This is a genomic window from Vibrio gelatinilyticus (assembly GCF_022836845.1).
In the GTDB taxonomy this organism is placed as follows: Bacteria; Pseudomonadota; Gammaproteobacteria; order Enterobacterales; family Vibrionaceae; genus Vibrio; species Vibrio gelatinilyticus.
Map to the genome: position 1 here is coordinate 173,014 of NZ_JAJNNZ010000003.1, position 230,686 is coordinate 403,699.

At 43.9% G+C, this 230,686-nt stretch carries 193 protein-coding genes and 3 pseudogenes (2 of these 196 running past the window's edge); 115 read left to right on the forward strand and 81 right to left on the reverse strand.

Features of this window, described 5'->3' with window-relative positions; genetic code table 11:
- From LNL84_RS04960 to LNL84_RS05020, 13 genes are all read right to left on the reverse strand, one after another.
- Positions 1-190 carry the start of a GNAT family N-acetyltransferase gene (locus LNL84_RS04960; RefSeq protein ID WP_244355611.1) on the reverse strand. 404 nt of this gene lie to the left of the window's left edge, so the window shows 190 of its 594 coding nt (coding positions 1-190); it begins with the start codon at positions 188-190; its stop codon lies off the left edge, out of view.
- A 344-nt stretch (positions 191-534) separates the two neighbouring features.
- The gene (locus LNL84_RS04965; protein ID WP_244355613.1) at positions 535-2,376 is read right to left on the reverse strand and encodes a DUF3413 domain-containing protein; all 1,842 of its coding nucleotides are present in this window, start codon (positions 2,374-2,376) and stop codon (positions 535-537) included.
- A 189-nt stretch (positions 2,377-2,565) separates the two neighbouring features.
- Entirely contained in the window at positions 2,566-4,098 is a 1,533-nt protein-coding gene (gene hutH / locus LNL84_RS04970; protein WP_244355615.1) for a histidine ammonia-lyase, read from the reverse strand.
- A gap of 22 nt (positions 4,099-4,120) precedes the next feature.
- Positions 4,121-5,830 (reverse strand): urocanate hydratase, encoded by a 1,710-nt coding sequence (gene hutU / locus LNL84_RS04975; RefSeq protein WP_244355617.1) that lies wholly within the window; start codon positions 5,828-5,830, stop codon positions 4,121-4,123.
- Between the two features lie 42 nt (positions 5,831-5,872).
- A complete protein-coding gene (hutG, locus tag LNL84_RS04980; RefSeq protein WP_244355619.1) occupies positions 5,873-6,907 on the reverse strand; it encodes a formimidoylglutamase in 1,035 nt (344 codons plus the stop codon).
- Positions 6,900-8,117 carry an imidazolonepropionase gene (gene hutI / locus LNL84_RS04985; protein ID WP_244355621.1) on the reverse strand — a complete coding sequence of 406 codons (1,218 nt, stop codon included), beginning with the start codon at positions 8,115-8,117 and terminating at the stop codon, positions 6,900-6,902. The genes hutG and hutI overlap by 8 nt, the downstream gene beginning before the upstream one ends.
- A 122-nt stretch (positions 8,118-8,239) precedes the next feature.
- A complete protein-coding gene (hutC, locus tag LNL84_RS04990) occupies positions 8,240-8,965 on the reverse strand; it encodes a histidine utilization repressor (RefSeq protein WP_244355623.1) in 726 nt (241 codons plus the stop codon).
- Positions 8,966-9,043: 78 nt separating this feature from the next.
- The gene (locus LNL84_RS04995; protein ID WP_244355625.1) at positions 9,044-10,681 is read right to left on the reverse strand and encodes a BatD family protein; all 1,638 of its coding nucleotides are present in this window, start codon (positions 10,679-10,681) and stop codon (positions 9,044-9,046) included.
- Between the two features lie 2 nt (positions 10,682-10,683).
- Positions 10,684-12,528, reverse strand: coding sequence for a VWA domain-containing protein (locus tag LNL84_RS05000; RefSeq protein ID WP_244355627.1), 1,845 nt, complete (start codon positions 12,526-12,528; stop codon positions 10,684-10,686).
- Between the two features lie 4 nt (positions 12,529-12,532).
- Complete coding sequence (locus LNL84_RS05005) at positions 12,533-13,489, reverse strand: vWA domain-containing protein (protein ID WP_244355629.1); 957 nt, start codon at positions 13,487-13,489, stop codon at positions 12,533-12,535.
- Positions 13,482-13,988: a DUF4381 domain-containing protein gene (locus tag LNL84_RS05010; RefSeq protein WP_244355631.1), complete on the reverse strand. Its 507-nt coding sequence runs from the start codon at positions 13,986-13,988 to the stop codon at positions 13,482-13,484. The genes LNL84_RS05005 and LNL84_RS05010 overlap by 8 nt, the downstream gene beginning before the upstream one ends.
- Entirely contained in the window at positions 13,985-14,968 is a 984-nt protein-coding gene (locus LNL84_RS05015; protein WP_244355633.1) for a DUF58 domain-containing protein, read from the reverse strand. The genes LNL84_RS05010 and LNL84_RS05015 overlap by 4 nt, the downstream gene beginning before the upstream one ends.
- A 38-nt stretch (positions 14,969-15,006) precedes the next feature.
- A complete protein-coding gene (locus LNL84_RS05020; RefSeq protein WP_244355635.1) occupies positions 15,007-15,963 on the reverse strand; it encodes an AAA family ATPase in 957 nt (318 codons plus the stop codon).
- 263 nt (positions 15,964-16,226) lie between these two features.
- Between LNL84_RS05020 and LNL84_RS05025 the strand changes: the two genes are divergently transcribed.
- Both LNL84_RS05025 and LNL84_RS05030 read left to right on the forward strand, forming a co-directional pair.
- Positions 16,227-16,427, forward strand: coding sequence for a restriction endonuclease subunit S (locus LNL84_RS05025; RefSeq protein WP_244355637.1), 201 nt, complete (start codon positions 16,227-16,229; stop codon positions 16,425-16,427).
- A gap of 244 nt (positions 16,428-16,671) precedes the next feature.
- On the forward strand, positions 16,672-17,349 hold the full coding sequence (locus tag LNL84_RS05030) for a LuxR C-terminal-related transcriptional regulator (protein WP_244355638.1): 678 nt from the start codon (positions 16,672-16,674) through the stop codon (positions 17,347-17,349).
- An 82-nt stretch (positions 17,350-17,431) separates the two neighbouring features.
- Here the strand turns inward: LNL84_RS05030 and LNL84_RS05035 are convergent.
- Both LNL84_RS05035 and malK read right to left on the reverse strand, forming a co-directional pair.
- A pseudogene (locus LNL84_RS05035) lies at positions 17,432-17,689 on the reverse strand (IS5/IS1182 family transposase); the annotation flags it as partial.
- A 299-nt stretch (positions 17,690-17,988) separates the two neighbouring features.
- Entirely contained in the window at positions 17,989-19,101 is a 1,113-nt protein-coding gene (gene malK / locus LNL84_RS05040; RefSeq protein ID WP_244355639.1) for a maltose/maltodextrin ABC transporter ATP-binding protein MalK, read from the reverse strand.
- Between the two features lie 768 nt (positions 19,102-19,869).
- Between malK and malE (LNL84_RS05045) the strand changes: the two genes are divergently transcribed.
- From malE (LNL84_RS05045) to malG, 3 genes are all read left to right on the forward strand, one after another.
- Complete coding sequence (gene malE, locus LNL84_RS05045; protein WP_244355640.1) at positions 19,870-21,051, forward strand: maltose/maltodextrin ABC transporter substrate-binding protein MalE; 1,182 nt, start codon at positions 19,870-19,872, stop codon at positions 21,049-21,051.
- Between the two features lie 88 nt (positions 21,052-21,139).
- Positions 21,140-22,711 (forward strand): maltose ABC transporter permease MalF, encoded by a 1,572-nt coding sequence (malF, locus tag LNL84_RS05050; protein WP_244355641.1) that lies wholly within the window; start codon positions 21,140-21,142, stop codon positions 22,709-22,711.
- An 11-nt stretch (positions 22,712-22,722) separates the two neighbouring features.
- Positions 22,723-23,613 carry a maltose ABC transporter permease MalG gene (malG, locus tag LNL84_RS05055; protein ID WP_244355642.1) on the forward strand — a complete coding sequence of 297 codons (891 nt, stop codon included), beginning with the start codon at positions 22,723-22,725 and terminating at the stop codon, positions 23,611-23,613.
- A gap of 201 nt (positions 23,614-23,814) precedes the next feature.
- Here malG and LNL84_RS19865 read toward each other — a convergent pair whose 3' ends face one another.
- Entirely contained in the window at positions 23,815-24,060 is a 246-nt protein-coding gene (locus LNL84_RS19865; protein ID WP_482146144.1) for a VPA0510 family protein, read from the reverse strand.
- Positions 24,061-24,171: 111 nt separating this feature from the next.
- Between LNL84_RS19865 and LNL84_RS05060 the strand changes: the two genes are divergently transcribed.
- Positions 24,172-25,092 carry a cation efflux transmembrane domain-containing protein gene (locus tag LNL84_RS05060; RefSeq protein WP_244355643.1) on the forward strand — a complete coding sequence of 307 codons (921 nt, stop codon included), beginning with the start codon at positions 24,172-24,174 and terminating at the stop codon, positions 25,090-25,092.
- On the opposite strand, the gene LNL84_RS05065 is transcribed toward LNL84_RS05060, so the two are convergent.
- Together LNL84_RS05065 and LNL84_RS05070 are read right to left on the reverse strand one after the other, a co-directional pair.
- Positions 25,073-25,321, reverse strand: coding sequence for a hypothetical protein (locus LNL84_RS05065; protein ID WP_244355644.1), 249 nt, complete (start codon positions 25,319-25,321; stop codon positions 25,073-25,075). The genes LNL84_RS05060 and LNL84_RS05065 overlap by 20 nt on opposite strands.
- Before the next feature lie 96 nt (positions 25,322-25,417).
- Positions 25,418-26,311: a LysR family transcriptional regulator gene (locus tag LNL84_RS05070; protein WP_244355877.1), complete on the reverse strand. Its 894-nt coding sequence runs from the start codon at positions 26,309-26,311 to the stop codon at positions 25,418-25,420.
- A 126-nt stretch (positions 26,312-26,437) separates the two neighbouring features.
- On the opposite strand from LNL84_RS05070, the gene LNL84_RS05075 reads away from it, so the two are divergent.
- The 3 genes from LNL84_RS05075 (at position 26,438) to LNL84_RS05085 (ending at position 29,176) form a co-directional block, all read left to right on the forward strand.
- Positions 26,438-28,069: a glycoside hydrolase family 13 protein gene (locus tag LNL84_RS05075; protein ID WP_244355645.1), complete on the forward strand. Its 1,632-nt coding sequence runs from the start codon at positions 26,438-26,440 to the stop codon at positions 28,067-28,069.
- Positions 28,070-28,197: 128 nt separating this feature from the next.
- Positions 28,198-28,506: a rhodanese-like domain-containing protein gene (locus LNL84_RS05080; RefSeq protein WP_244355646.1), complete on the forward strand. Its 309-nt coding sequence runs from the start codon at positions 28,198-28,200 to the stop codon at positions 28,504-28,506.
- 13 nt (positions 28,507-28,519) lie between these two features.
- A complete protein-coding gene (locus tag LNL84_RS05085; protein ID WP_244355647.1) occupies positions 28,520-29,176 on the forward strand; it encodes a DsbA family oxidoreductase in 657 nt (218 codons plus the stop codon).
- A gap of 51 nt (positions 29,177-29,227) precedes the next feature.
- On the opposite strand, the gene LNL84_RS05090 is transcribed toward LNL84_RS05085, so the two are convergent.
- From LNL84_RS05090 to LNL84_RS05110, 5 genes are all read right to left on the reverse strand, one after another.
- Positions 29,228-29,653 (reverse strand): phosphate-starvation-inducible protein PsiE, encoded by a 426-nt coding sequence (locus LNL84_RS05090; RefSeq protein ID WP_244355648.1) that lies wholly within the window; start codon positions 29,651-29,653, stop codon positions 29,228-29,230.
- Between the two features lie 146 nt (positions 29,654-29,799).
- On the reverse strand, positions 29,800-30,975 hold the full coding sequence (malE, locus tag LNL84_RS05095) for a maltose/maltodextrin ABC transporter substrate-binding protein MalE (RefSeq protein ID WP_244355649.1): 1,176 nt from the start codon (positions 30,973-30,975) through the stop codon (positions 29,800-29,802).
- Between the two features lie 191 nt (positions 30,976-31,166).
- A complete protein-coding gene (locus tag LNL84_RS05100; RefSeq protein WP_244355650.1) occupies positions 31,167-32,957 on the reverse strand; it encodes an alpha-amylase family protein in 1,791 nt (596 codons plus the stop codon).
- Between the two features lie 201 nt (positions 32,958-33,158).
- The gene (locus tag LNL84_RS05105; protein WP_244355651.1) at positions 33,159-33,644 is read right to left on the reverse strand and encodes an acyl-CoA thioesterase; all 486 of its coding nucleotides are present in this window, start codon (positions 33,642-33,644) and stop codon (positions 33,159-33,161) included.
- 69 nt (positions 33,645-33,713) lie between these two features.
- A complete protein-coding gene (locus tag LNL84_RS05110; protein WP_244355652.1) occupies positions 33,714-34,649 on the reverse strand; it encodes a DMT family transporter in 936 nt (311 codons plus the stop codon).
- Positions 34,650-34,749: 100 nt separating this feature from the next.
- On the opposite strand from LNL84_RS05110, the gene LNL84_RS05115 reads away from it, so the two are divergent.
- Positions 34,750-35,538 carry an AraC family transcriptional regulator gene (locus tag LNL84_RS05115; protein ID WP_244355653.1) on the forward strand — a complete coding sequence of 263 codons (789 nt, stop codon included), beginning with the start codon at positions 34,750-34,752 and terminating at the stop codon, positions 35,536-35,538.
- A 19-nt stretch (positions 35,539-35,557) separates the two neighbouring features.
- On the opposite strand, the gene LNL84_RS05120 is transcribed toward LNL84_RS05115, so the two are convergent.
- The 4 genes from LNL84_RS05120 to pyrC all read right to left on the reverse strand — a co-directional run bounded on the left by LNL84_RS05120 (position 35,558) and on the right by pyrC (position 38,706).
- Positions 35,558-36,481: a M14 family metallopeptidase gene (locus LNL84_RS05120; RefSeq protein WP_244355654.1), complete on the reverse strand. Its 924-nt coding sequence runs from the start codon at positions 36,479-36,481 to the stop codon at positions 35,558-35,560.
- 201 nt (positions 36,482-36,682) lie between these two features.
- On the reverse strand, positions 36,683-37,120 hold the full coding sequence (locus LNL84_RS05125) for an acyl-CoA thioesterase (RefSeq protein WP_244355655.1): 438 nt from the start codon (positions 37,118-37,120) through the stop codon (positions 36,683-36,685).
- Positions 37,121-37,219: 99 nt separating this feature from the next.
- Complete coding sequence (locus LNL84_RS05130; RefSeq protein ID WP_244355879.1) at positions 37,220-37,528, reverse strand: DUF1289 domain-containing protein; 309 nt, start codon at positions 37,526-37,528, stop codon at positions 37,220-37,222.
- Positions 37,529-37,677: 149 nt separating this feature from the next.
- On the reverse strand, positions 37,678-38,706 hold the full coding sequence (gene pyrC / locus LNL84_RS05135; RefSeq protein ID WP_244355656.1) for a dihydroorotase: 1,029 nt from the start codon (positions 38,704-38,706) through the stop codon (positions 37,678-37,680).
- Between the two features lie 265 nt (positions 38,707-38,971).
- Between pyrC and LNL84_RS05140 the strand changes: the two genes are divergently transcribed.
- Entirely contained in the window at positions 38,972-40,798 is a 1,827-nt protein-coding gene (locus LNL84_RS05140) for a hybrid-cluster NAD(P)-dependent oxidoreductase (RefSeq protein WP_244355657.1), read from the forward strand.
- A gap of 78 nt (positions 40,799-40,876) precedes the next feature.
- Here LNL84_RS05140 and LNL84_RS05145 read toward each other — a convergent pair whose 3' ends face one another.
- Together LNL84_RS05145 and nadE are read right to left on the reverse strand one after the other, a co-directional pair.
- Entirely contained in the window at positions 40,877-41,122 is a 246-nt protein-coding gene (locus LNL84_RS05145; protein ID WP_244355658.1) for an HP1242/YdcH family protein, read from the reverse strand.
- A 296-nt stretch (positions 41,123-41,418) separates the two neighbouring features.
- Positions 41,419-42,249, reverse strand: coding sequence for an ammonia-dependent NAD(+) synthetase (gene nadE, locus LNL84_RS05150; protein WP_244355659.1), 831 nt, complete (start codon positions 42,247-42,249; stop codon positions 41,419-41,421).
- Positions 42,250-42,353: 104 nt separating this feature from the next.
- Between nadE and LNL84_RS05155 the strand changes: the two genes are divergently transcribed.
- Together LNL84_RS05155 and LNL84_RS05160 are read left to right on the forward strand one after the other, a co-directional pair.
- Complete coding sequence (locus LNL84_RS05155) at positions 42,354-42,866, forward strand: nicotinate-nicotinamide nucleotide adenylyltransferase (protein WP_244355660.1); 513 nt, start codon at positions 42,354-42,356, stop codon at positions 42,864-42,866.
- 26 nt (positions 42,867-42,892) lie between these two features.
- A complete protein-coding gene (locus tag LNL84_RS05160; RefSeq protein WP_244355661.1) occupies positions 42,893-43,384 on the forward strand; it encodes a hypothetical protein in 492 nt (163 codons plus the stop codon).
- A 45-nt stretch (positions 43,385-43,429) separates the two neighbouring features.
- Here LNL84_RS05160 and LNL84_RS05165 read toward each other — a convergent pair whose 3' ends face one another.
- Positions 43,430-44,044 carry an AraC family transcriptional regulator gene (locus LNL84_RS05165; protein WP_244355662.1) on the reverse strand — a complete coding sequence of 205 codons (615 nt, stop codon included), beginning with the start codon at positions 44,042-44,044 and terminating at the stop codon, positions 43,430-43,432.
- 184 nt (positions 44,045-44,228) lie between these two features.
- Between LNL84_RS05165 and LNL84_RS05170 the strand changes: the two genes are divergently transcribed.
- Positions 44,229-45,359, forward strand: a complete 1,131-nt coding sequence (locus tag LNL84_RS05170; RefSeq protein ID WP_244355663.1) for a 1-acyl-sn-glycerol-3-phosphate acyltransferase — start codon at positions 44,229-44,231, stop codon at positions 45,357-45,359.
- Between the two features lie 70 nt (positions 45,360-45,429).
- On the opposite strand, the gene LNL84_RS05175 is transcribed toward LNL84_RS05170, so the two are convergent.
- Positions 45,430-45,993: a hypothetical protein gene (locus LNL84_RS05175; RefSeq protein WP_244355881.1), complete on the reverse strand. Its 564-nt coding sequence runs from the start codon at positions 45,991-45,993 to the stop codon at positions 45,430-45,432.
- A 97-nt stretch (positions 45,994-46,090) separates the two neighbouring features.
- Here LNL84_RS05175 and LNL84_RS05180 point away from each other — a divergent pair, with 97 nt between their 5' ends.
- Positions 46,091-46,399 carry a YnjH family protein gene (locus LNL84_RS05180; RefSeq protein ID WP_244355664.1) on the forward strand — a complete coding sequence of 103 codons (309 nt, stop codon included), beginning with the start codon at positions 46,091-46,093 and terminating at the stop codon, positions 46,397-46,399.
- Positions 46,400-46,439: 40 nt separating this feature from the next.
- On the opposite strand, the gene LNL84_RS05185 is transcribed toward LNL84_RS05180, so the two are convergent.
- On the reverse strand, positions 46,440-46,739 hold the full coding sequence (locus LNL84_RS05185) for a YfcZ/YiiS family protein (RefSeq protein ID WP_244355665.1): 300 nt from the start codon (positions 46,737-46,739) through the stop codon (positions 46,440-46,442).
- Between the two features lie 513 nt (positions 46,740-47,252).
- Between LNL84_RS05185 and LNL84_RS05190 the strand changes: the two genes are divergently transcribed.
- Positions 47,253-47,714, forward strand: a complete 462-nt coding sequence (locus LNL84_RS05190; protein WP_244355666.1) for a TetR family transcriptional regulator — start codon at positions 47,253-47,255, stop codon at positions 47,712-47,714.
- Between the two features lie 97 nt (positions 47,715-47,811).
- Here LNL84_RS05190 and LNL84_RS05195 read toward each other — a convergent pair whose 3' ends face one another.
- A complete protein-coding gene (locus LNL84_RS05195) occupies positions 47,812-48,723 on the reverse strand; it encodes a chemotaxis protein (RefSeq protein ID WP_244355667.1) in 912 nt (303 codons plus the stop codon).
- Positions 48,724-48,961: 238 nt separating this feature from the next.
- On the opposite strand from LNL84_RS05195, the gene ppiC reads away from it, so the two are divergent.
- The 3 genes from ppiC to LNL84_RS05210 all read left to right on the forward strand — a co-directional run bounded on the left by ppiC (position 48,962) and on the right by LNL84_RS05210 (position 53,076).
- Complete coding sequence (gene ppiC, locus LNL84_RS05200) at positions 48,962-49,240, forward strand: peptidylprolyl isomerase PpiC (RefSeq protein WP_244355668.1); 279 nt, start codon at positions 48,962-48,964, stop codon at positions 49,238-49,240.
- 220 nt (positions 49,241-49,460) lie between these two features.
- Positions 49,461-51,401 (forward strand): alpha-amylase family protein, encoded by a 1,941-nt coding sequence (locus LNL84_RS05205; protein WP_244355669.1) that lies wholly within the window; start codon positions 49,461-49,463, stop codon positions 51,399-51,401.
- 310 nt (positions 51,402-51,711) lie between these two features.
- The gene (locus LNL84_RS05210) at positions 51,712-53,076 is read left to right on the forward strand and encodes an alpha-amylase family protein (protein WP_244355670.1); all 1,365 of its coding nucleotides are present in this window, start codon (positions 51,712-51,714) and stop codon (positions 53,074-53,076) included.
- A gap of 88 nt (positions 53,077-53,164) precedes the next feature.
- Here LNL84_RS05210 and LNL84_RS05215 read toward each other — a convergent pair whose 3' ends face one another.
- Both LNL84_RS05215 and LNL84_RS05220 read right to left on the reverse strand, forming a co-directional pair.
- A complete protein-coding gene (locus LNL84_RS05215; RefSeq protein ID WP_244355671.1) occupies positions 53,165-55,036 on the reverse strand; it encodes a methyl-accepting chemotaxis protein in 1,872 nt (623 codons plus the stop codon).
- A gap of 251 nt (positions 55,037-55,287) precedes the next feature.
- Positions 55,288-56,658 carry a YjiH family protein gene (locus tag LNL84_RS05220; protein ID WP_244355672.1) on the reverse strand — a complete coding sequence of 457 codons (1,371 nt, stop codon included), beginning with the start codon at positions 56,656-56,658 and terminating at the stop codon, positions 55,288-55,290.
- A gap of 333 nt (positions 56,659-56,991) precedes the next feature.
- On the opposite strand from LNL84_RS05220, the gene LNL84_RS05225 reads away from it, so the two are divergent.
- From LNL84_RS05225 to LNL84_RS19730, 5 genes are all read left to right on the forward strand, one after another.
- Complete coding sequence (locus tag LNL84_RS05225) at positions 56,992-57,618, forward strand: hypothetical protein (RefSeq protein WP_244355673.1); 627 nt, start codon at positions 56,992-56,994, stop codon at positions 57,616-57,618.
- Between the two features lie 119 nt (positions 57,619-57,737).
- Positions 57,738-58,037: an isoamylase early set domain-containing protein gene (locus LNL84_RS05230; RefSeq protein WP_244355674.1), complete on the forward strand. Its 300-nt coding sequence runs from the start codon at positions 57,738-57,740 to the stop codon at positions 58,035-58,037.
- Positions 58,038-58,072: 35 nt separating this feature from the next.
- Positions 58,073-59,506 (forward strand): peptidoglycan DD-metalloendopeptidase family protein, encoded by a 1,434-nt coding sequence (locus tag LNL84_RS05235; protein WP_244355675.1) that lies wholly within the window; start codon positions 58,073-58,075, stop codon positions 59,504-59,506.
- Positions 59,507-59,517: 11 nt separating this feature from the next.
- On the forward strand, positions 59,518-59,868 hold the full coding sequence (locus tag LNL84_RS05240) for a hypothetical protein (RefSeq protein WP_244355676.1): 351 nt from the start codon (positions 59,518-59,520) through the stop codon (positions 59,866-59,868).
- 179 nt (positions 59,869-60,047) lie between these two features.
- Positions 60,048-60,182, forward strand: coding sequence for a hypothetical protein (locus tag LNL84_RS19730; protein WP_279610948.1), 135 nt, complete (start codon positions 60,048-60,050; stop codon positions 60,180-60,182).
- 65 nt (positions 60,183-60,247) lie between these two features.
- Here LNL84_RS19730 and LNL84_RS05245 read toward each other — a convergent pair whose 3' ends face one another.
- From LNL84_RS05245 to LNL84_RS05260, 4 genes are all read right to left on the reverse strand, one after another.
- Positions 60,248-60,865 carry a glutaredoxin gene (locus LNL84_RS05245; protein ID WP_244355677.1) on the reverse strand — a complete coding sequence of 206 codons (618 nt, stop codon included), beginning with the start codon at positions 60,863-60,865 and terminating at the stop codon, positions 60,248-60,250.
- Positions 60,866-60,920: 55 nt separating this feature from the next.
- Entirely contained in the window at positions 60,921-61,817 is an 897-nt protein-coding gene (locus LNL84_RS05250; protein WP_244355678.1) for a DMT family transporter, read from the reverse strand.
- 639 nt (positions 61,818-62,456) lie between these two features.
- On the reverse strand, positions 62,457-63,479 hold the full coding sequence (locus tag LNL84_RS05255) for a porin (RefSeq protein ID WP_244355679.1): 1,023 nt from the start codon (positions 63,477-63,479) through the stop codon (positions 62,457-62,459).
- A gap of 174 nt (positions 63,480-63,653) precedes the next feature.
- Entirely contained in the window at positions 63,654-64,664 is a 1,011-nt protein-coding gene (locus LNL84_RS05260; RefSeq protein ID WP_244355680.1) for a porin, read from the reverse strand.
- A gap of 745 nt (positions 64,665-65,409) precedes the next feature.
- Between LNL84_RS05260 and LNL84_RS05265 the strand changes: the two genes are divergently transcribed.
- From LNL84_RS05265 to LNL84_RS05295, 7 genes are all read left to right on the forward strand, one after another.
- Positions 65,410-66,471 carry a porin gene (locus LNL84_RS05265; protein WP_244355681.1) on the forward strand — a complete coding sequence of 354 codons (1,062 nt, stop codon included), beginning with the start codon at positions 65,410-65,412 and terminating at the stop codon, positions 66,469-66,471.
- Positions 66,472-66,925: 454 nt separating this feature from the next.
- Positions 66,926-67,996, forward strand: coding sequence for a porin (locus LNL84_RS05270; protein ID WP_244355682.1), 1,071 nt, complete (start codon positions 66,926-66,928; stop codon positions 67,994-67,996).
- Positions 67,997-68,183: 187 nt separating this feature from the next.
- On the forward strand, positions 68,184-68,798 hold the full coding sequence (locus tag LNL84_RS05275; protein WP_244355683.1) for a fumarylacetoacetate hydrolase family protein: 615 nt from the start codon (positions 68,184-68,186) through the stop codon (positions 68,796-68,798).
- Between the two features lie 492 nt (positions 68,799-69,290).
- Positions 69,291-70,412: a cytochrome c oxidase subunit II gene (coxB, locus tag LNL84_RS05280; RefSeq protein ID WP_244355883.1), complete on the forward strand. Its 1,122-nt coding sequence runs from the start codon at positions 69,291-69,293 to the stop codon at positions 70,410-70,412.
- Between the two features lie 14 nt (positions 70,413-70,426).
- Positions 70,427-72,055 (forward strand): cytochrome c oxidase subunit I, encoded by a 1,629-nt coding sequence (gene ctaD / locus LNL84_RS05285; RefSeq protein ID WP_425244286.1) that lies wholly within the window; start codon positions 70,427-70,429, stop codon positions 72,053-72,055.
- A gap of 39 nt (positions 72,056-72,094) precedes the next feature.
- Positions 72,095-72,805 (forward strand): cytochrome c oxidase assembly protein, encoded by a 711-nt coding sequence (locus LNL84_RS05290; RefSeq protein ID WP_244355685.1) that lies wholly within the window; start codon positions 72,095-72,097, stop codon positions 72,803-72,805.
- The gene (locus LNL84_RS05295) at positions 72,802-73,683 is read left to right on the forward strand and encodes a cytochrome c oxidase subunit 3 (RefSeq protein ID WP_244355686.1); all 882 of its coding nucleotides are present in this window, start codon (positions 72,802-72,804) and stop codon (positions 73,681-73,683) included. The genes LNL84_RS05290 and LNL84_RS05295 overlap by 4 nt, the downstream gene beginning before the upstream one ends.
- 4 nt (positions 73,684-73,687) lie before the next feature.
- On the opposite strand, the gene LNL84_RS05300 is transcribed toward LNL84_RS05295, so the two are convergent.
- Positions 73,688-73,912: a DUF2909 family protein gene (locus LNL84_RS05300; protein WP_244355687.1), complete on the reverse strand. Its 225-nt coding sequence runs from the start codon at positions 73,910-73,912 to the stop codon at positions 73,688-73,690.
- On the opposite strand from LNL84_RS05300, the gene LNL84_RS05305 reads away from it, so the two are divergent.
- The 9 genes from LNL84_RS05305 (at position 73,902) to LNL84_RS05345 (ending at position 85,093) form a co-directional block, all read left to right on the forward strand.
- Entirely contained in the window at positions 73,902-74,771 is an 870-nt protein-coding gene (locus LNL84_RS05305) for an SURF1 family protein (RefSeq protein ID WP_244355688.1), read from the forward strand. The genes LNL84_RS05300 and LNL84_RS05305 overlap by 11 nt on opposite strands.
- Complete coding sequence (locus tag LNL84_RS05310; protein WP_244355689.1) at positions 74,768-75,343, forward strand: hypothetical protein; 576 nt, start codon at positions 74,768-74,770, stop codon at positions 75,341-75,343. Before LNL84_RS05305 ends, LNL84_RS05310 begins: the two co-directional genes overlap by 4 nt.
- A gap of 38 nt (positions 75,344-75,381) precedes the next feature.
- Entirely contained in the window at positions 75,382-76,464 is a 1,083-nt protein-coding gene (locus LNL84_RS05315; protein WP_244355690.1) for a COX15/CtaA family protein, read from the forward strand.
- Entirely contained in the window at positions 76,461-77,375 is a 915-nt protein-coding gene (cyoE, locus tag LNL84_RS05320) for a heme o synthase (protein ID WP_244355691.1), read from the forward strand. Before LNL84_RS05315 ends, cyoE begins: the two co-directional genes overlap by 4 nt.
- A 540-nt stretch (positions 77,376-77,915) precedes the next feature.
- Positions 77,916-79,577 carry a hydroxylamine reductase gene (hcp, locus tag LNL84_RS05325; protein WP_244355692.1) on the forward strand — a complete coding sequence of 554 codons (1,662 nt, stop codon included), beginning with the start codon at positions 77,916-77,918 and terminating at the stop codon, positions 79,575-79,577.
- Between the two features lie 62 nt (positions 79,578-79,639).
- Positions 79,640-80,668 (forward strand): FAD-binding oxidoreductase, encoded by a 1,029-nt coding sequence (locus LNL84_RS05330; RefSeq protein WP_244355693.1) that lies wholly within the window; start codon positions 79,640-79,642, stop codon positions 80,666-80,668.
- A 153-nt stretch (positions 80,669-80,821) separates the two neighbouring features.
- The gene (locus tag LNL84_RS05335) at positions 80,822-81,526 is read left to right on the forward strand and encodes a hypothetical protein (protein WP_244355694.1); all 705 of its coding nucleotides are present in this window, start codon (positions 80,822-80,824) and stop codon (positions 81,524-81,526) included.
- Positions 81,527-81,644: 118 nt separating this feature from the next.
- Positions 81,645-82,745 carry a polyamine ABC transporter substrate-binding protein gene (locus LNL84_RS05340; protein WP_244355695.1) on the forward strand — a complete coding sequence of 367 codons (1,101 nt, stop codon included), beginning with the start codon at positions 81,645-81,647 and terminating at the stop codon, positions 82,743-82,745.
- Positions 82,742-85,093 (forward strand): putative bifunctional diguanylate cyclase/phosphodiesterase, encoded by a 2,352-nt coding sequence (locus LNL84_RS05345; protein ID WP_244355696.1) that lies wholly within the window; start codon positions 82,742-82,744, stop codon positions 85,091-85,093. Before LNL84_RS05340 ends, LNL84_RS05345 begins: the two co-directional genes overlap by 4 nt.
- A gap of 79 nt (positions 85,094-85,172) precedes the next feature.
- On the opposite strand, the gene LNL84_RS05350 is transcribed toward LNL84_RS05345, so the two are convergent.
- The gene (locus tag LNL84_RS05350; protein WP_244355697.1) at positions 85,173-86,219 is read right to left on the reverse strand and encodes a diguanylate cyclase domain-containing protein; all 1,047 of its coding nucleotides are present in this window, start codon (positions 86,217-86,219) and stop codon (positions 85,173-85,175) included.
- Entirely contained in the window at positions 86,216-86,668 is a 453-nt protein-coding gene (locus tag LNL84_RS05355) for a putative pterin-binding protein (protein WP_244355698.1), read from the reverse strand. The genes LNL84_RS05350 and LNL84_RS05355 overlap by 4 nt, the downstream gene beginning before the upstream one ends.
- Before the next feature lie 224 nt (positions 86,669-86,892).
- On the opposite strand from LNL84_RS05355, the gene LNL84_RS05360 reads away from it, so the two are divergent.
- The 3 genes from LNL84_RS05360 to LNL84_RS05370 all read left to right on the forward strand — a co-directional run bounded on the left by LNL84_RS05360 (position 86,893) and on the right by LNL84_RS05370 (position 91,207).
- A complete protein-coding gene (locus LNL84_RS05360) occupies positions 86,893-87,798 on the forward strand; it encodes a sigma-54 interaction domain-containing protein (RefSeq protein ID WP_244355699.1) in 906 nt (301 codons plus the stop codon).
- Positions 87,799-87,989: 191 nt separating this feature from the next.
- Entirely contained in the window at positions 87,990-90,299 is a 2,310-nt protein-coding gene (locus tag LNL84_RS05365; RefSeq protein WP_244355700.1) for a hypothetical protein, read from the forward strand.
- A gap of 293 nt (positions 90,300-90,592) precedes the next feature.
- Positions 90,593-91,207 (forward strand): LysE family translocator, encoded by a 615-nt coding sequence (locus LNL84_RS05370; RefSeq protein ID WP_244355701.1) that lies wholly within the window; start codon positions 90,593-90,595, stop codon positions 91,205-91,207.
- A 37-nt stretch (positions 91,208-91,244) separates the two neighbouring features.
- Here LNL84_RS05370 and LNL84_RS05375 read toward each other — a convergent pair whose 3' ends face one another.
- Entirely contained in the window at positions 91,245-92,129 is an 885-nt protein-coding gene (locus tag LNL84_RS05375; RefSeq protein WP_244355702.1) for a LysR family transcriptional regulator, read from the reverse strand.
- A gap of 78 nt (positions 92,130-92,207) precedes the next feature.
- Between LNL84_RS05375 and LNL84_RS05380 the strand changes: the two genes are divergently transcribed.
- Positions 92,208-93,413 carry a multidrug effflux MFS transporter gene (locus LNL84_RS05380; protein ID WP_244355703.1) on the forward strand — a complete coding sequence of 402 codons (1,206 nt, stop codon included), beginning with the start codon at positions 92,208-92,210 and terminating at the stop codon, positions 93,411-93,413.
- Positions 93,414-93,450: 37 nt separating this feature from the next.
- On the opposite strand, the gene LNL84_RS05385 is transcribed toward LNL84_RS05380, so the two are convergent.
- Positions 93,451-93,798: a rhodanese-like domain-containing protein gene (locus LNL84_RS05385; protein ID WP_244355704.1), complete on the reverse strand. Its 348-nt coding sequence runs from the start codon at positions 93,796-93,798 to the stop codon at positions 93,451-93,453.
- Positions 93,799-93,986: 188 nt separating this feature from the next.
- Here LNL84_RS05385 and LNL84_RS05390 point away from each other — a divergent pair, with 188 nt between their 5' ends.
- Entirely contained in the window at positions 93,987-94,577 is a 591-nt protein-coding gene (locus tag LNL84_RS05390; RefSeq protein WP_244355705.1) for a lipid-binding SYLF domain-containing protein, read from the forward strand.
- A gap of 128 nt (positions 94,578-94,705) precedes the next feature.
- On the opposite strand, the gene LNL84_RS05395 is transcribed toward LNL84_RS05390, so the two are convergent.
- Positions 94,706-96,724, reverse strand: coding sequence for an alkyl/aryl-sulfatase (locus LNL84_RS05395; protein ID WP_244355706.1), 2,019 nt, complete (start codon positions 96,722-96,724; stop codon positions 94,706-94,708).
- A gap of 257 nt (positions 96,725-96,981) precedes the next feature.
- Between LNL84_RS05395 and LNL84_RS05400 the strand changes: the two genes are divergently transcribed.
- From LNL84_RS05400 to LNL84_RS05410, 3 genes are all read left to right on the forward strand, one after another.
- The gene (locus tag LNL84_RS05400) at positions 96,982-97,476 is read left to right on the forward strand and encodes a tetratricopeptide repeat protein (protein ID WP_244355707.1); all 495 of its coding nucleotides are present in this window, start codon (positions 96,982-96,984) and stop codon (positions 97,474-97,476) included.
- Between the two features lie 301 nt (positions 97,477-97,777).
- Positions 97,778-99,217, forward strand: coding sequence for an alpha/beta hydrolase domain-containing protein (locus tag LNL84_RS05405; protein WP_244355708.1), 1,440 nt, complete (start codon positions 97,778-97,780; stop codon positions 99,215-99,217).
- Between the two features lie 328 nt (positions 99,218-99,545).
- On the forward strand, positions 99,546-100,547 hold the full coding sequence (locus LNL84_RS05410; RefSeq protein ID WP_244355709.1) for a metal-dependent hydrolase: 1,002 nt from the start codon (positions 99,546-99,548) through the stop codon (positions 100,545-100,547).
- Positions 100,548-100,978: 431 nt separating this feature from the next.
- Here the strand turns inward: LNL84_RS05410 and LNL84_RS05415 are convergent.
- From LNL84_RS05415 to LNL84_RS05440, 6 genes and pseudogenes are all read right to left on the reverse strand, one after another.
- Positions 100,979-101,921: pseudogene (locus LNL84_RS05415) on the reverse strand (IS630 family transposase).
- A 209-nt stretch (positions 101,922-102,130) separates the two neighbouring features.
- Positions 102,131-102,412 carry a hypothetical protein gene (locus LNL84_RS05420; protein ID WP_244355710.1) on the reverse strand — a complete coding sequence of 94 codons (282 nt, stop codon included), beginning with the start codon at positions 102,410-102,412 and terminating at the stop codon, positions 102,131-102,133.
- Between the two features lie 21 nt (positions 102,413-102,433).
- Positions 102,434-105,529, reverse strand: coding sequence for a PKD domain-containing protein (locus tag LNL84_RS05425; RefSeq protein ID WP_244355711.1), 3,096 nt, complete (start codon positions 105,527-105,529; stop codon positions 102,434-102,436).
- A gap of 312 nt (positions 105,530-105,841) precedes the next feature.
- Positions 105,842-108,706 carry an aminomethyl-transferring glycine dehydrogenase gene (gene gcvP, locus LNL84_RS05430; RefSeq protein ID WP_244355712.1) on the reverse strand — a complete coding sequence of 955 codons (2,865 nt, stop codon included), beginning with the start codon at positions 108,704-108,706 and terminating at the stop codon, positions 105,842-105,844.
- Between the two features lie 228 nt (positions 108,707-108,934).
- Positions 108,935-109,315: a glycine cleavage system protein GcvH gene (gene gcvH / locus LNL84_RS05435; RefSeq protein ID WP_244355713.1), complete on the reverse strand. Its 381-nt coding sequence runs from the start codon at positions 109,313-109,315 to the stop codon at positions 108,935-108,937.
- A gap of 40 nt (positions 109,316-109,355) precedes the next feature.
- Positions 109,356-110,663, reverse strand: coding sequence for a serine hydroxymethyltransferase (locus LNL84_RS05440; RefSeq protein WP_244355714.1), 1,308 nt, complete (start codon positions 110,661-110,663; stop codon positions 109,356-109,358).
- 327 nt (positions 110,664-110,990) lie between these two features.
- Here LNL84_RS05440 and LNL84_RS05445 point away from each other — a divergent pair, with 327 nt between their 5' ends.
- The 3 genes from LNL84_RS05445 to LNL84_RS05455 all read left to right on the forward strand — a co-directional run bounded on the left by LNL84_RS05445 (position 110,991) and on the right by LNL84_RS05455 (position 114,397).
- Positions 110,991-111,614 (forward strand): helix-turn-helix domain-containing protein, encoded by a 624-nt coding sequence (locus tag LNL84_RS05445; protein ID WP_244355715.1) that lies wholly within the window; start codon positions 110,991-110,993, stop codon positions 111,612-111,614.
- Between the two features lie 339 nt (positions 111,615-111,953).
- The gene (gene gcvT, locus LNL84_RS05450) at positions 111,954-113,087 is read left to right on the forward strand and encodes a glycine cleavage system aminomethyltransferase GcvT (protein ID WP_244355716.1); all 1,134 of its coding nucleotides are present in this window, start codon (positions 111,954-111,956) and stop codon (positions 113,085-113,087) included.
- 188 nt (positions 113,088-113,275) lie between these two features.
- Entirely contained in the window at positions 113,276-114,397 is a 1,122-nt protein-coding gene (locus LNL84_RS05455; RefSeq protein ID WP_244355717.1) for a S1 family peptidase, read from the forward strand.
- A gap of 139 nt (positions 114,398-114,536) precedes the next feature.
- Here the strand turns inward: LNL84_RS05455 and fruA are convergent, their stop codons facing one another.
- From fruA to fruB, 3 genes are read right to left on the reverse strand one after another with little or no spacing between them, the layout of a single operon-like run.
- Entirely contained in the window at positions 114,537-116,273 is a 1,737-nt protein-coding gene (fruA, locus tag LNL84_RS05460; protein ID WP_244355718.1) for a PTS fructose transporter subunit IIBC, read from the reverse strand.
- Between the two features lie 57 nt (positions 116,274-116,330).
- Complete coding sequence (gene pfkB, locus LNL84_RS05465; protein WP_244355719.1) at positions 116,331-117,281, reverse strand: 1-phosphofructokinase; 951 nt, start codon at positions 117,279-117,281, stop codon at positions 116,331-116,333.
- Positions 117,282-117,291: 10 nt separating this feature from the next.
- On the reverse strand, positions 117,292-118,425 hold the full coding sequence (gene fruB, locus LNL84_RS05470; RefSeq protein WP_244355720.1) for a fused PTS fructose transporter subunit IIA/HPr protein: 1,134 nt from the start codon (positions 118,423-118,425) through the stop codon (positions 117,292-117,294).
- A 310-nt stretch (positions 118,426-118,735) separates the two neighbouring features.
- Here fruB and cra point away from each other — a divergent pair, with 310 nt between their 5' ends.
- Positions 118,736-119,713 carry a catabolite repressor/activator gene (gene cra / locus LNL84_RS05475; RefSeq protein ID WP_244355721.1) on the forward strand — a complete coding sequence of 326 codons (978 nt, stop codon included), beginning with the start codon at positions 118,736-118,738 and terminating at the stop codon, positions 119,711-119,713.
- Between the two features lie 304 nt (positions 119,714-120,017).
- Positions 120,018-122,792, forward strand: coding sequence for a M16 family metallopeptidase (locus tag LNL84_RS05480; RefSeq protein WP_244355722.1), 2,775 nt, complete (start codon positions 120,018-120,020; stop codon positions 122,790-122,792).
- A gap of 63 nt (positions 122,793-122,855) precedes the next feature.
- On the opposite strand, the gene LNL84_RS05485 is transcribed toward LNL84_RS05480, so the two are convergent.
- Positions 122,856-123,029, reverse strand: a complete 174-nt coding sequence (locus tag LNL84_RS05485; protein WP_244355723.1) for a hypothetical protein — start codon at positions 123,027-123,029, stop codon at positions 122,856-122,858.
- A 220-nt stretch (positions 123,030-123,249) separates the two neighbouring features.
- On the opposite strand from LNL84_RS05485, the gene LNL84_RS05490 reads away from it, so the two are divergent.
- Together LNL84_RS05490 and LNL84_RS05495 are read left to right on the forward strand one after the other, a co-directional pair.
- Positions 123,250-124,251: a LacI family DNA-binding transcriptional regulator gene (locus LNL84_RS05490; protein ID WP_244355724.1), complete on the forward strand. Its 1,002-nt coding sequence runs from the start codon at positions 123,250-123,252 to the stop codon at positions 124,249-124,251.
- Between the two features lie 594 nt (positions 124,252-124,845).
- Positions 124,846-127,416 carry a glycoside hydrolase family 3 protein gene (locus LNL84_RS05495; RefSeq protein WP_244355725.1) on the forward strand — a complete coding sequence of 857 codons (2,571 nt, stop codon included), beginning with the start codon at positions 124,846-124,848 and terminating at the stop codon, positions 127,414-127,416.
- Positions 127,417-127,486: 70 nt separating this feature from the next.
- On the opposite strand, the gene LNL84_RS05500 is transcribed toward LNL84_RS05495, so the two are convergent.
- Positions 127,487-128,233 carry a type 2 periplasmic-binding domain-containing protein gene (locus LNL84_RS05500; RefSeq protein ID WP_244355726.1) on the reverse strand — a complete coding sequence of 249 codons (747 nt, stop codon included), beginning with the start codon at positions 128,231-128,233 and terminating at the stop codon, positions 127,487-127,489.
- Positions 128,234-128,766: 533 nt separating this feature from the next.
- Between LNL84_RS05500 and LNL84_RS05505 the strand changes: the two genes are divergently transcribed.
- Genes LNL84_RS05505 through LNL84_RS05530 form a run of 6 tightly spaced genes read left to right on the forward strand, consistent with a single transcriptional unit; the run spans position 128,767 to position 137,871 of the window.
- Positions 128,767-130,410, forward strand: a complete 1,644-nt coding sequence (locus LNL84_RS05505) for an ABC transporter substrate-binding protein (RefSeq protein WP_244355727.1) — start codon at positions 128,767-128,769, stop codon at positions 130,408-130,410.
- A gap of 53 nt (positions 130,411-130,463) precedes the next feature.
- A complete protein-coding gene (locus LNL84_RS05510) occupies positions 130,464-131,438 on the forward strand; it encodes an ABC transporter permease (RefSeq protein WP_244355728.1) in 975 nt (324 codons plus the stop codon).
- 8 nt (positions 131,439-131,446) lie between these two features.
- Entirely contained in the window at positions 131,447-132,439 is a 993-nt protein-coding gene (locus tag LNL84_RS05515; protein WP_244355729.1) for an ABC transporter permease, read from the forward strand.
- The gene (locus tag LNL84_RS05520; protein WP_244355730.1) at positions 132,436-133,389 is read left to right on the forward strand and encodes an ABC transporter ATP-binding protein; all 954 of its coding nucleotides are present in this window, start codon (positions 132,436-132,438) and stop codon (positions 133,387-133,389) included. Before LNL84_RS05515 ends, LNL84_RS05520 begins: the two co-directional genes overlap by 4 nt.
- A gap of 10 nt (positions 133,390-133,399) precedes the next feature.
- A complete protein-coding gene (locus LNL84_RS05525) occupies positions 133,400-134,371 on the forward strand; it encodes an ABC transporter ATP-binding protein (RefSeq protein WP_244355731.1) in 972 nt (323 codons plus the stop codon).
- 50 nt (positions 134,372-134,421) lie between these two features.
- Positions 134,422-137,871 carry a hypothetical protein gene (locus LNL84_RS05530; protein WP_244355732.1) on the forward strand — a complete coding sequence of 1,150 codons (3,450 nt, stop codon included), beginning with the start codon at positions 134,422-134,424 and terminating at the stop codon, positions 137,869-137,871.
- Positions 137,872-137,955: 84 nt separating this feature from the next.
- Here the strand turns inward: LNL84_RS05530 and LNL84_RS05535 are convergent, their stop codons facing one another.
- Positions 137,956-138,957, reverse strand: a complete 1,002-nt coding sequence (locus LNL84_RS05535) for a LacI family DNA-binding transcriptional regulator (RefSeq protein WP_244355733.1) — start codon at positions 138,955-138,957, stop codon at positions 137,956-137,958.
- A 644-nt stretch (positions 138,958-139,601) separates the two neighbouring features.
- Between LNL84_RS05535 and LNL84_RS05540 the strand changes: the two genes are divergently transcribed.
- The 15 genes from LNL84_RS05540 to LNL84_RS05610 all read left to right on the forward strand — a co-directional run bounded on the left by LNL84_RS05540 (position 139,602) and on the right by LNL84_RS05610 (position 164,214).
- Positions 139,602-140,900, forward strand: coding sequence for a carbohydrate porin (locus tag LNL84_RS05540; protein ID WP_244355734.1), 1,299 nt, complete (start codon positions 139,602-139,604; stop codon positions 140,898-140,900).
- Positions 140,901-141,232: 332 nt separating this feature from the next.
- Entirely contained in the window at positions 141,233-142,120 is an 888-nt protein-coding gene (locus tag LNL84_RS05545) for a MalM family protein (RefSeq protein WP_244355735.1), read from the forward strand.
- A 555-nt stretch (positions 142,121-142,675) separates the two neighbouring features.
- Positions 142,676-143,551, forward strand: coding sequence for a MalM family protein (locus LNL84_RS05550; RefSeq protein ID WP_244355736.1), 876 nt, complete (start codon positions 142,676-142,678; stop codon positions 143,549-143,551).
- 95 nt (positions 143,552-143,646) lie between these two features.
- Positions 143,647-145,212: a glycoside hydrolase family 16 protein gene (locus LNL84_RS05555; protein ID WP_244355737.1), complete on the forward strand. Its 1,566-nt coding sequence runs from the start codon at positions 143,647-143,649 to the stop codon at positions 145,210-145,212.
- A 106-nt stretch (positions 145,213-145,318) separates the two neighbouring features.
- A complete protein-coding gene (locus tag LNL84_RS05560) occupies positions 145,319-146,683 on the forward strand; it encodes a carbohydrate porin (protein ID WP_244355738.1) in 1,365 nt (454 codons plus the stop codon).
- Positions 146,684-147,005: 322 nt separating this feature from the next.
- Positions 147,006-148,004, forward strand: a complete 999-nt coding sequence (locus LNL84_RS05565; RefSeq protein WP_244355739.1) for a LacI family DNA-binding transcriptional regulator — start codon at positions 147,006-147,008, stop codon at positions 148,002-148,004.
- A 334-nt stretch (positions 148,005-148,338) separates the two neighbouring features.
- Complete coding sequence (locus LNL84_RS05570) at positions 148,339-149,292, forward strand: GGDEF domain-containing protein (RefSeq protein ID WP_244355740.1); 954 nt, start codon at positions 148,339-148,341, stop codon at positions 149,290-149,292.
- A 180-nt stretch (positions 149,293-149,472) separates the two neighbouring features.
- Positions 149,473-151,287, forward strand: coding sequence for an extracellular solute-binding protein (locus LNL84_RS05575; RefSeq protein ID WP_244355885.1), 1,815 nt, complete (start codon positions 149,473-149,475; stop codon positions 151,285-151,287).
- Positions 151,288-151,296: 9 nt separating this feature from the next.
- Complete coding sequence (locus LNL84_RS05580; RefSeq protein WP_244355741.1) at positions 151,297-152,382, forward strand: microcin C ABC transporter permease YejB; 1,086 nt, start codon at positions 151,297-151,299, stop codon at positions 152,380-152,382.
- Complete coding sequence (locus LNL84_RS05585) at positions 152,383-153,405, forward strand: ABC transporter permease (RefSeq protein ID WP_244355742.1); 1,023 nt, start codon at positions 152,383-152,385, stop codon at positions 153,403-153,405. It begins immediately after the preceding gene.
- A gap of 2 nt (positions 153,406-153,407) precedes the next feature.
- Entirely contained in the window at positions 153,408-155,012 is a 1,605-nt protein-coding gene (locus LNL84_RS05590; protein WP_244355743.1) for an ABC transporter ATP-binding protein, read from the forward strand.
- A 704-nt stretch (positions 155,013-155,716) separates the two neighbouring features.
- The gene (locus tag LNL84_RS05595) at positions 155,717-158,533 is read left to right on the forward strand and encodes a carbohydrate binding domain-containing protein (protein WP_244355744.1); all 2,817 of its coding nucleotides are present in this window, start codon (positions 155,717-155,719) and stop codon (positions 158,531-158,533) included.
- Between the two features lie 90 nt (positions 158,534-158,623).
- Entirely contained in the window at positions 158,624-160,525 is a 1,902-nt protein-coding gene (locus tag LNL84_RS05600; RefSeq protein WP_244355745.1) for a glycoside hydrolase family 17 protein, read from the forward strand.
- 163 nt (positions 160,526-160,688) lie between these two features.
- Positions 160,689-162,062 (forward strand): glycoside hydrolase family 16 protein, encoded by a 1,374-nt coding sequence (locus LNL84_RS05605; RefSeq protein WP_244355746.1) that lies wholly within the window; start codon positions 160,689-160,691, stop codon positions 162,060-162,062.
- Between the two features lie 22 nt (positions 162,063-162,084).
- Positions 162,085-164,214 (forward strand): carboxypeptidase-like regulatory domain-containing protein, encoded by a 2,130-nt coding sequence (locus LNL84_RS05610; RefSeq protein WP_244355747.1) that lies wholly within the window; start codon positions 162,085-162,087, stop codon positions 164,212-164,214.
- Between the two features lie 77 nt (positions 164,215-164,291).
- Here LNL84_RS05610 and LNL84_RS05615 read toward each other — a convergent pair whose 3' ends face one another.
- The 3 genes from LNL84_RS05615 to ylqF all read right to left on the reverse strand — a co-directional run bounded on the left by LNL84_RS05615 (position 164,292) and on the right by ylqF (position 166,958).
- Positions 164,292-165,212 (reverse strand): LysR family transcriptional regulator, encoded by a 921-nt coding sequence (locus LNL84_RS05615; protein ID WP_244355748.1) that lies wholly within the window; start codon positions 165,210-165,212, stop codon positions 164,292-164,294.
- A 105-nt stretch (positions 165,213-165,317) separates the two neighbouring features.
- On the reverse strand, positions 165,318-165,659 hold the full coding sequence (locus LNL84_RS05620) for a hypothetical protein (protein ID WP_244355749.1): 342 nt from the start codon (positions 165,657-165,659) through the stop codon (positions 165,318-165,320).
- A 354-nt stretch (positions 165,660-166,013) separates the two neighbouring features.
- Positions 166,014-166,958, reverse strand: coding sequence for a ribosome biogenesis GTPase YlqF (ylqF, locus tag LNL84_RS05625; protein ID WP_244355750.1), 945 nt, complete (start codon positions 166,956-166,958; stop codon positions 166,014-166,016).
- Positions 166,959-167,326: 368 nt separating this feature from the next.
- On the opposite strand from ylqF, the gene LNL84_RS05630 reads away from it, so the two are divergent.
- Positions 167,327-167,791 (forward strand): DUF4405 domain-containing protein, encoded by a 465-nt coding sequence (locus LNL84_RS05630; protein ID WP_244355751.1) that lies wholly within the window; start codon positions 167,327-167,329, stop codon positions 167,789-167,791.
- A gap of 2 nt (positions 167,792-167,793) precedes the next feature.
- Positions 167,794-168,093 carry a hypothetical protein gene (locus LNL84_RS05635; protein ID WP_244355752.1) on the forward strand — a complete coding sequence of 100 codons (300 nt, stop codon included), beginning with the start codon at positions 167,794-167,796 and terminating at the stop codon, positions 168,091-168,093.
- Positions 168,094-168,232: 139 nt separating this feature from the next.
- Here LNL84_RS05635 and LNL84_RS05640 read toward each other — a convergent pair whose 3' ends face one another.
- Together LNL84_RS05640 and LNL84_RS05645 are read right to left on the reverse strand one after the other, a co-directional pair.
- Positions 168,233-169,261 carry a metal-dependent hydrolase gene (locus tag LNL84_RS05640; protein ID WP_244355753.1) on the reverse strand — a complete coding sequence of 343 codons (1,029 nt, stop codon included), beginning with the start codon at positions 169,259-169,261 and terminating at the stop codon, positions 168,233-168,235.
- A 136-nt stretch (positions 169,262-169,397) separates the two neighbouring features.
- Entirely contained in the window at positions 169,398-171,023 is a 1,626-nt protein-coding gene (locus LNL84_RS05645) for a VRR-NUC domain-containing protein (RefSeq protein ID WP_244355754.1), read from the reverse strand.
- Between the two features lie 427 nt (positions 171,024-171,450).
- Between LNL84_RS05645 and aroG the strand changes: the two genes are divergently transcribed.
- A complete protein-coding gene (gene aroG / locus LNL84_RS05650) occupies positions 171,451-172,503 on the forward strand; it encodes a 3-deoxy-7-phosphoheptulonate synthase AroG (protein WP_244355755.1) in 1,053 nt (350 codons plus the stop codon).
- A gap of 74 nt (positions 172,504-172,577) precedes the next feature.
- Here the strand turns inward: aroG and LNL84_RS05655 are convergent, their stop codons facing one another.
- Positions 172,578-173,681, reverse strand: coding sequence for a mechanosensitive ion channel family protein (locus LNL84_RS05655; protein WP_244355756.1), 1,104 nt, complete (start codon positions 173,679-173,681; stop codon positions 172,578-172,580).
- 337 nt (positions 173,682-174,018) lie between these two features.
- Complete coding sequence (msrB, locus tag LNL84_RS05660; protein ID WP_244355757.1) at positions 174,019-175,152, reverse strand: peptide-methionine (R)-S-oxide reductase MsrB; 1,134 nt, start codon at positions 175,150-175,152, stop codon at positions 174,019-174,021.
- Positions 175,153-175,333: 181 nt separating this feature from the next.
- Here msrB and LNL84_RS05665 point away from each other — a divergent pair, with 181 nt between their 5' ends.
- The gene (locus tag LNL84_RS05665; protein WP_244355758.1) at positions 175,334-175,735 is read left to right on the forward strand and encodes an OsmC family protein; all 402 of its coding nucleotides are present in this window, start codon (positions 175,334-175,336) and stop codon (positions 175,733-175,735) included.
- 4 nt (positions 175,736-175,739) lie between these two features.
- The gene (locus LNL84_RS05670) at positions 175,740-176,603 is read left to right on the forward strand and encodes a YdcF family protein (protein WP_244355759.1); all 864 of its coding nucleotides are present in this window, start codon (positions 175,740-175,742) and stop codon (positions 176,601-176,603) included.
- Positions 176,604-176,634: 31 nt separating this feature from the next.
- Here the strand turns inward: LNL84_RS05670 and LNL84_RS05675 are convergent, their stop codons facing one another.
- A complete protein-coding gene (locus LNL84_RS05675; protein ID WP_244355760.1) occupies positions 176,635-176,889 on the reverse strand; it encodes a putative hemolysin in 255 nt (84 codons plus the stop codon).
- Positions 176,890-177,069: 180 nt separating this feature from the next.
- A complete protein-coding gene (locus LNL84_RS05680; RefSeq protein ID WP_244355761.1) occupies positions 177,070-178,464 on the reverse strand; it encodes a DUF3943 domain-containing protein in 1,395 nt (464 codons plus the stop codon).
- Positions 178,465-178,648: 184 nt separating this feature from the next.
- Between LNL84_RS05680 and LNL84_RS05685 the strand changes: the two genes are divergently transcribed.
- Together LNL84_RS05685 and pulA are read left to right on the forward strand one after the other, a co-directional pair.
- Positions 178,649-179,167, forward strand: coding sequence for an NUDIX hydrolase (locus LNL84_RS05685; protein ID WP_244355762.1), 519 nt, complete (start codon positions 178,649-178,651; stop codon positions 179,165-179,167).
- A 317-nt stretch (positions 179,168-179,484) separates the two neighbouring features.
- Positions 179,485-183,099, forward strand: coding sequence for a pullulanase-type alpha-1,6-glucosidase (gene pulA / locus LNL84_RS05690; RefSeq protein WP_244355763.1), 3,615 nt, complete (start codon positions 179,485-179,487; stop codon positions 183,097-183,099).
- Between the two features lie 52 nt (positions 183,100-183,151).
- On the opposite strand, the gene LNL84_RS05695 is transcribed toward pulA, so the two are convergent.
- Positions 183,152-183,472, reverse strand: coding sequence for a heavy metal-binding domain-containing protein (locus LNL84_RS05695; RefSeq protein ID WP_244355764.1), 321 nt, complete (start codon positions 183,470-183,472; stop codon positions 183,152-183,154).
- 274 nt (positions 183,473-183,746) lie between these two features.
- On the opposite strand from LNL84_RS05695, the gene LNL84_RS05700 reads away from it, so the two are divergent.
- From LNL84_RS05700 to LNL84_RS05720, 5 genes are all read left to right on the forward strand, one after another.
- A complete protein-coding gene (locus tag LNL84_RS05700) occupies positions 183,747-185,858 on the forward strand; it encodes an LruC domain-containing protein (protein WP_244355887.1) in 2,112 nt (703 codons plus the stop codon).
- 12 nt (positions 185,859-185,870) lie between these two features.
- Positions 185,871-186,380, forward strand: a complete 510-nt coding sequence (locus LNL84_RS05705; RefSeq protein ID WP_244355765.1) for a hypothetical protein — start codon at positions 185,871-185,873, stop codon at positions 186,378-186,380.
- Positions 186,381-186,493: 113 nt separating this feature from the next.
- Entirely contained in the window at positions 186,494-187,039 is a 546-nt protein-coding gene (locus LNL84_RS05710) for an RNA-binding S4 domain-containing protein (protein ID WP_244355766.1), read from the forward strand.
- 76 nt (positions 187,040-187,115) lie between these two features.
- On the forward strand, positions 187,116-187,871 hold the full coding sequence (locus LNL84_RS05715; RefSeq protein WP_244355767.1) for a phosphatase: 756 nt from the start codon (positions 187,116-187,118) through the stop codon (positions 187,869-187,871).
- A gap of 159 nt (positions 187,872-188,030) precedes the next feature.
- Complete coding sequence (locus LNL84_RS05720; protein WP_425244287.1) at positions 188,031-188,432, forward strand: cytochrome b562; 402 nt, start codon at positions 188,031-188,033, stop codon at positions 188,430-188,432.
- 57 nt (positions 188,433-188,489) lie between these two features.
- Here the strand turns inward: LNL84_RS05720 and gloA2 are convergent, their stop codons facing one another.
- Together gloA2 and LNL84_RS05730 are read right to left on the reverse strand one after the other, a co-directional pair.
- Positions 188,490-188,879 (reverse strand): SMU1112c/YaeR family gloxylase I-like metalloprotein, encoded by a 390-nt coding sequence (gene gloA2, locus LNL84_RS05725; RefSeq protein ID WP_244355768.1) that lies wholly within the window; start codon positions 188,877-188,879, stop codon positions 188,490-188,492.
- A gap of 67 nt (positions 188,880-188,946) precedes the next feature.
- On the reverse strand, positions 188,947-189,879 hold the full coding sequence (locus tag LNL84_RS05730) for a LysR family transcriptional regulator (protein ID WP_244355769.1): 933 nt from the start codon (positions 189,877-189,879) through the stop codon (positions 188,947-188,949).
- A gap of 180 nt (positions 189,880-190,059) precedes the next feature.
- On the opposite strand from LNL84_RS05730, the gene LNL84_RS05735 reads away from it, so the two are divergent.
- The 4 genes from LNL84_RS05735 to LNL84_RS05750 all read left to right on the forward strand — a co-directional run bounded on the left by LNL84_RS05735 (position 190,060) and on the right by LNL84_RS05750 (position 195,444).
- Positions 190,060-191,253: a glycine C-acetyltransferase gene (locus LNL84_RS05735; protein WP_244355770.1), complete on the forward strand. Its 1,194-nt coding sequence runs from the start codon at positions 190,060-190,062 to the stop codon at positions 191,251-191,253.
- A gap of 53 nt (positions 191,254-191,306) precedes the next feature.
- Positions 191,307-192,338 carry an L-threonine 3-dehydrogenase gene (gene tdh, locus LNL84_RS05740; protein ID WP_244355771.1) on the forward strand — a complete coding sequence of 344 codons (1,032 nt, stop codon included), beginning with the start codon at positions 191,307-191,309 and terminating at the stop codon, positions 192,336-192,338.
- 360 nt (positions 192,339-192,698) lie between these two features.
- Entirely contained in the window at positions 192,699-193,721 is a 1,023-nt protein-coding gene (locus LNL84_RS05745) for an alpha/beta hydrolase (RefSeq protein WP_244355772.1), read from the forward strand.
- Positions 193,722-194,250: 529 nt separating this feature from the next.
- On the forward strand, positions 194,251-195,444 hold the full coding sequence (locus LNL84_RS05750) for a GGDEF domain-containing protein (protein WP_244355773.1): 1,194 nt from the start codon (positions 194,251-194,253) through the stop codon (positions 195,442-195,444).
- Positions 195,445-195,661: 217 nt separating this feature from the next.
- Here LNL84_RS05750 and LNL84_RS05755 read toward each other — a convergent pair whose 3' ends face one another.
- Positions 195,662-196,270, reverse strand: coding sequence for a hypothetical protein (locus LNL84_RS05755; RefSeq protein WP_244355774.1), 609 nt, complete (start codon positions 196,268-196,270; stop codon positions 195,662-195,664).
- 170 nt (positions 196,271-196,440) lie between these two features.
- Here LNL84_RS05755 and LNL84_RS05760 point away from each other — a divergent pair, with 170 nt between their 5' ends.
- From LNL84_RS05760 to LNL84_RS05770, 3 genes are read left to right on the forward strand one after another with little or no spacing between them, the layout of a single operon-like run.
- On the forward strand, positions 196,441-196,761 hold the full coding sequence (locus LNL84_RS05760) for a cupin domain-containing protein (protein WP_244355775.1): 321 nt from the start codon (positions 196,441-196,443) through the stop codon (positions 196,759-196,761).
- Positions 196,762-196,770: 9 nt separating this feature from the next.
- Positions 196,771-196,986, forward strand: a complete 216-nt coding sequence (locus tag LNL84_RS05765; protein ID WP_244355776.1) for a DUF3820 family protein — start codon at positions 196,771-196,773, stop codon at positions 196,984-196,986.
- A 40-nt stretch (positions 196,987-197,026) separates the two neighbouring features.
- Positions 197,027-197,269 (forward strand): hypothetical protein, encoded by a 243-nt coding sequence (locus tag LNL84_RS05770; protein ID WP_244355777.1) that lies wholly within the window; start codon positions 197,027-197,029, stop codon positions 197,267-197,269.
- Between the two features lie 362 nt (positions 197,270-197,631).
- Here LNL84_RS05770 and LNL84_RS05775 read toward each other — a convergent pair whose 3' ends face one another.
- Entirely contained in the window at positions 197,632-198,165 is a 534-nt protein-coding gene (locus LNL84_RS05775) for a TetR/AcrR family transcriptional regulator (RefSeq protein WP_244355779.1), read from the reverse strand.
- 143 nt (positions 198,166-198,308) lie between these two features.
- On the opposite strand from LNL84_RS05775, the gene LNL84_RS05780 reads away from it, so the two are divergent.
- Positions 198,309-199,151 (forward strand): NAD(P)-dependent oxidoreductase, encoded by an 843-nt coding sequence (locus LNL84_RS05780; protein WP_244355780.1) that lies wholly within the window; start codon positions 198,309-198,311, stop codon positions 199,149-199,151.
- 424 nt (positions 199,152-199,575) lie between these two features.
- On the opposite strand, the gene LNL84_RS05785 is transcribed toward LNL84_RS05780, so the two are convergent.
- Both LNL84_RS05785 and LNL84_RS05790 read right to left on the reverse strand, forming a co-directional pair.
- Positions 199,576-199,914 (reverse strand): HopJ type III effector protein, encoded by a 339-nt coding sequence (locus tag LNL84_RS05785; RefSeq protein WP_244355781.1) that lies wholly within the window; start codon positions 199,912-199,914, stop codon positions 199,576-199,578.
- Positions 199,915-200,163: 249 nt separating this feature from the next.
- On the reverse strand, positions 200,164-200,550 hold the full coding sequence (locus LNL84_RS05790) for a hypothetical protein (RefSeq protein WP_244355782.1): 387 nt from the start codon (positions 200,548-200,550) through the stop codon (positions 200,164-200,166).
- Between the two features lie 333 nt (positions 200,551-200,883).
- On the opposite strand from LNL84_RS05790, the gene LNL84_RS05795 reads away from it, so the two are divergent.
- The 4 genes from LNL84_RS05795 (at position 200,884) to LNL84_RS05810 (ending at position 204,000) form a co-directional block, all read left to right on the forward strand.
- Complete coding sequence (locus LNL84_RS05795; protein WP_244355891.1) at positions 200,884-201,975, forward strand: calcium:cation antiporter; 1,092 nt, start codon at positions 200,884-200,886, stop codon at positions 201,973-201,975.
- A gap of 95 nt (positions 201,976-202,070) precedes the next feature.
- Complete coding sequence (locus LNL84_RS05800) at positions 202,071-203,474, forward strand: magnesium transporter (RefSeq protein WP_244355784.1); 1,404 nt, start codon at positions 202,071-202,073, stop codon at positions 203,472-203,474.
- 16 nt (positions 203,475-203,490) lie between these two features.
- On the forward strand, positions 203,491-203,646 hold the full coding sequence (locus tag LNL84_RS05805) for a hypothetical protein (protein WP_244355785.1): 156 nt from the start codon (positions 203,491-203,493) through the stop codon (positions 203,644-203,646).
- 177 nt (positions 203,647-203,823) lie between these two features.
- Positions 203,824-204,000 (forward strand): sulfite exporter TauE/SafE family protein, encoded by a 177-nt coding sequence (locus LNL84_RS05810; RefSeq protein WP_244355786.1) that lies wholly within the window; start codon positions 203,824-203,826, stop codon positions 203,998-204,000.
- A gap of 121 nt (positions 204,001-204,121) precedes the next feature.
- Here LNL84_RS05810 and LNL84_RS05815 read toward each other — a convergent pair whose 3' ends face one another.
- Entirely contained in the window at positions 204,122-205,171 is a 1,050-nt protein-coding gene (locus tag LNL84_RS05815; RefSeq protein WP_244355787.1) for an alpha/beta hydrolase fold domain-containing protein, read from the reverse strand.
- Between the two features lie 307 nt (positions 205,172-205,478).
- On the opposite strand from LNL84_RS05815, the gene LNL84_RS05820 reads away from it, so the two are divergent.
- The gene (locus LNL84_RS05820) at positions 205,479-207,245 is read left to right on the forward strand and encodes an alkyl sulfatase dimerization domain-containing protein (protein ID WP_244355788.1); all 1,767 of its coding nucleotides are present in this window, start codon (positions 205,479-205,481) and stop codon (positions 207,243-207,245) included.
- Between the two features lie 325 nt (positions 207,246-207,570).
- Here LNL84_RS05820 and LNL84_RS05825 read toward each other — a convergent pair whose 3' ends face one another.
- From LNL84_RS05825 to LNL84_RS05835, 3 genes and pseudogenes are all read right to left on the reverse strand, one after another.
- Positions 207,571-207,819, reverse strand: coding sequence for a hypothetical protein (locus tag LNL84_RS05825; RefSeq protein ID WP_244355789.1), 249 nt, complete (start codon positions 207,817-207,819; stop codon positions 207,571-207,573).
- A 211-nt stretch (positions 207,820-208,030) separates the two neighbouring features.
- The gene (locus LNL84_RS05830) at positions 208,031-208,417 is read right to left on the reverse strand and encodes a DUF302 domain-containing protein (RefSeq protein ID WP_244355790.1); all 387 of its coding nucleotides are present in this window, start codon (positions 208,415-208,417) and stop codon (positions 208,031-208,033) included.
- A gap of 148 nt (positions 208,418-208,565) precedes the next feature.
- A pseudogene (locus LNL84_RS05835) lies at positions 208,566-209,713 on the reverse strand (IS3 family transposase).
- Here LNL84_RS05835 and LNL84_RS05840 point away from each other — a divergent pair.
- Both LNL84_RS05840 and LNL84_RS05845 read left to right on the forward strand, forming a co-directional pair.
- Positions 209,712-209,969 carry a hypothetical protein gene (locus LNL84_RS05840; RefSeq protein ID WP_244355791.1) on the forward strand — a complete coding sequence of 86 codons (258 nt, stop codon included), beginning with the start codon at positions 209,712-209,714 and terminating at the stop codon, positions 209,967-209,969. The pseudogene LNL84_RS05835 and the gene LNL84_RS05840 sit on opposite strands and share 2 nt — an antisense overlap.
- On the forward strand, positions 209,962-210,723 hold the full coding sequence (locus LNL84_RS05845) for a substrate-binding domain-containing protein (RefSeq protein WP_244355792.1): 762 nt from the start codon (positions 209,962-209,964) through the stop codon (positions 210,721-210,723). Before LNL84_RS05840 ends, LNL84_RS05845 begins: the two co-directional genes overlap by 8 nt.
- Before the next feature lie 221 nt (positions 210,724-210,944).
- Here the strand turns inward: LNL84_RS05845 and LNL84_RS05850 are convergent, their stop codons facing one another.
- Entirely contained in the window at positions 210,945-213,011 is a 2,067-nt protein-coding gene (locus tag LNL84_RS05850) for an alpha-amylase (protein ID WP_244355793.1), read from the reverse strand.
- A gap of 202 nt (positions 213,012-213,213) precedes the next feature.
- On the opposite strand from LNL84_RS05850, the gene LNL84_RS05855 reads away from it, so the two are divergent.
- The 3 genes from LNL84_RS05855 (at position 213,214) to LNL84_RS05865 (ending at position 215,757) form a co-directional block, all read left to right on the forward strand.
- A complete protein-coding gene (locus LNL84_RS05855) occupies positions 213,214-213,792 on the forward strand; it encodes a hypothetical protein (RefSeq protein ID WP_244355794.1) in 579 nt (192 codons plus the stop codon).
- Positions 213,793-214,319: 527 nt separating this feature from the next.
- Positions 214,320-215,273, forward strand: coding sequence for a TerC/Alx family metal homeostasis membrane protein (locus LNL84_RS05860; RefSeq protein WP_244355795.1), 954 nt, complete (start codon positions 214,320-214,322; stop codon positions 215,271-215,273).
- A 292-nt stretch (positions 215,274-215,565) separates the two neighbouring features.
- Positions 215,566-215,757: a hypothetical protein gene (locus LNL84_RS05865; protein ID WP_244355796.1), complete on the forward strand. Its 192-nt coding sequence runs from the start codon at positions 215,566-215,568 to the stop codon at positions 215,755-215,757.
- A gap of 53 nt (positions 215,758-215,810) precedes the next feature.
- Here LNL84_RS05865 and LNL84_RS05870 read toward each other — a convergent pair whose 3' ends face one another.
- Positions 215,811-216,011, reverse strand: a complete 201-nt coding sequence (locus tag LNL84_RS05870; RefSeq protein WP_244355797.1) for a hypothetical protein — start codon at positions 216,009-216,011, stop codon at positions 215,811-215,813.
- 215 nt (positions 216,012-216,226) lie between these two features.
- On the opposite strand from LNL84_RS05870, the gene pepT reads away from it, so the two are divergent.
- The 5 genes from pepT to LNL84_RS05895 all read left to right on the forward strand — a co-directional run bounded on the left by pepT (position 216,227) and on the right by LNL84_RS05895 (position 223,215).
- Positions 216,227-217,456: a peptidase T gene (pepT, locus tag LNL84_RS05875; protein WP_244355798.1), complete on the forward strand. Its 1,230-nt coding sequence runs from the start codon at positions 216,227-216,229 to the stop codon at positions 217,454-217,456.
- A gap of 84 nt (positions 217,457-217,540) precedes the next feature.
- A complete protein-coding gene (locus tag LNL84_RS05880; protein ID WP_244355799.1) occupies positions 217,541-218,404 on the forward strand; it encodes a mechanosensitive ion channel family protein in 864 nt (287 codons plus the stop codon).
- Positions 218,405-218,524: 120 nt separating this feature from the next.
- Positions 218,525-219,658, forward strand: coding sequence for an efflux RND transporter periplasmic adaptor subunit (locus tag LNL84_RS05885; RefSeq protein WP_244355800.1), 1,134 nt, complete (start codon positions 218,525-218,527; stop codon positions 219,656-219,658).
- Positions 219,659-219,664: 6 nt separating this feature from the next.
- Entirely contained in the window at positions 219,665-222,817 is a 3,153-nt protein-coding gene (locus LNL84_RS05890; protein ID WP_244355801.1) for an efflux RND transporter permease subunit, read from the forward strand.
- A gap of 227 nt (positions 222,818-223,044) precedes the next feature.
- The gene (locus tag LNL84_RS05895; protein WP_244355802.1) at positions 223,045-223,215 is read left to right on the forward strand and encodes a hypothetical protein; all 171 of its coding nucleotides are present in this window, start codon (positions 223,045-223,047) and stop codon (positions 223,213-223,215) included.
- Positions 223,216-223,228: 13 nt separating this feature from the next.
- Here the strand turns inward: LNL84_RS05895 and LNL84_RS05900 are convergent, their stop codons facing one another.
- A complete protein-coding gene (locus tag LNL84_RS05900; RefSeq protein WP_244355803.1) occupies positions 223,229-223,537 on the reverse strand; it encodes a hypothetical protein in 309 nt (102 codons plus the stop codon).
- Positions 223,538-223,952: 415 nt separating this feature from the next.
- Between LNL84_RS05900 and LNL84_RS05905 the strand changes: the two genes are divergently transcribed.
- The 4 genes from LNL84_RS05905 (at position 223,953) to LNL84_RS05920 (ending at position 230,553) form a co-directional block, all read left to right on the forward strand.
- Positions 223,953-225,095: an exonuclease SbcCD subunit D gene (locus tag LNL84_RS05905; RefSeq protein WP_244355804.1), complete on the forward strand. Its 1,143-nt coding sequence runs from the start codon at positions 223,953-223,955 to the stop codon at positions 225,093-225,095.
- Entirely contained in the window at positions 225,095-228,145 is a 3,051-nt protein-coding gene (locus LNL84_RS05910) for an AAA family ATPase (RefSeq protein ID WP_244355805.1), read from the forward strand. Before LNL84_RS05905 ends, LNL84_RS05910 begins: the two co-directional genes overlap by 1 nt.
- 43 nt (positions 228,146-228,188) lie before the next feature.
- On the forward strand, positions 228,189-229,073 hold the full coding sequence (locus LNL84_RS05915) for a homocysteine S-methyltransferase family protein (protein WP_244355806.1): 885 nt from the start codon (positions 228,189-228,191) through the stop codon (positions 229,071-229,073).
- Positions 229,074-229,284: 211 nt separating this feature from the next.
- Positions 229,285-230,553, forward strand: coding sequence for an O-acetylhomoserine aminocarboxypropyltransferase/cysteine synthase family protein (locus tag LNL84_RS05920; protein WP_244355807.1), 1,269 nt, complete (start codon positions 229,285-229,287; stop codon positions 230,551-230,553).
- Positions 230,554-230,679: 126 nt separating this feature from the next.
- On the opposite strand, the gene LNL84_RS05925 is transcribed toward LNL84_RS05920, so the two are convergent.
- A protein-coding gene (locus LNL84_RS05925) for a LysR family transcriptional regulator (RefSeq protein ID WP_244355808.1) crosses the window boundary here: on the reverse strand, positions 230,680-230,686 show its 3' end. It continues 800 nt past the right edge of the window; only the last 7 of its 807 coding nucleotides appear in the window; its start codon lies beyond the right edge, outside the window; it ends in the stop codon at positions 230,680-230,682.

Here is a 230,686-nt window from a genome sequence, read left to right on the forward strand (position 1 = left end):
AAACTTCTCCTCCAGCTAACCCCCATTCGCCGATGGCCCAGCGCCAATAGGCATCATGAGCGAATTCTGAAACTTCGTCTTGGCGCAATGCAGCTTGCATGGCTTCGTTGTTGGCATAGGCATCAATAAACATCGTACTGAGAGCAGGTACTGTAGAATAATCCGCGTTAATAATTTTCAAATCTGACATGCTACTTCCTCATGGCGGTTTAAGTTGATAAATGTATGAATTTAAACATTAGCATGGTTAAAGCGTTACGTGCCAGTATTCTGTAAAGTATAAGAAAGCCATAGGTGACCGACAGTGAATGTCGGATATCAGCGACAAGAATTGAGTGCGTTGAAGAGAGTCTCATTGCTTCATTGAGGACGATACGAAAAAGGGTCAGCACGTGGCCAACCCTTTTGAATGATGCTGCCAATGATGCGCAAACTTCTTCAGGAGAGAGAAAGTAGCGCTATTAACACGTTACTCGTAAGATCTAAAAAATAGACCATTGTCGTTGGGCCTATCAGAGATCCGTTGAATAACTCCTACTCGCTAAAGCGACTCAGTACGTCAAGCGCATATTTCATGCGTTCTGCGTCGATTTCTTGTTTGGGAAGCAGGCGATTTCTGCCATCTTTGACTTCATACAAGCCATTTCCCTTTAAAGAAAAGATCTTATCTTTAGAGACTATCGCATAGTCGCCGTAATCAGAAATAATGGTATACGGGCGCTCAACGTACTCACCATATAAGTTTTCACCGATGGAGTAGTCCTTAACGTCGGTTGTAACACCAAGGTAGTTGCTCATCAGTGTTGGTACCATATCGAAGTGAGTGGTCATCTCTCCCTGAGGCCATTGGTTTGCTTGCTTATCCACGCCAGCACCAATCATGATAAAAGGGACTTTAACCTGAGCTTCGGTGAAGTTTCCGTTGTGGCCCCAGAAGTTCTGACCGTTATCGTTCAGCTCTTCGCCATGATCACCAGTAATGACAACTACCGTGTCGTCAAGTGTGCCTTGTTCTTCAAGTTTCGCAAACACTTGCTTGATTAAGCTATCGACGAAATGGGTGCTGGTACGATAGCGATTAAAAATAGGCTCTGGATCGGAATCGTTGCTTCGGACAAATGGGTTGTTCGGACCAGACATTGGCTCAAATTTAGGTTCGTAATCGTCAGGGAAGATGAAACCGTGTGGCGCATCAAAGAACAGAAACGAAAAGGTCGGCTTGTCCGAGCGATCTTCGTACCATTTTGTCCAGTCATCGACTAACTCGATATCACGTTCTGCGGCATTGCCCATACTCTTACCGCGAATACGGAGATTTGGGATATTGGCGAAAATCGTGCGATTGAATTCCGGTGATTCGATGTGTGCAGAGGTAAAAATACCAATGTTGTAATCCAATTCTTGCAAGCGATCCATTAAAACGGTGGAGCGCTGGTTGGCAAGCATTGGGTGCCAGTATGGACCTGGAAGACCGTAGAACAAACCAAAGGTACCCATACGCGTCGCATTGCCTGACGCATAGTGTCGGTCAAACGACAATCCCTCTTGAGAAGCTTGGTACACTGTCGGCATATATTCTTGCGTGACGGTGTCAGAGCGCCAGGAATCAATCAAGATCACCATGATATTTTTTGGCTGCACTGGTGCAGTACCAACAATAGGTGAACGAGGGTAGTTTAGCCCACCTTGAATAGTTGGTTTTTTTGCTTGCTTCTTCGCTAATTCTTCACGATCCAAATAGCCATGTTTCATCAAAAATGAATTCGCGATTGTTGGATAAAATAGCGGTAGGTATTGATTCACGAAAAGTACGGGTTGGTAGGCTGTTGCCGCTGCCCAAATATGAATGCTGTGGCTTGCCAGAGTCGTCGCTAAAAACAGCCCCATAAACACTTTGCGAAGCTTACGCGTCAGAGCAAACTGTTTGTATTCTACTCGGCCTAGAACCCACCACTGAAGAGCAAAAATCGATGCCATTCCAGCTGCGAGTACTAACCATGCCGTCATTGGGAACTCAACAATTTGTCCTGAAGCTACAAGAGAAAGAACAGGGTAGTTTAGGTGAAAGCGGTAAAAACCAAACACCATGGTATCGACAATTAAAAAACTGATTGCAATCGTTGCAAACAGGGCCAGCACCACTCGCTTTGCCTTAAAAGGCAAGAAGCACAACACCATGCAGACCAGACCAAATACCAAGGCCAGCAAGCTCATGTGACTAAATACACTGGTAACGGTGAAGGCAACCTGTGCCGTATCAAAGGGGACATCAGGAAAATAGGAAAAATAGCGTATAGCGACGAGCGTTGCCAAAAGAGAGTTAAAGATTAGAAACTCATAGTAGGGGCTCAACCGAGTTTTCAAAAACGACAACATATTGAATAACCGTTAAATTTAATTTGTATACCAGAAAAATTTGATCAGGAAGTATAGTCCCAAATTTCACTTAAGACTACAGGAAAATGATGCATTTGTCAGGCACGTAATTCACGTGCAATACAGTGAAGGGAGATGGTGACTCTGAGTTAAATGGCCCCCATTTGAGGGCCTAAGGTGTGGTAGCGCTTATAGGCTAGGCAATAGGTTGTCGGGCATTAATGAATTGTGCTTACAAAGCTTAAGAATTGTATTGGCTTTCGCAATGTCTGGCGCAAAGTAGCGATCTTTATCGTAGAAAGGGACGCTTTCTCTCAGGATATCCTTTGCTTGCTCTATTTTTTTTGATGATTTTAGCGGTGTTCTGAAATCTAATCCCTGCGCCGACGCTAAGTACTCGACAGCCAAAATTCCGCGTGTGTTCTCGGCCATATCAGTTAAGCGACGCGCTGCGAATGTTGCCATTGAGACATGATCCTCTTGATTTGCAGACGTTGGCAGGCTGTCGACTGAGGCTGGGTGGGCGAGCGTTTTGTTCTCACTGGCTAGAGCTGCGGATGTGACTTGCGCGATCATAAACCCTGAGTTTACGCCACCATTGTTAACCAAAAATGGTGGCAGCTTACTCAGTGCACTGTCTATCAGCAGTGCCATGCGACGCTCCGATAAGCTACCAATTTCAGCGATAGCAAGTGCAAGATTATCGGCAGCCATTGCAACAGGCTCTGCATGAAAGTTACCGCCAGAGACAATGTCGCCATCATCCGCAAAAACGAGAGGGTTATCGGAGACCGAGTTTGCCTCAACCTCCAATACCTCGGCGGAGTTGCGGATCTGCTGTAAGCAGGCCCCCATGACTTGAGGTTGACAGCGTAAGGAGTAGGGGTCCTGCACTTTCTCGCAGTCATCGTGAGATTCTCCAATCTCACTTTTAGCGTCGAGTAAGTAGCGGAACGCAAAAGCGGCATCCATTTGACCTCGATGACCACGCACACGATGAATTCGAGGATCAAACGGCTTTCGACTGCCCAGTGCCGCATCCACTGACATCGCCCCACAAACGGTGGCCGAAGCAAACAAATCTTCGGCTTGGAATAAACCTTCAAGCGCCAAAGCAGTCGAGGCTTGTGTTCCGTTGAGTAAGGCTAGTCCTTCTTTCGGGGCAAGGGTAATGGGCGCTAGCCCTGCGATTTGTAATGCTTCCATACCTGTAATCAGGCGACCATTGTGTCTTGCTTCACCTTCGCCCAGTAATATCGTGCTCATATGAGCCAATGGGGCGAGATCACCAGACGCACCAACGGAGCCTTTTTTTGGTACGCAAGGATAGACTTGAGCGTTCACTAGCTCAATAAGAGCCTGAATCACAGATAGCCTAATTCCTGAGTAACCGCGCGACAGGCTATTGATCTTCAGAACCATCATTAAGCGCACGGTCTCATCATCCATGAACTCGCCAATGCCAGCAGCATGAGACAGCACGATGCTCTTTTGTAGAACTTCCAGATCTTCTGGTGCGATACGGGTATTGGCCAGCAAACCAAACCCGGTGTTGATTCCATAAACTGTTTTGTTGTCGGCAATGACAGCATTGACAACCTCGGTACTGGCATTGATATCCACATGTGCGTCGACATCGAGCATTAAGTTCACTGGAGAACGACTGATTTGTCGAAGTAGAGGCAATGATAGCTCACCGGGTTTCAAAACTAGATTTAACATCTCGTGATCTTCCATATTGTTGTTATTCGTTATTGAGTGTGCGATTGAGCTCGGCAAGTTCAGCATTGATCATTGGCAAGTCTAAACGTTGTTCCTTTGCGCACTGCTTGGCAATATCGTAGCCAGCATCAGCATGTCTCATGACACCAGTTGCCGGATCATTATGAAGCACACGGGCGATTCGTCGGCTGGCATCCTCGCTACCATCGCAGCAAATGACCATCCCCGAATGTTGAGAAAACCCCATACCTACGCCGCCGCCGTGATGAAGTGATACCCAGGTCGCGCCTCCGGCTGTATTGAGAAGCGCGTTAAGTAGTGGCCAATCAGAAACGGCATCAGAGCCATCGAGCATGCCTTCCGTTTCGCGGTTAGGGCTTGCCACCGAGCCAGAGTCCAAATGGTCTCGTCCAATAACGACGGGGGCTTTGAGTTCGCCATTTTTGACCATTTCGTTAAATGCTTGGCCAAGGCGTTCACGATCTTTAAGACCAACCCAACAAATACGTGCAGGTAGCCCTTGGAATTGAATGCGTTCGCGCGCCATATCGAGCCAATTATGAAGGTGAGGATTGTCTGGGATCAACTCTTTGACTTTTTGATCTGTCTTATAAATGTCGTCTGGGTCACCGGAAAGAGCAGCCCAGCGAAATGGACCAATTCCTTCACAAAAGAGTGGGCGAATATAGGCAGGGACAAATCCAGGGAAGTCGAACGCATTTTTAATGCCTTCCTCGAGCGCCATCTGGCGGATATTGTTGCCGTAATCAAGTGTCACCGCACCGCGCTGTTGCAGTGTGAGCATTGCTTGAACTTGCACGGCCATCGAAGCTTTTGCTGCCTTGACCACACCAACTTCATCCACTTTCCTTTGCTGTGCAGCGTACTCCATACTCCAGCCTTGGGGTAAATAGCCATTAAGAGGATCGTGCGCAGAGGTTTGGTCTGTAACGACGTCAGGGGTGATGTCTTTGTCTACCAGCTGCGCAAAGATGTCCGCAGCATTACCTAACAGACCAACAGAAATAGGTTTGTCAGAATGTTGAATGACCGCGAGCGCCTCATCCAAAGTATGGGCTTTGACATCAACATACCCCGTACGTAGCCGATAATCGATACGTGACTCATCGCATTCAACGGCAAGCATGGAAAAGCCGGCCATGGTGGCAGCAAGAGGTTGAGCCCCGCCCATGCCGCCCAAGCCACCAGTCAGGATCAGTTTATTGGTGCCTCTACCATCGAAGTGCTTTTTCGCTATCGCAACGAAGGTTTCGTATGTACCTTGAACGATGCCCTGAGAGCCAATGTAGATCCATGAGCCTGCGGTCATTTGCCCATACATCATAAGGCCCTGCTTATCGAGCTCATTAAAGTGCTCCCAATTTGCCCAGTGAGGGACTAGGTTTGAATTGGCAATTAGGACTCTAGGTGCATCTTTATGGGTTGGGAATACGCCCACAGGTTTACCGGATTGAACCAGTAAGGTCTGATCGTCTTCTAGCCGCTGAAGGACTTCAATGATTTTGTCATAACACTGCCAGTTTCTGGCTGCTCGACCTATGCCACCATAGACCACGAGCGATTGAGGATGTTCTGCGACATCAGGATCAAGGTTATTCATCAACATGCGAAGAGGCGCTTCAGTGAGCCATGATTTGGCACTCAGTGTCGTGCCCTGTGGTGCTCGAATCACGCGCGTCTCATCGTTGCGAGAATCAATCTGTTTGGTCATTGGATTTATTCCTTTTGCTTCGCTCTTTGGCGATTGTTGCTGTTAGTTATTAGGTTGTTGATCACCGAGAGAATAAACGCTCATTGTGCGCGCTATTTCCCAACATAGCCGCGCCGCTAGGCGACCACTGTGATTATCGATATCAAAGTCTGGGTTTAGTTCTGCGAGATCCGCAAGCTTGAGTTTGTGTTTGTTTTTAAGCACTTGTGCTATTAATGGCCATAGGTTTTCATACGAAACCCCAAACGCAGCTGGCGCACTCACGCCGGGCATTTGCGCTGCTGGGAAAACATCCAAATCAATGGTCAAGTACACAACATCGACGGTGTCGATAAAGTGTTGAATTGTCGCCAAGTGAGCGTCTTCATTGCGCGAGTTAATTGCGCTATCTTCGATGTAACCAACGTGTAGCTCGCGTGCTTTGTTGTATAGGGCTTGAGTATTGCTCGTCGGCGATACACCAATACACAGGTAATTGAAATCCAGATTGGAAGTGAGGCAGTAATCGGAAATTTGGGTAAAGGGAGTGCCGGAGCTTGCGCAAAGTGCGTACTCGTCGGAACGGTATTCACGAAGATCAAAATGAGCATCAAAATTAATGATACCGATGCGAGGGGACGCTTCATGTTGACGAAGGTGTTGTGCTAGACCCGAAAACGAAGACCAGGCGATCTCATGCCCGCCCCCCAAGGTAATCACAAAGTGCTGATCCAAAAGCTGGCTGATGACCAAGGCAGTTGTGGCCTGGCCTTGCTCTAATTCACCCCGTTGGCAGGCTATGTTACCCGCGTCGATTAGCGTGCTATTAAGTGGCCAGGCGAAGTTGGCTAAACACTGTCTAAGATGGTTTGGGCCTTTTGCGGCACCGATGCGCCCTTGATTGCGTTTCACGCCAGTATCGGTTTCAAAACCGATCAAAACTACACTTGGATCTTGTTGCAAGATGCCGTTAAGAGGAGCTTGAATCACACTATTGTGGACGCGTAGCCCTTTCAAGCCATCTTCTTTATCTGTGCGTCCTGACCATATGAAATCTCTACGTAATTGCTGTTGAAGAACGTCATTTGTATTAGACATAATCCAATCTCCCGTTCACGACGCGGCAGTACAGGGAGTTGAGCCCGATCTGATAGCTTAGCTCCGACGGGTGAGACATGTCCCAAACCGCCAGATCAGCACAGTTGCCTTCCTTCACTTGGCCAATAACATTTTGTTTCCCAAGAGCTTGTGCTGCGTGGTTGGTCACACCTCTGAGTGCTTCTTGAGGTGAAAGCCCAAACAGAGTACAAGCCATATTCATCATCAAACGTAAGTCAGCAAATGGCGATGTACCTGGATTCACATCGGTGGCGATGGCCATTGGAACATTATGTCTTCTCAGAAGCTCAATCGGTGGCTTACGTGTTTCTTTTAGAAAATAAAACGCACCAGGCAGGAGTGTTGCCACGGTATTTGCTTTGGATAGCGCCTCTACGCCAGGTAGATCTAAATACTCAATATGATCCACAGACAATGCTCCGTAACGAGCCGCCAGCGCTGAGCCTCCCATATTACTTAGCTGTTCGGTATGACCTTTGATGGATAAGCCATGCTTAACTGCACTTTGGAATACTCTTTCGCTCTGTTTCAAATTAAAGCCAATCGACTCACAAAAGACATCAACGCTGTCTGCCAATTGATGCTCAGCACAGTAAGGGATCATGTCTTGGCAGATCCAATCGACATAATCGTCAGGGCGTTGCTGATACTCTTTGGGAACGGTGTGCGCGGCGAGCAGCGTCGTATGAACATTGATTTTTCGATGACTTTCCAATGCTTTGGCTGCTCTTAACATTTTGATTTCATGTTCAAAACTAAGACCATAACCGGACTTGATTTCGACGGTAGTGCAGCCAGAGCGAATTAAGCTGTCAAGCCTGGGCAACGCGAGCTCTATGAGATGTTCTTCACTAGCAAGTCGAGTCGCTTGAACCGTAGAGTGTATGCCGCCGCCGTTCAAGATAATTGACTGATAGGAGGCGCCTAACAAGCGTTGTTCAAACTCTTGTGATCGGCTTCCAGCGAAAATGAGATGTGTATGAGAGTCAATGAATCCGGGCGTAATGAGCTTGCCCTGACAGTCTAGAATCGTGTCGAAATCTTCAAGACTCATATTAAATTCGGATTGATGACAAATGCGATCGATCACGCCGTCTCGGATCGAAATGGTTGAAGGCGCGCTGACGGCGTACCCTTCATCGCCCGCAAGCAAGCTAGTATAATGGACATTAGTGAGTAATAGGTTCATGAGTGATCAATTCTTCAAATGTATATACAAATAAATAGAGTATAATATACAAATGATCAAGTGACTGAACACCGAAATGTGATGACGGATTAACTTAGTGGTTTACTAAGATCGTTGCTTTGTTATTGGATGTCTATCTTAGAACTGAGCTTATAGCGCGACCCAGGGTGATAAAGTAGTGCGGTACTGATAAGCTTGCTGTCACTCCAAGTTCGACGACTGAGTAGTAGGCACGGCTCTTGCGGCGTGATGTTTAACTGACGAGCAATTTCTTCTTTGCACTGGATTGCTTCAACGGTATGTTCTATCGCGGTGAGTGGGCAGTTTTTGGAAAGGTATTCATTAGGCGTTGTTTGGGTGAAATCCTGCTGGTGGTAATTAGGAGCGTAGTGAGCATTCACCCATCGACATTCAAGTTGGATCGGAGTGCCGTCTTCTTTGTGTATGATTTCACTGTAAAATATTGGGCTTCCCAGCATGATACCAAGCTTGGTGGCGATATACTCATCGGCATTGATAGCGTCATGCTTCACAACGATGCTGCTGTGTTGCTTTCCACGAGTGCGCACCTCTTCGGCTATGTTGCGAGTGTCATGTAATGGGGACTCTACCTTATCGTCAGGTAAACGAACAAAGGTTCCAAGGCGAGGTTTTCTGACCAGTTTACCGTCCGAGACAAGATCGCGAATCGCTTTATTGACCGTCATTCGACTGACTGAAAATTGTTTAGCCAGTTCGATCTCAGTGGTGATCCTGTGCCCGATACTCCATCGGCCAGAATCGATGTTGCTTTCGATAAACTGTTTGATCTGAATGTAAAGTGGCTCGACTGACTTGGTAGTATCCATAACATCTACTTTTATAAATTGACTATACAAATATTCGTTGAATTCATATCGATTTGCAAGTCTTGTGTTTTTTACCTGCTAAAGCTTGGCCAAAGGCGATGCTTTTACCTGTTTTGCATGACTCTTCCCAAGCTCATGCAAAAGATTTTGCAGCGTGTCACTTTGCCAGGCAACGGGCTGTTTGCCAAAGTGACTTTGGTGAAATTGATTGAGCTGTTGCTGGATCTGTTTGTCTGCATCGGCACTGAGTGTGGTGCTCCTTTTATACAGGTCAAAAGCTGATTGTGCTCTTACCGGATTGTTCTGTTTAACGGCAAGCAAAACACTTTGAATGTTATTCGCTGTTGTAGCAGCGGGTTGTGAATCATCTTCAATATGGGTGCGCGGTTTACGACGCTCTCGAATCAGTAGCGCAAGTGTCATGAGCCAAAGCGCGCTCGCAATCGCAGCAACATAAGGCCATAGCCCTGCATCAACAATCACGACCTTCTCTGTCGGTTGCGCCAAACTCTCTGCTTTTGGCAAGTGAGCGACTTCGCTGGCAGAAACATCGACCTGTAATGCGTCTACCTCACTTACCTGGCTTGTATCTTTTTGGCTGTTCCACCATTGCACACTTACTTTTGGCAAGGTAAACAGGCCAGTTTTTTGCGCAATAATCACCTGTGTTAGTGTCATGCTTGAGGAGCCATCCGCATGGTTGTCTAATGTTGGCTTTTCTGAGTAAACGCGAAAACCACTTGGATTATCAATGGCCAGGGTGGGAAACTGTTCGGTAGTAAGGCCTTGTGCGGTAAGAGTGAGGGTACGTGTCAGAGAGTCTCCCACTTGCAAAGAGATTGTTTCCTGCTCAGTAAGAGGTCGACCTTCACTGTCAACAACAACCTGGGTGAGCGATAGTTTGTCGGCTGGTAACCATTGACCTTGATAGTCACTAGGCTGAGCTTTTACCTCAATACTTATGGTTTTTGCTGTTGGAGACAGTGGTACTAGCCTGGTGGTACCACTTCGGTTATCGCCAAGCAGCATGGAACCTGTAAGCGTCGGTATTTCGATAGTATAACGTCCAGGTTCTTGTGCAGTTACCTGAAACGATTGATCAACGATCAGAACATCCTGGCCTTCCAGAACGGCTTGATATTGTTTGGGCTCACCAATGGCGGTCAGTTTTACGCCTTTTTGAGATTCTGGGGAGGTTAACTTAGGATCTTGCAGTCGTCTCGGATCGGTTTTGATAATGACTCTTGAGTTCAACATGACGCTTTGCTGAGGGTACAATGATTGCTTTGCTATGTCATAGCGCGATTCAATCACATCATCGGCATTAAAGGTTTGTTCACTCATCGTCACATTAAGCGTGATTGGGGCAGATGAAACACCATTAACGGTAAAGCCCGGAATGGTGATTTTTCCAAGACGGCTCGGCGCAATGGCGATGGTCCATTCGCTCTTGTCTTGTCTGGTGCCATTAATAATGTTGACTGATGAGCTAAAGTTGGGTCTACCAAGGTAGAAGTCATCGCTCAGTACATCAAAGCTAATTTCATCTCTACTGAGCTTTTTGTCGGAGATCACGCGCAGTTGAATTACTTCGTCTTTAACCACTTTTGTTTTGTTTACACTCGCCGTGAGTGACGCAGCCCAAACGTTAGAATGAGCGAAAAAAATCAAAAACAGACCAAGGATACGATTTAGAAGGCGACGATTACTTTTCATGATTACCAGTCTTTTCCTGTCGAATTAGGGAGTGCTTTTTGTTGTGCTTGTAACAACATTTGCGCTTTGATCAAATAGCTAGGATCGCGAGCTTGTTCTACCTGTTCAAGGCGGCGCATTTCAGGGGCAACGGTTTGTTGCTGAGAGTAAGGGTTTTCAGTCCCTTGAGAGCCAGAGAGTTGTTGATTGTCGCTTGTCTTATCTGAGGGTGTGTGATTACTTTCTTGTGACTCTTGTGACTCTTGTGACTCTTGTGACTCTTGTGACTCTTGTGACTCTTGTGACTCTTGTGACTCTTGTGACTCTTGTGATGAACGTTTTTCGTCGCTTCTAGAACCAGCCCCTTCGCTGCTAGGATTTGGCTCGGTGGTGTCGTTGCTATTCGGCGTTTCGGAATCGCTGTGATTTGAGTGATTATCTGTATTGGCGTCTTGTTGCTTTTGAGAGGGGGCGTTTTCAGACTGTTGCTGTTGCTGTTGCTGTTGCTGTTGCTGTTGCTGTTGCTGTTGTTGTTGCTGTTCGCGCACTATTGCCAGATTATGTCGGGCATCTTGGTGATTAGGGTCTTGAGTCAGCACACTCTCGTATTGCCTAATGGCTTGTTCAAACTGTTGGTTTTGAGCATAAGCATTACCAAGATTGTATTGAGAAGCAACATCATCAAATTTGGCGAAGTATTCGATGGCAGAGTCAAAATCGCCTGCTTGATAGGCGCTAGCACCTTTCCACTTCTTGTCTTTGAACAAAGATTGAGCGCTATCAAAGTCATTTTTCGCAAAAGCTTGAAAACCGCGTTGATCTGAGTTCTTAAAGGCTGCATCAAGCGTTGAAGCTTGCAGGCTTGGCGTATAGCCAATATTGATAATCAGCAGGCAAGCGAACGTAAATAAAATGCCTTTTCTGAAAAAGGTTAAAGCCAGCGCCAGGCAGATAGGCACTAACCAATATCCACTGTTAATTTGTGTCGACAGCTCAACGTTGTCGTGACGTGTCCCTTGGTTTATTGCATTGTTACCAACAAGAGTTTCAATATCTTGATTGTCGCTGGTGTAAGTTTGATAGACGCCGCCACCATACTGCGCCGCTTGTTTTAGGCGAGAGAAGGCGGTCTTTGCAACAACTGTTTGCCCTGCTGAGTTTTGTAATAAATTGCCATCGGGTAGCAAAATAGGTGCTCCTGAACGGCTACCAATAGCAAGGATAGAAAGGGTCCAGTTGTTGCCACTTACCAGTGCTTTAATGTTCGTTAACTCAACGTCATCAAGATCATCAGCCAATAAAATGATCTCTCCCTTACGCAGCCCTGCTTGCTCAATTAAAGAAATGGCTTGAGCGACCCCTCGGTCAGCGCGAGCGCCGGGGATGGGCATTATAGCGGGTGAAAGGTGACTTATTGTCTCTTTTAGTGTGGCGGAATCCGTAGTCAATGGGCTGAGGCTATAGGCATCACCCGCATAGGCGACAAGGCCCGTTTGTCCTTCTGACAACAGTGGCAGTAAATCCTGCGCCTTGTATTGGATTTGGTGTAGACGACTTGGCTTAATGTCAGTTGCATAGACTGAACGAGACATATCCATCACAATCACTTGGGCTTTATCAGCTTGAAACCCTGCCGCTTTGTTTTCCCCAAAACTTGGCCCAGACAATGCGATGATCCCTAGGAGTAAAAAAGCGCTGACGGTCACACCGATCGATTTAGAAGATTGGCTGTGAGCGAGTCCCAGTGCCTTTGCAAGATGTGGTGCTAGGGCGGTATTGTGTTTACGCGATTTAAATTGCCAACCGAGAAAGGCGATTGCTGGTAGCAGTAGCCATAGAATATTTGGGTATAGAAAGGTCAGAGTCATAGTGCTATCTCCGTCTCACAATGACGAAAACGAACAGGATCATAGAAACCGCCAACGGCAAACCGAACCACTCGGTTTGAGGGCGCCATGATTGAGTGGCGGTGGAGATGGGTTGTAACTGGTTAATCGTTTCGTAGATGCTGTGTAGTTGCTTTGCATCTTTTGCTCGAAAATATCGACCGCCCGTGATCTCGGCGACTCGGGTTAGTGTGTCTTCGTCAAGATCATCCGCCGTGTTTACAGTGCGGGTCATGAAAAAGTCGTTGACTTGCATTTCTCCAGCGCCCACCCCAATTGTGTAGATGGTAGTGTTGTATTTTTTTGCGATATTGGCCGCTTCTAGTGGGTCGATCACGCCAGCGGTATTTCCGCCATCGCTTAGCAGTATCATTACTCGCTGCGGGGCGTCTCCATCAATAAATGTCTTCGTTGCCAGACCTATCCCATCGCCAATGGCCGTTTGCGTACCAATGAGTTTGAGAATTGTTTGATTGAGCTGCTCACGTACCGTGTCCCTGTCAAGGGTTAGCGGAGTTTGCAGATAGGCATGGTCGGCGAACAAGACCAGACCAACACGGTCACCCTTTCTCTTATCGATAAAATCGGACACGACATTTTTTACGGCACTAAGCCTATCGATATACTCGCCTTCATGGCGCATATCTTTTTTGCTCATCGAGTAAGACAAATCGACAACCAACATCATGTCTCGGTGCTTGGGGTGAAACTCCACCGCTTCACCAAGCCAGACCGGGCGACATGCTGCAACAACGAGCAGTGACCAGGCAAAGGCTAAAACAATTGGAGTGATGGCACTTTGTGGAGCATTGTCTTTGTTGAGCCCACTCGCATGCGGAAGCATGATAGCAGCCTGGGCATGCGCGCGGCGGTAGTGACGGAAAATCAAGGGAAGTGGAAGTAACAGGCACATCCACCACCACTCAAGTGTTAAATTACTCATTTACCGACTGTGCTTTTAAAGGTTGAACTCGAAATTTCTTTTTAGGAGGCAGCGCCTCGCTAATCCATGTGTGACAATCTTGAATAAGCTGTTCTTTATCTTTGGGTTCCTGATGTTGGTATAGCGCTCTGTCCCATTGTACCTTGTTATTGGTAAACCTAGGTTGCTCTAATTGAGAATCGAGAAATTGATACCAAGCGAGACCAGTTAAGTTGGCGATACGCTCACGTGGATAGTAACTGAGTGCCGCTTGACGCACCAACTCCAGAGCAGCGGATGGTGACAATTGATGTTTCTCCAGCGCAAAGAGACTCAGTGCTGCCTTTTTGGCTTTGAGCTTGCGTTTTTTGTATCGCACGAAAAAATAAATAGTGAATAGCAAAATGACAGTGGTCAGTAATAGGCTCCACCATCCCATGGCAAGTGGCCACCATGACGGCTCTTGAGGCAATTGGATTGCATTGAGAGGAAGGAGTTGATTAGTGTCAGCTTGACTCATTGTTGTATTCCATTTAGTTGCTTTAGTAGCGGGCTCCCACAAGATATTTGAGAATAGGGTATGCCCATTGTTGTTAGTTGGTCTTCGACTCGCTGCTGTTTTGCTATAAACGCAGCGCGTAATTGTTTGCGAGTGGAAGACAGTGAGAAGTTCAGTAGTGAACTGCCATTGCCATGGATCACTTGCTGGGTGCCTCTGTAGTCGGTGTCACCAACTTCTAGCGGGTCAAAAATCTGGATGGCTCTTATTGCGTGATGCTGCCTGAGCGCACTAAGGCTTGATTCAAACTTATCTGTCTGTGTCGAGAAATCACTCAATAGAATGATGTCACTGCCCTTAGGACAGACTCGTTTTAGTGTCGAGATTGGCCAATCCTGGGGCGTGGCTTGTTTATCGTGAATGTCGCAACACTGCAACAATGCCGCGTTGTGCAGTTCAATGAGCTGCTGCAGCATGCCTAGCAGGTTCTTGGTAACGTTAGTGGGTTTTATCTCAACGATGCCACTAGAGGTGCGAATTAACATGCCGACGCGATCCCCATTGGCTATCGCCATCCAGCTTAACAGGCTGGCCATATGGCAAACCTGAACGGATTTGAGCAACAGTTCACTACCCATGAACAAACTTTGGGCGAGGTCGATTAACAAGAAAACCGGCTTTTCGTGCTCCTCTGTAAACAGCTTTGTGTGAGCTTTTCCTGTTCTGGCTGTGACTCGCCAGTCAATTTGACGAATGTCATCCCCGGGCTGATATTGCCTGACCTCGGAAAAAGTCATACCGCGACCTTTAGTTGAACTTTGATGACTGCCGTTGAGTTGTGACCACAGGCTTTTGGCTGGTGGTAGCCATCGCTTACTGTACGTTTTGTAATGAACAAGCTCTTCAATCGTCAGCAATGCCCCTTGGCACGAAGAGGCGAGGAATCCATCCTGGATCGCCTCTGTGAGCGGGTTATTGTGTGGTTGATTTCTAAATATCATCATGGCTCGTTGTTAACACAGATTCTTCTATTGTCGGACTAAGCTGAAGCGACCATAGCCAGAATTTCGCTAATAACTTTGTTAGCCGTAATACCTTCAGCCTGCGCCTGATAAGACAGCAACAAACGATGTCTTAACACTGGGTAGACAACGGCTTGTACATCTTCAGGGCTGACAAAATCGCGGCCTGACAGCCAGGCGTGCGCTCTAGCACAGCGATCGAGCGCTATTGTTGCTCTAGGGCTAACGCCCATTTCCAGCCAACGCTCAAGAGTGTCACTGTAACTCTTAGGCTCTCGTGTTGCCATGACAATTCGAACCAAATATTGTTCGATGCTATCAGCCATATGAATAGACAATGCTTGTTGGCGCGCAGAAAAGATATCTGATTGTGACAACTCGAACTTAGGTTGCTGGTGTCCTTCGAGTGCTTCTCCGCGATTTAGACGCAAAATGTCAAGTTCCGCTTGAGCATCGGGGTAGGCGACTTCTAAATGAAGCAAGAATCGATCAAGTTGAGCTTCTGGAAGTGGATAAGTGCCTTCCTGCTCGATTGGGTTTTGTGTTGCCATTACCAAGAACAGTTCGGGTAATGGGTAGGTTTTTTGGCCGACACTGATTTGCTTTTCGGCCATCGCTTCAAGCATTGCCGCTTGCACCTTTGCAGGTGCGCGATTGACTTCATCGGCTAGAACCAAAGAATGAAAAATCGGTCCAGATTTGAACTCAAAATTACCCGTTTCAGCATGAAAAATATCCGTGCCAGTTAAATCTGACGGTAATAAGTCTGGGGTAAATTGAATACGATGGAAGCTACCTTCTATACACTCCGCTAGCGATTTAATCGCTCGTGTTTTAGCAAGGCCAGGAGGCCCTTCAACGAGGATATGCCCATCAGCGAGTAATGCTACCAGCAACTGTTTAACCAATTGGCTTTGTCCGATAACTTGAGATTCAAGGTAGCATTGTAACTGTTGGAAAGAGTTCGCGGGCATGAAAAAGTATCTCCTTTGATTTGTCTAGCTAGTGTTCGGCACATTAGCGCGCACCTGTATAGATGGGTCAGACTATAAAAAGTTCCGTCGTTGTACGTCAAGCCATTGTAATCTTTGTTGCGTGTGGAACAAGAATCAAATCCTCTAACTGGGAGCAAGGCAAAGATATGCTGCCAATGAAGACGTAGCGTGAGGATCTTGGCGTTTGCAAGGAAAAAACAGTACACTGTGGCCAGTTTTTATTGTAATTAGGTAAGCATGTCATGAGTGACTTTGAAAAAGAGCTAGAGCAAATGTCAGCCCAAATGGCTAATGAGCCAGAAGAGAAATTACCTTCGATTGATGAGCAAAAGAAAATCGCAGCTGAGCTCAAGCAGTTAGAAGCAGAAGGGAAATTGACGCCTGAAGTGTTAGAAAAATATTTTGGCAAGTTTAGTGAGAAAAACAATGCGCCAATACATTAGCATTTGCTAATTTCTGTTAATTAGAAAGTGTAGCTAGAGGCTGCACTTTTTATCAAGTGACAAAATTATAAATTGGTGATTTGATTCGCATTTCTCATTTTTGAGACGCGCAGCCTATCTCGTTGTATATAAGGTGTTTTTATACTTCTAGCCCTGTAATCACAAGGTTTCAAAACTTGACGTACCGACAACTCCTATTAAGTTTAGTATTACTAATGGAATAAAATAACCACACGGAGTTGGCATGGCGACGGTCACACGAAACGCCAGGCGTGCAATATTGTTAGCCGATAACAATTTGCAGTCTAGTCTACTGAAAGAGTCGATAGAGAAAAAAGTCGCATTGGAGATAAGGCTTATGTCTCCAGAGCGTTTGACACCTGATGGAGGTGGTGTAACGGCCTCTGAACTCGACTTTCTTATCATCGATTACTTAGCTTTAGGGGAGCGTCACCTTAGACGATACCTAGAGTTCAAGGAGTCTCTAACAGATAATGTTCAGGAAGTGTTAATTAATACCCCAGAAGAAATACCGAATTCAGAATTGTTGAAATGGCAAAATCTGGTGGGGGTGTTTTATACCTCAGATACTCTCGACACACTAACGCAAGGTTTTAACTGTATCCTGGATGGCGAGATGTGGATGAGCCGTAAACTGGTCTTTGAATACATCAAGCTTTACCGTGAACGACAATGCCTCAAAACAAGCCCTTCTTATACAAATTTGACCAAACGTGAGCAACAGATCATTAAACTACTCGGAGATGGTGCGTCAAATACGCAGATCGCCGAAGAATTGTTTGTTAGTGAAAATACTGTTAAAGCCCACCTGCACAATACATTCAAAAAAATAAAGGTTAAAAATCGTGTTCAAGCCTTGTTATGGGTTAAAAACAACATTGCCTCTAAAGAATTTGTTTAATTACCCTATCGGCTTTGTTGCTTAATTCAGAGTGAAGCTATGCCTACCCCATTGTGCTCAATTCTTAAACGATAGACTGAGTTTAAGACATGCCTAGCCCTGTAAGCTTGTTCAACGCTTTGACTATTGCGTAAGTCTCACCAACCTGAGCGTTGAAATTTCTAAGGCTTATTGTAACACCTAACAACTGTTCACTTGATACATAGCTGTCTCTGATAGCGAACGCTGGTGATAGCATACTACTTTTCCACTTCTTGTTGGATCTATAGAACTTCTGGTAACTTACCGCTAAATTGCGAGGATGTCCTCGTTCCCAGAAGGCTGCCCCTTCTCGTGGTGGGGTGTACTGATTCGCTACCTCATCAATCCTAAAGGTCAGAGAACCACGGTTTAATAAAGCGTTAGTGTACTCTTCCAGTTAGTTGTCTTGTCACGAGGTATAAGCATGAGGCGACGACGATTAATGGGTGTAGCCGATCAGATCGTAGCTTCTTGATTAAGTTCCATCGACTTAAGCAATAAAGCCGATTGCACAATCAAAATAACAAATAAGTTAGTCAAAAAATAAAATCCCCCAGACCTCAATGAGGCAGGGGGATTTTCAGCAAGCAAAGGTGCTTAAATAGGGCTGAGTGAGCTTTATTCTACGCCCGCTTCTTTGTGCAGACGTCGGCATGCTCGGCCATCGCTGTGGAACAAATGACAGCGGTGAGCTGGAATACCAATGGTGAGTTTATCACCGACTTCTACAGCAAGAGTATCTGGCTGACGGTAAATCACATCGGCATCGGCACTTTCTAGGTTAAGGTATACCTGAGTTTCATTGCCAAGTTTTTCGACAATCATCACTTCACCTGCAACTTTTGCATCACCATCGGCTGCCGAGACTAAGTGCTCAGGTCGGATGCCTAATGACATTCTGTCTCCACGGTTTACGGTTTTACCATCGACAGGGATCCAGAAAGAATCACCATCTGAAAGCTGAACTTTAACGCGATTCTCTTCTACTTCATCAATAAACACACTCATGAAGTTCATTTTAGGAGAGCCAATAAAGCCAGCCACGAAACGGTTTTCAGGGTAGTGATATAACTCAAGAGGTTTACCAACCTGAGAGACAAATCCATCATCAAGAACCACAATCTTATCGGCCATCGTCATGGCTTCGACCTGATCATGGGTAACGTAGATCATGGTGCAACCCAGTTGGCGTTGAAGTTTGGTGATTTGAGAGCGCATATTAACGCGCAGTGCAGCATCAAGGTTAGAAAGAGGTTCGTCTAATAGAAAGACATTTGGTTGGGATACCAGTGTACGGCCAATGGCAACACGTTGACGTTGACCACCCGATAGCGCTTTTGGTTGACGCTCGAGTAGGTGACCAAGCTGCAGGATCTCGGCAGCATGTTCGACACGACGATCGATTTCACCTTTATCGGCTTTTGCGAGCTTAAGGCCAAAAGACATATTGTCATAAAGATTCAGGTGAGGATAAAGTGCGTAGGATTGGAAAACCATGCCCACACCACGCTTTGAAGGCTCAACATCGTTCATGCGCTCTTCACCAATGTACAAGTCACCAGAGGTGATGTCCTCTAGTCCGGCAATGCAACGAAGCAGCGTTGATTTACCACAACCTGATGGACCAACGAAGACAACAAACTCGCCTTCATTGATCTCAAGATCAACATTCTTAGAAATCAGTACGTCACCGTACGCTTTACTAACATTTTTTAACGTGACACTCGCCATGTAGCTCGTCCTCGATTTATCTTTTTATAATTTACTGCCAGTTATTATAAAGACACTTTAGCAGGCAATAATAGTAGGAATTTTTCATTGAGCTGAATAGAAAGAAAAAAGGGTGGTGCGCTAGTGTAGTGGCACCACCCCCAAGCCAAGAACAAGTTTGTATCCCCCGGTATGAATTGAAAGCCCTCCCCCGTAAATTAATTACCACTGGTACTTCAATCCATATCTACAAAGTCTTGCCCGGCATTGCAAACCAGCACTCGTTATTTTCGTTTGCTCTAGGCACTTTAAGCCGCGTGATTTCATTGACAAGTTGAATGAACATCTCTTAATGAGTAAAACGCTCTTATTGATGGCTAAAGCGATGGTTCGATAAAACGAATATAGCGAGCTACTCGCTGGTATAGGGTTCTTACCATCCGCTTTGGATGAGTGCAGTTTCCGTGATATTGGTAAATCGGTCATCCTCCTAATCGAAATAATTGTAGGGGGAGTAGAAAAGGATGAGGGGTGAGGGGAGTAGAAACGCATGGTGAGATCTAGGTCAAAAAAAACGTCCTTATAATGGTGAAATTGGTCACACTTACCGAACGTTATGTGACAATGATCGCGCACGGTGACCGATTGAGATCACGGAAATCATACCGACCTCTAAGGGCGTAGAGAGTAGGATGATGATAGCAACTAAAATTTTTTAGATGATATGCTTCGAAATAAGGCAAATCCTCTGGATAAACCTACGATCAAAACTATAAAAAGGATATGAACATGAAAAAAGCCCTAAGCACTGTAGCTCTAGGTACGCTAGTCGCTCTAGGTTCTTTTGGTGCAAATGCTGCTATCGAAGAAGGACAACTTACCATTTGGATTAATGGCGATAAAGGATACAACGGTCTTGCTGAAGTTGGTAAGAAGTTCGAGGAAGAGACGGGTATCAAAGTGACCGTAGCGCATCCAGATGGTCTTGAAAGCCGTTTCCCTCAGGTTGCTGCAACTGGCGATGGTCCTGATATCGTATTTTGGGCTCACGACCGTTTTGGTGAGTACGCAGAAGCAGGCCTTCTAGCTGAAATCAAACCGTCAAAAGAGATCAAAGACGGTATCATTGATTTTGCATGGGACGCTGTAAACTACGACGGTAAAACAATTGGTTACCCAGTAGCAGTTGAGTCTCTATCTCTAATCTACAACAAAGATCTTGTTCCTAACCCACCAAAGAGCTGGGAAGAAGTGGAAGCATTGAATGCAAAACTTGCTAAAGACGGCAAAACAGCAATCATGTGGAACCTAAAAGAACCGTACTTCACATGGCCACTTATGGCTGCTGACGGTGGTTACGCATTCAAGTATTCTGCATCAGGTTACGACGTGAAAGATGCGGGTATTAACAAGCAAGGTGTTAACGATGCACTTAGCTTTGTTAAAGCACTGGCTGACAAGGGCGTGATTTCTCCAGATATGGACTACTCGGTATCTGAGTCTGCATTTAACCAAGGTAAAACAGCCATGACTATCAATGGTCCTTGGGCTTGGGCAAACATTGAGAAATCAGGCATCAACTACGGCGTGACTACGCTACCTAAGTTCAACGGTCAAGCTTCAAAGCCTTTCGTTGGTGTTCTAACGGCAGGTATCAGCACAGCTTCACCAAACAAAGATCTAGCTGTTGAGTTCATTGAGAACTACCTACTAACAAACGACGGTCTACGTGAAGTGAACAATGATAAGCCACTTGGCGCGGTTGCTCTAACATCTTTCCAAGATGAGCTAGGCGCAGATGCACGTATTGCTGCGACAATGGACAATGCAATGAACGGCGAAATCATGCCTAACGTACCACAAATGAACGCTTTCTGGGCTTCTGCTAAGAACGCTATCGTAAATGTGGTTGATGGTCGCCAATCTGTGGACGAAGCTCTAGCTGACGCAGAAAAGCAAATGACTAAGTAACAACCTATTTTAGAACTACCCTTTTAAGGAGGGGGTAACCCCTCCTTCATTTATATTTTTTATTTTTATATCGCTAGCAGGTCGTATTATGCAGTCAGTTCCAGGTACAGATGCCATGTCAGCGCCAGCTTCTTCAACACCAACCAGCAAAAACGTATTCATAAAGTGGTCTCTTCTAGGGGCTGTTGGTCTTGTTAATGGCTACGCAACAATTTTAATGTATTCCCGTGGTGAGCTTGCCTTTGCATTGCTTACCGTGGTCTTAACCGCTCTGGCACTTTACGTATTCGGTAGCAAGAAAACCTACGCACACCGTTACATTTATCCAGGTATCGCTGGGATGATTTTGTTTATCATCTTCCCTTTGGTCTATACCGTCGGATTGGCCTTCACCAACTACAGTGCCAAAAACCAATTGTCTTTAGAGCGGGCACAAAGCGTTCTGGAACAGCGTACGTTCCAAAGTGGTGAAAGTTTCTCTTTTGATTTATACAAAACAGGCAATGGTCATCGTATCTACGTCAAAGATGGTGACCAACTGCTGGTTAGCCCTGAGTTTGATATCTCTAGCCCATCAGCAGACTACGATCTGTCTGTGGCAGAAACTCAATCTGGTGAAAAAGAGAAAATAAAAGCGATTATTCAAAATCGTTCGACTCTGAACACCATCGATCTTCACATGCCTGACGGCTCAGACATTCGTATGAGTGGCTTACGTAAGTTTGCTTCTGTACAAGCGCTGTTTAGCAAAATTGAAGGTACAGAGGATCTTCTTAACAACAAGACGGGCGAAATCTTCAAGCCAAATATGGAAGTGGGCTTCTATCAACCTGTCGATGACAACGGTGAGTTTATCGGGAACACTGTGTCACCAGGCTTCATTGTTGATATTGGTACTTACAACTTTGAGCGTGTTTGGAAGGATGATGGTATCAAAGAGCCTTTCATTAGCATCTTTATTTGGACGGTCGTGTTCTCGGTACTAACGGTTATCTTTACGTTAGTTATCGGCCTGGTACTTGCTAGCATTGTTCAGTGGGAAGAGCTCAAAGGCCGCGCAGTTTATCGTGTACTTTTGATTCTCCCTTATGCGGTCCCAGCGTTCATCTCAATTCTGATTTTTAAAGGTTTGTTTAACCAGAGTTTTGGTGAAATAAACATGGTTCTTGAGTCCATCTTTGGTATCAGCCCTAACTGGTTCTCGGATCCGATTCTTGCCAAAACGATGGTGTTGATTGTCAATACATGGCTCGGCTTCCCCTACATGATGATTTTATGTATGGGATTATTAAAAGCGATACCTGATGACTTGTATGAAGCTTCTGCTATCGATGGTGCTAACTTTGTGCACAACTTTAAGAAAGTCACACTACCATTGATGATTAAGCCTTTAACACCGCTACTCATTGCAAGCTTTGCCTTTAACTTCAATAACTTTGTAATGATACAGTTGTTGACACAAGGTGGACCAAACATGATTGGTACGTCTGAACCTGCCGGTTACACAGATTTACTCGTTAGCTACACCTACCGTATCGCCTTTGAGGGTTCGGGTGGTCAGGACTTTGGTCTGGCAAGTGCAATCGCGACGCTTATCTTCTTACTTGTAGGTGCATTGGCATTGCTCAACCTACGTTTCACTAAGCTTGAACAGGATTAAGGAGTAGAACAATGGCAATGGTACAAGGTAAATCCTTAAAATACCGTGTATGGGCGACTCATATTGCACTTTGGGTTTTCTTATCACTTATCATTTTCCCACTATTGATGGTTATCGCCATTTCATTTAGAGAAGGTAACTTTGCATCGGGTAGTCTGATCCCAGAAAATCCATCATTGGAACACTGGAAGTTGGCCTTGGGCATTTCGGTTACTAATGCAGATGGTTCGGTCACGCCGCCGCCATTCCCAGTATTGACCTGGCTTTGGAACTCGGTAAAAGTAGCTGGAATCACGTCGATCTTGATTGTGGCTCTTTCGACAACGTCGGCTTACGCATTTGCACGTATGCGTTTCCCTGGTAAAAGTACGATCTTGAAAGCGATGATGATCTTTCAAATGTTCCCAGCGGTATTGGCTTTGGTTGCTCTCTATGCGTTGTTTGATAAGCTAGGACAATACATTCCGTTCCTTGGATTAAATACCCATGGAGGTTTAATATTCTCCTACCTTGGTGGTATTGCGCTACATGTATGGACAATTAAAGGCTACTTCGAAACGATAGACAATTCATTGGAAGAAGCAGCGGCACTCGATGGTGCAACACCTTGGCAGGCGTTTAAATTGGTGCTGTTGCCACTGTCAGTTCCTATTCTCGCAGTAGTGTTTATTTTGTCATTTATTGGGGTCGTTGGTGAGGTTCCAGTAGCATCTTTGCTGTTATCTGATGTAAACTCATATACATTAGCAGTTGGAATGCAGCAGTACTTGTACCCACAAAACTACCTATGGGGTGATTTTGCAGCGGCGGCGGTATTGTCAGCGTTACCAATTACGATTGTATTCTTACTTGCACAACGTTGGCTTGTTGGTGGACTAACAGCCGGCGGTGTTAAAGGATAACAACAATAAGGGTCATCGAAAGGTGACCCCTATGTGTCACTCGACACCCATTTGGTTTGGCCGCCGACAAGTTGAGTGAGACTCGCTGGTGTTACGTATAGCTGGCTGTTACCTTGATTCCTTACTGTCACGTTTAACAGTTTTTTGTAACCAATGCTCAAGCTTGCTTGAGCATTTTTCTTATCCGATTTCCTACACTTCTTATTTGATGATTACGCTGACGTAGCTATCCCCTTTACGTCTGTAGTAGTGGCCATCGACCCGCGCATAAGAGAGATTCCCGATTTTGATGTACGTCGTGCGCTTAGGCATTCTTTTATAGTGGTAGTGCCTATGCTTTGGGCGATGCTTGGGCGAGGCCTTGTATTTCTTGATTACAATGACTTCATCTTTGTGCTTGTGCTTGTGCTTGTGATGTCCATGCCCGTTTTCGGATGGAATGAGCAAATTTTGACATTTATGGCTTACTTTTCATCAAGTAAGCGTCGCGAAGATAGGCAGTACCTACAGCCTGTGTTATAACGAGTGACAGGAACGTTCTGAAAAGGGAAGTGGCCAGTGTTTAAGGTTAATGAATCAAAAGCTCTTATCATATCTGCGGTAGGCGCAGGGGTATTGGCCTTATGGGGCGGTATAATGGCAACGATTTCTGAGTCGAGTGCTATTCTGTTAGATGCATCGTTTAATTTACTTTCCGCGGCAGTGAGCTTTGCCTCGCTGCGTATCTACCAATTAACCCAATCAGGATCTTCAAGGCATTATCCTATTGGCTTTTTCGCATTTGAGCCGCTCATTGTTGTAATAAAAGGCATCACTATTTTGATCCTCATAGCCTTTGCTGTGGGCAGCAACATTCCGATACTACTTGCTGGTGGACGAGAGCCAGCGATTGCATTAATGGCGCTCTATGTCTTTCCCGCGGTCGCAATCTGTCTGTTTTTATATTGGGTGTGTCATGTCGGGTATAAGCAATCGAATTCGGACATGCTGAAAGCTGAAAAAAATGCTTGGTTTATTAATGGAGTCATATCGGGAGCTATCGGTGTAGCGCTGCTACTTGTTCTTCTTTTACAAGGAACTGCGGTTGGATTTTTGGATCGATATATCGACCAAATCCTTGTGGTGCTGTTCAGTTTGGCATTTATCGGCGACCCTATTAAACTCATCAAAAATGGCATGCGCGAGCTGACATTGGCCATGCCACCAATTGAACACACTAAACCTTTCTTTCGTGGGTTGAGAGGGCTAGCCCAAGAATACGAGATCGAGATAGTCGATATTTTTATCGCAAAGCTAGGAAGAAAAACCTGGGTGTCGGTCTATGTTGATCCTAAACGAGAAACGATGACGTTTAAGAGTTACGAGCGTTTCGTTGACGACTTACGTCAAAAGCTTGATAAACCCTATACGGTGACGGATGTAGATGTGATCTTGAAGCGCTCACCCGCATCGAAGAGTGCTAACCTAGTTCACGATTAGACGGAGCACACCCAACATATTGGAGCAAGACATACAAACTTTCTTGCTCCAATGCTACTTTTTGAAACAGATCGGCGAAAACACTATCTCCGCCAAAACAGGTTTGGATATAGTGATTGATTTCGTCACTTTCATACCCTTCCACGTACATTGTGCGTACCCATTGATATTCAACCGCTTTTAAGTTCGTTAGCGTTTTCTCACTTAAGGTTATGTTTACTTGGCTCAATTTAGCATCTGCTTTCTACAGTTTGGTGCAGTGATTAGAGCAAAGTATCATGAAAGAAAAATGACAGACTCTAGAGATTTACGATGACTTTACACATCATTTTAGATTTTCAACGTTCTGATTTATAAGATGTATCAACTCATTGACGCTGCTTTTGCTTTCACCAAGTTTGGTATATATACCAATGTTCCCCACTATTTGGCGGTCGATATAGCAACAGACTAATCCCAAATCTGATAGCCAATGTTCTGCTCTGTGGCTGTAGGGCATTACAGCGTGTGTCATATTGAGCATATCGATGCTCGCTAATACAGAATCAACATCATAGACAATTCTCTCCTCGAGCAATTCATCGTGGGGTAATCCATTGGCTAAGACGGACTGATGTCTAGGGTGATTTGGCGTAACTCGCAATAGTGGATAGTGTTCAATAGTCTCAGGCGTTGCCCTGACGGTCGCTAAAGGGTGATGTCGCGAAACATAGGTTGCTTCGAAGTCCTGAAACAAGGGTTGAAAAGAAACACGGCAATCAGGGGATAAGTCTAAAACCTCATGTCCTATGAATAAATCTATATCACCGTTAGTCAAGTGATTGAGTAAAGACAGGTTGTTTCCAAATTCCAAATGGAAGGAACTGGCGGGGCTCTTTGATTGATACTCTTTGACCGCTTGTTTAACAAATCGCTCCCACCAGACTTCACCAGTGCCAATTTTTATCTTACCAAACTGGCGTTTTTGCATGTCTTGAAATTGATGTTTTAAAGAGAAGTAATGTTCTTGCTGATCTTGGGCAAAGTCTCTAAATATAATGCCATAGGCGGTTAGTTCAACTCCTTTTGATAAGCGCGTAAAGAGTTGGGCGCCCATTTCTGCTTCTAGCTTTTTTATGGCTGACGTTAGTGATGGTTGACTGATGTAAAGCTCATCGGCGGCTCGTTTGATATTGCCGTGTTTAGCGACGGCAAGGAAGTACTTCAAAGACTTATTAATAGCCATAGTTAATATCACAGTGTTATTGAAATAATCTATATGATTATACGCATATTCTATTTTCATTCCCAGTGATGAGTGAGTACAGTGGTGCGATATAACTAACTAAGGTTAAAGGATTCGAACATGGAACAGAAATGGTGGCATGACGCTGTTGTTTATCAGATTTACCCCCGCAGTTTTTGCGACTCTAACGGCGATGGAATTGGTGATCTTAACGGTATTCGCTCCAAATTAGATTACCTTGAACAATTGGGGATCAATGTCATTTGGTTATCACCGGTTTATCAATCACCAATGGATGATAATGGTTATGACATCTCTGATTATCAGGAAATTTCGCCGGAATTTGGCACCATGCAAGATATGTTAGATCTCATTGAAGAAGCCAAGGCGAAAGGGATCCGCATCGTTATGGATCTTGTTGTTAATCATACATCCGATGAGCACGACTGGTTCCAACGAGCATGTGAGTCTAAAGATTCTCCTTACCGCGACTATTATGTATGGAGAGATGCTAGTGAAGACGGTGGTCCACCAAGCGATATGGGATCTATCTTTGGCGGCAGCGCCTGGCAATGGCATGAAGCCACACAGCAATATTATTTGCATCTCTTTTCCAAAAAGCAGCCAGATCTTAATTGGGAGAACCCAAACGTTCACCAAGAAGTTCATAACATGATGAACTGGTGGATAGACAAGGGGATCGGTGGTTTTCGTTTGGATGTGATCGATCTTATTGGCAAAGAGATCGATCGCGGCATAACAGGAAACGGGCCTAGGTTACACCCTTTATTGAGACAGATGAACAAGGCAACTTTTGGCAATAAAGATCTGCTCACAGTGGGAGAAACATGGGATGCAACCCCGGATATCGCCAAATTGTACAGTGCGCCAGAGCGAGAAGAACTTTCTATGGTGTTTCAGTTTGAACACATTACCTTGACCTGGGGTGATGGAGATAAATGGAAACCTGCGCCTCTGGATCTAAAAGCATTCAAAAAAGTCCTGACTAAATGGCAGCTGGAGCTAAAAGACACAGGTTGGAATTCATTGTTTTGGAATAATCACGATTTGCCTCGCGCGGTGTCAAAGTACGGAAATGATGGCAAATATCGAGTGAAATCAGCCACAATGTTGGCAACGGTGTTGCACTGCCTGAAGGGCACCCCTTATATCTATCAAGGCGAAGAAATTGGCATGACTAATGTGAAATTTGAGCGACTTGAACAGTACAAGGACATTGAATCTCTGAATTTCTATAAAGTAAAAACTGAGTCGGGTGTTAGTCATGACGAAATGATGGCGGCAATTCATGAAAATGGCCGAGATAATGCGCGGACACCGATGCAGTGGAGCCGTGAGAAAAATGCGGGTTTTTCTAGCGGAAAACCGTGGATTGAAGTGAATCCCAATCATGTTGAAATTAACGTTGAACAGGATCTGAATTCCTCAGATTCAATTTATCAATACTACAAGAGTCTTGTCACACTAAGGCGGGAAGATCCGACGATAGTTTACGGTGAATTTGTGCCACTTTTGCAAGATCACGATAAGGTCTTTGCCTATCTTCGCAAGTACAAAGGTAAAACGATCTTGATAGTGGCTAATTTTAGCGATGAGGATTTACAAGTGGATCTTAGTGAAGTTGGCGCGGTGAAAGTAGAGGTACTGACGAGCAACGATGTCATTAATTGCTCTGATCTCTCAAACCTGCATTTAGCGCCATACGATGCGACGGTCCTAGCGATTCAATAACAGACACACCAATGAAGACAGGCAATCACAGGTGCCTGTTTTTATATTAGTAATAACTAAATTATATTAATGACAGTTCTGATTCGCTTTTATATATTAGATTTATCTTAATTAGCTTGGTCTTTATTATGACAAATTCGCAAAACTCTGAACTGCGCAAACAAATATCAAAGTCGAATCAGAAACACCACTTTATAGACGTTCGAACCCCGCAAGAGTTTGCTCAAAGCCACATAGAGGGATCAACGAACATCCCCCTGCAGAGCATCTTCATGATGGCTAATAGCCATTTGGGTAAGGGCGATACACTGGTTGTTTATTGCGCATCGGGTATGCGCGCAAGACAGGCGTGTGACATCCTTCATTCATTAGGTTTTAGTGACATAGTATTTGCGGGAACGCTATCGGCGGCAAATGCGCTCATTACTGCTCAATAAGAGAGACGAAATCATGTTGACGATTGACTATGTAAGTGACGTTTTATGTGTATGGGCTTGGGCATCTGAAGAACGTAACAAAGAGTTGCAACTTCAGTTCCATGAGCAGTTAAGTTTGCAGCCAAAATTCATCAACTTGTTTGGTGATACAGAGGCTCGAATTGGCAAAGGGTGGCAGGAAAAAGGCGGCTTTGATGGTTTTGCTAAACATACCCAAGAGGTTGTAGCTAAGTTTCCAGAGTTGACGCTTAACGACAAAGTGTGGAGTGACGTTCGGCCAACAAGTTCGATGCCGGCACATTTGTACCTCAAAGCCGCTGAGCTTTCCGGTAGTGATACTGAAACAATCTTAAAACTGGCCCGCAGTCTGCGTCATGCGTTTTTTGCCGATGGGCTGGATATTAGCAAGTTTGAGGTTATAGAGATGGTTTTCGCCACTGTTGGTGTCTCAGTCGATACTATTAATGAACAGTTAAAGAATGGTTCAGCTTACGCCGCATTATGGAATGACCAATTATTCAGAGAAGAGCAACACATTAAGGGAAGCCCAAGCTACGTGATTGATGGTGGTCGACAAATCTTATTTGGCAATGTTAGTTATCGAGTGATAGAAGCCAACATCAATGAACTGGTCTCTCCTAGTCCTAAAGAGGGAGCGAGCTGGTGCTAGTTTTCAATGAGAAATGCGACCCAAAGCAATGGGTCGCATTTTCATTGGTCATTACTCATCTGGTTTATTGGTCTTTGAATTCACGTAAGGCCAATAATGGTGCCCAACACGAATTAATAATGTTGCACCAGCAAGGATAAAGGCCGCAACGGACAACCACACAACTGGCATCGCATCCAATTCTTTCATTCCCAGTGTTATGTAACGAGCGATGGCCATCATAGCGATGTAGATGGGGTAGCGTACCGGTATCTTACCGTTCATGACAAACTGCTGAACCATAGCAAGTACTTCCAAATAGATGAACATCAGAAGAATGTCAGTCAGTTGAACTCGTCCTTCTGTAAAGACGTGCATAAACTCTTCGAGCATAGCGAACAAAGTCGCAAGTGTGATGGCGACAAGCAATAGAGCTTCAAGAATATGAAAGACCTTTAAAAAAGGCTTACTGAATGATTTTGGTAAATGAGAAGGCATAACTATTTGTAAGTGTTTGTGAATCCTACGGTTACCTTAGCACACATTGGCAGAATACGCGTCTTCCTAAACTTCAGGATAAGAGAGCAAAAAAAAGCCCGCGTAAACACGGGCTAGATCCAGTATGAAAAATAAGCTGAATAAAGTTATCTGAGAATCTGTTTCTCAGCGGTGGCAAGTGCATCTTGTATGGTCTGTCGGCCGTTCAATACATTTTCAATTGCTGCGCCCTCTGAATGCCAGTAGGTCATCATTTGTGGGATAGCGGGCATGATCTCTCCATTTTCGGCGTTGATCATCGTCGACTTAATTCTTGCGTCAGACTCTAACGAGCTTTGGAATGTCTTAAGTGTCACCGCACCAAGGGGTTTATCATTGTTGATGGTTTTAAGCGCACCGTCGGTAAATAAGTAGTTTTCAATAAACTCGACCGCTAAGTCTTCGTTCGGACTGGCAGAGCTAATTCCCGCGCTCAAAATACCCACGAATGGATTGGATTTTTCATTCCCTAGGGTTGGAAATGCGGCTACTCCATAGTTAAGTCCCGCTTTATCCAGATTACCCCAGGACCACGGGCCATTAATGGTCATGGCGACATTACCTTGCGCAAATGCCGACTCTGCGTTGGCGTAGTCGACACCCGGATTGACGATTCCCTGGTTTGTCATATCAAGTAGGAACGCGAGGTTTTGACGAGCCTTTTCACTGTTTATGCCAATGTCAGAGGCATCGTATCCATCGTTTGTTTTCTTAAATGAATAGCTGCCCGCCGAGACAATCGGCCAGGTAAAGTATGCATTCTTTACATCCCACATAATGGTTTCTTTACCAAGAGCTCGCATATTGGCCTGAATTGCTGGCAATTCCTCCCATGTCTTGGGAGGCTCTGGCAGAAGATCTTTATTGTAGATAAGAGAGATCGCTTCGATAGCCAGCGGGTAACCAATGAGTTTGCCGTTGTAGTTAACCGCATCCCAACTAAAATCGATGAGTTTGTTTTGAAACTCTTTGCTTGGCTTTACTTCTCTAAGAAGGCCAGCTTCAGCGTAACTACCAAATCGGTCGTGAGCCCAAAAGATAATATCGGGACCATCTCCAGTTGCTGCAACTTGCTGAAAGCGTGACTCCAGCGATTCAGGAAACTGAACATTGACTTTAATGCCAGTATCTTCCTCAAACTGACGCCCAACTTCAGCAAGCCCTTCGTAGCCTTTATCACTGTTTATCCATATCAGAAGTTCCCCTTCTGTCACTGCGAAAGCCGGAGCTGTGAATAACGTTGCTAGTGCTAAAGCCGATAAGGATGTATTTAGTTTTTTCATTGTTACTATCCTGACTGTTTAGAATGTAATTAGAATAAACCGTATAGCGCACAGCTAAAAATAGCCTACACACTCACTGGTATAGAAAAATGCTATTTCACTGGTGTATTTTGTGATTTGTATTGGCTTAAATAAAAAGACTCCAGCACGGTGGCTGGAGTATGTGAGTCATCGGGCGGTAAGATCAATATCTAGCCGGGATCGGCAAGATGTAAAATATGTGATGCCAGTGGCTTAATTGGGTTCGTGATGATCCCTTGACCATCGATTACATTAACGTCGAGATGAATAGAATCCTCTAATGCATCGACATAGCGATACTGCCCATCTCTCAAGCCAAGTAAGGAGACAATAGCGCCTGACAAACAGACTGGCTGACAAGATGCGTTCTCGTTGTCAAAGTTGAGCAGAACTAAAACGTGGCTGTCTGAGGTATAGCGAGCAAAACCGTATAATTTGCTTCGTAGGTGGCCATGATTCTGGTCTTCTTCAAGGTTTAGCGACACGGTTTCACCAAAGAGCGCAGGCGTGTGCAACGCGCATTGCATAAGCTTTTGATAAAAGTCGCGCAGTGCACGTTCGTTTGGCGAGCTTTGCCCCCCATCAAAAGCGCCGTTGTTCATCCAACGCTGGTGGCTAGGGACGCCAATATAGTCAAAAATCGAAGTGCGAGAGGGTTGCCCGAAGCCAGCCTGTTCTGCGCCAGCTTCGCCAACTTCCTGGCCAAAGTACAACATAGTCGGTGCATTGCTTATGGTGGCTGAAAGAACCATTGCTGGTTTCGCGTACTCTGCATTACCGGCAAACTCAGAACATGGAATGCGCTGCTCATCATGATTATCGAGAAAGTGCAGCATGTGCGATTCGATGTCTTTAAGCTCGTTTTGGATACGCGAGATGTTTCTCGTATCGCCCTGACCTCGAATGAGGTCCTTTAGAGAGTCGTAGAGATCTACTTTATCGTAGAGCGCGTCCATTTTACCAATCTGAATATAGTCTCGATACAGATGAGGTTGATACACCTCTGCGACCAAAAAAGCGTCTTTATTGGACATTTTGATGGACGAGTTCAAAAAGCTCCAGAACTCAACCGGAACCATTTCCGCCATATCAAAACGAAATCCATCAACCCCTTGCGATAGCCAATAAAGCGCGATGTCTCTAAATTTTAACCAAGAATCGGGCAGCGATTGGTTTTGCCAAAAAGAAAAATGTTGTTGATAGCTTTTGTTGCGATATTCACAAGGCAACTCGGGGAAATCCTTACTACCGTCTGGTCTAATACCGTAATTGATTTTCACTGTTTCATACCAATCGTCGGCATTCGGTTTGCACAGTCGCGAGCCATTTCCGGTCCATTTAGCTGGAAATTCGATAAAGGGCTGTTTGAGCATAGGGTGTAGCTCCCCACCGAGTGGCTGAAGGTATTGGGGTAACTCGGGCAACTGAAACGCTTGGTTAGGTATGTAGTAGAAGTTGTTATCCCGCGCATACTCTACACTAACGTCATCCTGTGCTCCAAAATCGCTAACACCATCGGGGTTATTGAGCCCTTGATAATGTCGGGCAACGTGGTTAGGAACGATATCAATCACTACTTTTAGTCCGGCCTTATGCGTGCGTTCTATCAGAAAGCGAAACTCTTGGTTACGGTTGGCAGGGCAATCGGCAAGATCAGGGTTTACTGAGTAGTAGTCTTTCACCGCGTAAGGAGATCCTGCTCGGCCTTTGACAACCGCAGGATGGTCGTTGCTAATACCAAATTGAGAATAGTCGCCGACAAGTGCATGGTGTGGGATCCCCGTGAACCAAACGTGAGTCATGCCCAAATCACGAATTGATTTTAGTGCCGTATCAGTAATGTCACTGAATTTTCCAACACCGTTCTCGTCACGTGTGCCCCAAGGTCTATTATTGGTGTTTTTGTTGCCATAAAGACGAGTGAAGATTTGATAAAGGTGGATTTTAGACTTTTCGTTCATAGCTATCTCAAGTCATCTTGGTGAGTGGGATATAGGAAAAAACTATTATTCACTTGAAGTGTAAAATACGGGTTTAATAAAAAACTCATCCTTTTGCCAGGAAATTAGGGGGCGTAGATGTGATGTGTATAACAAATGCAGACGCGATTTTGGGTATCGTCTGCATTAGAGTGACTTGAAAGCTAAAAAGAGGCGAATGTGTTATTTAAGATACTTAACATGGGCTTCCATTTCTTCACCGATCTGTTTGCGCATATTCATCAATTTGATGGCAGAATCGCGCAGTTTGATGTCTTCTTCGGTTTCAGGATTCCACTCTGGTACGGAGGTCGGTTTACCGTTTTCATCGACCGCCACCATAATCACGATACAGTGCGTTGTTAGGCGGTTTTTTAGCTCTTTAGGATCACTTGCTTGAACATCAATGGCGATATGCATGGATGAGGTTCCGGTATAGATGACCTTGGCACTCACTTCTACTAGGTTGCCGACATGGATAGGCTGTACGAAGCGAATGCCGCCTGCGTATGCCGTAATACAGTACTTTCCGCTCCAGGCCGCAGAGCAAGCATATGCAGCCAAATCGATCCATTTCATGACCGCGCCACCATGTACTTTACCACCAAAATTGACATCGCCGGGTTCAGCTAAAAACCGAAGAGTGCTCTCTCGTTTACCGCTACTCATTTCATTTCCTTATGATTAATGACTCGTTTGCCAGTATGTCAGATTTCTAATGCGCTGCCCACGACTTTGCTAAAGCGGTTTCTGCACCGCTTTGTCATCACCCTCGAAGATGGCATGCTGTGTGGTCTGAGATCCACGTTGTTTATTGTGTAACTTGATCTGAGAGAGCACTACACCAGAAATGACCATCAACCCGCCAATGACGTGATACTGGTGAATCGTTTCGCCAAGTAAAGTGGCGGCAAGTACGATAGCGATAACGGGAAGAAGGTTCATAAACATAGCGCTGTTTTCCGCGCCAATAATGTCTATCGATTTAACCCATAACCAGGGAGCGATGACTGAAGCGAGCAAACCTGCGTAGGCAATAAGTGGCAATGAGGCGTTAGAGGGGATCACCTGATGGCTACTCAACCACAACGGCGTAAGCATAACCACGGCAAAAAGCCCCTGCACATAAATCAGCATCCAGTTTGAGATAGGCATTTTCCAGCGCTTTAACAGCACGCAGTAAGTCGCGTAAACGACGGCAGCTAGCAGCATTAACCCGTCACCCTGACTGATTTCTAGATTGAAGATAAAGCTTATATCACCATTTCCTAGCATAAACGCTAACCCAGCCAGTGAGATCACGGCACCGACAAGACTTAACGCAGAAATGCGTTTATTGAGTAGCGCAGCGGAAATAAAAACACTAAATAAAGGTACAAGAGAGGTGATTAATGCCATGTTTGAGGCGCTGGTGGTCAATGCCGCGTAGTAGCCAAGACTTTGGTTTAATACCATGCCAAGCAGCGCAAGAAACGCTAACTTAGCAAAATGGGTTTTAATAACGTATTTGTATTTATTTAATTGTGGCAAGCAAAAGGGGCTAAGTACAACCACAGCCGTTAGCCAACGGAAAAAACTCATCGCGCTGGGCTCTAATGTATCCGCTGCAAGTTTGTTGACGATAGCGTTGCCGCCCCAAATGAGAACGGTGAAAAAAGGAAGCAGATAAACCATTGTGATCTCAGTCGCGTTTTGTGTGGTGGAAGATAGTTTGACAGGTCGGTATAATTACAAATATCTCCAATAAGACATTGCGCGCGATAGGAAGACAACATTGAAAAAGAACGCCAGACACCTGCATCCCTCGTTATCGATCGATAAAGCACCATCGGATGTGTTCATGAATTTTGATGCCTTTTTGTCCAACACTGAAACTCGGGTGCACTGTCATCCTTGGGGCCAAGTTCAGTTGATAAGTGGAGGGATCCTGGAGATGGAAGCTCAGGATACGCGTTTTCTTGCTCCGCCGCATTTAGCGATTTGGGTGCCTGCTGGCGTAATGCACTGCAGCTTTAACCGTAAGCCTTTAGAGTATTGCTCGCTTAATATCGCTCATCAATTGACAAGCTCATTACCAGAGAAAACCAGCCTTATCAAAGTAACGCCGATTGTTTCTGCAATTATCGAGGATTTCCGTCATAGACAGGTCAACGTGGCCCATGATGAAAAAGACCTTCGCCTTGTGCAAGTTTTGCTCGACCAACTGTCGACTCAAAGTGCAGAGCACCACTTTTTACCCACCACAAACAATAAATATTTAGCTCCTATTCTGGCCGCTATCGAAGATGATCCGACAGACGATTGCTCTTTGAAAGAGTGGGCTCAACGAGTGCATACCACAGAAAGAACACTGGCTCGATATTGTCAGAGTGATTTGGGGATGAGCTTTACCGAGTGGCGGTTACGGGTCAGGTATTTGCACTCAATGGATTTACTCAGAAAAGGGCACTCGGTTAAAGAGGTGGCTCTTACTTTGGGATATAACCAAGCGAGCCCTTTTATTACCATGTTTAAGAAATATTCCGGACAAACCCCTGAGCAATATAAGAATAAATTGTTGTAGGGTGCTATTTTGCCTTTTATTAGCGATTAACCGCTTTTAAAAAAGCCAAAGCTCCTGTTACTGCCGCCACTTGAGCGTCGTTACATTCTTGTGCATCTACTTTTGGACTATCTGGATAGACTTCTGTGGTCGTGGAATACAAGCAGTCCGTCATGCCAGCGCACAGACTGAGCTTTTTGAGCGGATAGTTGATAACGCCACGCTGCACAACAGGTGAGCCGATAATATTGTTGTTTTCATCGGCAGGAGCAATGTGCGTGACCTTTTCAACCGAGCGAATCACGGCCGCTTGAAAGTCAGGTTGTGGTTTTTCTGTGTTGCCAACCGTATAGAAGCCATCTGGAACACTGTCTTCAAAGTACTCCAAACCATCACGAGCAGCAAGAGCTGGGCGAAACTCACTTTCGTCAGTATCCGTTGTTTCATGCAGGTCGATATGAGCGTATATTTCGACATTCAAAGCCGCGACAAACTTCATAATGTTTGCTGCTTCTTCCGATGGAGAATCTGCATAGAATGAGCGATTAGGATCAATCGCATTTGGATTCCATCGATTGATCGTCTCATAACCCCACGGGCTGATACAAGGAGCGATAACAAGGTTGAAATCGTTCTGGTAGTGAGATGCTTGTGTGTCGGCAAATTTTAATGCGCCGTGTACTCCAGAGGTTTCATAGCCGTGTACCCCTCCGGTAACGAGAACGGTAGGCTTTTGCTCGTTCCAATTTTTAGATTTAAGAACATACAAAGGGAAGCGCGCAGCATCATAGGAAAGGGCACCGTATTGTACGACGTCAAACTTATCAGACAGTTCACTTATTTTCGGAAGAACCTCTTCACCATAAAGCCTTTTAACTTGGGTTGATGCGCGCCACTCGGCAACTTCAACATCCGTCCATTTTTGGCCTGGGGTGCCAATAGGGTATTGGTGATTGTTTTTCATTATGCAGTTTCTTTTAGGGTTAGATGTCAGCAAGCATAACGATATTGACTAACAACCTCAACGACAGGTGGGCTAAATCATAGCCAGTTGCCCTGTGAAACAGTGAGATCAGAGGTGATTGAGCGCATCACTAAATGGAAGAATTGATGATCCAGTGACGCGCTATACAGAGTTGGGTCAAAATTTCCCAAGTAACTTTGGTTACTTCGACACCAACGTCGCCATATTTTCTATCGCATTTAGTAGCTTCGAAGGGATATTGGCTTTTCGGTTACTCACGAAATCAAACATCACAATGGTCGCTGAACCTGTGGTGGTGACTTTACCTAGCTTCTTACTGACGATTTGATATTCCATTTTGAAACGATCTTTTTCTACCTCAGTAACCCTTGAACCGACAAGTAGCGTATCTGGGTAGGTTACTGGGAGTTTATAACGGCAATAGGTTTCGCCAAGAACAGGGCCTACTTTGGTTTGGGCCATATCTTCCATCAATTGAACATGACTAAAATAATCAAGGCGAGCGGTTTCAAAGTAGCGAAAATAGACCGCATTATTAACGTGATTGAGTGCATCCATTTCACCCCATGCGACTGGGATTTCTGTAACGACAGGGTAGTCGTTAAGTAACGATTCCATGTAGACCTCGGTAACTATAACTTTAGAGTGTTTACTTTATTGCTATATTAACAATAACGCAACATCTTGGTGATCGAATGGAAAAAAAGGGGTACAAAGTCATAAAAGCGGCAGTTTGGAAAGACAGTGCCGACACAGGCAGTGTTGGCTCTTGCCTAACGATGAGGTATCACGTTTTTCAATCTCAAAGCACCAGCATGAGGCTTTACCCGCAGAAATGTCACAGTACGCGGGTTTGCCACATTGGCTGCACTGATGAGTCGATTGAACGCCCGACAATTGGTCGATTTTATCCTGACGTTGCGCGTCGGTGTCAGACGACCACGTGGCGATTTCATCGACTGTGCGCTGACAGCCAGAACATATGCCACCGTCATTTTTACAGGCAGCTCGGCAAGGGGTAGCTATGGGTTGTTTCGTTTTCATTGTCTTTGTTATCGCAGATGATGTAGGCAGATCATACCGTGTGAGGGCTTTCTTGCAACTAACAAAATAAAAAACGCTCTTGCGAGCGTTTTAAATACGTTGGAGCACTAAAGATCAGCTGATCCGGGCGGTTACTTCACTTTCCATTGAATCTTCTCACCGCCACGAATTGGAACAACGATGTCAGATCCAAATGGCATAGAGGCTGGAACGTGCCACTCTTCTTTGGTTAATGTCACTGTGTCGCTATTGCGTGGCAATCCGTAAAAATCAGGCCCATTGAGGCTGGCAAAAGCTTCTAGATTTTCAAGTTTGCCTTCTTTCTCGAAAACTTCAGTGTACAGTTCTACTGCAGCATGGGCTGTGTAAGAGCCAGCACAACCACAAGCCGTTTCTTTCTTACCTTTTGCATGGGGCGCTGAATCTGTGCCAAGGAAGAACTTTTTGTTGCCGCTGGTGGCTGCTTCTATTAACGCTTGCTGGTGAGTGTTGCGCTTTAGAATTGGCAGGCAGTAAAAGTGTGGTCTGATCCCACCTACCAACATATGATTGCGGTTATACAGTAAATGGTGAGCCGTGATGGTAGCTGCGACGTTGTCGTTAGCGTTCTTTACAAAGTTCGCTGCATCAGCTGTGGTAATGTGCTCTAAAACGATTTTTAGATCGGGGAAGTCGTTCACAATCGGTGCAAGTACAGTATCGAGAAACTCCTTCTCACGGTCGAAAATATCCACGTCGTGGGCAGTGACCTCACCGTGGATCAGCAGTAGCATCCCGACTTCTTGCATTGCTTCGAAAACTGGGTAAATATTTTTAGCCGATGTCACACCAGAGTCAGAATTCGTCGTCGCGCCAGCAGGGTAGAGCTTGGCTGCAACAACGGCACCGGAGGCTTTCGCTTTGCGTATCTCGTCAGGAGTTGTGTTGTCAGTGAGGTAAAGCGACATCAGTGGCTCAAACTGCGCCGAAGGCTTTTCTGCCATAATGCGTTCTTTGTATGCCAGTGCCATTTGCGTGTCGACAACAGGTGGGATGGTGTTTGGCATAATCAGTGCGCGGCCATTGTAGCGGCTAATATCACGGACTGTATCAATCAACACTTCGTTGTCACGAAGGTGTACATGCCAATCATCTGGACGAGTAATAGTTAATGTAGTCATTTGGGCTCCCACCAAGTTAAATATTCATCTTGAAACGGAGCCTAAGCGAGAGGTTCCCTTAAAAAGGCAAACGCTTACGTTTAGGCGACAGGATGATAGTGGAAAACGAGATGTTTTACACGACTTTTCGTGGATTAGAGCCAATATGATGTTTTTCGGTGGCCTCAAAGGCTGATATGATTCTTAGTTCTAGGTGGTTATAAATTCACGAGTAAATGCGAGTTAGCGCTCCAACAACCATTCAATAAATAAAAAGGACACTGTCGTGACCGAAAAGTGCGCACTTTCCCAAATCAATGTATATCCGGCTAAATCCGTGGCTGGCGTTTCCTTATCCTCATCTTGGGTTGAGAAGCAAGGGCTGAGCTTTGATAGACGTTTTATGATTGCTCTCGAAGACGGCGGCATGGTGACTGCGCGTAAGTACCCACAAATGGTGTTAGTGACCTCAACACTTCACCCCAATGGCATCATTTTCAATTTTAAAGACAAAGCTCCGCTTAAAGTTTTTTATGCCGACTTAGCCAATAAAGAAACGCGAGCACAAGTGTGGAATGACGAGTTTTCAGCTTACACGACAACACAAGAAGCTAACCAATGGTTTAGTGAGATCCTTGGGCAAGACGTTGAACTGCTGTATACCGGAGAACAGTCTAATAGAGTTCGGGAAAAGCTAGGTCATAATGTCAGCTTTGCCGATGGCTACCCACTGCTGATTATTAGTAGTGGCTCATTGGATGAACTCAATCGTCGTAGTAGCGAGCAGCATTCCATGGATCAGTTTAGAACCAATTTGGTTGTGCAATCTGATGAACCGTTTGTCGAAGACAGTTGGAAGCGAATCAAAATTGGTGAGGTTGAATTCGAAGCGGTTAAACCTTGCGAACGCTGCGTACTTACGACGGTAGATGTAGAACGTGGAAGCTTTCGAAGCAGCCGAGAGCCCTTAAGCACGCTCTCGACGTTTCGTGCAAATGAACGCGGTGGCGTGTTCTTTGGCCAAAATTTGGTCGCTCGAAATGAAGGTCTTATTCGTGTCGGCGACACGATAGAAGTATTGGAATGTAAAGAAAAAGAATTTTACGCAGATGACAAAGATAACCAAATACACTTAACCTGTGTTGAACGTGAGCACGTAGCAAAAGACTTTGAAACGTTCTGGCTCGCACCTCAGAAAGGCACTTTACCAAAGTACAGAGCAGGACAGCACCTACCAATCGAAGTGAACATTGATGGTAAGGTCGCTAAGAGGAGTTACACGCTCTCTTCAAGCCCAACACGACCAGGTCGCCTGGCGATATCGGTAAAAAGGGTTGATGGTGGGGTTGTATCAAACTGGCTACTGGATCATTTTGATGTGGGTGAGGAATTGATCGCACACCAACCTGGAGGCGATTTTCATCTCGAATCTGTGTCAAAAACGCCTTTATTGTTGTTGTCAGCTGGCAGTGGCGTGACGCCGATGATGTCGATGTTACGTGATTTGTCGGATCGTGATTGTGTCGATGACGTTATTTTTTACCATCAGTGTAGCACCATCAATGATATTCCTTTTAAGGATGAACTTAAGGCGTTAAGTGACAAGCATTCAGGCCTGCATGTTGAGCTCTCGCTTACTCAACCTGAGCGAGAGTGGCAAGGGATAGAAGGAAGGTTAACCCTAACTCACTTAAAGCAAATTCCTAGTTTATTAGAGCGACATGTTTTTACATGCGGGCCAGACGGTTTTATGCAAAAAGCCAAAAATTTATTACTGAAAAAAGGATTACCGTTAGCACATTATCATCAGGAGACTTTTGGCGTAGCGGCTGGTCCTGATCTAGAGAAAACGGCAGTAGAGATATCAATTAACGATCAGGCGTTCGAAGGTGACAACCAACGGACCATACTGGAACAGGCCGAGGATGCAGGTATCAGCATGGCGTACAGTTGTAGAGCTGGCTTTTGTGGTGCGTGTAAAGTTGAGGTGCAATCAGGGCAGGTTCATCAACCGGATGTTCCAGCGATTACTGATGAAGAAATCGCATCGGGGCAAGCTCTGGCTTGTTGTGCAACACCCAGAAGCAGCGTCGAGCTTAAAACCAAAATGTAGTTTTAGATAAAGCAGTTAACTGGCTTCTAACTTAAATAGGTTCGAAGCCAGTCACTTAATAGAGTTATTTGGCTAGAATTATTTGGCCGCTTTGACTAAGCGTGCGTATAAAGAATCTTTAAGCTCGGAACGTCGGTGTTTGAGCAAGTTCATCGTCGAGTCATCCACAGGAGAGCCGTTAAGCTCCAATATTCGGATTTCTTTATCTAATGAGTTGTAATTTGAGTGGTCTGAGGCAAACGTTTCATCATTTGCATTGAGCTCTACTATGGTTTCTTTGTGCTGTGGAAATTCGTTAACAAGAGAGTGGACTTCACCTAACATACAAACCCCTTCTGGTAGTGAGTGAAATAAAAAGCCTTATTCAATATAGTTCAAAATTCATTCAATTTAGTGATGAAACGAACACTTTATTAACGAGCGCGTGATGAATTAGAAAAATGAGATCGGAACGAAATAATCGTTGTAATATAAGACGGTGAATTGCTGAGGCTGTTGCATTTTATTCGATGAATGAAACTTTCGACGTCGATAAAAGAAAAGCCCACGAAAGTAATAGCAGTGGGCCTTTATAATGATCAAAAAGAGTGAGCACGTAAGTCCACTTTTTCTAGCCGTAATTAGTCATATATCGTAGGGATTGGTTCGCGCTTGTGCTGAGTTGCTTTGTAAATAGCGATAAGGCGATCAGACACTTCTTGAGATACGGGCTTACCTTCTAAGAAATCATCAATTTGATCGTAGCTTAAGTTTAGCGCGTCTTCATCGGCTTTTTGCGGTGCCAGCTCTTCTAAATCGGCCGTTGGCACTTTTTTGACGAGTAGTTCTGGAGCTCCTAGGGTGTCAGCAACTTCGCGAACTTGTCGTTTGCTCAACCCAAATAGTGGTGCTAGGTCACAAGCGCCATCACCGAATTTGGTGTAGAAGCCGGTAATGTTTTCTGCTGAGTGATCGGTTCCTAAAACTAAGCCTCCAACGTATCCAGCAATTTCATATTGCGCAACCATACGAGCTCGTGCTTTTACATTACCTTTTACAAAATCAACCTTTTCGTTTGCAGTCGGTAGTAAACCTGTTCCGGCAAGAGCATCGTGTGACGCAGCGTGTAAGCCGTCTACACCTGCTTTGATGTTAACTGACACGGAATGAGTCGGTTGAATGAAAGAAAGCGCCAATTGTGCTTCGTCTTCATCTTTTTGCTCACCATATGGCAAACGCACCGCAATAAACTGATAGTCGCTTGAAGCGGTTTCTTCGTTTAACTCGTCGACTGCAATTTGAGCTAAGCGACCACACGTTGTTGAATCGACGCCGCCACTAATACCAAGCACAATAGATTTGCACCCTGATGCTTGAAGCTTCTGTTTAATAAATGTTACTCGACGCTCAATTTCATAATGTGGGTCAATTGAAGGTAAAACCCTCATTTCGTCGCGAATGAGTTGTTCCATGTGTAGTCCTTTTCCTGCAGCAAATACAATTCCTTGTATGATACAATTGATGCTCACTAGAAGAAAGTTTCAATAGAGATGAGATCAGGCGTTAAAGGACGTTTATGACGAAAATTGCGATATTTGGGAGTGCGTTTAACCCGCCGAGTTTAGGGCATAAAAGTGTAATCGAAACCCTACAACACTTTGACAAAGTACTTCTTGTTCCTAGTATATACCATGCATGGGGCAAAAAAATGCTCGCTTATGATAAGCGTTGTGAACTGTTAGATGCCTTTATTTCGGATCTTGATATTGCAAATTTGGAAAGTTGCAACGTCGAAGAGGTGTTATACGAACCGGGACAACCCGTGACCACCTATGCAGTATTAGAAAAATTACAGAGGATGTATCCAGAGAGTGAATTGACGTTTGTTATCGGGCCTGACAATTTACTCAATTTTTCTAAGTTCTCAAGAGCGGAAGATATACTAAAAAAATGGTCGGTATTAGCATGCCCAGAGCTTGTAAAGGTTAGAAGTACGACAATAAGAGAACATTTAGCTCAAGGTTTGAACGTAGATCACTTAACTACATTTAATGTAGCTAAATTACTGGTCGAATATAAGTTATATTAACAAGGTTATTAGTTTAGGAAGGCAACATGAAAGCAAAATGGAGTTGTATTGCTTTGGCGTTGATGGCCGTAACAACAGTGGTAAATGCTTCTTGTGACCGATTGCAGGATGGATCCGTTACTCTAAAGAGAAGCAATGATGATTCTCTGTGCTATATGGTCGTAGCCAAGCTAGGTGACGTTAAAGATGCGGTCTTTAGCTTAGGTGGCCTGATCGAAGAAAAACCAAAAAATGCGTTGACTGACTCTTATTGGGAGCAGTGGTTATTAACTCAAGACTCAGCCCCTATGCTGACTCAGCAAGTCAGTAAAAGTTATTTGGGTGTTGGCTTATGGGCACCACGAGAAGTGCTGAGTGAAAAAGACGAGATGTCTACACAAGACTGGCTAATGTCACAGGGTGTGCATTTTGGCGTTGGCTTTGGTGAAAAAGGCAAAGAACCTAGATTAAGATTAGATTACCGCTGGCATCATGAGTTTGAGAGCGACATGATGATGCAACTGGAAGTGCCTTTCTAGTAAAGCTGTTATCACATTTAAAAAAGAGAGCCGAGGCTCTCTTTTTTAGTTTTCTTGCTCGCCAAAAATTGATTGCTGTAAGTTACTATATAGCTCCTTGTTTCCAGAGAACAAAGAATCAACGACCTTTTCAGTACTCCAGCCTGATTGGCGCTTTTTCTTTGCCTCTCTAAGACGTAAAACAACCTGTAGCTCAGGCTCTAGCGTTGAGGCGGCCTGTGATGACCAGGTAGAAATGGCTTTATCTAATGACGACTCAATAAGTTTTGGATGTAAATTGCTGACTTCATGTCGCATTACCTGTAATAAATCAGCCTGATGCTGATCTTGAATGTTGTCCGTTGTCTCTAAGTGCCCTAGAATTGCATCGCTTACCGGTGGCAGTGTCACTAACCCCGCTTGATGCGGGAGTTTATCTGCAAGTCGTATTGAAAGATCAACACGACTTAACTGGGTATTCGGTAAGATAGTTAAGCTGACTAGGCAATCGAAAGGGATCCAAAGGGTATCTCCTTTTGAGAATAGAAATTCTTTTTTACCCAACTTTAGAAGGACTCGTCCTTCACAAACACGATAGAGCGTGTTTCGTATCGTCTTTTTTCTTGGTGTGACCGTTAAAAACGGATATTGAGTTGAGGAATATTCGATTGCGTATTTCATTGATGCAGCCCTTGATAGAGAGGCGATAGGTTAACGCCAACGACTCTAATTGCCAAGCTTTCGTTAATATCTATCGATAACCCCATATTTTGTGGTCTGACCATAATGAAACATGGGTTAATTTGGCTGCGGTATTTACCGACAAAGCGTAGAATACTCTGGCTTTTAATTTGATGTAACCAAAATGACAAAACAAACAGACCCATATGTAGAGATTCGTCCATACAATGACGAAGAAATCCCAGCTGCCATCGATCGTTTAATTAATGATGATGAGTTCATTGATGCGATTTTACAGCATCGTTTTTCAAATCACGCGTCTTGGTTCAAGACTATCATGAGCCCCCTCGTCAAAGTGTACTTGAAATTCAAATGGGCTAAATTTGACAGCGTAGAAGCGATCCAGCTTGAAGTGAAAAAATATCTGACTCGCACGCTCGACACCACTACAAACGGTGTGACTTTTAGAGGGCTTGAGAAGCTCGATAAGAAGACGTCTTACCTTTTTATTTCGAACCATCGTGACATCGCTATGGATCCGGCATTGGTCAATTTTGCGTTGCACCAAAGCGATCACCGTACGATGAGAATTGCTATCGGTGATAACTTACTGAAAAAGCCATGTGCGACAGAGCTAATGCGTTTAAATAAAAGCTTCATTGTTAAACGCTCCCTTAAAGGGCCACGTGAGATGATGAAAGCCTTAGGCACATTGTCTTCTTACATTAAGCACTCTTTAGATTCGGGCAATTCTATTTGGATTGCTCAAAAAGAAGGGCGAGCTAAAGATGGCAACGATTTTACCGATCCAGCCATTTTGAAGATGTTTCACGTAGAAGGCCGAAAACAAAAAATTGCATTCCCTGATTATATTCGTTCGTTAAAGATTGTTCCTGTTTCAATTTCTTATGAAAATGACCCATGTGATACCGCAAAAGCGAATGAACTGTATCAAAAAGCGGACCTTGGTAGCTACGAAAAAGGTGAATTTGAAGATATCGAGAGCATCGTAACGGGCATTATTGGTCGTAAAGACCGTGTTGACGTAGTTTTTGGTGAGGTGATTGAAGGTGACTTTGATACGCCAGAAGCGTTAGCAAGTGAAATCGATAGGCAGATTCATATCAACTATACTCTGTTCCCAATGAACAAATTGGCGGCAGGCATTGAAGATGAGTCTATCACTGATGCAACTCGTCGCGATCTACAAGAAAAACTAGACGCTCTGCCTGAAGGGGCTCACTCATATCTTCTTAGTAGCTATGCAAACCCAGTTAAGAATGTACATGCAGAGCAAGAGAAATTGCAGGGTTAGTCCTCAACGTTCAAAGATAAAAGCAGCCTTAATGGCTGCTTTTTTGTATCTGCTTCTAACGAGTGACGCTTTAACGGGCAACAGCGCCGCCTAACTCAAGAGTGTCTGGCCATTGGGTTATGCTATTGCCACCAAGGTATATATTTCCTTTTACAGTCATATTCTTGGGAAAAGTAGAGATCAATGAACCACCAATGTACAAGTCACCTTTAATCACAATGTTGTTGGGCAGTTTAGTTAAAGCGGTGCGCATAACACTCAAATCTCCGTTAACTGTAAAGTTGCGTGGAAGCTTTTTTAAAGGCGTATCGGTTAAATTAATATAACCACCCACTTCAACCTCGGCGGGCCAAATTCGTATCATTGAACCCATGAAATTAGCGTAACCTGTGATTTTGCTTCCTCTGGCTATAGATTCCACTAAACTATTGTTCGCATCTAAGCTACCTTTAACAACTAAGGCCTTAGGCAAGTACTTAATACTTGTTTTTGATATGTTTAGGTTACCTTTTACTTCCAATCCTTGAGGTAGAGAGGTGTAAGGTTTGTTCCTCAAGTACAGATTGCCGTAATTGTCTAAGTGGTTGAGGATTTGATAATGGTCGAGTGGCATGGACAATACTGAAAAAGTCATTATCGATAGGCTAACCCCCAACACGAGATGTTTAAGCGAATCAAATTTCATTATGACCAAACCTTATATTAACCCATTAACTTTGTGGTAGTGTGCAATGATATCGAGCGTAATACAAAAGAAAAAACTGACAATTGTGACTGCTTTTCCGATGTTGGTGTTACTTATTTGCACCGCTGGAGTAGTGAAGGCAAAGACCGTTACTACGGTAGGATCGGATGCAGGAACTGCGTTACTATTGTCAGACTCAAAGATAGGAAAACGAGTGTGCTATTATAACGACAAAGCCTATTCTTTAGGTTCTGTGATTAGTGCTGAAGGTGTTGTATTACAGTGCATTGCCGAGCAAGATTTTGAGATGAATGGTCAGTTAAAATGGCGACTTTTAAAAGTGGACAAAGACTAGCGATTTGATTTTGCCCACTTTTTAAATTTACTTTAGAAAATTATCGTCTCAGAGAACGACTTTTTAATTCAAAGATGAGTTTTTCAGCACTGACTTCAAATTGAAAGCGTGCTGTTAGCTCTTGTGACTTATCCTCTACTTCAGATACTTCGTGTTGTACATTGCTAGACACTGCTTTTGCTAGTTCGATATAACGAGCTAACTCAGCTTCTAAAGCCTCTTTACCATCTGCAAAAATATACACTTCAGCGACATCATCACCTTCTTTGATGATGAATCCCATTTCACCCGACACGCCGCACGCTTCACATACTTCTGGTTCTTCATATGTATTCGACATAACAATACCTCTTACTAAAACTAAAGGTATTTTATATCTGCTCGGTAAGGGTAGCCAGCAAAACTTGAATCGGCTCTAAAAAAGAGAAACTGCACTTCAAAAGTACTTACATTTGAATACAAGAAAACATGTTGACCAAAAGTAAGTTTGTATATCGCACACCTATCCATGCTGCATGATGATATGAGCTGTCTATGCAATGCTATGAGTTTACTTTGTGATGAAAGTCTCGAATATGAGACATTTTCCATGACACTTAGTGACAGTTTTGTATACAGCGTAGGTATAGATGGTAATATTTCTAATATCAATCATTAACGATTGATTTTTATAATATTTCACTGCTTGGCCATTTGCGCTATCGATGGTGTTGTTGAGAGATTAGGAAGCCGTTCCTTGATTGAAACAATTTTTAGCACTTAAAGAGTAGAACGTTCTACGATTTTTTTTAGAATTCAAGCGAAAGCGTCTAATTAGTGAACTTACTATAACGATAAGAGAAGAACTTTAGAAATGCCAAAGCGTAGTAAAGAAGATACAGAGATCACTATTCAGAAGATCATGGAAGCTGTTGTTGACCAGATAATTCGCCTTGGTTATGACAAGATGTCATATACCACGTTGAGTCAGCAAACGGGTGTATCAAGAACTGGTATAAGCCACCATTTTCCAAAAAAGACTGACTTTACAGCGGCACTTGATGGAAGAATTTTTAAAATGTTTACCGATCATTTGGATTTCGAGCGAGGCTTAGTGGGATTTTCCATGAGCTGGATTAATGCTATGAAAAACCAGGAGTTTATGGCAATTTTAAAACTGTTATTCCATCATATTGTCACAGCGGATAATTCACATGATTTCGCGACTAAAGGAGTCGATCGTTTATATAAAATGGTTGAAACTCAATACGGTGAAGAGAGCCAACGTGAATTAGAATGGTTGATTGGAAAATCTTTGGTCCATCTTAGCCGATAAGTGTAACGTTTGAGACAGTAGCTTAAAAAAACCATGAACTAATTCATGGTTTTTTTATTTGTTCTGACTCAGTTGGATTTGATACGACTGTCGGCTTTTAGCTTCTTTGTTCAGACAACATATTTGCCCCTCTAAGCATCGCCTGGATCAATTCTCCGGCTTTGAATTTTTCTAAAGCTTCGTGGGCACCTACTTGGTGTGCACGTTCAGTACACATCTCGCTCGAGAGTGATGTGTGTAGAATGCGGTAGCTTTGACTTAAGTTTGCGTCATTTTGAACTTCGAATGCAAGCTCATAACCGTCAAGCCCGGGCATTTCGATATCACTCACTAAAATATCAATAGCGGAGCTTGTGCCAGCTTGTTTTTGCATCAGCTCAAGAGCAGCAACACCGTTATTGCACAGTTGATAAGGGATATTGATATTATTCATCGCGTCGCACAGCTGTTTTCGTGCGATTGACGAGTCGTCGACCAATAGTATGTTGAGAGCTTTCATTCGTTCTCGTTGAACATCTGTAAGCATAGGGATCGTCTCGTCTGCATACTGTGGGTATATATTAGACAACAGCAACTCAACATCCAAAAGTTGAATGATTTCGTCGTCTATACGAGTGACGCCAGTAACGAAAATGTTTTTGCCTGAACTTTCCGGTGCAGGCTCAATTGAGCGCCAGTTACACTCAATAATTTTGTCAATTTCTCTCACCATAAAAGCGACAACAGTGCGCAAGCAGTCAGTGACAACTAAATAGCAACTGTCGTACTCTTCTGGCGCGATAGGCCTAAAACCGATGGCGGCTGCCATGTCGATAACAGGTACAGTGAGATTACGGATTGTAACGGTTCCAATGACATGCCTGTGTGAGTAAGGAATTTGCGTGGTTGGTAAAAAAGGAACGATTTCGCGAACTTTAAGAGTACCGATGGCAAATTTCTGCTTTTGCAGGTTCAACGTAAATAGCAACATGCCTTGTGATTGATTTGCTTTATTTTTTATATTCGACATAGGGGCTGTTTTGCTCGTTATGTTAGTTACTGACGGTGCCATAGCTTAGCTGATAGGATAGCCTAGTCTATAGAATAACGTTTAATTTCCCATGTTATATAGCGACCAGATAGCGCATTAGCTTAATTGTTAATCAGATAAACGTGATTTGTCTCAACTATTGGGCTAAACTTCGCGTCAATTTCGTTTAGAAGGTCAAGATTGATCTTCTCATATCCTAAAGTTAAAAGGTGTAGATATGGCACGAACTGCGGCAGCACTTCACATATTGGTCAAGCATAAAGAGCAGGCTGAAGATATCATAAAACAGCTTAAGAAAGGCACAAAATTTCAAACGCTTGCAAAGAAATACTCTAGTTGCCCGTCAGGTAAAAAGGGCGGAGATTTGGGTGAGTTTCGAAAGGGGCAAATGGTCCCACAGTTTGATAAAGTCTGCTTTACAGGAGAAGTACTCACACCACACCTAGTAAAAACCAAATTTGGCTGGCATGTGGTGAAAGTGCTTTACAGGACATAATGTCAACTGTCTCACTAGACATGTTGGCCTCGTTTGGTGTGCTTAAGTTCTGAGAACGCAACCCAACATGCATTCCTAAGAAGGTCAGAGTGAATTCTCTGACCTTTTTTTATTGGTTAACTTAAACGATTCAGATATTGCTCTCGAACGGGTTAGTTGGACTGTTCTATAGTGAGAGTATTGGAAAAATCATGACGTTTAGGTGAGAAGGTATAGGCTAATGGGAAAGGAATTGAACGCAGCTAGAACCCTTGAGATATTGTTAAATTCTATTGAGTTGCCAAAACTCAGTAAGAAAGATGAAAAGGTATTTTTGCATCGGCTTGATCAGCACTTTCCTGCGTTAGCTGAACGTCTCTTTGAGCTTTATGGCGACAGATATGAATTTTTTTGGTACTTACAGCAGTTGGTGATCACCTTAGCGAAAGCTTTTAGTCAGCGATCTCGACAACTGAAAAACAAAGATGAGCTTCGACTGCAGGAGCCACGCTGGTACCGAAGTGAGAAAATGCTAGGTATGGCGGTTTATGTTGATTTGTTCGCTGGAGACTTAAAAAAGCTTGTCGATAAAATCGCCTACTTTCAGTCTCTTGGGGTAAATTATGTTCACCTTATGCCTTTATATAAATGCCCAGAAGTAGAGAGCGATGGAGGCTATGCAGTTTCAGATTATCGAAAGGTCGATCCCAAACTTGGTAGTGAAAAAGATCTCAAAGTGTTGTCGGCTGCGTTTAATGAGGCAGGGATCAATCTTGTGTTGGATTTTGTGTTCAACCATACATCCGATGAACATAAATGGGCGAAAGCGGCGAAAGCGGCGAAAGCAGGAGAAGCAGAATTTGAAGACTTTTACTACTTTTTTGAAGATAAACAGCAAGTAGACGAGTTTAATCAAACGTGCAGAGAGATCTTCCCGACCGTTAGACGCGGCAGTTTTAGCTACCTTGAAGATCTTAATCGCTGGGTATGGACGACGTTCAATAGCTTTCAATGGGATCTTAACTATTCCAATCCAGCGGTGTTTAACGCCATTACCGGTGAGATGTTGTTTTTGGCTAATATTGGCTGCGATGGATTACGGCTCGATGCGCTGGCGTTTGTTTGGAAACAAAAAGGAACACAGTGTGAAAACCTTCCACAGGCTCATACATTAATTCAAAGCTTTAATCTTTGTCTGCAAATTGTTGCTCCGGCTGTTCAGTTTAAAAGTGAGGCTATTGTACATCCCGATGAGGTCGCAAAGTACATAGCGAAAGATGAATGCCAGCTTTCTTATAACCCTTTACTCATGGCGCTGATGTGGGAAGCTTTGGCCACAAGACAGACGCAGCTACTTACGGCGTCACTGACAAAGAGTTTCGAGATTTCTACTGATTGTGCCTGGGTTAACTATATTCGTTGTCATGACGATATAGGTTGGACGTTCGATGATGACGTAGCAAAACAGTTAGGGATCAACGGCTTTAATCACCGCCGCTTTCTCAATCACTTTTACACTGGTCGCTTTGATGGTTCATTTTCGAAAGGAGTGCCTTTTCAGGAAAACCCATCAACAGGTGATTGTCGAGTTTGTGGCTCCCTTAGCTCTCTTGCTGGATTAGAAAGCGCGCTCGATACGCGATCGAGTAAGATGATAGAACTTGCGATAAAGCGTGTTCGATTGCTCAATAGTATTAACTTGAGCATTGGTGGGATACCACTGATTTATCAGGGTGACGAACTTGGTTTGCTTAACGACTACGATTACCTCACTGATCCTTCTAAAGAGCAAGATTCACGTTGGGTCAACCGCCCCAATATTCATCAACAGGATTTCGATGAAGTTTGCAAACCGACATCGCCAATGGCGAAGATTCATCGTCAATTAGTAGAGATGATTAAACTGCGTCAGTCGTTACCAGTCTTTGGTGAAGCGGAAACGCACATTCTAGAGACCTACCGCCCACATCTATTTGCTTACGCAAGAGTTCATGAAAATGGCGAACGCCTGCTAGCCATCTGTAACTTCAGTGAGCATCGTCAAGATGTTCCAACGTCAATTTGCGATATACTGGGTTCGCGCAAAGTCCATGATATTTTAAATAGGGAATATAAACCGTATCATGAGAATATTATATTTGAAGCATACGAAGTGAAATGGTTAATGGTGGTTAACACCTAATTTTTACTGAGTTATTTATTCCATCAGTGGGCTACAAGCTGTGATCTTATTCGCAGCTTTTTTATTTTTGCGTTATCTTGGCAAACGGATGGTGAAGCGTTATTGCGCTATTAGGGAGTGAAAAGGGCTATCTGGATATTTGTTACTTCAATAAAATCATAGTGTTAAATTTTTTATTATAATTCGGATTTTATTCTAGTTGTACTACGCCCTTTGCCTCATACATCGCTTTTCCTGGTCAGGATGAGTTTATTTTCTTGAGGATTCTTATAATTTGCCTAGTGAATCGATGCGATTATTGGAGAAGACCATGTCATCGAATGATGTAGTGACGAATAGTAATGTGATTTTGCATGCGTTTGATTGGCCGTACGAACGCGTAGCACAGCACGCTGAGCAAATTAAGGCCGCCGGATACCAGACTGTTTTGGTGTCACCCCCTATGAAGTCTTTTTATCAGGGAGAAGACACCCAATGGTGGCAACTCTATCAGCCCCAGGATTATCGCCTCATAGATAATAAGTTGGGCAATACCCTAGACTTCAAGCACATGATGCTCGCGGCAAAAAAAGCAGGGCTATGGGTGTATGTTGATGTGGTATTCAACCATATGGCAAACGAATCCGGTCATCGGCTCGACCTACAATATCCTTGCGATAGCGCAATGAAGGAATACCATGGCAACGCCGATGTATATCAAACACTGACCTTGTTTGGTGACCTTAGCGAACCTCTCTTTACCGAAGAGGATTTTGTGGAAGCTTTTGGCATCACCAATTGGCAAGATAGGTGGGAGGTGCAAAATGGTCGCCTAACGGGAGGGCCGAATGATCCCGGCTTACCCACCTTGCGAACTAACGAAAATGTTGTTCTGCAGCAACAAGCTTACTTGAACGCCTTGAAAGCATTAGGTGTGCGAGGCTTTAGGATTGATGCCGCGAAGCATTTAACTGTTGAGCATATTAAACAGGTCTTTACTGAAGAGATCACCGAAGGTTTACATGTATTTGGCGAAATCATTACTGATGGTGGCGCCACTAAGCAAGAGTATGAGCTATTTTTAGAGCCTTACTTACAAGAGACGAGGCTTGCAGCTTATGACTTTCCTTTGTTCAATACCGTATTTGACGCGTTTTCAGAAAAAGGCAGCTTAACTTCCCTTATTGACCCTTATTGCTTTGGACAATCGCTGAAGCACTCGCGCTCTATTACGTTTGCGATTACCCACGATATACCTTGCAACGATGTCTTTAAGAACCTAGTTTTGCCAGAGTCGAGCGAATGGTTAGCATATACCTATATTTTGTGTCGCGACGGTGGTGTCCCATTGGTGTACAGCGACTTGAATCCAAGTGGCATCACCAATAGTACTGGCAAGCCTCGCTGGTTGGACGCTTGGAAAGATGAAAAACTGGTCAAATTGATTGAATTTCACAATCAATTCCATGGACTGCCTGCAAGTTTAGTTGAAGCGAATGATGATCTTTTGGTCTTTACACGCGGAGAAAACGGCGTTGTAGCGATCAATAAATCTAGCAAGACGCGAAAGGTCAGAATCGCCAGTCAGGAAAGTGGTATAGATATTTTGAATGAGCAAGAGTACCCGTCTATCAATGGTGTGATCGAACTAGAGGTAACGCCAAAATCTAGCTCGGTTTTAATTATTCAACACTAAGCACTTCGCACCAAATAGCAAAATGAAAAAAAGCCCCTAACACATCTATTAGTAGAAAAAGGGGCTTACTTTGCTGTGCACATTGTCGTTACACTTTAAAGCGCTCTAGAATTAACTCTTGTTGGTGGACGTTGTCGCTCTGTTCTTTCATTGCTTTATTGGCGCCGGATGCAGCCTGAGAGACTTGCTCACTTAAATCTTTAATTTTTATTGTGTTAGAGTTAATTTCTTCTGCCACAAGGCTTTGTTCTTCCGCCGCCGCTGCAATTTGCATGTTCATATCAGAAATCTGAGCAATAGACGTACGGATCCTTTCAAGAGCGCCATTCGCCTGTTGAGCTCGCTCTACGGCTTCGCTGGCTGTCTCCTTACTTTGATTCATGGCTGCTGATACAGAGTGTGCACCGTTTTGCAACTGCTCAATCATGCTACGGATTTCCGTCGTTGATTCCTGAGTACGCTGCGCCAAAGTACGAACCTCATCTGCAACCACAGCGAAACCACGACCGGATTCACCTGCGCGTGCTGCTTCAATAGCGGCATTCAGTGCCAGCAAGTTAGTTTGGTCGGCAATATCGTTAATAACTTTTAAAATCGTTTCAATGTTATCGGTGGCAGATTCAAGCCCTTGAACTTGATCCACGGCGTCATCAATACAGTTAGAGAGTACGTTGATCGCTTCGGTTGTGTGTAATACAACACTTGAGCCTTCTTGGGTAGCACTGTCGGCTTCATGAGCGGCACTGGCAGCACCCTGTGCATTGTTTGCGACTTCTGCTGACGTACTGGCCATTTCGTTCACCGCGGTAGCAAGCTGTTCTAGTTCTTGCCATTGTGTCCCCATCGCAACCGTGGATTGCGCCGCGCCTTGTGTTGTTTGCTGGGTAAGAGACAGGATTTTGCTAGAGATGGCTTTTGACTGTACGATTTGCTGCTGAAGATTTTCAGTAAAGGTATTGAACCCCTTTGCTAATTCCGCAAATTCTTCGTCGGTATTGGTATCGAGCCTGTGAGTTAAATCGCCATTGCCATTTGCCATATCCTGGATGGCTTTATTGAGCTCCCCAAGAGGCTTCATCAGCGCCTTGAGAAGCATGGTAAGCGCAATGATACTGAGCACTAAACCGGCAAGGGTGAAAAGCAAAGACTGATTGCGAAGCTTGTCAATGGCATGAAAGGCAATGCCTTTGTCTACAACTGCGCCCACATACCAATTTTCGCCAGGGACTTGTGAAAAGTTGATCTGAAATTCGCCGCCGTCAATGTTGGTGTGCTGAACACCACTGCGCAGTTCAATGTTTGGTAAAAATGAATGCAGAGGTTGACCGTTAAAGCTGCTGTCTGGATGGGCGATGGTCATGCCTGTTTCAGTGACGACAAACAGGTAGCCGGCACCAAATACGTCCGTTTGATTAACCAGTTCGGCTAGCGTGGTCAAAGTGACATCAAAAACGACACTGGCGTAGAACTTACCTTGGCTGTCTTCCACAGGTGAGCCCAACGAAATGATGACGTCTTTTGTAGATGAATCCACGTAGGGGTCAGTGACGATCGTATGGCCAGCAGCTGTGGACTCAGTAAACCACGGACGCTGTCTAGCGTCATAGCTCGCATCCGGCACCCAACCATCATTACTTAGAAGATCACCATCGCTTGCATAACCAACTCCAACGGCTTGAAATGTCGATTTAAGCGTAGGTGAGGTGATAATAGAGTTTACATATTCTCTAGATGTAGGATTCACTTCGATCGCTTCCGTGATCGAACTGACAAGATCTCGCTTTGATTTTAGATCATGCGTAATTGTGCTTTTTACGCCATTAACGACTTCTTTGAGGCTAGTATCAATTTGTGTTTGAAGTTCGCTATGGACGGTAACCAGTTGCGTGATGGCGAGGGTTGATACAGTGGTCAGTAAAAGAGCGGCCGATGCGGCGACAATCTTGTGGCTAAATTTCATATAGGATCCTAAATCAATGCTTATCCTTTCGATAGGTAAGCACTACAGCATAAGTATTTTATATAAAGTGTACGGTGTATCGTTTCACTCGAAATTGTATCGGTATTCGGGAGTAAATCTTTAGGAAAAATAGAGAGAAACTTACTGGTCAGCCCACCGATGATAAAAATATCACTAATGGCTAGGTAGTCATGCCTTTATACAATAAGGGCCCTGAATGTTCAGAGCCCTGAATTACGTGATAATGATACTTAGAAGATCAAATGGGCGACCGCTGCGATTACCGGTAAGGTGATCAAAGTACGTAGGATAAAGATGGCAAACAGTTCAACGATGTTGACAGGGATCTTGCTACCTAACAGCAAGGCACCGACTTCAGACATGTAAATAAGTTGAGTGACAGACATAGCCGCAATAACAAAGCGAGTCATTTCATTATCAATTGATGCCGCCAGAATGGCAGGGATAAACATGTCAGCAAAGCCAACAACAATTGTTTTAGAGGCGGCAACGGCTTCTGGTACACCTAGCAATTCAAGGTATGGGATAAACGGCGTTCCTAGGATCTCAAATACAGAGGTGTATTCAGCGATGACTAGAGCAATCGTACCAAGCCCCATCACAACAGGCAGTACACCAAAAACCATATCTACTGCGTTTTTAACACCTTCAGAAAAAACGGTCTTGATTGATGTTACTTTTCCTGCTTTTTGCAGTGCTAATTCCAAACCCCAAGAGAAAGTAGAGTGACCTTCTGGTACCAGTTCAGCGTCATCCGCAGGCTTTGAACCATCGATAAAGGTATTCTTTTTATTTCTTAGTGGTGGCAGGCGCGGAATAATGATTGCTGCAACGAAACCAGCCAGGCAAATAGCACCGTAAAAAGGAAGGAACAAATGTTCTAGCTCTACTTGAGCGATGACGACCAAACTAAAAGTAATCGATACCGCAGAGAATGTCGTACCAATCACGGCCGCTTCGCGCATTGTATAAAACTTGCTTTCATATTGCTTGCTGGTCAAAAGTATCCCAACGCTTCCGTCACCCAACCAAGAGGCAATACAGTCAATAGCGCCACGCCCTGGAAGGTTAAATAAAGGGCGCATAATCTTACTCAGCAACGTACCAAACAGTTCAAGTAGGCCGAAATTAAGCAGCAATGGTAGCAGTAAACCGGCGAAGATAAAGACAGAGAACAGTGTTGGTAATAAACCTTCAAGCACTAAGCCACCCGTATTCTCTTCCCAAATTGCCATAGGACCCACTTGGAAATACGTCATAACGGCGGCGATACCACCAATGATACGTACTGTAAACCAAAGAGGTGACGGCAATAATAGACCACTCAAAAACGGGCTTCTTTGTATGGCAGCAGGCTTAACGATCTTTGCCAGCAGAGTAATTACGGCCATTAAGGCGATAATAACCGTGATTAAGCCAACGATAAAATCAGAAATCGATGACTGCAAAGATTTAGCGAGTACTGCCACTGGAATAGTTAGGTTGCCCTGAAAGCTAATCGGTGCCATAAACAGAAACAGACCGAAAAGAGAGGGGATGAAAAACATCCAGAAGTTACCTTTTTTGCCCTTCTCAGGGGCAGTTTGAGCGTTATTTTGCATTATATTCTCGTATTACAACTAGTAAAAATTGACGGTTCCATGTGTCAACTTAACGACTAAACATCCGTGTTTTCTGAGTGTGGCAAGATTACTGTTTTTTTTTGAATCTGGCAATACTATTCATTAAAAAAGACTAAGTATTCAGTTGTCGAGACTATTTGGTTCATGCATATGCAAGATAACGTACTGTGTTTTTCCTGTTTTGCAATCAAAAATCAACATCATAGAGCTTGATAGTAAGTTCACGAGTAACACGTGCCAAAGTGATAACTCAATGCGGTGGAGGAACTGTGGTATTCTATGACGCATATTCTATGTTGTTTGAGAACCTATATGCGTAAACGGATATTACCAATTCCTCTTATTCTTCTGATTCCTTCTGTGTTACTCGTGGCCGTTGTTGTGGCGGGTGTCTATCGATTTAGCCTTTCTGATGAAGACATTTTAGCTAAGTTTCCTAGTTCGCACCAAAATCATGATGTCATTGTTAAGAATTTCCTTAGCTTGAATGCGACTAATCCATGGACGATTCAAATTCCTGAAAGTCATGCTTTTTCGTTACTCGACACCGTTGATGAATCGTCGAAAACAATTATTGGACAATATGATAGCGGTGTAGAACGGGGCAAAGTGTTTGTCTTTTACCATCATTTACAAACTATAGGGAAAGACTATGCCGATCCTAAGGGTTTTGTTGCTCCGTTTATGATTTCGAATCAAGGGAGCGGCCTTTTCTACTATTTGGGTTTGTTCAGATGGGATGGTCAAAAATCAAGAGTGGTGTTGAGTGATTCGGTTTTGCTAGGTGATAGGATAGAGTTAGATGGTATCGTTAGAACAGACGATAAGCTAAGCGTTCGGTTTAAACAGCATTCAGAAACGCAAGCGATGTCCGATGCACCGAACGCTGATACTCGTTTAGAAGTGGGTGTTCAAAGCGGAAAAATTTCGCTTCATTAATATAAACGTTCTTGCTTATCAGTTGCTTACATAATTTGTAAACTATTCATGTTGAGAATGTGTTCTAGATTACATATTATCCAATGAGGTATTGTTTTTTTAGACAAATGGAGCTTGCGATGATTAGTAAACGTTTTTTTAAAACAAAAAATGAAGTAGAAGTCACTTTTGAACTTGACGCTAAGAATGTTGAGAATGCTGAGATCGTGGCGGATTTCCTTGATTGGAAGCATACGCCAATGAAGAAAGTAGTTAAAAGCAAATCATTCAAATTTAAAACTCGGCTTCCTAAAGATGGCGAGTTTGAATTTAGGTACTTTGTAAATGGCACTGAGTGGGTCAATGACGCTCAAGCGGATCAGTATGTACCAAATGAATACGGCGCGGATAACTGTATTGTTAACACAACTCAAGCGTAGCGCTTAGCTAGCAATGAAATCAAAAACGAGGCGATTTGCCTCGTTTTTTACACTCCGGTTACATCTTTTACGTTAATTTTCCTCGCCAATGGATGAATTTCTTCTTAGAAACGTATAATCTAAACGCCTTATTTTTAGGTTGCATTGGTAACATTGTGCATTCAGATCCTTCAGCTCATCAGCGAAAAGACTCGGCGATATCGCGCTCGAGAAAAAAAATCCGTATCGGCTTAATCGCGGCTTTGCCTTTACTTGCTGCCGCTGTATTTTATCAATCCTTTTCTGGGCATAACCTATCCAAGACAGTTGATCTTCAAATTCGCAGTGACTCTGTTGCTCAAAGTACCGTTGTTTTTGAACAAGAGCTCGAAACGACCATTAAGCATCCAAAGTTTGAATACACAGTGCAAAGAGGCGATAGCCTGAGTGAAATTTTTGAACAGTTAGGTTTTTCATATCGCGAACTGATGTCGATCATGGAAACCGACCTAGACTATCTATTGCTTGATACTATCAGGCCAGGTGATGAACTTCGCTTTTGGCAAGATGACGACAACAAGTCGTTGTTGAAAATGGAATTGAGTTTAAACATTGCTGAAAAAGCAGTGTATCAAAGACTTGATGATGGCAGCTACGAATTCAAAGATATTTCAATTCCAGGCGATTGGAAAACGCAAGCGTTGATCGGGGAAATTCATGGTAGCTTTTCTTCTTCCGCTAATAAACAAGGACTTAGTGCCAGAGAAATAGATCAGGTCGTCACCTTACTGAAAGACAAATTGAGTTTTACGCGCGATCTAAGAGCGAGCGATCGTTTTGAGGTAGTTAAAACTAAGCAGTTTGTTGAAGGCATCGCAACAGGTAACAGTGAGCTTCAAGCTATTAAAATCTACAACCGTGGCAAGGTGTATAGTGCGTTTCTACACACTGACGGTCAGTACTATGATGCCGATGGTAATAGTCTTCAAAGGGCATTCCAAAGATACCCAGTTAGCCGAAATTATCGCATTTCGTCAAACTTTAATCCGAGACGTTTACACCCAGTAACCAAGCGTGTGTCCCCGCATAATGGGACAGACTTTGCTACGCCAACAGGTACCTCAGTTTATACGACAGGTGATGGTGTGGTCTCTATGGTGAGAAATCATCCGTATGCAGGAAAATACATCGTTGTCGATCACGGTGGGCCATACAAAACGCGTTATTTACACTTGAGTAAAACACTCGTGAAGAAAGGCCAGAAAGTCTCTCGGGGGCAAAGGATCGGCCTTTCTGGTGCCACGGGGCGCGTAACTGGGCCACATTTACACTATGAATTGATCTCGAGGGGTCGTCCCGTCAATGCAATGAAAGCCAATATACCGATGGCTCAGTCGGTTCCTAAAAAAGAATTGAATCAGTTCTTCGCTCGCAGAGATGAATGGGAATCCCTGCTTAAAAATGAAGAACTTAAACTGGCAAAACGATAAAGAGATTTGAGATGCAAGAAAAAGAATTTCAACAACTGGTCATGACATTGTGTCTACGAAATAGTGTGCCAGAAGTACTTACCACGTTAAAAGAGTCTGCTGATAGCGATATTGTTGATGCGGCTCAGTCTTTGGCTGGCCAATTTGCTTTAGCTGAAGTTGAAGGTGAGCAAAGAATTTATCACGTAAGCAAACAGCTTGATGACGAAGGAGAAGAGCAAGAGTTTGTTGAGCATATCATGAACGAAGGTGAGGACATCATTAAGTTTGTTGCCTGGTTCTTTGATATTATGTTTGAAGTAAAACCAAGTGATACATACCGCGCAGCAGGAAAAACCTACCGCCAACCAAAGCGCAGCTGATCTAATACGCACACCGTCACGTTTTTAGGGCCAACATTATTGTATGTCGGCCCTTTTTTACACCTAAGGTGTAATTTAATTACATAAAAGTGTGATTTGAGTCTTGTTTTTTAATGGTGCGGGTATATCATACGCATAGATAAGATATTTAATTACAAAATCTATGTGGAGATAAAATCATGGGTTATGAACTAGGTGCTGCTTATATTGGTCAAATTGCGGCAAAAAAAATGATAGACGAGATGCTTTATGGCAAACCACAGCCACAGAAGAAATCTCTTATCAAAAGAGTATTGAAAAAAATAACTAAGTAATCAGTTATTTTTTAAAAGGATTTGAACAATTAAGCCCGCAGTAGCGGGCTTAATTGTTATGGTTCTCAAGACGCAGATTTTTCACCTAGTGAAACCACATTATTAGGTGGAGAGGGCAAATTTCCTTGGGATATCCATGCCTCTAAATTATCCGCACCGCCAATGTATTGGTCATCTAACCAAATCTGCGGAACGGTAACCGGTGTTTTCTCACCAATAATGGCCTTCACTTCTGGAATCATTCTGTATAGAGCGGCGCTGTCTTTGACGACATCAAAGTATTGGTAGCGGATCCCTGCCTCATCTAGCATTTTCTTGGCCTTGGCACAGTAAGGACAAGTTTCTTTCCCATAGATGATAGTCCCTTTGAGTGTATCTCTTAATGCCCACTCTTTAATGACAGATTGGATTAGTACACCACGATTAAGGGCTTCCCCCTGACTAACGACTTTGCCTTCAACAACTAAAATGGGCGCGTGCCAAGCTCCTAATTTTAGAGGTTCCCACCAATTTGATAGCCAATCTTTTACTTCAAGTTCAACGGGAACTTCACCAAGTTCGTTCTCAAAAGTATCGTTAAGAATGTCCTTGGTGAGGGTGCATTCACCACAAGGGATGTTAACTTTAAAAGGCCCCCAGCTTCCCGCCCAGCGATATAAAGTAATTTTAATTGGTGATGTCATAGATTCGACCCTTATTCAATATTCTATTAACTAATAGAACAGAGATGCGCTTGTTTTATTTCACTGTTGCCAAAGATTTTGTTTTTTTGGTTTCCCAATGCGTAATAAAGGCGACAGAGGCAATAATAATAGCAGCGCCAACCCAAAGTCGGCCAGGAGGAACCCAACTAAATACGACCCAACCAGCTAGCACGTTCATAGGTAATTTTGCGTGATCGAAAGGCTGAACAAAGGATGCATCGGCAACCGAGTAGGCTTTAACGATCGCCCACTGAGCTAGAGCGGTTAGCGAACCTGCGATAAGTAGTAATACCCATATATCGGTACTTGTCGGTAGGGAGAGGTCAGGCAGAGCGAGTAATAAGTTGAAAGGCGTAATGAGAATGAGCAGATACACAACCATTGTTGACGGGGAATCATAAGATGAAAGACGTTTAACCATAAGCGAATAACAAGCCCAAAAAAACGCCGCGCCAATAGGAAGTAATGTGGCCCAACTAAAATTTTCGGCCCAAGGTTCAAGAATAATCATTGCGCCAACAAACCCGCTCAATGTCGCGATCCAACGTGCTGTACCCACGTTCTCCTTGAGGATAAACCCTGATCCTAGCGTTGCGAAAAGCGGTGAGGTCATTAACAGTGCGATGCCTTGCCAGATTGGTACAGGATAAGCCAGTGCCCAAATCCAGAGTTGAATGCCGATGACGGAAAGAAACACACGAAAAAGATGAGCAGGAAAATGCTTTGTTCTTAGCGACTGACGCAGTCCCAAAGACTTTAAGTACGGGAGGATCACGACAAGGGCAATTGTGTATTGAATCAAAGCAATCGTCGTAGAAGGTAGCCCATGATTGATACCGACAATTTGAGTAATACTATTAATAATTGCAAAAGCCAGACCCGCAGTGAGCATCCAGCCCGCCCCTTGGATCGGATTGTGTTGTTGTTTCATGTTATCCATTCATTAAGTATTGAGCGCTTGTCCTTCACACGAGCAGCGCAATGTTTTTATGTGTGAGCATTGTACATGGAAAGAGAAAGAGACGTTATGATTTCATTTGTCTTACCCAAACATTATTTGTCTTATCCAAACAATAGAAACAACGAAAAGCGGCGTATAGCAAATAGCCTAGTCGGTATAATATATGACGATGAATAAAGAGTGGTTACAGTGTCACACAGTAACTAAGTGAAATAGGGTTATATAAAAAAAGCCTCCCTAAAAAGGGAGGCAAAAGGTAGCCACTTATTATTACTTTGGTATAACCAATCGACGTTGTATTGATTCGGTTAGTATTAAATCATCTTCTCCCTCTAAAAAGCGATTGCGCTAAATGCGCCCAAAGCAAGTAAGTGCAAATGCTGCCAGCATTTGACATATTTACTTTTGCATGAAGCGTACCAACATGTTAAAAACTTTCTATTTAAACTAACTTGCTGATATATTTAGGTATTTAGTTTGATGCCTATTTTTTATGTGACGTAGTGTCCGCATCTTGACTCGTTCAAACTGTGCAGCTGCACCAAAATGAATCAAAGTAAACGCGACCAAACCGATGATTTATTTAAGCTTGGTCGTTGATTCTCCGTATTAAAAATCGTAACGAAGCCCTAGGCGAAGTGAATTTTCCGCGTCAACATGGTCACCATTTTTATCGGTGACTTTTAAATTATTCATCTTGTAGGTCACGTAGGTTCGTAGTGCTTTGTTAAAGTCGTATCGGCCAGTGATCTCAACGAAATCATTAGCATCGCTTTTCTCACCTGATACTTCATTTTTAACAGTCGACTTCGCGTAAGCACCGATGATTCTGAAACCATTACCCAACTTATAGTGAGCAGCTAACTCTGTACCGGTAAAGCTTTCTTTGTTTAGCAAGCCTGAATCGGAATCATTGAGATCGCCTTGGGTATAAGAACCAGCAACGTAAAAAGAGCCGATTGTGTAGCTAACACCACCAATCACTTGGTTTGCTTTGCCTTCACCGTCGCCATTATCATTAGCAGAATAACCAAGGCCTAAACCCAGGCCAAATGGCAGGGTATAAAGCCCCGACAATCCGTAGCCATTTTCGTTTTTATTTTCAGCCGCTATTAAGCTAGCTTGTACTGATAAGGCATCCATAAACTTGCCAGAATAAGCGAAAGTGTTGTTCACTTGCTCATCACCGCCATTGATGAAGTCTTTTTGTGTATTGGTGTGAGTACCGATGTCGGTCATTTTTGACACTTGAACGTTGGCGGTATCTTGCTTACCAAAAGAGAGCGCACCAAACGAAGTGCCTACACCTGCGTACATGTAGCGCTGCTTAAACTGTTTGTTGGCGGTATTGTCACCAGAAGAGTCCACAGATTGTTCCGCTTCGTAAAAGCCGAACCCAGTGAGGTTGTCTGAAATTTGAGTTTCGCCTCCGACGTTCAAGCGAAAGCGGCTTTTGTTCTTCATGCTTCCATCGATTTCATTGCCTTTGTCATCACCAATGAAGTCACCTCGAAATTCAGCGCGCCCGCCGATCTTTAGGCTGGTACCATCTTTGTTGTATACCTCAGCAGCAACCAATGAACCGGACATGAGGGCTGAAAGAACAGAAGTTGCTAGGATCGCTTTTTTCATTTTTTCCACTACCTTATTTGAATCAAGAGACACCTTGTCTCGTTGGGATGCTTGTAAGGTAGTGTTTTTATGTGACAGCTAAATGAGTGTGATATGACGGTTTGGTTGCACAGATTAGTATTGACCATAAAAAAGGGCAGCGATGCTGCCCTTTACAATAGGATGTTACTAAATTTAGAAGTCGTAACGAAGTGCGAGACGCAGTGAGTTTTCAGCATCCTCTGTTCTTTGTGAGCTATCAGCTTTTAAGTTGTTGAGCTTGTAAGTTGCATAAGTTCGTAATGTCGAGTTGAAGTAATAAACACCCGTAAACTCTACATAATCGCTGACGCTGTATTTATCGAGACCATCTGGGTCAATTTCACCTTTTTGGTAGCCTAACACCGCCTCGAAATTACTTTCAAATCGGTACTGAGCAACGGCTTCAACACTGTTGAATTTATTGTCACCAGCGAATTTTTTTGAGCCATCCCCCTGAGTATAACCAACGCCGACATAGAGGCCATCCAGACGATAGTTCACGCCTCCGATGACCTGTGTAGAGTCTTGGGCGTTAGCGCCTGGGTTATCGTTGGCTGCGTAACCAAGTCCAAGACCTAAGCCCATCGGAAGAGTATAGATGCCCGAAAGTGCCCAGCCGTTTTCGTTTTCTTCTTCAGCTAGCAAGAAGCTTGCTTTTACAGACAGTGCATCCATAAAGTAACCAGAATAGGCGATCGCATTGTTGATCTGCTCATCACCGGCTTGGATAAACGTTTTTTGGATACCACTGTGGGAGGTCACCGTATCGGTCATTTGAGATATTTGAACCGTTGCTGCGTCTTGTCTGCCGAACGTGACTGCGCCGGCGTCACTAGATAGACCAGCCCACATGTAACGTTGCTCGAAATTGTCATTCTTGTCGTTGCTACCACTAGATTTAACTTTTTGTTCCGCTTCGTAGAAAGCGATGCCGCTAAAACCATTAGATATTTGCGTTTCACCACCGACATTGATACGTACACGAGAGTTATTTTGCATAGTGCCGTCAATTTTGTCGCCGCCAGACGTACCTTGGAAGTCCCCACGGAACTCTGCACGTCCACCAATACTTAATGAATTACCATCTGAGTTGTAAACCTCTGCCGCGAATGCTGAACCAGAGACGAGTGTTGTTATCGCCGTAGCGATGGCTGCCTTTTTCATAATTATATCCTTAATTATTTTATACCCACTGCAATGTTATCCACTGCGGTACTAAGCCTTGTTACACATAGGCTGCGTACTTGAGTAAATATAGAACGACATACTCGAACTGCTCTTTTAGGCGCCAATTAGTTCACTTTTTGTTCGCTCTGTGTGATTTAGATCACAATAAATATACTATCTGCAGTGCGTTCTAGGCTTTTCCAAAGGTGATAGGAGGGGCGTGGGCGACTGGTGGTGTATGAGATGTCGAGAATTTCGCTCATGATGGATTGTTAAATTATGAAACATTTCGTCACCGTAATAGTGATAAGGTTTTCTTGAAAACCCCAAAATTAGACTAAAAATTGGCTTTAGAAAGCAAATCATAATCAATGAGATGTCTTTATGGGGTGAGGAGCTTGGTGGTAAAAATGCGAGTTAAATTACTGTGTTTTGGTGGTAAATAGACATAAAACAGTACTCCTCTCTGATTTATTTGAATTTAGGTATTTTTTGTAATTTCCTAACTCTTTGTTTTTGTGGGATTTAAATGTATAAAAAACAGTGTTTTCAATTTTTTACGACTTTTTATGAAAGCATTGGGAACTTTAGGGTTAGAGTGATTTCCGTCATGTTAATCCAGCGTTACATGCAAGTGTTTTGATTCAGGTTGCTGTATGTGTGATTTGAATTCATTTGATGGCGCTATGTCATTCGTTTTGGATGACTTTACTTTATGTAAACTTGAAATATGGAAATCCCAATGAACAAAAAAATTATTGCATTAGCAGTTGCAGCTGCAGCATTCGGTACATCAGTTTCTGCTGTTGAGCTTTACAACAAAGACGGTTCTACTTTCAAAGTAGGCGGTCACGTCTCTATGGGTGTTACTGATTCAGAGCAAACACACGCAACTGTTGATTCACGTTCTCCGCGTATCAACTTCGAAGCAACTCAAGATGTAGGCAATGGCTTTACTGCTACTGCTAAAGCCGAGTGGGCTATGAACATGCTTGACGGTGGTGATAACACGTTCACAACTCGTCTTGGTCAAGTAGGTCTATCACACGATGTATACGGTTCAGTTGTTGGTGGTACTCAATGGGCACCGTACTACGATGCTGCAGGCGTTGCGGATCTTCCAATCGCATTCGCGAATGATTTCATCTACGACAACCACGGTGCGCTAGGTACTGGTCGTGGTGATGCAATGGTAACTTACCGCAATGGCCTTGAACTAGGTAACGCTGGTAACCTTAACCTTGGTTTGGGTTGGCAAAGTGGCAACGAAATTACTGACGGTGACAACACGCTTTACAATACAGACGTGCGTACTCAGGCAGTTCTTGGTTATGACGTAGCTGGTTTTGGTGTGAATTACGCGTACAACACTGGTAACGTTTCTGATACTGCTAGCTTTAACCAAACAGCAACTTCACACCTAGTATCGGCTAAGTACGGTACATACGGTAAAGGTCTATACGTTGCGGGTGTTTACGCAATGAATGACTACATGAACTCTGGAAACAACGGCCAACTTCTTGAAGACACTAAAGCGTACGAAGCAATCTTAGCTTACGGTCTTTCAAACAGCCTTAACCTAAGTGTTAACTACGAAGCGGTTAAGAACGATGGCGATACAATGGGTGCAGGCTACAAAGGCGAAACTATGTACGCGACTACTGCAATCCAAGCAGAGTACGATGTAAACTCTCGTCTACGAGCATACGCTGGTTATGAGTTTGATCTAGAAGGTACTGGTCAGTACAAAGACGACAACACTCGTAACAACATCTGGACTGCAGGTATTCGTTTCTACCTATAAGGTAGCAACCACCTAAGTCACAAATTTATATTGAAAAGCCCGTTCTAAATGAGCGGGTTTTTTTTGTTCTTGCAGATTTCATTGTTTGTGTAAATGTTTGCTGGTTGGGTTATTGGTAGTGGTAATCAATAACAGGTAAAAATATCTAACGCGAGCTAATCTAATCTCACTATTTCTTAATTGTTTTTCTGTAACCCTATGTTTCTAATGAGTATTAACTAGGGTTTCGTGTTTTTTTAAAGCTTCATTTTATTTAACGCCACATCGCGGAACTAAATCATTAAAGTATCTCCATATTACAAATTCATGTTTTTCATGCACTTGTATTGAGTTTTATGTTTATTAAAACGACTCATCAAGTGTGGTTTAACACCCTAAGTACTTATCCACGCCTTCTTTTTTATTATGGATAAACAGAAGCGGATAAGTGTGAAACTGTCATATGGAAGTTATTATGAACAAAACCCTACTAGCTCTAGCAGTTACAACTGCAGCAATCGGCACTCAAGCAAACGCACTTGAAATCTACAACCAAGACGGCACTCAAATGTCTATTGGTGGTCACGCTACTGTTGGTCTAACTAGCGCACACGCTGGTAAAGATGCTCGTGTTGAAGAGAAATCTCCCCGTATCAACCTAGAAGTGATTCAGGACCTAGGTAACGGCTTTAAGGCTGACTTTAAAGCTGAATGGCAAATGAACATGCTTGAAGGTGCTAAAAACACGTTCAAAACTCGTCTAGGTTACATCGGTGTTGGTCACGATACATACGGTCGTGTTGCACTAGGTACACAGTGGTCTCCTTACTACATGGCTGCGGGTGTTGTTGATACGCCAATCGGTTGGTCAAATGATTTCCTTTACGACAACCACGGCTTCTTCGGTACTGCTCGTGCTGAAAAACTAGCTGCTTACTCAAACACTGTAGATTTTGGTGACGCTGGCGCACTAACTATCGGTGTAGGTTGGCAAGGTGCTAACTCAACAACTGAATCTGTATCAGTTGCGGGCACTGATGGTGTTGTGACTACTAGCGACCTAACTGTTCTTCAAGCGGACAACCGTGGCCAGGCAGCTATCGGCTACTCTATCGCTGGTTTCAACGCTAACTACGCATACAACGGTGGCGACATCACTGAGCGCGGTATTGCAAAGAAAGCTGAATCTCACATCGTTTCTGGTAAGTACGGTAACTTTGGAGCGGGTCTATACGTTGCAGCGACTTACGCTGACAACAAAAACATGAACTCATACGCTGGTAACCTAATCAAAGAAACTAAAGCGGTAGATTCTATCCTTGCTTACGGTTTTGACAACGGTCTAAACCTTATCGCTAAGCACGAAGAGATGAAAGACGACACTACAGGTCTGCGCGTTAAGTCTGGTACTTCTGTACAGGCTGAATACACGATTTCTCCTCGTCTACGTGCGTACACTGGTTACAACTACGATAACCAAGGCGAAGGCCAATACAAGAAAGCGAAAGATCACCAATTCATCATCGGTACTCGTTTCTACCTATAATCTAGTCTAAAGATTTTTGGTTTTTGATTGAAAGCGCCCGCTGTTAAGTGGGCGTTTTTTTGTTTCTTGTGTGCCCTGCGGATTGAGATCCACTGCCAATTTTTCACATTTCGCTACTCTATTCATAAAGTTATCACTCTATTTCCTATATTATGCTTCCTTTGTTTCTGCGAACTAGGGATAGATAATGCGGTCGGTACTTTTTGATGGAAAAACGGTAATGCCTTCTAAAATACTTTGTGTTGGACGAAATTACGTTAAACACATAGAAGAGTTGGGTAATGAAGTGCCTGATGAAATGGTGGTATTCAATAAGCCTAATTCAAGTTTGACGGATCAGTTATTATCTTTTCATGGTGAGCCGTTACATTACGAAGCTGAGATCTGCTTTATCGTAGAGAACGGCGCTATAGCTGGGGTAGGATTTGGTATAGATCTGACCAAGCGAGATCTGCAAAGTAAACTGAAAAACAAAGGGTTGCCCTGGGAACGAGCTAAGGCATTTGACGGTTCGGTAAAAGTAAGTCGATTTGTATCAACTAAAGGATTGGATCTTAGCAAGCTAGAAGTCGAACTTTTCATAAATAGTATGCGAGTTCAAGTGGGTGGTTGCGATCAGATGATTTACAAGCCAGATGTAATAACGAGAGAAATGGCCTCATATACCACTCTCGAAGACGGTGACATTATTATGACGGGTACGCCAAGTGGAGTGGGTGCCATTCATCAAGATGACAAGTTCCTTGGTCGGATTAAACACTGTGGTGATTGCCTGATCGAAGTAGAATGGCTGGCTCAATAGCGACGTTTTGATACTTCTGGAAATCCGCCTGCATCCTGCAGGCTTTGATAGATGACCCTATTTATAAGGTGGCACACATAATCAAGCAGCAAAGCACGATCAGCGTGTTGCCATCCCCTTAGAACTCCTAAAAATACAACGCACTTCCATAGATTCAACATTTATTCTTGAAGATCCGAAGATCTAAAACTAGCCTTACATTAACATTTATATAACAAAACGTTGAGTGGCCTCTAATATCGTACTGAGGACCATGTGTTCACTTTTTGTCATTTACTCTTATGCGAATCTAGTGGCTAGTATGTGATTTTTAGCAGCGACTGGGATTCTAGTTACAAGCAGAGCCAATCCAGATAGAACTGATCCTCTATCGTTGTCGACGGCATGCATGTTCGGGGAGCTGTATCAAGGTAGATACAGTTGAGCGAAAGGAGAAATCTTTTGAAAAGGTTGCTGACCATTCGTGGTGTAAGTACGCTTTTATTCGGGCTTATGATAGCTCGTGCTGCCTACGCTGAATCAAGTAATTTCAACATGACACGTGGTGTCACCCAAATAAGCAACAAAGTGTACGATTTGCATATGCTGATATTTTATATCTGCTGTGTTATCGCTCTTGTTGTTTTTGGGGTAATGTTCTATTCCATCGTCAAACACCGCAAATCCAAAGGCGCAGTTGCTGCCAATTTTCACGAAAGTACTAAGGTTGAGATCATCTGGACGGTGATACCCATTGTCATTCTGGTGGCAATGGCTATTCCCGCCACGAAAACCCTTGTGGCTATGGAAGATACCTCACAGTCAGACCTAACGATCAAAGTGACCGGTTCGCAGTGGAAGTGGCACTACGACTACTTTGGAGAAGACGTAGAGTTTTTTTCATTGCTTGCCACCAGCCAAAATCAAATTGATGGTAATGAAACAAAAGGGGCTCATTACTTGCTAGAGGTCGACAATCCGCTAGTTGTCCCAATCAATCGCAAGATTCGCTTTTTGATGACGTCAGACGACGTGATTCATTCATGGTGGGTTCCTGATTTTGCCGTGAAAAAAGATACCATTCCTGGTTTTATCAACGAGGCTTGGACCAAAATTGATCACCCCGGAGTCTATCGTGGTCAGTGTGCTGAGCTTTGTGGCAGAGCGCATGGCTTTATGCCTATTGTGGTTCATGCCATGGAAGAAGCTGAATACGATGAATGGCTGATCAATAAAAAAGAAGAAGTGGCGCTGGCTAAAGCTGAGGCTGCGAAAGCGTTGGATTCCTCTTTATCTCTAGACCAGCTAATGGAAATCGGTGAGCAAGTTTATATAGGCCGATGCGCCGTGTGTCACCAAGCAAATGGTCTAGGAATTGCTGGTGCCTTCCCGGCAATCAAAGGAAACCCAATAGCAACAGGCGACGCTAACCTTCACATCAGTAAAGTTGTTGATGGTGTTTCGGGGACGGCTATGCAGTCATTTGCCAACCAGTTGACCGAAAAAGAAATTGCCGCCGTAATTACTTACCAACGAAATGCGTGGGGAAACGATACGGGTGATTTAGTACAGGCATCGGATATCAATGCGTTCAAAACTCAGGGTGAGGAGCAAGAAAGCTCCAAGGAGTTATGATGGAAACGGAACCAATGAAAAACATTAAATCTTCAGCGGCGACGGATGCCGAGATCACTCGAGCCAATAGTACGGCGATATTAGAAGATGACCATCATGATCATACTCCTACGGGAATCACGCGATGGCTATACTCAACCAATCATAAAGACATAGGTACGCTCTATTTATGGTTTAGCTTTGCGATGTTCCTGACTGGCGGAGCGATGGCGATGGTCATTCGGGCTGAGTTATTTCAGCCCGGATTGCAATTGGTTGAGCCGGACTTCTTCAACCAAATGACAACCGTTCACGGGCTCATCATGGTGTTTGGCGCGGTAATGCCCGCGTTTACAGGGCTAGCCAACTGGATGATTCCAATGATGATTGGTGCGCCAGACATGGCACTTCCAAGAATGAATAACCTTAGTTTTTGGATATTACCATTCGCGTTTCTTATCTTGATTGGCTCTCTTTTCACACCTGGAGGTGGTCCTGATTTCGGTTGGACGTTCTATGCGCCATTATCGACCACATATGGGCCTGACAGCACAGCACTGTTTGTATTCTCGGTTCATATCATGGGTATTAGCTCAATTATGGGTGCGATTAACGTGATTGTGACTATTTTTAATATGCGCGCACCGGGTATGACGTTAATGAAAATGCCGCTGTTTGTTTGGACCTGGCTTATTACCGCGTTCTTGCTTATTGCAGTGATGCCGGTTTTAGCGGGTGCGGTGACCATGGTACTTACAGACAAATACTTTGGCACAAGCTTTTTTGATGCCGCTGGCGGTGGTGACCCGGTGATGTTCCAGCATATCTTCTGGTTCTTTGGTCACCCCGAAGTCTACATTATGATTTTGCCGTCTTTTGGCATTATTTCGGCGATTGTACCTGCATTTAGCGGCAAAAAACTTTTTGGGTATCACTCCATGGTTTACGCGACCTGCAGTATTGCGCTGCTGTCTTTCCTTGTTTGGGCGCATCATATGTTTACCACCGGAATGCCCGTGTTCGCCGAGCTATTTTTCATGTACTGCACTATGTTGATAGCGGTGCCAACGGGGGTAAAGGTCTTTAACTGGGTCGCCACAATGTGGCGTGGGGCATTAACATTTGAAACGCCAATGTTATTTGCGATTGCCTTTATTGTGCTCTTTACGATTGGTGGGTTCTCTGGGCTGATGTTAGCCATAGCCCCGGCAGATTTTCAGTACCATGATACCTATTTTGTTGTCGCCCATTTCCACTATGTACTGGTGACCGGCGCGGTATTTTCCATTATGGCGGCGGCCTACTATTGGCTACCAAAATGGACTGGCCATATGTACGACGAAAAGCTCGGCTTGCTGCACTTTTGGACCTCAGTAGTGTCGGTAAATATTCTCTTTTTCCCTATGCACTTTTTGGGATTGGCAGGCATGCCAAGGAGAATTCCAGATTACGCAATTCAATTTGCTGATGTGAATCAGATCGTTTCGATTGGTGGCTTTGCCTTTGGCCTTGCCCAATTGATATTCCTTTGGGTGGTTATTAAGTGTATTCGTCAGGGTAAAAAAGCGGAGGCTAAGCCATGGGAAGGGGCAGAAGGCTTAGAGTGGACCGTACCAAGCCCGGCGCCACACCATACCTTTAGTACACCGCCAAAAATCGATTGAAAAAGTGATAGCGAATGATGTTTATAAGGGAAGCGAACAATGACTAAGCAGCAAACATCCAATAGAAAGGTAGTACTGTGGCTTTGTGCTGCAGTGATTGGCATGTTCGGGTTTGGGTTTGCTCTGGTACCGCTTTACGACATTATGTGTGACGCGCTGGGGATCAATGGCAAACCTAACAGTGAGTCGGTGATACAACCCATGGGGATGAGGGCCGATGAGAGTCGTACGATTCGGGTGGAATTCATGGCCCACATCAAAGGCGATATGCCGTGGGAGTTTAAGCCTGAAAGCTTGGTGCTAGAAGTCCATCCCGGCGAGGTTATTAGAACCAACTATTTGGCTAGAAATTTATCGAGTCAGGAAATAGTGGGGCAGGCCGTTCCTTCTGTTTCACCGGGAGAAGGCGCAGCCTACTTTAATAAGATTGAGTGTTTTTGCTTTAATCATCAACCGCTTGAGTCAAAAAAAAGTGCTGAAATGCCTTTGATCTTCTACATCGAACCTGATGTCCCACAGTCAATTCATACCCTTACACTGTCGTACACGCTCTTTAATATCACAGAGAATGCAGCACAAAAACAGAGCAATATAGGCCGCAGTGCACTGAGCCTAATTGCCGCTAAATTCAGCCCCATGTTAACCGATTGGTCGGTAAACGAAGTCTTTGCGCGGGCACCTAGCAATATTAGCGAACTTAGCAATATTCGTGAACTTAGCAATATTCGTGAACAGGGAATTTCTTTATGAGTAAACCACAACCATATTATGTTCCAGCACAAAGTAGTTGGCCGATTGTTGGCGCGGTTGCGCTGTTTCTTGTCGCCGTTGGCGCGGGACTAACTGTCCAAAATCTGGAAACAGGTGGGGCAGGGAGTTTTATTGGCAATGCCATTCTTATAGTGGGCTTTGCGGTGCTGCAGTATATGTTAGCAGGTTGGTTTAGCAACGTTGTGAGTGAGTCTTTGTCGGGATTATACACCGACCAGATCGCGAGATCTTTTCGTCAAGGAATGAGTTGGTTCATTTTCTCGGAAGTCATGTTTTTCGGTGCGTTTTTTGGGGCACTTTTCTACGCGAGGATTCTTTCTGTACCGTGGCTGGGCGGTGCCGACAATAACCTGATGACTCATGAAGTGCTTTGGCCTGGCTTTGAAGCCATGTGGCCGTTAACAACGACGCCATCTGGTGAAACAACCGAAGCCATGTCCTGGAAGGGCTTGCCGTTAAAAAACACTGTCATTTTACTATTATCTTCGATAACGCTTCATATGGCTCACGTCAGCCTAGAGAAGAACAAACGGATGGCATTGATTGTATGGCTTGAGATCACTATCGTTTTAGCCGGATTCTTCTTATATTTCCAAGCAGCAGAGTACGCCCACGCTTATCAGGAGATGGACTTAACATTACAATCGGGGATCTATGGTAATACGTTCTTCATGCTCACCGGCTTTCACGGTCTACATGTTTGCTTAGGAACAATTTTTCTTATCGTACTGCTGTTTAGGATCGCAAAAGATCACTTTACACCCAAAGACCATTTTGCATTTCAAGCGGGCAGTTGGTATTGGCATTTTGTCGATGTCGTTTGGTTGTGCTTGTTTATTTTTGTCTACGTTCTTTAACTGCTTAGTAAGGACGAGGATTAGGAGTAATTAGGCCACTTTGTAGAGCAATGATCAGCAAGATGATGACAATAGCAGAAACAACGACACGTTTGCCAAGGTAGTGGCTCATGGGCTTGGCATCGTCAGGCTTATCACGAACCATACGTATTAGTGCGAGGGCTAGATTTAAGATAATGAACAGCAGTAGCAGTACTAAAGCGACTTTGAAAAGTATAGTGGCGTTCATAACGAGTCCTATTGGTCAGTTGCAAAGCCGTCCAAAATTTTGGCTCGCGTTGATACTAACTGTGGTGGTGTTTTCCACGCTCGTCAAATTGGGTTTTTGGCAATTAGAGCGTGGGCAACAAAAGCAGCAAATAGAAAATATGTTAGAGATACGGTTACAGGCCACTCCTACGTTGTTAGAAACGCTGCCAATGCGGTATTTAGCCAACACAAGAGAGGGCCAAGAAAAAATAAATGGCAACTCCATGGAGTTGAAAAGCTCGTTTACAAGTGTGTTCGACGATGAGCTTTACGGAGTTGCGGTCATGCAGTCTGTTAGCCCCACCAATCAGTTTTATCTATTGGACAATCAAACACTGAACAAAAAGGTTGGATACCTCGTATATCAACTCGCTGAGTTACCTACCCAGCACTACCTATTGCTAGAACTTGGTTTTGTGCCGATGGAGAAAAGTCGCGATCAAATCCCAGTTATTAATGGCTTACCGAATAATGTTGAAATTGTTGGTCGTCTATATCGCCGTTCACCAGCGCCTCTAGGTTCAGGCTTCACACCAGAACAATTCAATAACTCAGAACAACGAGTGACAAGAATACAAAGCCTGGATTTGCCTGCTATTGCGGCGCAATTAGATAGACCTTTAGCTCATTTAGCCGTTCAGCTAGACAATGAGTTTTCTCACTACCCAACTCGTTGGAGTCCATTACCGATGAAATCAGCAAAACATTTTGGCTATTCGCTGCAGTGGTTTGTCATGGCCGCCGTGTTCGCTTTTGTTATCACACTATCGTTTTATCGCGTTCTCGTTGGCAGTAACCAGGTTAAGCGTAATGAGAACAATCGCAGGGAGAGCGTATGAATAACTCAGCTATAAAATCAGATGACATAAGTTCGAAAAAATTCAAAGGCAGAATGTTATTGATTGGCCTAGTGTTAGTGTTTGCGTTACCCGCCATATTGGCCAAGACCATCCTCAGTAACAATTGGTATCAATCGGGGGTGACTAACTATGGAAGTTTGGTAGACCCAGCTGTGACCTTCGAGTCTTTAGATATCGACAATCCTCTTTTTCAAAAATCATGGCAGATGGGGTTGGTGTTGCCAGAGGAGTGTTTGTCTCGCTGCGTAGAAAAGCTTCATTTGCTACGACAAACCCATATAGCTTTAGGCAAGAACAAAGAGCGTATACTGCCCGTCGTCTATGTAGCGGCGGAGTTATCGGTTATACCAACAATCATGGAGGAGTTCATGGTAGTGCCGGTAAGCGAAGACTTTCTCAGTCATGTTGGTGAGGGTGACTACCTAGTCGTTGATCCACTGGGTCAATTAGTCATGAGTTACCCTAATGAGCAAGAAGCAACATTGGCCGCACAAAGTAAAGGGTTGCTTAGTGACTTACGTAAGTTACTAAAACTATCAAGGGTTGGTTAATTCAACAATCTCATAAAAGGGATTAGGATGAGCGCTGTATGAATCTGAATGTATTGGTAAAACTGAGCTTATTATTAACAGTGATTGTGATTGCTTTGGGAGCTTATACGCGGCTTTCCGATGCGGGACTAGGGTGCCCAGATTGGCCTGGTTGTTATGGCCATTTGACCGTGCCAACAAAAGCTGGTGATGTACAAGCGGCTAATGCGGCTTACCCAGAGAGAGCTGTCGAGGCAGATAAAGCCTGGTTGGAAATGGTCCATCGCTACTTCGCAGGCACTCTTGGACTGTGTATTTTTGCCATTACCGCCTGGTCAATTAGGGCTAAGCGCAGTGCGGTTGGTGTCAGACTACCCATTGCATTAAGTGTGGTTGTGGTATTTCAAGCAGCTTTGGGAATGTGGACTGTGACGTTAAAGCTCATGCCTTTGGTCGTTATGGCGCACCTACTGGGTGGTTTTACACTTCTTGCTCTGCTTAGTTTGTTTTATTTTCGTCTAAAGCCACAAAAAACCACAAGGCAATCAGTGCCGGGAAGTTTGAAATTGATGTCCCTTATCGCTTTTTGCGTTGTCGTTGTGCAAATTATGCTTGGCGGCTGGACATCGTCAAACTACGCCGCGGTCGTGTGCAGTTCGCTGCCTATCTGTGAAGGGAACTGGCCAGCTTTTCTTGATTTCAAAAATGCGTTCTCACTACAACTTAATGGTTACGACTCCTACGAATTTGGTGTGCTGGAATACCCTGCAAGGATGACCATACATGTTACGCATCGAATCGGCGCTCTCATTACCTTTTGTGTAGTTGGTGCGCTGGCATTGAGGCTTTATCGAAGTGAATCAAGCGCATTATCAAAAGCAGCCGCCGTGCTTGCCGCTGTGCTGGTGGTGCAAGTGTGCTTAGGCATTGCCAATGTTGTATTGCTTTTGCCGCTTTCGATAGCAGTACTACACAACTTAGGCGCTGCTTCATTATTGATTTGTCTTACCTATATCAATTATCAGGTATGGACAGCACAGGTAGCTTCAACGTTGCCACACAAAATTAGCCGTCAAAAAAATGGTAATAAACCTATTAACCAAATTAGAGTGAACCCAGAAGACAAGGAGTGTTCTTTATGAGTAAGTCGACAGCCATGGTTGCCAGTAAAGTCACAGTTGTTGCTAAAAGACCCAACTGGCGGGTGTACTTAACACTCACAAAGCCAAAAGTCGTTGCACTTATGCTTTTAACTGCAGTCGTCGGGATGTGCCTCGCTGTACCAGGAACGCTTCCTGTATCAGAAACCATATTGGGCCTAATAGGTATTGGTTTGATGGCAGGATCTGCGGCGGCGTACAATCACTTAATAGACAGACGAATTGATTCAATAATGGCAAGGACTCATAAGCGACCTTTGCCATCGGGTGAACTGAGTTCTGCTCGAGTCATGATCTTTGCAAGTGTTATAGGGGCAATGGGATTTGCTGTGCTGTTTTTAGCGGTGAACCCACTAACAGCTTGGCTTACTTTTGCGAGTCTACTTGGTTATGCCGTTGTGTATACGATGTATTTAAAACGAGCAACGCCACAGAATATTGTTATCGCCGGAATTGCTGGGGCTATGCCTCCGCTATTAGGTTGGACGGCTGTAACTGGAGAAATGCATTCTCACGCTTGGTTATTGGTGATGATTATTTTTATCTGGACGCCACCGCATTTCTGGGCTTTGGCAATACATCGTAAGGAAGATTACGCCAAAGCAGATATCCCCATGTTGCCAGTCACTCACGGGGAAGAGTACACCAAAACGTCAATATTGCTCTATACCATTCTATTGGCACTGGTTTGTTTAATGCCAGCCCTTGTGGGTATGACGGGGCTTATTTACTTGGCCAGCTCGACCTTGCTCAGTGGCGGATTTATTTACTATGCGTGTAAGTTAAAATTCTCTCCGGAGCCAAATACAGCAATTGAGACGTTTAAGTTTTCTATCTATCAATTGATGCTGTTGTTTGTGGCATTGCTCGTTGATCACTATGTACCACTTTAGGTTTGTCTTGAGGGCAGCGAAGTCATAGTGATAAATGGCCAAGGCTTCGTTGTTCTACTTTGCGAAATGCCATTGATAATCAAAACATAGGACAATGTAAAAAAAACCACAATTAACCAGATCTCAAAAGTTAACCCAGTTAGGTTGGCTATCACAAACAATAACAATCCCCTCTCTACTCAATGGAAAGGGTTATATCGGAAAGCGCTTGGAAATCAGCATACCACTTGTCGATATTAGTATGCTCAACCGTTCACACTCTCTTACCTATGACGAGCATCAACAATATCAAACGCTAACCTCAACAAAGTTAGAGAAAAAACTGTGGGTACAACCAAGTAAGTCATTTTGACTTCAATGTGTGTTTTTGTTTTCTTAGTAAGGATGTCCATATGACTCATTGTTGAGGCTCTAATCTATGTGTTTTCTTTTATTTCAATGGTTTAAAAACTTGGCACGAGCCGTGCTATAGCTGAGGAGGAATAATGAGCCTGGCTATAAACCAAGGCATAAATAAAATTACACTGGAGTTGCTATATTATGTTCTGTATTCAATGCGAACAAACGATTCAAACACCTGTCTCTAAGGGCTGTTCGTATACTCAAGGTATGTGTGGTAAAACATCTGAGGTTTCTGATCTTCAAGATGTACTGGTTTATGCGCTTCAAGGCGTTTCTTTTTGGGCTGAACAGGGTCGTCAGTTAGACATCATTGATAGTGAAATCGATCAGTGGGCACCAAAAGCATTTTTTGCCACGTTAACCAATGTGAACTTCGACCCTGAAAGAATCATTGAATTTGCACAAACGGCGGCTCGTTTCAAAAACAGATTAGAGCAACAAGTTAAGGCTGCAGCCCTACTCAAGGGAATTGAATTACCGGCACTTTCACCTGCTGCCCAGTTTACACTTCCAGAAGGTAAAGAAGCATTGTTAGCTTTTGCTCCAACGGCGGCTGTTAACCGTGGACACGACGTTGTGAACGAAGACATTATTGGTCTTCGTTTACTTTGTCTATACGGACTAAAGGGTGCAGCAGCTTATCTAGAGCACGCTCGTGTACTGTCTCAAACCAACGACGAAGTCTATGGTGAATACCATCAGATCATGTCATGGCTTGGCACAGATTCAACGGATATAGACGCACTATTTAATACCTCTATGCAAATTGGTTTAATGAACTACCGCATTATGGAGATGCTTGATAAGGGTGAAACCGATACATTCGGACATCCAACACCAACGTCGGTCAATGTTAAGACATCGCAAGGCAAGTGTATCTTGGTGTCTGGGCACGACTTACATGACCTAGAGAAAATCCTGCAGCAAACACAAGGCAAAGGCATAAATGTTTATACCAATGGTGAAATGTTACCTGCGCATGCTTACCCTGAGCTGAGTAAATATCCTCACCTAAAAGGTAACTACGGTAGTGCTTGGCAAAACCAACAAAAAGAATTCGCTAACTTCCCTGGCGCGATTGTCATGACGTCGAACTGTCTCCTAAACCCTGATGTTGGTCAGTATGCCGATCGTTTATTTACACGAAGCATTGTTGGCTGGCCGGGTGTTGCTCATATTGAGGGTGATGATTTTTCTCAGGTGATTGATTGCTCTCTGTCACTAGAAGGCTTTAAGCATGACGAAATTGAACAACTGATTACTGTAGGATTTGGCCGAAATGCACTCATGGAGGCCGCACCTGCAGTCGTTGAACAAGTAAAAGCGGGCGCTATCAAGCACTTTTTCCTAGTCGGTGGTTGTGATGGTGACAAGGCCGAGCGAAGCTACTACACGGATTTCACCGCTCAAGCGCCACAAGATAGCCTTATCTTGACGTTGGCCTGTGGTAAGTTCCGATTCAACAAAAATCAGTTTGGTGACATTAACGGTATTCCGCGTCTACTTGACGTTGGCCAATGTAACGACGCGTATTCAGCAATTCAATTGGCCTTAGCATTAGCCAAAGAGTTTGACTGTGATATCAATGAACTACCTTTAACTCTAGTACTTTCCTGGTTTGAGCAGAAAGCCATTGTAATTCTATTAACTTTGTTTGCTCTTGGGGTGAAGGGGATCTATACAGGCCCAACGGCGCCAGCATTCTTGACCGATAACCTATTAGCTATTTTGCAAGAAAAGTTCGACATGAGAAGTATTTCTAACGTTGAAGACGACCTAAAAACAATACTAGCTGCGTAATGAACTGAACACCAACGCCCTACGAAAGGTAGGGCGCTTTTCTTATTCTAGGGAGATCACTAATGCCTTGGGCTAGTAATACTTCAATATCTTTAATTTGTTCAAAAAAATGGTTCGAAACTCCTGATGCCGTTAGCTTCGAGCTAGAGGCAATCAATGACGATAACTCTTTCGATTTTAAACCGGGACAGTTTACTTCTTTGGGCTTCTCGATCGATGCTGAAAAGCACTATAGAGCGTACTCCATTAGCTCTACGCCCAATCAGTCCAAGCTTCAGTTTACCGTTAAACGAGTTCCCGGAGGACTTGTATCGAACCATATCGTTGAGGACCTGAGCGTAGGCGATGCCCTCGAAGTAATGGAGCCTATGGGGGCATTCAATAGTGTTGAATGTCTACCGAAAAGTAAGGTACTGATGATCAGTGCAGGTTGTGGTGTGACGCCAATTATGTCGATGGTTGGTGATTGGCTTGAAAGTAGGAAAGACATTGATATCGAATTTTTACACTTCGCTAAAGAGAAACAGCAGGTTATCTACTTTGACAAGCTTGAAGGCTTAGACGAGCAACATGCAAACTTTAACCTCAAGTTGGTGTTAGAGAATAATGTTGGTACTGACTATCCTCAGGGGTTGTTCGACATCGACAAGCTTAACGCAGCGTGCCCAGACTTTCTTGAGCGTACGGTCTACCTTTGTGGGCCTGTAGGCTTTATGGAAGTGGTCAGAATTAGTTTAGATGAGTGTGGTTTCGATATGGATCAATTCCATCAAGAAAGTTTTACTCCAACCTCTGCTAATGACGACAAACTCGATTCCAACATGGGGCTGGCGACTGTATCCGTTGCTGACTTTGGTGTCGAATTGCAAGTAGACAAAGGCAGTTTGTTGCTTGATGCTTTAGAGCAAGGTGGTGTGCCAGTCATCGCAGCATGCCGAAGTGGTATCTGTGGCTCATGCAAGTGCCGAGTGAAAGTGGGGCAGGTTGAGTCAACGAGTTATGAAACACTCTCTGAGCAAGATCGAGCAGAAGGATTTGTGCTGGCGTGTTCTAGTAAAGTGACAGGTGATGTCGAAGTGGGCTTGAATTAATTTCTCCGCCTACTTTGGTTGTTAAGTCGGTACTCTCTGGTACCTGCTTAACTCTGCCTTGCTCTTCCTATCTCCACTAAATCGCGATGCAAAAATAAGTCTATAATCTATAATCAATGATTAATGACCTTTGATATCGTTGTGGGATTGACTATGCACCCTCTCTATATTTTTTCTGCAATTTCATTCATATTGTCCTGTGCAGGCTGCCAATATCCAAATTCTAATAGTCTGGAAGAACACGGTAATAAGAAGTCACCGACTTCCTACAATGAAGAAAATGCCACTCTGCTCGTGAAAAACGTTATTCTAGCGAGAGAAAAAATAGAGCCGAATGAGAAAATGCTCTCTTTTAAGGTTGGTAGCGCAGATCTTAATAATGACGGTCACTTAGAACTACTAATATTAATGCAAACCCCATATTTTTGTGGAACGGGTGGGTGCAGTACGTACCTGTTTGATGACAGCGGTAGTCTATTACATACCATGACGGTGACCAAGGAACCGATTCTATTATCCAGAAGAGAAAATGAGGGTTGGAAAACATTTTATGTGTGGAGTGCTGGTAAGCTAAGAGAAATGGTGTTTGAAAATGGAAGCTACCCAAGCAACCCGTTACTAGAGAAGGGTTACAACCGAAATGCCGAACTTAAGGCTGCACGTTACGCCGTTAAAACCTCTGAAATCTATCAACAAGATGGCTACGAGTTAGAGTTTGTTCAACCAAGCGAACTACTGCAAGATGTTCATCAATATCAGTTTTCTTTTCGACATTATGGCGATCCATTGTCCCTGTATATCATGACCGTGGATATGGTGACTGGCTCTAGACAAATAGAGAACAGAGCCACCGATTAAATCGAAGCCCTGAATATTACTTTTCTTTAAGTCTCAAAAATGAAGCGTTCTATCCCATAGGCGCTAGTTACTTTGTACTAGACTCTAAAGGTAACAATAAAGTTGCAGGGAGCGCTTTGTGAATATTACCTCACTACGGTTGTCAACCAATAGAGTTAACGATTTCAACCCTCTTAACCCTCTACGTCGAGTATTGAGGTTCATTTCTCTCTTCTGCTTCGCTTATTCATTTCCAGCTTATAGTTATTCCGTCGTCAATTTGTATAACTGGGAAGCGTATTTGTCAGAGCGTACAGTCAATAGCGTCAAAAAAGATCTTGGCATTGAAATAAGAGAGCGTTACTTCTCTGATGAGTCGGCACGGGACCAGTTATTACTGACAGAGCGGAGAAAGTCATTTGATCTTGTTGTCATAGAAAGCGTAGCTTTGAATTTGCTGGCTGAGCAAGGTGTACTGTATGAACTGTCCTCAATACGTGAAGACGTCGGACACCACTACGAAAGTCGCTGGCTGTCTGCTTGCGGAAATTACGGCATTCCATACGCGTGGGGCACGACCGGAATTCTTTATCGGAAATCATCTTTCGACCAGCCAATAACGTCTTGGAAGGCAATTTTGGTACCCGATGCGTCTTTCAAGAACAAGGTGTCAATGTATTATGACTCGGTCGATTTGATCGCGACCGCGCTTATTTATCTTGGTCTTAATCCCTTTACCAGTGACAAAGCTGAATTAAAAAGAGCATACACTATTTTGCTTGAGAAAAAGGGTTACTTAAAGTCACAAGATTACGTGATTGAACACTTTGATGATCCAAGCTTTATCCGTTCTCTTGATCTTGCATATGGTTATTCAGGTGATGCATACGCATTAAATGAATTAGAAGACGCGGATACATGGGATTATGTTGTGCCCAAAGAAGGATCGACGATTTGGCTTGAATGTTTGGTAATACCCGAGCAAGAAGAAATATCAAAAGATGCCTTGAAAGTGATCAAATATCTATCTCAACCGGCTAATGCAGCTATTAATAGTGAAGACGCTTGGTTTGCGACTCCAATTCCTAAGGCGAAAGCGCTTGCTTCAAAAGAGTATTCAGGTGATGAGCAGCTATTTCCACCAAAGGAAGTCATAGACCGAAGTTATTTGTATCAACGTATTGACCCGGAGGGGAATCGCTTCAGAGAGCAAATACTTAATAGGTTAAGAGACAAATGAGCTTAATAAAGAGACTTTACTCAACACTTTTACCTTTAACTCTGTTTTTGTTCATTGTTGCGGGTATTGGAGTGTATCACGTGCAGTTTAAATATTTTCGAACACTACAACTAGAAAAGTGGTGTGAAAAAGTTGCGACCGCACTAGAAGCTAATGTTTTTGAGCAACAGGCGATCTCAGCGATACTATATGAAACTGCAGGTTCTGCGCAATTCGGAAGGTACATTCAGAGTGCTTCATCCTCTTCTTCTCAGGCATTTTTACAAAAGTACGCCAATGATCTAATACGAACTCCACGAGTTAATGAGTTAGGAGATCTTAACCTCTATGTATTGGACCCTGAGTTTAACTTAACGATTTCGACTTTTAATAGGGATCCATTTGAAGATTTGACAATACCGGATGAAGTCTATTCGCTTGCGTACGGTACATTTATTACTATGAAAAGTGGCAATGAGTTTCTACATACTGACCGTTCTTATGTGGCAGATAATAATACATTTCGCTTTACTCATATTATGGCATTTACACCTCACTTTCTACCGAGTGATAGGCGGGCGAATACTAGTGATTCAAGATTTATATTGATCGTTGATGGCCCGCTAAATCAGTTGACTCAGCTATTAAAATTACCACTATCAACCCATGGTTTGTTATTAGATATTGAGCAATATACGGATAGCTTGAGGGAAATTAACGAAACAGATAATGGTCCTCATATCTTTGACCAAACGACGACCAGTGCGACTTACGAAACAGATAATATGAGTGTTTTTATTGAGTTGCTCCCCGAGTATTTTGACAATGTGAGAAGAAAGTTTTTATGGACAACAGTCGTTTATATGTTTTTGTCTTGTACCTCTATCCTAGCATTAATCTATTTTGTGGTAAATTTCCAAATCTTAAAACCCATAAAAATTCTGGTTAGAGATATCAATGAAGGAGGATTAAACCTGAGCTTTTTTAAGAAATCTAAAGGTAATGGCGAAGTGGATATTTTAAAGAACTCTTACATTGAATCATTGGCAAAAATAAAATATCAAGCTGAATTTGATTCGCTGACGGGACTAGCCAATCGTAATTCTTTTTTCAAATTTGTTTCCACGCGGTCAGAAATGCTGGTAGATAAGGAGTTGTATATTGTCTGCTGGGATATAGTTAAGTTTCGTAAAGTCAATAACTTATATGGTAGTCAAGTGGCAGATAGGTTACTTATTGAAGCATCTAGTTTGATAAGAGAAGCTGTATTTAACCATCAATATCATCTTGGGTTGGGTTGTAGTGATTATTCAATCGCACGGATAGGAGGTAATCAGTTCGCAGCTTTAATTGAATCAGATGGTAAGCAACCCATTCTAGATTCAGTAAGAAATATAAACCAATTACTAAAATCCGATATTGCGTTTTCAACCTATCAATTTACTCTGAACTTTGCGATCTCCATTTTTCCTATGTTAAATAACCTAGGAGAGACACTATGGTATAAAGCAACAGAAGAAGCATTGAAAGTGGCCAAAACATCATCGGAGAGGTTTAGTCTCTGTATATTCGATGATGCATCAGTTGAAAGACTTGAAAGAAATGATGAAGTAAGAGAAGCAGTGAAGGTGTGTTGTGAAAACGATGACTTTACGTTAGCGTATATGCCAATTTTTGATCCAGTGACGTTAAGAGTGGAAGGAGTTGAAGTGCTGTTGCGTAGTTCTTTTCTTAGTAAGATTGGCGCAGGACCAGATGAATTTATTCCAATTGCCGAGCAAGCTGGTTTGATCACCAAAATAGACCATTGGGTGTTATCGACTGCATTAGACAAGTTCCAAATTCTAGTCGAAAAATATGACTATAAAGGGACCATATCAGTAAATATATCTGCTTTAGAGCTTTATAATCAGGATTTTATTAAATCAGTCGGATCAATTATTCGAGATAGAGAAGTTGAGCCTGGAAGAGTGATAATAGAGTTAACAGAAACCAGCTATGTAGAAAGTTCTAAAAACACAGTTTCAATCATTAGACAACTCAGAGAAATGGGCTTTAAAGTTTCATTAGATGACTTTGGTACAGGTTACACCGCTTTCAATCAACTACTGCATTACCCCGTTGATGAACTAAAAATAGACAAGAGCTTTATTGACAAAATAATGGAAGACAGTGCTTATGAGCATATGGTGAAAATGATGATCGATTTAGCGCATTCGAGTGAGATTAAAGTTGTGGCTGAAGGGGTAGAAGAGCAAAGGCAAAGAGAAATACTATTAATTCTATCTGTTGATTTGGTTCAAGGCTACTTGATGAGTAAACCACTTGATTTTTCTGATTTCTTAAAAATAATAAAGAAAGCCAAATAGATTTCACAAAAGAAGACAATGTAAGAATGGTTAAAGGACTATGAAGTTAAAGTGGCTGTAACCGCCCAAGTTGTTAATATTATCTGATGTCTAAGAGTGATAACGATTCTATTATTTTATTCTTAGGTATATTGCTAAGTGTTATCAATGATACTTCTGGTATTAGTTCTGTATCAGAGAGAAATGCTTTCTCATCGAAAGACCTTATAAATGAATTGTCATGTTTAATATCTTCATTCTCTTTTAAGATGATAAAGGTTTTCTCAGTAAGTCTAAATGTCATTGGTTTTTTGGTTCTTTGTTCTTGTTCTATTATACTATTAATTTTATTTGCTACCCTTATCAGTATCTCATCCCCGTGATTAAATCCAAATCTTCGGTTGATATCTTTTAAATTTGTTATTTTCAAAGCAACTATGCAGAATTCACTATTATTATTTTTTTCGTCGTGAGTGAGAAAATCGAATAATGACATTCGATTGTAACAATTGGTCATGGTATCTTTTATTTTCCATCTACTTTTTGTTAATAAGTCGTTCGTAATTAAAAATAGTAATGCGAGAGATAGTATTGTAGTAGAAATAATCGTTATGTTTTGAATGACGATAAGATGAGATATATTAACCTGATTTTGAGTTAGGATTGGGCTCGCTATTCTTAGGTTTGAATTGGTAAATTCAATGAGTCTTGAGTAATTCAACATGAATTCCTTTATAACAAGGTCTTTTTTAATTGCTCCTCTTTCTATTAGTTTTAATGACTTTTCTAAATATTTGAATTTATCAAATTCACGTTGAAAAAAGAGATTGTATTTTTTTTCTTTAAAATAGCTTTTCGATACTTTACTGTTTAATAAAATGTCATACCGACTCCATGTAAGATCGTAGGATAAGTTTAGTTTTTTAATTTCTATAGGTTCTAATCTAAGTTGTGTTGTTAAATTAGCATATTCTTTTATTAATTGATACACAAACCAACTAGCTTCGTTTTGCCGTTCATTTACTTTACTATTTAACGACGCTATTTTATAGGAGTTAAAACCGTTGAAAAGTAGCAATGAAATTATTGATATAACCATTGTAATTCTTATGTAAAAAGAGAACGAAAGGGTTTTATTAATATTCAAAGCTCTATCCTAGATATTTGCCAAATCATTTTAGCATGATAATCTACGTTATCAATTGACGGTAATTCAGAAAGTGGAAATATAAGCCAGAAAGGCCCCTTATTTCTGATAGACATGAATTGGTTATCTTTTTTAATGGCGATTATTGGCTTGTATTTGATGAAGTCACTTTTTGGGATCGTGACATTGTAGCTATTGAGTGCAATGATGAGTATCTGGCTTGGTAACTCTTTGTCTACTATGTTTAACAAATCTTCTATATATACACCAGTAAATGTGCTTTTACCTTCAATCCAAGGAAGTTCGGTGATAATAGAACGTTGAGGTAATTGCAATAGCTGTTCTTGTGTAATTGTGAGTTCTTTAGAGTTTTCATCGGCGACAGTGATGGTGGTGGCAAAAGCGGAACTCAACATCAAAATTGAAAAATAGCACACTATCCATTTCATGGTATAAACATTTCCTTATGCTTGTTTACTGTAATGTTAGGAGACTGATAACACAGTTCAAGTCTCAATCGATACCTGAGCTGCAAACTTACAGGGTTCACTATCTGTGTATCACTATTGAGACACAAGGATGGTACTAAACTTTTGTATGAGTCCTTTTACTACACTAGTGAGTAGTGTGGTCTGCATGGTATGGCATTGCGTTTTATGCCTTTGGAGTCGTTATGCAGGAACTAATTGGTGTAGGTAATACAGTTAAGGAGATGAAAAAAAGGATTTTACAGTATGCTCAGTGTAATGCAGAAGTATTGATTGAAGGCGATACAGGTGTAGGTAAAGGAGTCTGTGCCAAGTTAATTCACAAGAATTCTAGTATGCACAGAGGGCCTTTCATTGCTGTGAATTGCGGTTCCATTTCAAAAGGTTTGGTATCGTCTGAGTTATTTGGCCATGTAAAAGGAGCGTTTACTGGCGCGTCCGATAACCACAAAGGTTATATCCAAAGAGCGCGCAATGGGACATTGTTTCTCGATGAGATCGGTGAAATGCCGTTAGACGCACAAGGGCATTTGCTTCATTTTTTGGAATCCAAAGAAGTGACCAGTGTTGGTTCTGATCGAGTCATTGAAGTGGACTGCCGAGTTATAACCGCGACAAATGTTAACCTAAAAGAAGCCATCCTTAATAAAACGTTTCGTAGTGATTTGTTTTATCGACTCAATGTGTTGCCGTTGACTATTCCCACACTCAGAGAGCGTGTTGATGATATCTTACCATTAGCCAACTTTTTTTTGGTCAGTCACTCTTCTGGTCGTTCACTTCGCTTTAGTGTTGACGCTGTTGAATGTCTTAACAATTATGCATGGCCGGGTAATGTAAGAGAGTTAAAGAATGTGATTCGTCGCGCTATTGTATTGGCTGAAAGTGAGGTTATTTATCCATGCGATTTCGCTTTGGATAGTAATTCAGCTACAGAGAGGTCAAATCCTGCGAACTTGAAATCTAAGTATATAGAGCAAGTGATCCTTACACATAGGTACAATATTAGTGCGGCTGCTAAGTCTCTTGGGATATCCAGGCCCACACTCTATCGTTTGATGAAAAAACACAATATACGTTTGCTGCAATGATTAGAAAGGCCTAGATTGTGTGACACAGTGTTTCGTTACACTTTGTAACGGGTGAGTTGAAGTAATTCAGTACGTTAGTAAATAACCCCTTCGGTTGATCCAAACTAGTTACTTAATATCAATAAGTTAAATCACGGAATGTTACTTGCCTTATAGGTTTGTCCCTCGACAAATTTCTAAGGAGCCTTGTGATGAGTTTACTCGGCAATAAATGTAACTGGTATGGTAGGGTAAAAGTTATTGTACTAGCCGTAATGTCATTGGTTCTATCGGGCTATGCCTTCGCTAAGCTCGATGGTGCAATCTTTACAACAACACCATCAGGAGAAATCGTTAATGAGAATGTTAGGTATGAAAGTAAGCAAGAAGTCTTTTTAGACGGAGGACCGGGTCCAAATGCCCCGGGTTCTGCAGCGGCACTTCCAGAAGGTTTTTACTATTTTCAAGTGACGAACCCTTCAGGTAAGTGTTTGCTATCTAGTATAGATTCAGACGCAGGAGTCAATGGCGGAAGTTGCTATGAATCAGTGAAGGGAAAAGGTGGGCCAAAAAACGCTGTTACATTCAGTGCAGAGCCACTTGAATGCCGACTTTTTTATTTTGACGGTGAAGATGGTATCCAATTCCAGAATCCGACTTATACCGTTTCCCAAAAAATCAAAGGCCAGTGGGTTGATGTAGAAGTCCCCTGTTCTCACATGTTAGGCAGTGAATACATTGCAGAAAATGGCGGCGAATTATCTGAAGGCGATACCATACAGCTTTTTCCTTTTGCTAATACACCGAACTCAGGTGGTGTTTATAAAGCCTGGGTTGCTACGGAGCAAAGTGTTATTGATGCCTGTGGTGGGGAAGAATATGTCAGTGACGGTGCTACGGGTGAGCTATGTAATCACTTCTTTGGGTTCGTTCCTCGGTTCTCTAAAACTGATAATTTCAAAGTTCGACTCGGTGATAGAGATGTGCCGGTTACCTACGATATTGCGCTTCGTTCTTTCCATGACAAAAATCTAAATTGTCAATATGATCCAGAAGGTGACGAGTTAATCAAAAATTGGGATTTCGGAGTGATCGATCCTTTGAAGATTCGAAATGTTTTCAGAACGACCAACTCTGAAGCGTTTCCGATTACTTTTAGCGTGTTAGAGCAAGAGCTTGCCGCATGGTCTGTCGATCAGTTTATGTGGTTTGCGCAACAAAATGGCGTCACCCCTTTGAATGCAAATTACAGCCATTTTGCGACCTTTGCTGAGCTTCGTGACTACGCGCCACTGCATAATGACGGAAGCTTGCGTCTCGACTTTGTTTCGCCGCTGGCTTGTGATCAAGGACAGGGAGTGCAGGTGATAAGCCGTGACACAGGCGAGCAAACCGATGATGGTTTTATTCCTTCTAATTTTGCCGACCCTGTACCTGGCACTAAAGGTGAAGATCCGGCTCCTGTATTAGTTGCGTCGTTCGGTAGTGTGGGTATTGCCGATATTACCGTTTGTAAAGTTTTTGATAGTAATCGAAACGGGGTGAAAGACTCAGGCGAGCACAACATTGCCAATTGGCCTGTTGTCCTAACGGTTCCGAAAAGTGTGCCTCTTCCTGATAATATTAACATAGATGATACGCCAGTCTTATGGACTAAGCTTGTGAACATCTTTGGCAATGATATTGCGGGAATGTACAACCGGACCATCTCCAAACAAACAGGCAGTGATGGCTGTGTTCGCTTCAGGGCTCTCGTTCCTAATATTCGAGGTGATTTGGCAAGTTACGTACTTCAGGAACAACTGAGTCAAGCACAGGGGTGGGTGAATACTTCGCCACACACCGTGACGTTTGATGTGCGTTCGGTATTGAGTTATGTCAATGAGTTGCCAGTGATCGATGGTGAGGTATACAAACGCGATGATGGTCTAACGGGCGGCGGATTCGAGTTTAACAATACCTGTGAATTAATCGTCAACTTTGACACAAAAGGTTATTGGCATAACAAGAATGGATTAAGCGAGCTGACCGAAGCGGATCGAGTTTATGTGAATGGACTTGCACCTTATAGCTCTGCATCAGCCTACTTCGGAAGTGGTGACGAACCGTTTGATGGATTGTTTAGCGACAACTCACCGGTTAGTGCCGCATTTAGTGGTGATGGTGTAATTTGGGAAGCGGGTACATGGCAATCCGAAGTGTCCCAATTTTTGGTGGACAATAATGGTGATGCGGAAACGCATTTACATAAAGAGCAGTTAGCTCAACAATTGCTGGCTTTCCTATTTAACACTCGTCACAGACCTGATAACTCAGGCCTATCCGGTGATGTGACGTTACAGGTTAATGGCAATTGGGTGAGCTTGAGCTCGCTTATTGATGAAGCCATTACTGTATGGCTGTCTAATGACGTTGCCGACATCGTCGCTATGTCGGAGCTTTTAGATGGTTTTAACAATAACGACGCACTCGTAGTGATACCAAGTACCTACAGTGATTGTTACGCCCCATTCCCTGAGTGAGATTGAGTATTCGACTTCCCGGCCGATGTCGGGAAGTTGTTTTTTAATTGAAGTTGTATGTATATGAAATACTAACCACGTCTAGAGCCAATAGTTTTAGCTCAAACAGCTGTTGGGGACTACCGAAAAGACAGGTGGGCAAAAGGATAGTGTTCTCGAATAGGTTATCTTTGGTAGAAAATCTGCCACCAAATTGAGATTGCGTATCATGTAGATTATTGTATAAATCTGCTTTGCTATTTACGAGGCTTGGTAACCGGTGTTAACGTTACCTCATAGCAAGAGAGGATTTTATGACGTTTAGTATTTGGCTTTCCCTGTTAACCATTTGCCTACTTGGGGCAATGTCCCCTGGCCCCAGTTTAGCTGTTGTTGCAAAACACAGTTTAGCAGGAGGACGTACAAATGGTATCGCGACCGCTTGGGCGCACGCGTTTGGAATCGGGATCTATGCATTAGTGACAGTATTGGGCCTTGCAGTATTGCTGCATCAATTTCCCCTTCTTTTCAAAACGATCACCATTGCTGGCGCTCTTTATTTAGCATGGATGGGTTTGAATGCTATTCGCTCAAAAGGAGGGGTTGTCGACAGACTTGAATCAGGACAAGCTGTCAGTGTCTTGACGTCCGCAAAAGAAGGCTTAATGATCTCCCTATTGAGCCCTAAAATAGCGATTTTTTTTACTGCTTTATTTAGTCAATTTGTCGCGATTGGTAACGAGCTTTCGAGCAAGGCATTGATCATCGGTACTCCTCTTGTCGTTGATGGACTCTGGTATACCTTTATTACTATACTTTTATCGAATCCAAAGTTGATTGATTCTTTGAAGATGAGAGCTCAACTTATAGACCGATTATCAGGCATTGTATTGATTTTGTTAGCGGTGCGCGTCGTAATTACCATTTGATGCATGGCAACTCGCATGGTGGTGCGAGCGACGTGAACTATCGGTTATTTTGTTCGAGTCTGCTTTTTATATGATCAAGAAACAATTTGGTCGGGGTATGCTCGTAGTCTAGCTTAGGGTAGTAGGCATAAACAGTGGCTTCTTGTGCTGTGATTTCAGGGAGCATTCGAACTAATGTACCCGATTTTATTTCCTCTTTGATCATGAAGTCGTTGCTGATCAAGATCCCCATTCCTTGTTTAGCAGCATAGAATAATGCTTCCGGATTGGTGGTCGAAAAATTCCCAGATAGCTGCAAGCGACGGTTGCGAGATATCTTGTACTCACGTTGTGGACTTTCTCCCCAAATAAGTACATTGTGTTGTTTAAGTTCGTCGGCCTCTTTGGGCTTGCCAAACATTTCGATGTAACTGGGAGCGGCATAGAACCCGACACGTTGTTCAAACAGGGCCGTTTGCTTGTAACTGAGAGAATTAAGGTGTTCGATTTCTCGGCTGATGAAGAGATCTAAGTTTGTTTCAGGAAGTTGCCCTGGAACCGTAGTGATAAGTTGTATACGTATATCGGGATACTGTTTGAGAAAATCATCAAGATATTGAACCAGGAATTTTGAACCAACGGCGATGGTTGCGCCTATTTTTAGCAGGCCTGCTGGCGTCTTATTTACAGAACGTGTCTCATCGACATTCGATTGAAATCTCTCCATCGAATCTTTGGAACGCTGATAGAAGACGGCACCAGCTTCGGTTAACGTCACAGAACGGGTCGTTCTTTTTAACAGTTGTACGCCAATTTCCTCTTCTAGCCAATGGACACGCTTGCTGATAGCAGAGCTGGTGGTGTTCATTCGTCTTGCCGCACCATTAAAGCTGCTTTCCTCTACAACCTTAATGTAACTCTGTATGCACTGTATCCAATCCATCACTAATTCCTATTAGGACGTAATCTATTTCCTATTTTGTATATTATCAATCATAGGTTGGCAATATAGAATGCCAACATGAATAAGAAAAATCATAAGCACTTCAAAAAAACGCCAATGTTGTTGGCCATGATGATCATCGCGACAGGACAAGTAGGCGTGAGTATTTACTTGCCAGCTTTACCAATGATCAGCGAATCTCTATTTGTTTCTCAGGCTGATATCCAGATGTTAGTCACTCTATTTTTAATGGGGTTTGGCTTGTCACAGTTGTTTTATGGCCCCTTATCGGATGCGATTGGTCGCCGGCCAGTCTTCTTGCTGGGGCAGGGCATTTATTTGGTAGGAACTATAATTTGCATATCTTTGTCCGATTCCTTCGCAGCACTTGAGTTTGGTCGCTTACTTCAAGGGTTAGGCGCTGGAAGTGCATCTGTACTCGGGCGCAGTGTATTACGTGACAGCTATGACGGTTCACAGTTAACCAAGGCCCTATCTTACATTTCTGTCACCGCGTCAGTCATGCCGATAATCGCACCAGTATTTGGCGGCTTGATCGCTTTTCATATAGGGTGGCAAGCGGTGTTCTTGTTTGTGCTGCTCTACCTGGTTGGGATCTTTGTATTGGGTTGGTATATTCTTCCTGAAACACTGCCGTACGCAAAAAGGCCTTTTAAATTCAAATCGGTGGTGACGACCTATGGACGTTTGCTCACCAACTCTCAAGTCCTAGGAAGCGCGAGTTACAACTGGGTAAGCTATCTGGGTAGCTTAGTCACTTTGTCTGTTTTTCCCTTTCTAATGCAGCATCAATTGGGTCTAACATCCGCAGAATATGGTTCAGTAATGATCATTCCTTCGGCTGGTTTAATGTTTGGCAGTATTGCGCTTAATGTCCTTAATCGTCGGTTATCCACTCCTCAGCTTTTATTATTAGCAATTGGATTGACGGTATTTGCAGGAATCTGGTTACTAGTGACGTCCACTAGCATCTTTAACCTGGTTTGGGCTTTTACCGGGCTAACCATTGCTCAGGGTATCTCATTCCCATTGTCTATTAGCCTTTTGCTTGCTCCTCACAAAGCTCAGGCAGGCTCGGTATCGGCGTTATCAGGTTCTATTCAAATGTGTATTGCAGGTGTATTTGGAGGCTTTCTGGTTGAGCACTGGGTGACATCGCAGCTTTCGCTAGGTGGTTTTTATATTGCGGTTGGCATAAGTATGTTGTGTGTTTTATTAATGAACCAACTTCGCGCTAATAGCAAGGCTGCTCTGGTCAGATGAAGAGGGTGTGACGGTGGTGATGTGCCGTCACTTGTTACTATTTTGAACTTAACATTTCGCCAAGGCCACCTGCATTGTGGACATGAGTAAAGCCTTGGGAATTCAGTGTTCTCTTTGCTTGCCCTGAGCGATTACCGCTGCGGCAATACACCACGATAGGCAGGTCTTTATCGACATCCTTAAAATGGATGAGTAAATCAGACAATGGATAATTGACCGCACCGGACAAGTGTTGCTCTTTAAACTCGCCCGGTGTTCGTACGTCAACGAGCAGGGCGCCTTCAGAGACTTTATCCCAACCTTTTACTGCGCGCTCGGATGCGAGGCTAAGACCTGAAAATAGCAGAGAAAAAAGGACGATAAAAACGGATAATTGTTTTCTCAAAATAATACCTTCGCGATTGCAAGAAATAGAATCATGTTATCCCCTAGAGTATAACGCATTGCCAAAAAATCCAATGTTGGTAAGCGTGTCAAAGTTCCGAATAAGACTCCTTCAATCTCACTGTATTGCTCAAAGCAGCGATGTTACCCTGACGATAATAAACAATGATACAAAAAGGGAATTTTTACATGTTTTATTTGGCCAGTGCCCGTCGCATGATCCAGCTATTAATGATGTGTGTTTTAGTGGCACACAGCTCATTGAGCCTAGCTAATCCCAAGGATGGGGGCTACAACGAAGCCTTGCAACGTTTTCAATCGGCACAAGCGACAGCGCCGTTTTTTAAAAATGCTTATGGTTATGCATTGTTTCCAACGGTGGGCAAAGGTGGTTTTGGTATTGGCGGTGCTTACGGAGAAGGTAGAGTCTATCGTAAAGGGACTCATGTGGGTGATAGCCAACTTGCTCAGGTCACTATCGGTTTTCAGCTTGGTGGGCAAGTGTACAGTGAGATCATCTTTTTCAAGACCGAGAAAGCTTATCAAGAGTTTACCACCGGAAATTTCGAATTTGGCGCACAAGCTTCGGCGGTTGCACTTACGGTCGGGGCCTCCGCACAGGCTGGAACTGCAGGCGTAGGAGCATCGGTTGGAGACAAACAAAGTGAAGCGCACTATGTCGATGGAATGGCGATATTTACTGTAACCAAGGGTGGCTTAATGTATGAAGCCTCTCTCGGAGGACAAGGATTCAGCTTTGATCCTAACTCTAAATTTTAGGGCTCCATTATGGTTGCAGCGATATTGGCATCTGCTGCGGTTATGGTATTACGTTTGTTGTTCTCTAGCTGAGGTTTAAAATGGAGTTAAAAAGTGCCCAGATGGATATCTGGGCACTAATAACCGTGTTATTTGTTAGGCATTGGCAATATTTCAAACATGCCATCAAAGCTATCCAGACTTGCGGCTAAGCCTTTGATGTGTTCACCGTTACCTTTCAAACCAGCTTGTCCCGATTCTAGCAATTTTGCCAATGTCGTTTTGCCCAATGCGATATTGGTAAGGTCTGATTTATTGACGATGAGCTCGACATCAGTCTTAGGTAAGCTATCAACTTCAATGTTACTCATATTGGCGTTAGACACTTCTCCGTAGAAACGCTCTTCTACATCTGGGTGATAAAGTCCAAAGCTGAAGTTCAGGCCTGCCTTTTCGGCTTTCTCGGCATTGAGTCGTACTGCAATAAAGTCTAGGAACATTCCTGTTGGAGTATTAGCAATAACATCGGCTGACGCTAATTTAATTGATGACTTGATTTCACCTGTTCTTAGCTCAACGGCGCCTTGCAAGTACGAGTTACGCCATGCCATTGTCTCAGACTGGTAACCTTGCTGCTCGAAACTGTCAGCCAGTGCATATCGGTAATCGATGTTATTTGGCTCACATTGCACCAAGTCGTTAAACAGTTGTGATGATTCTTGATATTCACCTTTTTTAAAGTGGGCAATACCCGCTTTGTAAAGTACATCTGCGCCAGCGGCCTTAACGTACACACAAGACTTTTGTTCGGTCTTAAGTGGGTTGGTGTTGACCGGATTCATGTCATGATAACCAAGGTATAGGTTCACTACAGCGCGAGCATTGTGGCTGTATGAACCGTGGTAACCGTTGGTGTGCCAGGTTTGTTGCTGTGATTCAGGCACGATCTTATCAATTTCGCGGCCAACATCGTGGATAGTAACGCCATGGTTGGCAAGACGCATCGCCTGATTATGAATAAAGCCGTAGTTGTCACGTTGAAGTGTCATGTATTCGGCGATTTCATTTTCTGCTGTCGCAGGATCGTTCCAAACTGGCGCTGAGTGAGCGGCGTGGATGCTGTCTACCAGACCTGAATCTACAAAGCGAAGTTTCAGTTCAGTTAGGTATTTTGTCCATACCAACGCGTCACGCACTTTTGCGCCACGGAAAGTATAAATATTGTGCATGCCGTCGTAGGTCAGCTCTGCGGTGTTCAAAGAGCGGTATTGTGGTACATACAGTACGATTTCTGCAGGAGCTTCAGCGCCAGGCATATTGATAGCGCGGAACTCCAATCCATCGATAGTGATGACTTTTTCTGTTTCTTGGATCTCAATGGTAGGTGCAACCAGAGTGACTTCGCCTCTTGAAGTACCAAGGCCAAGAGCGTTATCTACGATCCCCTTAGTATCGTTACCCAAAGTGGTGCCGTATTGGTAGTTGGCCCGGCGTCCCATTGCTGTTCCAGCCAACACGTTCTCATCAGACAATTCCTTGATGAAATCTTTCGGTGCATAAATAGGAGCATCCTTAGCAAAATCGCCCGACTCATAAACGCCACGAGAGCCACCGAAGTGATCAGCATGCATGTGTGAGTAAATCATACCCGTGATCTTATGTTCGCCATTGATTTTTGGAAGGTGTGTTTTAGCGAAATCCCAAGAAGCAGATGCCGCTTCTCTTGATAGCAATGGATCGTGGATAACGTATCCATTTTTCGTTCTGTAAATCGTCATGTTAGACAGATCAGCACCACGGATCTGATAAACACCATCGGTCACTTCGTAAAGTCCACCAGCAGTGTAGTTGAGCATGCCTTGACGCCAAATCGACGGATTCACGGTTGTCGGGATTTCTTCAACTGACATGTCCATCATGTATTGGAAGCGATTCTTTAGCTCACCAGCCGCGTGGTTTCCAAACTCTGCAATTAGCCCTTTTTGTGTGCGTTCAAAAGCGGAAACATCATTCGATGGTAGGTTTTTCGCCAGAGACTGATTGGCTTGTTGCGTATGAACGCTCGCTGGCTTTCCTTGATAGTCCTCAAGGCTAGAATATTCGGCGCTAGCAGAAAAAGAAGCTAGGACAGCAAGAGAAAGGGCTGTTGGTGTTAGGGTACGGAACATAGTTGACCTCATACATTATGGGAACAGGAGATGAGGTAACTATAGAGTCATTAAACATAAGAATATATGAAGTCTAGTTTAGTTAAAGCATAGCGGATGGTTATGTATTGTCTGTGTAATTACAAAGGATCTGGTTAGGTCGCTTCTTAATCTTTAAGCCAGGATATAGCTTTTGCATGAATGCATCTGATGGTTGCCCCTTATGAAGGCCTAACACGTAGAAACACTACCTCAAGATGAAATGGAAGTGGCGACTTATGCTAAAGACATTAATGACTATTCTTGCACTGATTTTTATAACCAATGCGTATGCGAAGGGTTCTGGGTCAAGCTATTCAAATAGCCTAAATAAGCATCAGCGATTGTATAACCAGGGCGTTGAATTAATGTTGGACAAAGAGTTCAGAGAGGCTGAACGTAAATTTCGCGCTGCTCTTAAACGTGATAAGAACTGGGCCGAAGCACATAACAATCTAGCGTACACACTGCGAAAACAAGGCTCAGAGAATTATTCAACAGCGTTATTTCATTACAACAAAGCCATTGCATTGTCGCCGAGCCTGCCAGAGCCGTATATGTACCGAGGGGTACTTCATGTACAAATGGGAAATGAAAAGCTCGCCCAGCAGGACTTGAATACGCTGCGTCAGATGAGTTCACCGCTAGCCGATGAACTGGAGTATGTCATTCAACAGGGCAAAGAAAAATCTCCAGAGCAGTTTTTTGGAGTCAGTAGAAAGGCCGGGGAATAACCTATCGTCTATCCAGGCGATACCATTAGATGACGTTATTCAATCGATGAGTTACCAGCGTGTCTACTGAGATTAATTAATCTCTCGCGGGAACTCGTATCAGGCACAATACTCACTCATTTTTGTGTGAACGCTTGGAGTAAGAAATCTGGTTCAATCAGAATCATGAGGGATGCATATTCATTTATAGCACATCGGAGAACCAATGGTTCGGATGGGGAAAATAAACAATAACTCTACTAAACTTTATTGCGGACAATTGTGTCATTAACAAGACGCCTTCATACATAGGAGGGCTACGATGAAAACTATCAACCTGACGAAATTCGTTGTACGTTTGTGCTTTTTATTGACCGCTAACGCATTTGCAGCCTCACCGTTTTCTAATGTTGAAATGACGGAAACCTTGTTGGTCGATAAACCATACTACCAAGTGACCGCTAACTTCTCCGGCACTTTTATCCGAAATGATGGCACGCATGGTGCGTTTGCAGTACCAGTGACCGCTTTAATACCCAAAGGAAAATGTAACAACACAGCGATTATTGATGTCGTTAATAGTGTGTTATTTGAATTTCCCGAAACACCTTTAGGCTATACACCTCTCTACTTTGCAAAAATGTTCCTAGGTGATGACATTATCTCTGGTAGAAATAGCGACTCAGGATTTACTTACTATAGTGTTCAGTGGAACAAGAGCGTTCTAGACTACGAGCTCAACGGCGACTTGGAGCGAGCGACTGATGGGTACATTGTGTTACGAGAACTTTCCAAAGCTGTCCGACAACCAAAATTGGCAAATCGCCTGTCCCCAAAATCTGCTTGCAAAATCAAACATACGATTGGTTTTGGCTGGTCCCAATCTGGAAAATTACTTGCAGATATTTTGACAAGTGATTTAAACGGAAAAGAGGGTACCCCCATATTTGATGGACTGTTTTTGGGCGTAGCGGGTGGTATTTGCCGCTCACTTCAAGATACTCCCTTTCCTTGGGTTTATCACGATTGCGCAGAACCCCCTCAGCAACATGTCCCGACCGTCGCATTTAATACTCAAAGTGAGATAGAGCTGTCCTTTGGTAGTGGTGCGCTGCGAACGCCATCTGAGTTCTTGTCAGTTTATGACTATGCGGGATTAGCGCATATCGACGCGAACTTCCTTCCATTTGATACGATATTCGGACCTTTTGGTTTTACCTTTAAACAGAACCCAGTTTCTGTTGTACCTGCGGTACGAGCATCGTTCTGGAATTTATACTTGCAAGTCAAATTTGGTTTGCCACCCGCTAAAAGTCAATTGATGGAATCGTCTTTGTTTGGTTCAGACCCTGTTTCATTTTTGGATCTAAGAAATGATCCTAACCTTATGAGCTGGAGTGGCGGTGACGTCTACGCAATAGCGGAGGATGGTGATGGCAATGCACTAGGTGGAATTCGACTACCGCATATGACAACGACGCTCAATTCAAGTCTATTAGTTAATGTAGGAGCACCTCTGGGTCAGTATGGAGGGATTGACTATACCTATGCGGGAGGAGGAGGCATATTCTTCGCAAATGGGGGAACATTCGAAGCTTTTTCTTCTGAAGAGCTTGCACAACGTTACCCGAGTAAAGAGGATTACTTAAATAAAGTCCGCGGTGCAGTTATTCATTTGGTTCTTAGTCGTTATTTATTGATTGAGGATGGCGTGCCGATTGTAGAGGAGGCTAAGCTGGTTGAATTACCACACTGGAACTAGTTGTCTTAGTACATATATCAAGCACTAATACATACTTTTAATTCTACGAAAAGCGAGTCATTAGCGACTCGCTTTCAAGTTCAAATCATTTTTAACCTGAAAGGCTCCAGTTTAAAAGTATTCACCCCGAAGCAATAGCGTATTTAAAAGCTTGATGCCCCAGTAAAGTGTCTAGTAAAGGAAAGTTTGATTCAAAAAAAGCTAACACTTTAGTTCGCCAGAATGCGTCCATTCAAAGTTTCAACAATATCCTGCTGCTAAATTCGATTGAGTGCTGGAGCACAAGGTATTATATGTAAATTAGTCGCGAGCCAACAATGAGTTTATTATGGATCCATTAACGCAGGGGGTGCTGGGTGCCTCTTTGTCACAATCGGTGAGTAAAAAACAGCACTTAGTTATTGCTGGAGTATTGGGGTTGCTGGCCGGAATGGCGCCGGATTTGGATGTACTTATTCGCTCGCAAAGCGATCCCTTACTGTTTCTGGAATTCCATCGTCAGTTTACCCATTCACTTTTTTTCATCCCTATTGGTAGTGTATTGTGCGCTTTAGTTCTACATCCACTGATAGCAAAAAGGTGCGGCCTCTCGTTTAAACAAAGTTGGCTTTATTGTGCGCTTGGCTTTAGTACACATGCGTTATTAGATGCCTGCACGACCTATGGCACACAGTTATTTTGGCCATTAACCAATGAGCGTTATGCCTGGAATACCGTGTCTGTCATCGATCCTCTATTTACTCTTCCCATATTGCTACTGCTTGTATTTGCAACGCTAAAGAAAATCCCGTGGATGGCACGTATTGCCTTTCTTTGGGCACTGGTTTACCCAACGCTAGGGATGATACAAAGAGACAGAGCTGAAGCTGCAGGGTGGCAGTTAGCGCAAGAACGACAACATGAACCAACACAGCTGGTGGCTAAACCGAGTTTTGCTAATATCTTGGTTTGGAAAGTGGTGTACGAAACAGAGGATTCCTATTACGTTGATGCCGTGAGAGCAGGAACATCGATAAAAATCTATCCTGGGGAGTCTGTCGCTAAGTTAGATGTTGACAGAGATTTCCCATGGCTTGATCCAAACTCGCAACAAGCCATAGACATTGAACGCTTCCGCTGGTTTTCAAATGGCTTTCTAGCGAAACACCCATCGGATGAGATGAGTATCATCGATGTTCGATATTCGATCGTCCCAAATCAGCTTGACGCGCTATGGAGCATCAAGTTATCGCCGTTGGCTACTGCGGATACGCACGTTGAATACAATACCCATCGAAACAACACTCAGGCCTCCCGACAACTCTTATTTGACATGCTATTGGGCTTGTGACGAGCTTACAGGTGAAGAAACCAAAGGGATTTACGAGAGCAGCCAGATAAGTAAATTCAAACGGGAAGGGTGACATTAAAGACAGTGTTCCGATCCAAAACTTAACATGCACGCCTCAATGATAAGTTAAGTCTATAGCGGTGCCATTGAGGACACCGCATTAGCTGAATTGTTGCTTTTGCATGAGGCCAAGATAGTTATGTGTCATTATTTAAACATTTTAATATGGACGATACTTCTTGGGATAACCAGCGAGTGACTTTAGCGTCTCTTGCTGGCGTAGGATAGTAAATGCCAAAGCGTTTGAAGGGTAAATCGAGGGTTGGAACATCAACTTATGGTTTTTTAGAAAAATTGAGTAATGGCTACTGCAACAATTGGGTCAAGCAACCAAGGGGCTGCACAGCCACTTGATATACAGCTATACCCGTTCAACTTGAAGATGCAGGTTTCAAAACCTGAAAATTATCCGTAATTCTGGATACGAGTGAGCCTGCAACTTCTGGTAACGTTACCTTGAAAAAAACATTAATCGCGGTGGTAAATTCGGTCTTTGAAGAGAAATATATATTGTTCCTCGTATGCTCATTCATCACCAACTCTGACCGATGATAAGCTGCGCCATCAAGAACTAAGTGAACTTTTTGCTCTAACGGATAATGCTCTTTTTTCAGCTTCCAGAAGAAGTGGACGATACTCTTGCTGTTTATCGTGTCATACGTTTCTGTCACCGTCGCACCAATATTTTTAAGTGGTAACGCACCGATAATATTCAGACGAGTTCGACTGCCTGTTGTCTCAATCACTTTGTCTTGGCCTTTTCGTATCCAGCCATAACTGAGTTTTGTTGACTGCGTTGGATGAACTGCATCCATGAACAACACCGGGTCTTCGCTGTTTTTTAGTGTCTTGTTGTAGTGTTCAATAAAGGCTTGCTGTATCTGTGGATTAAACTTGTGTGGTACACCTTTGGGCTTCTTATAGGAGAAGCCGTGTTGATGGAGCCACTTGTTCATGCCTGCAACGGTGTATCGAATACCAAATTCAGCGTCTACATAAGCGACAATTTGGTGAGTGTGAAAATACGTCGTCTCAGTCAGGCGGGTGATCGATAAGTTGCTTGGTTTGCTCAGCAGAAAGTCGGCTTTGGCTACCACCATTCTCTGGGTTAAGTTTTTCACAAAGAACATAATCACTAAGATGACGTACGACAGTCGATTCATGGATGCGAAGGGCTTGAGAAATCATCACCTGACTCCACCCTTCAGAAGCAAGTAATACCGCTTTGATACGGTCACGCTCTCGACCATCGCGAGTGGAATCATGCATCTTTTCGAGTTGCTGTTTCTGTTGAGGAGTCAGTATCATTTTCATGGTGTGTGGCATGATCCCCATTGACGAAAAAATCAAGCACCTTCAATGATCACGGGTATAATGATAATGTGCAAGCCGGTATTGGCTACAACGCCAGTGATTTTAGTGATGACCTGACCGACTTAAGCTATAACAGTAAAGGCGTTTTTTTTAACCTCGTAGGTAAAATGTAACGCGTGTGTGCAAACTAAGTTTAGTGGTATTTTAGCTTATTGGTCGGGTGCGTTGCTCCATACGCTGCCATGATTTTTTAAGCCAAAACCAGCATCGTATCTGTCGCCACGTGCACCTATGGCGAATGCATTTCCGTCAGCACTGATAGCAACCCCAGCACCGTAGCGTTCATTGTCATTACTATCTTGAGGCAAGAAAGAAAACGTTAACTCCCATAGGCCAGAATCATTATCGCGTTGGTAGAAAAAGGCTTTGCTGCGATATAAGCCACTAATTTTATAATCGACGCTGCCTACCAACAAGCACCGCTGATGCAACAGGCATCATTATCTCATTAATTAATCTGGAGCATTGGACCAAACGCTACCGGCGTCTTCATTTACATTACCTGCATTGTATCTATGTCCTCGTGCACCAATAGCATAGGCGGCACCGTCTGAGCTAATAGCCACACCGGCGCCATAACGAGCATTGGAGTTGTTGATTTCACTTGGATCAGGCGAATGCTTGAATTTCATTTGCCACAAACCGTCGCCATTGTTGTATTCGAATAGATAGGCGCGCCCAATATCGTTACCCCCTACGGGGTTGAAGTCGACACTGCCGACAATGAGTTGCTCGCCATTAAACGAAGTATCAAGTGACAGCCCGAAGTAGGGTGTGTCGATACCACTGTCAGTGTCTTGCAATAGCTGTACAAAGTCCCATGAATCTAAATTATTGTATTTGTAAATTTCTAGTGAGCCATGTTCGGTAGAAAAGTTATCTGGTAGCGCTGCGCGATAAGAGGAAATAAAGACAATATTCCCATTAGCAGATATTTTAACTCTGGTGGCATAGCCAGAGTCTTCTTCTGGGTATGTTGGCGTGAAGGTTTGTTGTATTGTCCAAATGGTGTTATCGCCAAGGTCTCGGCTATAAAGGTAGGCCTTGCCAGTATCGGCATTCTCCACTTGATTAGCACCAACGAGTAGGTATCTAGCATCATTGGTAAATGAGATCGATGAGCCATAATTGTCATTGTCACCCGTGCCATCGCTAAGAGTGGTCTTGGGTAACCAACTATTTGAAGAAAGGTCGGAGCTATGAAAAACAGCTACTCTGCCTCTCGACAACACAAAAGAGTCGACGTTGTTTGAGACAGTGTTAGGAACGTAAATGCCGTCTGAATCTGTTACATAAGCATTGTTGTCAATAGTTTCAGACAAACCGATTTGTGTTAAAGATTCAGCGTCTACCCACGCAGCCGGGTCAGAGTCAAAAGTTCTAGCGTACCAGCCGGTAGAGTCATTGGAATATACAACATCCCAGTATATGCCATTTTGTTTGGCATAGAGACGAGTTTCAGGATCTAGTGTGAAGGTATCGCCTGATATGTGGCCAGTGTTTACGGGTGCATAGGTGCCATCGAAACCGGCTGGACCGACAATAACAACGGATTGAGCGCCATCATAAGTGGCAATGTAGGGCATCAAATTTGTGCTGACAGCGATATAATTTCCAGTCTCATTTACGGTCACAGAAGTGCCGAAACCATGGTCATATGCTGTTTCGTCTAAATCGGTTCTTTCAATGGTGTCCGCTAAACTCCAACTTCCACCAAGATTGTCATAGGTAAAAACCCGAACTCTATTTTGGTTTCGTTCCCCCACAACTAAAACATTGCCATCACCTGAAAGGCTTATGGCTAATTCATTACCATTCCACCCCCTATTTGGTGAGGTGTCAGCATCGCGGTTTTCGTTGTGAGAAATGGTGAATTCCTTATCGCTGTAGGCAAAAGGCATGGTTCGATCAAGGCGGCGGAAAATTTGTAAATTTTGATTTGGCTTAGTGATTTCTTCAAGTGTCGCCACGGCTGTGCCATCGGCAGCGACTGCTAATACTAAGCCGTCATCACTCATCTCAACGGCGCGCCCCAAGGCGATGGCAGAATCATCGTCAACCAACATAACAATGTTATTAAACGGATCTGTAGGGACGGGGTCTGTATTGTTCACTACCCAACCTGTCGGTAAGTCGTCAGGGCAGTATAGAGCAGAACTTAGAGCATCACCGAGACCGTCACCATCAATGTCTTCGTAGTAGGTGCTTTGTGCGGTAGCAGTATTGTCGAAGGGGCAGTCATCGGACGCATCATTAGTCCCATCATTATCGTCATCCAAATCGGTCAGATCTGGGTCGCCATCGCTATCAAAATCTCGACCCACCGTAAGGGTGAAGGTATCAGTAGCGGTATACAAATCTTCGTCTTTAATGGTTAGCTCAAAGGTGTAATCTTCATCACCTGCCACATCCGGAGCAGTAAACGACGGGCTGGCATTGGTGTTGGTACCGGAAATAATGGTCTGATTACCAGAGGTTTGTCTCCAGGCATAGGTGATGTTGCTGTTTTCGCCGTCAGGATCATTCACACTTGCCGCCAAGCTATAGGATTGATTCTCTGCCACTAGGCTGGCACTGGTAAAACTATCGATCGTAGGCGGGTCGATGCTAATGATTTCGACATCAAAAGTTTCGGTATTGGTAAAGTTATCTTCATCGGTGATGGTGAGTGAGAAGGTGTAGGTTTCATCATTGGCGACAGTTGGCGCAGTGAAGCTTAAATCCACTGCGCTAGAGTCGAAGCTTACAGCTTGAGAGCCTGCGGTTTTCGACCATGCATAGGTGATTGCGCTGTTGTCGCCATCTATGTCGTCAGCGATGCTGGTGGCTATGTATGCTTGGCCTTCATTAACACTGCTAGCACCGCTGATGCTCACGGTAGGGGCGTCGGTACTTTTTACCAAGACGCTGAAACTGTCACTAACCGAAAAGCCGTCTTCATCAGTGACCGTTAAACTGAAGGTATAGATTTCATCAATATTCAGTAGTGGTGTGGTAACGCTCAGATTACTGGTGCTGTTGTCAAAGGTGAGGTCCTGTGTGCCAGCGGTTTGGCTCCAGGCGTAGGTTAAATTGTTGTTGTCACCGTCAAGGTCATCGGCATTGGCGGTTAATGCATAAAGGCTATTCTCACCGGCTTCGCTCGCTCCAGTGAGGCTAATGCTGGGTGGTGTAGTACTTAGTATCAGCAGGGTAAAGGTGTCGTTGACTTCGGCGCCGCCGCTATCAGTTACCGTCAGAGAAAAGCTGTAGTTTTCGTCGACGCTATTATTAGGGGCGGTAAAGCTCAGATTAGCGCTGGTTTCATCAAAAGAAATGGTTTGAGACCCACCGGTTTGCTCCCATAGGTATTCCAGCTGGTTATTGTCGCCATCCGGATCATCTGCGCCAGAATTGAGCAGGAAGTCGTTCCCATTAACAATGCTTTGTTCACCAGTGAAGGAAATACTGGGAGCAATATTAGAGTTAACAGGTTCGGTATCACCACCACAGCCGGAGAGGATTACCAATAGGCCAAAAATGCAGCCATAGGATAAGATGGGGCTCATGCAATACCTCTAGAATAAATCGGTACCTATATCTAAGCATAAGTGTAGTTACTAGAAGATATTTAGCCTGAGTAAAGCGGATTTATGATGACATCATCACACAAAAGCAATGATATGTGACTCATAGTTTGTTCAATTATATAACTATTTAGTGTGTAGGGAATCGGGGTTTTACCAAGTTTTTGTATACACGTCAAGTTGATTACCCATAAATATCGAACCTTACGCGACATATCCACTTTTGTAACTCATAAATCAAAAAAGCGAACCACTAAGGCTCGCTTTTCAATTTCTAGAAGTTAACCAACTCCATTAATCCTCATAGTTCTCAATCGAAGGACAAGAGCAAATAAGGTTACGGTCACCGTACACATTATCGACGCGGTTTACTGTTGGCCAGTACTTCCAGGTCCTTTGATGCGTTGACGGGAAGCAGCCTAATTCGCGAGAGTATGGGCGATCCCATTCTTCTTTTGAAAGGTCAACTTGAGTGTGTGGTGCGTTCACTAGTGGGTTGTTGTCTAGTGGCCATACGCCGTCTTTCACTTGAGTCATTTCTTCGCGGATAGCGATCATTGCTTCGCAGAAACGGTCTAGCTCTTCTAGATCTTCAGATTCAGTAGGCTCAACCATCAATGTGCCCGCTACAGGGAACGACATGGTTGGTGCGTGGAAGCCGTAGTCCATTAGACGCTTAGCGATGTCTTCTTCGCTGATGCCTGTTTCTTCTTTCAGCGGACGAATATCGATAATACATTCGTGTGCTACGCGGCCGTTGGTGCCACGGTAAAGAACAGGGTAGTGCGGAAGTAGACGTTCCATTACGTAGTTCGCGTTTAGGATAGCGACTTTGGTTGCATCCGTTAGGCCAGCTTCACCCATCATCGCGATGTATGCCCACGAGATTGGTAGGATTGAAGCACTGCCAAGGTCTGCAGCAGAAACAGCGTAATCTTCGCCTTCAACACCGTTTTCGATGTGACCCGGTAGGAATGGTGCTAGGTGTGATTTAACACCGATAGGACCCATGCCAGGGCCGCCCCCACCGTGCGGGATACAGAAGGTTTTGTGTAGGTTAAGGTGCGATACGTCAGAACCAATGAAGCCTGGGTTGGTTAGACCAACTTGAGCGTTCATGTTTGCACCATCTAGGTAAACCTGACCGCCCGCTTCGTGAACCATTTCGCATACTTCTTTCACGTGCTCTTCGTATACGCCGTGCGTAGAAGGGTAGGTGATCATGATGCTTGATAGGTTGTCACGATGCTTCTCGATCTTCGCTGCTAGGTCATCAGTATCGATGTTGCCGTTGTCGTCACACTTAACCACAACCACTTTCATTGACACCATAGACGCCGTTGCAGGGTTAGTACCGTGCGCAGAGCTTGGGATCAGACACACGTTACGGTGACCTTCACCACGGCTCTCGTGGTAGCGCTGGATTGCGATTAGACCTGCGTACTCACCCGATGCGCCTGAGTTAGGCTGAAGTGAGAACTCATCGTAGCCTGTGATTTCACATAGCTTCTTCTTAAGGTCATCCGCTAGGGCTGTGTAGCCTGCTGCTTGATCAAGTGGTGCGAATGGGTGGATAGAACCAAATTCTGGCCACGTTACAGGGATCATCTCTGCGGCTGCGTTTAGCTTCATGGTGCAGCTGCCTAGTGGGATCATACCGTGCGTTAGTGAGAAGTCTTTGTTCTCTAGCTGTTTTAGGTAACGCATCATCTGTGTTTCACTGTGGTGAGTGTTAAACACAGGGTGAGTTAGGTAGCGAGAGGTACGACGGCAGTTTTCAGGAATCGCTGCAAACTCGTTGTCAGCAATTTCTGTAGATAGTGTCTCAACGCTTTCTTTTACTTCAAACACAGCAAATAGAACGTTGATGTCTTCGATAGTAGTGGTTTCATCGAAGCTGATACCAATTTGGCCTTCTAGCTGACGAAGGTTGATGTCAGACGCTAGCGCTTTTTGGACTAGCTTATCTGTGTTGTCACCAGTATTAACAGTGATGGTATCGAAGAAGCTGTTGTGAGCTAGTTCATAGCCAGCTTTCGTTAGACCAGCTGCTAGAATTGCCGTCATGTGGTGTGTACGGCGAGCGATAGTCTTAAGACCTTGTTCACCGTGGTAGACCGCGTAGAACGCCGCCATGTTGGCTAGCAGTGCTTGCGCAGTACAAATGTTTGATGTCGCTTTCTCGCGGCGGATGTGCTGTTCACGCGTCTGCATCGCCATGCGCAGCGCTTGGTTACCGTTGGTATCGATAGACACACCGATAACACGACCAGGCATAGTACGCTTATGCTTGTCTTTGGTTGCCATGAACGCCGCGTGTGGACCACCGTAGCCCATTGGTACGCCAAAACGTTGAGCAGAGCCAATAACCACGTCTGCGCCCATTTCTCCTGCAGGTTTTAGCAGGGCAGAAGCAAGCAAGTCTGTTGCCACAGTCACCAGCGTTTTGTTTGCTTGCGCTTTGGTAATGATGTCCGTTAGGTCTCGTACTTCGCCTGTTGTGCCTGGGTATTGTACCAGTGCGCCAAATACGTCTTGCTCAGGCAGTGACTCTAGTGAACCTACTTGAACGTCAAAGCCGATAAACTCGGCACGAGTTTTAACAACTTCAAGTGTTTGCGGATGAACATCGTCAGCTACAAAGAAGACTTTGCTCTTGCTTTTACCGGCACGTTTACACAGCGTCATCGCTTCTGCTGCTGCCGTTGCTTCGTCTAGTAGAGAGGCGTTAGCGATTTCCATGCCTGTTAGGTCCATGACCATTTGCTGGTAATTTAGCAGCGCTTCTAAACGGCCTTGAGAGATTTCAGGCTGATAAGGCGTGTAGGCTGTGTACCAACCTGGATTTTCCAAAACGTTTCGCAGAATCACATTTGGAGTGAAGGTGTTGTAGTAACCCTGACCGATGAATGTGCGTTTTATTTGGTTCAAATCCGCAAACTTTCTCATTTCAGTTAGCATGTCGGTTTCGCTCATTGGAGCGTCTAACGTCATTGGGCTTTCAAGGCGGATTTGTGCTGGGACGGTTTCGTCGATGAGCGTATCAAGGTTCAGTACGTTGATCGCATCCAGCATTTTCTGTTGGTCAGATTTGTTTGGCCCATTGTGGCGCGCAACAAATTCATTTTGTGTGCTTAGGCTTTGAAGTAATTCAGTCATGGTTCCTTTACCTTCTCAAAGATCTTCTGCGAGATCTTTAAAATCGTTGCTCGAATTTTTAACGTCATTCCTACTTTTTAAGTCATTCCTGCGCAGGCAGGAATCTCCTAAAAGTATGTGCCCAACTAAAATAAGATCCCTGCCTACGCAGGGATGACGACGCTTTTTACTGATGCGTCGATTGACGTTAGGCGACACTAAAACAGACGAGCAACGCCTGTATGTTGCTTATTCGTCTTCGATAGACGCTAGGTAGTCTTCTGCGCTCTTGAGGTTGTTTAGCTCAGATGCGTCAGACATTTTTACTTTAACAATCCAGCCGCCTTCATAAGACTCTTCGTTGATAAGCTCTGGGCTGTCTTCTAGCTCTTCGTTGATTTCAATGATCTCACCAGTTACTGGTGCATAAATATCAGACGCTGCTTTTACAGATTCAACAAGAGAGAAGCTTTCACCGGCCTCGATTTCATCTTCAACTTCAGGTAAGTCGACAAAAACCACGTCGCCTAGCAGTTCCTGAGCGTGCTCTGAAATACCGATAGTGACAGTACCATCGCCATTGTCACGTACCCATTCGTGGCTTTCAGAAAACTTCAAAGTGTTATCCATTGTTATATCTCCAGAATATTCTTTACGGATGATTTAAGTTTTATTGGTAAAGTGGGAAGCGAGCACATAGTGCCTTCACTTCTTTGCGAACGCGTTGCTCAACGTCTGGATTGCCCTCAGGGTTATTAACCAGGCTGTCTAGAACATCGCCAATCCACTCACCGATGAGTTTGAATTCTTCAGCGCCAAAACCACGAGTGGTTCCGGCTGGCGTCCCTAAGCGAATACCAGAAGTAATCATAGGTTTTTCTGTATCGAATGGTATGCCATTTTTATTACATGTGATCCCCGCACGCTCAAGTGCTTCTTCCGCCTTATTGCCTTTGAGCCCTTTTGGACGCAAGTCAACCAGCATCAGGTGGGTATCTGTGCCTCCTGTGACGATGTCACAACCGCGAGATTGCAGTACTTCTGCTAAGACTTTAGCGTTGTTAATCACATTATCGATGTAGTTGCTAAATTGAGGACCAAGAGCCTCACCGAACGACACGGCTTTAGCCGCAATCACATGCATTAAAGGGCCACCTTGCAGACCAGGGAACACTGCAGAGTTGATCTTTTTGATGATGTCTTCGTGATTTGTGAGGATCATGCCGCCACGAGGGCCGCGCAGTGTTTTATGCGTTGTTGTCGTCACTACGTGTGCATGTGGCAGTGGGCTAGGGTGAGCGCCTGTCGCAATCAGACCTGCGATGTGCGCCATGTCTACCATCAGGATAGCGCCGACTTCGTCTGCGATTTCACGGAATTTAGCAAAATCGATAACGCGCGGAATCGCACTACCGCCTGCAATGATCATTTTAGGCTTATGCTCTACAGCCATTGCGCGTACGTCGTCGTAATTGATTTCTAATGTGTTTTTATCAACACCGTATTGCACCGCGTTAAACCATTTGCCAGATAGGGCTGGGCGAGCGCCGTGGGTTAGGTGGCCGCCAGCATCAAGCGACATACCCATAATCGTGTCACCAGGTTGCAGAAGAGCAAGCTTAACTGCGCCATTCGCTTGTGCGCCAGAGTGTGGTTGAACGTTTGCGTATTCACACTTAAAAAGAGACTTAGCGCGTTCGATAGCGATAGCTTCAACAGTATCGACATGTTCGCAACCGCCGTAGTAACGACGGTTTGGATAACCTTCTGCGTATTTGTTTGTCAGGCAAGTACCTTGCGCTTGCATCACCGCTTTAGAAACGATGTTTTCAGAAGCGATCAGTTCGATTTGTTCGTTTTGGCGAATAAATTCAGCTTGAATGCCGGTAAAAACGGCATCATCAGTCGCAGAAAGATTAGTAGAGAAGAAGCTCTCTAGGCTAGAGGATTGAAAACTTTTAGGGTATTGAGCGTTCATGGCAGATGACCTTCTATTGCAGCAATTAGCATTATTATGGTTATTTAACTAATTGAATTTAATTATCGGCTGTACGAGAGCTAGGGGCTTTAATATCGACAGCATGAGCGAGCCCGGCAAGCAGGACAAAAACATCTCTTCATCTAACAAGCCGATAACATACTCTGGGATGCAACAACAATCAATGAAAAATTTCCTATAGGAAACACAGTTTCCATTTTTGCTAGCTAGAACACGCTTTATTTTTATCGGTGTACTTTAATCATTAAGTCGCTTCATGCAACAATGATATGAGAAACGGGAATTCATGAAATTGAGAAGGATTGTATGTCAGAAGACATCTATGATGAGTATCCATCGTTAACCCTAGCAAAAGAGTCTGGGGATGAGCGTATTGAGCCGCTAAAGCTCGGTGAACGAATAAAGGAAATACGCTCTAAATTGGGCATTACGCTTGAAGAAGCAAGCCAGCGCACCGGCCTTGCTCGTTCGACCTTAAGTAAAATTGAGAATGAGCAGATTTCACCAACCTTCCAGGCCATGCAGAAACTTGCCCTCGGCCTGCACATCGATATGCCACAACTCTTTGAACCACCAAAGAAAAAGGTCGCAACTGGTCGCAGAGACTCCACCAAAAAAGGCGAAGGGAAACCTCACCCAACGCCAACCTACGAACATGAGCTTCTCGCGACACAGCTTTCTAATAAAAAGATGATGCCATTTAAGAGCACGGTTCGCGCCAGAGCATTTGAAGAATACGGTGATTGGGTTAGGCATGATGGAGAGGAGTTTCTTCTCATTCTTTCTGGCGAAGTTATGTTCTATTCTGAGTTCTATGAACCGATGAAAATGACCGAAGGGGACAGCGTGTATTACGATGCGAATATGGGACATATGCTGATCTCTACCAGTGCGGAAGATGCCCATATTTTATGGGTGACTGCCAAATAAAAGCAGAAAAGTTAAGTTTCTTATAATAAAGGCAAACGTTTGCTTGTGTGGCTAAAAGTCACAAAAAGGCGCAGAATTGAGGCTAATTGGCTTTGAACTGTGCCTTTCTTTTGCCCTCAAAGATGTAGCGACCATGTTAAAGCTCACATTTTTTCATGTTCTCAGCTTGTTAAAAACCCAAAAACAGCGCATTCTTGTCCACTATTGGAAACAAGGTTTCTTGATTGGCCTTAACGTAACCTTTCTATCGATTCGTATTGTGGCCATTTACTGCTACTTACGTTGACAATACAAACTATAAAAAATGAACGAGCTGGGTCGAGCTCAATGGAGATAACGATGACGCAAGATAATCTTACTCAAGACCTACTAAAAACCCCTCTTCACGGTCTTCATATTGACGTTGGCGCTAAGATGGTGCCATTTGCTGGTTATGACATGCCTGTACAATATCCTTTGGGCGTCAAAAAAGAGCACCTTCACACACGTGATTCAGCGGGTCTTTTCGATGTGTCACACATGGGGCAGGTTCGTTTGTACGGCGATAAAGCTGCACAGCTTCTTGAGTCATTGGTTCCTGTCGATATTATCGATTTACCGGTTGGTAAGCAGCGCTACGCATTTTTTACCAATGAGAAAGGCGGAATCATGGATGATCTGATGGTGGCGAATCTAGGCGATCATCTGTTTGTTGTCGTTAACGCTGCATGTAAAGAGCAAGACATCGCTCATCTACAGGCTCATTTAGTTGATGGTGTGGAGCTAGAAGTTCTTGATGATCGCGCTCTAATCGCGCTGCAAGGCCCAAAAGCTGCGGCTGTATTGGCTCGTTTCGCTCCGCAAGTCGCAGATATGGTATTCATGGATGTCGTTCAAATTGAACTGTTAGGCAGCAACTGCATCGTTTCGCGTAGTGGTTACACTGGTGAAGATGGTTACGAGATCTCGGTGCCTGCTGATAAAGCGGAAGAGCTTGCTCGTACATTAACTGCTGAAGATGAAGTTGAGTGGATTGGCCTTGGAGCTCGTGACTCTTTGCGTCTTGAATGTGGTTTATGTCTGTATGGACACGATCTGGACACAACCACAACACCTGTCGAAGCAAGTCTTCTTTGGGGCATCCAAAAAGTACGTCGAACTGATGGTGAGAGAGCAGGTGGCTTCCCGGGTGCAGACATCATCCTAAAACAAATTGAAACTAAAGACGTGGCACGTAAACGTGTAGGTCTTGTTGGTCAAACCAAAGCGCCAGTTCGTGAAGGCGCGAAACTGTTTGATGCTGACGACAACGAGATTGGTATGGTAACTAGCGGTACTGCTGGCCCAACTGCGGGTAAGCCAGTCTCTATGGCGTACGTGAAAACTGAGTTTTCTGCTCTGGGAACAGAAGTATTCGCGGATGTTCGTGGTAAGAAACTAGCGATGACGGTTGAGAAAATACCGTTTGTGCCGCAACGCTATTATCGTGGTTAGTTATTTGCGAATTAAAAACACCGCCTATAGGCGGTGTTTTTATTTGTAAATGAGCCAGTTAAATGAATACAGTGATTCTCTCCCTAGAATTTATGGGCAATCCAAAGCCGCGCTAGACAATATTGATACTCGCGTTCACTATACTAATAATATATTAAGCCATATAGTCTCAAACTAAGGAGCTGAGATTGCAGTATCGAATCTCACCAAAACAACTCGCTACGGTTATCGCTGTGATTTTATCATGCGGTATGACTTTGCCATCGGTGGCTAGCGATACAGAAAAGTCCATTGAGGTCTCTCCATACATTGTCAATGGTGAGGATGCGCTCGTTGATGATTTTCCTTCATTTGTCAGCCTATTTGTGGATTCTATCGAAATTGACGGGATCTATTATCCTTCTTCCTATTGTGGTGGAACCCTACTCGACTCGGAGCATGTGCTGACGGCGGCGCATTGTTTGTATGGAAGTGTGGTTAATCAGTTATTTACCGTAGTTGTTCCTAAGCTACAGGATGAAAATGATTATCCTTATGGTAGCGTTGAACAAATCCGAATCTCGGCAGTGTATTATCCAGATAACTATGTCGATTCTACCTCACGGCTTTTACCCAACGACATCGCAATTCTAAAACTAGAGCAAGCGATTTCTGTTGCTAATTATATAACGATTCCGACAAATGAGAGCTATCGGACAGCGAGCGAGCTATTTCAGGCCGTTGGACACGGAAATACTGCAACGAATACATCGAGTACAAGTCAATTGCAAATGGCCACCTTAACTTGGGTGGATAATCAAACCTGTGCGAGTAATTTTACCGGCGGCTCAAACCTGACAGAAAAGCAAATTTGCTTCACTGGCGATTACAGCAACGCTACTGGCCTTAAGGCCGGAACTTGCCAGGGTGATTCCGGCGGTCCGGTTTACTGGAGTGAAAACGGAACGCAAGTGCAAGTTGGCATCACCAGCTTTGGACCGGCATTATGTGGTGATCCAGGATCAAAGGTGACAGCCGTCTATACAGAAATCACAGATCATCGCAATTGGATTAACTCAGTACTGAGTGGTGCCGAACAACCAAAGAGGACGTCGGATGATAGTGTCCGGCGCGGATACATCGATATTTATGGATCTATAATCAACGATGTGGGCGGAATTGAAGTACCAAGCACGCCAAAAACGGGCGGAGGTGGTGGTGGCGGTATTAGTTACTATGTCGGGTTATGGCTGGCGCTGATTGTTGCGTTGCGTTCGGCAGTCTTGTTGCCTAATTGGCGCTCATGGCGAGCTAAAGTGTGGCGATCTTAGAGTGGAAAAAAGCGATTTCCCGATATGATTAAACGAGCCGTAGGCTCGTTTTTTGTTGCATTTAGGTGTAAATCGATGACAAAAAAGGCGCTACCGAGGTAGCGCCATTATGCCAATACTGGGGGAGTGGGGCATAGAGTTAAGCTGTTGCCACTTGTTTAGCTTCTTCACGACGCTTTAGGAACGCGTAGGTAAAGCCTGTTACAGCTGTACCTGCAGCAATCGCAACTAAATACATCAGTACTGGTGAGATAGCACCTGGGATCAGAAGAACAAACAGGCCACCGTGTGGAGCCATCAATTTCGCACCGATCAGCATAGACAGAGCACCCGTTAGCGCACCACCGATCATGCATGATGGGATAACACGCATTGGATCTTTCGCGGCGAAAGGAATCGCACCTTCAGAGATAAAGCACATACCCAGCACGAATGATGCTTTACCCGCTTCGCGTTCACCCGCTTCAAACTTATCCTTAGCAAGGAATGTCGCTAGGCCCATACCTAGCGCAGGAACCATACCCGCCGCCATGATAGCCGCCATTGGCGCGTAAGTTTGTGATGCCAGCAGACCAACACCAAATGTGTATGCCGCTTTGTTTACAGGACCACCAAGGTCGAAACACATCATCGCACCAAGAATAATACCTAAAAGCACTGCGTTCGCGCTTCCCATGTTGTTTAGGAAGTCGGTCATTGCAGCCATGATACCGGCTACAGGACCACCAACAATGTAAATCATCACAAGCCCAGTGAATAAGCTGGCAATAAACGGAATGATTAAAATCGGCTTAAGTGCTTCCATTGATTGAGGCAGAGATACCTTATCGGCGATCAATTTGGCTGAGTATCCCGCAATGAATCCTGCGGCGATACCGCCAAGAAAACCCGCACCAGTTGAACTTGCTAACATACCGCCGATTAGGCCCGGAGCCAGACCAGGACGATCAGCAATCGAGAAGGCAATAAAGCCTGCTAACACCGGAATCATCAGAGCAAATGCACTACCGCCACCGATGGTCATAAGAGCGGCCGCTAGTGTGCCTTCTTCTTTAAACGCTTCGATACCGAATACGAACGACAGAGCGATGATTAAACCGCCGGCTACAACCACTGGCAACATGTGGGATACGCCAGTCATTAAGTGTTTGTAGACACCTTTCTTTTCGTCTGTTGCAGCAGTGTGGTTATTGCCGCCCACATGCGAATAGGTTGTTGCTGATGAGAACGCATTGTTGATCTCTTGCTCGGTCTTTTTAAGGGCAAGGCCAGTACTTGTTTTGTACATTAGCTTACCGTTAAAACGATCAAGAGGTACTTCGATATCGGCTGCAATGATGACCAAATCAGCGTCTGCAATTTCTTGAGATGTTAGTTGGTTTTTAGCACCTACAGAACCACGAGTTTCCACTTTAATCGCGTGGCCCATACGCTTACCGTGCTCTTCCAATGCTTCAGCCGCCATGAAGGTGTGCGCTACACCAGTAGGACATGCGGTAATTGCCACAATCTTCTTCGCGCCGCCTGTTTGTTCAGTTGCAACCGGAGCAACCGATGTGCCCTCCGATAGTTCTACCGCATTTTCGATTGCGTTAGCTAGGAACGCTTTAGGATCGCTAGTGCACTCAGGAATGCTCGCTTGATAGACCTTTTTACCGACTAGGCGTTGGGTATCAACAGGGACATTAGCCGCAACAATGATAACGTCAGATTCTGCAATCTGAAGATCTGTCAGTGTCCGTGTTTCAACCACACTAGAATGACACTCAATGGTTGCGTCATGTCCAAGTGCTTTTGCCGCTTGATCGAGCAATCCGGCTGCGATGATGCTATTTGCTACCCCACTAGGGCAGGCTGTAATAATTGAGATTTTCATAGGTTCGACCTTCGTGTCTATTTATGCCACATCAACATTGAATCAAAGTTTCAATATCTAGCGGCTAAGCTCTTGTAACTGTATTTGTTTTTGTAGGGAGATAACTTCATCTTTGCTCGGTACACCAACACCAACCTGACTTACCGCCAGAGCTGAAAGTGCCGTCGCAAATGAGAGTAATTCTTCTTTCGGTAGTGATTGCATGTGGCCCCAACAAAGCCCTGCAACCAGAGTGTCGCCCGCACCCACGGTGCTAACGACGTTCATTCTTGGCGGTTTTGCTTGTAACCATTGCTTGTTTTCAAGCCACAAAACACCATCGGCGCCCATCGAAACGACGATATTTGCAATGCCCTTGTCTGAGAGTGTTTCTGCCGCTTCCAAGCATTGCTGCTGAGTGGTTAGTTGGCGGCCGACAAACTGACCTAGCTCTTCATCATTTGGCTTAATGAGCCATGGCTGTGAGTCCAGTCCTTTTGCCAAGGCATCGCGACTGCTATCAAATAGGACTCGTTTGCCATTTTGTTGCAGATATTCAATCCACTTAGCGCACTGCTCTGTGGTGATACCGCGGGGAAGACTACCGGCAAAGACAAAGTAATCGTGCGATTGCATGAGGGTACTGAGTTCACGATCAAATAGACGAATCGCCTCAGCGTTTACTTCCACACCAGGGAAGTTAATGTCGCTCACCGCACCGCTTTCTTCTACCAATTTCACGTTGATACGAGTGGAGCCTGAGACTCGAATAAAATGGTCTTTGGCACCCATCTGCTCGAATAGTTGGCAGAACAATTCTTGGTTATCGCTGCCCAGAAAGCCAGTCACAGTAACGTCGGCACCTAAATCGCTAAGCACTTTGGCTACGTTGACGCCTTTACCCGCAGCGTGCAGAGAACCTTGATTAACCAGACTGACTGAGCCTGTGTTTAAGGTTTCTAAGCTACCCGTTAAATCGAGAGCCGGATTAAGAGTGATGGTTACCACTTTATTAGTTTGTGCTGTCATAACGAGCTCCTTAACCTTCGCCAAGGCCAGAGGCAATAGCGCTGCCAATGGCTTTTAGTGCTTGAGGAGCATCAGGGCCTTCTGCAGAGAACTTCAATTCATGACCGTGTTTTACGCCAAGGGCGATTACTTTCATCAAGCTCTTCGCATTGACCGCTTGGCCGTCTCCATTTAGGTTTGATACCTTGATGGTGCATTCAAATTTCTTAGCTTCTGCTACCAACATCGCACCGGGGCGAGCGTGCAAACCATGCGCGTTCTTGATCTTAAACTGAGCAACATTGCCGTCAGAAGCATCAGCACTTGCCACTCCTTCACCAGTGAAGAAACCCAATACTTGTTCTGAGGATAACGACAGCAAATTCTTTTGCTCTTGCTTAAATACTACTTCAGTGATCGTGTTGAGCATCGATTGGTGAGCGTTGTTACAAGCTGCGAATGCGATCAAAGCATGTACTGGTGTACCGTCTAACTCACATTGATTGTTGGTTGAAACAAACGCCATGCCAGTGCGAGTGACGGCTTTGTTGCTGCTCACTAGCCACAAACCTTTACCTAGGTGAGTAGGGGACTTAGTCACAAGATCTGCAACGAACTCAGTTCCAGCACCGCCAGTATTTTTTAGCAGGCCACCAGCGACAGCGGCCATTTGAACCATATCGCTGGCTGGGAAGTTGAGCTGAATGAGCGATGCATCAAAATCGGCTTCAAGCTGAACATCACCATTGAGTAGTGCAATGATCTCATTGGTTGACTTGGCTTGCTTTAATTTCTGCTCTACACCATCGGCAGAAAGCACTTTGGTGAGCTGCTTTAAAATGCCAAGGTGCTCATCAGACTTTGCGGCAATACCTATAGCGATATAAGCTGTGTTGCCATCACCCCAATCAACGCCATTTGGAAAGTGGTGGACAGCGACGCCAGTTTCTTTTACTAGGTCACGAGTGTCGGTTGTGCCGTGTGGGATCGCGATGCCATTGCCTAGGAAGGTCGAGTTTTGATCTTCACGATCAAGCATTCCATCAACGTAACCGTTTTCAACGAAACCTTTCTCGGTTAGGTCAGAGGCGATCAATGTGATAGCGCTGAGTTTGTCGTTTGACGACTGATTTAGTTTGATATTGTTACTGTTTAGTTGAAGCATGTTCGCTCACCTATTTATTCTGGTTCTCTAATCGACTTAGCAGCGTTGCTTAACGCGCCACTGAATCGGTTCAGCAAATTGTTTAAAAAAATTCAGCAAACCGTATTCACTGTAATAGTTTTACTGTGACCTTCGCCTAGAGTTACGTTCTAGTTAGCACTTTAGTGTAAATATAGGCCAGCTTTCAAAACTGTGAACTTTGCTGAATCCTTTCAGCTTTTATACTGAACCGTTTCAGCTTATAATTCAACTTCATGACATTAGAGATGTAAATTTATATGATCCACAACACAAAAATAGGGATCACCATATGACACTAGATGAAATTGCAAAATTGGCGGGAGTCTCAAAAACCACGGCCAGCTATGTTATCAATGGTAAAGCGCAGAAATATCGAATTTCACAAAAAACACAACAGAAAGTCATGTCAGTGGTTCAGGAGTACAATTACCGCCCCGACTTGGCTGCGTCGTCATTAAGGGCAGGACACACGCGGTCATTTGGCTTGATTATTCCTGATCTGGAAAACACCAGTTATGCACGGATCGCAAAAATCTTAGAGCAGAATTCTCGTAAAGCTGGCTATCAGATTTTAATCGGTTGTTCAGACGACGATCCTGAAACAGAACGGAAAGTGACAGAAGCTCTGGTTTCGCGTCGCATTGATGCTCTTTTTGTCGCGAGCTCTATCCCCAATGCCAGCGAATACTATCTCGATATTCAAAACTCAGGGACACCTGTTATCGCGATAGACCGTCCGTTAGACGATGAGCATTTTTGCTGCGTGATCAGTGAAGATTTTGGTGCGGCTTTCGAACTGACAAAATCAGTGATTAAGCCGACAACCCAGACGGTTGGTCTTATCGGCGCTTTACCCGATCTCAATATCTCAAAAGAGCGAGAACTAGGTTTTGCATCCGCTGCTAAAGAACACGGAATTCAAAGTTGCTTAGGTTATGGTGATCACTTTAATCGAGAAGAAGGTAAACGAATCTTTCTGTCCTGGGTTGAGGCAGACACCGTTCCAGATGCACTTGTGACCACTTCTTATACCCTGCTTGAAGGCGTGCTAGACGTGTTGTTAGACAACCCGGAGTTAACCACGAAAATCAAGCTAGCAACTTTTGGTGATAACCGATTGCTCGATTTCTTGCCGATCAAAATAAACTCACTTCCCCAGCAATTTGAGGTGATCTGCGACAGCGCTTTGGCGTTAGCGCTCAATGCATCGGCAAAGCGTTACCACCCAGGTGTAGAGTTAGTACCTCGTAAAATTCAAGTTCGTTAGTTCCGCGATAGTACAAGATCTTTGATGTGATCCTGTACTATCTTGAAGTGCCGATTTGACAAAGTGTCATGGTGCTTTGTAGAGCGCGAAGTGAATTAGACATTAGCAGGAATCTTACGTCACAATAACTCAAATACGCAGACTAGTAAGCATAGCCACAAGAAATTATATATTCAAATCCTTATTAATCAGTAAGTTATTAAGTTAAACTGCTTGCATATTACTAACTGCCGAGCTTTAATGTATATCATCTTGTAAAGTCGTAAAGACTATGACAATAACGCTATCATGAAGGAAGGCAGGTATGCGAAAGCTTAATTGGATATTGGCGAATGTCGTTATATTGCTGACCCTTATCCTAGTTGGGTGTAGTGATGAGAGTCGGTCGACTTCTATACAGATTGACCCCGACTGGAGTTCAACCAAGCTTACCAATGGCATGCAGTTGCATGCTTTTAACAAGCCTGAAGAGGCAATCTCTCTACGACTGGTGGTCCACGCTGGAAGTATGCAAGAGAGCAAGGATCAAGTTGGTTACGCCCATTTTCTGGAACATTTGGCTTTTTCAGGTTTTCTAGAGCAGGATAAGCGGCGAAACCAAGCTTTTGAAAGCGCGGGTATTCAGTTTGGAGTCGATCAAAACGCGTATACGGACTACGAGTTTACGGTTTATGAACTCGATATTCCAGACGACAAACTTATCGAACCAGCTTTTCAGTGGATGCGTCATATCGCATCTGGCATTCAGTTCTTGCCACAATCCATCGCAACTGAGCAGGGGGCCGTACTAGGGGAGTTTCGCCAGCGTTTGCCTAATGCCCGGCCTTATAGCCTCAAAAGCTATGAACATTCAATCGACACTACGCCTTTCTCTAAACGGGATCCTCTAGGGACTATTGACTCAATCAACCATATCGATGTTGAAGAGCTGCAAAAATTTTACCATAAGTGGTATCAACCGCAGAATATGGAGTTGGTCGTTGCGGGTGATTTGAGTCAGGTGGATATTTCACTGCTATTTGCGCAGTTTTTCGCTGAATTACCCGAGGGCGATACTCCACGCCGACCCAGAACGACGATTAACGATTTGACAATGACACCATTTGTGACCGGAAAAATACCCGGAGAGTCGTCAGTCTTTGAGCTGGTATTCTCTGTTGATGGTTCAAGTATCGATACGTTAGAAGCACAACAGCGCTACTGGTATACACAGTCGGTGGGGGATGCCATTTATAATCGCCTTTCTGATGAGATTGCGCGTAGTCATATACCCACTTCCTGGATAGAGGTACTGGATTTTAAAATCGCGCAGAATGGTCTACTGATTGTCAGTTTGGGCTTTGATGAGCAACATCGTACTGCATTACAACAAATGTTAGTCAAAGTTTTAGGGGAAATGAGAGACCATGGGATCCATAAAAATGAGTTTCTTTCAGTAAAAAAACCATGGCAGCAATTACTCGATGATGCAGCTATTGATAGAGAAAACATGGACTCGGTGCAACATGTTAATGATCTTATTTACGATATTGAACAGCAACAACCAACTCAATCACAGGCTCAGTATGTAGAGAATCTGGCGCAGTTTATCAGCGCGTTGCAGCATTCAGACCTCAATGCTCAACTCAAAACGGTCTTGGCAAACACGCCAACAGTGTTCATTAATGCGGATGTGTCGGACATCAGCAATCAGTTGGCGTCTATCAATGGCATTGAAAATAGGTACAAGCAGGCAACCAAAAAACCGATTAAAGTCGCACTTAACCAGGATCTACCACAACCTGACAGAATTGGCACGATACTGGCGACCGGCGCTCCGACGGATGATATGGTTTATTGGAAGCTGAGTAATAATATAGAAGTCCTTTATCTACAACAAAAACAAGCAGGCAGTAGTATTTATGGTTGGCTTTCTTCACTTGGTGGTATTAAATCTTTAGAGCCAAACGAGTATGCAGCAGCGCGCTTATTACCAGAACTCGTCAATAGGGGAGGCATCGGTGATATTTCGGATGATGCACTGGTCAGTATACTCAGGAAAAGCAACAGTTGGCTTGAGATGTTTGTTGAAGACACCCAACACGGTGCCGTGTTTCAAAGCAATGAAGAAGGCCTGGTTGAAACGCTAAATATCATCAATGCAGGCTTCATGGCTACTAAGGTGAACACTGAATTGTTGTCTGTTGCTAAGCAATCGGCAGCTGATGAGCTAAGTCGGTTACAAGAAGACCCTGTTTACGCTCTATGGGATGATGGCAGCAAAGATGTCATTGTTGAAAACAGTTTTTTGATGTCAAGTAGTGAAGCAGATATTAACAACGTTAATGATAAACAAATTCAAGTGGCATACCAAAAGCTGTTTAGAAATAACACGGGGTTTAAACTGTTCCTAGTCGGCGCAAAGGATGCAAGCTCGATAGAGGCAGCAATACGACAATATATAAGTAGCATCGCGTTTGAGCAATTCATACCTTATCAACCTCAGCATGCCTATAAACACATAAAAGAGGATTTTGTGCCGCAACAGATCATTCGCAGAGACACTGCTATTGATGGTAAAACGCAAATATTTGAATGGATTGTGTCTGAGAGAAGCGAGCCGCGCACCGCGAAGCAAGTGTTTGCTGAAGACATGTTATCGCGTATTGCCAGCGAGCGTGTATTTTCGCACCTTAGATCCGAAGAAGGTTTGGATTACTCGCCTTCGGCGTATTTTCTATCTCCCGATGGTGGCGGTATTGATTTCTGGTGGTTGCAGGCCCATGTAGAGCCCAATGATGAAAAAAGAGCCATGAGCGCGTTTAGTCGTGTATTAAGTTCGTTAGCTCAGGGAGTGACGCAATCGGAAAGGGACAATGTCGTCAAACAATTGATCAACGATCTAAACGCACTTCCTGATAATCCACAGCAATATGGCTGGATGCTAAATCGATATTGGCTAATGGGTTACGATTATCATCGATTGGTTCATTATGAGCAGACGGCAAATAGCGTCACATTAGAGGAGCTAACAGCATTGTCGAAAAAGATTTTCGGTGAGGCAGCGAATAAAATGACGCTCATCGTTCACCCAAAGTGACTGGCTAGTCGTTAATAATAAAAGAGTGCATAGCGCCGTTAATAGAGATGCACTCTTTTTCGATTACTGTGAAGAGCAGTTAAGATCACCCAAAATGGTGCAAACTTCCTTTTCGTGCTGCGCTTGAGCTTCCATTTTATTGCCAATTTCTCTGTTATTTCGATCTTCATTGGGGGCAGCACACCCAGAAATAATCAGCGCCAGTAATGCCGTGAAACCGATTGTCCTTATGGTCATCGCTTAGATATCCTTTTTGTTTCTATTCGTTACCGATACTAACACAAGCATTGGCTGGCTCAATAGGTAGCTAACTGTGTGGTCACTATTTGTGCTTGTAATCTTGGCTATTTGTTCGATAGAGTGTTGGTCCGATAAATAGTTAATATCAATCACCTCTTCAGCGGTAAATTACAGAATCAATCGCGACCCGACCAATGATGAAACGACCAGAGCCAATATGACGCAAAAAAAAGCCACCATTTACGATGTTGCAAAGATAGCAGGTGTTTCGCCAAGTACTGTTTCCCGTTACCTAAATCGGACGTCTTATATTGCGAAAGATAAAGTTGATGCAATTGAAAAGGCGATATACGAAAGTGGTTTTAAACCGAAAGAACGCAAAGCTCAGCCTAAAACGAAGCGCAACATGAAAATTGGCGTTGTCGCGCCGTCTTTCGATACTCCATATGTTAGTCGTATTTTGTTCGGTATGGAGCAGAAGATGCACAATCACAGCTATGACATCATTATTGAAACGACTAACTGGGAGGTTGAACGTGAAAGCTTGGAGATGAAAGATTTGATCGACAGAAATGTCGACGGTCTTATTATTGTTGGTGGGGAGCTTAATGAAAATGAAATCGTAGAGATCGTAGGTAAAACACCGACCTTACTTATGTGTCGACGGGGTAAAGGGTTACTGCCTCTGATCAATGTCGACAACGAAATGGGAGGTTATATGGCGACTAATCATCTGGTGCAACAAGGCCATAGAAAAATACTTCATGTCGCTGGTTATGACTACAATATTGATGGTCAACAACGTTACAACGGTTATTTACGCTCACTAGAAAGTGCGGGAATAGCAATTGACGATGCTATGGTCATAGAAGGTGGTTTCGAATCAAAGCTATCCTACGACAATACACTGAAAGCTATTCAACAAGGCATTGCATTTTCAGCAATCTTTGCTGCAAATGATCTCTCTGCTTTTGGCGTGATTCAGGCGTTGCATCAAAAAGGCTTAAGGGTTCCTGAAGATATATCGGTTATCGGTTTTGATGATTTACCCATTAGTGAATACTTTATTCCTCGACTAACGACAGTACGCCAGCCATTTGCTGAAATGGGTGAGATTGCCATTCGTTATTTGTTGGATCTGCTCAGCGGCAATATACCTCAATACGATATCCCACCAGTTGAGGTTGTAACTAGAAAAAGTACTATGGACTTAAAGTAGTTTCACAGTAACTAATTGTTAATATGCGTTTTAGTGACAAAATTCGCCAATATATTTCATCATGTAAGGTGTTTATGTGCGGTCATCCCTATTTTTATCAATTGGCAAAAAGTTACCAATCCAGTGTGACTTTGATCACAAACATAAACGACTTACGAAGCTAGTATCTCGCAGATATAAAAGGAACGCAGCGCATTAGCACCAATGCGCTCAAAGTGAGCTTTCCTTGGTCTAATTAGAATAAAGGAATAAATATCACTCATTGGATTATGTACCAAGGTTGCTCAAATATCTTCGCAATGACTCTGTGTTCGATTTCCTCATAGTTTGTCCAATAAACGACATTAACGGATTGTTGAAGAGTAAGCTCAAGCCATTGGGACAGCGCTTTTTGCCTGATGAACTAACCTCTATGCTTATTGTATCGATTAATGTCGTGTTCTTAACTTAATAAATGAGCGTGAAGTGAGCTCTCGACATAAGCAAGAAGGTCATCAGCCGACCATTTTATATACATCAGTTAATTCAACCAAGAAGGTTAACGACACAGTTGATCGTTGCCAGTATTAAAATTTAAATTTTAGGAACAGTAAGATGCCGCTAACACCTCCTTATTTCTCAGATTGGCCAAAAATCGAATCTGCGATCAAGAAAGACGACGCGATTGAACGTGATATTGCCAAGATTATTGGGCAAATGACGGTAGAAGAAAAACTGGGTCAGATGATTCAACCCGACTTACGCGGTGTAACTCCAGCTGAGATGACTCAGTACAAGTTAGGTTCGATATTAAACGGCGGTGGAGCCTGGCCAGGCGAAAATAAACACGCTAGTGCACAAGACTGGGCATCGAAAGCGGATGAATTTTGGCTTGCGACAGAAGAAGTTTTTAAAGACAGACCTTTTCGCATCCCCTTTATGTGGGCCACTGATGCCGTACACGGACACAATAACGTATTTGGCGCTACGGTATTCCCTCATAATATCGGCCTTGGCGCGGCACGTGACCCTGAACTGATAAGACGCATTGGTGACATTACAGCCAAAGAAATTGTAGCGACTGGCTTAGATTGGACCTTTGCCCCAACCGTTGCAACGCCAAGAGACTTGCGTTGGGGTCGAGTTTACGAAGGTTATTCAGAAGATCCGGAGATCACCTACGCATACGCCTCTCAGATGGTACATGGTTTACAAGGTAGTGCAGAAGAGCTAAAAGGTGATAAGCACGTTATTTCGAATGTGAAGCACTGGGTTGGCGATGGCGGCACATTAACAGGCATAGATCGTGGGGTGAATGCTTATAGTGAGGATCTACTGAGAAATATCCACGCTATGGGATACTTCAGTGGCCTTGAAGCGGGAGCTCAAGTGGTGATGTCTTCGTTTAACACTTGGGAACAACCAGAGAATTATGACTTTGCACCTGAAGAAGGTGAAAGTTATAACTTCAAAATTCATGGAAGTCGTTACTTATTAAATGATGTTTTGAAGGACAAAATGGGCTTTGATGGTCTAGTTGTCACGGACTGGCATGGTCATGCTGAAGTGAGCAAGTGCAGCGATGGTGATGCAACGTACGCCATCAATGCAGGTAACGATATTTTAATGGTTCCGGTTCATAAGCATTGGATCGAGGTTTATCATACCGCTTTAAAAGATATTCACAGTGGTAAGATCCCAATGACACGTATCGATGATGCAGTCACGCGTATTCTGCGAGTGAAAATGCGCGCTGGGTTATGGGATAAACCGATGCCGTCGCAACGTTCGTTAGCAGGCAAGCAATCGGTTTTAGGGTGTTTGGAACACCGAGAAGTTGCCCGTGAAGCAGTGCGTAAATCAATGGTTTTATTGAAGAACAAAGATCAATTATTGCCTCTGAGCTCAAAGCAAAAAATCATACTCACAGGTAGCGCTGCCGACGATTTACAAAAACAGTCGGGTGGCTGGAATCTAACCTGGCAGGGTGATGAAAATACTTTAGATGATTTTCCGGGAGCGACGACAGTACGAATGGCACTGACTGAAGAACTAGGGGCGGATAATGTAGTGTTCGACCCTGAACTAAATAGTGACGTCAAGGCCGGGGATGTGGTGGTTGTCGTGACTGGTGAAGACCCTTATGCCGAGATGATGGGCGACATTAAGGCGTGGCAGACATTAGAGTTTGGTAAGTTAAAACGCAGTTATCGTGCCGATGTGGAAAAAATTCATAAACTGCACCGACTTGGCGCCAAAATCATTACCATCTTCTTTAGTGGAAGACCTCTGTACCTTAATGAAGAAATCGCGAAGTCGAGTGCGTTCGTTGCTGCGTGGTTGCCGGGCAGCGAAGGCGAAGGAATCATCGATGTTCTTGTCGGTGATGAAGACGGAAAGCCGCGCTATGACTTTCAAGGGAAATTATCTTATAGCTGGCCGAATAAAAAGTGCAGCACAACAGTTAACCGCATTCCAGAGCACATACCAAATTATGTGGTGCCAGATTTGGAACAAGATCCAAACGGAAACCACGCACCCTTGTTTGAATATGGTTATGGCCTCAACTACAGCTCTTGTCTGCAACAAGCCAACCTTGACTCTCTCGTATTAGACATAGTGGGGAGTGAGGTACCCGGTGAGGCACATGATGCACTGGAATTATATGGTGTAAAATCCACTATTGGTGATTTCCAAATGAAGGTTGCTGATTTTACACATTGGATTGGCACCGATGTATCTCGTAACAACCCTATGACTCTAGAGGGCATAGATACCACACCCTACAACTATCAGCAGCAACAAGACGCCGTTGAGCTCGTGTTTAAGGGAGTTTTCGCCGCAGCCTACATTCAGACAACTGATGGTGGAGTCGAAAATCTTGATGGATACAGCTCGGACAAGGGTGCTTTAAGCTTTGAAGTTAAAGTGACAGAAGCACCAACAAAACCGGTTTATCTGGCACTACAGAAATGGATCGAGAATAAGTTGTCTGATGACGTTGTTACAGTAGATATCACATCAGAACTTTTAAAAGCCGTTGGTGAGTTTAAAGAAGTGTCGGTACCGGCGAGATTGTTTGTTGAACAAGGAGTGGACTTGGCACGCCTAGATACCCCGTTTATGTTGTTTACTGAGGGGCAACTTAAAACGGTGGTTGCAAATGTGCAATGGTTGAACCGATAACGGTGAGGCAGAGAGTAAAAACAGCGCTAACAGGCGCTGTTTTTTATGGTGTTGATGAACGGAATCTGCACTATAAAAACGGGTTGGCCAGCGTAACAGATTGTCGTTGTTCTAGCGCCAGTTCTTGCTCAATTTCTCCAAAATAGCGTTGATAAAGATCGTCAAAACGACCACTTTCAATAAGAGCTTTAAAGCCATACGATAGACGCTGTGCAAGTTCAGGTTTATCTGCATTGACATAAAAGACAAGTGGGAAAGGGTACTCGATTTTAATATTGGGAGCCATGACGATCTTATCTTTCTCTTTGACCATATTGTTGTAGATATCTATGGCTTCATTGGCACCAAAACACGTGAAGTCAAATTCATTGTTCAACAAGCGGTCAAACACGTCTTCAAACAACCCTTCTTCCACGACATTAAAGTTATTTTGCCTAAATAGCTCTGCATCTACCCATGTGGCAGGTATGCCTATTGAGCACTGTCGCAACGTATCTTCAGTTGTAAATGAACCTGAATCTTCCGCCCTAACAAACAAGATTCGCTGTCCTAACAGGGTCTTGGTGGCGGAATAGGGCAATTCGATAAAACGTTTCCCCTTGAATTTCTGGTTACCTTTAACCGTTACTAATACATCACAGCCATTGTCTAAAATAGCGCCTTCATCCTTTGCATCCGGGTAGTCAGTATCATCACGTTTGACTTTAAATGGGCCGTGATTGACAGTCGTGACATCGAGTATGGCGAGCAAGAGTTCATACTCGTACTGCTGACGATATTCTGACTTGTTACCATTCCAAAAATTGATGTACTCCAAGGGTTACTTCTCCAGTAAGCGGTTTCCTGATGCCTATAGTATCAGCCTGTTACTATCGTTCAAATAACAGTGTGTGAAAAAGAGATAACTGGAGCCAATAACATTTCAATTCTCAATAAAACAGTGACTTAACATTTATCACTACACCCTTTGATATGGTCGAAAACAATAACAAAGATGCTTTTATGAACGAATTAAAATAAAAGCGCTTTCAGAAAGGTTATGGTGATCACAGATTTGAAGGTGATGAAATGGTGAGCTATTTTGAACGTAACTCACTGATTAAACAGATTATTTTTATGTTTGTTTTTGGTGTGAATAAAGGAGTTTGATTTTAAGTTATTGTTTTTGTTAATTTTTTTTAGTTGTGATCTTGGTTGTCTTTCTAGCTGTGTAGTTTGTTGAGCGTCGCGGGTTTGAATATGATTGTCCCAAGAAAGCGCTTTCTCGGCAATTTACCCCCTAAAGATGTATGCCTTGTTTGCTAGAGAAAGTAGCGCTTCTACTTGACTATTATACTAAAGGATAGAGTGATGCAAAAAAGAACATTAATCGCCTCAGTAATTTGTGGAGCTATGTTTGCTGGTAGCGCGGTATCTGCGCAAGCGGAAGAAATCAAGCAGGGCGGTACACTTACTGTGCCAATCATCAACACAGGCTTTGTCGACAACTTCAACCCTTACACGACAAAAGATTTACTTCACGGCGTTATGTTTGAACCATTGATGGTTTTCAATAACATGACAGGCGAAACTAACTGGCGTCTTGCTGAGTCAGCTGACTACTCAAGCGATCTAAAGACAATTACCGTTAAACTACGCGATGGTTTGAAATGGTCAGATGGCAGCAAGCTAACAGCAACAGATGTAGCTTTCAGCTTCAACATGACAAAAGACGCGCCAGCGTTTGACCAAAAAGGTATTTGGTCTGCGAACAACCTACAAGCTGTAACAGCAGTTGATGACACAACAGTCACTTTTGAACTGAATCAAGCAGATTCTACGTTCATTTGGGATCTATCTGCTTACCACATCGTTCCTGCTGCTGTTTGGAGCAAGGTTGATGATTTAACAACCTTTACTAACCCGAATCCAATCGGCAGTGGCCCAATGACGACGGTAAAGTATGTTAAAGCGCAACAACTTGAGCTATGTCGTAACGAAAACTACTACCTAGAAAACCGTCCTTACCTAGATTGTATTACTTATCGTTCATACAACGATAACTCGCAAATTCAACCTGCACTAATTAAAGGTGAGATTGACTGGGGTTCAAACTTCATCGCCGATATCGACGCGACGTATGTTAAGCAAGATCCACAAAACCACCACTACTGGTACCCAGCAAAGGATGCGATTCATCTTTACGTGAACACCAAAGAAAAGCCATTTAGCGATCTTCGCGTTCGCCAGGCTCTATCAATGGCCCTTGACCGTGAAGCGATCGTTGATATTGCAGCGTACGGTTACCCAACAGCAAACTTCAACGCAGGCGGTATCGGTGAGCTATACAAAACGAGCATCGACAAAGATGTAACGTCTAAGTACAGCCACCTCACTGAATTTAACCCAGAAAAAGCGATGAAGCTGCTAGATGAAGCGGGTATCAAAGATCGCAACGGTGATGGCTTCCGTGATGATGAAACAGGTAAAACGGTTGAGTTTGACATTGAAGTAGTTAACGGTTGGACAGACTGGATTCAAGTGGTTCAAATGGTCACTGAATACTACGAAGAAATCGGTATCAAAGCGAACGTGAAGACCGTCGACTGGGCCGTTTACGACAGCAACTTGAAAGACAGCAACTATAAGATGTCTATCAACTGGTCTATGGTGGCGACGAACCCAATTATTGCATACAAAGAGTACTTCTCTACATCACGTATCGGTAAAACATGGCACGCTGGTCACGGTGTACACAGTCAAAAGATTGATGATCTAATCGATAGCTTCGGCCAAACAAACAAAGCAGAAGAACAGCAAGATATTCTCACTGAGCTACAAGAGTTTACTGCTGAAAACTTGCCGTTTATCCCACTATTCTCAAATGCAACTTGGTTCCAATACAACACTAAGAAAATTGTTGGCTGGCCAAGTGAAGAGAACCCATACGTTCACCCTGATTGGTATCACGGTGGTAAGCGCGTAATCATTCTAAATAACCTGCACCTTAAGTAAGTCTAATATTTTGGGGCTACAACATGTGTAGCCCCTCATTAAAAGGTATTGTTATGTCGTTTCTAGCTCGCCGGTTTGGCTTTTATTTTACAGCGTTTATTATCGCTATTTCTTTTAACTTCATGCTCCCACGTTTGATGCCTGGTGACCCTGTTGATGCACTTTTTGCCGCAGCACAAGGTCGTATGGATCCGGCACAAATGGACGCGGTGCGTGAAATGTACGGATTTGTTGATGGCAACATCTTCGTTCAATATCTCTCATACATCAAAAGTGTCTTTACTCTTGATCTTGGTCCTTCTGTATTAATGTTCCCTGTTGGCGTTTCAGAAGTGATTGCCATGGCGCTGCCTTGGACTATGTTTTTAGCGTTGGGCTCATTGATAGTCGCCCTAATTATTGGTGTAAGTATCGGCACATACGCATCGTATCACCGTGAAGGCTTCTTTGGTCAGGTCGTACCACCAGTACTCGCTTTTATTAGTAACTTCCCTTATGTTGTTACCGCCCTTTTATTGTTTTACTTTTTTGGCCTGAAGATGGAACTACTGCCTCTGGCCTATACTTATGATCCGTCATTGGATCCTGGATTTACATGGGAATTTATTTCCAGTGTAGCAACACACGCTATATTGCCTGTCGGTTCCATGGTTGTAGTAGGTATATCCACTTGGGTATTTAATATGCGTAACGCCATGATTAACGTACTCGGTGAAGATTACGTGACTATGGCAGAAGCAAAAGGCTTGAGCGGTTTCAGAGTGATGTATCGCTACGCAGGTCGAAACGCAATCCTTCCGGTAGCAACTGCTATTGCAATGGCGATTGGCTTCTCGTTCGCGGGTTCTATCATGACGGAAGTAGTATTTAACTACCAAGGTCTGGGCAACATTCTTCTCAAAGGAATCATTGCTCGTGACTATCCTCTGATACAAGCAATCCTTCTTATCTTAGTAACAGCCGTTTTGACAGCAAACTTTATCGCTGATCTCTTATATGTCTGGCTAGACCCACGTATTTCTAATTAGGGTGAATCATGGACAAGTTAATTGAAGCTCACAAATACTCTCAAGGCCCTAACATGGCTTCTAGAGAACCAAAATTTTCAAAGAAAAACATTAAGAAAGTACTAGGAAAGGTCTATGCCTTTTTCTATGGTAACCCTCCAGCAATTATTGGCGGCTTGTTACTGTCAATCGTATTAGCAGGCGCTATTTTTGCGCCAGTTTTAGCAAGCCATGATCCTAATAAACGTGTTGCTCGCCCACATGTCGCACCAAGCGCAGAGCATGTTTTAGGGTCAACTCGAAGCGGACGAGACGTCTATAGCCAAGTACTTCACGGTGCAAGAAAGTCACTAACGGTAGCATTAACCGCAGGTGTGATTGCGATGACAATCGCCGTACTGGTTGGTGTTTCTTCGGGTTACTTCGGTGGCAAAATTGACGACCGATTGAACTTTTTGACCAACGTGTTCTTGGTTTTTCCGCAGCTCCCATTGCTCATAGTACTCGCGGCATTCTTAGGGCAGGTGGGGTCCCTCGTTATTACGGTGTTACTCGGTATAACCTCCTGGCCATGGGGCGCAAGGGTAATACGTTCGCAAACAATGGCTATTCGTAATAAAGAATTCATTATTTCAGCAGAAGTGATGGGCGAGAAGAAAATCAGAATTATTCTGGTAGAAATCTTACCAAACCTTATCTCTATCGTATTTGGCGGATTCTTAGGAACTGTAATCTACGCAATGGGCGCAGAAGCAGGTCTCGGTATCTTAGGTTTGGGTGATGCAACAGAAGTAAGCTGGGGTTCAATGTTGTACTGGGCACAAACGTCATCTTCGCTTTATACAGGCGCATGGTGGGAGATGTTAGTTCCGGCAATGGCTTTGGCTATTACGGGCGGTGCATTGGCACTAATTAACATGTCTATTGACCAGGTAAGTAACCCGAAACTGCGTACGGGTCCACACATCAAGCTATGGCACCAACTTAAGAAAAAAGCTGATAAGAAAAGAGGTCTAAGATGAGCACACTACTAGAAATCAATAATTTGTGCGTGGACTACGTATCGCCAAATGGTGTAGCTCGTGCCGTAAACAACGTAAGCTTGAAAATTGCGGAAGGCGAAACCGTAGGTATCGCGGGCGAGTCTGGTTGTGGTAAAAGCACGCTAGCATTTGCTATCTCTCGCTTACACAAAGCTCCGGCTCTTATCTCTGAAGGCGAGATACTTTATAAAGGCGTTGACGTTCTTAAAATGAACGAGAAAAAGCTTCGTGAGTTTCGCTGGAATGACGTTTCCGTCGTATTCCAAAGTGCAATGAACTCGCTTAACCCGGTAATCACGATTGGCGAGCAGTTAACGGATGTTATCCTTGCTCACAAAAAAGTGACTTATAAGCAAGCCTTTGATAAAGCCGTCGAGCTTCTAAATGTGGTTGGTATCCACGGCGACCGTATGGGCAGCTTTCCACACCAATTAAGTGGTGGTATGAGACAGCGTGTGGTCATCGCCGTTGCTCTAGCGCTTGAGCCTAAACTCATCATTATGGATGAGCCGACTACCGCACTGGATGTGGTTGTTGAGCGTGAAATCCTCAATGAGTTGTACGACTTAAAAACCAAGTTCGGTTTCTCTATTTTATTTATCAGCCACGACTTGAGCTTGATGGGCGAAATTGCAGATCGCATTGGCGTGATGTATGCCGGTAACCTCATTGAGCTGGGCGAAGCACAACAAGTATTTGGGGCTCCTGAGCATCCGTATACAAAAGGCTTAGTCGCTTCATTCCCGACTATCCATGGGCCTAAAGAAAGGTTGTACGGTATTCCAGGTAACCCAGTCAACTTACTTAATATCCCAACTGGCTGTAACTTCCAAGAACGTTGCTCGGAGTGTGCAGAGCAATGCCGAACGGCAGAGCCGTCATTAACGACTCACGAAAGTGGCCGTTTAGTTTCTTGTCATATGGTTTGAGGGTAGAAGAATGCAAAATAATGATGTAGTTCTTTCAGTAAACAACTTAGTAAAAGACTTTCCTCTTGGTCAATCGGCTAAGAGCAACATGATGAGAGCGGTTAACGACGTTACCTTCGAACTGCGTAAAGGTGAAGCGCTTGCCATCGTAGGTGAGTCAGGTTCAGGTAAAAGCACTGGCGCTCGAATTCTAACCAGAATTTACGATAAAACGGCTGGTGATGTGACCTTTAAAGGTGAGCCACTAGATAAGTATATTGAAAAGAATGGTGAACTAGAGTACGCACGCCAGGTACAAATGATTTTCCAAGACCCGTTTGGTTCTTTAAACCCTGTGCATACTATCTACCATCATATCGCTCGTCCTTTGTTGATTCATCAACGTGCCGAGAAAGAAGCTATTCCTCAACTGGTTTATGAGTTGCTAGATATGGTTGGTCTTTCTCCAGTGAAAGAAACGGCTGAAAAGTTCCCACACGAGCTAAGTGGTGGACAAAGACAACGTGTCGCGATTGCACGTGCAATTGCCGTGTCACCGGAAGTTATTTTGGCTGATGAACCGATCTCGATGCTTGATGTATCAGTACGCCTCGGCATTTTAAATTTGATGGCTGACTTAAAAGATAAGCACGGTATTTCTTTTATGTACATTACCCATGATATCGCTACAGCACGTTATTTCGCTGAGAAAACAGCGGTAATGTATGTTGGTCACATGGTGGAATGGGGCGATAGTGATAACGTGACTCAGAATCCTCAGCACCCTTATTCTAAATTGCTACTGTCAGCGGTGCCTGAAGTTGGAAAAGCAGGCCGACGTGACCTCGAAGTTAAGAAAGGCGACATTCCTATGTGGAAACCAAGCAGTGTTGGTTGTCCGTTTGCTACTCGTTGCCCGAATGCAACAGAAGTATGTAGTCAGGAAATGCCTGCAACGACACAAATTTCTGAGCAACATTTCGTTCGTTGCCACCACATCTAAATTTTTAATTTGGCGCCTGAGAAAGCGCTTTCACGAGAAGTGACCTTATTATGGAACAATTTAAATTAAAGGAAAGCCAAGCAGTGGCTGGCGAGTTTGTCGATCTAGATGGCGAACGTTATTACAAGATTTCTAACGTTGATAAAATGCCACCATTTTTTATCAGCGTGGTATCAGCGAGCAATCATTGGTTGTTTATTTCTTCAACGGGCAGCTTGTCTGCAGGCCGAGTTAAGCCAGAGAATGCATTATTCCCTTACCGCTCTGTAGATCATATTCATGAAAATGCGCAAAATACGGGCGCTAAAGGGCTGTTCAAAGTTACTCAAAAAGACGGTTCGGTGCGCCTGTGGGAACCGTTCAACGAAAACCATGATGGCCTTTATGACGTTGAACGTCATTTATATAAGAATGCCGTGGGTGACAAGATTGTTTTTGAAGAGATCAACCGTACGTTACAACTCAAGTATACCTACAGCTGGAAAACCAGTGATAAGTATGGATTTGTCCGTCAGACACATGTCACTAACTTAGACTTAGATTCACGCAAGGTTGCGTATATTGATGGTATTCAAAACTTATTACCTTCTGGCGCACCATTATCAGCAATGCAAACACGAAGCGCTCTAGTTGATGCTTATAAATGGAATGAAAAGGTGGTTGACCAACCACTGGCTCTTTACACAATGTACGCAAAACTGAGTGACCGCGCAGAACCTGCTGAATCACTTCGCGCTACCACTGTTTTCTCTTTGTCCGATGAAAATCAGTCAGTCTTTATGACAAGTAGTCAGCTAGCAAACTTCCGCAAAGGAATCGAGCTGAAAGAAGAGACATTAAGACGTGGCGAACGTGGTGCTTATTTTGTTCACAGTGAAAAAGTGTTGTCAGGTGGAGAAGAAATCTCTTGGACAATGGTTGCCGATATTGACCAAACTCATGCAGACATCGTTGATCTAAAGAATGAGCTTTCTAATGAGACACTGCTACTAAAAGAAGTTGAAGAGAGCATCGACGATAACCACAACGAGCTTGTTAGCTTAATGTCTGGCGCGGATGCTTGGCAGATGACCTCAGAAGAAGAAACCAGTGTTCACCACTATGCTAACGTATTGTTTAACAACATGCGTGGCGGGATCTTCCTTTCTGGTTATCATCTGGATGTACAAGATGTCATCGCGACAATGTCGAAATCTAATCAACAGGTAGCAAGCCGTCATCAAGCGTTCTTTGATGATCTGAAAGATGGATTGACGCACCCTGAATTGGTTAAGTTGGCGAAAGAAACGGGCGATAGCCAACTGATTCGATTAGCGTATGAGTACTTACCGCTGACATTTGGTCGTCGTCATGGTGACCCAAGCCGTCCTTGGAACCACTTTGAAATTAAAGTACGTGGCGAGAATGGCGAGTCGTTACTTTCTTATCAAGGTAACTGGCGTGATATCTTCCAAAACTGGGAAGCTTCGGCGCTGAGCTACCCAAGCTTTATCACAGCTTTCATTTCTAAGTTCGTTAACGCTTCTACCGTTGATGGCTACAACCCTTACCGTATTACCAAAGACGGCGTAGACTGGGAATTGCTTGAGCCGGACGACCCATGGAGCAACATCGGTTACTGGGGCGATCATCAAATTATTTATTTGCTCAAGTTCCTAGAACTAGCGAATCAATACCAAAAACCCGAGCTAATTGAATTGCTATCGCAAGAAATCTTTAGCTATGCCAACGTACCTTATGAGCTTTGCGATGTTGAAAAATTATTCGACAATCCAAAAGATACTGTCACGTTTAACGAAAAACTTCAGCAATTTACTGAACTTAAGAGTAAACAACTCGGTAGTGATGGTCGATTGGTCTTGACCAAAGATGATGAAGTTTACCAAGTTAACCTCATTGAAAAAATGCTGATTCCACTTCTTGCCAAGCTAAGTAACCTAGTGGTTGATGGTGGTATCTGGCTTAACACTCAGCGCCCTGAGTGGAACGATGCGAACAACGCAATTGTCGGTAACGGCTTGTCGATGGTGACGTTGTATTACATGCGTCGTTACGTTGCATTCATGCAGACGTTGCTTTGCCACGCTCAGAACCAGGTGACATTGTCAAACGAAGTATTGGATTGGATGGTTTCGGTCAGTGAAGCGCTCAAAGTGGCATCTGGAGAGATAAGACGTAAGACAGTGACACGTCAAACTCGTAAGTCAATTTTAACTTCTTTGGCAAAAGCTGCAGATGACTATCGCCAACGTGTATACAAAAACAATGGCTTTAGTGGCAAAACCAATATCGATTTGGCGGCAATTAAACAGCTTGTTGACACAAGCTTAGAAGTTCTTGATGACAGCATCAAAAACAACAAGCGTGAAGATGGCTTGTACAATGCCTACAATATTATTAACTACTCAAACGAGAGTGTTTCGGTTGAAGAGTTATACCCAATGCTTGAAGGTCAGGTATCAATCTTAAGCTCTGGATACCTAAAACCAGCACAAGTGGTTAAGTTGCTTGATAACTTGTTCGCGAGTGACATGTATCGTGAAGATCAACATAGCTTTATGCTATATCCGGATCGCCAGTTGAACATGTTTATGGCCCGTAACGTTATTAGTTCAGAACGAGTAGATGCGAGCCCGCTACTTAAGGCAATGATAGAGCAGGGTGACTCTCGTATCGTTAGCACGGATGCTGAAGGTATTGTTCACTTCCATGCAGATTTTGACAACGTAGGTTTCTTAAGCGAGAAAGTGACTCAGATTAAAGAGGATTACCCTCAATTTGACGAGCTAGATTGGAAATCTATTGAAGAAACCTACGAGGAAGTCTTCAACCACAAAGCGTTCACTGGCCGCTCTGGTACCATGTTTGGTTATGAAGGTTTAGGTTGTATCTATTGGCATATGGTGTCTAAGTTATTGTTAGCGGTTCAAGAAAATTACCGTCTGGCTTTGCTAGAAAACCCTGAAAGTAAAGAAACTGAGCAGCTGTTGGAGTACTACTACAAAGTTCGAGATGGCATAGGATTCAACAAAACGCCAGACAATTATGGCGCGTTCCCAACCGATCCGTATTCACACACACCAAAGCAGCTCGGTGCACAGCAACCAGGAATGACCGGCCAGGTGAAAGAAGAGATCATTACACGATTTGGTGAGCTGGGATTGTATGTTGAGGATGGCGAAATTTCTATCCAACCAACGATGTTGCACGACAAAGAGTTTATAAGCTCTACGCAGACGTTTAGATTGGAAACAGTTTTCGGTGAAAAACAAGCTATTGTCCTAGAGAAGGGCTGCCTTGCATTTACATATTGCCAAGTTCCTTTTGTGTATCACAAAACAGACAAAACTAAACTGACGGTTCAGTTAGAGTTGAATAGTGGCGAGTTGATTGAAATTAACAGTCATGTTATTCCAAGTGAATATAGCCAGGATATTTGTCAGCGTTTGGGTAATATCAATAAAGTTAGAGTTTATGTTCCAGAAAACAATCTAATCTAATGAAAATAAAAAAATTCCCGCAAAAGCGGGAATTTTTTTATGCAAATATAATGAATAAAATAGTTAGAGCAAGTTATTTAACATTTACCGTATATTTTTAACTGAGTGGCGTTCAATTAAAGTTGGGGATAAAATAAGATGTTCATCTATAGCCTTATTTCCTTGAAGCATATCAAGTACTTTATTTGCCGCGATGTTAGCCATTTGCTTAATTGGGAAGTTCATTGTTGTTAAGCCAGGGTTCATATATTGACTGTAGGTATCATTATCGTATCCGATTACCGAGATATCTTCGCCAATTTTTAATCCTCGCTCGTTACATTCACCATAAACGGTCATGGCAATGTTGTCGTTCATGCAGAAAATCCCAGTTATCTCTAGATCTCGGTCAAGAAGTCTCTTGATCGCTTCATTGTTTCCCTTGTGATCAAATCTTCCTTCAATCACCATATTCGGGTCATACTCGATATGGTGATCACTCAAAGCATTGCGATAACCTTGTAAGCGATCCCGACTGTCGATTTTACTTAACTGACCAGTCACACAGGCAATCTTAGTGTGGCCATTTATGATTAAATGCTCAGTAGCAATATAGCCACCCAGTTCATTATCAATTGAAATGCAATGGTTTGAGATTTCAGGAATATAGCGGTTCATTAACATTGTAGATGGAGTTTGCTTAACGATATCAATAATATCGCTATCACTTAAGGTATCAGCTGTTAGTACCAGACCATCGACTTTCTTTGAGTGCAAAAAGCGAATTGAATCTTGCTCTTCTTCATAAAGCTCCTGACCACTGGTAATGATCAGGTGATAGTTTTCCTGACGGAATACCTTTTCTACGTTATGCATTAATGGCCCATAGAAAGGGCCATCGAGAGAACCCACCAACATTCCGATACTGTAAGACTTGTTGGAGGCCAATGCTTGCGCAAATGTGTTTGGTTTGTAGCCTAACTTTTCAATCGCCGAGAACACCCGTTCTTTGTTGGCTTCTTTAACGGACTTATGACCGTTGAGTGTACGTGATACTGTCGCTTGAGAAACTTGCGCCAATTCCGCCACTTCTTTTATTGTAATCAATGACAACCTTCCTTTGAACAACCTATGTTGGAGGCCTTTCTGAAGCCCCTATTTTAACGATATTACTGAGCCTGTGTGATTTTGAGTTGCGAAACGTGATCTCTGTGGCTGAAGGCATGAGTCAAACCTGGTGGGTATACTTCAAAATAGAAGAACTTTAATTTTTGACTTTAATATTTTTAAGCTGTGATAACTATTCATAAAATATTCTTTGAATCAAATTCAAAACTATAAATACAAAGGTTGTACTTTTCAATTATTTGTGGATTGAATAAATATCTGATCTTATTTCAGAGGAGGGAGCTAAGATCTAAGATAAGTGGGGTTTAAACGTATATATAGTTTTCACCCTGTTTCAAATTGTGATCAATATCCTGCGAAAGCGCTTTCTCTGTGACTTTTCTCACTTTTAAAAATGTTTAGCTCACTTATTATAAAGCCAAGTGATGAGGCATGAGAATTTAAGGGCTTGCCAAATAAAATAAGCAAGTGTTTAGTATGCATTATTGCTCTTATAAAACGGTTCAGTCGATTCCATATAGTGGTTATGGTTCGGCAATAAAGTGAACAAAAATTTTTCTTGCCAAATGTAAGCGCTTACTTGCGCCTAGTGGAAAATATATAATAAATAATATGGAGTTACTATGAAATTATCTAAGCTATCCCTCGCTTGCTTAGTCGCGGCTGGTGGTCTGTCTCTATCGCCAGTGGCTATGAGTGAAGAAAACACTCAAGGTTTTGAATTTCATGGCTATTTTCGTGCGGGTGCACTTTATAGTTCAAATGACGATTTCAAACGCTCAAAATTCCCTGCGACTAAAGAGAAGCTTGGTCGTCTGGGCATTGAATCGGATAATCACTTCGAGTTAGCATTGCAAAAGAATTTCGATACAGCGGACGGCCAAAGCATTCGCATTAAATCACGTCTTGGCGCAGATAACGCTCAGTCTGGGGGCAAAAACCAACTAAGTACAAGTGCTGATGCAGCAAACGGTAGTGTTGGTCTAGTTGAAACTTTCGTTGAATTCGACGGCATCACAGAAACTGGCACAGTTTGGGGCGGTAAACGTTTCTACGGTAAAGATAACTATATCTTTATGACAGACTTCTTCTATACAGATATGTCAGGTACAGGTGTTGGTGTTGAAGGTATTGAGCTTGGCGGCAACAAATGGGATTTCGCCTATGTAGCGAGTGATGATGCTGAAGGCGGTTTCTGGGGTCAAGATACAAATAACCCAATGCACAGTGTTCACGTTGGCGTGAACTTTGGTTCTTTAGAATTGCATGCAATGGGTAAATATCTTCCTGATAACTTTGTTGACGTTGACGGTACAATGACGCAGTTCGCTGATACAGGTGCAGAACTGACGGCGATCTATCACTCAGACTCAGTGTTTGGTTTATCTGAAAAAGGTTTCACCAAATACATCGCACAAGCGGGTCAAGGTCTAGGTTCTGGTCAACTACTAGGCGGTACGCTGACGACTTATAACGCTTGGAAGCCAGGATACGGGGGCGCTATGGGTCCTTCGAATATGAAGAAAATCGATTCAGGCGATAAGTCGGCACGTGCGCTTATTTGGGGCGGTTACTTCTTTGAAAGTGGTGTAAGCATTTTCCACGCTATTCAAGGTCAATATAATGACTTAGAAAAACGTGGTAAAGATTCTTGGGCTTCAGCTATGATTCGTCCGACGTTCCCACTGGCTAAAAACTGGGCACTAGCGACTGAAGCCGGCTACCAATATGGCGATTACTCTGATGAAGCTGGAAACGGTGGCAGCGGTTACGACTACAAGCTGACAGTTGCTCCAACCTTATCAATCAACACTGGCTTTGGTCCAGCTCCGGAAATTCGTTTCCTAGCGACATACCTAGATGGTTCTGCTCGTGACAAAGCTGACCTATTAGTGGGTATCCAAGCGGACATGTGGTGGTAATAACGGGTAGACACTGACCTATGTAGGAAAGGAGTGTGCAGCTTTAGGGAGTGCGCACACTCTGGTTTTTCACAATTTCGATTGTGGTTCTCGCGATAGGCAGAAACTGGTTTAGCAGCGCAGTTTCCGTTTATATCGCAATGAATGAATTACGTTCATCTATGCCACTTTTTTAAAGTGGCTTTTTTGTTTACTGAGTGTTTAAAAACTATCATAGGGGTTAGAGCGGCATCAGCTACTGGAAAAAATATGATAACGTATGCTTAGATCAAAGCTGCAAAGTATTAATAAAGGCCTTTTATAAGTAAGGGTCGTAATTGGAAGGTGATGGAATGAAATATACGACATTGGCTCTATGCCTGCTGGCTATGTCTGGATGCACGAGCCAACCTGGCACGACGCAATCGAGTATCAACGATCATTTGGGGCTGAAAGCTCTTCAATCTTCTGATAAATGTTGCTTGTCTCTTGACCAACTTGACTATCAAAAAGTCATTAAACCAGAAGCCATTAAGCTAACGCTTACCGATAATTCACCCATTGTTGAGCTAAAAAGTGGTAAGTCATTTGCTTATGGCCTTGCGCTACCAAATGCGATTGGCACCATTGAATTAACCGTATACTCAGTCGTTGAAAAAAAAGCGTTCGTTCCTAGTGTGTTAATTCTCGATGAAAACCATAAAGTCCTAGATGTGATTGATTCGAGTACGATCAAGTACAGTGAGAGCACGTTACTGTATCGCTCGGGCTTTATTGGTGAATACTCATTACCTGTGTTATATCCAAATAGCGTGGCGCCGAAATATTTGCTAGTTGTGACAACGACTGAGGCACTCAGTCAATCTACGGCCCCTATGCCGCCGAGTGAATTTGCTTTGCAATCTGGCCAAGTTTCAGCTGACGCACCGTTTTACTCAACCAATAAGATCCCACACTCAGCAATAGGCGATGTGACGATCGAATTTCGTTACAATCCTGATGGTGTTATCAAAGAGAGTGAAGATCAAAAAGGTCAGCGAGAAAAAGCCGTTTCTGAATTCGTAGAAAACGATCAGGTGTCGACGATAAGTCGTTCAGACGAAGAGTTGTACAATACACAAATAAGAAAAGCAGTTACAGAAGGGGACTTTGAAAAAGCCCTTAAAATTTCGGAAGAAGCGCAGAAAAAAGGGTCCTCAACCTCAAAGCAAACCTTTATCGATGCAATGAAAGGCTACTAATTTAAAATCACAGAACCGTTGGTGGAGAACATTGCGATTCTCCACTCGGCATTCTTTAGCTTTGTTCATTAAGTGGTCCCACAACGAAATTAGGTTTAGGCGAACAACGAAACCAAGGTAAACAATTGTCTCTGATTAAGAAATTATTTAGTGACAAATCGCAAATTTAATCCTGTAAGCGCTTACTTTATAGTGACGGTGTTCAAGCTTTGAAAAGTACCTTAAAGTCTCCTCTGTACATCTATTTGTGGCTCGTCTTATACTGTTTTCTGTAGGAAAAACGAACAACCAGGTGGCGTATCAGCATCACGTGTCAGATTTTACTACTTTCCATGCAGCATAATGACGTGGGTTTTTGGAAGCTTTAAAGTAAGCGCTTACATTTTTATTGGCAAAAAAGATTGGATATTTGTCGGGTCACTTGAGTTGTAGCGAAATAAAGAGGGAGAAGTTTCGTTTTTTGCCCCGACTTTTTTACAAATAATTGGCGAAATAAATGGTCTCAGTATGAGAACTGTGGTTCAAAGATGAGTTAGGCTTTAAGAGGAGTCATACATGATACGTCTATTTGTTTTTTTCGCAGCGGTCATTTTGTCTGGTTGCAGTCAATTGGATCCCCGAGGCAATCAAGAAGGTGATGGTTTGGGGCTCCGAGCACTTCAAGAATCGATGTCGTGCTGTGGTGCCCATGATCAATTTCCATTTGTTCCACTAGATGAAGTCGTAGAGAAATCAGTGTTAATCGATTTAAAGGCCCCAAGTTACGACTTTGCAACGGGCAAATCTTTTTTCGCAGCATTCGAGCTACTACAGACGAATTATCCCCTAGAAATCACCATTATATCGGCGGCAGAAGAAAGTGTATTCGTACCATTTTTAACCGTCCTTGGGGAAGATTTTAGCGATCTGACAAACATATACCCCCCCCAGATCATTCTTGAGGGGCGCAGTATTTCTCACCCTCAACGCTATGTTCTAACCATTACCGTAAATAGTAACGAAACTCATAAAGCCAAGTATATCGTTCTACATACAACAAAAAACTCGATTGAAACTCATACACTTAGAGACCTACCTAAAGATGTCGTTGCTCAAACAGGGCAAACGATGGCCAACAGTAAAATGCTTCTGAATTCTGATATCGAGCATTCAGCAATTGGAAAAATAGAAATGTCGGTGATTGGCGTGACGTCAACACAGTTAGCAAAAGAAAGTGTTCTCGACCAAAGCGACAATGACAGTATCTCGGCCACCAATATTGAAAAGCTTCAAACCTCTTTGACCCAGGCTGAAAAGAGGAATTATGGTTTGGAAATAATCGAGGCTGTAAAAAAAGGCGAACTTAACGAGGCTATGAGATATGTCATGAACGCACAAGATACCGACTTAGCTCAAAGCATTTTCACAAGAGCTATCAAGGCGATGCCATAGCAACTTGTCAGTTATCCTTTCGGTACCTTCTCTAAGTATCGTTAGGACAAGAAAGCCATTACTTAATATAAGTGGAATTACAATAAGGAACTCTAATGAACAAGTTTAATAGTAGATGCAGTGTTATTTCTGCCTCGATATTACTATCAATGGTGGGGTGTGCTTCAACAAGCGAGCCAATATCCTTTACCGCAGAGGAACTATCGGATCCTACAGGCAGTCCATTGCCAATATGGAATATGGTTTGGAACGATGAATTTGACGGTACAGAAATAGATAAGTCCAAATGGAGTCACGAAGAAAACTGCTGGGGCGGCGGAAATAATGAGCAGCAGTGCTACACCAAGCGAAAGGTAAATTCTTTTGTAAATGACGGTGTTCTTCATATTATTGCAAAGGAAGGGAGCTTTACTGGCCCAAATAACACGACTGGTGATACACGCTCAAAAGCAACATTACCTTATACGTCTGCCAGACTAAGAACTTTGAATAAAGGTGACTGGAAGTACGGCCGTTTTGAAATTCGCGCCAAAATGCCTCACGGGCAAGGTACCTGGCCTGCCATTTGGATGTTACCAACCGACAACGTCTATGGGACTTGGGCTGCATCGGGTGAAATAGATATTGTTGAAGCGGTCAATCTCAAAACACAATCTGATAAAAAAGGTGCGGCTGAGGGTGAGGTAGAAAACAGAATTCACGGCACGCTGCATTACGGACGTCAATGGCCAGAAAATGTCAATTCGGGAGTAACTTATGAACTACCGGACGGGATCAACCCTGCAGACGGATTTCATACCTATGCCATTGAGTGGGAAGAAGGCGTTATTCGCTGGTATGTAGACAATGTTCACTATGCCACTCAAGCACAGCGTGGATGGTATTCCCAGTACAAGAAAGACGGCAGATTGGTCACAGCCGAAGGCAGTGCTCCTTTCAATGAACGCTTCCACCTGTTGTTGAATTTAGCCGTAGGTGGTTCGTGGTCCGCCAATACCAACGAAGGTGGGATAGATTCAAGTGTATTCCCTCAAACAATGGCCGTTGACTATGTTCGAGTATTTGAATGTTCTGTTGACCCAGAAACTGGCGCAGGCTGCGCAACCTTTTCCCCAGATGCGAAGTTAGAAAAAGGAAACCCGGCTCCTCCGATCATCATTGCAGATGAAAACTACGGTAAAGGAGATGAAATCAATATCTTCGAAGACCAATTCCACAAAGTTCTCATGTTGAGTGGTTATGATCCTGAAAAGAACCTCGAAGTAACAATTGTTGAAGAGCCTAAGCGTGGAAAGGTCATCAAACTGGTTAAAACTGGGGATACCGGGAATGCTTACGTGATTTCACCAGAAGTCGACTTAAGCGAGTGGGAAAGTGAAGGTGAATTAGTCTTTGACATGAAAGTCACCGACGCTACCAGCGATTCAGAGCTATTGGTCAAGATGGATAGTGGATGGCCTAAAGCGGGTGACTATAGTGTACCGTTGAACTCAAGCAATGAATGGCAGTCGGTTCGAGTCAAATTGTCCGACATCGTATCGAATGGAAATCGATTTGCTGGGGGCAACACCGTTAATCTATCTAAGGTTAAAAACATACTGGTCGTAGAGCCACTAGGACCACTGACGGTTTACCTGGACAATATCCGACTTGTTCGTTAAACGGACAAACTAAAACAATAAAGAAGCAAAGAGATAAGCGCTAACTAAAGTTGAAGTCGTCTAATGACCAAAGTAAGCGCTTACATTAATCAGAAATGGAGTTTACATGAAAGTTAATCGATTAACACTGGGGTTGATGGCTGCGCTTGCCATTAATAACGTCGCTGTCGCTGAACAAACTGAAGGGTTTGAGTTTCACGGGTACTTTAGAACGGGTGTTCTAACCAGTGCAGAAAATGACTTTAAGCGTTCTAATTACGCAGGACAGAAGTTAGCGTTAGGCCGATTAGGGATAGAGGCTGACAATGATTACAAAGCTAACTTTGCTAGTACCTGGACGTTTGATGATGACCGTAGCTTTAAAATCCATTTTGGTGTTGGGCGAAAAGGTGACGAAAGTGCATTAGCAACGGGTGCTGACGGTATTAATGCGGGCATAACCAATGCATTCTTAGAGTTTAACGGAGTCAGTGATTCAGGAACATTGTGGGCTGGGCGTAGGGAGTATGGTAAAACAGAAAACTACATTTTCATGACAGACTTTTTCTACTCGGACATGTCAGGAACTGGCCTAGGTATTCAGGGTTATGAACTTGGAGACTCCATTGTTGATTTGGCTTATATCGCAAGTGATCGAGTCGATGAAACTATTGATCGTTGGGACAACAATGGCAGTTTAGGAAATGGCACAAATACCCAAAACCTAAACAACTTGATGCACGCCATTAATGTTGCAGGCAACATCGGCAGCTTGAGATTGTCAGCGTTACTTAAAGCAATGCCAGATAACTGGGATGTGGATGGTAAAGAGTGGGCTGAAACAGGCTATGATCTTACCGCGACGTATACTCTAGGCAGTTTCTTTGCCATCCCTGGCAATGGTTTTTCAAAAATCATTCTACAAGGTGGTAAAGGTCTTGGCGCCGGCAATTTGCTAGGTGGCACCATCACGGATTACAACGCATATCGCTTAGGCTCTCACGCACAAGGTCAGCACGATGATTGGACGTGGAATCCGTATGCTGGCGACGCTATTCGCCTGCTAACCAATGTTGAAGAAGACGATACGTCGGCACGACTATTATTATGGGGCGGCTATACTTTTGATAACGGAATAAGTTTGTTCCCATCGATCCAAGGTCAGTACAACGACATGGCGTCTGGGCAAGCTCGTGAAAAAGGTGGTTACAACTATTGGGTATCTGCGATGGTTCGACCGACTATTCCTGTGAGTCAGCACTTCTATCTTCAAGGCGAAGCAGGTTATGTTTACAATAACTGGGGTGGTGATTCCTGGAAGCAAACCAAGTATACGATTGCGCCAACATTCATTTTGCCAACCTCATTAGGTGTGGCTCCCGAAGTAAGGCTACTAGCGACTTACCTTCCTGAATCATGGACGAGTAAAGATACACAAGGTAATCCTGACAAAGATTTCATCGTCGGTATTCAGGCTGATGTTTGGTGGTAATACCTAACGACGCTATTTGTACTAAAACTCAAAAATAATGAGGCCCGCTCTGTAGTCTGAGCGGGCTATCTCGAGACCATTTTTACTAACCAAATTTTGATATTACATATTGATTAAAAGACAATGACTCGATGCTGAAAAAGGCAATTATTGTAACGATAATTTGATCACACTTTTTAGAAAGTAAACTCATTTTCTCGGATACTTATATTAAATGCGCTACCGATTCGGCAAATGATATAAATTAATAACGAAAGCTAGAAACTTAGTCTTCTATTGGATACTATCAGGCTCTCTGATAGATAGAAGACAGATATTTCCATTGACTACGATTAAAGAAGTTTCCGAACTAGCAAATGTATCAACAGCTACTGTGTCTCGAGTACTTAACGGCCACGAGTCTGTTAAACCGGCTAATCGTGAAAAGGTAATGGCTGCAGTTGAAGCTTTGGGTTTTCTACCTAACGCGTCGGCGAAAGCACTCGCTTCAAATCGTACTCATAGTATCGGCATGTTAGTCGGTTCCTTTGATGGGCCGTTTTATGGTCCTTTGATGCACCATGCAGAAGAAACATTTAGAAAGCATAATCTCCACCTCATCGTTACCAGCGGCCAAGAATCCAGAAGCAATGAATTAAACGCAATTGACTTTCTGCGTTCAAAGCAAGTCGATGGCCTAATAATCCATTCCGATAAACTATCCGATGCTGAGTTAATCACTGTTGTTGAACGAAACCCTAATACCATTATCGTCAACCGCCTAGTGCCAGAAATTGCAGATAATTGTGTTTATTTGGACAATGAGATGGGTGGCTATATTGCAACTAAGTATTTATTAGAAAGTGGTCATACTAAAATTGCTTGCATTACAGGTCAATTAAGTAAAGTTGATAGTCGGGAGCGATTGCAGGGATATCGCAATGCACTCAGCGAATATGGGATTGAGTACGACCCATTATTAACGGTCGAGGGCCGATTTGACCATGAAGGTAACCATGAGGCGGCAATGCGTCTGCTCAAACGCGCCAATGACTTAACCGCTATTTTCTGTCAGAACGATAATATAGCTATTGCAGCTTACGATGTCTGTGCTGAACTCGGACTGACAATAGGTAATGATTTATCTGTGATCGGGTTCGATAATGATAGCCATAGCCAGCACATCAGACCGCGACTAACGACTATCGATTATCCGATCCGTGATATCGGTATTCAAGCAGCAAAAGCACTGTTAAATTTACTCGATGGCAAAACTCAGCTGGATATTGACAACCCTCTACCTAAGTTGATCATACGAGATTCTGTTGTGGTTCGGGACTAGGCTTGAGCTCTCCATCGATATCTTTTTAAGAACGTCACTAATAGACAGGGCAATAGAGTTCAGCTATTGGAGCTTAGCTGACCAAACATATGTTAGAAAAGCTCTGGTTTTACAACAAGATCGAATAGGTCTTCTCACATCAAACTATCTATAAAACACTCACTAAAACGTTATAATTTTTGCAGATTTTGAGATATTCATTCAAAAATGTGCTCTAGATAACGAAATTGAACGTTTGTATGAAAAAAGATTGAGTACGGCAGGAAATGTATCAGTCTTGGGTATAGTCTTTACAGATTATAATACTCAACAGTGTGCATTTTAGATGGTCGCTATGCTAGATCTTATATTATCTGCTCAGTCAGGTTCTAAAGAGCAGTTACTTGGATTATCGGAAATTTTTGATTCGGTCGATGCCTTTATCTTTATAAAAGATTTAGACGGTCGGTATAAGTATGTAAACAAGAAAGTGTTACAAGGCTTCGATGTCAAATTAACCTCTGTTAAAGGTCAAACAGACTGGCACCTCTTTAATTACGGTGTGGCCAAAATGATGCGCTCCAATGACAAGAATGTCATATCAACAAAGAAACCCTCACAGCAGAAAATCCCCTTTCAAATCAACGGCAGGGCCGTTTACCATTTAACGGTCACATCTCCAATTGTTAAAAATGGTGAAGTCCACGGCGTGATCGGCTTTGCAATCGATATTTCTAAAGACATGCAAGAGAGAGAACTGCTAGTCGAAGAAGCCAACACGGATGGATTAACGGGTTGTTACAATCGACGATTTTTGCATTTTGCGCTGGAAGAGCAGGCCGAGAGGTATATCGCTGCTGGCATTCCTTATTCATTGCTGATTATAGACGTAGACCGTTTTAAACCTATTAATGACAAGTTCGGTCACTCCACCGGCGACAAAGTCCTCGTCGAAGTCGTTAAAGTAATAAATAAATACACTAGAGACGAGGACTTGTTGTGTCGATACGGTGGGGATGAGTTTGTTTTGGTGTTACCAGGGAGCTCTGTGAGCCAAGCTTATATGTTAGGGCAACGGCTAAGTGAACAAATATCAAAGCTGTCTTTTGAGTGCTCAAGTGGCGAGCAGTTTGGTATAACTTGCTCTATTGGCGCCTCGACACAAAGTTCATTGGAAAGTAATGTAATCGAGAAAGCGGATAAAGCGTTATACGTTTCCAAAAAATACTGCATGGGGACAGTTCATATGTATTGTCCAGAGCTACTGTCAATTCGAACATGCGAATTATGTGACGACAAAATCTTCTAGTCGATTTTATCGGCATTCTGGCAGAGAATTGACGTTTTGCCTTCCCCCTTCTCTTGAAAACCTGCAAAATAACAGCTATTTATAAACAATAGCAAAAATTTATCTCACTAGATTCGAGTGAGAGCAGAAAAGGATTCTATTTTGCAATCCTTTTTATTTTTCAAGGGGAATGGAATGAGTATGTTTAGGAAGGCTACTGCAGTAGTAGCTTGTGGTTTATTGGGCTTTTCTGCTCATGCTGCAAACGTAATAGAGACAACAACGCTCGTCGGATTTGGTGAAGCTAAATATCCAGCCAATTTTTCTCATTTCGATTACGTAAATCCCAACGCCCCAAAAAGTGGCAAAGTGACTTATGGACAAGTCGGTACATTTGACAACTTTAATAGATTTGCTTCTCGTGGTGTGGCTGTTGCAGGCAGTTTGAATATTTACGATACCTTGATGTACTCGCCGAGTGATGAAATTGACTCATATTACCCTCTTATTGCGACTAAGGTTCGCTACTCTGATGACTATTCTTGGTTAGAGATCGATATTAACCCCAACGCTCGCTTCAACGACGGAGTGCCGATAACCGCTCACGATGTTGAATTTACCTTTGACAAATTCAACACCGAAGGTGTTCCGCAATATCGCGTGTATTACAAAGACGTCAAGTCGGTTAAAGCCATTTCGGATACGACGGCGCGCATAGAAATGTCAGTGCCAAATCGTGAAAAGTTGTTTAGTTTGGCGCAAAGTATGCGAGTACTGCCAAAGCACTTTTGGAAAGATAGAAATTTCGCAGAACCTTTAATGGAACCACCCGTGGGCAGTGGTCCATATAAAGTGGCCAGCTATAAATCGGGGCAAACCATAACTTACGAGCTTGACAACAATTACTGGGCAAAGGAGCTACCCGTTAACGTCGGCCGAAATAACTTTGAACAAGTGCAATATGATTATTATCGTGATGACACGGTAATGCTAGAGGCATTCAAAGCTGGCGAGTTTGATTTTCGCGAAGAGTCGAGCGCTAAGTTTTGGGCCAACTCTTATACAGGGGTGAATTTTGATAAGGGCTACATAAAGAAAGAAGAAATTGAACACCACAAGCCAATGGCTACGCAAGCCTTTGTGTTTAATATCCAGCGCCCAGTGTTTAAAGACCCTAAAGTCCGTGAAGCATTAACTTATGCAATGGACTTTGAGTGGATGAACACAAATATGTTTTATGATCAGTATACGCGCACGCGCAGCTATTTTCAGAACTCTGATTATGAAGCAAAAGGCCTACCTTCAGAAGACGAGCTGAAAATTCTTGAACCCTATAAGGATAAAATCCCTGCTCGCGTCTTTACAGAAGAGTATAACGCTCCAGTAACTGACGGTTCTGGCAGGATCCGCCCTCAAATGCGCAAAGCATTTGCCTTACTTAAAGAGGCTGGCTGGGAACTAAAAAATAAGGTGATGACCAATGTCCAAACGGGCGAGGTTATGAGTTTTGAATTGTTGATTTACAGCCCAACAACAGAGCGTGTTGCAACTCCGGTTCAGAAAAACATGCGTGCCATGGGGATCGATATGAAGATCCGTACTATTGACACCACCCAGTACATAAAACGCTTACGAGATCGAGATTTTGATATGGTCTCTTCTTCATACTCAGCTCACCCTTATCCAAATTCTGATCTGAAAATTGTGTGGAACTCTAACTTTATTGACTCTACTTACAATACGGCAGGGGTTATGGATCCGGTCGTCGATGCGCTGACCGATCAAATTGCTGAAAATCAGGATAACCCAGAAAAGTTGCTGGCACTCGGTCGTTCCCTTGACCGTGTATTGCAGTGGAACTTTTATATTATTCCTCAGTGGTATATCAAAAAATACAGAGTTGCTACTTGGGATAAATTTGAGCGACCAGACGTTCTCCCTAAATACGATTTAGGTGTTGACTCATGGTGGATTTCTAAAGAGAAGGCTGAACTTCTCCCTGCAAAACGTCGATAAGAGGTTTCAATGGCGGCCTATATATTCCGGCGTTTGTTGCTGGTGATCCCAACGCTTTGGGCAATAATTACGATCAACTTTTTTATTATTCAAATAGCACCAGGGGGCCCCGTCGAACAGGCTGTTGCTCAGATGCAAGGTCTAAACTCGGGTATCATGGAGCGTTTTAGCGGTGGTGGTACTGAAGTTGAGTTGGACTCGAGTGAAGAATCCTCGACGGGCTATAAGGGATCTCGTGGTTTAGACCCTGAGGTTGTTGAAGCGATAAAAAAACAATTTGGTTTCGATAAACCCATTCATGAACGCTACTTCGACATGCTAAAAGACTATGCCATGTTTAACTTCGGTGAAAGTCTGTTTCGAGGCGGTAACGTTATAGATTTAATCAAAGAAAGGCTACCTGTCTCAATTTCTCTGGGACTATGGAGTACTTTGATTATCTATATCATTTCGATACCACTTGGGATCATGAAAGCCATACATCATGGGACACGTTTTGATATCTGGTCGAGTGCGGTGGTCATTGTTGGTTATGCAATTCCTGGATTTCTGTTCGCAATAATCTTGATTATTTTGTTTGCCAGTGGCAACTATTTCAGTTGGTTTCCGCTCAGGGGGTTGGTGTCTAGTAACTTTGAGCAAATGACGTGGTACCAGCAAATTGTTGATTATTTCTGGCACTTAACACTACCTATATTTGCTATGGTCATTGGTGGCTTTGCCACACTTAGCATGCTGACAAAAAACTCATTTCTCGACGAGATAAATAAGCAATATGTTGTTACCGCGAGAGCAAAGGGGCTAGATGAGAGTAGCATTTTATACAAACACGTTTTTCGCAATGCAATGCTAATTATTATTGCGGGCTTTCCTAGTGCTTTTATCAGTATATTCTTTACAGGCTCAATGCTAATTGAAGTGATGTTTTCTTTAGAGGGAATAGGGCTTTTAGGGTTTGAGTCAACGATTCAGCGTGACTATCCCGTTGTGTTTAGCTCATTGTACATAATGACATTGCTAGGCTTAGTGCTCAGTATCATTTCAGATTTGACGTATACGTGGGTTGACCCGCGTATTGATTTTGAGGCGCGCTAGATGGCACTAAATCCTTTAACACAAGCGAGAGTAGACCGCTTTAAAGCCAATAAACGTGGTTACTGGTCCACATGGCTCTTTGCTGTGTTGTTTACCCTCAGTTTGTTTGCAGAGCTTATCGCTAATGATAAGCCGCTACTCGTGGAATATGAGCAGCAGTGGTACTTCCCAATCGTGAATCAGTACACTGAAACTGAGTTCGGTGGTGAATTTGAAACTGAAGCCGATTACACCGATCCGTATGTCATTGAGTTGATAGAGGATAAAGGTTACATCATTTGGCCATTGATCCGATTTAGCTACGATACCATTAACTACGATATTGGTGCTGCAGTGCCATCACCGCCAGATAACGTCAATCTATTGGGAACCGATGATAAAGGGCGAGATGTATTAGCGAGGATTATCTACGGCTTTCGTATCTCCGTATTGTTTGGTTTTGTGTTGACCATAGTTTCTAGCATCGTCGGTGTGATTGTTGGAGCGACACAAGGCTATTATGGCGGCTGGCTCGATCTCATTGGCCAACGATTTATCGAAGTTTGGTCCGGAATGCCAACGCTATTTTTGTTGATCATTTTGTCTAGTTTCGTCGAACCAAACTTTTGGTGGCTACTGGGCATTATGGTGCTATTTAGTTGGATGAGTCTGGTGGGCGTTGTCCGAGCCGAGTTTTTGCGTTGTCGGAACTTTGACTATGTCAAGGCCGCGCATGCTATGGGTGTGGATGATAAGCGGATTATGCTCAGACATATGTTACCTAATGCCATGGTCGCTTCTCTTACTATGATGCCGTTTATACTATCTGGCTCGGTGACAACGTTAACTTCCTTAGACTTTTTAGGCTTTGGCCTGCCTGCTGGCTCACCGTCACTTGGCGAATTGCTTGCCCAGGGCAAAGCAAACTTGCAAGCCCCTTGGCTTGGACTGTCGGCCTTTACCGTACTATCTGTAATGTTAACTCTTCTCGTGTTTGCTGGTGAAGCAGTACGTGATGCTTTTGATCCACACCAACAAGGTTAATTATGATTAGAGATGACTCCTCATTAGTGCTTTCTATAGACAATCTGTCTGTTGGCTTTGGCCGCGGTCAAAACATCGAACAAGTCACTTCAAATGTGTCTTTATCTGTTAAGAAAGGCGAAACTTTAGCCCTGGTTGGTGAAAGTGGTTCAGGCAAGTCTGTAACTGCGAACTCTATATTGAAGTTATTGCCTAAGGGCTCAAGCCACTATCTTGGTGGGCACATTCAGTTCGATAATGTAGACATGCTTAGTTGCTCTGAAAGGCAACTTCGTGGTATTCGTGGTGGACGCATTGGCATGATTTTTCAAGAGCCCATGGTATCGCTAAATCCTTTACACAAAATTGGTCGACAGTTGGTCGAAACTTTATCGATTCACCGAGGAATGCGCACAAATCAAGCAGAAAAGCATGCCGTTGGTTGGCTAACAAAAGTGGGTATTCGCAACCCTGAGCAAAAGATCCTTGCTTATCCACATGAGCTGTCAGGTGGTGAAAGACAGAGAGTCATGATTGCAATGGCTCTTATCAACGAGCCTGAATTGCTTATTGCCGATGAGCCTACGACAGCGCTAGATGTTTCGGTGCAGGCTCAAATTCTTGATTTGTTGAATGATCTCCAAAAAGAGTTAGGAATGGCGATGCTATTTATCACTCATGATTTAAGTATCGTCAGGAAAATAGCCGATCGCGTAGCGGTGATGCAAAATGGTGAACTTGTAGAAGTCGGGGAGTGCCAGCAAGTTTTCAATGAACCAAAGCATCCTTACACACAAAAATTAATTAATTCCGATCCAAGAGGGTGCCCAGTTGAAGTAAGCGAGCAGACAAACACCCTGCTTAGTGTCGACGACTTAAAAGTGTGGTTTCCTATCAAAGGGGGCATCTTTAAAAAGGTCATTGATCATGTAAAGGCCGTGACGGGCATGTCGTTTGACTTAAAGCAAGGCCATTCAATCGGCCTGGTCGGTGAAAGTGGCTCTGGCAAGTCAACAACGGGTATGGCCATTTTAAAACTGGTCGATAGTGAAGGGGTGATTAAGTTCGATGGCAGTGATATTCAAGGGTTAGATCGAAAAGGTATGTTGCCATACAGAAGTCGAATGCAAGTTGTGTTTCAAGATCCGTTTTCTGCGTTAAACCCTAGAATGTCAGTTGCCCAGGTGATTGGTGAAGGCTTGAAAGTTCATTTTGAACACGACGAGAATAAAATGGACGATTTAATATGCGACGTAATGAAAGAAGTGGATCTAGACCCTGATACACGACACCGATACCCGAACGAATTTTCTGGTGGGCAGCGTCAGAGAATTGCGATAGCGAGAGCTCTGGTGCTAAAACCAGAGTTTATTTTGCTTGATGAACCCACTTCGTCATTAGACCGGACAGTACAATCTCAAGTCCTTGATCTATTGAAGGACCTACAACAGAAATACGGATTAACCTACTTGTTTATCAGCCATGACTTGAATGTGGTGAAATCCCTATGTCATTACACAATTGTTATGAAACAAGGCGAAATTGTTGAGCAGGGTGATACTCAAACACTATTCAGCAAACCACAACAGGATTACACCAAAACACTTGTGTCACTGAGTTCATTTTGATGCTTAGCACAGCGGGCTTTGATGGGTATCTAGCCCGCTGTATTGCCACTTAGTGGAAGTTTGTTAAATTCAGGAAAATGCTGTAACCGTAAAGTGTGCAGCGAATTATTGAATTTGCAAACCTTGTAAATTGTAATTTCCCCACACTCTACGTCGCTCTTACTCTCCCTTTGATATACCGAAGAGTTGCGTATTTCCAAAAAAAAAGCAAAGTAATCGCTTACTTTGTTTTTTTTGGAAATAGAGGTGCAAAAGGTGATTTTGGTGCAAAAATCTTGAAGTGAGGCACTTATTTGGTTCAATGTGTGAGAATAAATTCGATTTAGTGCATATTTTGAACATAATTAGTGTGTGGAATTGATTTTATGGCTCGGATTTTGTGGGAAATATTCAATGTCACTTTATTTTAAAGTAAGCGTTTACTTTGTGTGATGGAATTCTACTTTTTACGTATCTCTAAACTTATGCTCTGTACAGGGTGGGGAGTTTAATGTTTTATTATAGTTGTGCAATCTTTGAACGTTATACCGCTTTGTTGTACGGATTTTGGGCGGCAATGAGGTTCACTAGAATAAAATAGCGATTGTCATTGGCGTGAAGGGGTGCTTTTTTTTGAATTGCAAAGTAAGCGCTTACAATTGGTTTTATGCTGTTGCCCCAAATCTCGCTAATACAAGAAAACGTAAACGAAAGGGATCCAAATAATGAGCTTAACGAAGGAAAGGTTTAAATTTGCCAACGCTGCTCTTGTAGCTGCGTTGGCTCTTGCAATGTCCGGGTGTGGCGATGAAGCACTTGGTACGTCAGTGCCGAGCAATCCAAGTACGCCAGAATCACCAACAGAACAGCCTGATTCGACACCGGGTACGGAGACTCCATCGACTGGAACAGATCTTGTTGTGTTCAAGGATGCTGTCAACCCCAACTGGCAAACATGGGATTGTTGCGGTGGTACAACACCTATCTATCCTGTAGAGCTCGGCGACTATGGATTGACAGCTGAGTTTAGGGTAGGCGCAACGCCAGCAGTACTGGGTTTTGTTCGTCCAGAAGGTATGAGTGGCATTGATGTTAGTGAGCTGGAAACATCAGGGATTCTTGAATTTGAAATCAAACTCAGGAACAGCCCAGGCGATCAGGTGAATTGGTTCGTTAAATTGGAAAGCAACGGTGGCGATCAGGAAGGTGCTAGTGGTGAAGCGGTTGACATCAGCATCCCATCACCTCAGGTAGGAGTTTGGACCAAGATTGAAGTGTCACTGTCTGACTTAGCCAACCAAGGTATTGACCTAACCAATGTGGATAAAGTACTGATTTATCCAGAGTGGGACCAAGGTGAGGGTGCAATTTATCGAGTTGATAATGTTGCCTTTGTTGATGCAGCGCCTAGCTCACCAGACGGTGAAGAACCTGATTCGCCCGCTTCAGATTCGGGTGAAAAACTGGACTTGAGTGCTCCGTTGACGGATTTTGAAGGTGCGTTTTCAGAACAAGGTGTGGCAAATCCAGTATTAAGTAATGAAGCTGCATCAGCTTGGGCGAGCGGCGGTATCAGCCAGGTAAGCTCTAGCGCGACAGTAATCAAAACGTTGAAGCCAGTTGGTGCACAGCCGTGGGCTGGTACAACTCTTGGTGATTCAAGTATTTTGGAAATTACGCCGGAACGAAGTGTTATCTCTCTATGGGTATATTCACCTGAAGTTGGAGTGCCTGTTCTGCTCAAAGTAGAAAATGCTGCTTTGAGTGAGCCAGCACCAAACCCGGAAATGGCCGAAGTATTGGTTTACACATCAGTGGCTAACCAGTGGGAAAAACTAGAATTTGATTTCACCGATCTGAACGCTGGAGAACTTGACCCTAACTACACTTTCGATATGAAAACAGTGTTCTTTGACTTTATGGAAGATGCTGCAGATAAAGAGTTCTATTGGGATGATATGACCTTTGTGGAAGTCAGTGACCCTGTCGAACCGGAAGAGCCCGAAGAACCAGTTCAACCACCCGTTGAAGAAAGTGAAGAAATCGTAATATTCAACGATGCGGCGAATCCAGCATGGGCCGCTTGGGATTGCTGTGGCGGTTCAACTCCGTCCGTAATCACTGATAGCGATGTTCAATACGACCAAGTCACGCAGTTTGAAATTAATGCTCCAACCGTCGTTGGATTTACTTCTCGAAATGCTGATGGTGCTGTTGGCGGTGCTCCAGTCGATGTTTCGGCTTGGAGAGATACGGGTACTGTGTCATTTGATATGAAGTTAACGGCTGATGCGGGCGCTCAAGATTGGAAGTTCAAGGTTGAGTCTGTTGCAGGTGCGGCGGTTGAAGTAAGTTTACCAGAACTGCCAGAAGTTGATGTTTGGAAACGATATACCTTTAATCTTAGCGATTTAGCTGATGCGGGTGCCAACCTAAGTGCTATGGACTTACTAATGATATTCCCTGCATGGGGATCGGGTGTTGGATCTGTCTTCTCTGTTGATAATCTATCGTTTTCATCTGTTGGTAATGTTGCACCTGTAGAACCCGAAACTCCAGACGGTCCGGTTCTTCCACCAATAAATAATCCAGATAACTTGACTGTAAATGGTGATTTTGAAAGTGGAGCACTAGACCCTTGGTATGCAATTGGCGGTGGCGTGACCATTGAAAATGGCGCTGCTCGCTTGCAAGCAGGTAACGGTGCTGAATCAAGAATCAAAACAAATGGCATTGGTGCCGGAGTTATTAACCCAGGTCAAACCGTCAACATATCTTTCTCGTACCGAGGAGAGGCAGTAGATGGCGGCGTAGCTAATGCGATTATTCATTTCATTGGAGATGGCGTTGTTGGAACAGAAGTCATTGATATTCCAGCGCCGACGTCTGAATGGCAAACACTTTCTAAGGATATCGTGGCAAGTGCAGGGACGTCAGGAGGTGTTGATTTCACTATCGGTGGCGTGTGTGGAGCGGTTGCAACCTGTAGTGTCGATCTCTACTTAGATAACATCACAGTGGTCGCTGTAGCCGGTACCGGAGAAGAACCTGAAAATCCGGGAGAGGCGCCAATTCTTCCACCTGATGATGGAACGGGCAATTTAATCGTTAATGGTGACTTTAGTACAAACGAGCTTGCACCATGGGGACAAGTTGGAGCCGGTGAAGTAGTTGTCGCTGATGGCGCAGTCACTGTTTCAGCGGTCAATGGCGGAGAAGCAAGAGTCAAAGCCGAGAAAGTGGGCCAAGGCGAGCTTACAGCAAATCAATCAGTTACGTTATCGTTCCAAGCCAAGGGATTCGCGGCAAGCGGCGGAGTTGTGAATGGCGTACTGCATACGACAAGTCCACGCGGCGTATCCAAAACAGACAACTTTGACATACCGAACTTAACAACCGTTTGGCAGGAATACAGCTACGACTTCGATATCGGAAGTGATGCGGAGTGGGGTGTTGATCTGACCCTGGGTGGTGTATGTGGCGCAGTAGCAGGGTGTCAAGTTGAGGTTTCGTTCGACAATATCAGATTAGAACTTAAATAAGTAATACGCTGCGCAGTGTTAACTGCGCAGCGCTTGTAAAAAAAATCCAATGTCTCTCAATTTTAAATAAAGATTTATAAGGAAGTATTAATGAGACGATGCAATTTAAAAACAATCGCGACTGTCGTTTTATCGTGTTTCTTATTTGCCTGCGGTGACGAGCAGCTTTCAGGTGCAGTTGAAACTGATCCTGGTAGCGGCGGCAATGAAGTTACTGAACTTGCCCCACAACCAACTCCAGCTACATTTCCAGTAGCAAGCAATGGTGATGCGTTACTGGGTAACCCTGATTATCTGGCGATTTCCTATGGCGCATGGCGAACAACTGTACGCGAGTCAGGAGCTATCGTACCTTCGATTGATGATCATAAAGAAGATATGAAAATCTTAGCTGCAATGGGGATTAAGGTGCTGCGTACCTACAATACACAGGGCTTTATTGGCTTAGATGGAAAAAGCAATACAGAAAACTTACTTCAGGCTATTAAGGAGCTGAAAGAAGAAGACGCGTCTTTTGAAATGTATGTGATGCTGGGGGTCTGGATAGATGCACTAAATTCCTGGACCGATCTAGATATCGTTCATGATCAAGAAAACCCAGGCAACGCGCTTGAAATCGCTAAAGCTAAAGAATTGGCTTTAGCTTACCCAGATATTGTCAAGGTTATCGCGGTTGGTAACGAAGCTATGGTCGCTTGGGCTGAGTACCATGTTGTTCCGGGTATTATTCTTGGTCATGTTAATGACTTACAATCTTGGAAGCAACAAAGCCCTGATACAGCCGACCTTTGGATCACCAGTTCAGACAACTTTGCGGTTTGGGCAGGGGATGATGCTAACGGTAATCATCGTGAACAGGCTGACATTAAAGCGTTAATAGAAGCTGTCGATTATATCTCTTTGCACACTTACGCTCACCATGACACTCACTACGATCCAACGTTTAAAGAAGCGTGGAAAGTGCCACTTAGTGAGCAAGAGTTGAGTAAAGAAGAGCAGATCGCTTCGGCAATGGAAAAAGCGTATAACCGCACGCTTGACCAAATTGCCAAGGGACAGACCTTTGTTAACAGTGTTGATCCAACTAAGCCAATCCATATCGGTGAAACTGGCTGGTCGACAGTGTCATCCGAAATGTTTGGTGAAGGCGGAACGCAAGCGGCGGACGAATACAAACAGAAGATTTTTTACGACGATATGCGGGAGCTGACCAATAACTTTGGCGCGTCGCTATTCTTCTTTCAAGCCTTTGATGAGCCGTGGAAAGGCGATCCAAACAACCCTACTCACTCTGAGAAGCACTTTGGTCTTATCGACATTGACGGCAAGGTTAAATACTTAGCGTGGGATAAGGTCGATACGCTCAATGACCTGGGTTTGACTCGTGGTGATGTGTCGCAATTTGAAGCCAGTTATGGTGGTGATGAAATAACATTATTGGACACTGTATTACCTCCGCCTTTTGTAATCCCCGTAGCTCCTGGAGAAGCGGGTGAGTTTATTGTACTAAGTACTGGTCCATTCACCGGAGCGGACGCTTTCGGCTGGGAAGGCACAACTTGGGCAGGTATCGATGAAACAACTGGAATACTGACGGTTGTTCCGACGGTGCCAGCAATTAAGGATTGGGGTTGGGGCGCAATGGTTGGCGATAATAACCCACGAGATCTAAGTGATAAATCCAGTATTCGATTTGAAATTCGAGGTTCCACAGAGCAAGGTAATCCACTTGCCGAGTTTGTTTTTGGCGTTGGTTTCCAAACTGACTATGGTGAGTGGGGATCGAATTATTCAGTTAAGTTTAATGATGGCAATGGCTACACCCTGACTGAGGAGTGGCAGACGATTACGATTGATATTGCTACCGACTTGCCTGAGTCAGTCCTGCAGTTAGACAAAGTTAAGAACCCATTAATTGTTCATCATACGAGTATTGACGGCAACCTAACTGAATCAGACATTCAACTAAGAAATATCTCCTGGTTTGAATAAAGTGTTCAACCAACCTTTATAAAGGTTGGTTGATTACAGTCTTTAAACAGCGGCAGTATCACTAAATTATTGCCGCTCTCTTTACTCGGTTTTAGCCTATCTCTCACTGTTGTCAGACGACAATTAGTGCTGGCTAATGCTGTCCAAAATAATAGGTTAAATCATGATGTTAAGGTTGCCAAGACGGATTATTCAATCGTTTAAAATCATTGCTACACAAGGTGTCCTCCTTGGAGGGTTAGTGCTGGTAACATCTAGCCCGGCAACCGCTGGGTGGGAAGTGCAATGGATAGATTCTTTTGAGGGTTCAGGTGTTGATTGGCGAAACTGGAACCCGCAAACGAAAGCAAATTATAACAATGAAGTTCAATGTTATACCTCTGATGATTATTCCGATGAGCGTAATTATGATGTTTCCGATGGCACATTGAAAATCATTGCCCGAAAAAAACTCCACAGCTGTGCAACCTTAGGAGGGCAAACCAAATCTTGGACTTCAGGTCGGCTCAATTCAAAAGACAAACAAGAATTCCTCTATGGTCGAATCGAAGCAAGGATCCGTTTTCATAACCTTGAGGGCGGCACCTGGCCAGCCTTTTGGATGCTAGAAAATCGTATCGCGGAGCAACCAGTTAAAGGAGACGGCGATAATGTAGGTTGGCCTAACCCTGGTGCTGGAGAAATCGACGTATGGGAATGGTTTTCAAACGAGCCTAGTACCTACATCACCAACTTTTTCAACTCTTCGGGTTGTGGTAGTGAAGTTCGTTATCATTATCCGAATGGTGCTGATGATGTATTAGATTGGCACAAATATGCGTTGGAATGGACACCAGAGTCCATCGACTTTTATATGAATGAAACCTTGGTCGCGAGTCAAAATGTCACGGGGTGTCAGCAATATAACGAGCCGATGTTTATTTTGCTCAATGTCGCCATGGGAGGAAATCTCGGGGGCTCTATCGACCCTGCTCTTCAGACGGCGACAATGGAAGTCGATTACGTGGCTCATTGCCTGTCGACAGATGACAACACCGCGGTGTATTGCGATGAGAGCACGCCGAAAAATGAGAGCCTAATTCCTCCATCGCCTTTGCCAGAAACTCAACTGAGCCTTCACCAGAATGGTGAAGAAACTGAAATAGTTGATCCGTTTGGGGGAGAGGTTGTTGTTACTCTTCAAGTGGAATTATCGGATGAACAAGTTCAGGAATACAGCATTTATTGGCAAGCGGATGATATTCCAAGCCCGTCAATGCAAGGCTATACCTTTAGTTTTGAGCCAGAGTCCATGTTAAACGACGACTATCGACTAAAGGTGTCGTTAATACACGACACAGATGAGGCTTTGGACATCAACAATGAATTGATTATTCAAGTTCGCCGGAATCAAAAAGAGCCTGAAGCAGATAAGTCTGATTCAGAAACAACCGAAATTCCACCTACCAGTACTTCCAGTTCGGGTGGGAGTGGAAGCATTCCAACATTATTTGGATTATTAGCGCTGTTATTTTTGCGTAGAAAGGCGTTCAAATAGAGAGTAAATAAGGATATTAATAATGAACAATAAAGCAAAAAGTATTGCTGTTGTGTTTGCCATTTCGGCCTTATTTGGATGTGGGGCAGAAGAAAGTAACAGTGAACAAAGTGCTCCATTACCAAGCAATCCAGTCACCCCTGCTCCAGAATTAAGCAGCTTGACTATATCAGTACGAGACGCCAATAGTCAGACGGGTATTGATTCCGCATCGGTTGGTATAGGGAGCATCTACAAGCAAACAAATTTACAAGGCGAAGCTGTTTATCAATTAGCAGAGGGTGTGTATTCCATCTCCGTAAACAAATCAGGTTACGATGAAGCTGAAAGTATGGTTGCTATAACGGGCGATGACTCTTCAATTTTTATCGATCTTGAAGGCGATGTTGCACTTCCAGCACCTGAAGAAATGTTTGTTTTCCATTCAGAAAATGATGACTCATTTTATATGGAGTATTGGGGCGACACTTGGGGCTCTGGAGCAGTAGTAACGGATATAAACGATGACCCAGATTATCAAAAAGTTTTGGAAATCGCGAGCGGTACTAATTGGGGCAATGGTGCCGCTATAGCCTGGGGTAATGAGCAAGTCAATGCGATAAATACATCAACTTATACTCATGCGCAGTTCAAATTAAAAACCTCGACCTTTGAGAGTGTAGAGGTCAACGTCAAAGGTTTTGGGATACCTGACTTTAGCTCAGCCTACGCGATCAGCAGTGGCGTGCCTATTGGAAACGGTTGGCTGCAATTTGAGGTGCCGATTCCGCAAACATACGATTTAAGTTGGTTTGGTCTAGTGTTTACCAGTGGCCAACCAAGTAGTGTGTTGCTAAGTGATGTCTCTTTTATAACCAAAGAAGTGACAGTAAGCCAACCTCATGAAGCGGCACCGGTTCCTGCTGTAAATGACAATGAAGTGTTTTCAATTTTCAGCGATAGTTTAACCGAGGACAAGTTTGTTTCTCTTTGGAATGAAAACTGGTGGAATGCTCCTTTTTATTCACAGGGAAGTATCGCCGGTGATAACTATTCTCGCTATGAAATATTGGGAGCGGGAGCAGAAGGAGGCGTCGTTGGCATCCAGTACGGCATTGAGTATGGCAGTGTTGATGTGTCTAACCACAATACTTGGAACCTCGATCTCTATGTTGAACCGGGCATCCAAAAAATCGAACTACAATTAGTCTCTACAGACGGCTCAGCCAAGTATGTCATTGACAACCCAAGCGCTGAACAATGGCTGTCGTTACAAATACCATTTTTGGATATGACGGTTAATCCAAACGCAGCGTTAAATACCGCGCAATTGCAAATGGCCGGCATCCAATTATGGGGAGAGGCGGGCAAAGCGATATTTGTTGATAACTTCTATTTTTCTGGTGAGGCCAATAGTTATAACGTAGACGTATTAGTCAAAGACAATTTAGGTGCTGTTCTAGCGAATGCCGAAGTGAGTGTCGGTATCGACGGTGAACATGATGAAGCCTATAAAGTGACAACTAATGCTTCCGGTATTGCCACTCTTAATTTGGCTGAAGGTGTACAAAAGGTCAAAGCTACGTCTAGCGCCTTTGGTATTGCGCAGAAATTTACCACTGTCAATGGACCTGGAGGGTCTTTAGAACTTACGTTACTACCTTTGAATCCAGCTCCGAGTGTTGCAGCGCCGGTACCTAGTGTTGCAAGTGACGATGTTATCTCGCTGTTTAGTGATGGTTTAACGAGCCCTCACTGGATCACCTACTGGTCTGATCCTTGGTGGAACCCACCAACTCATTCAGATATCACGATTGATGGTAACCTTACAGCGAAATTCCAAATAACGCCGGACGGTACTGCTGGTGGTGTAACAGGAATTCAGTATGGTGTGGAAACCCCGGTGGACGCGTCGCAAATGACTGGGTTACGATTTGATTTTTACGCGACAACTGGAGTCAGCAAAGCACAGTTCCAGTTATTGTCTCAAAGCGGCCCTTTGATCTTTGATATGAACAGCGTTCAGCATGACCAATGGGTGAGTGTCGAGTTAGATTTTGCTGCTCTGGGTGCAGATGGCAATTATGACAAATCGGTGATGACTCAATTGGGAATGGCTCTATGGGGCACAACAAGCGATAGTGTATATCTAGATAACATTTATTTCTATTAGAGCTCAAATACACATAACATATCTAAGGCTTAGCGTGATGCTAAGCCTATTTTTATTTAAACTTGGTCAATTAAGACTCAATAGCCCTTCAATATTCCATTCATTTTTTTTTCAAGCCAACGAATCGTCATACTATTGCGGTTTTTGTGGTGATAAAAAGCATTCAGGTCGGTATTGAATGACAGATTGTCAAAATCTAGCTCTATTGCTCTCAACCCTGCTTCACTATCGAGTTCTAGAAACTGGGAGCCAGGGAAAAGAATATCGCTGTTTTTAACGACTTCAATCACCGCAGAGGGCAGTTCTGAACGAAACACGATTTTGGGTATGTAACCCTGTTCACGTATCTCAATCTCAGCATTTGACTGATTTAAGTTCCAGTCTGCTGCGATTAAGGTCGCGAGTTCAAATTTCATCGCATCTTCGACGTTAAGAACGTCTTTTTCAAATGGGTGGTCATGTCGTACGTAAGCTTTAAAGTGGTCTTCCGCTACTTTCTTTTGGATAATTTCCTTTGGTGCATAAGAAATCGGGTAGCTTAGGCCGAATTGCACATCGTCATTGGTAATGTCTTTTAATGTTGATTTACTCCAGTTTAATAATTGCACTTGAAGATCAGGAGCATCGTGGCGAATGGCGGCAAAGAGCTTACTAGCCACAGAGGTGAGAAAAAAAGGAGATATCGCTATTTTAATCGTTCCACCTAACTGACGTGGGTCGAATTCGGAACTGTGATTAATTGCAACAGCGAGATCATCAATTATGGGGCCAATTGATTCCGCAAGTTGATTGGCTTTCTCGGTCGCTCGCAACCCTTGATGAGTTTTGACGAAAAGCTCATCATCAAAGTGATTGCGCAGACGTTGTAACGCTTTGCTAACCGCAGGCTGAGACACAAAGAGCCGACCAGCTGCCTTACGCATGTTGCGTTCCTGATTTAGCACAATGAAGGTGCGTAATAAATTTAAATCTAGGCTGGCAAACAAGTCCTTGGCCATAGTTATACCCTTATAAAAGTGGTATTTAATATGCTGATAATAAGAATAAATCCATCATCGGGCAATTTTCTTTGCCAAATTAATTCACGCCAGCGAATCGATTTCTTACTGAATGACTTTTAATGCGGCTTCTTGATCGCTGTCCGAAAATACGTGGTTTTCCACAAAAAGAGCTTTAGGTTGCTGCCATGCATTTTTAAATGCCATATTGACATGTTTTTCGGTTAGATAGCTCATATGCAGTTCAAATCCGCTTTTGATTCGTGCAGGGTGTAAGTAAACTTTTGATTCGTTTACTGATTGAACAATAAGGTTAGCTTTATACTCGGTTGACTTAAACGCTTTACTTTTGGCTGTTTTTTTAAGATCAGCGTGCAATTTATAGGCATGTTGCTCAAACTCATTTCGTGTTGCGCCATGCTCTACCATTTTGTTGATCTCTTCCATAAGAATACCGGACAGTCGATACCAGGAGGCACTCGAAGAAAGACGTGGTTGGAATTAGACTGCAACGACAAAGAACACCTCAATTGACTATGGAGAATTACACTAGACTTATTTCCTATGCCTACCATAGGTACTGATAAGAAAAACAAATGAGACTGAAACTTTGAGTACTCATCCATAGTACATATAGTTTCGGTGTGGCTGCCATATAACTCATTGATTGCGAGCAGGATTCTCGTTTTATTTGATAATGCCGTCAATATTGGTATTAAATCAGAATTGGATATTCTTAGTTGTGAGACAAAACAGCCTTTGCGTTAACAAAGGCTGTTGAAAGTAAAGGTTGTTGAAAAGTTAGCGTTTGTTTCTTAAATAACGTTTTCTTCGTTCTTCTTTTTTCTTAATTTTTTCTTCTGCTTTACGAGCCATGTCTTCTTCGACTTGCACCAGTTCTTCGGTGATCATCTCAGGTAGCTCTAACGTGATATGGCCTAATGTGCCATTACGTAGTTCATGAAGCAGAATCTCTGAAGCTTTATGCAAATTAACTCGACCACCGGATTGCAGTGCGCCCCGCTTACGACCAATCGCTTCCATCAACTCCACATCAGACTCAGGCAACTCATCCAATTGATATCGTTCTTTAAGTCGCTCTGGATATTGCTGGGCAAGGTATTCAACCGTATAAAAAGCCACTTCATCGTATTCCATTGCGGTATCTTTTACAGCACCAGTTGCCGCAAGTCTAAAACCACTGTGTGGATTTTCTACTTTCGGCCAAAGCACCCCAGGAGTATCCGAAAGCACGATGCCATTTTGTAAGTTAATACGTTGCTGACGTCGAGTCACTGCTGGTTGGTTACCTGTCACTGCGATAGTGCGCCCAGCAAGACTGTTGATGATGGTGGATTTACCCACGTTAGGAATACCCATGATCATGGTGCGAATATTTTTGCCAATACTTTCACGGTGAGGAGCAAGCTTTCGGCACAGTTCTAAGATTTGTTGAACTTCCTGCGCAACGCTTGTTGTGATGGCCATTGCTTTAACGCCTTGCTCTTTTTCAAGGTGCTTGATCCACAATTCGGTTTTCTCAGGATCCGCTAAATCACGCTTATTGAGCACTTTTACTACGGGCTTGTCGCCTCTTAAGCGGGAAATCGTTGGGTTTTCGCTACTAAACGGAATACGAGCATCGAGAACCTCGATGATAACGTCGACCTGTGGAATGACTTCCTCAATCTCTTTAAGAGCCTTGTGCATGTGGCCCGGAAACCATTGGATGTTATTTGCAACCATTTGAAAAATAACCTTTTTATTGAACGGCGTTATTAGTGGGTATTTTGTAGTGAGTAACATAAATGAAGAGCATTATAAGGCAATTATCATTTCGCTACGCATACTACCCAGTAGCCACTTCAGCTTTGTTGATGTGATGATCTTAACACTTTATTTGGTTAGCGGGAATATTGTCGAGAGTCGCTAGAGTATAGGCCGACCATATTGCTGCTTCCGTCAATCAAAAAGCGTAAACATGAAGCGTTATTCGATTTTGCGCTCATGTAATTGTCTGTAAAGATTATTGAATAGCACGAGTTGTGCGGTAATCATAGCAGAGATGTTCGGGTATCTGATCCGTTAAAGAAGGCTGCAAAAGGTGAGAAGCAATGTCTGATTGGAAACAAAATCTACAGAAAACACGTTATGTCATGGATGGTCTTCTTCTGATTAGCTTTATGCTCGTTTCTGCGCCGCAATCGACCGGAGTGCCATTGCATGAATGGGGCAGTTTGTTATTTGTTGTTCCGTTTGCTATCCATATTTTGCTTCATTGGGATTGGATCAAATCGAGCTACCGCCGAGTATCGTCGAAGGCTCCAATGAAAGAGAAGTTTGGGATTGTTTGGGCCTATTTGCTGTATCTGGTTATGTTGCTTGTATTTGTGAGTGGATTTCTTATTTCAATCGCATTGCTACCAGCTTTGAATATTGATATTCAAATTCAAGATTTCTGGTCAAAGATTCATCACGATTCGGCCACATTAATTATGCCTATGATAGGCATTCACCTGGCGCTGTACTGGAAGTGGATCGTTAAGTTCACTCAGCGTATGAAAGAGAACAGGGCATAACGATGAAATATCTCAAATACCACTGGAAGCCACGGTTGAGTGTGGTGATGACTCTATCGATTATTATCAGCGCACTGATGGTGATGTTAGAAATGACAGACTTTGCTAACCAAATTAATCAGCAGGGATTCTCCCATGGTGATGGAGATGGGCCTAGTGGTCCAGCTGCATTGATGTTTATTCTACCATTTGTAAAAGAAATCATTCTGATCGGTGTACCGATGTTGTTAGCGCTATTGGTGATGAAAACTTTGGGCAGAAAGAAGCGAAATACACGCGTACGAAAGTGCACGCGTACATAACGAATAGTGTGTGGATGTAGAGCCGTATGCGTACCTATCAACGTCACAAGGCGGTACTTGAGATGTCAATTGACTTTAACGATAGCACCACCATGACTTTATACAGATCTTCCGCCAATATACGGTGGGCTATCAGTATTCATCGATTGAGACTCAAGTCCATTACTTCCAAATCCGCATTGATGCTTTGGTCGCCTTTCATACGCATCCATAGAGCGCCGAGCTGATCCAGGCTTCTTTCACTGGTATGCCTAAGTGGGGCGGCGAGAAGCTGCCACTCGCCATCACTGCCTCTCTGTGCGTAGATAAATTCGAAGGCCAGATTGTTGGCCATACCTAACCTTAAATCAGAGACGATAAGGGCGTTATTTTCTTCTCGGTAATTGAGAAAATTGTGTGAGAAGGCAGTCAATCCGCGCAGAGTTTCAGGTTTATCGCTTAATGGCCACGATTGTAATGGGCGCGAGACAAAATCGATGTGTTGCTCATCATCAAGTAGAGAAGCAAGTCCCTCCCAGTAATGTTCACCATCCATAACCACTACGCGCCACAATAGCGTGTTAAAAGGAGTAGGGGTGATGAGAACGTGTTGATTGGGGAGATTTTGTGAAAGTAGATTGTCTTCGACGCGATTGGCAACGATTTGTTGCGCGCCATAACCCCAGACTAGGTATGCCGTAGAAAGTAACACAACACTTTGGCACCAGACGCCTCCACGCTGTTTAAAGATGAGTGCAGCGCCAATCGCGATGAGAAGCGGCAGGGTATACAACGGGTCAATGATGAAGATATTGCGCAGTTCATAGTAGCCTGCAAAAGGCCAGAGAAGCTGGGTTCCGTAGGTCGTCATCGCGTCGAGTAGGGTATGGGTTAGGAGTACGCTCACCGTCAACAAAAACACGCGCATAAATGTCCAGAACGCATCAGGTCTAAAGCGGCAGTAAAGCCAGGAAATTAGCAATGCAAAAGGCGGAAGCAGCAAGAGGGAATGGCTAAAGCCTCGATGTTTTATGGTGTTACTGACGGCGTCACCATAATCAAGCACCACATCAAGATCGGGAAGAGTGCCAAGTGCCGCGCCTGCAAGCAGAACTTTGGCGTTACATCTTTTTCCTGCAATTGCTCCGGCTACGGTTGCTCCGAGTGCCGCTTGGGTTACTGAGTCCATGTTTTCCTTAAAAATGTTGTCATGTCGTTTAAATCGTTTTCGTTGAAGGCCGCACACTTTGCAACTCAACAAAATTTACGCATAAAGAACTAAAAGAGATCAGCGCTAACCGATGAGGCTGTGTTGTTGGTTAGTATCAACACGTGGTTGACTGATTCTCGACGTAGCATACTTCATATGGGATGTTAAGGCGTTCAAATTGTCGCATCCAACGTTTTTGGTTGTCTTGTAATTTATCACCTGGTCCTTTGACTTCACACCATAAAAGCTGTTCATCCTTAAATGCAATAAGATCGGGCATACCAGTACGATATTGCTTTAAATCTTTAAGCATAATGTTGAAAAGCTCGTACAGTAGGGGGCCATTGAGGTGGTCCGCTGCCAAGTTTAACCAGGCTATGTCAATGGCTGGCCAATGGATAAAGGGATTGCTGATCCCTTGCTTGGTGCTGCACAGTGATAAAAACGGCGTGATGCCTTCAGCCTTAATGATATCGAGCCTTGCCTCGATTAACGCTCTTCGATTGGCATAGAAAGACTCGTGATACATATCAAGGGGTTGTGACTGATAAGCATTGATGAAACTGCCTTTTACCGGGGCGAAAATAATATCCCAAAATGCGAGCCCAAATAACGCATTCAGGAAGTGGTTCTCGAGATAGAATACCTGCCAGCCTTGCTTTGTGAGGTCGTCAGCCACGGCACACTCAACACGCTTTTGGCTAAGATCCAGTGCAATACGGCGCTCGGGTGGAGAAAACTTAACCCGTTCTGGTTTGGCCCCCGACTTGCGAATTAGCTTACGCTGCAAAGTCTCGGCAACTTCATATTCAGAAATGTTTTGAGGTGATGCCAGTATTTCTAAGACCAATGACCAGGCAAGCTCGTCTCGATTCTGTTTTTCTAGAATGCGAATTTGTCGTTCTTTACTCGGGGGCAGGGCGGTTAGTTGAAAAAGTGAGAGTGCTTGTTCATCACAGCCCGCCCTTTCGTAGGCGCGAGCCAGTGCGTTGATGAGCTTTTCGCGTTTTCTGTCAACGTGATCATGACCCGTAAGTGCGGGAATTTGACCTGCCAGTGCATCAATTACCGCGGTGTTTTTTAGATCTGAATCTGACATGGTTGCACTTAACGCATTGAGAGCGAGTAATGAATTGAGTTCGTGTCGTGAGGTGAAAAAGCGATGACGGTGCTCCAAGGGGTAATTCTCGAAGCGATTAATACCCAAATCCTCTAGTACAAACTGACTAAAATCCTGATGACCATTGGCGAAGAAAAGAGTACACAATACCGTCAATATACTATCGTCGAGTAAACAAATAACATCAAAGGGGCAAGCAATGCGAGGGTAGCGCTCGCTATGACTAAGTTCTTTAATTAACGCTGCCTTACATAGCCCTTTGGGTAGTGTAGGCCAAAAAGCGATGGACTCTGGCTTAGTCAATATATGCTGAGCCAACTGTGCCGCGTCTATTGGTGGATTGAGCTCAATAAAACGGAGTTTTTCTAACGCAGCCAATGCCCCGGGAATATTTTCGATTTCCGGATAATGAAACTTATCACTTCTGAACCAACAGCCTTTGCGCATTAGCAGGCGGATCAGGCAACACTTTTCACTATTTTCTAGCGTTGAAAATTGGTCTATCCAGGCTTTTTCTGAGGGCAACAATAGATCGGTATAATACTCGCTGACGTGTGTCACCAACTTAACGAAATTGGAGAGATAATACGTATCGGGTAGCGGGTTATTTGGTGCTGTCATCGCTGTTAAGTTTGTTGACAATTATAAGGGCAGTTTACCACAGAAAAAGTTGTGGGTAGCCATGAGAGACTCATGCGAGGTTGGGGCTTTCGATGTTGAACTGAGTGTTCGAATGATGATGTTGGTCACGATTTAATCAAAGTTAAAATTTGCAGAATGATGATCATTGTCATTTCACTTAAGAGTGATTATTTGATAAATTTATTTTAACCTAATGATATTTAATAATAAATCAAGTGTAAACTTTGTTTTACACCGTGTGAATTAATCAAAACGCGATCAAATATTGCCTTTCGGTGTAAATAATGATTGCACTATTTGTTTTTAACCGATAAGTTACATGGAAAGAGTAGTAAGACCTCCGTTATATTTCATGGATGGTTGTTTAATGTATCTACTAGGTACAATGAAAAGGAAGATGTAAGCAATGTTTCAGACCGATGATGTAAGAATTAACAAAGTAAAAGAGCTATTACCACCAGTTGCTGTTTTTGAGAAGTTTCCCGCAACAGAAATGGCTTCTTCGACAACCTTTAATGCTCGTCAAGCTATCCATAATATTCTCACCGGTGAAGATGACAGATTGTTGGTCATTGTTGGTCCTTGTTCTATTCATGATCCAGACGCAGCCTTAGAATACGGTAAACGCCTTAAAGTTCTTCGCGAGGAGCTTGGTGACCGCCTTGAAGTAGTCATGCGTGTGTACTTTGAAAAACCACGTACAACTGTTGGTTGGAAAGGTTTAATTAACGACCCTTACTTGAATGATACGTTTAAACTTAATGATGGTTTGCGTATGGGCCGTAAACTTCTGCTCGATCTTACTGATATGGGGATGCCTACCGCGAGTGAGTTCTTAGATATGATCACGCCACAGTACGTAGCCGACCTTATCAGTTGGGGCGCAATTGGCGCACGTACCACTGAATCGCAAGTTCACCGTGAATTATCTTCAGGTTTATCTTGTCCAGTAGGTTTCAAAAACGGTACTGATGGAAATATTAAAATAGCTACCGACGCTATTCGTTCAGCAAGTGCATCACACCACTTTTTATCAGTAACCAAGTACGGTCATTCTGCGATTGTCGAAACAGCCGGTAACCCTGATTGTCATATCATCTTACGTGGTGGCAAAGAGCCAAACTACAGTGCGGATCATGTTGCTTCAATTAAAGAAGAGTTATCAGCTTCTGGTTTGCCTCAAAAGGTGATGATTGATTTCAGCCACGCGAATAGCTCAAAGCAATTCCAACGTCAAAAAGTCGTTTCTGATGATGTCAGTGCACAAATCGCTGGTGGTGAAGACGCTGTATTTGGTGTCATGATTGAATCTCATCTTGTCGAAGGTCGCCAGGATCTCGTGGACGGCGTGGCACCAGTGTATGGCCAGTCTATTACTGATGCATGTATTGGCTGGGAAGATACTGAAAAGGTACTTCGTCAACTTGCTGATGCAGTTGAAACTCGTCGAAAAGCATAGTTTCCACCTAGCTTCAGACACGGATAGAAAAAAAGCCTTCGTAATGAAGGCTTTTTTGTTGGCTGGATTTTGAACTAGTCGTTGTTTGATAATGGCGTCATTGGTTCATCACGCCTTTGCTGTTCGAATTGCAGTGTTTGCGTTGGGAAGGCAATGGCAGCATCGTGTTTTTCAATAATGGCCATAATCTTTAGCAGCACATCTTGTTTTACTTCATGGTAACGAGCCCAGTTGACAGTCTTGGTAAAGGTATAGATAAAAAAGTTCAGCGAAGAGGCACCAAACGTATCAAAATTGACCATTAGCGTTTGTTTAGCATCGATGTCTTTATGGGTTTCTAGCATGGCTTTTACGTCACTGACTATTTTCGCCAGTTTGTCTCCGTCGCTGTAGCGCAGTCCGATGGTTTCTTTGATCCTTCTGTTTAGCATACGCGAAGGATTCTCAACCACAATGCTACTGAATACTGAGTTAGGAACATACAGCGGACGCTTGTCGAATGTACGGATAATGGTCATACGCCATCCAATCCGTTCAACCGTCCCTTCAATTTCTCTATCCGGTGAGCGAACCCAATCCCCAACTTTGAATGGACGATCGAAGTAGATCATCATGCCACCAAAAAAATTCGACAGCAGATCTTTTGCTGCCAAACCAACAATTAAACCACCGACACCACCAAAAGTAAGTAGACCTGAAAGGCTCAACCCAAAGGCTTGCATCGCAGTGAGAATACCGACAGCGACAAAAAAGAGGCGGGCGACTTTAGCAACCGCCTGTACCGTCGTTTCATCCCGCTTTTTCTGCGCAAGTACGTAGGCTTCAATATTGTGAATGAGTCTCAGCGTTATCCACACAAATGAACCAATCACCAATAAAAGATCTACGTCACTGAGCCAGTCGCTACTGATCTTCGTCTGACTATCAATAATTAAGCCAAGAGATATCGTTGCGGGCCACAACCATATTAAAACACTAATCGGTGTTTTGAGTGCTCGAATGATCAGATCATCCCAAGCTAGATTGGTACGCTTTGCGATACTATCAAGGCGGCCGCATAGGACGCGCCATAGCAACCAGGCAATAAAGCTAGCGGCGGTGATCAGTAATACGTTACTCAGCCAATCATGGCCGAAAGATTGAATATATGTCTCAACCTGTTTAATCAAATCGTTCATTCATCGGTTCCAGTGCGCGGTCATTAGGTATTTGGATACTCAGACTATGTCTTCAAGAGGATGAGTAAGGGGGGAAGCACCTTGTTCTGATCCACTTAACGTATCTTATTATATGCTAATAGCCACGTCTTCTACCTGAACTTTTTGATTTTACGTCAAATTTTGATTATTTGAGGTCGTAAGTTGAGCGAAATCCCAGTGGCTAAACGACAGCCGCTATTGCCGTCAATACTGGCATTGGTCGTAAAGGGGAAGCCTGGTAGTGCGAGAGGGCAGTACGCAATACGAGTACTTAGATCGCGCACGGCACTGTATTATCCAGAGTCACTGGCAAACATTATTGTTCGAAGAGGAACAGATACTTCCCGTAACCTTGCTGTGCAAGTAGGCTTTTCGGAATAAAGCGCATCGCCGCTGAGTTCATGCAATAGCGCAAACCCGTGGGCTTGGGGCCATCTTTAAATACATGGCCAAGGTGAGAGTCTGCGAATCGGCTACGAATTTCGGTTCGTGGATAAAGCAGTTTGTAGTCGGTAACGCTCTTGATGTAGTAGTCATTGATTGGTTGGGTGAAACTTGGCCAGCCTGTTCCTGACTTATATTTGTGTGTTGACGAAAACAGTGGTTCACCGCTGACAATGTCGACGTAGATGCCAGCTTCTTTGTTATCCCAATATTCGTTATCAAAAGGGCGCTCGGTACCTTCTTCTTGGGTCACATAGTATTGGATAGCGCTAAGTGAATTCTTTATCTCAGCGTCACTAGGGCGTGTATACACCTTGCTAGACAAGTTTGCTTGACGGATCATCTCGGTGAGTGTGACTGGGTTATCTTCACGATCTGCGCCAAAAATAAGGTCTAAATACTGATCGCGACCAGAGTTATAACGATAGTATTTGTAACGTATTTTATTGGTCTTGTAGTAGTCTTGATGATAGTCCTCGGCGGGCCAAAACTTCGTAAACTCAATAAGTTCAGTCGCTAGGGGCTTTTTGTAAATACCCAGATCTTCAACTTGAGCCATAAATTTTTCAGCAATTTCTTTTTGCTCTTTTGAGTGATAGAAAATCGCGGGTCGATATTGTGGCCCTCTATCGACAAACGAACCATTGGGATCGGTGGGATCCATGTGCCGGAATAATTGGTCAAGAACGGCTTGATAGCTGACTCTTTGAGGGTCAAAAACCACTTGAATGACTTCAATGTGGCCTGATTTTCCTGAGGACACCTGGCTATAAGTGGGGTTTTCGTTCTGGCCCCCTGAATAGCCAGAAACCACATCGATAACGCCATCCAGTTGTTCAAGGTCCGACTCAGTACACCAGAAACATCCTCCAGCAAGGGTCGCTATTTCAGCTCCTGACGCTTTCTGTGATGTGGTTAACTCGGCATTGCCTTTGTGACTCGTTAAACCAAGTATGATAGGCGTCGCAATTAGCAGCGCGAACGCAAATTTGGCAAGTTTCAACATGGATACTCCATTATAAGGGTGAACAAAGTCTTGTAATTAGAGCGGCCAACGGAGAAAAAAATTTCACAGACATGGAGAAAAGATTTCTAAACCGTAGCGATATCGTTAAAATACGTTAGTGACTCCTAGTTAGGATCACTCAAAGCCTTATCATGTAACAAATAAACATAAGAGATACACAATGCAAGCAGAAGTGAAATGGGTCGATGGTTTTAAGTTTATGGGTGAATCTCAATCGGGTCATGCTGTCATGATGGATGGCAGTGCCGGTGCTTTAGCCCCAAGCCCTATGGAGATGGTGCTAATGGGCGCTGGTGGTTGCAGCTCAGTTGACGTCATTGACGGACTGAAAACTGCAAACCAGGCAGTAAAAGGCTGCGTGGCAAAGCTCACAACCGAACGTCGTGAAGTGGCTCCTCGTATTTTCACTAAAATCAATATTCACTTTGAAGTGAGCGGTGACAATTTGTGTCAGGAAGCGGTAGCAAAAGTGACCAAAGACTCTTTAGAGAAATACTGCTCTGTATGTTTGATGCTTGGCGCTGGTGTTGAAATGACCCACAGTTGGGAAATCGTCGAGTAGTTCAATGTCGAAGATCGATGGACTGGTGGTGGTCCTAGGAAAGCGTTTATGTCAAAACGAACTGACTGCTGAAGGGCGCTCTCGAGTTGAGGCATTAACATCGACACAGCTTTGGCCAGAGTCTACGGCTCTGGTGTTTTGTGGTGGCATTACCAATCATCAATCTGTTTCAGAGGCTAACCGTCTCAATGACTATTTCCAACAGCTTCAGCTACGCAGTGATGCGCCTTTATCTTTTGCTACTCAGCTTCTAGAAGAGCACTCTACTAGCACAGTCGAAAACATCCGTCATCTGGCTGAGGTATTACTGGCAAGTGAGCTCGTTAGTAAAGGGCAGAACCTGAAGGTGACGTTTGTTTCCAATGACTACCATTTGCAACGGATATTCGAGATCCAGCAGTTAATGGATGAGCAGGGGTTGCTGCGTGTATTGGTCGAAAAATGTCGAGAGCAAGGGGTTGAGTTATCGATTTCAAACGAACTGTCCGACCATATACTGGCCTCATACCCACACGAATCTCTGCAAGGAAGACTTTTCTTAGCGCTGGATGAGTTGACCACTTATCGAGTGTATTTAGAAGGTGTGAGGGATGGCAATTTTGCTCGGCCGTTGTCGCTTGTGCGCGAAGTACCACTGGCGAAAGCGCGTAAAACGCTCGCACGAATAAAGACACTGTTGCAAGGCGTTAATTCTTTTCCACTACTCGAGATTCAGCTGCCTGCTATTGAAAGGGTCATTGAAGCCACATCGCAAGAGAGCGACCTAAGTGTCATTGCCGAATATGCCGCTATGTTCGACAGTCAGATGAATTTTTTAAATCGTTATTTGGATCCTGAACGAGACAATCAGGTTAGCTGGTGGAAATGAAAAAGGAGCACATTTTGTGCTCCTTTTATAGTTATTGTTCTTGTTTATCTCTGTTTTCGTAATATTCCCAAACGTTCTGTTTTTCGTCTTCAGACATCACGCAATAGGTCACTCTCTTGCCATTTTCGCTGAACTTTTCAAGCTTGTGGCCTTGTTCGACGCAGTAGATAAAGGCAGGATCTGAAACCACGTCTATCTCATCAACATCGTACTTATCGGGTTCACTCGAACACCCTGCCAATGCAGCCACCGCAAAAATGCCAATTAGCCAGTTTGTTGTTTTCATTCGTTCTCCTAGGGGGAAGTGAGGCAATGTGTTAAGTGTAGGAGAAATATCAGAAAATGTGTTCTGGCTAGGTAAATAATTCTACTCATTTCAAGTTTTATAATCGAACAGCAAATGGGAATATATCACGACTGGATGAAAGTTAACTGCGCACCACACAAGGATGCGCAATTGTGACTATTAGATCAATTTGTTGCCTTCACCAAATCGATAGATGACCTGACTGCCAATTAAATGATCGCGTGCACCGCTATTGCGATGATGCGCATAGCGCCAGTCAAGCATCATCGACCAATTAGAGTTTAGAGAGTAATGCAAGCCTGTACCTACATTCACTTGAAGCTTTTTGTTTGATCTATCCATGTCGAGCATAGCTTCACCAAGACCGGCGTTAATATAAGGCTTCAATCGGCTACTAGCGTTTAAGTAGTACTGAAAGTCGAGACTATAGTTCTCATAGGTGTGCGTTCTTGTTTCAACCAACGACTCGTATTCGCCCCTCATATACGACAGGCGCGTTGAAAAATGCTCTGTAAAATAAAGGCCTAATGTAAAGGAAGGAGCAAAGTCACTTTTTAAGTGTCTGTCTTTGTCTAATACAGGGTAGTGGGTACCGAGGCTCAAACCAACGATACCGTAGGTGACAGGGTCACCCGTGATGTCGCTGTAAGACTTAGGTTGTCTTAGTTTTAGGCCATCAGCGGTATCACCAGCACCAAACGCGTAGTTAAGTTGTACGCGGTACTGGGTTTCGACATCACCGTTTCTAAGAACATTGCTGTGAATCCCCATATAACCCGTCCCCGCCTTGACCAGTTCTTTACCGGCCATATTGTTAACGCCACGGCCAATACTATCTACTGGGTCTAAGAAGAAAAGGGCGGTAGAACCTATCGCTTGAGAGCCCATAACAGTGCCACCACCTAAACGAATTTGACGTTCTTTCTGAAAAGCCCATTCGCCGTAAACCCAACCTAAGGTCGGGGTGACAACCAGATCTTGAATAGATGGAATTTCCGCAAAGGCTTCGATGCCGTATTCCCAGTAAAATGTCGACATCAATGCAGAATACACAAAGGCGTCCCACTGTCGATAACCCGATTTTCTGGCGGCTTGGTAATACACGCCACCAAAATAGGGGTGACCAATGTAGTTGATTACCCAAGCATCACGATCCCAAACGGGGCCTTGTCGAACATTGTCCCACCACTGGTTCATCAGCTGGACGTCATCTTTTTCCCAGTTGGTGATTGATTCAGGCATTAACGCCAACGCGCCAGCAACACCAAGGCCGTAAAAGCCAATAGACTTTGTTTGTGACCATAAACGCTCACTGTCTTCACCATTCGTTGGATTAAAGAGTGACACTTTGTAAGGCGCTGCAGCGAAGTCGTCTTGTCTGTCGAGTTCTTCTAAAAAGCGATTACTAGAAGTTGACCGATATTCGAGGTATGTGGCCTCGGTGTCATGATTTTGTGTCGGGTTGGAGAAATCATGATTGTTCGCATTAGCGAGAATAGGGGGAAAACATAAAGCTAAAATAAACAATATGTTAAAAGGGGATCTAATTTGCATAAACAACATGGTGCTAAGCCTATTTATTACGTTTGCATACAGTTCCTTCTGCGCTACTTTTATGGGCGCTAATGTACAAGAAATGCAATTAAGTTGCATAGGTACTATGTCAATTTTCCCCAACCCAAGTGTAATAAAATATGTCTATGGTAGACTTGCGGAAAAATCCAAGCTGGCTACCCATATGAGACACATAAAAACACTTACTCACCCAGATATTGATCACCTTGATGATAAGAAAATCATCAAACGAAACGCAACGCGCGCGGTGGCTATTGATGGTGAAAACATCCTTTTGCTTTATACCGAGCGCTATCATGATTATTCTCTTCCCGGTGGTGGTTTGGATGAAGGAGAAGATCTTATTGCAGGAATGGTTAGAGAGCTGCAAGAAGAAACAGGTGCTCAAAATGTCCATCAAATTAAGCCATACGGATTGTTTGAGGAGTTCAGGCCCTGGTATAAAGGCGATGCAGATGTGATGCATATGATTTCCTACTGCTATACCTGCAAAATTGATAGAGAGTTGGGTGACACGGACTACGAAGATTATGAAGTCAAAAATGGTATGAAAGCGTTGTGGGTAAATATCCACGATGCCATTGCTCATAATGAAAAGACCATTGCCGAAAGTCCGAAAAAAGGCATGAGTATAGAACGAGAAACCTACCTACTTCACTTGATAGCAAAAGAAATGCTTTAAGTCAGGATAAGATAATTTTCATAGAAAAAAATGTGAGTGAAAAGTGTTGAGCTAGATCGCGCTATGCAGGCGTATTGCTCAGCCTTTTTCTCTCCTCCTACCAATCTACGCCCTATAAAACAGTCACAAATTAGTGAGTACTCTCTCTCGTAATTGACGATCTTGCTCTTACATTCTGTGATGAACATTCCAACCAATACTAAATTTTAACCTTACATTAACTTTAATCGCACCATTCACATTTTGCAGACACCACTGTTGTTTAGCATAAACGTTCAACTTTTTATCATTTATACAAATAACAAAAGGTTAATAACGTGAATACGAAAAAATCAGCTTTATCTAACGCGGTGAAGTTTGCGCTACCCATATGCTCTCTTGCCATAATTGTCGGTTGTAATAGTGGCAATAGTAGTAACGAAGAAATGGTGAGCTCTGGTCTGTATCCGGCAGGCGCTAACGAAGTCGTCATCTATTACAAACGAGATATGGCACCAGCTTCGGGAACGCCTTATGAGGGGTGGGGGTTGCACCTGTGGAATGGAGACGGATGTAACAGTACTGATCTTGTGGCAATGAATATTGCAGAAACGGGAACAGATTGGAATGCGCCCAAACTTATGGATGGTATTAGTGATCTCTATGGGGCTTACTATGTATTAAAAGTAGACCCTGACGCTGCCGACCCACATAAATGCATGAATTTTATATTGCATAATGGGGATGACAAAGCATTTGGTAGCGCTAACAGTAAAGTGGAATTACTTAAGCTTGATGAAAGCAAAGGGGTTTTCGGGTTCCACGGCAGCAGTCAGTTTTATTATGTACCGACAATCGAGCGCCCGGTAACCATCGATGGACGGCAAGCGCATTGGCTAGACGCTGAAACCATTGCTTGGGAAGCTGCGCAGGGTGCCGATAAGGTCAGACTTTTTTATAGCCCTACGGGCGGCATCACCATGGATGATGATAAAAATATCGTGGGTGGTACAGCGTTAGATTTGTCCATCAGCGGTGAGTTATCTGCCGATCGCAAAGATCGATTTCGTCACCTAGCAAGCCACACCTCGATCGCTAATCAATTCAGTCCCGATCAGCTGCGCACCATTTTAAAGTCTCAAATTGTTTTAGCAGCGTATCGTTCTGATGGTGGAATAATCGCCGCAACTGAGGTTCAAAGTGCTGGTGTGCTTGATGCGGTATTTGCTGACGAAGCTGGTGGTAATGCTATTGGTGAGCAGCTAGGGGCGATAGTGTCTGGCAGTGATGCCACGTTCAAACTTTGGGCCCCAACGGCAAAAGATGTCAAAGTAGAATTGTACAACGATGATAAAGAGCTTGTAGCAACGCATGCACTCACAGAAGACGGCAGCACTGGTGTCTGGTCGTCAGAGGTTATTAGCGGTGCATTAAACGCTTATTATCGTTATCAGGTAACGGTTTACCACCCTGTGACAGGAAGCGTCGAAACTCGCATGGTCACAGACCCTTATTCTTTGAGTCTGTCAGCCAATTCTCGCTACTCACACGTTATTGATTTGGACGATACGGCTCTGATGCCAGTTGGGTGGGAGAATCCAGCTCCAATTCTAGCCAATGATGTCGACCACGTGCTGTATGAGTCTCATATTCGTGACTTTAGCTTTAGTGATACAACAGGTACGCCTTCGCTAAATGGTAAATACCTTGCGCTAACAGAAGAATCGCGCGAATCGGTGCAGCACCTTAAAACGTTGCAACAAGCCGGCTTAACCACTCTTCACATTTTACCAGCGTTTGATATTGCAACTATTGATGAGTCTAAACAAATCGATATTACGGATACGGTTGGTGACCTATGTGAGGTGAAACAAAGCGCGTCCATTTGCGCGACAGAAAACTGGTCTCAAACGATTGAAACGGTTTTAGATGGTTACGACGTCTCAACAGGCCAAGCTCAAGCACTGATGAACGATTTACGTGGATTAGACAGCTTTAACTGGGGTTATGACCCATATCATTACACCGTACCAGAGGGGAGTTACGCGACAGATGCGTCGGGTTCAGTGAGAATCAAAGAGTTCCGCACTATGGTTCAGTCGGCCCATGACATGGGATTAAAACTGGTCATGGATGTGGTCTACAACCATACCAATGCGTCTGGCGTGAATGACAAATCGGTACTCGATAAGATTGTCCCTGGGTACTACCACCGACTCAACCCTAATACTGGTGGCGTTGAAAATTCAACCTGTTGTGACAATACCGCGACAGAAAACCTGATGATGGGTAAGTTAATGGTCGACTCGTTAAAAGTTTGGGCCAATGACTACAAGGTGGATGGTTTTCGTTTTGACTTAATGGGTCATCAACCCAAAGATTTGATGGTTCAGGCGCTGGAAGATATCAGAGGCATTGATCCTAATACGTTGTTCTACGGAGAGGGGTGGGACTTTGGAGAAGTCGCTAACAACGCGCGCTTTGAGCAATCAACTCAAATCAACATGGCTGGAACGGGCATAGGTACTTTCTCTGACCGATTGCGTGATGCGGTCCGAGGCGGAAGTCCGTTTGATGGGGGGCAAGATTCTTCAGGTAACCATCCACTTCGTTTTAATCAAGGCTTTGCTAACGCCGCGTATCCTAATGAAGAGAGCAAGAGTGACCAACAAACCCTAGATGGCATGCTTCACAATCAGGACATCGTCAGACTGGGGATGGCTGGCAACCTTGCTAACTATGTTCTCATCGACTCCAAAGGTATGGTTCGAAAAGGTAAAGACGTCGACTATAACGGGGCGCCAGCGGGCTACACCTTAGCGCCTTCGGAAAATATTTCCTACGTATCAAAACACGACAACCAAACACTGTGGGATAACAACGCTTATAAGATCGCGACAGGAACATCATCAGCAGAGCGTGCAAGAATGCAAACGGTCTCTTTATCGACGGTGATGCTTGGTCAGGGTATCCCATTTATTCATATGGGATCTGAATTGCTACGTTCGAAATCCATGCAGCGTGATTCTTACGACTCTGGTGATTGGTTTAACCGCGTGAAATTTAACGGTGACGACAACAACTGGAATGTGGGTTTGCCAAGAGAAGACAAAGACGGTGCAAACTGGGCGTTAATCAAGAAAATTATTGCTGATAGCAGCGCGCAGCCATCTCCGACCGATATTGAGCTTACTAAGCAGCAGTTTATCGAACTTCTTCAAATCCGAAATGACAGCCCGCTGTTTCGTCTAAACTCAGAACACAAAGTGATGACACGCGTTGATTTTCGTAACGTCGGTGTTGATCAAACTCAAGGCCTGATTGTTATGTCTATCGATGATGGCGTTTCTGCAGGGGCTAACCTAGATCCTAAATACGATGCAATTGTTGTCGTGGTCAATGCCAGCGCTCAAAGCCAGTCATTTAGTATCGATGGTACAGAAAACTTTGTCCTCCACGACGTTCAGGCAAACTCTGCTGATAGTACGGTAAGAAGCGCCGTATTTGCCGACAGTGAGTTTAGCGTTCCAGCACTGACAACCGCTGTGTTCGTTTTACCGCAGGTTGGTGATGCGCAAGGTCAGGGGTTACCGGTTGATAATTCGGGTAAAGATACCTCGGCTATTCCACCATACGGAGATACGACGGTTTATGTAAAAGGTGAAATGAATGGTTGGGGAGCGAGTGACGAATGGGCTTTGTCTTTTGTGGGTAACGGTCTATATCAACTGACCGCTTCATTAGACGCAGGCGATTATCAATTTAAGTTTTCAGACGCAGACTGGACAGACCCGAACATTGGTTGTGATGGCTCAAGCATCCTAGATGGGAGCTCTTTGCCACTTGGCAATAGCGGTAACTGTGAGTTAAGTGTGGGGGCACAAGGAAACTTTACTTTCATTTTAGATGCGAGCGATGTTTCGGCACCGATATTGAAAGTTACAAACCAATAGAGTAGTTGAGAAGATTATAGGGCAGCGAACGCTGCCCTTTTTTAATGCAGTTTTAATCTACGACAACCGCCGTACCGCTTGCGGATACCATCAACATGCCATTTGCTTGTCCCAGCACTTCGTAATCGATATCAACACCAACAACGGCGTTCGCGCCAGCATCACGGGCTTTTTGCTCTAACTCCTGAAAGGCAATTTCACGGGCGCGTTGTAATTCTCGCTCGTACGTACCTGAGCGACCGCCAACCAGATCGCGGATCCCAGCGAACATGTCTTTAAAAAGGTTGGCGCCTAATATCGCTTCACCTGCAATGACACCTTTATAAGCAACAATGCGTTTACCCTCAACACTCTGAGTCGTAGTGACAATCATAGTCATTCCTTTTGATTACAATGCTTGGTAGATGATTATTCAGTTTTGCCTGTTAATTAACTGGGAGGTGCCTCAAATATTTTTCCTTTAGGGCGGGTTAATAGCATTCAAAATCTCAATCAGATTAAAAATCAATCTGAGAATATGAGAGGTAACATTGCTATATCATTGATTTTAAGACTTAAATTATCTGGCATCAGTTTTGTATAGATATTGTTACTTCGTTAAGGAAAAGGAAGAAACGATGCCAAATACGATGATAAGACAAGTAGTGATGTTCATAAAACGTTGCTTCATTCTATTAATTTCACTGTGGGTTCCTATGGCGTTAAGTGCACCATTTGAAACCTGTCCAAGTAAAGCGTATCTGTTCCAGTCATCGCCAGTGCAGGTTTACGGCGTTAATTTGGTAACGGGTCAAACCACACTGTTACAAAGCGATACCGGAATGAACGTTAACATCAACGGTGTCGGTTTTGATTTTGACAGCCGATACATCTATGGCTACGACACCACGAATAAACGTATTGTTCGTTTGGGTGCCGACTTTCAGGCAGAGGTGATCAATACTACAGGTTTACCCACTGACCACACCTTCTATGTTGGTGATGTTTTCGATAAAACCTATTACCTATACCGCACAGGGAAGGGGCTGTTTACCATTGATTTAACCCCGCTAGATTCTGATCCTAATGCTGTACTTCAAGTGGTGAAAGTAACCGGCACAGCCACCGTGAAGCTCACTGATTTTGCATTTCACCCGGGTACAGAAAAACTTTACGGCATCGATAATAACTCAGGTTTCCTGTATGAATTTGATCCCGATACTGGCTCTGCCACCTACGTTGGGGACACCGGGCAGCTAGGGACATTTGGCGCAGGCTATTTTGATGTGAATGGTTACTACTACGTATCACGAAACCAAGATGGTCAGATATATCGAGTCGACTTATCGGACTCTAACGCGAGCAACATTGCTAACGGCATTGTCACGGCGGTGAAGTTTGCTGATGGTCCAATGTCTGGTCAAAACGATGGTGCACGTTGCGCCAATGCGCCCGTTATCGACGAAGACTCTACCATCGATTTTGGTGACGCTCCTGATACTTATAACACCACACTTTCAAGCAATGGACCTCGACACCAGATGGACGGCATGACATGGCTTGGCGCTGGTGAACCGGACGGTGAGCAAGATGGCCTTGTGGGTAACATTCCTGATGATGACAGCGGTTTTGACGATGAAAATGGAGTGGGTTTCGTCACCTCATACGAGGCAGGTTTAGACTCAATTGTGCGGGTAAACGCATCGACAGCAGGCTATCTTTCTGCTTGGTTTGACTGGAACCAGGATGGTGACTTTGCAGATGAAGGTGAGCAGGTATTTGCAGACCAGTTGCTTTCTGCTGGCAATAACGATCTGATTTTCACTGTCGATCTCGCTGCGACCGTGGGGACGACCTGGAGCCGATTTAGATTTAGCCAACAAACCGGGCTAAGTTATGACGGTGGTTCTACTTCAGGTGAGGTAGAAGACCATCAGCTAACAGTGGTCTCAACTGGGGTAAGCGTGCGTCATTATCCAGATGCCAGCAACTACGTCACAATCGCCTATGAAGACCAATGGCCTTATACCGCTGATTACGACATGAATGATGTGGTTATGCGATATCGCATTACTGAGGTGCTAAGAGATGGCGAAGTCATTAAATCAACGATATCAGGTTATCTAGCTGCAGTCGGTGCCGATTATCACAATGGATTTGCGGTTAGGCTGCAAGGTTTAAACCGTGATGATATCGATACAACCCTGACGCGCCAATACCACAACAGCGTACTTCAACCTGAAAGCGGATTGGAGGCGGATTCCAACGAAGCCATCTTTATCGTTAACAATGACCTCGCGACCTACAAAGGATCTTGTCAGTTCCACCGAACACGCTCTAACTGTAAAGAAGATGTTCAATTTACATTTGAACTGCATGTGAGTGTAAAAGATGGCGTATCAAGCAATGCCTTGATTGATATGCCTTACGACCCATTCATCTTTGCAACGCCAGATCTTTACCATGGAGAGGGCTACTTCCACCCAGGACGTGGTTGGGAGCTGCATTTAGCGGACATGGCACCGACCGAGAAGTTCGATACCAATATGTACGGTATGGGTGCGGACAGTAGTAACCCGTCAAGCGATGTCTACTACAAAACGGCCAATAACTTACCTTGGGCATTGATAATAAACGACGAGTGGCTATGGCCATTAGAAAAAGTTGATTTACTCGAAGCCTATCCGAAGTTTGAAGACTGGGCGATTAACGCTGGCCAACAAAACGCTGATTGGTTTATGTCTGACAATGCTCAACCTAACAAACGCTACGAGCCGTAGGGAGAAAGGATTATGAAAAATTATATATTAGCATTTGTATCAGTTCTTGCTCTTACTGCGTGTGGTGGAGGCGGCGGTGGCGGCGGTTCAACCGATAACAGTGCTGGCCCATCTGATGAGGGTGGCAACCCAGCCGGAGATACGGGGACAACGACGCCTTCAACAGAAGTGGTCACAGAGGTAGTACCTTCTAAAAAAACGTCGGAACTTGTTGTTCCTGAAGGGTTTAGTTATCACCCAGTCGATGTAGTTGAAATCACTGTTGACGTGAGTAGCCTCTCGACCAACCGAGCCTATTTATCGGTGTATGCGGGCTACTCTGGTGACATCAACACAGGTCTTCAGGCTGACTACGGTACACGTATCGCAGAGTCGCCATTGAGCGCTGGGGTTGCAAGTATGGACTTTTCTACACCAGAGCATATCGATCAATTATTGATTGAAGTATGGTTCTATGATGGAACAGACCCAATACAGCAACTGGTGTCGACCAGCGATACCAGTATTAACTGGGTTTATTAAAGCGCCAAATAGAGCCCTCGATTCATCGGGGGCTTTTTTTGTTATCTGTAAAGCAGTGCAAAGGAGTGAGGAAAGGCGTAAACTGACGCAAAACTGTCGTTCCGAGTTAAATAATGAAAGATCAAGAAGTAGACCTGCACTCAAACGAGTATGAAGGTGAAGAAATCGAAATAGAAGCCATTGGTATTGATGTAACAAGCCAACCAATAGAGCTATACAAAGTGTTCAAAATTGCCAATCTTGTCGGTGGCGGCGGCGAGGCAAAACACATCATCAGTGAAGGCTATGTGGCCGTGAATGGTGAGCTAGAAACTCGAAAACGCCGAAAAATGTACGATGGTGACTTCTTTGAGTTTAACCAAGAGTATTACGTTGTAGTTTGCGACCAACCTGTCAGTGAAGAAGAGCCACTTAAAAAAGCAGCAGACAAGCCTAAGAAAGAGAAGCAGGCGAAAAAAGCGAGTAAAAACAAGCCTTCAAAACCCAAGAAAAGTGACTCGTTTTCAACAAGTGGTCTATCGCAAAGCGCGAAGCCAAGAAAAAAAGACAACCCAAAGAAGAACAAAAAGTCAGAGAACACCGCGACTGTGGGCAAGGAGCCAGAATCAAAGCCGACTAAAGATGCGAACAGTGGCCGTGGTAGCATTGACTTCTTTTAGTCAAAGAACTTTTTCTTACCAGGTCAACAAGCCCTAATAATCGTCGCAGAAACATAAAGGAATGAGTGAGGAATAAATGAAGTTTGTTGTAGATACCCATACCCATACTTACGCCAGTGGTCATGCTTACAGTACCATTATTGAAAACGCGCGAGCCGCGAGTGAACAGGGGCTGAAAATCCTCTGCACGACCGATCATGCTGAATCCATGCCAGGCGCTCCTCACTATTGGTTTTTTTCCAACCAAAGGGTTCTTCCTCGATTCCTATCTGACGTCGCGATTATTCGCGGCGTCGAAGCCAATATCCTAAATGCGGAAGGCGATATCGACGTCCACCCGAGTTCTTTCAAGGAAATTGACTGGGTTGTCGGAAGCTTTCATGAGCCAGTTTACCAACCTGCCGATAAGCAGGCACACACCAGGGCTTTGCTAAACGTTATAGAGGGTGGGAAAGTGGACGCTCTAGGGCACTTAGGAAACCCACGATTTGACTTTGATTTTGAGGCTGTTATTCGCTGTGCGGCGAAACACAACGTGGCGATAGAAATCAATAACTCGACATTGAAAGGCCATAGCCGCACTGGCAGCGTTGAACGCTGTTATGACATTGCGCGCCTTGCAAAAGAGCATGATGCGTACATCACCACGGGCAGTGATGCGCACTTTTGCGATGCTGTCGGGCGATTTGAGCTAACCAGTCAGTTACTTGAAGAAGTGGAGATGCCGACGGAAAAAATTATCACTCACTCAAGCCAACAGTTTTTAGCATTCCTTGAATTAAGGGGTAAACAACCGATCTTTGAATTTGAATTGTTAAAATCAGCATCCTAGTGATAACGTTTTGAAACAATTGGATTAACAATTGCTCCGTGTATTTATGTAAACTGGCATTGCTCAACCTGACCTCAATGTGCGTTTTTTAACATTGAGGTCTTTTTTATTCAGTAGGAAACAAAAAGAATGATCGCAAAAACAAAAGGATATTCAGCCATGAAAGCTGTAAAAGTTATCGCATTGACTTTCAGTGTTATGCTGGCGGGACAAGTAGGGGCGAATGATACGCAACCTTTTGATCTAAAGAAAAAAATGCAAGCAATGAAGTTAGCATTTAAACAAGCTGCAGAATCGCAATCAGTTGAACAGATGAAGTTGCCTGTCGCCGATCTCAATACATTGATAGCTAAATCAAAAAATGGCAGCTATCCGCCAGAAAAACAAGAAATGTATATGGAAGGCTTTGAGAAGTTATCGGTCGCTCTAGATGATGTTGAGCAGCACCTAGAGCAAGGCGAACTTAATAAAGCGAAACAATCACTTAGACAAATCGATGATTTGCGCATCGAATACCATGATCAACGTAATCCGAGTATTTGGAAGAAACTGTTTGGTTAATGGCATTAAATCTATAAAGGGAGCACAGCTCCCTTTATTTTCAATTATACAGCGTGTCTAGCTGACCTCTTCGCAAAGCTCAAGCGGCAATCCATCAGGATCTTGGAAAAAAGTATAGCGCTTACCCGTATACTCATCGGTGCGAATCGGCTCTACGTCGATACCTTGCTCGTTCAACCATTCAACGCTTTTCACAATATCATCGACTGAAAAAGCCAGATGCCTTAGCCCCTGAGCTTCGGGGTGTGTCGGTCGTTTTGGCGCATCGGGAAAGGAAAACAGCTCGATTTGAGTTCCGTCTGGTAAGGCTAGGTCGAGCTTATAAGAATCCCTTTCTTTGCGATAGTTTTCGGCAATAACTTTGAACCCAAGTAGTTCGCTGTAAAAGTGCTTAGATACAGAGTAATCAGAGCAAATAATGGCAATATGATGTGTAGCATTTAGCATAACTTTCCTTAAGCGTTTGAATTGGCAAATCAACATACGCATCTACACGCTTGCGCTGCGAGTTTTATTATGACGAAGCCCTTGCCAACTTAGATGGCAATGTAGCCATGACGTAGTCAATAAAGACACGCAGTCTTGCCGGTATATATTTTGACTGTGGGTACTGCAGTGCAATATCCCCATGGTAGTTACTTTTTAACGTCCAGTCTGTGAGGACCTGAATAACTTCGCCTTTTTCAAGTGCTTCACCTATGACGAAATCGTGGAAAATCCCGATCCCCAGGCCTTCTTTCACTCCTTGAAGACGCATTTGAGAATGGTTAACAGCATATCGACCATGCACTGGAATGGTGTAAAACTCATCACCTTTGAAAAAATCCCAAATGTTATCCGTTTCGGTCTCTGCCAAGTACAGGCAATCGTGATGTTCAAGATCCTGAGGAGTCAATGGAGTACCGTGCTCACTGATGTAAGCGGGGCTCGCGCAAAGCACCAGATTGGTTTCGCCAACTTTTTTTAGCACCAAGAGCTCATCGGGCTTGTCAGTCAGTTTGAACGCAATGTCGATCCCCATTTTGAGTAGGTCGATATTGCCATCGGCGGCGCGTAATTTAAGCTGTATCTCTGGGTATTGTTTAAGAAAGGGAAGTACGAATGGCTGCAATACCGAATTTAAAAAAGCCTCTGGCGCAGCGACTGTAAGTGTCCCCGAAGGCTCACTGTGATCAGATAGCGACAGGTCTACGGCTTGCTGCGCAGCATTCACCATCAGCACACTTTGATCAAACACTTTGAGCCCGGCTTGAGTGATGATGAGCTTGCGTGTGGTTCGCTCAAACAACTTCACATTAAGAGCGCTTTCTAGCCGAGTGATAGTTTTCGACAGAGCCGATGGCGTAACGCCAAGCTTGCGCGCCGCTCCGGTAAAACTGCCTTCGTTAACCACCAAAATGAACGATGCTAAGTCGGGAAGCAGAGCGATTAATTTCTGATTGAGCATGATTGTTGCCTTCAATTCACTAATGCTTTTCCATCTTAAGGGATAATCGTAATTTCCTCAATGAACTAAAATGAATTCATCTTTTGTGAATTGGTCAGGCCATGTGTCGCCAGACGGATACACTAACTCCCTACAAAACTTGTTTACTCAAAACAAGATAAGCATAAGAAGGAATCGAGAATGTCTTCTGCGTTTTACCAACAAATTCAAAAGCAAATTGAAGAAGTGAAAGAAGAAGGGCTTTATAAGTCTGAACGAATCATCACCTCTGCGCAAAAAGCGGCGGTAGAGATTTCCACTGGCGAAGAAGTACTGAACTTCTGTGCAAACAACTACCTTGGTTTAGCAAATCATCCGGCACTGATCGAAGCGGCGAAGTCAGGCATGGATCAACACGGCTTTGGTATGGCATCGGTACGTTTTATTTGCGGTACGCAAGATTCTCATAAAGAGCTAGAACAAAAGCTATCAACCTTTTTAGGAATGGAAGATACCATCCTTTACACATCTTGCTTTGATGCCAATACGGGTCTTTTTGAGACGATTCTTGGTAAAGAAGACGCGATCATCTCTGATGCATTAAACCATGCATCAATCATTGATGGTGTTCGTCTATGTAAAGCAATGCGCTATCGTTACGCCAACAATGATATGGCTGAACTAGAGCAACAACTAATTGCCGCGAATGAAGCTGGTGCTCGTCACAAGCTGATCGTTACTGATGGTGTGTTCTCCATGGACGGCGTGGTCGCTAACCTCCCAGCGATTTGCGATCTTGCTGATAAATACGATGCACTCGTTATGGTTGATGACTCTCACGCAGTGGGTTTCATGGGCAAAAATGGCGCAGGTACCCACGAGTTTCACGATGTCATTGATCGCATCGATATCATTACCGGTACGTTAGGCAAAGCGATGGGTGGTGCCTCTGGTGGCTATACTTCAGGTAAGAAAGAAGTCATTGATTGGTTGCGTCAGCGTTCGCGTCCATACCTTTTCTCAAACTCAGTAGCTCCGGCCATTGTATCGGCGTCTATTCGAGTTTTAGACCTATTGGCAGAGAGTGGCGATTTGCGTAACCAGCTTTGGGATAACGCAGCTCATTTCCGTGCGCGTATGGAAGACGCTGGCTTTACCATGGGTGGCGCAGACCACGCTATTATTCCAATTATGCTTGGCGATGCAAAAGTCGCGGCTGAGTTCGCAGAACGCGCACTGGAGAAAGGGATCTACGTTGTCGGCTTCTCTTTCCCGGTTGTGCCTAAAGGCCAAGCTCGAATCCGTACTCAAATGTCTGCGGCGCATTCTCGCGAGCAGTTAGATCGTGCCATCGAAGTATTTATTGCAGTTGGCCAGGACATGGGTCTTATCTAAAGTATTTTGGTCCCAGTTTGCAACAATCGGGGACCAGTCTTGAAGGTTATATTATGAAAATTAAAGCGCTATCTAAGTTAAAGCCTGAAGAAGGTATTTGGATGACGGAAGTGGACAAGCCTGAGCTTGGCCACAATGATCTACTGATCAAAATTAAGAAAACCGCGATCTGTGGTACGGACGTACACATCTACAACTGGGATGAGTGGTCACAAAATACCATTCCGGTGCCTATGGTTGTAGGCCACGAGTATGTAGGTGAAGTCGTTGGCATTGGCCAAGAAGTTCGCGGTTTTGAAATCGGAGACCGTGTTTCTGGCGAAGGTCATATTACGTGTGGTCATTGCCGCAACTGCCGTGGTGGCCGTACACACCTATGCCGTAATACAACGGGCGTTGGTGTAAACCGAACAGGTGCGTTCTCAGAGTATCTGGTAATTCCAGCCTTCAACGCTTTTAAGATCCCTGCTGAAATTTCTGATGATTTGGCGTCTATCTTTGACCCGTTTGGTAACGCTGTTCATACCGCGCTTTCTTTTGATTTGGTTGGTGAAGACGTACTAATCACTGGCGCCGGTCCAATTGGTATCATGGCTGCAGCAGTCGCGAAGCACGTTGGTGCTCGTCACGTTGTAATCACTGACGTCAACGAGTACCGCCTCGATCTTGCTAAGAAGATGGGCGTGACACGCGCTGTTAACGTCATGGAAGAGAAGCTTGAAGACGTGATGTCTGATCTTGGCATGACGGAAGGCTTTGACGTCGGTCTAGAAATGTCTGGTAACCCATCAGCGTTCAACAGTATGTTAACCAACATGAACCATGGTGGTAAGATCTCTCTTCTGGGTATTCCACCGTCAGATATGGCAGTAGACTGGAATCAGGTGATCTTCAAAGGCTTAGTGATTAAGGGTATCTACGGTCGCGAGATGTTCGAAACGTGGTATAAGATGGCAAGCTTGATCCAATCGGGTTTAGATCTTACGCCAATCATCACCCACCACTTCAAGGTTGATGACTTCCAAAAAGGCTTCGACGCTATGCGTAGCGGGCTTTCTGGCAAGGTTATTCTTGATTGGGAGTAGGGGAAAGAGCTCTAAAGCATTGCTCCCAAATAGTGTCGATAGACCATTGCGCAAAGCGCGTCAAATGGTATTAATTAGCATATTTTGGGATGCAGTTTGCCCCAGGTAAGTTGGTAAGGTGTTGTTCATAAGGACAATTATATCGCTCAGGTTCGGTCGGGTTCATAGTGTGCACTCTTGTTCTTCGCCATCACAACGATGGAGGCGTAAAGAGTATGGGCGTTGCACGCTTTACTCTGCCACGGAGCCGCTTCGTTCAACAAGGCACTTAAACGAAACTAAAACAGTTGGCTACGTTTCGCTTCGCTCCACATTATACCCAACTATTTTAGTCCGCTTAGTGCGGCGTTAAGGATAAAGATGAGTTTACTTCTTACTATCATTGGTCTTCTAGTCGCTCTAATTGTTATATTTAACCATATAGGGGTTAGGGTCCGGAAAAAAGGGATGCGCCCTATATCTGCTCAGGAAATCGAAGATGCTGGTCAGAAGTATGCTTTGACGAATGATGGTCGGCTTGTCGCTTATGCCGTCTATGGTAGCGAACAACCTGGAGCAGATGTTGTCATTAATATGCATGGCTCTGCACTGGAAGCTGGGTTTGAAAAAGCGACTTACGCAAACATTTGTCATGCACTCAATGTTAAAGGTATAGCGATTAGCCTGCCGGGCTGTGGTTTTACGGATCAGAAGCCAGGTCGCAAGGTTATCGAATGGGCTAGTGAAGACTTAGCTGCAGTGCTTAAAGCTGAACGTGTTGAGCAGTTCCATATTACCGGCCATTCTCAAGGTACTCCACATGCGATGGCGGCAGCATTAACTTACCCAGATAGAGTCATTGGACTGGGGTTAAATGCCCCTTTTCTCCCACCAGAACTTAACCAAGAGCTGGGTTTTAGTAGAACCATAGGTTCCGGCCGAACACCGCACTCTAGTTCCCTTAAAAAATACAATATGGGTTGGTATTTTAGTGTCTTTCGTATTGTATTTGGCATGTTGCCTCCAAGTGTTGCGACAGGCGTACTTCGAAAGGGCTTTCCAAAAGTAGAAGCTGATAAAGAGCTAGTAGAACGCTTTCATGCATCACTTAAGCGTGGCGTAGTAAGGGGAACTTCAGGATCTACTTGGGAAACCGCACAAGACAGTTGTTTTGATTGGGGCTTTGATGTCAGAGATCTATCCCATAGTAATGCCTTTGTTTGGCACGCTGATGATGATAATACCGTTCCCTCCATTCAGGGTAAGTGGTTAGCAGGCCTGTTGGGTGCTGATCATAAGCATGAGGAAGAGGGTTATGGACACCTGACCTATTGCTCAGGGCAGTATCAAAAGCCAGATAAATCAATTGTCGCTGCTATGATAAAAGGAGTAAGCCAACCCTAATTTTAAAACCAATAATTTTCTGGGCACCGTCCATTAAGCACTATACAAGTGTTCAGTGTGATTAGGCTTTATTGATAGTTAATATTCCTAACCCCGAGGACTTTACTGTATTTGCTAAAGGTAACGACCATGTTTACGGTTATGCGTTATTTTATAATAATGTACGTCACAATGCTTAATTACGCTCACGAAACTATCTTCAGGACTAATGCGGTGATACCCATCTAGCTATGTTATATCCTACTTGATTAAACTCATCATTGTGTGATGAATCTTGTCATTAACTCTCCAGTTACAAGATAGGTGGAAAGGAAAGCCGTATTTTTTGAAGGTGTGTATCCAGGTGAAACGTATAAATGCCACTGGACATCTGATTTAGCGCATCATGCTAGAAAACAACCAGATGCACCTAAGGGTGATGTCACTCACAATTTAGATCAACAATAAAAAGAAAGATAACATACCCTAGTACTATTTTGATCCATATCATTACGGTGTGTTTCGCGTGAGTATAGGGGTGTAGCAAAACATGGATGACTTTTCTCTAGATATAAGAACGCTGACTTTTATTATTATTTTGTTCTCTTTCATTTATTGTGTTGGTTTACAGCTATTCCAATTTTCTCAACAGCCCATCAAGGGGCTTTCACTATTTTCAATTTCAATTTTGGTCATCGGTACTGGGCCGCTTATGTTGAGCTTAAGGGGGGATGCTCCGGATTGGTTGAGTATCATTGGCGCCAATATGGTCATTGCACTCGGGTTCCATATGGCCTTGTATAGCTTATGCTTGTTTCGAGGTTACTCTTTAAAATCGACGAACCTGAGTAGCCTATTGATGTTGGGGGTTTTGCTAAGTTTCGTTTACTTTACATACTATGTACCTTCCATTAAGTCTCGTATTATCATTATCAGCCTATATGTGGCTATTGTGACTCTTAGTACTGCTCTAGCTGTGTTAAAGGGTCAACGTAATGATTTGACCCTAGCCACGCGGATGATGGCCTTGTCCTTTGCGGTCTATGGCGGGTTTATGGTCGTTCGAGTCATCGCTGTGTTCTTTTCAGCCGAGTTGAATGATTTTATGACAGCCAATTTGATTCATCAGCTTACTTTTTTATTTAGTATTGTTCTCATTGTGTCTATGAGCTTTACAATGCTCTGGATGATCAATGCGAGGCTGCTTAGTTCGATTCATGAGCTTTCTTACAGCGATCCTTTAACCTCACTTGGCAATCGTCGGGCACTAGACGAAATAGCCCCAGAGCTAATGAAAAAGGCTAATACTATTCCTGTAAGTGCCATTATGATGGATATTGATAACTTCAAGTCAATTAATGATCAATACGGACATATTGTGGGTGATTACGTTATAAAATCTGCGGCTGAAGTGATTCAAAGTGCCATTAAACTATCGTCTTCGGCGACCGCATTTCGTTTTGGCGGGGACGAGATTGCGATCTTACTGCCTAATGTTCATTTGCAACAGGCGCAAGAAGTTGCCAGCACGTTACGTCAGTCGATTTCAGAAATTAAAGCGGTTCGAGGACACGACTTGTCGTTGACGTCTAGTTTTGGGGTTGCTCAGTTTCATCCTCATGAGAGCTGGGATGAATTTATGAGTCGAACAGACAAGGCGCTATATAACGCGAAAAAAAATGGCCGTAACATGACTTCAACTTGTCTTAGTCATACCAATGGGCCTGTATCAACAGAAGCTTAAGTATTAAGCCCAGCATAAACTCCGAAAAATGTAATGCCTTTTTTCTATTTTCTCTGGGGTGACTTGCGGTTTTATTGTGTAATTTCATGGAACTAAGTTAGGAACTTCCGGCCTGATTGACTGTATCCGTCCACCATTGTAGTTGTGTACATAAACTCACGGTACAAAACAATTACCTGAGTATCGTAAAACAAAACCCTCCTCTTTATTGGTGTTCTCAATATTTCCCCTCAATAGCGGCGATTTTTTCTTTAATGCTGTCAAGCAACAGGTTAAGGCGTTTCAATTCCGCTTTATCTTCAGCAAGCATATCGACTTTTTCATAACCAATGCCGCATGAGACCCGAGTTGAGGCACTGTGTCGAGTAAACCCAATAAGAGGCACCTCATAATCAACGAAAGTCGTTTGCTCTTTGTTTGATGCTCTAATCGAAACGACATTCCCTTTTAAGCTCTGGTCTATTAAACGATTTAATAGGACTTTGTTCGACTGGTTCATCCGAACAAAAGCGGACTTTACGCTATTCATGTAAAGACGGCCTTGAAGAAAAATGGGCTCGTAGCCATCGACTTTGAACGCCAAATCAATATAGGCGTTTGGCGTATCGAGATCCGTTGCAAACCCGGTGGTGATTAGCAGCTTATTGCGATTGTCACATCGGATCCCAAAAGAGGTATACTCATCATCTATTTTGGTTCCAAAGCCATATGCACGATGAGTTTCTACTTTATCGAAAGGGTCAATGCTGTGGTCGCTCACCCATTGTCCTATAGCATTGTTGGCTAAGGTCAACGTCGCAAATATTAATGCGATTCTAATTATCAATTTAACCCTCCAAGCCAGCGGTTAAGTCGTAGAACACGTTTCAATTTACTGCTTGATATCTATAAGGTTAGTTAGTTATTGATAATGTGTTTAGGTTTTTTGTGGCGTTATGATGTACTGGTGGTATAAAAGTACGACTAGGGTGATCACATGAACATTGGAAGTAAGAGATGAAGGTAAGTAACCTATTGAAGCATCTACCTGTTGATATGACAGATGAGTCATTCGAAGACATCGTCTTCTCTGACTCGGTACGTATTGAACGAATTGTTTCTCAGGGGCATACTTCACCGAATGAGGGCTGGTATGATCAAGATGAAAATGAATGGGTAATGGTGATTAAAGGCGCGGGCGAAATTACTTTCGAAGATGGTAATGTTAGCTTGCTGGGCGAAGGGGACCATATATTGATACCTGCTCATGTAAAGCACAAAGTATCCCATACCCCTCATGACAAGAAGACCATTTGGTTAGCCGTATTTTATAAATAGGTATTGTTAATGCTAGAGAAAGAAAATTTAGTAAAGTTGGCTAGAATGCCCATGCCATTTGGCAAATATAGCGGTAGAGTACTTATCGATCTTCCAGAAGAATACTTACTCTGGTTTGAAAAGAAGGGTTTTCCGGATGGGGAGCTTGGAGAATTGTTAAAGCTTTGTTTGTGTTTGAAAATTGAAGGGCTAGACAGCGTGGTAAAGCCCTTAAAGCGCATGTAACCTGTCACAGAAGTTCACCATTTTAACTAAAAGACTCACTATGAATTTTGATATCAATACACTGAAACACCACCAACTGGTTGAAGATGGGCAATTAGAGGGATGTTACATTCATCAGCCTGCCGAAGGTAGCCAACAAAACGACGCAGCGGTTTTGGCAGAACGCCAAGCGTTGGAAAATATGGGGTATAAGGTTGTACAGGTCCAGGCTAAAGGCGGGACGACAACGTTTGCCGAGGCGATGCAAGAACTAGCGCAGAAAACGGGCCATCAACCCAAATAATAAGTGGCTGAAACCGGCTACAGTATCTTTTATCTCTCCAGCGATAACATTTGTCTTGATTCAAAAGAGTTATAACGTTGGCTTGCCCCATTCTCCGTTTCAAACCATCCCTAGAAATGCGTCATCCCCTTGAAAAAGGGGATCTTCTATCGCACGTCGTGGAACCTGTTTGAGTGACTTGGTCGCTTACTTTCCGTTGGCTGGGCGCTTTGGAAGATCCTCACTTTCGTGAGGATGACGTTGTTTTTAATTGGAGACGACACTAGGAAAAGCCAGATGTTAAGAGCCACAAGAAGGATTTCATTGATGCTGACGCTATTGCCGAAGCCGCCACTAGACCCAATCTAACGATAGCTACCCTTTTATTGTTCAAATTGCCTCAATTTTGAGTAGATAAAGTCCACAACCGATTTTTCGTCACGTTCAAAATCACTTTGTACCCAATGGCCAAGAACAGCATTCATTCCAGCTTGTTCAAAAATAGTATCAAAGGGATCGGCTGTGCTGCTATTCAAATCTTCAATAAGTTCGAAGATTCGGTACTGATTTTCTTGACAATACTTCTCGACCAACAGCCAAAGTTTCGGTTGGTTCTGAATATACGCAAAGTAAGGGTGTTTCCTTGCAAATTGCACCCGCCATTCAACCATTGTTCGACTATTGCTCTTGTTTGGTGAGCTTAGTGTTTTTAAGGCATCTTCTATCGACGATTCAAACATATAGATAAGGATATCTTCAATGGAGCTGAAGTTTCGATAGAAGGTATTGCGTGCTACATTCGCTTCAGAAGCGATCTGCGAAATCGTTATTTTGTCGTAATCGTATCTCTTAAATAGCCTAAACAATGCTTCGGCTAGGACTCTTCGAGAATGTTCAACTTGCTCAGCTCGTTTCATGGAGCACACTCCTATGAATTTGTGCCAGTATTCTAAAAACGCTAGGCGGGGGAAATAGCGTTCAGTATACTCGAAACGATTCAAAGGTGGAGCAAATGTTCCACGAATAATTGAAACATCTATAAATAGTTTTGAGGAATGTTATGTCTGAAAATAGAAGACACTTTTTAGTTGTCGCGGCAGCCTCCAGAGGTGCACGTTTGTTCATCAAAAAAGCGCTCCAACAAGGGCATGATGTGACCGCGATTTGTCGTGCCGATAGTGACGATGCCGCATTGGCTCGAATGAACACATTGCTTGATGATGTGATTCTGACCGAAGAACAAGGCAGTAGTACCACAGGTGAAAAGCCGGTTGGTAAAGGTACATTAAAGGCCACAAATCAGAATGTTATCTTATCTGAGACTTACCAAAGCCTGTTACAAAGTGATCCTTCAATTGATGCAGTGTGTTGTTTTGTCGGCGTGACGAAAGTTTCAGACATGTTTAACAAACAAAATAAACTGTACAGCCAAACCATTTCAGCCATTACCACCGGGATGCAAAATAGCCGCTTGATTGAACTGTATTACCATGGATCTTCTGGTACAGAGGGGGTTCCGGGTCAGTCGTACGCGAAACTACCAGATAATTTCCCCGTTAAGTGGCTGATGAACATGTTCAATCACATGCCAATCGTTAAAAATTATCGAGAAAGCGAAGGTGTACTCGCAAAGGCCGGTGAGCAAGGCTTGCCGTTTGTTATTTTCAGACCCGCATATTTAACGAATAAGCCTGCAAAAAGACGTTACCGCTACTGCTTCGATACCACGGGGTTTGATAACGAGATGTTGCCGATAAAGAGCGCAACTACGCAAATTAGCCGAGAGGATGTGGCCGAGGAAATCCTTCGGGTGGCATCATTATCTATTTCGGAAAGGAGTGATTGGTTTGGCCATGGTGTCTATTTGGTCGACATGAAAGTAAGCTTTTATCAAAATAGCTAATTCGGTTGGCTTCTTATACTACTTAAAAATCTATATTGTTACCGACTCGACTTTCGGTTGTCACTCATAATTGTCCGTCTTTGAGTAAGCCAGATTTGTGCTGATTCAGTTTTGCCTCTTTCGATGTCACTTATCGTAAACAACCAAGTCCAAATACTGTCATTCCTGCGAAGGTAGGAATCTCACATCAGCGAACACAGCATTAGTTTAACAACGTTCGTTAGGGGTCGGTTACAAACGAACGGCGTAAAACACTTTTGCCCCATTCGGTGTTTCAAACCATCCCAAAATCACCGTCATTCCCTTGAAAAAGGGAATCTCATGCAGCGCGTTGCAAAGCTGAGTTACGTGACTTATTCGAAGATTTTCAGTTACCCATATGCTTGAGTATTAAATAAGTACTGTCCATAAGTATATCAAAGACTTACTTTGCTGTTAACGCGGTGCCATCGAAGCGAATGCCTGCCCAACCGTGTTGGATAAAATTACGAATGTTGGCATGATCGTTACCATTTGGATTATTTAAAACATCGTCGCGATAAAATTGACCGAAGCAGGCCAGCGTTGATGACTCATCTAACCCCAGTGTCTGAGCAAAAGCAAAAATCTTACAAGAGCCATTGTTTTGCCCTGCCAGATTTTCAGTGTTTCCATTTACAAAACTGACTGGGTTAAACTCAAAATGTTGGTCGATAACCTGCATCGTTTGCTCAAACATGATTTCATTAGGTTTTGTTGCTAGCAACTCTAGAAATCTATCCATATATTATATCCTCCCTCGTTATTGTTCAGAATCAGCACTATATCATCAGACAAATAGAAAGTGACGATACAAGAGTTGAAAAAGTATTTTTTGACAGGCAGTTACGATTTTACAGCTTTAATTTTTAGCCGGTTGGTTGTTTGCAACTTGGCATTTCCCTTTTTAAGCTAGAAGAGTAATCGCAGCACAGTGTCAGAACTGAAAATTCACATGCTTTTATTATCTACATTTGGTTAGGTTAGAAAGGCTCTAGCTTATTCCTACTGTTTCTTTCCCGATATTATCCGGATGTTGAGTCATTCTACTTTGTAGCTCAGCTTTAAGTCGAGTCAGTAGATAGTTATCTTCGTCATCCAAATCCACATGCACTTCATCGAGCCAATAAATATCAGCGAGCAAATGCACATCACTGGCTAAGATATCCAAATCACTTTCCTCCATGTTGCATATGGATGTACGCCAGTAAGTTGATGTATCCACCACCAATAGGCGAGGGGCGTGAGCGTATTTAACGCTGTAGATTTCTGACAAGTCTGCGACTGTCGGTGCGAAGCACACCACGATGTAGCAATCTCCTTCGCCCAAATCACAAATACGATATGGGCGATCGTTTAAATGTATGGTGATATCCATCATAACTTACAAGTCCGGTAAATGAGTGTTTCTCGCGACTGACGCAGTCAGACTCCGTATTGACTTAAAAGCCAACCGTGTTCGACGTCGCTGACCATCGCAATGTAGCGGTTCATCTACTATGTGATATTTGCCTTGAAAAAGGCACGTTTTAGAGAAATTCATATTTGCTGTAACGAAACAACTAAATATGAATTTCACTAATTCATAGTCATGATCTTTGTTCCCCACTATGGTGCTCCACGAATATTGCCGCTTTGGAAGCAGTAGAAGAACTCACCACCCATTTCGTTAACGGAACACAACGGAGTGCTGGAAATAACCCAAAGGCTCAACATGCTTAAGGCTCTCAAGCAGGAGTACACACTGCTCATTGGCGCTCTTGCGATCTTATTTTTTAAACTCGTCGGCGACACACTGTTAAACAATGGTCTCTCAGTCATACCTTATATACTTACAACAGGGATGCTTTTCTATGTGGTCATGACGGCCATTTTCGCAGTGGTTCGACACTCTGACGCACTAGCGATCAAACTGGGTGATCCCTATGGTACGCTGATCTTAACTCTATCAGTAGTGTTACTTGAAGTGATTATGGTGTCGTCGGTTATGCTGACCGGAGAGTCTAACCCAGTGTTGGCACGCGATACCATGTTTGCGGTGGTGATGGCTGTCCTTAATGGTTTTGTTGGTATCACCTTATTGATCGGTGGCCTTAAATATCATACGCAAAGCTACAATCTTGATGGTATCAAAGCCTATTTGGTCGCGATTATTCCATTGGCCATGCTATGCCTGATTTTGCCGAACTTCACTACTATGGATGCTAGGGGCAACATGTCGGTGGGCTTGACTACTACTTTAGTTCTCGCCTCGATTTCACTTTATGCAGTGTTCCTGTTTATACAGACCAGAAGTCATACTCACTTTTTCATTGATGCTGATCATCAGGATGACTATGAGGAGCATGGCCCAATGAAGAGCAATGCATTTCATATACTTATGTTGGTGAGTTATCTGGTGGTCGTGATCTTGCTTGCCAAGAGTCTAGCTATCCCCATCAACGATGGTATCTCAGATTTGGGGGCGCCTGCGGCACTAGGAGGACTTGTAGTGGCGTTGATTATTCTAGCTCCGGAAGCGGTTGGCGCCGTAAAAGCCGCCATCCACAATCAACTGCAACGCGCGATGAACCTGTTTTTCGGCTCGGTGCTAGCCACGATAGCCCTTACCGTTCCCGCGGTATTACTGATTTCCGGGATCATGGACGAGCCGATTAAACTCGGACTGAGACCAGCAGAGATGGTGCTACTTGTTGCCACACTTTTGATGAGCAGCGTCAGTTTCAGTAGCGGGCGTACCAACTCACTTAATGGTGCGACACACCTCATTCTGTTTTTCGCTTACATCATTCTGATGTTTGATTAATTCTAATCGCATATTGAATCAGTGCCTCTTGGCAAAGCGGCGCTTGACAGCAGTTAACAGACTGTACTCACTGTTTTCATTGAAAGGTGTTCACTATGACTTTTCTTTCCATGCCTTTGCATTCGAAAGATGCAGAGGCACTTTATGCCTCACTACTAGAACAGATATCCGCTACTGATAGCGTTGGCCTTTCGGAAAGCCTTAGAACCGCAGAACCCGTGTTATTACCACTTGTTTTTCGCAAGCTAACTAGAGAAGAGCGCGCCGTTACATGGGTACTATTGACATTGGTCACTCCTCAACTGGCCGCGAATCTTCTTGATCATTTTAATGACACTGAACTGATTAGCGTGGTAAAGACATTACCCATAGAGACTATTATCCCGCTATTCCAGTTTTTGCGATCCCCAGACCGGCGACTTTTGCTTAAGTACTTGCCTGAAGAGTATCAATATCAGTTGAGGCTCTCTCTGCCTTCAAACTGGAAATACGAAGAGAAAGCGGCACTCGCTTACTCAAGTGATACGGTTGGTGGGATCTGCAAAAGTGAAGTGCTTAAGTTAGATCAGGATGCAACCGTCGCCGATCTGGGTTCCGCCCTAAGGGCAGAAGAACAAACCTCAGAGCAGTTGGAATGGCGCTATGTCTATCTTCACGATGAAAGGGGAGTGTACCTCGGTGCGTTAAAAATACGCGACATTTTTCTTCGCCCTTACGGAGCGAAATTAAGAGACTACCTGGATCTCACGGTGCCGGTTATTGCACCCGATAACGACCTAACTGCTCTGAAAAGTGTGCTCGACAGTAAACCACACTCAGTCATTCCGGTCGTCGATCACAAAGGGTTTCAGATCGGCGTGGTCGGTTCGACTCACTTGAACGAAGCGCTGTACCAGAACTCCAAACAACAACTGTTAGAACAGGCGGGCGTATTAGGGGGAGACGAATTTCGCGCCATGCCAATGAAGGTACGCAACGTGCGCCGCCTTGCTTTTCTACTGCCCTCCGTGGTGCTAAGTTATATCGCCGTTTCCATTATCGCCGCCTATGAACCCATTATTGAACAAATAGCCGTACTTGCGGCCATCTTGCCATTGGTCGCGAACCTCTCTGGTGCGGCAGGTAATCAGGCGGTAGCAGTATCGATCCGCGAGCTCTCCACCGGACGGCTGTCCACAAAAGATCTGCTCTACGTAGTACTCAAAGAAATGCCGATAGGGCTAGTCAATGGCCTGCTGATTGGCCTCGTACTCGCCGTGCTGACCATGATCACTCATGACCAACAACCACTGGCATTGCCCCTATTGATTGGCGCTGCCTATGCGGTGTCTTCGGTATTGGCAGTCATTATTGGAGGCTCACTGCCACTGCTTCTCAAACGATTCAATCTTGATCCAGCCATGCTCTCTAGCCCAATTCTAACCACGTTAACCGACGCCATTGCCTTTTTCAGCGTCCTTTACTTAACGCAAACTTTCTTACTTTCAGCCGTTGTCTAACCAACAGGAAAACCATATGCAAATAGAAACACTGTTTACTTACCTGACTTTAACCGTCATTGGTCTACTGCCCATCATGAACCCGCCCGCTGCTGCCACCGTGCTACTGGGACTCAGCAAAGGGCGCGACAAAAACTACATCGTCTCTCAGGGAAAAGCGATAGACACCTAACCGTGTTTCCCTTGTGTATGGGCTTCTTCAACGGAGTGACGGCTTTAAACCAGCTCAGTATCGATGTGCCCAATTCGCGCCATGGTGGCGGCATCATCATTGTCGATATCGAATTCAATATGCTGTTTACAAGAAAAACAAGCGGAAAACATTTCGCCGGACTAGGATTCCATCGCTTTGGTTCCGCTATCCATCCCTTCACTATGTGGCCCCAACACCATAGCATTGATCATCCGTCTTTCTGCAGAGCTGGCCACCCATCGTGACGAGCTACATATGCCGAGTGTTTACAGTGGGGTGATTGCTGGCTTTGCTCATTTGTATGGACGTGCAGTTCTTTACTCCAGGAATTGAAGAGACTGCACTGGACATCTATCAGAGGCTATAAACAGCAGTTCTGATTCCTCAGTTAATAGATACGAAAAGCCCCAGTAAAAACTGGGGCGTTCAATTCGATAAAACTATACAATAAAAACTATAGTAAGTTTGCTCGCATAAACCGGCTTAACGCCTGATAGTGTTCGTTGGACTCTGGCGTTCCCAGAGCGGCCATATAGTCACCATGCGACTGACCTTCATAAACATTTAGCTCAGTAACGTTCCCAGCTCGCTTCAGTGCTCTGTCCAACCTGATCGTGTCACTCAGCAACAGATCACGAGTTCCGGTGATCAAATAACTTGGTGGAAAATTCTCAAAACTGCCATTAATAGGTGACACCAAAGGATCACTGAGATCTTTATTGCCAACATAGACATCCACCATCGCTTCCCCTAAGCCTCGCCAACTACCGAGGATGTGGTCGACGCCTTCGTTAATGTGGCGGCTATCTCCGGTGAATGTCATGTCCACAGACGGTGTTCCCACATACAAACCGGCTGGCGCTGAAACCTTGATACGGTTAAGTTCCTGCACTGCTAACACGGATAATGCTCCTCCTGCCGATGAGCCCCCCATAACCATTGAGTCCGCCGTGCGATCTTTTAATAACGCACGCCATACAGTCACAATATCGTCACGTCCCGCTGGAGCCGGAGACTCAGGGCCCTTGCTGTAATCAATGGCGAGTACCGGAATTTGCATATGATGTGCAACAACCATCCCTTCTGTAGTCGAGGCCAAGCCTCCATTAAGTAGGTAACCTCCACCCTGTACCGCGACAAATAGCTTATCTTTTAGCTCTGGTGCAACCGTTTTAGGTGTAATCCAATATACCGATACACCGGCAATCGTATCTTTCACAATAGTCGCCCCCAACTGCTCCGACAATGCCTGAGCTCGCACTCCAGCGGCTGCGTCTCTGGTCGCTATAAACTCGTGCCACTCAGCATCACCGGCTGGATAACCTTCCATCAGTGCCGAGGTATTCGCCGCAGGGAACTGCTTAGAGAACTGATAGAACTCCTTACTGACTGCAGTCGTCAGTGGCACTGGCTCAGAGGAAAGGGTTACGTTTTTGGCACTTACCAATGTTGATGTAGTGACACTGCATACCGCAAGTAGAGATGCGATTAATTTCTTGTTCATGGATTCACCTTAATGGTTAGGGGAAGTAACTCTGTTGGGGTGTATTTAACCGTGAGGCAGTCACGCTGACCATGAATTGAACAAATTCATTTTTGTCGCTTCACCTTGAGCTAACCTGCTCAAAAATGAATCGCTGTAATTCATCGTTTCTGTTAACGCCGATCCATAGACTTTAAAACATCAACTAGGGGATAGCCCTTTAAACTGTATCCATCACGCTCAAAATACCACTGCTAAACAGATGCAAAGTGAACCCGTTAATGGGAGTTGGATACATTCAATTACGAGGTTTATAGATTCGATGACTATGAGTAATACAATAAAGACACTAACCGCAACACTTATTGGTTTTGCCATAACCAGTGCCGCATCGGCTCATTCCCATCAATATGGAATGTCATTGCATACGGAGTTGGTGACCACGAAAAGCGGCGCGATCACTACGCGTCCGCAAGCTGAAGTGGACGTCAACTATGAGGTCGAGACTAAACACATCACCGAAATTACAGATGGGGTTTATCGCATAGCAGGTTGGGGTATCGGTAACATCATTGCCATAAACGCTCCAGTGGGGTGGATCATCATTGATACTGGTGATAGCACTCAGGTTGCAAAAGAACAGCGCTCAGCACTAGAACAGAAACTCGGAAAGCCGATCGCTGTTGCCGCCATTCTTTACACACACTCTCACTATACCCACGGTACATCAATTTGGGCTGATGAAGGTACTAAGATCTACGGCCATGAACATCTGGTGACAAACCTGCAAGCGGATTCTGGTATCAGTGTACTAAGCGGTAATTTCTCGACCAGAGCGGTCATTCAGTTTGGTATGTTGCACCCTTTGGAGGGAAAAGATGCTTTTCCGAGCAAGCTCGGGTTTAGCAAAGATAAGCTTATTGGTGAGTCCGGATTTATGGCTCCTGATATTACCTTCAAGAATGGCAGCGTTGAAAACCACACTGTCGCCGGTCTCGCAGTGGAAGTTTTACCAAGTCAAACCGATGTTCTCGATTCGGTAGCGTTTTATTTCCCGCAACAAAAACTGCTGGTCTCAAATGCCATGAACAGCAACAGCCTCTTCAATCTGTATACTTTACGCGGGGATATTTACCGTGATCCAATGAGAATGGTAGACGCAGCCGATCTGGCATTAAGTCGTGATATTGAGTATCACGTCGATATTCATGGCTCTGCTAACATCGGCAGTGTTGCCGCTCATCAGGCAATCACCTCATTTCGCGACAGCATGCAGTTGATCCATGATCAGACCTACCGGGGTATCGCTATGGGTAAAGACGGACAGGAGATCGCTGAGTGGATCCATATGCCAGAATCACTGCGCGCCGACAAAGAGACGTATGGACAAGTTGAGAGCTATGCCAAGCAGGTTTATAGCTCCCGAATTGGTTGGATGGGTTGGGACGTATACGACATCAACCCGCTTCCCAAAAAACAGCAAGCAGAAAAAACCGTCGAGGCGATGGGCGGCACCGATGCCGTGATAGCTATGATTGCCAAAGCGCAAGCTAAGGGCGATATTGCTAGTACGCAGTGGAGCTTGTTCTTAACGACTCAGCTCATGAATATGGGTGTCATGCCTGAAGAGGTCAAACAACTGCGTGCGAATGCGGCTCGTACTTTGGGACAACATACCACATCCGCCAATGCGCGTGGTTTCTACATTTCAGAAGCCTTGTTACACGAAGGTAAAATGCAATTTGCAGGAACTACTCTGGATAACTATCAGCAACTCAGTCAACTGCTAGGGGCGGTCACTGCAGAAAAACTGGCCAGTTCTCCGTTGAGAGACAATGTCCACTACTTACGATTTATGGTGGATTCTAAACAAGTAGAAGGCAAGCAGATTGAATTTAATCTCCACTTCACCGATGAGCATGAACACTACGCTATTGCTTTGAGAAACGGAGTGATTGCCATTACTGCCCAGCCAAACGAGGGAAGAACCTTTGAGCTCACCAAGCAGGATTGGGATGACATGATACTTGGACTTGAGCCCTTTTCGCATTTACACAACGACCTGAAGGTACTAGAACAGGCCATTGTTCGATAATCAAAACCTAAATGAAATGAAATGAAATGAAATGAAAAGTCAGCCCATGTCTTATGGGGCTGACTTTGTGAATTCTAGTTATAACGACTGAACTAGTTATAACGACTGAACTAGTTATAACGACTGAAATAATGGGACGCATATGCGTCGAAATGGCATTGTGCAGGCTGCTATGGATCCGGCGTTTGCCCTAACCACACTCTGACAATAGATTCCGCATCAAATGCGGAATGATGAATTTAGGGCTGTTGCGAGAAGGGAGCTTATGTCCAAAGGCGAATTATAGGGAGTGGTTGATGTGTAACACGGACGATGAAGCGACTCTCTAGTTGATTCGACCAGCGCCGTTTCGGACAAGATCTTTACCATTTTCAAAAACATCATCGGTTACCCAGCGCGCCAAAAGAAGTTTGTGATTGGCGTCAAAAACCGCGATAAAGTGTCGGCCATCAGCATTATTGGTTGCCATTCCTATCCCAGCAACACCTTCTAAACCCAGTCCCCCGTTTTCTACGGAAAGTATAAATTGCTCTAGGTCCTGTAAGTTATCAATTACATCTTTGCTGTCTGTCATGATTTCTCTCTTTTTTTTTGCATCATAATTAGCGCAGTGTTCGCTAGGCTCAAAGCACACGCACAGTAAGGTGTGAAAAACGCCGTAATAGTAACAAAATTCTTAGCGTGTACGCGACAAAGAATATTTTTAAGGCGAAAGAGCAACTAGCCAGAAAGCGCACCTTGAGCACTGTCTGGCCATGAGACTTAAGACCTTAGAGTAATGATTATTAACTTAGAGCTGCGCGAACTCGTAAGAGCTTCTCTTTCACTTGAGCGGCTAAGCCTTGTACATCCGGATGGTTTACAAGCTTGAGTACGGCCTCAGGATCCATGAAAGAAACGGTAATCGATAGGTCTTCTTCTTCTCTAACGACCACATTACACGGCAATAGCAAACCAATATCCGGTTCCGCGGAAATGGCTTGATTGGCAAGGGTAGGGTTGCATGCACCTAGAATAATGTAGGGGCGTTTATCAACATCGAGTTTCTTTTTAAGAGTGGCTTTAACATCGATTTCGGTAAGAATGCCAAACCCCTCTTTTGCGAGCTCTTGCGTCACGCTTTCGATCGCCTCGTCATAACTGCCATTAAACTTGGTTGAAAATCCGTACATATATAGCCTCCAATAAATGCTGTGATGGGCAACTAAGGCTTATTGTAGGCTATTTTCCGGTACTCATTGTGTGTTCGATAGGCTTGGTGACGATTTTGTGCTGTGTACCAAACTAAGGTGATCTGCTCCAGCCAGACTGGACACTTCATTAAGCGACATTTTGATTTTCAAAGTTAACTGGGCTTAGATACCCAAGAGCACTGTGCCTTCTTGTTCGATTATAATCAACCTCTATGTATTCAAAGATTGTTTGGCGCATCCCGTCTCGCATCATGATCGGTTCATACTGGATCGCTTCAACTTTCATTGAATGGAAGAAGCTCTCAACACAAGCATTGTCCCAGCAGTTTCCTTTCCTACTCATACTTTGCTTTAGATTATAAGCAGTTATGAGGTCTCGATAATCTTTTGAGCAGTACTGACTACCTCGGTCACTATGAACGATAACCTGCTCAGGGAATCCTCGACGGAACAAGGCCATTGATAACGCATCGCAAACCAGAGTTGCCGTCATCCTGGTATCCATAGACCAACCGACTACTTGCCTTGAATAAAGGTCAATGATTACCGCCAAATACAGCCAACCTTCACTTGTCGCCACATAGGTGATGTCTCCCGCCCACTTTTGATTCGGAGCCTCAGCGTTAAAGTCCTGAGCCAGCAGGTTCGGAGCCACTGGCATTTTATGTTTGCTGTCCGTCGTACACTTAAACTTACGTGCCGCTTTCGGCGTTAAATCCTGTCGCTTCATACTGGCGGCAATGGTTTTAACATTACGGTTATCACCGTTCTCAGCCAGCTCTTTTTGGATGCGCCTTGAGCCATCACGGCCTTTGCTATTGTCAAAAGCTTCTTTGACCTTCGTATCAAGCTCTTGGCGAGTTACCTCGCGCTGGACGGTCTTGTGGCGATGCTTAATCCAGTAATAAAACCCACTTCGTGAAACGCAGAACACCTTAGCCATGCGGACAACACTGAAGCACAGCAGGTGTTCGAGCATAAATTCGTAGTAATCTACTTTAGGTTTTTCGCGAAGTAGGTGGCCTTTTTTACGATATCTAGCTCTTCCGCTTGCTCAGCCAATTGCCTTTTGAGTTTGGCAACTTCAGCGGCTAGATCTTTTTCTCGCTGACTGGTACTGGTGTCGCTCTTAACTGCCTTACGCCAACCATAGATCTGGGATTCGTGTAGCGACAGTTGCCTCGCTGCCGCAGCTACTCCCACTTTCTCTGCTAGTTTCAGGGCTTCTGCTTTAAATTCAGGGGAATGGATAATACGTTTTTTCTTGTTTGTCATGGTTCACCTCGTTAGTGATTGTACTCACTTAACTCGGTCTCCAAAACTGCTGGTGCGGATCAGTGTAGATCGCACAAGAATTTCTGAACAGGAATTTACTCAAGTAACAACCTATACAGAGCAACTTAAGAAGCGTAAAAGAAGAACCATTGCTGTTTTTTATCGACCAGAAATGAAAGTGGATCCAGCATGGGATATTTTTACTTCCGAAAAGCGCTTGAGTAGTGCCAGTAAAGTGGAGGCCCCTAGTGAATAAACGCTGTTATTTGTTAATGACTTTTATGTTGGTTCACGTTTCTGCGTTAGCCAGAGCACAGTCGCCAAACTCAGTTGTTGCTGTAGAGCCAAATCTAGTGCCTTTGATGAAGGCTTTAGTTGAGGAAAGGCAGCTCGATATTCGTGTTATCGGTAGCGAAGATGTGCCGTTTAGTATTACCAATCAAAGATTTAAAATGGGGATCAGCTCTAAAAAGTGGCAAGATCGAGAAATAGCGCAATTCCAACAAAAGTTTGGCTATAAACCAACCGAGCTGTATTTCACCGCCGATGTTATTGCGATCCTAAGTAATGAGAAACATAGCGGTCAGAAAATTACCCTTGCCGAAGTAAAAAAGCTCTTCGGCTGTAATCCATCTCCAGAGGTAATACGCTGGAAAAATGACGATGGTAGCTCAGGTGATCCTCTGGTTCCGTTTGCCATTGATAAACAATTGGTTATGCATGAAGAGTTTTCAAGTTGGGTAGCTTGTGGCGAAAGTAATTATGTTGCCACTCAGTTTTTGGCAGACCAGCCCGCGTTCGAAAAAAAATTGAGTTCGCAAGATGGAGCAATTGGTTATGTGGTCTACACCGATCAGTTTGAGAATAGTCACCCATTAAAAATCATCGATGATCTGGGCGAAAGCTACGATGTTAATAAGGAAACAATCCTTTCGGGAAGATACCCATTGGCGAGTGTCTATTATATGTACCTCAATTTACCCCCTAATCGAGAGTATTTTAACGAGTAGGAAGAGTTTTTTGTTGGTTTAACGCTATCTGACAATTCGAAAGCTGTACTCAATCAGTTCGGTTTTATTAGCTTACCCAAAGAAGCCATTCATCGTAACCGCATCCGATTGCGATTGGAGCAGCCGATAATCGAAGGCGGCTATAAATAAGCTAGCGACAAACAGGTAAATAAAGGGCTCTAATGACACTAACATGAGCCATGTAGAACCCTTTATTAATTCTAGTTACCGAAGTAGGCGACAATCACTTTATCGTTGTCAAGCTCTCTTGAAAAAACATAGGCGCTATCGTTTGGAATTTCGATGTGTTTTCCAGCACCAATTGCAGGGTGCCTATCTCGAAACTGGCCAACGGTTCGCCAGTGGCTAAGTAGCGACTTCTTCTCATTTGACAGCTCCCAAAGCATGTCAGATCGGGTACCTTGATGGAAATCATCAGCGTACGGTCCAATGTCGCGACCCACTTCATCGCCATAATAAACTTGTACCGCCCCAGGGCTTAAGAGCAGCGCATTTGCAGCGGCTTTTTGCATATCGTGTGACTTAAATCGGCTAAAGAATAACTCTGTATCATGGGATGACATATAGCTCACAGGGTTGAAATCACTGGCAGAATGCATCGACTGTGAATACTGCTGGTAGGTATCTGCCATTTCGGTTAAACAAACGGCTCCCTTATCGAGCTTTTTCTGCATATCAAAGTTGATGAGTGCGTCAAAGCCATCGTCAAAGTAGGGGCTTCGATAAGCTCCGTGTCCCCAGACCTCACCCATCATCCAGAATGGCTGGCCAGTTTGATTATTACTTGCTCGCCATTGCTCTAAACTGCTGGTGGCCTCTTGTTTAAGTCTTAGCCAAATGTCACTTTCGACATGTTTAACCGTGTCAACTCGATAGCCATCAATACCAAAGCGTTTTACCCAATCGGTCTGCCATTCAACAAGGTAGTCAGCCACTGTGTAATTGTTGCGAGCTTGGACGCGCGTACCAGGGTTGTTAATTAGCCATTGCGGAGGCGTAACCGTGTTGCTTGATTCGGTTTTGAAATCGGGCAGACCGGCTAACGACAGCGTGGTGTCACTCGAACCTGGTTTATCGTAATTTGGTAGCCCGGTTCTAACCCAATCTGGACCCCACCAATTATCCCATTGCGCAGAGCTGTAATCGATCTGTTCGTGATAGCTGTGCCAGTTTTCTTGTTTGCTTGGTGACCAGCTTGCCCAAGAGGTTGGTAATGTATTGGGTTGTTTTGTTATAGGAAGTTGGTCGAACTGCGCATCTGCGAGTGTTGAATACCCTGGATGATTGATGACTGCATCGAGCAGTATTTTTAGACCACGTTTATGGGCTTCTTCTACTAGTAGCTTTAGATCAGCGTCGTCTCCAAAACTCTGGTCAACCTTGGTGAAATCTCGCGCCCAGTATCCGTGATAACCATAAAAGGGGAATGACCCACTGTCGCCCCCTCCAACGAAACCATGAACTTGTTCAACGATGGGGGACAACCAGATCACATTGGTTCCGAGCTCCTTGATATAGTCGAGCTTGTCGATAATTCCTTTAAGATTGCCGCCATGGAAAGAGCCAATTTCTTGCATGCCGTCTTTTTGTCGTAAATAGGGTTGAGTAGAGTCAGCGTTATGAGCGTGGAATCGGTCAACCATGATGAAATAGATATTCGCGTTTCGGTAATCGAGCTCGGTTCGCTCGATTGGTTGATCAACGACTGGCTCTAATAATACAAGGCCGCCATTGCTCGCACTTGGAGTGATCTTTACGTACCCGTTGTCCACGCGAACAACCTGATTTGAAAACACTTCTTTTAATTGCACTCCGCTTTCAAAAGTGTCGCCAATATAAATTGATTTTTCACTAGGTGAAAAACGTTGGCATTCGACTTTCGGAATAGGTCTTTTAAAGGTAGTTTTAGTCGATTTTTTGGGTTCGCGTTTAAACAGTAGTGTATTGTGGCTTTCATCATAGTGAAACGCGTAATCGCCTGAAAAGCGTATCTTCAATGGCAGAGTCGTTTGCTGGCTGCAATTGAGTACAATAGGTTTATTGAATTTCACTTTTTTCAAGGTTTGCTCTATGCAAGGGCCCGAAGTGTTCGATACAGTTAACTGATAATTGCCTTTAGAAATGGGAATGACCAGTGGCTGGTTGTTTTCAATAGGAAAGTCCCTTGAGGTTGTTTCGGCAGCAAGGGTTAAAAGTGGTTGCGCCAGTACGCTTGGAGTAAGCAGTATGAGGCTACTAAGACCGCTGAGTAGGGTAAGATGTTTCATTATTCAGTCCATCGTTATTATTATCCTAAGGCTAATCTATGCAAAAAGAATGGTGTTGACATCATTCCGAAGATCTACGCCTTAAATCGTTGTATCGCTCACATATTTTGGTTTGGGGGCGTAGAGCGGAAGAGGATGAGTTGCTAGGTATTTCAGGCTATATTTTGCAAAGGTGATTCAGGAATATTCGGGGTTAATAACGTTGTCTATGAAGTTTGGGGCTGTCTTATTACTGCTGCTGAGTAATGTTATTTTTTTAAGTAACTTAGCCCATAGCGCAAGTTACCACTGGGTTAACTCCTATATCTCCGGGCAAACCTCACTAGCAAACAGGCCGCAACTATTAGCGTTACCCGACGTATTTGATTGTGGAGAACAAGAGTTCGTCGAGTATTGTGTCTTTGAAGTCAATTACCGGGGTGTGGATGTCGATATTCGCTTTGTTACAAAAGATGACAAAGTGATTAAATCCATAATCACTGCACCATTTACGACGCACGCATACAGTCAATTACAGACCAACCTACGAGTGGATGGATACCAATTAGCTGAGGTGAAAATGGGCTCTTTACACTTTAATATTCAAGAGCAAGTCGAATTGCACGGAATGTTAACCGCAGACCAAAAGCTAATAAAATTTTTGAACTCAGCTCCCATACAGGAATCTAAACTATTTACCTGGGTCAGAAAAAATGAGATTCAGAATACGTTAGCAACAGAAACGCTATCGATGACCAGTGACGGAACGGAAATCGTCATGCTGTTAAGCACAGCCCAATAACGTTGTCACAAAATGGTCTTATGGTTGTCATTTCATTGTTACATTCAATGAGTAACTTGGAATGCGTAAGAGTGTAGAAGGAATTAACTATGAAAAAAATGAGAAAAGCTCGCTTGCATCGTTGTCGAATTCAATATTGGAAAGATACTAGCCAAAAGCTAACTAAGACAAACGCACAATAATCGAGTAACAAACGCGACCAGTGGGTGATGAGAAATCGCTTGCTGGTTTTTTATTTTAAAAGTTACTTTTCTTAATAAAAAACAGCTAGACGAAAACAAATTCTCGCTCTAGAATTCGCCTGTTTGGGGAGTAGTCACCCGTTTACTTATCGTCATCTCGTTAAGCTTCGCTTATCCGGTAAGTATAAGTCCTATCTAATAGCACTTTGACGAGACCAACGCATACAAATGTTTCAGTACCCACGAAGTTCCCCTCACAATTTAAGGGAAGCTTGCTGGTCGTCTGGTTATTTTGATTTGCGGAAGGTCTACCTAACACCAGCCTCCTTCCGCCTTGGAGGACTTATGACCCCATTGATGTACCTGTCTTTCGGACTATTAACCACTTTACTTGTCGCTATCGATATCTACCAAACTCGTGGTGGAACAATCTCTGTAAGAAAAGCAGCGATCTGGAGTGTATTCTGGTTTGTACTTGCTTTCGTTTTTGCTGCCACAATCTACTTTTTTTGGGACGTCTATGCACCTGAAAGTAGCTATAGCGCAGAGAAAGCAACGCTCGCTTTTATAACAGGCTATTTGTTAGAGAAATCGCTGAGTGTCGATAACCTGTTTGTCTTCGCCATTATCTTCCAACAATACGCTGTCCCAGAGAAGTTACGGCCTCGTGCACTATTATGGGGTGTAATAGGAGCGTTGGTGTTACGTGCGCTGATGATCGCTGTTGGCGCGCAACTACTGGCTCAGTTTCATTGGGTGTTGTACCTGTTTGCTGCGTTTCTTATTTGGACCGGAATACAACTCACAAGAGAGACAGGTCATGGCGAGGTTAATCCGCTTCCAGAAAAACTGTTGAGGCGACTCTTGCCCATTACGACACGCTATCAAGGAAAGGCATTGTCTGTGTTAGAAGATGGCCAACGTCAGTTTACACCCATGTTAGTCGTTATCGTTGTAATCGCGTTTATGGACGTAATGTTTGCGTTGGATTCTATCCCTGCCATTTTCGCTGTGACTCGCGAGCCCTTTTTAGTATTGGCAGCCAATGTGTTTGCTTTGCTCGGGTTGCGTTCATTGTATTTCGTTTTACAAGGTATGATGGATAAATTCGTGTACCTAAAGCCTGCTCTTGCGTTCATTATGATTTTCATTGGCGTCAAAATGATGTTGGTAGACAGTCAGTGGCAGATCCCGACAGTTTGGTCGCTTGTGGTGGTTATCTCTGTAATGGTGTTTGCAACACTAGCCTCCGTAGTTAGAGGGAGAAATGAGCTTGTTTCAATAGATAAAGAAATATAATCCTATTTTAAGTATTGGTAAGGATTAGATTGCTTATTGAAGCAAGTTAAAATTAACATTTTGTATACAAAAATAAGGATGCACTGCACGTCAAGTGACTATTTATTCTCCAAGTGACGCGTAAATTGCATAAATAGCCATCTTTAGTTTATTTTAATAATAGTGAGTTGTTAAGGTGTTGTTGTATTAGAAAAAGTAATCTGAAAAGGTAAAATTTGTCATTTTTTACCCGATGAATTATTGGCTATATTTGTCTCAACGAAACGAATAACAACATTTTTGAGAGGCAATCATGGCACAAGCAATGAACATCACTAACATCGCTGTAGCGACCTCTATGGATAAGAAAACCTATTCGGTTAACATCAAAGGATTGATTGCTCACTTTCTAGATATTTTATTTGGCAAGGGTGAAGTAGAAAATACATATTACTCAAACGAATTGTCAGGTCATATGCAAAGAGATATCGGTTTACACCGCTAATTGCTTATAAAACACAAATAGTTTTCTAGACAAAAATTAGAAAAGGATGCTTTTTAAAGTATCCTTTTTTTTATTTCGGACGCTTGTGACAATGAAAACCAAACAGGGTTAATGTCTTGCGTGTTGTAGCCTTTCACTTGCGCCGCTTTTACCACATGCTGTCTAAGACTCTCCTCACTGGATACTTCTTCGGTCTTTGTTTGGTTTACTCTCTTACTCAAGTCAAAATCAAACGGAGTCGTCATTTCGTTCATTCCTGTCACTATTATTTTACATATAGCCATATAGTAGTCAGATCATGCCGTATGGACATCAACCATGATGTAGGAATTTTAGGCGTAGTGGTTGAGGAGGAGTGGGGTCGACAAGGAAGTATGCCATTATTTGAATGAAAACTGATTCATCACAAATCCCATTAGGGCCTAATCAGTATCATGAAGGGATCAATAAAATGGTTACGGAATTGAATATGAATCGTTTAGTCGACAGGTTTCTCCAATATGTCATTCATGACACGCAATCTAACCCGTCAAGCGAGAGCTGCCCAAGTAGTGCAGGTCAGTTAGAGTTTGCGCAATTACTTCTTTCTCAGTTAAAAGCTCTCGATCTCCGCAATGTCAACTTAGATGACAACGGTTATTTGATGGCCACGCTACCTAGTAATGTTGAATATGATGTTCCTGCAATCGGGTTTATTGCACATATGGATACGGCGCCAGATGCTTCAGGTAAAAATGTGGTTCCACAAATCGTTGAGAATTACCAAGGGGGAGATATCGCTCTGGGTAAAGGGGACGAAGTGCTATCTCCTATTCAATACCCCGACTTACACAAGTTACATGGTCACAATATCATCACCACCGACGGTACAACTTTGCTAGGGGCGGACAATAAAGCGGGAATTGCTGAGATCCTTTCAGCGGTAGAGTTTCTCGCCGAGAACCCGGACATTCCTCATGGCGATATACATATAGGTTTCACGCCGGATGAAGAAATAGGAAGAGGTGCAGACCTTTTCAATGTGGACAAATTTGGGGCAAAGTGGGCCTACACTATTGATGGGGGACCTGTAGGTGAACTCGAATATGAAAACTTTAACGCTTCAACGGCGATCGTGGAGTTTTTTGGTGTCAATGTTCACCCTGGTACAGCAAAGAATAAAATGGTTAACTCGATGACCTTTGCTTCACGTTTCCAAGCCGAAATGCCTTCTCAAGAGACGCCTGAATGTACTGAAGGCTATGAGGGCTTTTATCACTTGACCTCAGCAGATATGGGCGTAGCAAAATCAAGCTTACACTATATCTTGCGCGATTTTGATGAGCAGGGACTGGCGGACAGAAAAGCGTACCTGATAGATAAAGTGGCAACGTTTAACGAGGGATTAAAACAGGGCCGAGTCGAAATAACCTTTACAGACAATTATCGCAATATGAAAGAAATGGTAGAGCCACACCCTCACATTATTGAGATAGCAAAAACATCTATGCAAGCTTGCCATATCAAGCCACTGTTAAAACCTATTCGTGGAGGTACCGACGGCGCAAGGTTATCTTTTATGGGGCTGCCTTGCCCGAATATCTTTACCGGCGGCTATAATTTCCATGGTATTCACGAATTTATTACCGTCGAGGGGATGCAGGCGGCAGTGAATGTGATTGTAGAAATTGCTAAGCAAACAGCGATAAGATATCGTTAAAGCTAACTGATTGATTATAATTATGAATCGGTACCGTCAAGAGGTGAACTTTTGGCGGTGTTTTTTTAACATAGGTTGGCAGTTATGGAAGATACTGAAAAAGTCATCGAGTTCTTGTGGACGAACAAGTTCCTTTTTAGCTTACTCGTTATCAGCTTTATTCTGATTGTGAGGAGGCTGATCCTCTCTGGCATTCGCGGAGATGTCCTGTTTCTCTCAGATCAGCAAAGAAAGTGGATGTTTTTCACCAAGAACAGTGCGTTTGGTATATTGGTCGTCTGTTTGTTTCTGATATGGAAGTCAGAAATTAGTCAGTTTGCACTTTCGGTCACCGCGATTGCCGTCGCTATTGTTGTGGCTTCAAAAGAGATTATTCTTTGTTTTACAGGATCGATTCAACGGGCGAGCTCAAGGTCGTTTCGCATTGGTGACTGGATCGAAGTGGGTAAGACCAGTGGAGAGGTTATTGAACACAACTTAATGGCTACGGTGATCCAGGAAATCGATCTATACCATGGTCAATATCACTTCACAGGTAAAACAATCACCCTTCCCAACAGCATGTTTTTTACCTATGCAGTGAAGAACCTCAATTTTATGAAGCGCTATGTCTATCATAATTTTTCAATAGTTGTACCTACATTTGAGAATCTTTACCCGTTACTGTCGGGTCTAGAAGATCGCATTGAAGTGCACAGTGAAGACTTCATAGATGTAGCACGGCGCTACAATGGTGTCATCGAGAAACACGCGGGAGTGGACTTACCCGGATCTGAACCTCACATTCACATCTCTAGTGGCGCCACCGGAGAGCAAATCGTACATGTGATGATTTTTTGTCCAACAGAATTGGCTGTTCATTTAGAGCAGGAGATTCGATCAGATTTTATGGCGATGTATCATGATCATTTTAACGGCCAAAAAGTGACAGAAAGTGATGCTGTATAAAGTATGGGTAATGTTTTGAAACACTTTCATTTGGAATATTGATAATTCCAAGACATTCATTTAGTTATGAATTTGGTAGTCTGCGGTGGTCTGTTCCAAAAATAACTAAGTGGTGTTTTAATGCCGAACAAAATGATCTTGGCCACTCTCGTGGGCGCCGTATTACTAGTTGGATGTGGAGAATCAACTAAATCCAATCAATCAGCCCCTCTTCCAGTTGTCACTACACAGAACGTTCAAAACGTTCAACATCAACAGAGTAAGTCTTATATTGGTCGTACAGAAGCCATTGAAGATACGTCGATTACCGCGCAAGTCTCTGGGTACTTACAGTCACGTCATTTTAGCGAAGGTCAAGTCGTTGAAAAAGATCAGCTTTTGTATTCAATCGAACCTTCGTTTTATGAAGCACAGGTGGCGAGCGCAAAAGCAAACCTTTCTCAGGCACGCGCTGCGTTAAAAAAAGCACAGCTCGATTTTGCACGTGGGCAGAATCTAATTAAAAGCAACAACATATCTCAAGCCGAATTTGATGCTCTCACGTCAGCAAGACAAAGTGCCAATGCAATGGTCGATGCCGGGATAGCGCAAGTCAAAGTAGCAGAAGTTAATCTATCGTATACCAGCATTCGAGCTCCATTTCGCGGGCGCATCTCTGAAAGTAAAGTGAGCACAGGCGACTTGCTCTCTCCATCTTCTGGTGCTTTGACAACCCTAGTAAGCATGGATCCAATCTATACAGCGTTCAGCATTAGTGAACGTGAACGACTGTTGCTGGGTATGGATGAAATAGAGGGTGATGGTAAGGACAAATCTAATGGTGTGGATGTTCGGGTTATTTTGGAAGATGGTCGAATTTACGAACATCAGGGCAAGTTAGATTATCTGGGAAATCGGATCAACCTGAAAACAGGCACACTCAATATGAGAGCGATTGTTGCTAACCCACAACAGAGATTACTGCCGGGTCAGCACGTTCGTGTTGAACTCATGGAGAAACAGCCAACCAATGTCATCGTCGTACCGCGCAAAGCGGTTCAAACTGATCTTGAAGGCAATTTTGTGATGGTCGTGACCAAGGGTAATGTAGCGGAACGTCGTAACGTTGCGCTTGGTTCACAATTACCCAATGGGATTATTATTCGTTCAGGCCTAGACGCGAATGAAGAGATCATTACTCAAGGTCTTCAACGCGTGAGAAATGGCATTCCAGTGCAAGTTGACCAAACTGCGTCAATTAAGCAAGGGGAATAATTGCTAATGTTAAGTCGATTTTTTATACAAAGGCCCAAATTTGCTCTAGTCATTTCAATTATATTGACGTTGGCCGGTGCCATTTCTCTGATGGTCTTGCCTGTCGCTGAATATCCAAAGATCAGCCCTCCATCGGTGAGTGTAACTGCATTCTACACTGGTGCTAGTGCCGAAGTGGTCGAAGAAGCGGTAGCGGATCCAATAGAGACGTCGGTTAATGGTGTCGAAAACATGATTTACATGTCTTCGAAAAGCGCCAATGATGGCTCATACTCGTTGAACGTTACGTTTGATATCGGTACAGACCCTGATATGGCACAAGTGAATGTTCAAAACCGAGTGTCGCAGATAGAGTCAAAGTTACCGCAAGAAGTTCGTATGGTTGGTGTGACGGTTAAGAAGCGCTCCCCAGATTTGTTGATGGTACTCAATTTCTATTCTCCGGACGGAAAATACGATGATAAGTTCCTGATTAACTACATTAACTTAAACGTCAAAGATCAACTGGCTCGTGTGAAAGGTATCAGTGAAGTCAGTGTTATCGGTGGTGGTGAGTACGCAATGCGCGTCTGGCTAGACCCAGATAAAATGGCCAACCTGAAGTTAACAACCTCTGATGTCTATGCGTCTTTGGCCGAACAAAATGTTCAGGTTGCGGCAGGTCGTGTTGGGGCTGCACCTTTCAATAATGCACAAGAAGTTCAATTTAACCTCGTCACTAAGGGGCGCCTTGAAAGTGTTGATGAATTTGAAAATGTCGTATTAAGAGCCAATCCAGACGGTTCAACAGTCTACCTTAAAGACGTTGCTCGAGTTGAATTAGGCAAAAAGTTTTATGACGGCTCAGGTCTTTTCAGAGGCCAAGACGCTTCGATTGTAGCTCTGTCATTACAATCTGATGCTAATGCCCTAGAAAGTGGGCAAGCTGTAATGGATCTGCTTGAGAAGTTGAGTGTCAATTTCCCCGAAGGAATGGCATATGAGACAAGCTACGACACAACAACTTTCGTTTCAGAATCGATCAAAGGGGTTGTTAAAACTTTAATCGAGGCGATCCTTTTAGTCATTGCTGTGACCTATTTGTTCTTGGGTAGTGCACGAGCTACGTTGATCCCGGTAGTCGCAATTCCAGTATCTCTTATTGGTACTTTTGCGATAATGAATATCACGGGTTTTACCATCAATACCGTCACTTTGTTTGGCCTTATTCTGGCGATTGGTATTGTTGTTGATGATGCCATCCTAGTGATTGAAAACGTTGATACCATTATGAAGCGAGACCCGAGTATTTCGCCTCGCAAAGCAACATTAATGGCAATGAAAGAAGTGACCGGGCCAATCATTACCTCGACATTGGTTCTACTAGCGGTGTTTATTCCTGTCACGTTACTACCCGGTATTACTGGAATTATGTACCGTCAATTTGCGCTGACTATTTGTATTTCAGTGGTGATCTCGTCCATTAATGCGTTAACCTTGTCACCAGCGCTTTGCTCATTGGTGCTCAAACAAGGCGGTGGAAATACAGCACGTTGGTTCCTTGCCTTCAATCGAGGGTTAGACAACCTGACGCAAAAGTACGGGAAATTGGCTGGCATTTTAGTCAAGAAAGCGCTGTTGCTAGTGACCTTTTTTATTATTGCCGTTGGCGCCGTTACCTACTTTGCAAAATCGACTTCGACAGCGTTTGTCCCGCAAGAAGACAAAGGTATTTTGCTGGTGAATGTACAGCTTCCTGATTCTGCGTCTTTGTCGAGAACAGAAGAAACATCAGCGCAATTGGTTGACCTTATCAATCGAGAACCCGGAATAGATGGTATCACTGTTGCGAACGGTTACGCATTTATGACTGGCGCTGCCGCATCAAATGGTGCGTCGCTGTTTATTAAACTTAAAGATTGGGATGCGCGAAACGGCCTTGATGGAGATCATTCGGCTAACGCCATTGCGATGCGCATTAATGGTGTTGCCGCTCAACAGCTCCCAGGTGCTGTTGTATTCGCGATGGGGCCTCCGGCTGTGCCAGGGATGGGTTCTGCATCAGGCTTTGAGTTTGTATTAGAAGATACCTTAGGTCGCAGTAGAACCAATTTAGAGCTGGTGATGCAAGATGTTATCAAAGCCGCAAGTCAGCAGCCTGAAATCGCTTACACCTTTAGTACATTCCGAGCTAATGTCCCACACTACTATGTTGATATTGACCGTGAGAAGGCTCAACAACTTGGTATCCCATTGTCATCGATTTTCCAAACGCTACAAGGAAATTTGGGCTCTTTGTATGTCAATGACTTCTCGATGTTTGGTAAAAACTTCCGGGTAACGATGCAAGCGGACAGCCAATATCGAAGTGGAATGGAAGATCTACAGCTATTTCATGTGCGCTCTGTTTCAGGTGAAATGATCCCGCTTAGCACTCTTGTTACCTATAAGCAGGTATTCGAGCCTGATGTAGCGTGGCGTTATAACATGTATCGAAGCGCGGTGATCCAAGGTCAACCAGCACCGGGTTACTCAAGTGGTGATGCCATTGCCGCGATGGAAAGAGTCGCTGCTCAGGTATTGCCCATGGGTTACCAATACGAGTGGACTGGTATGGCGTATCAGGAAGTTCTTGCGGGCAATCAAGCTATCTATGCATTTGCGCTGGCATTGATTTTCATCTACTTATTCATGGTTGCGCAGTATGAGAGTTGGTCCATCCCACTGGCCATCATTTTGGTTGTGCCTGTGGCTACATTGGGGTCTTTCTTAGCACTCAATTTGGCGGGGATACCTCTCAATCTATACGCTCAAATAGGTTTAGTGCTGCTGATAGCAATGGCCGCTAAGAACGCTATCTTGATCGTAGAATTTGCGAAAATTGAACGAGAAGAAAAAGAGGTGGGTATTGATGAAGCGGCGGCTGCCGGCGGTAAACTTAGATTCCGAGCGGTGAATATGACCTCTTGGTCCTTCATTCTTGGGATATTACCGCTGGTGTTTGCAAGTGGCGCTGGCCACGTCAGTCAAAACTCATTAGGTATTTCTCTCGTTGGTGGCCTATTGTGTGTATTACTTGCAGGTACGTTTTTGATCCCAGGGTTCTATGCTCTAATTCAGCGCAGACGAGAGAGGTTTCATGGGGGAAGTACAAAGCTTTTACCACTAGATGATGAATAACGAGTAAATGCATTGTTGCAAGGCCCATGTTCAGCAATGAATATGGGCTTTTTTAATTGTGGTGAACCGTAGACCTACTTACGACAAACCATTACATTGCAATTCTTTTTATGAATGAAGAGATTGCTGTATAAACATCAAGGTGTTGTTTTAAGATATTTTAGTTTTTCCTAAAGTTTAAAAAACTAACCCTTAAACGTCATACATGGTCACTAAACCGTGCACTCGTGAACCTATTGGGTAATGCTCAACGTTATGCAAAAGAAACGGCTCTGGTAAAAACTCTGGTGGCTATGGGGTTAGGCCTTGCTATCGTAAAGCACATTATCAAGCGCCACGATGGAGATGCTAAAATCAGTGTAGCCCCATTGGAGTCGCTTGTTTCTCGTTTATCTTAGTGACGCATCGTTGTTAGTGGAAGTGGCTGGAACGATAGGAAACGCGGGAACCTGCGCGTCTATATTCGACTTTATTTTGCTCTTGAAGTCGTCGCATCACGATATTAAAAAGCCAGCTTTTTGGGGTGTCATTGGAAGAACCGATAGGTGCACAATATTGCTTTAGGCCGAGTTGTTTTTGAATAACAACCGATGATACCCAGCCTTCATTGGAAGTTTGTCCACTCTCGTGGACGAATGCGTAGACCTCATTAGCTACGTGTTGCAGTAGGTCGTCAATTCGCTCTTTTCTGTTGGGTGCTTTCATTTCTAGCGATCTCATAGTTAACACTCAAACGTTTATACGTGGATCATTTGAGTGATCATTTTTACAGGCAATAACCCTGCTACGAAACCATCCATGGGTAACCAAATGAGCTAGGCTTGAACAAGTCCGAGAAAGAAGACTTAAGATGTCACTTATTGTTCAAAGCTAATAGCGGCTAACTCGATGTTATTTATATCTAACTTTGGCGAATAATTCACAAAATGTCTATTAATTGGCGCTTAATGCTAAACGAATGGCAGTTTAAGACAAATTAAAGCGTGACGTTGCTTTGTGAGAAAAATCACCGCTAATGAAGGTAATAACGTTTGTTATATTTTGCTTGCTGAAACTAATTTGGATGTGGGTGAGCATAACGAGAGAAGTTGAGTATATAATGGTGCAACACTCTAATTAAAATAATAAAAGCACTATGAAGTTCATCCATACCTCAGACTGGCACCTTGGACGTCAATTTCACAACGTATCTCTTCTTGACGATCAAAAAGCGGTGCTCGAACAGATAAAAGCCTACCTTATTGAGCATCAAGCCGCTGCTCTAGTTATTGCTGGAGATATATATGATCGCTCCATTCCTCCGACGCCAGCAATTGAAGTACTAGATGCCTTTCTCAGTGATGTCATTAATAATCTAAAGACACCGGTGATTCTAATACCGGGTAATCACGATGGAGCGACACGTCTTGGTTTTGGTGCTTCTCAGCTTAACAAAAGCGGCCTGCATATTATCAGCACTTATGACGAGATGCTGAACCCCGTCGTATTGTCGTCGCCAACCATTGGTGAAGTCGCCTTTTATGGTATTCCTTATAGCGACCCTGAACAGGTTCGTCATCATTATCAAACACAGGTATCTAATCACGAAGAAGCGCATCAATTCCTGAGTGTTCAGCTACAACGAGTTCGTGGCCAAGCCGACAAAGAAGTGTTGATAAGTCACTGTTTTATCGATGGAGCAGAGCCGTCTGAATCGGAAAGAACACTGTCGATAGGCGGTGCTGATAGAGTCAGTTTTCAACACTTTTCAGACTTTGATTACGTGGCGCTTGGCCATCTTCACCAACCGCAGTATCGAGGTAAAGAACATATACGCTATTGCGGTTCGATCATGAAGTATTCCTTTTCAGAGCAGTACCATAATAAAGCAGTGACGCTGGTGGAGCTAGATGAAGAGGGCGTTCAATCTACTCAGCTCCCGCTAAAGGCGCCTCATGACATGCGTGTTGTTGAAGGCTATTTACAGGACATATTGGAACAAGGTAAGTCGGATGTGAATGCTCATGACTACCTTATGGTGAGATTACTTGATCAGCACGCCATACTCGATCCGATGGAAAAACTGAGAAAAGTGTACCCCAATACATTGCATTTAGAGAAGCCAGGAATGTTAGTGGACTCGGAGAGAGGAACGTCTTCGACTCGACTGGCTCGCGATGAAGTCGATATGTTTAAAGACTTCTTTAATGAAATACAGGGCCAGCCGCTATCTGATGAGCAAACATCAATGGTACAAACGGTCATTGCGGAACTGCGTAAAGCTGAGAGGGAAGGCTAATGAAACCATTAAAGCTGACATTACAAGCCTTTGGCCCTTTTGCAACGAAAGAAGAGATCGATTTTACCCGACTGGGAGTGTCTCCTCTATTTTTGATCAATGGGGCAACAGGCTCTGGTAAGAGTTCTATTCTAGATGCCATTTGCTATGCCCTTTATGGTGAAACAACTGGGAGTGAACGAACTGGAGACCAAATGCGGTGTGACTTTGCCCAGTCGCACCTTTTGACGAAAGTGGTTTTTGAATTTGAGCTCTCTGGCAAACAATACATGATAGAGAGAAGCCCAGATCAGGAAGTACCAAAGCAGCGAGGCGAGGGGACGACCAAACGTTCACATAGCGCAAGCCTTGTCGAAGTGTTGCATGATAGCACTCAACTGCTTGCCAACAAGCCTAAGCAAGTAGCCACCGAAATCCAAATATTAGTTGGCCTAGATGTTAAGCAATTTCGTCAAGTGATGGTGTTGCCTCAAGGGAAGTTTCGAGAGTTACTGACCGCAAGTTCTAAAGAGAGAGAATTGATCTTTGGCCAGTTATTTCAAACACATATCTATACATCGTTAGAACGTTCGTTATATGAAAAAGCCGCGTCTATTAGAAAAGCAAAAGACGAGTTCGACAATCAGATTAAAGGCGCATTGGAAGTCACGCAGCTCGACAGTGAAGAAGATCTGGCGCGCGCTGTCGAAAACATAAAGCCAGAAATAAAAGCCGCCGAAATACACAAGAAAAAGTGTGCGCAAGAGTTGGAACTGGTTCGCAGACAAGAACAGTCGGCTCAGCAGCTGAAAAAACAGTATCAAGAGCTAAAAGTGACTAATAGTTTACATCTTGAACATCAACAAAAGAAACCAGCTTTTGATGCACAGCGAAAACAATTGATATTGGCAAGAAAGGCCAATGAGATGAAGCCACTACTGTCACTACGCAACCAGTTATCGACTGAGCTCAAAGAGCTAGATGCGAGATTAGCGACAGGCACAGGTAAAATAGCAGACGCTAAAATTCAAAAGCAAAAAGCCGAAGCGGATTATCAAAAAGCGTTGACTGACAGTGGGCAACTGGAATCGTTAAATAAAGAAAAGTACGTTTTAGATGTGAGTAAGGGCAAGCTGTTAGAGCTTGATAAAGCCAAACGTCAGGTAGAGCGACAAGAGCACGAACTTGCAACAGCGCGCACGGCCATTTCTGTTTGTCAGAAAGATCTTCAATTGACGTCAGAAAAACTTCTACAAAGCCAGCAGCAATATCAGCTTCAAGAAAAGCAAACGCAAACGCTCAATGAGAAACAGTTGTTGTGCGAAAAGCTCAAAGTGAAATTGCAAGGCTTTGAGAAGTACACGCAACTGTCTATTGAAATGCAAAAGCTCAAAGCCAATGAAGCTCAACTTCAACCAAGACTCAAGCAAGAAAATGCTGTGGTTGAAACGCAGCAGCGAAGCGTTACAGAGCTGGAATTCTTATGGCATTCTGGGCAGGCGGCGATGCTCGCAAAAAATTTAGAGAAAGACACGGCTTGTCCAGTCTGTGGTGGCACCAAGCACCCGGCTCCTGCGGTGTTTGACGGCCAAGAAGTTACTAATGAGCAGTTGAAAGTAGCAAAAGAAGAACTTGCCCAGTGCATACAACTTCGTGATAAAACCCAAAAAGATCTCTCTGAGCTGACTCTCCATTTAGACAATTTTCGGACCCGAGCAGACGATCTATTATCACAGCTTGAATTGTCTCAGGCGCCCGACTCAGAAGATATCTTGCAATCTCGCAATACGGTTTTGCAGTTGGAGCAGGAAATCAAAGAGATTCTGGCTATCGATCTAGGCTGGTTTAAATCTATGGTCGATCAATTATCAGCCAAAGAAGTAGTGCAAAAACAAAATCTTGATGGCTTAACGCAGCAACAGGTTAAAATCGAAAACACGCTGGCCCAACTTAGCGCAACCGCTTCGCAAATTGAAAAAGACAATCAAACAGGCTTTACCACTGTTTCTGAGGTCGAGCAAAGAATTGAGATGATTGTTCAGAAAACCGTATCGATTGAACGTCATTTGGAACAGAATCAACAGGCTAAAACACAAGCTCTGGAGTCTTTGGCCAAATTACTCGCCCATTTCGAAACACTGCAACAGCAACGTAACGAGCAATGCGACAAAGTAAACCAGCAAGAGGAGTTGTGGCTAGCGCGCTTGGCTGCCAGTGAATTTGATGATGAAAATCAGATGATCATGTGTTTTTGTGACGATCAAGAAATCGATCGTATCGAGCACCACATTCAATCCTTTGATGCAGAAAAAATCCAGCTGGAAGAGAAACTGAAGTGGTTGCAAGAATCACTCAGTGACAAACCAGAACCCGATTTAGATAGTATTAATGATAAAGTTACGGTCGCTAATCAGGTGTATCAAAGCGCAAGTGAAGCATTATCAGCAAAGCAATCTCACTTTGATAATTTAAACAAAGTTGCGACACGAATTGCTCAGCTTCATAGTAAAAACCGCGAATTGGATGAGCAATATCGCGTTGTAGGTACTCTCAGTGACGTTGCAAATGGTAAAACTGGCAGCAAAATCAGTTTGCATCGATTTGTGTTGGGAGTGCTGCTTGATGATGTCCTTATTCAAGCATCACACCGACTGCGATTGATGAGTAAGGGGCGTTACGATTTGCGCCGAAAAGAAGTGAGAAGTAAAGGAAATGCCAGCTCTGGTTTGGATCTGATTGTCGAGGATGCCTATTCTGGTAAGTGGCGTGATGTCGCCACACTCTCTGGTGGTGAATCCTTTATGGCTGCTTTGGCTTTAGCGCTAGGTCTATCAGATGTGGTGCAATCCTATAGCGGTGGAATTCACTTAGATACCCTATTTATCGACGAAGGATTTGGCAGTTTAGACCCTGAATCACTTGATTTGGCGATTCAAACCCTTATTGAGTTGCAACAAAGCGGTAGAACAATCGGTATTATTTCACATGTCTCAGAGCTAAAAGAACAGATGCCACAACGAATTGATGTCTTATCCAGTCGGATGGGCAGCTCAGTTAGACTCGTCTCTTAGTCAATATATACGCCATGTGATAGCCATTATGAAAAGTAATAGTATGAAGAAATTAACCATAATTGATGGTGGAATGGGGCGAGAGCTCAAAGAAATAGGCGCGCCCTTTTCTCAGCCTCTTTGGAGCGCACAAGCGTTGATCGAAGCGCCAGAATACGTCGAAAAAGCACATCAGAACTTTATTGATGCTGGTGCCGAGGTTTTGATCGTAAATAGCTATGCATGCGTGCCATTTCACTTAGGTGAACAGCGTTTTCAATGTGAAGGTGCAACACTAGCGCAGAAGGCGGGCAGCATCGCTCGTTCAGTTGCTCCAAAAAACGTAAGGGTGGCGGGTTCACTACCACCGCCACTGGGAAGTTATCGCCCCGATCTTTTCGAAGCCAAGCGAGCACATGATATCACTAGGTTGCTATATGAGGCGCAGGACCCTTATGTCGATCTTTGGATAGCGGAAACCATTTCGAGCATTAAGGAGTTTGAGGCGATTCACTCAGTGTTGAAGCAATCAAAGAAAGACTGCTACTACGCGTTTAGCCTGAGCGATGAGGTGAGCGATGTTGCGCTTTTACGATCGGGACAAGCCGTTAAGATTGCCGCAGCATTGGTGTGTTTTGTGGGCGCGAAAGGCATTCTGTTTAATTGCTCGGTTCCTGAAGTGATGGAACAAGCTATATTAGATGCTAGAAAAGTTATCAACGACTATCAGGCTCAAGTGGAAATTGGTGCTTACGCAAATAATTTCACGCCGATCAATACCGATCACGAGGCGAACAACACCTATCAAGGGATGCGCGAGCTTTCACCTGACGATTATCTCATGTTTGCCAAGCGTTGGTATAAAGCAGGAGCCTCGGTTATTGGTGGCTGTTGTGGAATTGGTCCTTCACATATCGAAGCGCTTACGGATTGGAAAAAGACCCTCTAGAAACTGATAGGCTCATTAGTGAGCCTTCTTTTGGCTTGTACGCTCATAGGCATGCCAGTCAATTTCTTCTGTGGTTATTTCGTGTACAGTAAGAAAGGTGAACTAACGCAACGTAAATCTCTACCCTTGATGGAATACTGGGTAAACTTTGGTCAATTGTAAGCGTGCCAAAGATCACAGTTAGAAGCATCAGACAAGGAAGAGAGACATTATGAGAGACGAAACACTTTCTATTCACCACGGCTACACAACCGATCCTACGACGAAATCTGTCGCTACACCTATTTATCAGACTGTTGCCTACGAATTTGACAGTGCGCAACATGGAGCTGATCTTTTTAATCTTGAAGTCCCCGGTAATATCTACACACGGATCATGAACCCGACAAATGACGTGTTAGAACAAAGAATGGCGGCTCTAGAAGGCGGGATTGCTTCGCTAGTGGTGAGTGCTGGCAGCGCCGCAATCCACTATGCTATCGTTACTTTAGCCGAGACTGGCGATAATATTGTCTCTACGCCTCAACTTTATGGTGGTACATATACGCTGTTCGCTCACATGCTTCCTAAGCAGGGAATTGAAGTTAGATTTGCCAAAGACGACAGCGCTGAATCTATCGCAGAACTTATCGATGACAAAACCAAAGCAGTTTACTGTGAGTCTATTGGTAACCCAGCGGGTAATATTGTTGATCTGGAAGCGATTGCGACTGCGGCGCACGCGAAGGGAGTACCTGTCATTGTTGATAATACGGTGGCAACGCCAGTACTATGCAAACCTATTTCATACGGTGCAGATATTGTGGTTCATTCCCTTACAAAATACGTTGGTGGACATGGCACCAGTTTGGGAGGCGTAATTGTTGATTCTGGGCAATTTCCCTGGGCTGAACACAAAGAGCGCTTTCCAATGTTCAATACACCAGAGCCGTCTTATCACGGTGTAGTATATACAGAAGCATTTGGTCCTGCCGCCTTTATCGGTCGTGCGCGAACCGTACCATTACGAAATACTGGCGCAGCGCTGTCTCCGATGAACGCGTTTATGTTGATGCAGGGGCTAGAAACTTTGTCATTGCGAATGGAGCGTCACACTGAAAATGCACTAAAGGTTGCTCAGTACTTAAGTCAACATGAGAAAGTCAGCTGGGTGTCGTACGCCGGGTTGGAAGACTCGTCATATTATCAACTGGCACAAAAGTATATGAACGGTAAGCCCTCTGCAATTTTGTCGTTCGGATTAAAAGATGGCTACGATGCAGGTGTGCGTTTTTATGATGCGTTACAAATCTTTAAACGCTTGGTAAATATTGGCGATGCAAAATCGCTAGCTTGTCATCCGGCTTCGACCACCCATCGTCAGATGAGTGAGCAAGAGCAGCTGGCTGCGGGCGTGAAACCGGAGATGATTCGCCTGTCTGTGGGTATCGAGCATATCGATGATATATTGGCCGACCTAGAGCAGGCATTAAAAGCGTAATTCGAGTAATAGCGAAGCACTGCATTTGTTCTCGTTGTACATAAAAAGCCCCCCAATAATTGGTGTCCAACTATTGGGGGGCACTTCAAAATTCCTAGCCTTTTTAAAATAACAGCAATCGAAAAACTATGAG

Excerpts from the sequence above, each read along its gene's own strand:
- LNL84_RS04965 (WP_244355613.1), bottom strand. The coding sequence starts at position 2,376 with ATGTTGTCGTTTTTGAAAACTCGGTTGAGCCCCTACTATGAGTTTCTA.
- hutH (WP_244355615.1), bottom strand. The coding sequence starts at position 4,098 with ATGTTAAATCTAGTTTTGAAACCCGGTGAGCTATCATTGCCTCTACTT.
- hutU (WP_244355617.1), bottom strand. The coding sequence starts at position 5,830 with ATGACCAAACAGATTGATTCTCGCAACGATGAGACGCGCGTGATTCGA.
- hutG (WP_244355619.1), bottom strand. The coding sequence starts at position 6,907 with ATGTCTAATACAAATGACGTTCTTCAACAGCAATTACGTAGAGATTTC.
- hutI (WP_244355621.1), bottom strand. The coding sequence starts at position 8,117 with ATGAACCTATTACTCACTAATGTCCATTATACTAGCTTGCTTGCGGGC.
- hutC (WP_244355623.1), bottom strand. The coding sequence starts at position 8,965 with ATGGATACTACCAAGTCAGTCGAGCCACTTTACATTCAGATCAAACAG.
- LNL84_RS04995 (WP_244355625.1), bottom strand. The coding sequence starts at position 10,681 with ATGAAAAGTAATCGTCGCCTTCTAAATCGTATCCTTGGTCTGTTTTTG.
- LNL84_RS05000 (WP_244355627.1), bottom strand. The coding sequence starts at position 12,528 with ATGACTCTGACCTTTCTATACCCAAATATTCTATGGCTACTGCTACCA.
- LNL84_RS05005 (WP_244355629.1), bottom strand. The coding sequence starts at position 13,489 with ATGAGTAATTTAACACTTGAGTGGTGGTGGATGTGCCTGTTACTTCCA.
- LNL84_RS05010 (WP_244355631.1), bottom strand. The coding sequence starts at position 13,988 with ATGAGTCAAGCTGACACTAATCAACTCCTTCCTCTCAATGCAATCCAA.
- LNL84_RS05015 (WP_244355633.1), bottom strand. The coding sequence starts at position 14,968 with ATGATATTTAGAAATCAACCACACAATAACCCGCTCACAGAGGCGATC.
- LNL84_RS05020 (WP_244355635.1), bottom strand. The coding sequence starts at position 15,963 with ATGCCCGCGAACTCTTTCCAACAGTTACAATGCTACCTTGAATCTCAA.
- LNL84_RS05025 (WP_244355637.1), top strand. The coding sequence starts at position 16,227 with ATGAGTGACTTTGAAAAAGAGCTAGAGCAAATGTCAGCCCAAATGGCT.
- LNL84_RS05030 (WP_244355638.1), top strand. The coding sequence starts at position 16,672 with ATGGCGACGGTCACACGAAACGCCAGGCGTGCAATATTGTTAGCCGAT.
- malK (WP_244355639.1), bottom strand. The coding sequence starts at position 19,101 with ATGGCGAGTGTCACGTTAAAAAATGTTAGTAAAGCGTACGGTGACGTA.
- malE (WP_244355640.1), top strand. The coding sequence starts at position 19,870 with ATGAAAAAAGCCCTAAGCACTGTAGCTCTAGGTACGCTAGTCGCTCTA.
- malF (WP_244355641.1), top strand. The coding sequence starts at position 21,140 with ATGCAGTCAGTTCCAGGTACAGATGCCATGTCAGCGCCAGCTTCTTCA.
- malG (WP_244355642.1), top strand. The coding sequence starts at position 22,723 with ATGGCAATGGTACAAGGTAAATCCTTAAAATACCGTGTATGGGCGACT.
- LNL84_RS05075 (WP_244355645.1), top strand. The coding sequence starts at position 26,438 with ATGGAACAGAAATGGTGGCATGACGCTGTTGTTTATCAGATTTACCCC.
- LNL84_RS05080 (WP_244355646.1), top strand. The coding sequence starts at position 28,198 with ATGACAAATTCGCAAAACTCTGAACTGCGCAAACAAATATCAAAGTCG.
- LNL84_RS05085 (WP_244355647.1), top strand. The coding sequence starts at position 28,520 with ATGTTGACGATTGACTATGTAAGTGACGTTTTATGTGTATGGGCTTGG.
- LNL84_RS05090 (WP_244355648.1), bottom strand. The coding sequence starts at position 29,653 with ATGCCTTCTCATTTACCAAAATCATTCAGTAAGCCTTTTTTAAAGGTC.
- malE (WP_244355649.1), bottom strand. The coding sequence starts at position 30,975 with ATGAAAAAACTAAATACATCCTTATCGGCTTTAGCACTAGCAACGTTA.
- LNL84_RS05100 (WP_244355650.1), bottom strand. The coding sequence starts at position 32,957 with ATGAACGAAAAGTCTAAAATCCACCTTTATCAAATCTTCACTCGTCTT.
- LNL84_RS05105 (WP_244355651.1), bottom strand. The coding sequence starts at position 33,644 with ATGAGTAGCGGTAAACGAGAGAGCACTCTTCGGTTTTTAGCTGAACCC.
- LNL84_RS05110 (WP_244355652.1), bottom strand. The coding sequence starts at position 34,649 with ATGGTTTATCTGCTTCCTTTTTTCACCGTTCTCATTTGGGGCGGCAAC.
- LNL84_RS05120 (WP_244355654.1), bottom strand. The coding sequence starts at position 36,481 with ATGAAAAACAATCACCAATACCCTATTGGCACCCCAGGCCAAAAATGG.
- LNL84_RS05125 (WP_244355655.1), bottom strand. The coding sequence starts at position 37,120 with ATGGAATCGTTACTTAACGACTACCCTGTCGTTACAGAAATCCCAGTC.
- pyrC (WP_244355656.1), bottom strand. The coding sequence starts at position 38,706 with ATGACTACATTAACTATTACTCGTCCAGATGATTGGCATGTACACCTT.
- LNL84_RS05145 (WP_244355658.1), bottom strand. The coding sequence starts at position 41,122 with ATGTTAGGTGAAGTCCACTCTCTTGTTAACGAATTTCCACAGCACAAA.
- nadE (WP_244355659.1), bottom strand. The coding sequence starts at position 42,249 with ATGGAACAACTCATTCGCGACGAAATGAGGGTTTTACCTTCAATTGAC.
- LNL84_RS05155 (WP_244355660.1), top strand. The coding sequence starts at position 42,354 with ATGACGAAAATTGCGATATTTGGGAGTGCGTTTAACCCGCCGAGTTTA.
- LNL84_RS05160 (WP_244355661.1), top strand. The coding sequence starts at position 42,893 with ATGAAAGCAAAATGGAGTTGTATTGCTTTGGCGTTGATGGCCGTAACA.
- LNL84_RS05165 (WP_244355662.1), bottom strand. The coding sequence starts at position 44,044 with ATGAAATACGCAATCGAATATTCCTCAACTCAATATCCGTTTTTAACG.
- LNL84_RS05170 (WP_244355663.1), top strand. The coding sequence starts at position 44,229 with ATGACAAAACAAACAGACCCATATGTAGAGATTCGTCCATACAATGAC.
- LNL84_RS05175 (WP_244355881.1), bottom strand. The coding sequence starts at position 45,993 with ATGACTTTTTCAGTATTGTCCATGCCACTCGACCATTATCAAATCCTC.
- LNL84_RS05180 (WP_244355664.1), top strand. The coding sequence starts at position 46,091 with ATGATATCGAGCGTAATACAAAAGAAAAAACTGACAATTGTGACTGCT.
- LNL84_RS05185 (WP_244355665.1), bottom strand. The coding sequence starts at position 46,739 with ATGTCGAATACATATGAAGAACCAGAAGTATGTGAAGCGTGCGGCGTG.
- LNL84_RS05190 (WP_244355666.1), top strand. The coding sequence starts at position 47,253 with ATGCCAAAGCGTAGTAAAGAAGATACAGAGATCACTATTCAGAAGATC.
- LNL84_RS05195 (WP_244355667.1), bottom strand. The coding sequence starts at position 48,723 with ATGTCGAATATAAAAAATAAAGCAAATCAATCACAAGGCATGTTGCTA.
- ppiC (WP_244355668.1), top strand. The coding sequence starts at position 48,962 with ATGGCACGAACTGCGGCAGCACTTCACATATTGGTCAAGCATAAAGAG.
- LNL84_RS05205 (WP_244355669.1), top strand. The coding sequence starts at position 49,461 with ATGGGAAAGGAATTGAACGCAGCTAGAACCCTTGAGATATTGTTAAAT.
- LNL84_RS05210 (WP_244355670.1), top strand. The coding sequence starts at position 51,712 with ATGTCATCGAATGATGTAGTGACGAATAGTAATGTGATTTTGCATGCG.
- LNL84_RS05215 (WP_244355671.1), bottom strand. The coding sequence starts at position 55,036 with ATGAAATTTAGCCACAAGATTGTCGCCGCATCGGCCGCTCTTTTACTG.
- LNL84_RS05220 (WP_244355672.1), bottom strand. The coding sequence starts at position 56,658 with ATGCAAAATAACGCTCAAACTGCCCCTGAGAAGGGCAAAAAAGGTAAC.
- LNL84_RS05225 (WP_244355673.1), top strand. The coding sequence starts at position 56,992 with ATGCGTAAACGGATATTACCAATTCCTCTTATTCTTCTGATTCCTTCT.
- LNL84_RS05230 (WP_244355674.1), top strand. The coding sequence starts at position 57,738 with ATGATTAGTAAACGTTTTTTTAAAACAAAAAATGAAGTAGAAGTCACT.
- LNL84_RS05240 (WP_244355676.1), top strand. The coding sequence starts at position 59,518 with ATGCAAGAAAAAGAATTTCAACAACTGGTCATGACATTGTGTCTACGA.
- LNL84_RS19730 (WP_279610948.1), top strand. The coding sequence starts at position 60,048 with ATGGGTTATGAACTAGGTGCTGCTTATATTGGTCAAATTGCGGCAAAA.
- LNL84_RS05245 (WP_244355677.1), bottom strand. The coding sequence starts at position 60,865 with ATGACATCACCAATTAAAATTACTTTATATCGCTGGGCGGGAAGCTGG.
- LNL84_RS05250 (WP_244355678.1), bottom strand. The coding sequence starts at position 61,817 with ATGAAACAACAACACAATCCGATCCAAGGGGCGGGCTGGATGCTCACT.
- LNL84_RS05255 (WP_244355679.1), bottom strand. The coding sequence starts at position 63,479 with ATGAAAAAAGCGATCCTAGCAACTTCTGTTCTTTCAGCCCTCATGTCC.
- LNL84_RS05260 (WP_244355680.1), bottom strand. The coding sequence starts at position 64,664 with ATGAAAAAGGCAGCCATCGCTACGGCGATAACAACACTCGTCTCTGGT.
- LNL84_RS05265 (WP_244355681.1), top strand. The coding sequence starts at position 65,410 with ATGAACAAAAAAATTATTGCATTAGCAGTTGCAGCTGCAGCATTCGGT.
- LNL84_RS05270 (WP_244355682.1), top strand. The coding sequence starts at position 66,926 with ATGAACAAAACCCTACTAGCTCTAGCAGTTACAACTGCAGCAATCGGC.
- LNL84_RS05275 (WP_244355683.1), top strand. The coding sequence starts at position 68,184 with ATGCGGTCGGTACTTTTTGATGGAAAAACGGTAATGCCTTCTAAAATA.
- coxB (WP_244355883.1), top strand. The coding sequence starts at position 69,291 with ATGATAGCTCGTGCTGCCTACGCTGAATCAAGTAATTTCAACATGACA.
- ctaD (WP_425244286.1), top strand. The coding sequence starts at position 70,427 with ATGAAAAACATTAAATCTTCAGCGGCGACGGATGCCGAGATCACTCGA.
- LNL84_RS05290 (WP_244355685.1), top strand. The coding sequence starts at position 72,095 with ATGACTAAGCAGCAAACATCCAATAGAAAGGTAGTACTGTGGCTTTGT.
- LNL84_RS05295 (WP_244355686.1), top strand. The coding sequence starts at position 72,802 with ATGAGTAAACCACAACCATATTATGTTCCAGCACAAAGTAGTTGGCCG.
- LNL84_RS05300 (WP_244355687.1), bottom strand. The coding sequence starts at position 73,912 with ATGAACGCCACTATACTTTTCAAAGTCGCTTTAGTACTGCTACTGCTG.
- LNL84_RS05310 (WP_244355689.1), top strand. The coding sequence starts at position 74,768 with ATGAATAACTCAGCTATAAAATCAGATGACATAAGTTCGAAAAAATTC.
- LNL84_RS05315 (WP_244355690.1), top strand. The coding sequence starts at position 75,382 with ATGAATCTGAATGTATTGGTAAAACTGAGCTTATTATTAACAGTGATT.
- cyoE (WP_244355691.1), top strand. The coding sequence starts at position 76,461 with ATGAGTAAGTCGACAGCCATGGTTGCCAGTAAAGTCACAGTTGTTGCT.
- hcp (WP_244355692.1), top strand. The coding sequence starts at position 77,916 with ATGTTCTGTATTCAATGCGAACAAACGATTCAAACACCTGTCTCTAAG.
- LNL84_RS05330 (WP_244355693.1), top strand. The coding sequence starts at position 79,640 with ATGCCTTGGGCTAGTAATACTTCAATATCTTTAATTTGTTCAAAAAAA.
- LNL84_RS05335 (WP_244355694.1), top strand. The coding sequence starts at position 80,822 with ATGCACCCTCTCTATATTTTTTCTGCAATTTCATTCATATTGTCCTGT.
- LNL84_RS05345 (WP_244355696.1), top strand. The coding sequence starts at position 82,742 with ATGAGCTTAATAAAGAGACTTTACTCAACACTTTTACCTTTAACTCTG.
- LNL84_RS05355 (WP_244355698.1), bottom strand. The coding sequence starts at position 86,668 with ATGAAATGGATAGTGTGCTATTTTTCAATTTTGATGTTGAGTTCCGCT.
- LNL84_RS05360 (WP_244355699.1), top strand. The coding sequence starts at position 86,893 with ATGCAGGAACTAATTGGTGTAGGTAATACAGTTAAGGAGATGAAAAAA.
- LNL84_RS05365 (WP_244355700.1), top strand. The coding sequence starts at position 87,990 with ATGAGTTTACTCGGCAATAAATGTAACTGGTATGGTAGGGTAAAAGTT.
- LNL84_RS05370 (WP_244355701.1), top strand. The coding sequence starts at position 90,593 with ATGACGTTTAGTATTTGGCTTTCCCTGTTAACCATTTGCCTACTTGGG.
- LNL84_RS05375 (WP_244355702.1), bottom strand. The coding sequence starts at position 92,129 with ATGGATTGGATACAGTGCATACAGAGTTACATTAAGGTTGTAGAGGAA.
- LNL84_RS05380 (WP_244355703.1), top strand. The coding sequence starts at position 92,208 with ATGAATAAGAAAAATCATAAGCACTTCAAAAAAACGCCAATGTTGTTG.
- LNL84_RS05390 (WP_244355705.1), top strand. The coding sequence starts at position 93,987 with ATGTTTTATTTGGCCAGTGCCCGTCGCATGATCCAGCTATTAATGATG.
- LNL84_RS05395 (WP_244355706.1), bottom strand. The coding sequence starts at position 96,724 with ATGTTCCGTACCCTAACACCAACAGCCCTTTCTCTTGCTGTCCTAGCT.
- LNL84_RS05400 (WP_244355707.1), top strand. The coding sequence starts at position 96,982 with ATGCTAAAGACATTAATGACTATTCTTGCACTGATTTTTATAACCAAT.
- LNL84_RS05405 (WP_244355708.1), top strand. The coding sequence starts at position 97,778 with ATGAAAACTATCAACCTGACGAAATTCGTTGTACGTTTGTGCTTTTTA.
- LNL84_RS05410 (WP_244355709.1), top strand. The coding sequence starts at position 99,546 with ATGGATCCATTAACGCAGGGGGTGCTGGGTGCCTCTTTGTCACAATCG.
- LNL84_RS05425 (WP_244355711.1), bottom strand. The coding sequence starts at position 105,529 with ATGAGCCCCATCTTATCCTATGGCTGCATTTTTGGCCTATTGGTAATC.
- gcvP (WP_244355712.1), bottom strand. The coding sequence starts at position 108,706 with ATGACTGAATTACTTCAAAGCCTAAGCACACAAAATGAATTTGTTGCG.
- gcvH (WP_244355713.1), bottom strand. The coding sequence starts at position 109,315 with ATGGATAACACTTTGAAGTTTTCTGAAAGCCACGAATGGGTACGTGAC.
- LNL84_RS05440 (WP_244355714.1), bottom strand. The coding sequence starts at position 110,663 with ATGAACGCTCAATACCCTAAAAGTTTTCAATCCTCTAGCCTAGAGAGC.
- LNL84_RS05445 (WP_244355715.1), top strand. The coding sequence starts at position 110,991 with ATGTCAGAAGACATCTATGATGAGTATCCATCGTTAACCCTAGCAAAA.
- gcvT (WP_244355716.1), top strand. The coding sequence starts at position 111,954 with ATGACGCAAGATAATCTTACTCAAGACCTACTAAAAACCCCTCTTCAC.
- fruA (WP_244355718.1), bottom strand. The coding sequence starts at position 116,273 with ATGAAAATCTCAATTATTACAGCCTGCCCTAGTGGGGTAGCAAATAGC.
- pfkB (WP_244355719.1), bottom strand. The coding sequence starts at position 117,281 with ATGACAGCACAAACTAATAAAGTGGTAACCATCACTCTTAATCCGGCT.
- fruB (WP_244355720.1), bottom strand. The coding sequence starts at position 118,425 with ATGCTTCAACTAAACAGTAACAATATCAAACTAAATCAGTCGTCAAAC.
- cra (WP_244355721.1), top strand. The coding sequence starts at position 118,736 with ATGACACTAGATGAAATTGCAAAATTGGCGGGAGTCTCAAAAACCACG.
- LNL84_RS05480 (WP_244355722.1), top strand. The coding sequence starts at position 120,018 with ATGCGAAAGCTTAATTGGATATTGGCGAATGTCGTTATATTGCTGACC.
- LNL84_RS05485 (WP_244355723.1), bottom strand. The coding sequence starts at position 123,029 with ATGACCATAAGGACAATCGGTTTCACGGCATTACTGGCGCTGATTATT.
- LNL84_RS05490 (WP_244355724.1), top strand. The coding sequence starts at position 123,250 with ATGACGCAAAAAAAAGCCACCATTTACGATGTTGCAAAGATAGCAGGT.
- LNL84_RS05495 (WP_244355725.1), top strand. The coding sequence starts at position 124,846 with ATGCCGCTAACACCTCCTTATTTCTCAGATTGGCCAAAAATCGAATCT.
- LNL84_RS05505 (WP_244355727.1), top strand. The coding sequence starts at position 128,767 with ATGCAAAAAAGAACATTAATCGCCTCAGTAATTTGTGGAGCTATGTTT.
- LNL84_RS05510 (WP_244355728.1), top strand. The coding sequence starts at position 130,464 with ATGTCGTTTCTAGCTCGCCGGTTTGGCTTTTATTTTACAGCGTTTATT.
- LNL84_RS05515 (WP_244355729.1), top strand. The coding sequence starts at position 131,447 with ATGGACAAGTTAATTGAAGCTCACAAATACTCTCAAGGCCCTAACATG.
- LNL84_RS05520 (WP_244355730.1), top strand. The coding sequence starts at position 132,436 with ATGAGCACACTACTAGAAATCAATAATTTGTGCGTGGACTACGTATCG.
- LNL84_RS05525 (WP_244355731.1), top strand. The coding sequence starts at position 133,400 with ATGCAAAATAATGATGTAGTTCTTTCAGTAAACAACTTAGTAAAAGAC.
- LNL84_RS05530 (WP_244355732.1), top strand. The coding sequence starts at position 134,422 with ATGGAACAATTTAAATTAAAGGAAAGCCAAGCAGTGGCTGGCGAGTTT.
- LNL84_RS05540 (WP_244355734.1), top strand. The coding sequence starts at position 139,602 with ATGAAATTATCTAAGCTATCCCTCGCTTGCTTAGTCGCGGCTGGTGGT.
- LNL84_RS05545 (WP_244355735.1), top strand. The coding sequence starts at position 141,233 with ATGAAATATACGACATTGGCTCTATGCCTGCTGGCTATGTCTGGATGC.
- LNL84_RS05550 (WP_244355736.1), top strand. The coding sequence starts at position 142,676 with ATGATACGTCTATTTGTTTTTTTCGCAGCGGTCATTTTGTCTGGTTGC.
- LNL84_RS05555 (WP_244355737.1), top strand. The coding sequence starts at position 143,647 with ATGAACAAGTTTAATAGTAGATGCAGTGTTATTTCTGCCTCGATATTA.
- LNL84_RS05560 (WP_244355738.1), top strand. The coding sequence starts at position 145,319 with ATGAAAGTTAATCGATTAACACTGGGGTTGATGGCTGCGCTTGCCATT.
- LNL84_RS05570 (WP_244355740.1), top strand. The coding sequence starts at position 148,339 with ATGCTAGATCTTATATTATCTGCTCAGTCAGGTTCTAAAGAGCAGTTA.
- LNL84_RS05575 (WP_244355885.1), top strand. The coding sequence starts at position 149,473 with ATGTTTAGGAAGGCTACTGCAGTAGTAGCTTGTGGTTTATTGGGCTTT.
- LNL84_RS05580 (WP_244355741.1), top strand. The coding sequence starts at position 151,297 with ATGGCGGCCTATATATTCCGGCGTTTGTTGCTGGTGATCCCAACGCTT.
- LNL84_RS05585 (WP_244355742.1), top strand. The coding sequence starts at position 152,383 with ATGGCACTAAATCCTTTAACACAAGCGAGAGTAGACCGCTTTAAAGCC.
- LNL84_RS05590 (WP_244355743.1), top strand. The coding sequence starts at position 153,408 with ATGATTAGAGATGACTCCTCATTAGTGCTTTCTATAGACAATCTGTCT.
- LNL84_RS05595 (WP_244355744.1), top strand. The coding sequence starts at position 155,717 with ATGAGCTTAACGAAGGAAAGGTTTAAATTTGCCAACGCTGCTCTTGTA.
- LNL84_RS05600 (WP_244355745.1), top strand. The coding sequence starts at position 158,624 with ATGAGACGATGCAATTTAAAAACAATCGCGACTGTCGTTTTATCGTGT.
- LNL84_RS05605 (WP_244355746.1), top strand. The coding sequence starts at position 160,689 with ATGATGTTAAGGTTGCCAAGACGGATTATTCAATCGTTTAAAATCATT.
- LNL84_RS05610 (WP_244355747.1), top strand. The coding sequence starts at position 162,085 with ATGAACAATAAAGCAAAAAGTATTGCTGTTGTGTTTGCCATTTCGGCC.
- LNL84_RS05615 (WP_244355748.1), bottom strand. The coding sequence starts at position 165,212 with ATGGCCAAGGACTTGTTTGCCAGCCTAGATTTAAATTTATTACGCACC.
- LNL84_RS05620 (WP_244355749.1), bottom strand. The coding sequence starts at position 165,659 with ATGGAAGAGATCAACAAAATGGTAGAGCATGGCGCAACACGAAATGAG.
- ylqF (WP_244355750.1), bottom strand. The coding sequence starts at position 166,958 with ATGGTTGCAAATAACATCCAATGGTTTCCGGGCCACATGCACAAGGCT.
- LNL84_RS05630 (WP_244355751.1), top strand. The coding sequence starts at position 167,327 with ATGTCTGATTGGAAACAAAATCTACAGAAAACACGTTATGTCATGGAT.
- LNL84_RS05635 (WP_244355752.1), top strand. The coding sequence starts at position 167,794 with ATGAAATATCTCAAATACCACTGGAAGCCACGGTTGAGTGTGGTGATG.
- LNL84_RS05640 (WP_244355753.1), bottom strand. The coding sequence starts at position 169,261 with ATGGACTCAGTAACCCAAGCGGCACTCGGAGCAACCGTAGCCGGAGCA.
- LNL84_RS05645 (WP_244355754.1), bottom strand. The coding sequence starts at position 171,023 with ATGACAGCACCAAATAACCCGCTACCCGATACGTATTATCTCTCCAAT.
- aroG (WP_244355755.1), top strand. The coding sequence starts at position 171,451 with ATGTTTCAGACCGATGATGTAAGAATTAACAAAGTAAAAGAGCTATTA.
- LNL84_RS05655 (WP_244355756.1), bottom strand. The coding sequence starts at position 173,681 with ATGAACGATTTGATTAAACAGGTTGAGACATATATTCAATCTTTCGGC.
- msrB (WP_244355757.1), bottom strand. The coding sequence starts at position 175,152 with ATGTTGAAACTTGCCAAATTTGCGTTCGCGCTGCTAATTGCGACGCCT.
- LNL84_RS05665 (WP_244355758.1), top strand. The coding sequence starts at position 175,334 with ATGCAAGCAGAAGTGAAATGGGTCGATGGTTTTAAGTTTATGGGTGAA.
- LNL84_RS05670 (WP_244355759.1), top strand. The coding sequence starts at position 175,740 with ATGTCGAAGATCGATGGACTGGTGGTGGTCCTAGGAAAGCGTTTATGT.
- LNL84_RS05675 (WP_244355760.1), bottom strand. The coding sequence starts at position 176,889 with ATGAAAACAACAAACTGGCTAATTGGCATTTTTGCGGTGGCTGCATTG.
- LNL84_RS05680 (WP_244355761.1), bottom strand. The coding sequence starts at position 178,464 with ATGCAAATTAGATCCCCTTTTAACATATTGTTTATTTTAGCTTTATGT.
- LNL84_RS05685 (WP_244355762.1), top strand. The coding sequence starts at position 178,649 with ATGAGACACATAAAAACACTTACTCACCCAGATATTGATCACCTTGAT.
- LNL84_RS05695 (WP_244355764.1), bottom strand. The coding sequence starts at position 183,472 with ATGATTGTCACTACGACTCAGAGTGTTGAGGGTAAACGCATTGTTGCT.
- LNL84_RS05700 (WP_244355887.1), top strand. The coding sequence starts at position 183,747 with ATGTTCATAAAACGTTGCTTCATTCTATTAATTTCACTGTGGGTTCCT.
- LNL84_RS05705 (WP_244355765.1), top strand. The coding sequence starts at position 185,871 with ATGAAAAATTATATATTAGCATTTGTATCAGTTCTTGCTCTTACTGCG.
- LNL84_RS05710 (WP_244355766.1), top strand. The coding sequence starts at position 186,494 with ATGAAAGATCAAGAAGTAGACCTGCACTCAAACGAGTATGAAGGTGAA.
- LNL84_RS05715 (WP_244355767.1), top strand. The coding sequence starts at position 187,116 with ATGAAGTTTGTTGTAGATACCCATACCCATACTTACGCCAGTGGTCAT.
- LNL84_RS05720 (WP_425244287.1), top strand. The coding sequence starts at position 188,031 with ATGAAAGCTGTAAAAGTTATCGCATTGACTTTCAGTGTTATGCTGGCG.
- gloA2 (WP_244355768.1), bottom strand. The coding sequence starts at position 188,879 with ATGCTAAATGCTACACATCATATTGCCATTATTTGCTCTGATTACTCT.
- LNL84_RS05730 (WP_244355769.1), bottom strand. The coding sequence starts at position 189,879 with ATGCTCAATCAGAAATTAATCGCTCTGCTTCCCGACTTAGCATCGTTC.
- LNL84_RS05735 (WP_244355770.1), top strand. The coding sequence starts at position 190,060 with ATGTCTTCTGCGTTTTACCAACAAATTCAAAAGCAAATTGAAGAAGTG.
- tdh (WP_244355771.1), top strand. The coding sequence starts at position 191,307 with ATGAAAATTAAAGCGCTATCTAAGTTAAAGCCTGAAGAAGGTATTTGG.
- LNL84_RS05745 (WP_244355772.1), top strand. The coding sequence starts at position 192,699 with ATGAGTTTACTTCTTACTATCATTGGTCTTCTAGTCGCTCTAATTGTT.
- LNL84_RS05750 (WP_244355773.1), top strand. The coding sequence starts at position 194,251 with ATGGATGACTTTTCTCTAGATATAAGAACGCTGACTTTTATTATTATT.
- LNL84_RS05760 (WP_244355775.1), top strand. The coding sequence starts at position 196,441 with ATGAAGGTAAGTAACCTATTGAAGCATCTACCTGTTGATATGACAGAT.
- LNL84_RS05765 (WP_244355776.1), top strand. The coding sequence starts at position 196,771 with ATGCTAGAGAAAGAAAATTTAGTAAAGTTGGCTAGAATGCCCATGCCA.
- LNL84_RS05770 (WP_244355777.1), top strand. The coding sequence starts at position 197,027 with ATGAATTTTGATATCAATACACTGAAACACCACCAACTGGTTGAAGAT.
- LNL84_RS05775 (WP_244355779.1), bottom strand. The coding sequence starts at position 198,165 with ATGAAACGAGCTGAGCAAGTTGAACATTCTCGAAGAGTCCTAGCCGAA.
- LNL84_RS05780 (WP_244355780.1), top strand. The coding sequence starts at position 198,309 with ATGTCTGAAAATAGAAGACACTTTTTAGTTGTCGCGGCAGCCTCCAGA.
- LNL84_RS05785 (WP_244355781.1), bottom strand. The coding sequence starts at position 199,914 with ATGGATAGATTTCTAGAGTTGCTAGCAACAAAACCTAATGAAATCATG.
- LNL84_RS05790 (WP_244355782.1), bottom strand. The coding sequence starts at position 200,550 with ATGATGGATATCACCATACATTTAAACGATCGCCCATATCGTATTTGT.
- LNL84_RS05795 (WP_244355891.1), top strand. The coding sequence starts at position 200,884 with ATGCTTAAGGCTCTCAAGCAGGAGTACACACTGCTCATTGGCGCTCTT.
- LNL84_RS05800 (WP_244355784.1), top strand. The coding sequence starts at position 202,071 with ATGACTTTTCTTTCCATGCCTTTGCATTCGAAAGATGCAGAGGCACTT.
- LNL84_RS05805 (WP_244355785.1), top strand. The coding sequence starts at position 203,491 with ATGCAAATAGAAACACTGTTTACTTACCTGACTTTAACCGTCATTGGT.
- LNL84_RS05815 (WP_244355787.1), bottom strand. The coding sequence starts at position 205,171 with ATGAACAAGAAATTAATCGCATCTCTACTTGCGGTATGCAGTGTCACT.
- LNL84_RS05820 (WP_244355788.1), top strand. The coding sequence starts at position 205,479 with ATGAGTAATACAATAAAGACACTAACCGCAACACTTATTGGTTTTGCC.
- LNL84_RS05825 (WP_244355789.1), bottom strand. The coding sequence starts at position 207,819 with ATGACAGACAGCAAAGATGTAATTGATAACTTACAGGACCTAGAGCAA.
- LNL84_RS05830 (WP_244355790.1), bottom strand. The coding sequence starts at position 208,417 with ATGTACGGATTTTCAACCAAGTTTAATGGCAGTTATGACGAGGCGATC.
- LNL84_RS05840 (WP_244355791.1), top strand. The coding sequence starts at position 209,712 with ATGGTTCACCTCGTTAGTGATTGTACTCACTTAACTCGGTCTCCAAAA.
- LNL84_RS05850 (WP_244355793.1), bottom strand. The coding sequence starts at position 213,011 with ATGAAACATCTTACCCTACTCAGCGGTCTTAGTAGCCTCATACTGCTT.
- LNL84_RS05860 (WP_244355795.1), top strand. The coding sequence starts at position 214,320 with ATGACCCCATTGATGTACCTGTCTTTCGGACTATTAACCACTTTACTT.
- LNL84_RS05865 (WP_244355796.1), top strand. The coding sequence starts at position 215,566 with ATGGCACAAGCAATGAACATCACTAACATCGCTGTAGCGACCTCTATG.
- LNL84_RS05870 (WP_244355797.1), bottom strand. The coding sequence starts at position 216,011 with ATGAACGAAATGACGACTCCGTTTGATTTTGACTTGAGTAAGAGAGTA.
- pepT (WP_244355798.1), top strand. The coding sequence starts at position 216,227 with ATGAATCGTTTAGTCGACAGGTTTCTCCAATATGTCATTCATGACACG.
- LNL84_RS05880 (WP_244355799.1), top strand. The coding sequence starts at position 217,541 with ATGGAAGATACTGAAAAAGTCATCGAGTTCTTGTGGACGAACAAGTTC.
- LNL84_RS05885 (WP_244355800.1), top strand. The coding sequence starts at position 218,525 with ATGCCGAACAAAATGATCTTGGCCACTCTCGTGGGCGCCGTATTACTA.
- LNL84_RS05890 (WP_244355801.1), top strand. The coding sequence starts at position 219,665 with ATGTTAAGTCGATTTTTTATACAAAGGCCCAAATTTGCTCTAGTCATT.
- LNL84_RS05900 (WP_244355803.1), bottom strand. The coding sequence starts at position 223,537 with ATGAGATCGCTAGAAATGAAAGCACCCAACAGAAAAGAGCGAATTGAC.
- LNL84_RS05905 (WP_244355804.1), top strand. The coding sequence starts at position 223,953 with ATGAAGTTCATCCATACCTCAGACTGGCACCTTGGACGTCAATTTCAC.
- LNL84_RS05910 (WP_244355805.1), top strand. The coding sequence starts at position 225,095 with ATGAAACCATTAAAGCTGACATTACAAGCCTTTGGCCCTTTTGCAACG.
- LNL84_RS05915 (WP_244355806.1), top strand. The coding sequence starts at position 228,189 with ATGAAGAAATTAACCATAATTGATGGTGGAATGGGGCGAGAGCTCAAA.
- LNL84_RS05920 (WP_244355807.1), top strand. The coding sequence starts at position 229,285 with ATGAGAGACGAAACACTTTCTATTCACCACGGCTACACAACCGATCCT.